The following is a 227,837-nucleotide window of genomic DNA, read 5'->3' on the forward strand; positions in this document are numbered from 1 at the left end:
GCGCGCGGGATGGCGATGGTGGCAATCGGAGCCAGGGGGTTGGTAAGGATCGCGAAGTTGTTGGTCTCCACGGCCGACACTTTAATGGATTTGCCCAGCTCCATACCGCTGATGTTCACCTCCACGTAGTCGGGCAGGTTCTCAGCCGTAGCGCGCACTTTCAGCTTGCGCAGCACGCTCACCAGCTTGCCGCCGGCCAGCACGCCCGGCGACACGCCTACGTACTTGATCGGAATATCCATTTTCACTTCTTTGCCGTCTTCCAGCTCCAGGAAATCGACGTGCAGCAGCATTTCGTTCACCGGGTGGAACTGCGCATCTTGCACGATGGCGCGGTATATGGCGCCTTCCACGTTCAGGTCCACGATGTGGGCCTCGGGGGTATACAACAATTCGCGGAACAGGATGGCGGGCACCGAAAAGTGCACCGTTTCGGCACCGCCATACAACACACACGGCACTTGCGAATCCAGGCGCAGGGCCTTGGCATCCGTCTTACCGAGATTCGCTCTTTTAAACCCTACAATCTCGAGGCTTTTCATAAAAAAAGTTTTTGGGAACAAAAAATAAGAAACCCGCCCAGGCTGACAATCAGCCCCAAACGGGGCGCAAAGGTACGGAATCGCTGCTGGATTTGCTACCTCGGGGCCACATATAAATGGAGGCCCTACCTGTGGGGCCCTGTGGCTACCCGCAAGGAGTTGACTGTATTTTTCGCCATTAACACCTTGACCATGAATAGATTTACTTTTATCGCTTGGCTGCTGGGGCCGGGCAGCGGCCCGCTTGGCCCAGGCCCCGCCGGCGGCCACCCACGTCCAGGCGCACTGCATCAAGCAAGCAGGAGGTGTACGTGGCCAGGCGCGCCGGCACGCAGCTGTTCACAGCCATCTGCACGCCCAAGGGTGCCAGCGCGGGCAAGAAATACCCCATCCCGACGCAGCGCACCCGCTACAGCGCCGCACCCTACGGCCCCACCAGGTCTCCGGCCTGCCCGGGGCCCTCCGAAACCGTGGTGAAGTAGGGCTAGCCATCTGTGGACCAGTGTGTGCGAGGCTGCTGGGACGCGCCATGGCACTTGGACGAACATGACGTCCGTTAGCGGCAAGGAGATGGATAAAAAGGAAGTGGGCTAGTCGATGGCATCACAGGGACGGATCAGCGTGCGCCTGAACAGGTATGCCATTGCGGCACCCAGAAGGCCGATTTCTGAGGTTGCTGGTCGCCGTAGCTTTCTGGGGGTAGGGAGGCAGCCTGCGTAACAACCCGCAAAAAACCGGCTGGTAGTGATTTAACTAAAATTTAAGCATAGCATAGCTATTCTTAAGCTGCAAGGTCGTTTGACGGCGTCATCTGGTCCGTGGTCAGATCTATAATCCAGCCCCTTGCGCGAGTGGTGGCTACAACAGCCCAAGGGCTCACAGCCGCGTGGCGGCCGGTTGGCAGGTACAGTGCCGATTCTGCGGGCTTCTTAATGCCTCCCTTTTTTCTTCCTAATACTTTTCTTCTGCCTAATAAATGATATATGTGAAGGCACAACCAGTCACAAAGGAGCGGGCATCGCGAGAAGGTTTGGTAAGAATGAACAAGAAGAAAGCGCCTTTTTTGTGTTATACATGCATAAGAATTAGTGAGTCAAAGGGCAGAACAGTTAAGCCAAGACCCGCGTTTGGCTAGCAGTATTTAATTTCAAAAAAAGCCATAATGCACAGCATAAGCAGCGATAAAACCGACACCAAAACATTTGAAATGGCCGGCAAGTGCCCCTTCGGCGGCGACAGCATCGGTGGTGTGGAAGGAACGCCACCCACATTGTCCGACTGGTATCCTAATCGGTTAAGGGTTGAGCTACTTCACCATAACGGCCCGCGGGCCAATCCGCTCGGCGAAAGCTTTGACTACGCCAAAGCCTTCAATGCTATCGATCTAGCTGTGCTGAAGCAGGAAATTAATACCTTGCTGACCACCTCGGTCGCCTGGTGGCCTTCTGATTACGGCAATTATGGCCCGCAGATGGTTCGGATGGCTTGGCACTCCGCCGGCACCTACCGCATCGCCGACGGCCGAGGCGGCGCTGGTGAGGGGCTGATGCGCTTCGCGCCCATCAACAGCTGGTGGGACAATGGTAACACCGATAAGTCGCGCCGCCTAATATGGCCCATTAAGCAGAAGTACGGCAGCGCTCTTTCCTGGGCCGACCTGATTGTACTGACCGGCAACTGTGCCATGGAAATCATGGGCTTCCCCACCTACGGTTTCGCCGGGGGGCGTCACGACGCTTGGGAGGCCGATAACTCCACTTATTGGGGCCCTGAGGTGTGGGATGCCAAAAATGTGACCTCGTACGACAGCATGGTCATGCGCGACAAGCGGTGGCGCGGCCAAAATGGCGACGCGGACTATGACCTCGAAAACCCGCTGGCAGCCTCCCACTCGTCCATTATTTACGTGAACCCCGAAGGCCCCTACGGCAAGGGCGATGCAATGGGCTCGGCGCGTGATATCCGCATTACGTTCTCGCGCATGGCCATGAACGACGAGGAGACCGTAGCCCTGATTGCCGGCGGTCATGCCTTCGGCAAGAGCCACGGCATGGTTAAGTCGTCCGAAATCGGAGCCCCGCCCGAGATTGCGCCGATGGAGGCAATGGGATTTGGCTGGCACAACCCCGTGGGTACGGGCAACGCTGAATTTACGATGACCAACGGCATCGAGGGCAGTTGGACGCCAAACCCGACCCAGTGGGACAACGACTATCTTATAAACCTATTCAAGTTCGATTGGGAGCAGACTAGGAGCCCAGCCGGTGCGCTACAATGGACCCCGACCGACAAGAGCGCGCCCAAAACACCCGATGCCCACATCCCAGGCCAGATGAATGCCCTGATGATGATGACCACCGACATCGCCTTGAAAGTGGACCCCGACTACCGCCGGGTCTGCGAGAAATTCCTCAACGACTTCGATACATTCACCCTGGCCTTCGCCAAGGCCTGGTACAAGCTGACCCACCGCGACATGGGGCCGCGGGAGCGCTACCTCGGCTCTGAGAAGGTTAACTTAAATGACTTGCTCTGGCAGGACCCCATTCCGGTGTCCAATTATGCCTTGGTCGACGCGGCGGACATCACAGTGCTTAAGAAGTCAGTTTTGGCATCGGATATTTCAGTTTCCGACCTAGTCTTCACCGCCTTTTCCGCCGCAGTAACCTTTCGTGGCAGCGACAAGCGGGGCGGCGCCAATGGCGGGCGGCTCGCGCTGGCCCCCCAAAAGGATTGGTCGGTCAATCGCCGGACGGTACCGGTAATCGCGGCATTACGTACAGTAATGGAGGAGTTCAATGGCCAACACACGGGCGGTAAAAAAGTATCGCTCGCCGACCTCATCGTGTTAGGGGGCTGCGCTGCGCTCGAGAAAGCGGCAGCTGATGCGGGCTTAACAATTACTGTTCCCTTCACGCCAGGCCGGCGCGACACCACTCAGGAGCTCACCGATATCGAGATGTTCACGTGGCTAAAGCCCGTGGCCGACGGGTTTCGCAACTACCTCGATGAAGGGTTCGAGCAGATTTCGCAGGGAGTGGCCCCGGAGGAGTTTTTCCTCGATAAAGCGCAGCTCCTCTCGCTTACCTCACCGGAGTGGGTGGCACTAATGGGTGGCCTGAAGGCCATGAATGCCAACTACGACGGCTCTGCGCACGGCATTTTCACCGACCGCGTCGGCGTGCTGACTAACGACTTCTTTACCGTACTCACAAGTATGGACTTCGAGTGGAAGAAAACGGACGCGAAGGGACTGACCTTTTCGCTCGACGACCGCACGACGGGCGCGCAACGCTTTACAGCAACGCGTTCTGACCTTGTGTTCGGATCCAACAGTCATTTACGCGCGGTCGCGGAAGTTTATGCCGGCAGTGATGGGCATGAGCGCTTCGTGAATGCTTTTGTGAAGGCGTGGGACAAGGTGATGATGCTCGACCGCTATGACGTGAAAGTCTGAGGATAACACGGCTTGTTTTTAGCTAATTGAAAAGGCCGCCCAACGTTGCATTGGGCGGCCTTTTGTGTTGGCGCCGGTGGGGCCGGTGGGGCCGCTGGAGGCGGTAGCCCGCACAATATCAAAAGAATAAGGGCCCTAGCGCGGTTATTCACCGGCTGGGGCCCTACGCGTTGGTTTATTACACAAACAGCGAGCTGATGCTCTCATGCGTGACCACGTTGCGGATGGCGTGGGCGAACAAATTGGCTACCGAAATCACCCGGATTCTCTCGTTGGGTTCGCGCAGCGGAATTGTATCCGTTACTACCAGCTCAGTGAGGGCGCTGGCGCGGATGCGCGCGTGGGCCGGGCCGCTGAGCAGCGGGTGCGTGATGACGGCGCGCACCGACAGGGCCCCGCGCTCCATCAGAAGGTCGGCGGCTTTGCAAATGGTGCCGGCCGTGTCCACCATGTCGTCCACCAGCACCACGTTCATGCCCGTTACGTCGCCAATTACCTGCATCGAGGCAATCTCGTTGGCCCGCAGGCGCATCTTGTCGCACACCACAATCTCGGCCCCGAATTTTTTGGCGAACGCCCGGGTGCGCACCACGCCGCCCACGTCGGGCGAGGCAAAGATGAGGTTCTCCAGGTTGAGCGACTTGATGTAGGGCGCCGTCACGGTGGCCCCGTCGAGGTGGTCCACCGGGATGTCAAAAAAGCCCTGGATCTGGCCTGCGTGCAGCTCGCAGGTCATCATTCGGTCGGTGCCCACGCTCTGGACGATGTTGGCCACCACCTTAGCCCCAATGCTCACGCGCGGCTTGTCCTTGCGGTCTTGCCGGGCGTAGCCCATGTAGGGCATCACGATGTTCACCTTGTGGGCCGAGGCACGCTTGGCCGCGTCCACCATCAGCATCAGCTCCATCAGGTTTTCGGCCGGCGGAAACGTGCTTTGAATCAAGAACACCTCGCAGCCTCGCACGCTCTCGTTGAAGCTGGGCCCCATCTCGGTATCGGCAAAGCGCTGGATGCTAAGGTCGCCCAGCGGCTGGCCGTAGGCGGCGGCGATGCCGGCGGCCAACTCGCACGAGGCGCTGCCGGCAAAAATTCTTACTTGCTTCATGGACATGGGGGACGGCGTAAAGAAGTGGTTGTATACGGGGAAGGCGGGAAGCGCGCGCGTCCGGCGGGGCGGGAGGTAAAAAGCGAAAGGCGCCGACCTCTCTAAAAAGAGAAGCCAGCGCCTTTCGCTTGTGTTACGTGAGCTTTGTCGTTGTCCGACCAGGGCTCGAACCTGGACTTTCTTGAATCAAAATCAAGCGTGTTGCCGGTTACACCATCGGACAGTTTCCCCGTGGGCCGGGGCTGTTTGGGACTACAAATGTACGAGCCATTCGATTCTAAGCAAGTTTTTGCCAAAAAAAATCTTGCCTGCTTTGGGAGGTGCCTTTTGCGAAAGGTGGGTGCCCTGGGCCTACCAGCTGATTTTCAGCTTGCCGGCGCGGCTCCTCGGGCCAAAACCAGGGCCCCCAGCGCCCGTGTGCGGGGTTGGAAAAGCGGCGGCGCTGGCGTAATTTTGCGGCCTGAAAACTCGCGGCTTCATCTCTTCTATATAAAAAACACAATGGCGAACACCGGCAAAATCACCCAAATTATCGGCCCCGTCGTGGACGTAAGCTTCGCTGGGGAGGGCACCAAGCTCCCGAATATCTTCGACGCGATGGAAGTGACGAAAGAAAACGGCCAGGTGGTGGTGCTCGAATGCCAGCAGCACTTGGGCGAAGACCGAGTCCGCACCATTGCCATGGACTCGACCGAGGGCCTGGCCCGCGGCACCGAGGTACGCGACTTGGGGGCCCCTATTTCGATGCCTACCGGCGACGGCGTGAAAGGCCGCCTGTTCAACGTTATTGGCTACGCCATCGACGGCATTCCCCAGCCCAAGAGCGACGCCCGCCTGCCCATCCACCGCAACGCCCCGGCGTTCGAGGACCTGGCCACCACGTCGGAGGTGTTCTTCACCGGCATCAAAGTAATCGACCTGCTGGCCCCCTACGTGAAGGGCGGCAAAATTGGCCTGTTCGGCGGCGCCGGTGTGGGCAAAACCGTTCTCATCCAGGAGCTTATCAACAACATCGCCAAGGCCTACTCGGGCCTGTCGGTGTTTGCCGGCGTGGGCGAGCGCACCCGCGAGGGCAACGACTTGTTGCGCGAATTCATCGAGTCGGACATCATCCGCTACGGCGCTGATTTCAAGCACTCAATGGAGGAAGGTGGCTGGGATTTGAGCAAGGTGGACATGGCCGAAATGGAAAAATCGCAGGCCACCCTGGTGTTCGGCCAGATGAACGAGCCCCCCGGAGCCCGCGCCCGCGTGGCCTTGTCGGGCCTGACCATCGCCGAGAGCTTCCGCGACGGCGACGGCACCGGTGCCGGCCGCGACATTCTGTTCTTCATCGATAACATTTTCCGCTTCACGCAGGCCGGCTCGGAGCTGTCGGCGCTGCTGGGCCGCATGCCGTCGGCCGTGGGCTACCAGCCCACGCTGGCCACCGAAATGGGCGCCATGCAGGAGCGCATCACCTCTACCAAGCGCGGCTCCATCACCTCGGTGCAGGCCGTGTACGTGCCGGCCGATGACTTGACCGACCCGGCCCCGGCCAACACCTTTGCCCACTTGGACGCCACGACGACGCTGAGCCGCAAAATTGCCGAGCTGGGCATCTACCCCGCCGTGGACCCGCTGGACTCGACCTCGCGCATCCTCTCGGCCGACGTGCTCGGCGACGAGCATTACAACACCGCCCAGCGCGTGAAGGAGCTGCTCCAGCGCTACAAGGAGCTGCAAGACATCATCGCCATTCTCGGCATGGACGAGCTGAGCGAGGAGGACAAGCAGACCGTGAACCGCGCCCGCCGCGTGCAGCGCTTCCTCTCGCAGCCGTTCTTCGTGGCCGAGCAGTTCACCGGCCTGCCCGGCGTGCTCGTGGACATCAAGGATACCATCCGCGGCTTCAACGAAATCATCGACGGTAAGTACGACCACCTGCCCGAGGCCGCCTTCAACCTGGTGGGCACCATTGAGGACGCCGTGGTGAAAGGCGAGCGCCTCATCGCCGAAGCCAAATAAATAACAAACGTCAAGCGGAACGTCATGCTGAGCTTGTCGAAGCATCTCTCCCGCGCAAGTAATATTGATTGCTGCTGCGGGAGAGATGCTTCGACAAGCTCAGCACGACGTTTTTCTTCCAGTTTGACAATACATTCATTGCTTATGCATTTAGAAATCATCACCCCTGACCGCAAGGTGTTCGAAGGCGAAGTGATATCGGCCAACTTTCCGGGGGCCGACGGCTCGTTTGAAGTGCTGAACAACCACGCCCCGCTGATTGCCGCCCTGAAGGCCGGCGACGTGACGCTAACCGGCGCTGCCGGCCGCGACACGTTCCGTATAGAGGGCGGCGTGGTGGAAGTGCTGCGCAACAGCGTGATTGTGCTGGCCGAAGGCGCCAGCGCCTAGGGCCCCCAGGGCCCTTGCAACGGGTAACGCCCGCCCTGGCTTTGGCCGGGGCGGGCGTTGTTATTTTCGGCCTCGCTGGCCTGTTTTTCCGTAAGGGGCCCCAGTAGATTTAACCCAGGCTTCATTTACTTTCCGGCACCTCATGGCCCTAAATCCCACGGAAACTAATATCTACACGCCGCGCCAGCGCTTCATTCTGCTTATTGTGACGCTGGTGGTGCTGGGCTGGCTGGCCCTGTTCGGACTGCTGCAATACCTGACGGCGTTTCTGGGGGCGGGCATTCTGTACGTGGTGCTGCGGCCGTGGTTCACGGCCTTGGTGCACAAGCGCCAGTGGAACCGCACCCTCGTAACGGTGCTGCTGCTGGTGTTTGCGGTGGTAGTGCTGGTGATTCCGTTCTTCGCCCTTACCTCGCTGCTCATTAACCGCATCCAGACCCTGGCCCAGAACACTGATCAGATTTTGCTGGTGGTGCAGCGCATCGAGCGCAAAGTGGGCATGCAGGTGACGCAGGAAAACAACGTGCGCCAGCTTTTGCAGCAGGGGGCAGCCCGCGTGAGCCAGTGGATTCCGACGCTGGCCAGCAGCGTGCTCAACGTCGTCGTAATCGTGGGCCTGATGCTGTTTACGCTCTACTACCTCTTCATGCAGGAGGATGCCTTTTTGGCGGGACTGCACCGCTACCTGCCCTTCCGCGAGAAGACCTTGGACGAGCTGAGCAATTCGCTGCGCAATAACGTGAATGCCAACGTGCTGGGCTCGGGCCTGGTGGCGCTGGTGCAGGGCCTGCTGACGGGCGCGACGCTCTGGATGTTTGGGGTGCCCCAGCCCTTATTCTGGACGGTTATCGCCTTTTTCGTGGCCTTTATTCCGGTGTTGGGCACGCCGCTGGTGTGGGGGCCGGCCGCGCTCTACCAGTTTGCGCAGGGCCAAACCACGCAGGGTATTGGTATCTTGCTGGTAGGAGCTATCGTTATCATCAACATCGACAACCTGTTGCGTATTTGGCTGGCCAAGGGCATGGGCGATATTCACCCCTGGGTAACGCTGGTGGGCCTCACGCTGGGCGTGGGCATTTTTGGCATTGTGGGGCTGGTGATAGGGCCCCTGCTGCTCTCGTACTTCATCGTGCTGATGCAGGTATTTGCTCGCGAAAACCGGGCTCGGGCCCACGTCAGCAACGCGGCCGCCGAGGCCATGAAACGCCTGGCCGCCACTGAAGATCAGTAACCCGCAGCCCTGAGCTAACCACCAAAAGGGGCCACCCAACGCAGTTGGGTGGCCCCTTTTTAGTAATCCGTTTTAGTAGCCGCGCAAAAGTAGATTGATTGTCAGTTGGTAGCCAACGATTTAAAAAACCACTAACAACTGCGAGTCAATCACTAACAGCTTAGTAGTCATAGCGCACTATTCTACCACCACGCGGCGCGAGTACAACTGGCCGTCGGCCGTCTGGCACAGCACAGTGTAGAGGCCGGCAGCCAGGGGGGCGTCCAGGCTGCGGCGGGTGGCGGCGGTGGCGCTTAGGGCCACGGTGCTCTGCCAGGCGGTGCGGCCTAGAGCGTCAACCAAGCGCAGGGCGGCGGTGCCGGAGCCCAGGGGCAGTGCCAGCGTGAGGCCGCGGCCGCCAGCCACCGGGTTGGGGTACACTTGTAGTGCTGGTGAGTCGGCTAAGGCCTTGGTGGCCAGCACGGTGTTACCTATCTGCACATTCGAGAGGTACAGGTGGTTGCCGTATTGATTGAAGGCCACAAAGCGCAGGTACACTTGCTGGTTGAGGTAGGTGGCCAGGTCGATGTTCTCGGTGCGCCACTGGCTGGTGGCCGTGGGGGTGTAGGCCGCCTGGCGGAACAGCGTGGTGGGCAGGCCGTTGGCGGCCGACTTCAGGTACACGCGGCCTAGGCGGGTGTTGGTGCAGGCTGTGTACACGTCCACGGCCAGCGAATCGTTGTTGTCAGCGGCCACGGGTCCTGCCGCGGCGTAGGCCACGTCGAAGCGCAGGAAAGCGCGGGGTTGGGTCAGGTTAAAGGCCGGGGTTTGCAGCGTGTCGCGCTGGCCCACTTTGGGGCCGTAGTCGTAGAAGTTCATGTCGGCCGCCGAGCCCCGGGTGCCGTCCTTGAGCAGGATGTTAGTAGCCGTAGCCCAGGTGATGTCGTTGTCGGGGTTGATGACGCCCCAGGTGGCGGGAATGCCGGCCGCCAGCGTTTCCACGTAAGGAATGGCCAGGGCCGTGCTCTGCACCTGCACCGGAATATCCTTGGTGGTGCTGCCGTTGGTGTTGGTGGCCGTGAGCGTGGCGGTATAGTTGCCGGCTGTGGCGTAGGTCACCACGGGGCTTTGGGCGGTGCTGGTGGCTGGTGTGCCGCCGGGAAAGCTCCAGCTGATGCTACCTACGCACTGCGTGGAGGTATTGGTGAAGCCGATTTTGCCGCCGGGGCAAATCAGGGCCTGGCGGGCCGTGAAGCTAGCTACCGGTAGGGCCGCCGATACGGTCACCACCGCGCTTGTGGTGGTGCTGGCCGTGCCGGTGGCGTTGGTCACGTTCAGGGTGGCGGCGTAGGTGCCGGCTGTGCTGTAGGTCACCACGGGGTTCTGGGCGGTGCTGGTGGCGGGCGTGCCGCCGGGGAAGCTCCAGTCCCAGGCCGTGGGCGTCAGCAGCGAAGCATCGGTGAACTGCACCGTGGAGCCGGGGCACAGGGCCTCGGCGGTAGCCGACGAGGTGAAAAAGGCCACCGGGGCCCCTGTGCCACCCGACACGGTTACGTCATCGAAGGCGCGGCCCCCGCGGCGGGTGGCTACGGCGGCATCTACTTGCAGGCTGGCGCCGTAGCGCTGGAAGCGCACGCGCACGTCGGCGCCCAGGGTCAGGTTGTTGGCGGTGGCAAACTGGGTCAGGTTCACGCTCACCGTTTTATAGGCAGCCGTGGCGTTGGCGCCGGTCAAGTCGGCCAGGCGGAGCCAGTTAGCGCCGCCGTCCACGCTCAGGGCCACGCCATCGGTGGGGCTGGTGGTGGCGAAGGTGGCGGGCATGGCTTCATCCACTTCGCCCAGAATCTTTTTGTGCTTGAACGTCAGCACGTAGCTCGGGGCGGGCGCGGCGCTCAGGTTGAGGCGCAGCGTGGCTTCGCTGGTGCCCGCCCCGATGGTGAAGGTCGGAATGAAGTTGTCGAGCACGAGCTGGCCGGGAGCCGAGGCGGGCGCGAAGTCGGTGCGCACCAGGCTGCGGCCGGCGCCGTGGCCCTCTATTTGCCAGGCGCGGGAAAGGCCGGTATTATCGAAGGTTTCGACGAACGGGGCGGTGGCCGCCAGGGGCAGCCCAAACACCGCCGCGTAGGCGTTGATGAGGCCGGCGCCGGTCAGGGCATCGTAGCCGGGGGTCAGTAGGTCGGTGGCCGTGGCCTTCAGCCGGTCGTTGAGCTGGGCCTGGGTGAGGGTGGGCTGGGCCTGCCAGAGCAGCGCGGCCACGGCCGCCGCGTTGGGCGCCGCCGCCGACGTGCCCGAGAAGAATAAGCCGTCGGCTGGGTCGGGCGTGGCGTTGCCGCCAAAGAACGTGGTGCTCACGAAGTCAATCGACGTAAAGTCGGGCTTGAGGCGCACTACCGGGGCCGCCAGGGGCGCGCCCAGGGGCCCAAACAAGTACGTAGGGTTGCCCTTCGAGGTGAAGGATTCGGGCGCGAGGCGGTTGAACGATGGCGCGGCCGACACGGACATGCTGCTCGTGGAGGCGTGGTGGCCCGTGACGGTGCCGCTGCGCGTCCAGTATTTGGTAGGCGTGAACGAGGCGCCGTAGCTGATGTACTTCACGCGGGCGGGGTCGGCGGTGCCGGCCCGGCGGTTCAGCACCAGGTTGAAGGCTGTGTTGGTGGCCGCTGCGGGGTTGGTGTAGCTGATGATTTCGCCGGGCGTCTGGTTGGCGAGGTTATTGGTGGCGGCGCGGGCCACGGTGTCGCCCTTGATGGGGGCCCCGGCGTGAGCCACCACGAGGTAGGCGTCGAGGTCGGTTTTCACCCCGTCGACGGTGTAAAACGGGTCGCTCCACTGAATGGCCAACTTGAACGCGCCCGATGCGGCGATGGTGAACGGCTGGCGCGTGTCGGTCGTCACGCCGGTCGAGAGGCCAAAGTCCAAATCGGCCGCCCCGCCGGTGGTGGCGGTGAAGGTGGGCGCCGCGTACTCCGACGACTTGTCGGCGTAGTTGCCGGCCGACGAGTAGTAGGCCAAGCCGCGGGTTGCCACCACTTCCTCCACGGCCTGGGCAATTACCCCGTCCTGGAACATCGGCTCGGTGAGGTAGCTGATGTCGTCGACGATGATTTTGCAGTTGCCCAGCGTGGGGTCGGCCAGCTTGTAAATCTGGTCGGCGAAGTTGGCCTCACCTAAGTAGACGCTGCTGAAGGCCTTGCCCGCCCCGGGGGCGATGTCGTGGATCAGCTCAATCATGGCGCGGCCCTCGTCGGTGCCCGTGGCGGCGTCTTGTATTACCTGCACGTTAGCGGGCAAGTCGCCGGAAGCTACGCCCGCCGCCGCGCCGCCCAGCACGTTGTACGAGTCGCTCAATACGCCGATGCGCACGCCCGTACCGTCATAGCCGGTGGGGCGGGTACCCCGCACGCGGGCCGCTTCCAGCACGAAATCGGCCTGGTTCAGCACTTTGCCCGCGCTGTTGATGGGGTCAAACACCGGTAGCACGCCCAGCAGGCCCTGCGCCGCCAGGGCGCTGATGCCGGCCGTGCCGGGGGCCAGCTGGCCCACCGGCAGGCGGCCCTCGATGAAGTGAAACTTGCTTTGGTCGGACACCACCACGAAGCCGCGGGCCAGCAGCGCCGGGCGCAGTGCGGCCACATCCTTCGCCGTGATGCGCACCAGCACCGCGTTGCCGTCCGCCAGCGTCAGCTCGGGGAAGGCGGCGGCCAGCTGGGGGCCCTGGCCGCGGGCGGCGGTATTCCACAGCCGGTACAGCTGCTGCAACTCGCCGCCGATGCGCGAGTTGGGGTCGGCCACCGGGCGGGGTTCGGCCGTCAGGCCGGTGGCCGGGGCCTCCAGGCGCGGGAACAGCGGCACAGCGGCCAGGCAGGTTCCCAGGCCCAAAAGAGTAATGATACTGCGCATAAAGACGGGTAAAGTGGGTAGAAAGATTGTAGAAAGAATCTCAGGGCAAGATAGGTCCAATAAATAACTTTCATCTAATATTTAGGCAATATTCTGCTGATAGTTAATTCCCTACAGCAACTTTCAAGTCAGTGTACAGCCAATGCGGAAGGATTGTAGAACGGCGTGGCACTTCGTTTGGCGTTCGCACGGAAACGGAGTGCCACGCCGTTCTACAGCACCGGGTACACCGACTCAAAACTGCGCTAAGCCAAAAAAGGCCGGCGTTGCGGCCGGCCTTTTGAAAGCTATTGAGAATAGATTAATTACTATTCCACTACCACGCGGCGGGAGTAGAGCTGGCCATCGGCGGCCTGGCAGAGGACGGTGTAGAGGCCGGCGGCCAGGGGGGCGTCGAGGGTGCGGCGGGCGGCGGCAGCGGGGCTAAGTGCGGCCGTGCCGTACCAGGTAGTGCGGCCCAGGGCATCGATGAGGCGCAGGGTGGCGGTGCCGGTGCCCAGGGGCAGGGCGAGGGCCAGGGCGCTGCCACTGCCCACGGGGTTGGGGTACACTTGCAGCGCCGGCGAGTCGGCCAGGGCCCGGGTGGCCGTGGCCACCGAGTTTTCCACCCGCACATTCGAGAGGTACAGGTTGTTGCCGTACTCGTTGAAAGCCGTAAAGCGGAAGTACACCTGCTGGCCGGTGAAGGCCGTCAGGTCCACGCTCTCGGTGCGCCACTGGGCGGCGGCGGTGGGCGCGAAGGCCGAGGCCTGGACCGCGGTGGTGCCCAGGCCCGTAGCCGCCGACTGTAAGTACACGCGGCCGAGGCGCGTGGCGGTGCAGGCCGTGTACACGTCCACGGCCAGCGAGTCGTTGTTGGCTGCGGGCGCCGCCGATACCGCGGCGTAGGCTAAATCAAAGCGCAGGAACGGCTTGGCCTGGCCGCGTAAATCCACGGCGGGCGTGCGCAGAGTATCGCGTTGGGCCCGGGCCGAGTAGTTGTAGAATTTGATGGCGGCCACCGTGCCGGTGGTGCCGTCCTTGCGCACCACGTTGTTGGCGGGGCCCCAGGTGAGGGCGTTGTCGGGATTGGTCACCGTCCAGGTAGCGGGGATGCCGCTGGCCAGGGACTCGGCGTAGGGCAGGGCCAAGCCGCTGCCCTGCACGACCACCGTGGCGGTGGCGGCGGCGCTGCTGCCGTTGCCGTTGCCCACCACCAGCGTGGCGGTGTAGGCCCCGGCGGTGGCGTAGGTCACCACGGGGTTGGCGGCGGTGCTACTGCTGGGCGTGCCGCCCGGGAAGCTCCAGGCGTAGGTGCTGGGGCAGGGCCCCGATGTGCTGGTGAACGCAACGGCCCCACCCGCGCATACCGGCGAGGGCTTCACCGTGAAGCTGGCCACGGGCACGGCGCCCGATACCACCACGGCGCCCGTGGTCGTGCGGGTGGCGGTGCCGTTGGCGTTGGTCACAGTTAGGGTCGCGTCGTAGGTGCCACCGCGGGCATAGGTCACCACGGGGTTCTGGGCGGTGCTGCTGGCGGGCGTGCCGCCGGGGAAGCTCCAGCTCCAGGCCGTGGGGCCCAGCAGCGAGGCATCGGTGAACTGCACGGCAGTGCCCGGGCACACGGCCGCCGCGGCGCCGGCCGAAACGTTGAACAAGGCCACCGGGGCGGCGCTGGTGCCGGTCACAGCGATATCGTCGAAGGCCCGGCCGCCGCGTTGGGTGCTCGCGGCCGCGTCAACCTGCGTGGTGCCGGTGCGCTGGAAGCGGATGCGCACGTCGGCGCCCAGCGCCAAGCCGTTGGCGGCGGCAAACTGAGTCAGGTTTACGCTTACCGTTTGGTAGTTGATGGTGGCGTTGGTGCCCGTGATGCTCGCCAGGCTGTACCAGGTGGTGCCGCCGTCCACGCTCAGGGCTACGCCGTCGGTGTCGCTGCTGCCGCTGAAGGTGGCGGGCATCACTTGGTCGATTTCGCCCAGGATCTTCTTGTGCCGGAACGTTAGCAGCACGCCGCCGGCTGGGGCGTTGGCTAGGTTCAGGTGCAGGTCGGCCTGGGCCACCCGGGCCCCAGTGTAGCTGTTAAAGCTATAGTACGGGAAAAACGAATCCAGCACCAGGTGGCCGGGGCTGGAGGCGGGCGAGAAATCCGAGCGGATGGCTACCCGGGCCGCGCCGCGGCTTGTGACGCTCCAGTTGGGCCCCAGGGCCGTGCCGTCGAACACGTCCACGAAGGGCACCGCGGCCGCGGTGGGCGGCCCGTACACGGCCGCGTAGGCGTTGATGAGGCCGGCGCCGGTTACATTGTCGAAGCCCGGCGTATTCAAATCGAGCGCCGTGGCCTTGAGCTGGGCGTTGAGCTGAGCGGGCGTGCTGGTGGGGCGCGCTTGCAGCAGCAGTGCGGCCACGGCCGCCGCGTTGGGCGCCGCCGCCGAGGTACCGGCGAAAATGAACCCATCGGCCGGGTCGGGAAACACCGTGCCCGAAAAGAACGTGGTGCTCACATAGTCAATCGACGTGAAGTCGGGTTTTTGGCGCGTGGCCGGGGCCCCCAGCGCCGAGCCGTCGGGGTTGAAGAGGATGGTGGGGGTGCCAATCGACGAGTACGACTCGGCCACGAGGCGGTTGAACGACGGCGCCGCAGCCACGGCCATGGCGCTGGCCGCCGCCGCGTGGCCCGTGATGGTACTGCTGTGCGTCCAGTATTTGGTGGGCACAAACGTGTCGCCGAACGAGGCGTACTTCACGCGGGCTGGGGTGGCGGTGCCCGCCCGGCGGTTGATGATCAGGTTGTACGCCGTGTTGATGCTGGCCGCGCCGTTGGTGAAGCTCAGGATTTCGTAGGGCGTTTGGTTGGTGATGTTGTTGTTGGCGGCCGTGGCCACGGTGTCGCCCTTGAGGGTGGCGCCGGTGCGGGCAATGACCAGGTAAGCGTCGAGGTCGGTTTTCACGCCGGCGATGGTGTAAAACGGGTCGCTCCACTGCAAGCTGATGGTGAACTTGCCCGACACTGGAATCGTGAACGGCTGGCGCGTGTCGGTAGGCCCCCCGGTGGAGAGGCCAAAGTCCAAATCGGCTCCTTTCGCCGCGTTGGTGAACGTGGGGGCGACGTACTCCGAGGCCTCGTCGGCCTGGTTGCCGGCCGCCGAGTAGTAGGCTGCCCCGCCGGCCACGGCCTTTTCGATGGCCTGGGCAATCACGCCGTCCTGGTACAGAGGCTCAGCAAAGTAGCCGATGTCATCGACCAGAATTTTGCAGTTGCCCCCCGTGGGGCTGGCCAGCCGGGTAATCTGGGTGGCAAAATCGGCCTCGCCAAATTCCACCGAGCTGAAAGCCTTGCTCGCCCCGGGGGCGATGTCGTGGATCAGCTCAATCATGGCGCGGCCCTCGTCGGTGCCGCCCGAATACTCCTGTAGTATCTGCACGTTGGCGGGCAAATCGCCGGAGGCTACGCCCGCCGTCGCGCCGTTCAGGGCGTTGTACGAGTCGCTCAACACGCCGATGCGCACGCCCGTGCCGTCGTAGCCGGTGGGGCGGGTGCCCCGTACGCGGGCTGCCTCCAGCACGAAATCGGCCTGGTTCAGCACTTTGCCCGCGCGGCCGGCCGGCAGGTAAACGGGCAGTACGCCCAGCAGGCCCTGTGCCGCCAGGGCGCTGATGCCGGCCGTGCCGGGAGCCAGCTGGCTCACTGGCAGGCGGCCCTCGATGAAGTGAAACTTGCTTTGGTCGGATACCACCACGAAGCCGCGGGCCAGCAGCGCCGGAAGCAGTGCGGCCACATCCTTCGCCGTGATGCGCACCAGTACCGCGTCGTCGGTGGAGGCCACGTGCAGTTGGGGGAACGCGGTGGCCAGCTGCCCGGCCCCGCCCTTCCTGGCGGCGGCGCCGCCCGTGTGCCACTGCTGGTACAGCTGCTGCAACTCGCCGCCAATGCGCGAGTTGGGGTCGGTGGCCGCGCAGGGCCCCACGGGGGCCCCCGCGGCGGTGCGCGGAGCGTGTGCCGGGGCCGGCCCCACTTGCGCTAATAGCGGCGCGGCGGCCAGGCACAAGCCCAACAGCGCAATTTTGTAATGCATAAAAGAGGAGGGAAGAATGGGGAAGGAAAGATACGTCAGGGCCCCTAACGAGCCAGGAATTCGGCGTTACTTTGGCGCATTCTTTTCGTCCGCCCCGGGCCCCTTGCCATGAACCTGACCAATATCCACCCCAAAGTCACCCCCATTTACCAAACGTCGGTCTTCAAATTCGCCTCCCTGGCCGAGCTGGAAGAGTACTATACGGCCCCCGGGCGCGGCGGTCGCTACGGCTACTCGCGCTCCGAACACCCCAACACCGAGGAGCTGGTGGCCGCCGTGGCCCGGCTCGAAGGCGTGGCCGGCGGGGCCCTGGCCGGCGTGGCCACCGGCGCGGGCCTGAGCGGGCTGCTGGCCGCCGTGCTGGCCACCTGCCGGGCCGGCGACCACGTGCTCTGCCCCGCCGAGCTGTACGGCGGCTCGGTGGTGCTGCTCTCCAACGAGCTGAGCCGGCTGGGCATTGAAACCAGCTATGTGCCCCTGGCCGACCTCTACGACCTGGCCCGCCACGCCCGCCCTAACACCAAGCTGGTGCTGGCCGAAATCCTCAGCAACCCGCTGCTAACCGTGCTCGACGGGCCCCGGCTGGCCGCCGCCTGCCAAGCCGAAGGCGTGCTCTTACTGATTGACAACACGTTCGCCTCGCCCGCTATCAGCCAGCCCTTCAGCTGGGGGGCCGATATGGTGTGGCACTCGGCCACCAAGTACCTCGGCGGGCACTCAGACGTAACTGCCGGCCTGGTGCTGGCCCGCGACCCGGCCGTGGCCCAGCGCCTACGCCAGGTGGGCGGCAGCCTGGGCCTCACCTTGGCCCCGCTGGAAAGCTGGCTGACCCTGCGTGGCACCAAAACCTTGCGCCTGCGCATGCGCCAGCACTCCGAAAATGCTCTGGCCGTGGCCCAGTTCCTAGCCCGGCACCCAGCCGTGGGGCAGGTGTTCTACCCCGGCCTGCCCCTTGACCCCGGCCACGCCCTGGCGGCTGCCCAGCTGCGCGGCGGCCAGTTCGGCGGTATGCTCTCGTTCCGGCTGGCCGACGATACCGCGGCGGCCGTCGATGCTTTTGTTCAGAAGAGCCAGCTGTTTCCGCTGGCCCCGTCGCTGGCCGGCGTCGATTCGTCGTGCTCGTACCCGCTGGCCACTTCGCACCGCTACATTCCCGACGAGCGCCGCCGGGCCCTGGGCATCACCCCGGGCCTCATCCGCCTCAGCGTGGGTATCGAGGAAGCGGGCGATCTGCTCGCCGACCTGTCCCAGGCCCTGGGCTAGGGCCGAGGTTGGGGCCCTACAAAAAACAACAGTTATGCTGAGCGCAGCGGAGCCGAAGCATTTCTACCGCGTAACTGACCTAATTGGGTAAGCTGCTTATGCGGTAGAGATGCTTCGACTTCGCTCCGCTGCGCTCAGCATGACCGTTAATCCCTAATGGTTTAGGGGCCCCGGCTACAGTTTGTCCGATACCTGGTCGGAGATCTGGCGGGCGGTGCGCAGGGCCTGAAATTCGGCCTGCTGCGAGCGGATGGTCACCTTGTCGTCGAGTACGAAGTCGGACCGCACCTGCTCGTAGCGGCCGTTGAGGCTGCTGAGCACGGCGGCGGCGTTTGCCCAGCTGGCCGAGTTCCAGCCACGGCGGTCGGCGCGCACTTTCTCGATGAAGCGGCTGTAGGCGTCGAGCAGGGCGGGGGCCGTCAGGGCCCCCACGGTGGTTTTTTCGCGGAAGAAATCCGACACCTGCGAGTCGGCGGCCCGGCCATCGGCGGCCACGGTGCTACTGCCGGGCAGCGGGGTGCCGGCCGGCAGGGTGGTGGTGCGGGTGGTGCGGCGGATGACCTTGCCCGTGGCCGGGTCCAGGTCCTCGGTTACTTCGGTTACCTGCTCGGTGGCGGGCTTGGCCGCGGTAGTGGTTTTGGTGGCGGGCTTGGTTTGGGCGCGGGCGGCCACGGGCAGCGCCAGCAGCAGCACAGCGAGGAATCGGGAATTATTCATAGATGAAAAAAGATTGGCTGGGCCTTTAACGGCAGAGCGGGGCCCCGCGGGGGAACCAAGGCAATAAAGGGGCCAGGCTGCGTGGCACGGCCTTCAGCGCAAAGCCTCCGCCAGGGCCTCGGCCACGCGGCGCAGGTCGCTATCAGTCAGGGCGGTGCCGCTAGGCAGGCACAGGCCCCGGGCAAACAGGTCGGCGCACACCGCGCCGCCGTACATCGGCGCCTCGGCGAAGAGCGGCTGCAAGTGCATAGGCTTCCAGAGCGGGCGGCTCTCGACGTTGCGGGTTTCGAGGGCCAGGCGCAGGGTTTCGGGCGTGGCGGGCGGGGCATCAGCGTCAGCTGGGTCGGGCGGGGCGAGCAGCACGGTGGTGAGCCAGCGGTTGGACAGGGCCCCGGGCGGCTCGGCGGCAGGGGCCACGGCTAGGCCGGGCAGCGCGGCAAGGTGCCCCTGGTACCACCGGAAAATCTCGCGGCGGCGCTTCACCCGGTCGGCCAGCAGCTCCATCTGGCCGCGGCCGATGCCGGCCAGGATGTTGCTCAGCCGGTAGTTGTAGCCCACCTCCGAGTGCTGGTAGTAGGGGGCCGCGTCCTTGGCCTGGGTGGCCAGGTAGCGGGCGCGTGCAGCCAGGGTCGGGTCGTGGGTCACGAGGGCCCCACCACCGCTGGTGGTCAGTATCTTATTGCCATTAAACGAGAACACGCCCACCCGCCCGAAGCTGCCCAGCGGCTGCTGCTGCCAGGTGCTGCCCAGGGCCTCGGCCGCGTCCTCCAGGATAGGAATGTCGAATTCCTCGGCCAGGGCCCCGATTTCCGCCAGCTGGGCCGGCATGCCGTAGAGGTGCACCAGCAGCAGGGCCCGTGGCTTGTGGCCCCGCCGCAGCCGGTCCTCGATGGCCTCGCGCAGGCGCACGGGGCAAATGTTCCAGGTAGCGGCCTCGCTGTCAACGAATACCGGCGTGGCCCCGCAGTAGCGGATGGCGTTGGCCGTGGCCACGAACGTGAACGAGGGACACAGCACTTCGTCGCCGGGGCCCACGCCCAGCAGCAGCAGGCCCAGGTGCAGGGCGGCCGTGCCCGAGTTTAGGGCCACGCAAAACGGTACGCCCGCCGCCGCGCAAATATCGGCCTCGAAGCCTACCAGGTTGGGCCCCACGGGCGCCACCCAGTTGTCCTCAATGGCCTTGTGCACGTAGTTCAGCTCGTGGCGGCCGAGGTGGGGCGGGGAGAGGAAAATCCGGTCGTGGTCTTGGCTGCGCAATTGAATAGTTAACAGTTACCAGTGAACAGTTATTAGTTAATAATTAGCCGTGAAGCTGTTGGTAATTAACGGTTTGGAAATTAAAAATCATCCGTCATGCTCATCTGACGTCCGCGCAGCCGAAGCATCTCTACCGCGTCGCTGAACGATTGACTTAATGAGCGGTAGAGATGCTTCGACAAGCTCAGCATGACGGTCTGACGGCTGCACAAATAGCGCTAGTGTTCATTTGCTAATAATTCACTATCAACTACTTAATTACCCGGGCCGGCACGCCCACGGCCGTGGTGCGGGGTGGCAAGTCGCGCACTACCACGGCCCCGGCTCCCACGGTGGTGTACTCGCCCACGGCCACGCCCTGGATGACGGTGGCCCCAGTGCCGAGGTACACGCCGGGGGCCAGCCGGGCAGCGCCGCCCACGTTGGCGCGCGGCATCAGCGAGCAGAATTCACCCAGCACGGCGTCGTGACCCACGGTGCAGCCCAGGTTGAGCAGCACGAAGCGGTCGAGGGCAATGTCGCAGGTTAACATGCAGCCCTGCTGGATGATGCAGCCCTCGCGCAGGCTGATGCGCTGGGCCAGGCCCAGCACCACGCCCGGGTGCACCAGCGCCGGAAATGCTAGCTGCGCCGAGGTGAGGCGGCCCACCACGGCGGCCCGGCCGGCGCTGCTGCCCACGGCCACGGCCACGGCCAGCGGCTCGGCGGTGGCGTTGAGGTCGGCGCTGGTGCCCAGGTAGGGCAGGCCGGCCACGGTGGGCGCGGCGGGCGCCACGTCGTCGTAGAAGCCGCGTACCTCCCAGGCGGGGGCCCCGTCGGGGCCCGGAGGCAGCTGCTGCACCAGGCTCAGCACCTCGCGCCCCAGCCCGCCGGCCCCAAAAATGACGAGCGGCCGGCCGGTGCCGGGCCCGGCGTAATAATCCGAAAAGAACAGTTGAGTCATGCGACGGGCGGCGCGGGGTGAGGGGCAAGTGAGCCGCAAAGGTCGGCCCGAGGCCCCATACCGCCTACGCTGGGCCCCGAAAAGCCTCGTTGGTGGCCTGGCCCGGGGCCGCCACGCCCGCGCTGCCCAGCACGCGGCCTACCGTGCGCCACAGGATTTTCAGGTCCAGCGCCAGCGAAAGGTGGTCGACGTACCACGTATCAAAGGCAAATTTTTCTTCCCAGGCCAGGGCATTGCGCCCGTTCACCTGGGCCCAGCCCGTGAGGCCGGGGCGCACCAGGTGCCGCCGCGCCTGTGCCGGCGAGTACAGCGGCAGGTACTGCGGCAGCAGCGGCCGGGGCCCCACCAGGCTCAGGTCGCCGCGCAGGATGTTCCAAAGCTGGGGTAGCTCGTCGAGGGAAGTGCCTCGTAGCCAGTGGCCCAGGCGCGGCAGGCGCTGGGCGTCGGGCAGCAGCTGGCCGCGGGCATCGCGGGCGCTGGTCATGGTTTGGAGCTTGTAGAGCGTGAAGAGCTGCCCGCCCCGCCCCGGCCGCGCCTGCCGAAACAGCCAGGGGCCCCGGTTTTGGGCGGCGGCCAGCAGGGCCCCCAGCGCCAGCAGTGGCAGGGCCGGGGGCAGCAGCGCCAGGGCCCCGGCCACGTCGAGCCAGCGCTTGCCGCGGCGCACGTAGAAACTTTGGGCGGGGAATGCTGAATTTTGGGCGGCCGCGGGCATGAACAAAAATAGGCCGCCGGCCCGGGCTGCTGGCTTTTTCGCCGGCTGCCCGGTAATCCCCGGGGCCCCCAGGGCTTTGGGTTGCCACTGCATCGTTGCACCATTGCACCGATTCAACGATTAGCGGGCAGCCGGCGAAAAAGCCGGCAGCCCGCACCGCCCACCGGCTCGCTACTCATTTTTTCAAAACTACTCGCCTTGCTCACCTTCCCCAACGCCAAGCTCAACCTGGGCCTGTACGTCACGGCCCGCCGCCCCGATGGTTTCCACACCCTCGAAACTGTGTTTGTGCCCCTGCCCTGGACCGATGCACTGGAGCTGCTGCCCGCCGCCCCGGGCCAGCCCACCAGCCTGGGCCTCAGCGGCCGCCCCATCCCCGGGGCCCCGGAAACGAACCTGTGCGTGCGGGCCTACGCCCTGCTCCAGGCCGATTTCCCGCAGCTGCCGCCCGTGCAGCTGCACCTGCACAAAGTGGTACCCATCGGGGCGGGCCTGGGCGGTGGCTCGGCCGATGCAGCTTTTGCCCTGAAGGCGGCTAATGAGCTGTTTGGTTTGAACTTACCAACGGATGCGCTGGAAGGCTATGCCCGCCGCCTGGGAGCCGACTGCGCTTTTTTTATTCAGAACAAGCCCGTGCTGGCCCGCGAAAAGGGCGACGTGTTCGAACCCATCAGCCTCGATCTGGCCGGTACCGCCTGCGCCGTGGTGTACCCCGGCCTGCACATCAGCACGGCCGAAGCCTACGCCCGCATCGTGCCGCACGCGCCCGCCCACCCGCTGCGCGAAGCTCTGGGGGGGGCCATCGGCACCTGGCGCCACACTGTGGCCAACGACTTCGAAACCGCCCTGACGCCCACCTACCCGGTGCTGGCCGCCATCAAGCAGCAGCTCTACGCCGCCGGAGCGGCCTACGCCAGCTTGTCGGGTTCGGGCTCGGCTGTGTACGGCCTGTGGCTCGGCCAGCCCGAGGCCCCGGCGCTGCCCTGGCCCGCCGAGTACCTGGTGTGGCGCGGGCAGCTTTAGGGCCCCGGGGCGGCCGGCTGTGCTCATCGCAAAGTAAAATGCGGTAACACCGTAGTAGGGTGCGGGGCTTGCCCCCGCCCGCCGTTTGCACCGTTTCTACGATTCAGTGCAACGACGGGCGGGGCCAAGCCCCGCACCCCACGGCGCCACGCGAGTACACAAAAAACATTTTAGACTTAAAAACAACGACTTACGCCAACCAGGTGCGCACATACTGGCCCTGCGGGTCGTAGCGCTTGGCCTGTTGGGCCACATCGAAGGCGGTATCGCGCACGTCGGTGCCGGTGCCGGCGATGTACTTCCAGTTGCCCCAGTTCGAGGCCGCGTCGTGGTCGATGAGCTGGTGCTCGAAGTAGGCCGCGCCCCAGCGCCAGTCCTGGTGCAGGTCGTGGATGAGGTAGCTGGCCACGTTCTGCCGGCCGCGGTTGCTCATGAAGCTGGTGGCGTTTAGCTCGCGCATGTTGGCGTCTACAAAGGCGTTGCCGGTACGGCCAGCGGCCCAGGCGTCGAACACGGTTTTTTCGGGCTGAATGGGCTTGGGAAGCTGGTCGCGCAGGCCGCGCCAGCGGAAGAAATCCGGCCCGGCTTTCTGGGCCAACAGGCGGAAATAGTCGCGCCACAGCAGCTCCAGCCGCAATTGCAGGGCCCCCTTGCTACGGGCCCCGTGGGCATCGTCGTAGCCATCAATGGCCGCCCACACCTGCCGGGCCGACAAGCTCCCGTTGGCCAGCCAGGGCGAAAGCTTAGTGCTGAAGGCCTCGCCCAGCAGCTGGTTGCGGGTGTCGTCGTAACGGCCAATGAGGTGGCGCTCAATGGCGTAATCGTGCAGGCGGGCCAGGCCGGTGGTTTCGCCCCCGCCCAGCGCGGGCAGGGCCGAGCGCCGGTCGGGCCGAACGCGCACCAGCGACGGCTGCCCCAGTTCAGCGGCAATTAAATCGGCATTGGGCAGTGGCGCGGGTGCGAAGCCCGCCGGCAGCGGCGGCAGCCGGCGCGGGGCGGGTAGCGGTGGCCGCACCGTCATCTTCGAAAAAACATCAAACCGAAACTTGCTGAAGGAAAAGGGCAGGTTGCGCACGGGAATGGGCAGGTCGGCGGGGTGCAGCAGCGTCAGGGTTTCGAAGCGGCGCAGCGGAATTTGGGGCCCCAGCGCGGCGGTAAGGGCATCTTCGGCCTCCTCTTCCTCAGTGGTATGCTCGGTGCTGGCGTGCACGGCCTGCGCGCCCAGCTGCCGGGCCAGGGCGGGCAGCACGTCCTCGGGGCGGCCCACCGCGAAGTGAATGCCAGAGCCCAGCGCGGCGTAGCGCCGCTGCAAGTCGGCCAGGGCTTCGAGCAGGAAGGCCAGGCGGTGCGGGCCGGTGCGCGGCAGGCCCAGGTAGGCATCGGGCCCCAGGGCCACGGGGTCGAAGCAGTACACCGGCAGTAGGGCCGTGGCGCCGGGCGGCAGGGCGGCCAGCACTTCGTTGTCGTGCATGCGCAGGTCGTTGCGCAGCCAGTACAGGATAGTCATGAATCGAGAAGAGGCGGGTTCGGCCTCTTAACAGCGCAACTCGGCAAACCTCTTTAGGGCCCCCAGCGTGTAGCGCGGACTTTGTAGTCCGCGGCTCTGCACGGTCGCCCAACGATTAATCGGCAGGACGAAGCGAGCGCCGCGGACTACAAAGTCCACGCTACAAACCGTGCTACACCACCGCGTCCAGGGCCTGGGCGCGGCGGGTGCGGCGGCGGTTCCACTGCTCGATTACTGGGTGGATGAGCACGCTGGCCAGGATGATAATCGTGCCCAGGTAGAAGCCGCCTGCCATGCGCTCCTGCCCGAAGCCCTGCACCCGCAGCCAGTACAGCAATTGCGCCAGCAAAATGCCATATACCGGCTCCAGGTTGATGGTGAGGTTGACGACGAAGGCCGACAGGCGCTTCATCAATTCCACCGACGATGAGAAGGCGTACACCGTGCACACGCCTGCCAGCACGGCCATCCACAGCCAGCCGTAGCCGTGCAATGCCAGCTGCACGCCCGCGCCCTGGGTGAAGTAGCGCCCATAAAACGGCAGGAAAATGGCGATGCTCAGGCAGGCCCCCGCCATTTCATAGAAGGTGAGCCTGACCGGCGCGTGGCGCTTCACAAGTTGCGAATTGAGCACGCTGAACAGGGCCGAGAGCCCCGCCGAGCCCACCGCCACCAGTAGGCCCGTGAGCTGGTTCAGTTCAGCCTGCGAAATCAAATACAGGCCCAGCATGGCCCCCAGGCCCAGGGCCACCTCGTAGGGCCGCACCCGCCGCCACAGCAGCAGCGGCTCCAGCAGCGAGGTCCAAAGGGCCAGCGTCGCCATGCCCGCCAGGCACACGCTCACGGACGAGAGGCGCGCGGCCAGGAAAAATGTAATCCAGTGGGCGGCCACCAGCGTGCCCACGCCCAGCAGCTTCAGGGCCTCGCGCCATGGCAGGCGCCAGCCCAGGCCCCGCGCTGCCAGCAGCAGCCCCAGCCCGCTGCTGGCCAGCAGCGTGCGCCAAAACACCAGTTCTACGGCCGGCGTGGGGGCTAGCAGCTTGCCCAATATGGCCGTGAAGCCCCACAGCAGCACAATGAAATGAAGGCGGAGGTAGTCTTTTAACACCGATTAATTCTAATGTGAGAAATGTGCGGGATGTGGAAATGTGAAAGCGAGGAGCAGGTGGCAATGTGAGAGTGAAGGAAAAGGCCGTCATGCTGAACGCAGTGAAGCACCTCTCCCGCTGACTAAATCATGGATTACTGCTGCAGTAGAGATACTTCACTGCGTTCAGCATGACGGCCTTTCTCTCTACAAAGCAGCCCGATTTACTTCGGTACGAAGCGGTACAGCGCCAGACCAATAACCAGAAAAATGGAGTTGGGGACCCAGGCGGCTACCAGCGGGGCGAGGGTGCCTACCTGGGCCAGGTTGCGGCTCAGCATCACGAAGATGATGAACACGAAGGCTAGCACGAAGCCCAGCGCAATTTGTCCGCCCACCCCGGCCCGCGACTTCCGGGCGCTGAGCGACACTCCGATGAGGGTGAGGATGAGCGTGGCGAAGGGGTAGGAGTAGCGCTCGTACTTGGCGCTCATGTAGGTGGCCGTGTCGTCGGCGCCGCGGTCTACCTTCTCCCGGATGAAGGCGTTGAGCTGCGGCAGGGTCAGGGTTTCTTCCTCGTGGTAGTGGCTGGCGAAGTCCTTGGGCGTGAGGCGCAGCGTAGTATCGCGGGCGGGCACGGTCAGCAGCGTCTCGTCCTGGGGCCCCCGGAAGGTGCGAATGAGCTGCGGCGACATGTGCCAGACCTGCTTGGTCGAGTCCCAGCTGATGGCGTCGGATGTCATCCGCCGGTGCAGAATGGTGCTGTCAATCGTCTCTAAGGCAAAGCGGTAGCCTACGTTGCGCTGGCTGTCGTAGCTCTGCATGTACACGTAGCTGCGGGGCCCGATGCGGATGTGCACGTCGTGCCCCTTAAAGGTGTAGGGCAGCTTCACGTAGGCCCGCTCGAAGCGCACGCGCTGCTTATTCGCCAGCGGCAGCACCCAGCCCGTAAGCGCAAAAATGAACAACCCCACTAGCGCTGCCGCCGCCAGATACGGCGTTAGCAACCGCTTGAAGCTCACGCCGCTGGCCATGATGGCCACAATTTCGGTGCGCGAGGCCAGCTGGGCCGTCACGAACACCACGGCAATGAAAATGGTAATCGGGGCCAGCAGGTTGGAGAAGTACGGAAACAGGAACACGTAGTACTCGAATACAATCTGCTTCATCGTCAGCTTGTGCTGGATGAAATCGTCGTTCTTCTCGGTAAAGTCAATCACGCAAATCACCGACACGATGATGAGCACCGTGAAGACGAACGCCGTGAGGAATTTCTTGATAATGTATTTATCGAGGATTTTCACAATAGACGAGCGCTAAGTAGGTAAGCGGTGAGCAGTTAAAATGGGTCATGCTGAGCTTGTCGAAGCATCTCTACTGCTCAACTAATCATGATTTACTGCCGCAGTAGAGATGCTTCGATAAGCTCAGCATGACGGCCCAACTCATGATTTTTAATTACAATCTGGTCATTACCTGCTGCACCATGCGGTCTTTCCAGGGCCCAAACGTGCCGGCCACAATTTGCGTGCGGGCTTCGCGTACCAGCCACAAATAGAAGGCCAAGTTGTGGGCCGAGGCAATTTGGGGGCCCAGCAGCTCCTTGCACTGGAACAAGTGCCGCAGGTAGGCCCGCGAGTAGAAGGTGCTGGCCACGCCGGGCAGGCTGGGGTCGATGGGTGTGAAGTCCGTCGCCCACTTCTTGTTGGTGATGTTGACGATGCCCTGCGTGGTGAACAGCATGCCGTTGCGGGCGTTGCGGGTCGGCATCACGCAGTCGAACATGTCCACGCCCAAGGCAATGTTTTCTAGGATGTTGGCCGGCGTGCCCACGCCCATCAGGTAGCGCGGCTTGTCGGCGGGCAGGATGTCGCAGACCAGCTCTGTCATCTCGTACATCAGCTCGGCGGGCTCGCCCACGCTCAGGCCCCCAATGGCGTTGCCGGCCCGCCCTTGGGCTGCCACAAACTCGGCCGACTGCACCCGCAGGTCCTTAAAGGTGCTGCCCTGCACGATGGGAAACAGGTTCTGCTCAAACCCGTAGAGGCCCTCGGTAGCGTCGAAGCGTTGGATGCAGCGTTGCAGCCAGCGGTGCGTCAGGTCGAGCGAGCGGCGGGCGTAGTCGTACTCGCAGGGCCAGGGCGTGCACTCGTCGAAGGCCATGATGATGTCGGCCCCAATTACGCGCTGGATGTCCATCACGCCCTCCGGCGTAAACAGGTGCTTCGAGCCGTCGACGTGCGAGCGGAACGTGACGCCCTCCTCCTTGATTTTGCGGGTGTTGCTGAGCGAAAATACCTGGTAGCCGCCCGAGTCCGTGAGGATGGGCCCGTCCCAGCCGTTGAAGCGGTGCAGGCCCCCAGCGGCTTGCAGTACCTCCAGGCCCGGGCGCAGGTACAAGTGGTAGGTGTTGCCGAGGATGATCTGGGCCTGCACGTCGGTGCGCAGCACCTGCTGGCTCACCGCCTTCACGGTGCCGGCCGTGCCCACGGGCATAAAAATGGGCGTTTCGATGGCCCCGTGGGCCGTGTGCAGCAGCCCGGCGCGGGCCTTGGTGGCGGGGTCGCGGGCAAGAAGGTCAAAGGTCATAAGCGGCCGCAAAGGTAGCCCCGCCGGCCCGGGGCCCCTACCTTTGCCCGCTCATTTGCGTTGCCTGCCGTTGCCTCCGTATTTACCTAAGTCCCCCGTTTTCTGGTTGCTGGTGGCCTGTGTGCTGGTGCAGTTCTATTACTGGTTCTACTACTTCGGGCCTTTCGCTCGCCGCCCCGCCGAGGCCCCGGCCGACGCCCCGGGGCCCGACGACGAGCCGGTGTCGGTCGTCGTCTGCGCCCGCAACGAGCTGGAAAACCTGCGCCGCCTACTGCCCCTTTTGCTGAAGCAAGACTACCCGGCAGGCTTCGAAATCGTCCTCATCGACGATCGCAGCTACGACGAAACCCAGGACTACGCCCAGCAGCTGGGCCAATACTACGCCGGCCGCTTCCGCCTCGTCACGGTGAAGCGCACGCCCGACGGCTTCGCCCCCAAAAAGTACGCCCTCACCCTGGGCATCAAGGCCGCCCGCCACGCCCGCCTGCTCTTCACCGACGCCGACTGCATTCCGGCCACCAACCAGTGGCTGCGCCTGATGCAGCGCGGCTTTGGGGCCCCCGGGGCCCCGGCCGGCCTCGTGCTGGGCTTCTCGGGCTACGCCGAGGGCCCCGGGCTGCTCAATCGCCTCATCCGCTACGAAACGCTGCTGACGGCCGCCCAATACCTCAGCTTTGCCTGGCGCGGGCGGCCCTACATGGGCGTGGGCCGCAACCTGGGCTACACCCGGGCCACGTTTGCGGCCACCAAGGGCTTCGCTAGCCACATTCGCCGCCTCAGCGGCGACGACGACCTACTGGTGCAAGACGCAGTGGCCCAGGGCCTGCGCGCCGCCGTGGTAGCCGATGGCCCCGCCCAAACCCTGAGCGAGCCGGCCGCCACCTGGGGAGCTTGGTGGACGCAGAAGCGCCGCCACCTCTCGGCCGGCAGCCGCTACCGCCTGGCCGACCGCGTCCGCATCGGTACCTTCGTGCTGGCCAACGTGCTGGCCTACGCCCTTACCGTAGGGCTGGTATTCTCGCCCGAACATTGGGTACCTTTGGCGGTTATTTGGGTCCTGCGAACCTTTGCCCTGGCCTCCGTGTACGGCATCCTGGGCCGGCGTTTGGAACAAAATTTGCCGACCGCGTGGCTACCGCTGCTCGACGGCCTCTACTTCGCCCAATACGTCACCATCAGCCTTTCCTTGCTATTCAAGCGTTCCCTTCGATGGAAGTAAATAATAACCAAGATATTCAGAAGCAATTTTCTGCCAAGGCCAAGCACGACTTCAAGCTTATCCGCGCCGCCGTGGACCACGGTGACGAGAAGGCCTACGCCGAGCTGATGCAGATTTATAAGAAGCCCGTGTACCACGTGGTGCTGAAAATGGTGCGCAACCAGGACGACGCCGAGGACCTCACCATCGAGGCCTTCGCCAAAGCCTTCAAAAACCTGCACAAGTTCAACCCCGAGTACGCCTTTAGCACCTGGCTGTTCCGCATCGCCACCAACAACTGCATCGATTTCATTCGCAAGAATAAAATCAAAACGATGTCGATTGATTCGGCCATTAAGGTGGACAACGGCGACGAAATCACCATCGATTTCCGCGACAACGACCTGAACCCGGCCGAGCACGCTGTGCGCAACCAGAAAATCGAAATCATGCGCCACGTCGTGTCGCGCCTGCCTGACAAGTACCAGCGCCTCGTGAGCCTGCGCTACTTCGACGAGCTGAGCTACGAGGAAATCGCCACCGAGCTCAAAGCCCCCCTCGGCACCGTGAAAGCCCAGCTGCACCGCGCCCGCGAGCTGCTCTACGACATGATGAAGCACACCAAGCAGATTATCTAGCCATAAAAAAAGCCCCGTAAGTCGGGGCTTTTTTTATGGCCGCTGGGGCCCCCAGCGTTCGGGTGCTATCCGAGTAGGAGAGAAAGAGTAGGCGGTCATGCTGAGCTTGTCGAAGCATCTCTCCCGCGGCAGCAATCAATGGTTACTGCCGCGGGAGAGATGCTTCGATAAGCTCAGCATGACCGCCTATCTGGATAGTCCCTCATTCCCCATCGGCTCCCGGGCGTAGGTCGGCTGGGTCGGGGCCGTGTTCCAGCAAGTCGCCCGGCTGGCAGTCCAGGGCCTGGCAAATGGCGGCCAGCGTGCTGAAGCGCACGGCCTTGGCCTTGCCGCTTTTCAGAATGGACAAGTTGGCCAGCGTAATGCCTACGGCCTCAGCTAGGGCGCTGAGCGTCATCTTGCGCCGGGCCAGCATCACGTCGAGGTTCACGATGATTGGCATCAGATAACGAGTTCGGCCTCCTGGCTTAGTTCCACGCCGCGCCGGTACACAATGGCAATAACGGTCAGCCCAACGCCCACCCACACATTCGGTAGCGTATTTTCGGTGTTCAGGCTCACGTAATGATTGAGGGTTTCGGCCAACCCCGGGGCCCTAAAAGCGGGTACCAGCGCCCGAACCAGTATGTAAGCCACTTTCTCCCAAATGAACGAGCCGAGTACTAGCAGCGCCAGCTGGCTCAGCCGCCGGGCGTTGGCAAAAGTGAACGGTGTGGCAGGCGTCACGTCGCGTAGCAGCCGCCACAGCAAGTGGCTGCCGATGGCTAGGAAAAGTAGCCAAGGCAATGAAAATAAGCTTTCGGAAGCCCCCAGATAAAACAAGGCCACCCGTTTCCAAGGCGTGGGCTCGCGGTAGCGGAGCAGCGGTTCGCGCGGGTCGGCTGCCAGTTCAAAGCCCCCGGCAGCAGCTTGCAGAGCGGGTAGGGGCCCCCGGTCCTCGCGCATGGGACGGCCTTGCCAACCGTCGTCAAACCCCGCCTTAGTGTCGTGCAGTGCTGGGAAAAGATTAGGCGAAAAAGTGTTCAGCACCAGCCGCACCTCGGGGCCCCCGGTGGCAATGTCATAGGTTCGTCCGATTGACTGGATTGAAAACACGAAGGCGCCAAACAGCAGTAGTCCAACGACTACCCGACTGAGGAGTAGCATACTTTTCAAACCAAACCAATTCTTTAGCTTTCCTTTTTGCATGACGAATAAGAATTAATTGCCGCCAGCAAAGGAACACATATTTATTGATATTCAATAAATATGTGTTGATAAAAAATAAATTTATATCGTAAAGCAATTAAGTATAAAATCCTGATTCTGTCAAACGGCCGTACTAGGTGTGGGGCCCCGGCGGCGGCACAGAAGCCGCCGAACCGTGCAACTTTGCGCCCATGAACCTCCTCCAGCAGCACTTCCCCGCGTTCACGCCCGCGCAGCTCCGGCTTTTCCAGCAGCTCGAAGCCGAATTCCGCGTCATCAACGAGCAGGTGAACCTGGTGTCGCGCGCCGACATGGACAACTTCACGGAGCGGCACGTTTTGCACTCGCTGGGCCTGGCCAAGGTGGTGCAGTTCCCGAAGGGCAGCGCTGTGCTCGACGTGGGCACCGGCGGGGGCCTGCCCGGCCTGCCGCTGGCCATTGCGTTCCCGGAGGTGCACTTCCACTTGGTGGACAGCATCGGGAAGAAAATCCGGGCGGTGCAGTTCCTGGCCGGGGCCCTGGGCCTCGACAACGTGACGGCCGAGCACACCCGCGCCGAGCAACTGCGCCCCAAATACGACTTCGTGGTGAGCCGCGCCGTAGCCCGGCTGGCTACTTTCCACCCGTGGATAGCCCACTTATTCAAACCCAAGGGCCTGCGCGAGAGCGGCTTGTATTGCCTGAAGGGCGGCGACCTGACCGAGGAAATTGCCGAATCTGGCCTGGTGGCTACCGTCACCGATTTGGCGCAATTTTTCCCCGAGGAATTCTACGAAACCAAGAAAGTCGTGTTCGTGCCCGCCAACTCGCGGGTGCGCTAGCCGCGGGCAATCAGGTCGGCAGGGCCCCCAGCAAAAACTCCACCGCCCGCCGCTCCGAGTAGTACGCGCCGTCGGGGTTCCCCTCGCCAAAGCCCACGTGCCCGCCCTCGGGCGGCGTTTCGAGGTACACGAAGGCGGAGGCCTCCGCCACGGCGCGTGGAAAGCACGAGGGCGGCAGAAACGGGTCATTCTCCGCGTTCACCAGCAGCGTGGGCACTTGAATGTCAGCTAAATACTGCCCCGAGCTAGCGTAGGCGTAGTAAGCGTCGGCCGAGGCAAAGCCGTGCATGGGGGCCGTGTAGCGCTCATCAAACTGCGGAAAATCGCGCAGCTCGTCGAGCCCGGTCAGGTCCACCTCGCCGGGCAGCAGCACCGCCTTATCGCGGATTTTCTGGCGCAGCGTTTTAAGGAAGCGCCGCATGTACACCGTGTTTTGGGGCCGGCCGATGTGCAGGGAGCTGGCCCGCAAATCGGTGGGCACCGAAAACACGGCGGCGCGTTTTACTTCAGCTGGTACTCGGCCTGGGGCCTCGCCCAAGTACTTGAGCGTCACGTTACCGCCCGCCGAAAAGCCCGTCAGGTACGCGTGCCGGTAGCGGCCGGTGGCCAGGGCATGGCGGAGCACTAGGTCCAAATCCTCCGTATCGCCGAGGTGGTAGGAGCGGAGCAGGCGGTTCATCTCGCCGCCGCAGCTGCGGTAGTTCCAGGCCAGCGCGTCGAGGCCAGCGCGGTTGAGGGCCCGCACCATACCGCGCACGTAGGCCCGGTCGCTGCTGCCCTCCAGGCCGTGCGAGACCACCGCGAGGCCGTTGGCGGGGCCCCCGGCTGGCAGCCGGCTCCAGTCCAGGTCGAGGAAGTCGCCGTCGGCCAATTCCAGCCGCTCGCGCTCGTAGGCCACGTCGGGCACCGAGCGCCACAGGCTGGGCACAATGGTCTGCACGTGGCCGTTGAACAGGTAGCGGGGCGGCTGGTAGGCCGAATGCGAAACAAGGGGCATGGCAGTAAGCAGGAGCCCGGCCGTAAGCGGGTGGGACTTTCCCAAAGATGGGAAGTAATCAGCGTGCTTACCACGTTTTCATTAAACGCTCATTGAGGTGAAGCTCCAGTAAATTTCTTAAAGATCAGGTTTGCTGGTTCAGGATAATTCCTTACCTTTGCTCTCCCAAACGCAAAAATCCTCGGCTCAACGGTCGAATTTTATAGTTTTTCTTGTCATGGCAAACCACAAGTCGGCTCTCAAGCGCATCCGCAGCAACGAAGCCAAGCGCGTACTGAACCGCTACCAGCACAAATCGACCCGTACAGCTATCAAAAAGCTACGCGCCATCACCGACAAAACGGCCGCTCAGGACCTGTTGAAGAAAGTGTCGTCGATGCTGGACCGTCTGGCCAAGAAGAGCATCATCCACAAAAACAAAGCTGCTAACAATAAGAGCAAGCTCACGAAGTTCGTTAATGCGCTTGGCGCGTAACGAATAGGAGGGCCGAACTGCGCCGCCCCAAGGTTCGGTCCTCCGCTCTCTACCAAGAGGCCCCGTTTCCAGCTGGAAACGGGGCCTCTTGTGCGTTACAGGCCAACCAGAATCAGCAGGTGCTCAGTCGTGGTGGGAGTCGACGACGCCACGGGGACCCCAGCCACGTTGCATCATTGGCACCTGCGTGCCCAGGGCTATGATGCGTGCTTGGTTGGGGCCTTAAAAAAAACGCCCCGGCTGCTAATAGTCGGGGCGTTTTTGTTGGCAAGTAAAGGTGCGGGGGAGCCGAAAAGTCCGGCAGTCCCCGCCATTTGAAGCTTAAGCTACGGTGACCTTTACCATGTTGGCCTTGCCTTTTTCCTGCATGGGCATCGAGCCAGTGGTGATGAACACGTCGCCGGTGGCAAGATAGCCGGTGCTGGTGAGCACCGAGCGGATGTCGGATACGGTGCTGTCGGTGCTGATGTAGCGGTCGTAGTAGAAGCAGCGTACGCCCCAGACGAGGCTCAGGGCCGTGAGCAGGGAGCGGTTGCCGGTGAAGATGAAGATACTGGCTTTAGGGCGGTACTTAGCAATCTGGAAGGCCGTGTAGCCTTTGTAAGTAAGGCCGGTAATGACCTTGGCGTCCGTATTTTTGGCCAGGTGGCAGGCAGCCGATAAAATACTGTTGGCCATGAAGGAAGGGCTGGCGGGGTCGATGGTGCGCCAGCGGTAAAACAGGTGGGGGCTCTGGGTTTCCACGCTCATGATGGTGCCCACCATGGAGCGAATCACCTCGGCCGGGTAGGCCCCCACGGCGGTTTCGGCCGAGAGCATCACGGCGTCGGCCCCGTCGAGCACAGCGTTGGCCACGTCGCTGGTTTCGGCGCGGGTGGGGCGCGGGGCCGTAATCATCGACTCCATCATCTGGGTAGCCACGATGACGGGCTTGCCCGCCGCGTTGCACTTGGCAATGATCATTTTCTGGGCCATCGGTACCTCCTCCATCTTCACTTCCACGCCGAGGTCGCCGCGGGCCACCATCACGGCATCGGTGACGGCAATGATTTCGTCGAGGTTTTCCAGGCCTTCGGGCGTCTCAATCTTGGCCACCACGCGGATGTCCTTGCCGGCTTCGGCGATGAGCTGCTTGATGAAGCGGATGTCCTCGGCGCGGCGTGCGAAGCTCAGCGCAATCCAGTCCACGTCGTTAGCGAGGCCAAACTTGAGGTCCTCGATGTCTTTCTCCGTCATGCTCGGGGCCGATACCTTCGAGTCGGGCAGGTTGATGCCCTTGCGGGGCTTTACCAGGCCGCCGTAGATAACCTCCACATCCACCTCGGCCTCGCGGTCGGTGGCCAGCACCCTCAGCTCAATCTTGCCATCGTCGATAAGGATCATGTCGCCGGGCTTCACGTCGCGGGCCAGGCCCAGGTAAATCGTGCTCAGGCGGGTGGCCGTGCTGATTTCCTTTTCGCCGCACACAAGCTTGATTTTGTCGCCGCGCTTAATTTCCACGCCGCCGCCCTCCACGTCGCCGAGCCGAATTTTGGGGCCCTGTAAGTCCTGGAGCAGGCCCACGTTGGTGCGCAGGTCCTTGTTGAGGCGGCGCACCGTATTGATGACCGCCAGGTGCTCCTCGTGGGCCCCGTGCGAGAAGTTGAGCCGAAACACGTCCACGCCCTCGCGGATGAGCATGCCGAGGCGCTCGTAGGTATTGGAGGCGGGCCCTACGGTGGCCACAATTTTGGTTTTATTGAAGTTGGGTCGGTTTTCCATTAACGGGGAGAAGGGTTCGGGCTGTAAGTTTAAGAAAAAGGAGCTGGCCGGTGCCGATCTTCGGGGCCCTACAAAATCAAATTCTCTTTGTATTTAAGCGTACTGGGGTCAAATTGGGTCGCGTGCTGCACCGCAGTCAGGGCAGCGAGGCGGGCCACCAGGGCAGCGCCGGCCAGCTCATCGCCGCCGTTCGTCACGGCCAGCAAGTAGTCGTACTCCTTAAAGTCGGGGGCCAGAAAAGGCTTTGGGAAGGCCGACAGTACCAGGGACCGGTTGCGAAACAAGCGCAGCGTAAGCACCTCCGTGGCGTACAAATAATGGCTGAACATAAGCTGCTCGCGCCCGGGCATTGGAAGCAGCAGATCGGGCTGCCGGCGCAGGCGCAGGCGCAGGGCCTGGTTGAGGGCCCAGGCCAGCGAGTAGTCGCGGGCGCTGGACACGAGCCCGAACAGGTCGAAATCGCAGGCCAGCTCCACATCCAGGGTAAAAGTCTTCGTCACGGCGGCGGGCGGCCGCCACACTGGGCTGCCGGGGCAAAGCTACGGGCGATTGGGGCCCCAAACACAGGCCCTGGCCACAATCTTACACCCGCGTTTTGGGCCCTAATACCAGGCTTGGTTAGAAAATCTCTCGTTACTTTGCGCAGTAATCTTCTTTAAACCCCACGGAAATGTCTGAAATCGCAGAAAAAGTAAAAGCCATCATTATTGATAAATTAGGGGTGGAAGCCTCGGAAGTGACCCCGGAAGCCAGCTTTACCAACGACTTGGGCGCCGATTCGCTCGACACTGTGGAGCTGATTATGGAATTCGAAAAGGAGTTCAACGTGAGCATTCCCGACGACCAGGCCGAGAACATTCAGACCGTGGGCCAGGCCGTTAGCTACCTCGAAGAGCACGCCAAGTAGTCTCTACGCTTTATAGTTGCCATGACCGGCCGGCTCGCCGCCGGCCGGTTTCATGGTTTTAGTCTGCTCCTTTTTTGCGCCGCTGGCGCTTGCTTATGTCGTCCATCCGACGCGTTGTCGTTACCGGCCTCGGGGCCATCACGCCGATTGGCAGCACCGTTCCAACCTACTGGGAAGGCCTGAAAAACGGCGTGAGTGGCGCCGCCCTCATCACCCGTTTCCCCGCCGCCAAGTTTAAAACCCGCTTTGCCTGCGAGGTGAAGGACTACAACCCCGACACTTACTTCGACCGCAAGGAGGGCCGCAAAATGGACCTCTTCACGCAGTTTGCCGTCATTGCTTCCGACGAAGCCATCGCCGACGCCGGCCTGCTGGAAGGCGTCGACAAGGACCGTGTAGGCGTGATTTGGGGCTCGGGCATCGGCGGGCTGCGCTCGCTGCAAGAAGAGTGCTTCCAGTTTGAGCGCGGCGACGGTACGCCGCGCTACTCGCCCTTCTTCATCCCGCGCATGATTGCCGACTCCTCGTCGGGCAATATTTCCATCAAAAACGGCTTCCGGGGCCCCAACTTCGTTACCACTTCGGCCTGCGCCTCGTCGAACGATGCGCTGATTGCCGCCTTTAACAACATCCGCCTGGGCCTGGCCGACGCCATCGTGACCGGCGGCTCCGAGGCGGCCATCACCGAGTCGGGCGTGGGCGGCTTCAACGCCCTCAAGGCCATGAGCGAGCGCAACGACGACCCCGCTTCCGCCTCGCGGCCCTACGATAAGGACCGCGACGGCTTCGTGCTGGGCGAGGGCGCCGGGGCCCTGGTGCTCGAAGAGTACGAGCACGCTAAAGCCCGCAGCGCCAAGATGTACGCCGAGGTTATCGGCGGCGGCATGTCGTCGGACGCCTACCATATCACCGCCCCCGACCCCTCGGGCTCCGGCGTGGTGCTGGTGATGCGCAACGCCCTGCGCGACGCCGGCATTGCCCCCGAGGACGTGGACTACATCAACACCCACGGCACGAGCACGCCGCTCGGCGACGGGGCCGAAATCAAGGCCATCGAAACCGTGTTCGGGGCCCACGCCGCGGTCCTGAACATTTCCTCGACCAAGAGCATGACCGGGCACCTGCTAGGCGGGGCCGGTGGCATTGAGGCGGTGGCGTGCATTTTTGCCATGCAGAACAGCTTGGTGCCGCCCACTATCAACCTGCACACGCCCGACCCGGAAATCAACCAGGCCCTGAACTTCACTCCCAACGTGGCCCAGGCCCGCGAAGTGAACGTGGCCATGAGCAACACCTTCGGCTTCGGGGGCCACAACACGTCGGTAATTTTCCGCAAGCTTTAATCGCAGATTAAGCAGATTTTAAAAGAATTGCGCTGCTTTAATTGTTGGCTAGGTAAGTGCTTGCAGCGGTTGGGATTGCTGGAGAGCAACGATTGTTGGACCAGTAAAACACGGCTAATTAGTCAAAATCAGAGATTAGGCCTGCGTAATCTCTTTAAATCTGCATAATCTGCGATTGTGGTAAGTTTCGTTTCGCGGCTGTTTGGTTCGGATAAGGCTTTTCGCAAGGCTGTAGGCACGGTCACCGGCCAGGCCCCTGGTAACGCCCGGCTGTACCGGCTGGCCTTCACACACTCGTCGGCGGTGCGGGCGCAGCCCGAGAAGGGCCGCCACCAGACCAACGAGCGGCTGGAGTTTCTGGGTGACGCCATTCTGGGGGCTGTGGTGGCCGAATACCTGTTCCAGAAGTACCCTTACGAGCAGGAAGGCTTCCTGACGGAGGTGCGCTCGCGCATTGTCAACCGCGAGAGCCTGAACGGCATTGCGTTGAAGCTGGGGCTGGACAAGCTGGTGCAGCTCGACGCGGCTCAGGGCCGCGGGGCCCGCTCGCGCTCCGTGAACGGTAACGCGCTGGAGGCCCTGGTGGGGGCCGTATACCTGGATTTGGGCTACCAAGCGGCCCGCAAATTCATTCTCACCCGCCTCGTGAAGGGCTTCGTGGACGTGCACACGCTCACTACCACCACGGCCAATTTCAAGAGCAAGCTGGTGGAATGGGCCCAGCGCCAGGGTAAAAACCTGCGCTACGACCTCAGCGGCGAGGCACGGTTGAGCGGCACCATGGAGTTCACCGCCACGGTGCTGCTGGACGACGAGGTAGTGGCTACCGGCATGGGCCTGAGCAAAAAGCAGGCGGAGCAGCTGGCCGCCGAGCGGGCCCTGGCAGCGCTGGGGGTAGCCTGACAATTATCAGTTATCAATTGACATTTGCCGGCATAAGCTGGCCGCTGCTTTGGAGCGGTGCCGTTTAACGAGCCCGGACGTAGCCCGGGCTACATTTTCCTCGGTAAATTGTTGATTGCTCATTGCTAACTGTTCACTGAATACTATGCGTATCGCCGGCGCCGCCCTCAACCAAATCCCGTTTGACTGGGAAAATAATTTGCGCACCATCCGCGCGGCCATTGAGCAGGCCAAGGCAGCGGGCGTGGAACTGCTGTGCCTGCCCGAGCTGTGCCTGACCGGCTACGGCTGCGAAGACCTGTTTCTGAACGACTGGCTGCCGGCAGAGGCCCTGGCGCGCTTGCAGGATATTCGGCCCTGGACGGATGGGATTTGCGTGTGCGTGGGCCTGCCCGTGCGCTTGCAAGGCCGCACCTACAACACGGCGGCGGTGCTGCGCGACGGCCAGATTCTGGGCTTCGCGGCCAAGCAGTTTCTGGCCAACGAGGGGGTGCACTACGAGCCGCGCTTTTTCGTGGCGTGGCCCGCAGGCGAAACCACGACGGTGGAGTTGGGTGGCGAAACCTGGCTGCTGGGCGACCTCATCTTTGAGCACCGTGGGGTGAAGTTTGGCTTCGAGATTTGCGAAGATGCGTGGCGGGCCGACGACGTACGGCCGGCCTGCCGGCTGCGCGGCAAGGTGGATCTGATTGTGAATCCCTCGGCCAGCCACTTCGCCATGAGCAAAACCGATGTGCGCTACCAGCTGGTGCTGAAGGCCTCGCGCAATTTCCACTGCACCTACGTCTACGCCAACCTGCTGGGCAACGAGGCGGGGCGCATCATCTATGACGGCGAAATATTGGTGGCTCGCAACGGCCACCTGCTCAAGCGCAACCAGCTGCTGAGCTTCAAGGAAGTGGACCTGGAGTGGGTGGATGTGGACTTCGGCTACGACTTGGCCCCGGCGGCGGAAATCGTGCCGCTGCCCGCGCCTGATGAGTACAAGGAACTCAACCAAGCCATGAGCCTGGCCCTGTTTGACTACCTGCGCAAGGCCCGCAGCCGCGGCTTCGTGCTGAGCCTGAGCGGCGGAGCCGATTCGTGCTTTTGCGCCGTGGGCGTGGCCGAGATGGTACGCCTGGGCGTGGAAGAGCTGGGCGTGGCGGAGTTCAAGCGCCGTAGCGGCTGCTTCGACGGGGCCCCGGTGGCCGTGCAAACGGGCGCTGGCGGTGAGGCCACCCAAACCCTGCAAGACATGCCCGGCGCGCCAGGGGCCCCTGTGCCGCCGGCGCTGAGCGATAACCAGCAGCTCGTCAACGCGCTGCTAACCTGCGCCTACCAGGGCACGGTGAATTCGTCCGACGATACGTTTGAGTCGGCCCAGGAGCTGGCCGATAGTCTGGGGGCCCGGTTTTTCCACTGGACCATCGACGACGAGGTGGCTGGCTACGTGGGCAAAATATCCGGGGCCCTGGGGCGCAAGCTGGCCTGGGATACCGACGATTTGGCCCTGCAAAACATCCAGGCGCGGGTGCGGGCCCCCGGTATCTGGCTGCTGGCCAACGTGCAGAATTGCCTGCTCCTCACCACGTCTAACCGCTCGGAGGCCAGCGTAGGCTACTGCACGATGGATGGTGACACGGCCGGCAGCATTTCGCCCATTGCGGGCGTCGACAAGGCCTTCGTGAAGCAGTGGCTACGCTGGGCCGAAACCGAGTTGGGCTACGGGGCCCTGCGCCACGTCAACGCCCTGCAACCCACCGCCGAGCTGCGCCCGCTGGCCGACGGGCAAACCGACGAGCGCGACCTGATGCCCTACCCGCTGCTCAACCGCATCGAGCGGCTGGCGTTCTACGAGCGGCTGGCGCCCGCCGCCGTGCTGGCCCAGCTGGTGGCCGAAACCCCTGACGCCGACGCCGAGCAGCTCCGCACTTACGTGCGCCGTTTCTACACCCTGTGGAGCCGCAACCAGTGGAAGCGCGAGCGCTACGCCCCCAGCTTCCACCTCGACGACTACAACGTGGACCCGCGCTCGTGGCTGCGCTTCCCCATCCTCAGCGGCGGCTTCGGGGCCGAACTGGCGGCGCTGTAGGGCCCCGGGCCCAACCCGTTTGCGCGGGGCAACGGGCCGGAAGTCAGGGGCCCTATTTGTAAAATTCGGGTTGTTAATCAGGGCGTTGTAAAATATAATCAGGGGCCTGCGCAAGTTTTCGGAGCCGAAGGAGCCTAATCTTGTGCAACGGCAGTTACCGCCGTTGCGGGCCGGCGCTAAGCGGGCATTCTGCCGGACTTTCAGCTTTTATTTTTGTGGCTCACCCCGTTCCGTTGCCCGTGGCCAGCAGTTGCCCAACCCGGGTGCGGGCAAGCGCGCCGGCGGCCGATGCCGACCTGGTGGCGCAGTTGCAGCTGGGCAGCGAGGCCGCTTTTCGCATTCTGGTGGCGCGCTACCAGGACCGCATCTACCAGACAGTGCTGGCCTTGCTGCGCTCGCCCGAGGAAGCCGAAGACGTTGCCCAGGAAGTGTTTGTGGAAGTGTACCAGACCGTGGCCCGCTTCCGGGGCGAAGCGGCGTTCAGCACCTGGCTCTACCGGCTGGCCACCTCGCGGGCCCTGAAAAACCGCCGGCAGGCCCGCGCCAAGAAGCGCTTTGCCTACCTCACCAGCCTGTTGGGCTTCGACAATGACGTGCTGCACGAGGTGCCCGACCACGCGCACCCGCTGGCCCTGCTCGAAGGCCAGCAGCAGCTGCGCCTGCTGCTCGACCACGTGGCCCGCCTGCCCGACGCCCAGCAAGTGGCCTTCACCCTGCGCCACGAGCAGGAGCTGAGCTACGAGGAAATCGCGGCCGTGCTTAGCACCAGCGTCGCCGCCGTGGAATCCCTGCTGTTCCGGGCCCGGCAAACCCTTCGCAAACACTTGCCCCCTTCGTTTCGCCATGCCTGACCCTACCGTTCGCCCCACCCCCGACGAGGAATGGGAAGACCTGATGCACCAGCTGCGCCAGCGCCCGCAAGCCCTGCCCCGCCCATTTTTCTACCCGCGGGTGCGCGCCCGGCTGGCCGCCGGCCCGGCCGCCGAACGCCCCGCCCTGCCCGGCTGGTTGCGCCGGCCCGCCTACGCGGTGCTGTGCGGGGCCGTGGTGCTGGTCCTCAGCGGCGACGGCGCGGCGGAGCGGCCGGCCGCCGGGGCCCCGCGCGGCGCAAGTGGCCTCAGCGGTTCGCCCACGCGGCCACTGCCGCGCTAGTTTTCTCCCCCCAATCGGGCCAGGTGCCGCGCGGCGGGCAACGCCCGGGCCCGGGGACCGTGAGTACCTTTGAAACCATCTTCCTTTTTTGCTGCTTATGCTGCCTTCCCTCGCGAGTATTTTCTGGAACGTGGACCCCACCATCTTCACCGCGGGGCCCTGGCACGTGTTTGGGCTGGAGCTGGGGCCCCTCACGCCGCGCTGGTACGGGCTGCTGTTCATGGCGCCGTTCGTGCTGGGCACCTTCGTGCTGGCCCACATCTATAAGTCGGAGAAAACTTCCCCCGCCTGGGTCGACGTCATCACCGTGTACATGCTGGTGGGCACCATCGTGGGGGCCCGGCTGGGGCACGTGCTGTTTTACGAGCCTTCGCTTTTAACCACGCCGGACATATTTGAAGTGTTCCGCATTTGGCACGGCGGGCTGGCCAGCCACGGCGCCACCATCGGTATCTTGCTGGCCGTGTGGCTGTTCGCGCGCAACAACAAGTTCGACTACCTCTGGACGCTCGACCGCATCGTGATTGTGGTGGCCCTGGGCGGCGCCTGCATTCGGATGGGTAACCTGATGAACTCCGAAATCGTGGGCAAGCCCACTGACGCCCCGTGGGCCTTCACCTTTCCGCGCGATGTGGAGCACCTGGTGCCCGTGACGCGCCCGCTGCCCGCCGGGGCAGTGCAGGTTGCCGCCGTGCCCGTGCAGCTGGTCGACGGCACCAGCAGCTACCGCTTGCTACCCGCCGGCACGCCCGTGGCCCCCGACGCGCCGATGGCCGTGCCGCGCCACCCCACCCAGATTTACGAGTCGCTGTTTTGCGTGTTCCTGCTCGTGCTGCTCTACGCCATGTGGAACCGTACCCGGGAAAAAACGCCGCGCGGGCAGCTCTTCGGACTCTTTGTGGTGCTGCTCTTCACCTTCCGCATCCTGGTCGAGTACCTGAAGGAAAACCAGGTTTCGTTTGAGAAAGGCAACTTTATGAACCAGGGCCAGCTGCTCAGCATTCCGTTCATCCTCATCGGCATCTGGGTGCTGCTGCGCGCCGGCAAAGACCCCAACAACCCCTACGGCTACGCCCCGCGCGACCTCGACGCCGCCGAAGCTGCCGCCGCTGGGGGCCCTACGATTGCGCCGGTGGCTGGCCGCAAATAGCGCCCCGCACCGCACCCAAACGAAACGACAGGGCCCCCACGGTTGCGTAACCGTGGGGGCCCTGTCGTTAGGTGTGCGTATAGCTCGGACTACAAAGTCCAAGCTACACGCACACTTAAAACGGTAGCTTGAACTCGTAAAAGCTGCCTTGCTCAGTGCTGATGAGCAGCGTGTTGGCGTCTTTGAACACGGCGCCTTCGGTTTGGCCGGCGCCGGTCAGGCTCACCTGGCGGGGCGGGGCTTTCAGAATTTCTTCCCACGAGTTGCCGTCGAGCACGAACAGCTCGCCGCGGCCCAGCAGCACGAGGCGGTGGCCGTCGGGGCGCAGGGCGGCGTCGGTCACCTGGCCGGGAATAGCTAGCTTCGTGACGAGCTGGGCGGTGTAGCTGCCGGGCTGGTCGGGCACGCTATATACCTTGCTGGTGGCATCGGCGCCGCGGTCTTTGCTGAACAGCCACACCCGGCTGCCGTGCCACAAGCTGGCCTCGCAGTCGAAGTTGCGGGCCTTTTTCTTCTCGGGCGGAAACTCGGTTTGGTCGGGGTATTTGAATTTGATGTCGGCCACCTGCCGGGGCTGGTCGGGGCGGAAGCGGTGGATGACCAGGTTGCGGCGGTCGTTGTCGTTGTTGCCGCAGTCGCCCACGAAGTAGTTGCCCTGGTCGTCGCGGGTCAGGCTTTCCCAGTCGGTGTTGGTGGTGCCCAGGGCCAAAGTGCCCCGCAGCTGGCCCGTGGCGCTGAGGCGGTACAGCGTGGCGTCGTTGCCCTCGTCGCCGAAGCTGAAGTAGGTGCCGGGCTGGTCGGCCGGGCACAGGCCCGAGCTTTCGGGCACTACTCCTTTGATGGAACCCACTTGGCGCAGGCCCGGGATTTGGGCCGCGGCGGCCTTGTCTTTGTGGCGGTCGCCGCCCTTGCCTTTTTTGCCTTTGCCCGGAGCCGTCTCCGGTTGCTGCCGGGCGCGGTTTTGGAAAGCAGACTGATCGTTTTGGGCTTGCGAACAGGCCGCCGCCGTTATCAGCAGGGCAATGCTTGCGGGTAGGAAAAAAGAAAGGCGCATAAACGGAAATAAAGCCGAAAGCCTGCTTATACGGGCGGCGGCGGGCTTATGGTACGGGGTCGTAGCCGTGGCCGCCCCAGGGGTGGCAGCGCCCGATGCGCCGCAGCGCCAGCCGCCCGCCCCGCCAGGGCCCGTGTTTGGTAATGGCCTCGGCGGCGTAGGCCGAGCAGGTGGGCGTGTAGCGGCAGCTGGGCGGCGTGAGCGGCGAAACCAGGTGCCGGTAGAGCCAGATGAGGGCCAGAAAAAACGAGCGGGTCAGCGAGCGAACCATATCTTAAAGGTACGGCGGGGGCGAAGCCCCGGGGGCTTACCAGTTCCGGTGCTTTCTTTGGCAGTTAACCAAAAGTTAGGCTGGCTTCGATGCACGAGATTTTACTGGATATTCAGCAGCGGCTGAAAGCAGGCGACTACAAAAACGAGGAGCACGTGCGCCTCTCGCTGGTGGCGCGGGTGGTGCAGGTGCTGGGCTGGGACGTGTGGAACCCCACGGAGGTGTACACCGAATTCAAGGCCACCAAGATGGAGGACCACACGCGGGTCGACGTGGCCTTGCTCACCCACGGCTTCGAGGCCACCGCCGTCTTTATCGAGTGCAAGGCCGTGGGCGCGTTCGCGGCCGATTTGGCGGCGGTGGAGCGGCAGCTACGCGACTACAACCGCGACCATACGGCGCTCTTCACCGTCATCACCGACGGCCGGCACTGGCGGTTCTACTTCTCCTTCACCAGCGGCGAATTCAAGGATAAGCTGTTCTGCAAGTTCGACTTGCAGGACGACGCGCTGGACGAAATAGCCGGCTACCTCGACACGTTCCTGCTCCGCGACCATATCCTGGACCATTCCGCCCGCCGTAAAGCCGAAGCCTACCTGATGCTGGGCAAAAAGGAGCGCGCCATGCAGGACGTGCTGCCCGACGCCCAGAAACTGGTGTCGCAGCCGCCGTTTCCGTCGTTGCCCGCCGCCCTGGTGCAGCTGCTGGCCGCCAAAGTGCTGACCATTACTCCGGCTGAAGCCCAGGCGTTTTTGATGGGCATGGCGCTGGCTGCTGCCGGGGCCCCCACGCCGCCTACGGCCGCCGCCGGGGCCCCCGCCAGGCGCCCGGCCCCAAAGAAGCAAGCCGTTGCGCCGCCGCCCGCGGTTGTCCCAGGGCCCGCCCCGGCTGACGAAGTACCCGCAGGGGAGCGGTTCGTGCTGAAGCAGGGTGCAGCGCACGCCACCGCGCACTTGCAGCCCGATGGGGCCCTGCTGGTGCTGGCCGGCTCGATGGCCGCAGCTACGGAGGCGGCAAGTCTATCGCCCGGTGGGATTTCGCTGCGGCAGAAATTATTGGTAAGCGGGGTATTGAAGCCGCATGGCGAGCAATTAATTTTTACCAGTGATTATTCATTTGAGTCAGCTAACGCAGCAGCCATCGTGCTGGTAGCCCGTTCTGTTAACGCCCAAACGGCCTGGCAGCACGCCAGTGGCAAGCAGGTGCGCGACTTTATCAAATAGCTCATAAGCAGCTATCTCGGCAGCGCGTTCAGCCGCTGCTTCCACAGCTCCCAGTCGGGCAGCAGGCGGGTTTGCAGGGCGTAGAAGGCGGGCGAGTGGTCGGGTACTTTGAGGTGGCAGCACTCGTGCAGCAGCACGTAGTCGAGGCAGCCGGGGGTGGCGCGCACCAGGTCGGGGGTGAGGCGGATGCGGGCCGTGGTGGGCGTGCAGCTGCCCCAGCGCGTGCGCATGTGCCGCACAAACAGCGTGGGCTGGCGCAGCTCCAGCCCCGCGAACGCCGGCCACACGCGAGCTAAGGCTTCGGCAAACAGCGCCGGGGCCTGCCGGGCGTACCAGGCCAGCAACAGGGCCTCGGTGCGGGCGGGCGCGTGGGGCGCGGGGTAGGTAATGACCAGCTCGTGGCCGGCCGCGGCCACGGCGGACCGGGGCCCCTCGGTCAGGCGCAAGGCCAGGGGCCGCCCCAGGTAGTGGTGCGCCGCCCCGGCGTGGTAGCTCCGGGCGGGCGCGGGCGGCGGGCGGCGGGCAAACGCTGCCAAGTGCTGCCGGATCCAGTCGGCCCGCTTCAGCACCTGCTGGGCCACCCAAGTGGCCGGCACCCCGGCCGGGGCCGACACGTGCACGCTACCGTCGGGCCGCACGGCGAAGCCCAGGGTGCGCCGCGCCCGAAACACGAGCGTGTAGTCGAGCGGCTGGCCCTGGTGAAGGACGGTTTCGCGGCGCGGGGCCGCAACGGGGGAGCGGGGCATGGGGCCGCAAGTTCGGCAGTAGGCACGGAACGGGGCCGGGTGGGGGCAGTCAGCTTCACGCAACGCCCATGTTTGTGCCGGGGGCCCTATCTTGTACCCTGACTATCTATATCAGTTATTATATGCTCCAACGGCTACTTATATTTGTATTATTAGAGGTTTTATTAGGGTGGGGAATAGGCGTTAGCGCGCAGGCCCAAGGCAACGGCCCCGGGGTGCGCGGGGCCCGTGCCACCGCTCTCGGCAGCGCCGCCGTGGCCCTCGACGGCGACGCCTGGGCGGTGGCCAACAACCCCGCCGGCCTAGGCAGCCTGGCCCGGCCCACGGTGGGCTTCTACGCCCAAAACCGCTACTTCAGCACTGCCCTCAACGTGGGCGCAGCCGTGGTGGCGCTGCCGCTGGGGCCCCCCGGGGGCCCCGAAACGGCAGCTGAGGAGCCCGGCGCCGCGCCCGTGGGGGCCCCGGCCGGCCCGCGTGCCTGGGCCCGCCGCGGCGTAGTGGCGCTGGAGGCGCAGCGCTTTGGTGGCCAGCTGTATAACGAAACGCGGGTGGGCGCGGGCTACGGCTACCGGCTGGGACAAATCAGCGTGGGCGGGCGCCTGGAAATGCTGCAAATCAGCATCGAAGGGCTGGGCAGCCGGCGCGTGGCGCTGGCCTCGCTGGGCGGGCAGGTGGAGGTGCTGCCCGGCAAGCTCACGCTCGGCGTGTACGGCTACAACCTGGGCCAGGCCCGTCTGGCCAGCTACCAGGACGAGCGGGTGCCCACCGTGCTGCGGGCCGGCCTGGCCTACCGCCCCACGGCGCAGGTACTGCTGGCCCTCGAAACCGAAAAAGATGTGGAGCGCCCTGCCAACTTCAAGGCCGGGGTGGAGTACCGGCCCGTGGGGGCCCTAGCGGCCCGCGTAGGCGTGGCTTCGCTCAGCGAGGAAATTAGCGCCGGCATCGGCGTGCGCCTGCGCGATTTTGGGCTGGACTACGCGGCGGCGTTTCAGGCGGCGCTCGGCTTCAGCCAGCACCTGAGCGTGACGAAAAGCTGGGGGGGTAAGCAGTGAGCAGTTATCAGTTAGTAGTGAGCAGCGCGTGTGCGCTGGGCGCTGGTTATCAAGTAATAAGTGCTTGGGCTAATTGGCTGGTACGGCGCGTCTGGCTGATTTTCGTGGGCATTGTTATTAATTGTTCACTGCTAACTGTTAATTGCGTCTGCGCCCAGGACTACCCGCGCCGCCCGCCCGATCTCGACCGGCTGACGCAGGAGCTGTTCGCCGAAATCCAGAGCGACCAAGTGCCGGTGGAGGATATCTACGAAACGCTGCTCAACTACTACCAGGCCCCGCTCAACCTCAACGCCGCCGGCCGCGAAGACCTACGAGCCTTGCTGCTGCTTTCCGAAACGCAGATTACCAACCTGCTGCGCCACCGCGAAGCCAACGGCTTGCTGCTGAGCGTGTACGAGTTGCAAAGCATTGAGAGGTTTGATTTGCGCACTATTGGCCGCATCCTGCCGTTTGTGGCGGTGGCCGGGGGCGACGGGCGCGCCGCCCGGGGCCCCCTGTGGCAGCGCATCCTGCACGAAGACAACAACTACGCGCTGCTGCGCTACGAGCGGGTGCTGCAAGCCCGCCAGGGCTACACCCCCGCCACGCTCTACCAGGGGCGGCCCACACTGCGCTACCTCGGGGGGCCCGACAAGCTGGCCCTGCGCTACCGGGCCAGCCACAGCCAGGATTTCAGCGTCGGGTTTTCGCTCGAAAAAGACGCCGGCGAGCCCTGGGCCTGGCAGCCGGGCCAGGGCCGGTTGGGGTTCGATTACTTCTCGGCCCACCTGGTGCTGCAAGCGCGCGGCCGCTGGAAAACTATCGCCCTGGGCGACTACCAGCTGCAATTCGGGCAGGGGCTGCTGCTCTCGTCGGGCTTCGCGGTGGGCAAAGGGGCGGAGGTGATTACCACCGTGCGGCGCTCGTCGGTGGGCGTGCGGCCCTACGCGGGGCTGCTGGAGAATTCGTTTTTCCGGGGCGGGGCCGCTACCTACCAGCTGGGACCCCGGTGGGACGCCACGGCTTTCGCCTCGCACCGCAACGCCGATGCTAACCTGCGCCAAACCCAGGATTCGCTGGCCGCCTACGACGAGTTTAGCTCGGGTTTGATTTACACCGGTCTGCACCGCACGGCCACCGAGCTGGCCAACCGCCACCGCCTGGCCGAAACCGTAGGCGGCGGCCACCTCGGCTACGCCACCGCCAACGGCGACCTGGCCGTGGGCCTCATCGCCGTGGGCACGCACTACGGCACGGCTCTGCTCAAGCGGCCCGAAACCTATAATCTGTTCGAGTTCAGCGGGAAGAACAACCTGGCCCTGGGCCTGCACTATAGCTACGTGTGGCGCAACCTGCTGCTGTTTGGCGAAACGGCGCGCACCACCGGCGGGGCCCTGGGCACCGTGAACGGCCTGCTCGCCAGCCTGGGCTCAGCCGTAGACGCGGCCGTGCTGCTGCGTCATTACCCCGCTGATTTCCACTCGCTCTACGGCAACGCGTTTGGCGAGAACTACCGTAACATCAACGAGAGCGGCGTGTACTTCGGGCTGAAAATCCGGCCCGCGCCGCGCTGGGAAGTCGCCACGTACTACGACCAGTTCAGCTTTCCGTGGCTGCGCTACCGCGTGGGGGCCCCCAGCCGCGGCCACGACGCGCTGCTGCGCCTGGCCTACACGCCCAGCAAAACCACCATTCTCTCGGCCCAGCTTCGCCAGCGCCTCAAGCCCCGCGACTTGCCCACGAGCCCCGATTTCCCGGTGCCGCTGCCCGGCAATTACTTACAGCAAAGCCTGTTGCTGTACTACGATGCGGCCCTGAGCCCGGCCCTGGAAGTGCGCACCCGCCTGCAAGCCTCGCGCCTGCGCCTCGACGACGACCAGGCCTGGCGGACCGGCTACGTGCTGGCCCAGGACGTGGCCTACCGCTTCGGCCGGGCCCTGAAACTGACGGCCCGCTACGCCGTGTTCGACGCCGATAACTACGACGTGCGCCAGTACGTGTACGAGTCGGACGTGTGGTTGGCCGTTTCAGTACCAGCCCTCTATGGGCAGGGTACGCGGGCCTACGCGCTGGCCGAAATCCGCCTGGGCAAGCCCCTTACGCTGTGGCTGCGCTACGCCGAAACCCGCTACCGCCACCAAGCCACCGTCGGCACCGGCCTGGAAGCCATCGAGGGCGCAGTGCGCGGCGAAGTGAAGGCGCAGCTGCGGTACAAGTTTTAGTGGGATATAGAATGAACCAACTAATTTTTTTACATACTGTAAACGACCGTGGCTGTTGCAGAACGCGTATCCGGGATGGGCCGTATTTCATAGCAGGAGCATGCAAGGCAAGAAGCAGTATCTCGATAAATAGGTGGCCCGCTTTCGGCTCTCCGAACGGGTTCCGCCGCACAACCTCTACCGACGGCTGGCCGAAGTGGTGGATTGGACCTTTCTCTACGACGAAACCCGAGCCCTTTACAGCCACACGGGCCAGCCCTCGCTCGACCCAGTGGTCTTCTTCAAGCTCCTGCTGGTGGGCCGGCTGGAAAACCTGGTCAGCGACCGGCGCTTGGTCGAGCACTGCGCCCTGCGGCTGGATGCCCTGCTTTTTCTGGGTTACGAAGTAGACGAAGAGTTACCGTGGCACTCGACGGTGAGCCGGACCCGCCAGCTCTTTCCCGCAACGGTCTTCGAACGCTTATTTGACCACGTGTTCGGCCAGTGTGTGGCCCAGGGGCTGGTAGCCGGTGACCGGCAAGCCGTGGACTCGGCCCCGGTCAAAGCCAATGCGTCGTTGGAAAGTGTGCTGGAGAAGCAACCGCTGGAGGCCTTTGCCTCCCCGCTCACCGTCGCTGGCCAATCCCGCACCATGCCCGTGCTGCCGCACCCGGCCGCGGTGCTTTCGGCCCCGGCCCATCAGTTGCGCCGAGAGGCCGCGCGACAAGCCAAGCGCCAGACCGAACCGGGAGCCTTAGGTGCACCGCACGAAAAGGCTCGTTTGGTGAGCAATAAAACGCATTACAGCCCGACCGACCCGGATGCGCGCATTTGGGTCAAGCCTGGCAAAGTGCGGGCTCTGAACTACCTCTGTAGCTCGTCCGTCGATACGGCTCAAGGCGTCATCAGCCACGTGCAAGCGGATTTAGCCGACCAGTCGCGACAGTTTGCATTTGCCCCGATTGCTGACCGGTTTGCAACAGCGCTTGCGCACGCACCAACTTTCCCTACGCGACTTGCTGGCCGACGCCGGCTACGCCAACGGCCCGAACTACGCCTTGTTAGAAGCCCAGGGCGTGACGGCCTGGATTCCGGTCTTCGGTCACTACAAACCCGAAGTCGCGGGCTTTGTCTACGACCAGGGTGCCGACCAGTACACCTGCCCGGCGGGTAAGCCGCTGCCCTTCCAGAAATACGCCACGAATCAGGACGGTGGGTGGCATAAGCTGTATTTGGCCGCCTACCGCGATTGCCAGCAATGCCCCTTAAAGGCCACCTGCATCCCCAAATCCCAGTGCAAAAAAATCGCCAAAACGATTTACGACGCGGCCTATCGCCGGGCCTGGCAACGCCAGCAGACGCGCCGGGGCCAGCGCCTACGGCGCGTCCGGCAAAGCACGGTGGAACCCGTGTTTGGCAATCTGATTCACCACTACGGTCTGCGCCGGATGAACGTGCGCGGCTTAGCCGGGGCCCACAAGACCATGCTACTCACGTCCGTCGCTTTTAATCTTAAGAAACTGCTCCGTTATCGGCACCAGCTCCACCAGAGTGCCGTTATCGCCTTGCCCCGGCCCCTGGCAGCTGCGGATACACGCTTTTGCCTGCGTAGCCGCTGGGCTAGGAAGCAGAACCTGCCTTTACGCAAGTAGCCGTCCAGAAGTGGTGCTACCCGAATGGAGTTCTGCAACAGCCACGACCGTTCACAACATGTAAAAGGAGAGAGTAGCACAGGTGATAATATCCTGGACGACTTAAATAATTACTTTTTTGCCTCTGCGATAGGCAAGGCGGAAAAGTGTAGGGCACGGGCGGTCCGAAGTAACATGGCGCGAATGGAGGGAAGGCTTTCCCCGTTCAGTTTTGCTGAGCCGAGCCCCATGATAAAGTCTCCTTGCATAAACGTTAAAAACACCTGCTGCTTTGTCTGTCCCGGCGTTTCGGTGGGAACGGCGTAGCCCCACCAGGTGCCCACTTGCGAGGGACTCACCTGCACCGCGTCAATTCGGGGCGTAAGAGGAATTCCCATTGCCTGACTGGCGAAAGCTGCCTCGGCGGTGATGTACGCCCGTAAAGTTGCTGCAGCGGTACTTTTGCGATAGGGAGCCGCTTTAACGGCAATAAGCTGCAGCATCAGGTCATCGACAAAAAAGACCGTGGGGCGTTCGGTGGCGGTGGCGTACGCACGGCCAAAATTGAGTTGGAAGTTCAACCCCATGCCTTTGTAGTCATTAAAGACGGCGGCACTACCGGTGGAGGTGTGCAAGATGCCGCCTTCCCGCACCCGGACAAACGACGTTGCTTGGCTCCAACCGGTCTGGGTGAGGCCAAGCAGGAGGTTAGTGGCCAGGAAAAACAGGCGCATCAGGGAAGGCGTAAATAAACAGGGAACCATCTAATCAATAAAAAAGGAAAGGGGGAGGGATGCTTTCACACGTGAAAGATACGAGCTGGCTGAATCCTCTCTCGCAGCAGTGATTGAGAAAATTATGCGGTGGCCCCCAGTAGTATCCTGCTCCTAAAGTACCACACGGGCAGCACCCCACGTCGGACAGCCAAAACCACCACTATTCCGAGGCGGCGCTTATAACTAATGTTATCCTATGTTCACGCACCTGCGGTAATTTGGATGAATAAGAAGGAAAAGGATGGAATAAGATTCCCATGTTATGGGGCGTTTGAGCCCGTTTTACATGACAATCCCCATTCTTTTCTAGGGCCACTTTGAACAGTTCCATGAGGCCTGAGAGCCTGTATCAGGATAGCTAAAGATTCCCTGGAAGTCCTTTTTACGCGTTTTCTCCTTTTCACCTTACCCCCTATGGATTCTACCCTACCCCTACCAGTCGTTGGCATCGACGTGAGCAGAGCCACGCTCGCCGTCTGTTACCAGGTCAATGAGCAGGCTAAGCACTTAGAAGTCAGCAATAACAAGGCCGTATTTCAGGAATTAGCCAAGGCTTGTGGGGCGCACTGCCAGTTTGTGATGTAAGCGACCGGTACTTATAACCTGGCCCTGGCCTATTACCTGCATGAGCAGGGAGGACAGGTGTCAGTACTCAATCCACTGGTTATTAAGCGCTTCATTCAGATGCATTTAAGCAAGGGCAAAAGTGACCGCAAAGATGCCCAGTGGCTTTTGCGTTACGGTCAGCAACAAGTGTTGAAAATCTGGCAACCGGCCGAGACAGTGCTGGTCGAGTGTCGGCAGCTTGAACAGGTGAACGAGCAGCTAATCAAGCAGAAAACCATGCTTAGTAATTCGTTGGAAGCCTTACAGCAGCAACCTATTGTGAGCAAACTCGCCTTGAAACGCCTCCAGCAGTTGCGCAAGACTTTAACCCAGCAAGTAGCCGCGGTTGAAGCCGAACTATTGATCCTGTTGGAACAGCGTTTTGCCGCGGAAATGACGCTGCTGTGCTCCATTCGAGGTATCGGCCGCAAGACCGCCGGCATGTTGCTACTCTTTGCCGACGGCTTTACGCGCTTGGATAATTACAGGCAATTAATTGCGATGGCTGGCTTGTCGCCCCGCGAGCATACCTCCGGTACCAGCATCCGGGGTAGGGTGCGTATTACGAAAATGGGTGGCGGCTTGATTCGGGGCAAACTCTTCATGTGTAGCTTCTCGGCTAAAAGGTCAAATGCAGCCTGTTCCGCCCTCTTTGACCACCTCGTAGCTAAGGGCAAGAACAAGAAATTAGCGCTCATTGCCGTGTGCAACAAGCTTTTGAAACAGGCCTTTGCCATCATCAAATCAGGCGTTCCTTATCAAGCTGATTTCATCAGCTCTCTCACTTAAAGCTCGGCCATTCAACACAGTTCATGTAAAGAGACAATTCCCAGATGACAGCGGGAGTAGTTGCACTTCCCCACTGCCCCTAAAATCTTGTTTGCCCAGACCCGGGAAAGCACCTGGTGGCGAGTCTGCGAAACTCATCCCTTCGGCGAGTCTCGTAAACTTTGAATCGTAGACGAGTTTCTTAAACTCCTCCAGCCCTGCAGTGGCCCATCGGCACCTGGTGCCGGGCAGCTGCGAGGGGTTTACCCAAAGGAGGAATTAGCCTAGACGGCGTACATTTCGGCCTGCTTTGTCATGGCATCACACAGCAAGAACCTTCCACTAAACAGGCCCAGTAATTAATTTTCTAACCTCACCCCACGTACTACTATGAAGTTATCCTTCTTGCAAAAGCTCCTATTTGCCTTACCTGGGTTCGGGCTTTTATTCGTGGACAAAAACATCGCGTTTGTTTATCTAATCGTTCTTTTTTCAATCTTGACTTTTTTGGAATACGGTCCGTGGAAAGCCAAATAAAGAAGAAGCGGCTACTCTCAAAAGGTTAAGTCCTGTTCAAGAAAACGGTGATTTAAACAGCCAGCATATTTTCGGGACTTCACGCCGTTCGCCGCTTTTCTCCACGTTTTCTCGGCCATCTCGTGAACTCTTGGGATTGTTGGTAAAGAGCTAGGTAATGGGCTACCGCTTGGTGATGAGGTACTCCTTGGACCTCCTACAGCCCGTGCTCCAATAGGCAAGGTGTCCAATCCTGCCTTGTTAGCGTCGGTGAGGTCGACGGCGAAGGTATCCGTGGACGGAGCGCCTGTGTGGCCGGCCGGTGCAGCAACGGGCGCCTCCCGGCGAACGAGGGGTTCGGCCCCCGGTACTCGGCGAATGGACACCTCGATTTCGAGCCGTTCGTGGGCGCTGTCAAGGCCCGCCACCCGGGTGACGACGTGCGCAATGGTGTGGGCTTCGGTTTGCATGTAGGGGTTGCGTTAGTAATCGGACCAAGAATTATGATAAGCAGATAAATGCCAGATAATCAATATGCTTACTTGGATGATGGAACGCTGGCTTTCTGTTATTAGACCCGTTAGAAGAAGGGAAAATGTGCCAAAATCTATTGCAAACAGACATTTTGTAGCCGCCGATTTGCTTAGCGTAATTCTTGGTCCGATTACTAATGCAACCCCTTTCTGCGGGGGTGGGGCCACGTGGTGGGCCTGGCTCTGGGACCAGTAGCCGCCGCTAGTGCCGGAGCCGGTGCCACAGCCGGCGCAGCTCGCCCAGGTAGCGCGATGATACCAGGTACAATGTTCCTACCCAGGCGCCGGTTGCCAGCCAACCCGCCAGCACATCGGACGGGTAGTGCGCGGCCAGGTACAAGCGCGCCCACGACACGCCCAGCGCAAACAACAGCCCCGCCCCCCAGGCCAACCAGCGCCAGCGCGTATGCCAGCACACAATGCCCAGCGTGCTGGCCAGCGCCACCGAGGCCATCGTGTGGCCGCTGGGAAAGCTCGGGTCGGGCAGCTGCTGCGCGGTTTCGTGGCATATCCGGTGGTAAAAGTCGGGCCGCAGGCGGTCGAAGTGATACTTGGCCAGCAGGTTGAACACCATTGTGCCGCCTACCGCGCCCACCGAAAACAGCAGCGCCCGGTAGCGCCGCCGCCGTACCAGTTGCCCCGTGCCCAGGGCCGCCAGGGCGTACACGCTCAGCCACACCGGGCCCCCCAGCGCACTCAGCTGGTCGGCCAGGGCGCAGCGGGTTGCGCCCTCGTGCTGGTGCAAAAAGGTGAGAATAGGCCGGTCGAAGGGAAAGCCGTGATCGGGTTGAAGCTGGTCCTCGCGCAGCTCGTGAGCCACTTCCACAAATAGGCCCCCCGATCCTACAACCACCGCCAGTAGCACTCCGAGCAGGAGGTAGCGGCGGCCCAGCCGCCGCACGGTGGCCAAAAAAACAGGGGCGGCCATCCTAATTGCTAGAGCTTATGCGTGTTGCTTGGTGCGTTTCACGGGGCGCAAGATAAGCGCGGCATCGATTACGAATGCGCAGGTTGCGCAGGCCACAGGCCGCGCCCACTCGCCGCGCAAGCGCGAGGTATAGCCAGCCCGCGCAGGTGGCTTGGCCCCGCCGTGAGTGAGCGCGCCAACTACGCGTAAAGTGCTGAACAATTAGTTGTGTAGTTTTTGTGAAAACGTCGGTTTCCGCGCCGAATTCCTAGCCAGTTGGGCAGTTTCCTGCTGGCACAGCCATCGTTTTCCAGCGCCCGTTGGGGGTAGCCAAAGCCACTATTCCGGGGGATAAAAGCTGTGCGAATTACCGTCTGTGCCCTTTCCTCGTCCAAGCCACAGGCGCGAAAATGCAATTAACCGCTTTTGCCGAAATTAGCTTCATATTTACTTCATGAAAAAGATTTCCCTCTTTCTGGCCCTCGGGCTGGCTGCCGCTGGTTCGTGGGCCTTTTATCCTAAGACGACGGCCGCGCCGCGGGGCTACCTGATGCTGATTGGCAGCGGGCGCCCCGGCACCGAGTCGTCGGTGCCGGAGCTGACGACCATTCAGCCCGATGGGCAGCGCCAGGTACAGCTCCTGCCCGCCGTCAAATCGAGTTCGGAGCGCAGCTCTACCGATGCCGCTGTGGGGCTGCACCGCGCCGAGCTGCTCAGGCTCAATGCCCTCTACGCCCAGGGTTGGCGGCTGGTGAGTACCGCCCAAAGCACGGTGGGCACGGGGGCCACCACTGAAACCATTTACCTGCTGGAAAGAAAATAAGCCGTCCTCCCGCACCAGCTGCGGGGGCCCAAAGCACGGTTGATGCCCTGGCGCTCGGGCCCTGCTGGCACAACGGGCAAGGGCAGAATTCGTAAAACACGCCCTGGCCCCAGTGAAATTTTATGAAATTAATCCGTGAAAGCCCTGGCTATACTGCTCACGAAGTAGAATGCGAAAACGAAGTAGGGTGCGGGGCTTGTCCCCGCCCATCGTTGAACGGTTCGGTTGGCTTTCGTTCAACGATGGGCGGGGACAAGCCCCGCACCCTACTTCGTGACGAGTATAAGTGCCTGGCAGCGCTGCTTCCTTTGCCCGTATCTCCGGTTGGTAAATCACGCCATATCGCTAAACACTCCTTCTATGAGAATAAAGTGTATACCTGGCAGTGTTCGCCGACTGAGTTACCGGCCATTGGTTAATTTATAAATCGTTGACTAACAAATGCTAATTAGTAATCACTAACCCGCTTGTTTTCGCACAGTTGCCTGGTAGCAGTCTGTGTAATAGTTGAAAGTGCTGAATCAATGAAAGGCGGCCCGCTGGTAACATCGTTCGACCGAATTGGAAGAAGGTGAGCAAGGAGCCGACAGCTGATCGGTAATTAATAACTACGGTTAAAGCCTTGATAACTAAATTTTTAATAGATTTATGGCAACAATTAAGCATCTTCCCAGCAACATTTACGTGACTCGACTGGACCACAGTCGGCTCACCGATTTGGTGCAGCAGCCGCATGCGGCCTCCCTGGCCGAGCTGGTAGCGGTATTGCGACGTGAGCTGGCGCGCGCACAACTGGTTAACTCCTATGATATTCTGCCACACGTCGTCACAATGAACTCGCGCATTAAGCTGCGCAAAATGCGGAGTGATGAGGAGTTGCTCTTTACCCTGGTGTACCCACCCGCAGTCGACGCGGCCCAGGGGCGGCTTTCAGTGCTGAGCCCGATGGGCGTGGCAGTGCTGGGCTGCTGCCTGGGCGACCAGTTTCAACCGGGCCATCCCACTGACGCAGCTAGCTACTGGGTCGAGGCCATTTTGCACCAGCCGGAGGCCATCGGCGACTGGGAGAGTTGAGTGCCTGGCGCATTACGCACTTGGAAACATGATTTAGCCTCACCCAAACCATTCCTGTTTCCACAAGTTACCATGTCTGGTTTGCGGTGCGCGTCTCGCATCCTTTACCCTTTACCGGGCTTTTCTATTGCCTAATATTCCTGTGAAAACCCTCTTTTTCTGCCTGTTGGCCCTTCTGCCCCTGCTGGGCCTGGCGCAGCAAGCCCCGCCCGCCTACCAGCTCAGCACCCACATCCTCGACATCAGCCAGGGCAAACCCGCGCCCGGTGTGACGGTGCGCCTGGAGAAATACGACGACGCCAAAAAAACCTGGGCCCCGGTAGCCGAAAAGCAAACCGATGCGGCTGGCCGCATCGGCGATTTCCTGCCGACGGCCGGCCAGAAAACCCCCGCCACCGGCACCTACAAGCTCACCTTTTTGACCCGGCCCTACTTCACGGCCCGGCAGCAAACCTCCTTTTACCCCTTCATCGAAGTGGTGTTTGAGCTGGCCGATGGGGCCCACTACCACGTGCCCATTACGCTGTCGGCCTTTGGCTACTCCACGTACCGTGGCAGCTGACGCACTGGTTTTCAGGCCAGTGTACCCTTGTAATTTTTAATCTTGTACGTGGATTTATACTCGTCACGAAGTAGGGTGCGGGGCTTGTCCCCGCCCATCGTTGAACGAAAGCCGACTGAACCGTTCAACGACGGGCGGGGGTAAGCCCCGCCCCCTACTTCGTTTTCGCATTCCACTTCGTGAGCAGTATAGAAAGTGTTTTGAGTAGCTGCTCATAATACGGTGCGGGGGCTACTGCGCTCCGCTGGCCGTTGTGGCCGCCTGTTTTGCAGGTAGTTGGAACAGCCGGCTTCTTCTGAAATTATATCCTGTATTCCCACCCATTTGGGTATTGAAATGCTTGACCTACTAGTGAAAAACGCCCGGCTCGACGACCACGAGGCCGGTGTGGATATTGGCATCGTGGCCGATAAGATTCAGCTGCTGGAAGCCAGCATTACGGCCCCGGCCCGGGTGGTGCTGGACGCGGAACACCAGTTCGTGTGTGCGGGCTTCTACGAAACCCACATTCACCTCGACAAGGCCTGTATCCTGGACCGCTGTTCGGTGGTGAAGGGCACCAAGGAGGAGGCCTCCGAGGAAACGCGCAACGCCAAGAAGGACTTTACCGAGGAAGACGTGTTTGCACGGGCCAGCCGCGTGGTGGAGATGGCCATCAAAAAGGGCACTATGGGCCTGCGCACCTTCGTCGAAACCGACCCCCGGGTGGGCATGCGCTCGTTTGAGGCGTTGAAGCGGGTGAAGGATGCCTACGCGTTTGCCATCGACATTGAACTGTGCGCCTTTGCCCAAGATGGGCTGACGCAGGAAATGGTTACCTACGACCTGTTGCGGCAGGCCCTGCAACAGGGAGCCAACCTGGTGGGCGGCTGCCCCTACGCCGACCCCGACCCCGACCGCCACGTGGAGCTAATTTTTGACCTGGCTGAGGAATTCAACGTCAACGTCGATTTTCACCTCGACTTTGACCTCGATCCCGCCCAGTCGGGCATTCCCAAAATTGCCGAGCAAACCCGGCGTCGCAATTACCAAGGCCGCGTGTCCATCGGCCACGTCAACAAGCTGAGCGCCATGCCTCCGGCCCAGCGCACCGCGCTGGCGCAGCTGCTACTACAGGCCGACATTGCCCTCACGGTGCTGCCGGCTACCGACCTGCTGATGATGGGAAAGGAGTATACGTACCTCATTCCCAGGGGTGTAGTAAATGCCAACGAGCTAAGCACGCTGGGCCTGACGACCACTATTTCTAGTAATAACGTCCTCAACGCCTTCACGCCCTACGGCGACGCCTCGCTGGTGCGCATGGCTAATATGTACGCCAACATTGCCCAGCTCGCTACCGATGCCGACATCCGGACCGCCTATGAGATGATAACCACCAACGCCGCCAAGCTGCTCGCTAAGCAGGCCCGCCTGCGCGTGGGCGGCCCGGCCACCTTCGTGCTGCTGGAGGCCAGCAGCGCCGTGGACGTCATCCGCACCATTGCGCAGCCGCTGCTGGGCTATAAAAACGGCCGGCCCACGTTTACCAATCCGAAGGCTACCATCCACCCCCAGTCCTGAGCCGCGCCATGCACCCCAGCCTCACCCCCGCCGACCTGCTCCACCTGCGCCACTGCCTGGCGCTAGCCACCGAAGCCCTGCAAGCCGGCGACGAGCCGTTCGGCTCCATCCTGGTGGGGGCCGGGGGCGAGGTGCTGGCCCAGGCCCGCAACCGCGTCAACGAGCTAAACCACCTGGCCCACCCCGAGCTGGAGCTGGCGCAGTGGGCGGCCGCCCACCTGACCCCCGCCGCGCGCGCCTCCGCCACCCTCTACACCAGTGGCGAGCACTGCCCCATGTGCGCCGCCGCCCACGGCTGGGTGGGCCTGGGCAAGATAGTATACCTCAGCTCGGGCGAGCAGCTAACCCAGTGGCTCAGCGAGTTGGGAGTGCCCGAGGCCCCCATTCGGTTTGTGCCGGTGCAGGATATCATCCGCGCCGCCGAGGTGGCCGGCCCGGCCAGCGGCGAGCTGCTACAGGCAATAAAGGACTTGCACGTAGCTTACCATACGCAGCCGCCGGGCACGGCGGGCCGACCGTAGCGAGCTGCAAAGCAGCGTGGGGCCCTGGACCAGAGGCTTGTGCCAAGGCGCCGCAGCAACGTAGCGCCGCACTTCCAGCCTCACGGCCGCACCGCCACGGTAACGTGCTTGTGCCCCGACGGCGCAGCGCCTGCTGGTGCGGGCCCCCGCCAGCAGGTGCTGCGCCCGTACCAGCCGGGTGCTGGTGGCCCGCTTTTGCTGCGCCAAAAGGCTTTCAAAGACACTTGCTCCGACGCCGTTAGCATCACAATTTAGTGTTTTTCCACCGGTCTGGTCAGGGTAATTCATCCGGTGAAATACTGGATTTGTTCTGTTGGGAGTCTATCCGAACAGGGAGCTTGTTATTCAGACAAAGGAGGAATTGGAAGATTGTCCTTAACTGATTTTACCCGGATTCCTCGTTGCCTGGGCCGTGGCGTTGCTGCTTCCTTCCGCAACCTACTGCCGCACTACCTTCAGTACCAGGGCCCCCGCGGGTAGGGCCACGCGCAGGGAGTACACGCCCGCCGCCAAGGGCCCCAGGTCGAGCGGGTACTGCCAGTTGTCGGTGGTTTTGGTGGCCTGGGCGGCCCACACGGGGCGGCCCAGCGCATCGAGGAGTTGCAGGGCCACGGGGCCCCGCTGGGCGTTGGCGAGGGCCAGGGTGGCCGCGCCAGTGCTGGGGTTGGGGTACACCGAGGCCCCGGCCGCGGCGGCGGCGGGCTGCGTGGCCAGCACGTTCACGATGCTAAAATTCTGGTCGGAAATGTCGAAGAAGACGTTGCCTACGGCCCGCACCATCACCCGGGCCGTGGCGGTGAGGGGCGCGCTGGCAGGCACGGCCACCGTGGCCGTGCCGGTGTTGGGGGCCCCGGCCAGCAGCACGGTGGGATAGGTGAAGCCGCCGTCGGTGCTCAGCAAAATATCGACCTGCGTCGTGCCGATGGGGCCCCCGGCCGTGCCGGCCACGTCCCAGGCCACGGCGGCGGCGGTGCCGGGCTGCCACTGCGCGCTGGCGGCGTTGGGCTGCTGCACCCGAAAGGGCCCCGCAGTTCCAATCACGGCTACGCTGGTTGAATCGTAATCGACGCCGCCGCCGCCGGCGCGGTTGTCGCGGGCCACCAGGCGGAAGTGCAGCCGCCGGGCGTAGGTCGGCAGTAGCTCGCCGATGGTTTGCACGTTGTTCACCACGTCGCTGATTTGCGGGAACGTGCGGGTGGGCGAGGAGCTGGGCGCGAAGGGCCGGAACAGCGGCGCGTTGCCGGTGGGGCTGGCGATGGGCGAGGTGATGGAATCCCGGTCAAACTCCTCCCAGGCGTAGGTCAGGGCGTCGCCATCGGGGTCGGTAGCCCGGCCGGTGAGGGCGAAGGGCGTGCCCCGCGGGATGCGGTAGCCGGGGCCTGCCACGGGCACCGGCGGGCGGTTGCCGGTGCCCGTAACTACGGCGCAAGTACCCTTAGTATCCAGGAAAGCCAGGATTTCGTCGTAGCTGCGCGAGTGGAAGAAGGGCAGGCTGTTGGTAGCGATGTTCTCGGGGGCGCAGATGCCGGCGTAGGCCATAATGGTGGCGCCGCTGCCCGGCTCGTAGGCCGAGCGGGGCGAGCGTTTGGCGCCGCCGCAGTCGCCCCCGGTGCCGTTGAAGGTGTGGGTGGCCCCGAGCTGGTGCCCGATTTCGTGGGCCACATAGTCGATGTCGAAGCCGTCGCCGGCGGGGTTGGCCTGGCCGCTCACGCCGCCGGCCTTTTCGGTGGCGCTGCAGGCCGAGGCCACGTAGGCAATGCCGCTGCCGCCCGTGCTGAACACATGCCCCACGTCGTAATTATTCGTGCCGATGATGCGGTCGAGGTTGGCCTGGTTTTGCCCTAGCATGGCCGTGCCGTTGGTGTTGGAATACACGGGGTTGGCCACTGGGGCCCCTGCGCCGCTGAGGAAAATTACCTGGTCTTCGCCCGCTACCAGCACCAGGCGCACAGCCAGCTCGCGCTCGTACACGCCGCCCACGCGGTTGACGGTGGTGGCCACGGCGGCCAGCACACTCGCCACGGTATTGCCCTGGGTGAGCGAGTATTCCGGCGTGCACGCCACCGCCAGCCGCAGCGTGCGCAGCTGCGCGCCGTTGGGCTGCCCGGCCGTGGCCGCCAGCCGCGCGCTGGGGCCCGGGCCGCCCGTCAGGCACGCCCAGCCGCCGGCCGGGGCCCCGGCGCCCCGGCTGAACGCTACGGCGTGGGCGCTGTCGCCGGCCGGGTCGATGTAGTAGGCCTGGCCGGCACGGAGCACCTGGGCGTGGAAGCCACCGGGTCCCACGTCGAGGCGGGCGGTGGCGGTGGGGTCGTCGAGGCCCTGGGCCGCGTAGGTCTGGATTTGGGGGAAGCGCGCGGCCAGCGCCGGGGCCAGTACCGGCACCGGCCGCACCCGGTAGCGCTGGGTGCCGCCCCCGGGCAGGGGCAGGTTCAGCACTGCGCCGGCCGGCCGCAGGGCCGCCCGCACGGCGGGCAGGTCGATGCGCAGGGCGCGGCCCGGGCGCCGGGCGCCGGGCAGCCGGGCCGCGGCCGCTTGCGCCAGCGGCTGGTCGGTAAACCAGGCCTGCTGGGCCCGGGCGGGCACGAAGGCCAGCAGCGTGAGCACCGCCACCAGTAGCAGGGCCCCGGGCCACCACGTCTTTCCTGAAAACAACGCCATAGGGGCCCTGACACGAATAAAAACCGGCGTTGGTACCGGCCCTCAAGTTACGCCGGGCGGCGCCAACGGGGCACCGCAGCGGGCAAGCGGGCCCCGGGCGGCTTTTGGCCTTTCTCAGGCCGCGTGGGCCGGCACCTCATCCGGGCGCCGCAGTAGCAAAAATGCCAGGGCCCCCAGTACGCTGGCCAGGCTGGCGGCGTGCACCCACGGCAGGCGGCCGGGCTGGTTGTCAAACACCCAGCCGGCGAGCAGGGCCCCCAGGCCGATGCCGGTTTCAAGGGCGATGTACATGGTGGCCACGCCGCGGCCCCGGCGCTCGGGGTGGCTCAGGTCGATGGTCCAGGCGTAGAGCGTGGGCGAGTTCAGGCCCGTGCCCAGCCCAAACACCACCGCCCCGGCCAGAAACACCGGCACCGACGGGGCCCAGACCAGCAGCGCCAGCCCCGCGGCCAAAACGCCCGCCGACCACCGCAGTACCGCCACCCGGCCGTAGGTATCCGACGATTTGCCCGCCACCAGCCGCACCGCCAGCGAGGCCACCGTGAAGCAGATGTAGAACAAGCCCTTGGTGGGCCCCGCCAGGCCCAGCAGCCGGCTCTGGTCGGGTATCACCGTCAGCACCGCCCCGTAGGGGAACAGGCACAGCAGCGTGATCAAGGCTGGCGCAAACACCCGCGGCTCCAGCACTTCGCTCCAGTTCAGCTTGAGCAGCGAGAAGCGGAAGCGCTGCCGCTGGGCCTTGGGCAGCGTTTCGGTGAGGGTGCCCTGCACCAGCAGCGAGAGCAGCGCCAACCCGCTGGAGCAGTAGAACATGGTGTTCAGCGAGTAGTGCTCGGCCACCCACGAACCGAAGGCCGGGCCGGCGGCCATGCCCAGGCTGCCCGTTACGCCGAGCAGGCCCATGGCCTCGCCGCGCCGCGCCACGGGCACGATGTCGGCGATGAACGCGGCCGTGCCCGTGGGCTTGAAGCCCGTGCTGAACCCGTGCAGCAGCCGCAGCCCCAGAAACCCGGTGACCGTGAGCGCAAACGGGTAGAAAAACCCGCAGATGAAGCAGACCAGCGACCCGAACACCATCACTGGAATGCGCCCCACCGTATCGGCCAGCTTACCGCTGAACGGCCGGCTCAAGCCCGCCGTGAGGGTGAACAGTGCAATGATGAAGCCCTTGTACTCGCCCCCGCCCAACCGCGTGAGGTGGTCGGGCAGCTCGGGCAGCAGCAGGTTGAAGCTGGCAAAAAACAGAAACGATGACAAACACATCAGCCAGAAGCCGGCGGTGTACGGCCGGGTGGCAGGGGCAGCAGCAGCGGTAAGGGGGGCCATAGGGCCCCAAAGATCAAAATAAAAAATTGACGCAAACAAACAAAAACTCCATGGTTAGGATAGAAATTATATCAATTGTTAGGTAAAGCAAAAGGTCCCACCATTACAGTAGGACCTTTTGCTTTCTTATTTGCTTGCATATGTGTCATTTTGTAGCCAATACCTTAATTTCTTCTTGTATTAATTGTGTCATCACGCGAGTCCCTAATGAAACATAAGTTTTGCCGAAAGGTGTAGAGGCTGCCTGGACTGCAACCAAAGCACGTGCATGAGCTACTGCCTCGATTTTCATGAGGCTGTCTATAACGCCTGGGATATCAATGGTATTAGTGCTGCTTTCTGAATCAGTACCTTTTTTCATTCCTTTTAATGTATAACTAGTAACGCAAGAAGTACTTAATACGGACTCAGAAGTCTTCTTGTCTTGATAAACTATTTTTACCAAGACATCAAATTGCTCATTTTGGAGCGGAGCACGGTGCAGTACAGTTATCTTGAGTTCGACTTCTTCCATATTGGCGAAATCATATTCGGGATTGTATATAAATTCTGTGAGCTGAATATTTGAAACTTCTGCCGAAGGCGCTGTAGGGTCCATATTTTTTAGCAAAAAGGTAGGTTTACGCCTCTATCAAAGATTCGGTAGTGGAAAAGATACGCATGGGCTTTTTGTAAATCAGATGGACAGAATCGGATTTGGTACTATCTACCTCGTAAGAAGTTTCACACTGAATAGCGTCGCGGCTGAGCACAATGTCCAAGTCTTCAAACTTGACAGATGGTACTTTGCCAACAGCCAAAGCGACGTCGCAGAGCTTCTCTAATGACACATTAGTGTCGCCGTTGAGCATCTGAGAAACATAGCCGGGCGAACATTCTAGGTGTTCGGCTAACTGCCGCCGATTCATGTTGTGGGTTTGCATGTAATCTTCTACTGCCCGCATCAAATCCATGCGAATTTCAGTAAGCCAGTAGGTGGGGCGGGAGAGGATGGCGCGACGAGTAAACATGGAGAAGATAATTTTAAGCGTAACGAAAATTCAAATACTGTCCCACTAAGCTTTCAAAAGATGATATATCTTCTGGCTGCGTATTCTTCTTGCCCATCAGCACCACTACTTCGGTAATAGGCGGCTCGTGGAAGTAATAGATGCGCAAGTTGCTGGTTTTGATTTCATACAAGGTGACTTCGTATATTCTGCCTTTTATGCTATGGCGAAGTGTACCGAGGCTGTGGTGCTGGGTGCCGCGGAGTCTTTTGAGCCGAGCCAACTGGTCCATGAAGTTGACAGCTTTGTCAAGCTCTTTTTCATACCCACCTTCCTGTTCAAGCTGGGTGAGAAAATCGTCAAACTGGCAAACACCTCTTTTTACTAATTTGACGAAAGATAGCCGGCCCGGCCGCGTTTGCTCTATCTGTATGATTTTGAAAAGCGGAAGCCGATGCGAATGGATACTGGGTGTCGGCATAAAAGTTTAGCAATTACTTAACTATTTTTGATAAGTCAATAGTTCACTTGGAAAAACTAGTTCAATTATGCAGCCCCAACCTTCCCCAGGGCCCTGGTAATTAACGCTAAGGCCTACATTGCCCCGGCCGTGGGCAACGGGGGCCAGCAGGTTGAAGCTCGCTAGAAATAGAGATAATGAGGGCCCCACTAACTAAACCGGCAAGGCGGTTACGCGACAGGTTTCACGTCTACTTTGCGGCTTTTACTGGCCACGCCGCGGCGCTTGTTGGCTTCGGCAAAGGCTTCGTAGAGTTCGGCCCAATGGAATTTTGGGTCCGGGTCGGTGCGCTGGCCTTTGAGTAGGGTTTCCATCAGGCGCAGGGCGGCGCTGAGGCGGCGCAACAGTTCGGGCAGGGCCAGCGAGGCGAGGCGCGGGGCTGCTTTGGCGCCGGTTTGGGCGTCACCGGCCGCGTCGAATGCGTCGGCTGCATCGGCTGGGGCTTGAATAACGGCGTCGGTGAGGCGGTAGTCGGCGCGCACCTTGGCGGGCAGGGCCTGCACGGCTTTCACCAGGTCGCGCACGTGGTTCACATCCTCGGTGGCCTCGCCGTAGCGCACGTCGGCGTAGGAGAGGCGGAAGGTTTGCTTCAGCCCAAGCTGGCCGGTGGCCAGGGCGTAGCCCACGGCACGGGCCGAGAGGGTGGCGGTAGCCAGGGCCATTTTTTCGCGGGCCGCTTCCTTGCCGGCGGTGCTGGCCGTGGTCAGGGTGTCCTGGGTGGATTGCTGGGCTTTGATGGCCGTTGCCAGTCCGGCGCGGGCGGCGTCGGCGGCGAGCAGCGGCGGGAAATCGTTTAGTTCGGCTTGGTAGGGGGCCACGGCCAGGCCCACGCGCTGGCCGCTCTCAAGGATAGAAGTCTCTCGGGTAGTCATAAAAAATGGTTGGATGAAGAATTATGAAGCTGAAATGTACTTGGTCCTAAGCCAGGTGGCGCGTTGCAGGCACGTTTGTTCGGCACTTTCCCCATTTAAAACGACTCTGACAGCAAACAAAGGCCTTTTGAAGGCTAAATATTTGTGTGAAGTAGTCCGAGGCACGTGCAAGCAGGTCGGAGAAAGGCGCGGGCGGGCTCGCGGCGCGTGCGAGCAGGCCCGTGGTGCGTGCGAGCCAGCTGTTGGCGTATGCGAGCAAGTCTGGGGCACGTGCAAGTCCGTTCGCAATGCCCATAAGTAAGTTCGTGGCGGGCGTAAGCGGCCGCGCCGCGCGCGCTGGCCCGCCGTGCTACCTTCGCCACTGCCGCGCCCGGGGGCCCTCCCCGCGGCGGCGTCCGCCCGCTTCACCATGAAAATGCTCAACAAATACGTACTCCTCGCTTTCTGCGGCCTGGGCCTGAGTGCCGCGCCCGCCGCCGTGGCCGCAAAAGGCGGCAATATCTTGCCGGCCAAAGGGTTGACCGCCTACGGCCGCTACCGCCTCACCGAGGCCAAGCAGCTGGAGCTTATCAGCTCGGCGGTGCACTTCGGGTTCAGTTTCGAGGGTACGCAGTGCGAAATCTTTGCGTCCCTGCCGGGTGCTGATGACCACAACTACCTGCAATACGAGCTGGACGGCGTGTACCAGCGCCGCCTGCGCATCGATGGCAGCTCGAAAAGCCCGCTGGTGCTCACGGCCCCCGGCCCGGGCCGGCACACGGTGTGGGTGTATAAGGCCACCGAGGCCCACACGGGGCCCATCTTCGTCCAGAAAATAACGGGCAAGCAGCTGAAAGCCCTGCGCGAGCCGGCCGCGCCGCTCATCGAATTCATCGGCAACAGCATCACCTGCGGCGCGGCCATGGACGCCTCGGAAGTGCCCTGCGGCACTGGCGCCTACCACGACCAGCACAATGCTTACCAGGCCTACGGCCCCCGGGTGGCCCGGGCCTTGAAAACGCGCTTCGTGCTGAGCAGCGTGAGCGGCATCGGCGCCTACCGCAACTGGAATAGCGACGGGCCCACCATGCCCCAGGTGTACGAAAAAACGGATTTTCAGGAAGCCAGCCCGCAGCGCTGGGACTTCAGCACCTTCACGCCCAAAGTTGTCAGTATTGCGCTGGGCACCAACGACTTCAGCAACGGTGACGGCAAGCGCCCGCGCCTGCCTTTCGACAGTGCCCAGTTCGTGGGCCGCTACCTTGACTTGGTGACGCTGGTGAAAGCGAAGTACCCCAAGGCTCGCATTGCCCTGCTCAGCAGCCCGATGGTCAACGGCCAAAACCGCACGAAGCTGCAAAACTGCCTGACGGCCATCAAAACCAACACCGACGCCGCCCACCCCGCCGACCAGCCCGTAGCCCTGTTCTTCTTTCAGCCCATGCAGCCCCGCGGCTGCGGCGGCCACCCCAACGTGGAAGACCACGCCATCATGGCCAAGGAATTGGAGCCCTTCTTCCGCCCACTGGTAGCGGGGAAGTAGGTTCTGTAGGAAATCAAAAGAGATAAGAGGGCCCCAGAGGCCAAACTGGCGCGAGTTTAGCGCAGCGTAACTCGTGCCTGATATGGGTGGAGGTGTGCCTGCACTACCGCGCCAGCGGCAAGCTGGTGCTGGCTAGTAGCAAGTCGTGCAAACCATTTGCTCTATGCGGGGCGTGGCCTCGCCCAAAGGCCAAGTACGAGTTACGTTGCGCCAAACCCGCGCTAGTTTTAACAGTACAGTCTGCGGCCGCTCCCTGCCAAAACGGCGGCCCCCCGCCTTCCGGCCCCAACCTTGCCCGGGGCCCGGTAATGCTTGACTTTCTGAAAAATATCTCCGCCAAAAAACCGAACAGGGGCCGGGACCCTGAAAAGCCCGCCGTGAGCGTGCGCGAGCGGGTGGGGGCCCTGCGCCACCTGCCGGCTTTCCTCAAACTCGTCTGGCACACCAGCCCGGCCCTGACCGTGGGCAACGTGCTGCTGCGCCTGCTGCGGGCCGCCCTGCCGCTGGCTACGCTCTACGTGGGTAAGCTCATCCTCGACGATGTGGTGCAACTCACGCGGCTGCCCGCCGCCGACCGGGCCCTGGGGCCCGTGGGGGTCTTGGTGGCGCTGGAGTTTGGCCTGGTGCTGCTGGCCGATGCCTCGGGCCGCGCCGTGGCCCTGCTCGATTCGCTGCTCGGCGACCTGTTTGCCAACGCCTCGTCCATCCGCCTCATGGAGCACGCCGCCGAGCTGGATTTAGACCAGTTCGAGGACAGCGCCTTCTACGACAAGCTGGAGCGGGCGCGCCGCCAAACCCTGTCGCGCTCGGTGCTGATGAGCCAGGTGCTGGCCCAGGGCCAGGACGCCGTGACGCTCGTGCTGCTGGCCGCCGGGCTGGTGGCCTTCCAGCCGTGGCTGCTGGGGCTGCTGCTGCTGGCCGTGGTGCCGGCCTTCCTCGGCGAGAGCCACTTCAACGAGCGCAGCTACTCGCTGAGCCACTCCTGGACGCCCGAGCGCCGCGAGCTGGACTACCTGCGCCAAACCGGGGCCTCCGACGAAACGGCCAAGGAAGTGAAAATCTTTGGCCTCTCCGACTTCCTCGTGGACCGTTTCCGTACGCTGTCCGACAAGTTTTACAGTCAGAATAAGGCCTTGGCGCTGCGGCGGGCGGGGTGGGGTACGGTGTTCGCGGCGGTGGGCGCGGCCGGCTACTACGGGGCCTATGTCTACATTTTGGCGCGGGCCGTGGCCGGGCAAATCTCCATCGGCCAGCTTGCCTTTCTGGCCGGTTCGTTTGCGCGGCTGCGGGGCCTGCTCGAAGGCATTCTGAGCCGCTTCAGCTCGGTGGCCGACGGGGCCTTGTACTTGCAGGATTTCTTTGATTTCTTTGCCCTGCGGCCGAAAATCACGCGGCAGGCGGTGGGCGTCGAAACGGCCCGGCCGTTCCCGCGCCCCATCCAGCAGGGGTTTCAGTTTGAAAACGTCGGGTTTCAGTACAAGAATGGTACAAAATGGGCTATTCGTAACCTCTCATTCGCGTTGCGGGCCGGCGAAAAGCTGGCGCTGGTGGGCGAAAACGGGGCCGGCAAAACCACGCTCGTCAAGCTCCTGGCTCGCCTCTACGACCCCGCGGAGGGCCGCATCCTGCTCGACGGCCACGACCTGCGCGAGTACGACCCCGCCGAGCTGCGCCAGGAAATTGGCGTCATCTTCCAGGATTTTGTGCGCTTTCAGCTGCCGGCGGGCCAAAACCTGGCCGTGGGCCGCATCGACCAGCGCCACAACCAGCCCCGCATCGAAACCGCCGCCCACCAGAGCCTCGCCGACTCGGTGATTGCCAAGCTGCCCGGCGGCTACGACCAGATGATTGGTCGCCGCTTCAGCGGCGGCGTGGACCTGAGCGGCGGCGAGTGGCAGAAAATTGCCCTTGGCCGCGCCTACATGCGCGACGCTCAGCTCCTGATCCTCGACGAGCCCACCGCCGCCCTCGACGCTCGCGCCGAGTTCGAAGTCTTTGAGCGCTTCAAGGAACTCACCCAAGGCAAAACCGCCGTCCTCATTAGCCACCGCTTCAGCACCGTGCGCATGGCCGACCGCATCCTGGTCATCGAAAACGGCCAATTTGTGGAAATCGGCTCCCACGAAGAGCTGCTGGCCAAGGGCGGCCGCTACGCCGAGCTGTTTGCGCTACAAGCCGCTGGCTACCGCTAGCGCCCCCAGCGGTGTTGCATTCTGGTTGCTTTGGTCCTTACATTAATAAAAAATAAGTCGTCATGCTTATCTATCAGCACGACGGCCGGGGGCATCTTTGCTTTCAAGCGAATACTTGATTACCGCATGGCATCTTCTAAAACGGCGCTTTACACCGCGCTGGTAGCAAACCTGGGCATTGCAGCCACCAAGTTCGTGGCCGCCGGCATCACGGGCAGCTCGGCCATGCTTTCCGAGGGCATTCACTCGCTCGTTGATACCGGCAACGAGTTGCTGCTGCTGCTGGGCCTGCGCCGTAGCCAGCGCCCGCCCGACGAGCACCGGCCCTTCGGCTACGGCCGCGAGCAGTATTTCTGGTCGTATGTGGTGGCGCTACTGATTTTCGCGGTCGGCGGGGGCCTGTCCTTCTACGAAGGCGTAGCGCACCTGCGGCACCCCGAGCTGATGAAGGACCCGTTTTGGAACTACATCGTGCTGGGCGTGGCGTTTGTGCTCGACGGCTACTCGCTGCGCACCGCCTGGCGGGCCTTCAACACGCAACGGGGCCCTCTGCCGTTTTGGGTGGCCCTGAAAAGCAGCAAGGACGCCGCTACGTTCACGGTGCTGTTTGAGGATGCTTCCGACGTACTGGGCCTGACCATCGCTTTTCTGGGCGTGTTCCTGGGCCACACCCTGCACAACCCGTACTTCGACGGCGGGGCGTCCGTCCTCATCGGGCTGCTGCTGATGGGCGTAGCCGGGGCCCTGGCCGCCCAAAGCAAGAGCCTGCTGCTGGGCGAAGGCGTGGACGCCACCACCCGCCGCCGCCTTGTGGCCCTCACCGAAGCCGACGCGGCCGTGGCGAAGGCCATGCGCATCGCCACCATCTACCTGGGCCCCGAGGAAATCACGCTGGTGCAGGGCGTCGCCTTCCGCCCCGACCTAACGACGGCCGCCATCACCGAGGCCATCGGGCGCATCCACGCCGCCATCAAGCAAGAATTCCCCGCCGTGAAGCACGCCTACATGCAGCCCGTGGCCCTGGCCGAAACCGGCGCGGCGGCCTAGCCGCGGCGCCGGTTTCGGTGAGAAAAACCGGCCGGCCGGCAAATAAAATGCCGCCAGGGCCCCCGGATGCGGGCAGGGGTAGGCACGGCGCGGCCTGCCGGGCCCCGTGGGCTTCGCGGATAAAGCTAAAAAAGGGCACCCGGGGCCTCAAAAAGGCGGCTGGGGTCCCGGGTGAGCGGCTGGAGGTAGCGCGTGCATTATGAATGCGTTACGCCCGCTGCGGCGCGTGGAAATTGGGGGAGGTTTTGTAACTTGGAAGTCCAATCTTCATTTCCTACCATTTGTAATGAAAATTACCCTTGCTTTTTGGCTAGGCTGCCTGCTGGCGGCTGGCTTGCTACCGGGCTGCATTGCGGGCCGCGAGGCCCGCGTCGAGTCCGACTACAGCTACGGTGGTCGATTCCGGCGCTACCGCTCCTACAGTTTCATCACCGGCACGGGCCTGGCCGCCGACACCAGCCACCTGGGCGAAACCCTGCGCGACGCCATCCGGCAGCGCCTGCGCAGCCAGGGCTACCGCCCGGCCCGCGGTACCAACCGCCCCGACCTGCTGGTGAGCTTCCGCATTTTTGAGGGCGACATGCACTTCCACGGCTTCAACCAGGAAGAGCTGACCACGTGGGTGAAAAATAACGATGCCGAGAGTGATGAAACCCCCGACGAGCAGCGCCACGTGTACCAGCCCGTGCGCCTGCTGCTGGCCGAGGGTACGCTGCTCGTCACCCTCATCGACGCTCGCAGTAACCGCGCCGTCTGGAACGGCTACGCCTCGGGTGTGACGGTGCCCGAGGGCCTGCGCGGCGAAGTGGTGCTGGTGCGCTCGGTGCGCTCTATTTTCGACCGCTACCGCATTTTCACCGAGAACTACTTCCAGGGCGGCAATGTGGACGGCTCGGCCAACGGCGGCGAGGCCGACGGCGAGAAGCCGTAGCGCTACGGGCCGGCCTCTGGGGCTGCGTTGCGCACCGTAATCAGCTCCGCCGCCACGCTGACGGCGATTTCCTCGGGCGTGCGGCTGTTAATTATTACCCTAGTGGGACCCCGCAGCCGGATCAACTCGGCGGTCGGAAAGCCTTCGGCTTGCAGCACGCGGCGTAGCTCAGCCACCTTGGCGGCGCTGCCCATCACGCCCAGGTAGGCGCCGGGGCGGTCTAGTAGCTAGCGCAGGGCCACGGCGCCGATGCGGTAGCCCACGGTCTCACTACCACGTAGCGGCGGGGCCCCGGGGGCACGGTGGCGGCCAGCGCCTCGTAGCTGCCCAGCACGTGGCGGTGGTGGGCGTCGTCGTTGGCGGCCAGCATGGGTAGGTTGGGGCGGTTGTCGAGCACGGTAATCTCGAAGTCCAGGGCCCCGGCGGCGCGTACCAGGGCCCTGCTCACGTGCCCGCCGCTCACGATAGTGAGCTGGTCGTGGAAACCCAGTTGCTCACAGTAGCGCCACTGGGGCCCCGGCCGGCAGTCATAGAACGCGGCCGGGGCCCCAGCCAGCACCCGCAGGCCGCCTGTTTCGCTCAGCTCAAAAGCCCTACTACCCAAGGCTCCCAGGGCCGTTGCAGCGACATCCTGCAAACCGGCGGGGCTGAAGGGCCACAGTAGTACCTCCTGCTCGCCCGAGCACATCATGCCCGAGCGGCCGGCTGGGGCCCCAGCCGGTGCACCTGGGGGCGTAGCAGCGGCGCGGCGTCGCCGGCCAGCAGGCGCTGGCGGGCTAGCCCCACCCACTTGCGCTCCATGATGCCGCCGCCGATGGAGTCGGCCGTGGCCGTCACGGCCATTTTGAAACCCTGGCAGTTGGGGCTGCTGTCTTCGCTGCGCACCATGCACAGCAGCGCCGCCGGCTGGCCGGTCCGTAAGGCAGCGGCCCCAGGGCCCAAGCAGGTAAGTCGTGGGGATGGGCAGGCATTATTTGGTTGACCTATAGGTGATATTAGAACGTCATGCTGAGCGCAGCCGAAGCATCTCTTCTTCTCACCATATCAATTGATTAGTGCTGCGGGAGAGAGGCTTCGGCTACGCTCAGCATGATGTTCACAACGTTATATCCTGTCTTGCAGTTATTTAATCCCGTACCACTACTCTCATACCACCGTGCCGTTAATGTAGTCGAATGGCGCGCCGGTGGCCACGAATACCCCGTTGGTGTTGGGCTGGCCGAAGGGCTCCAGGTTGATTGCCATTGCCGAAGCCAAAGCCCGGGGCCTGCCCCTGACCGTGGAAACCGGCTAGTATTACTTATTTTCCAACGCCGAGGACATCGCCGCCGGCCAGACGCAGTTCAAGTGCGCGCCGCCCATTCGCGCGCGGGCCAACAACGAGCAGCTGTTGGGGGCCTGCAAAGCGGGCTCATTGACTTCGTGGCCACCGACCACTCGCCCGCCCCGCCTGACCTGAAGCAGCCGGCCAGCGGCGATTTTGCTAGTGCCTGAGGCGGCATTGCCTCGCTCCAGCTGGTCCTATCCGTGCTCTGAACGGCGGCTAAAGCACGCGGGGCCACGCCGTCCGACCTGGCCCGCTGGCTCAGTGCCAACCCCGCCCGGCTCATCGGCCAGGCGCACCGCAAAGGCCAGATTGCCAGCAGCTACGACGCCGCCCTGCTGGTGCTGGCCGCCGATGCGTAGTTCACCGTAACCGAGGTGCTGTTGCACCACCGCCACAAGGTTTCGCCTTATCTGGGCCGCGCACTGACGGGCGTGGTCACGCACGCGTTCCTGGCCGGCGAGGAAGTATTCCGCCACCCCGATTTCCTGCACCTCAACCGGGGGCAATTACTGAGCCGCTAGGGCCCCATATTTACGTCCCGTTGGGTGAAGGCGCGATATTTCGCGTCTCTACGAGTAATAATACTTTCTCAAATGTCAGATTACCAAGTCCGCACTGCCCACATTCTTACCCGCATCGAGCAGCTGGCAGCCATCAGCGAGGACGCCAGCGGTGCTACCGTGACGCGCACCTTCGGCACGCCGGCTTTCGTGCGCGGGCGCGATTTGGTGCAAAGCTGGTTCGAGGCCGCCGGCCTCGTAACGCGCCTCGACGGCATCGGCAACCTGCGCGGGCGGTGGGCCAGCCGGCGGCCGGGGGCCCAAACCTTCGTGCTGGCCTCGCACATCGACACGGTGGTGAATGCCGGTAAGTACGATGGGCCCCTGGGCGTGCTGATGGGGCTGAGCTTGGTGGAAGATATTATTCAGCAGCAGGTTGACTTGCCGTTTCACCTGGAATTGATGGCCTTCAGCGACGAGGAGGGCGTGCGCTTTCATACTGCCTACCTGGGCAGCAAGGTCGTCACCGGTGCCTTCGACCCTGCGCTACTGGCCAAAACCGATGCCCAGGGCCTCACCCTGGCCCAGGCCATTGTGGAGATGGGCGGCGACGCCGCGCAAATTCCCGCCGGGGCCCTGCCCGCCGCCGAGTGGCTGGGCTACTTCGAGCTGCACATCGAGCAGGGCCCCGTGCTGTGGGGAAGCGGCGTGCCGGTAGCACTCGTCACGGCCCTGGTTGGGCAGCAGCGCGTGGAGCTGACGTGGCAGGGCATGGCCGGCCACGCCGGCACGGTACCCATGGCCCGGCGGCAAGATGCGCTGGCCGCCGCCGCCGAGTTTGTGCTGGCCGCCGAGGCCTTTGCCCTGGCCCCCGGCCGCGGGCTGGTAGCTACAGTGGGCCAGCTGCGCATTGCCCATTCGGCCAGCAACGTTATCCCTAGCCAAGTGGTGCACAGCCTCGACCTGCGTAGCCCCGACGCCAGGCAGCTGGCCACCGCCTACGGGGCCCTGCACGCGCAGGCCGCTGCTATTGCTGCCCGGCGCGGCCTGGTACTGGACTGGCAGCTGGTGCAAGCCATCGCGCCCGTGGCCTGCGACGCCGGCCTGAACGACTTGCTGGCCCAGGCCATTGCTGCCAGCGGCTACCCCGTGGTGCCCCTGGTGAGCGGCGCCGGCCACGACGTGGTGCCCGCCTCGGCAGTAGCGCCGGCCACCATGATGTTCATTCGCTGCTACAAAGGCATCAGCCACAACCCGCTGGAAAATGTGGAAGCCGCCGACGTAGCGGCGGCCCTGGAAGTAGCCGAACGCTTTTTGCAGCGGCTGGCCGTCGCCTATGCCTAACCTTACTTCCCACCCCCGGCGCCGGCGGTGGCGCTTTAAATTCCCGACCCGCTACGAAAATCTCTTCCCTTACCCGCTCCGTTGTGCGGCGCAACCACGCCATCATCGCCCCCGACGGCTACATCAACAGTAACGTGCCTAGCTGGATAGGCTGCTCGGTCAACGTCCTCATCAACGAGCAGATGGGGGCCCGGGTCTGCCAAACGCTTGTCACGCTGACGGAGGCGGGCAAGCTGACGGGTATGACCTAAGCGTTGCAGATTTTCTTTTACGTGGTAGTAGGTTAGGTGGAAGCTGCGGCCGACAGCTCCTACAAAACCCTCACCGCCGGGCAGTTTGTGTACGTGCCGGTCGGGCAGCCTTACTAATTCAAAGACGCCACGCCCGGCACCCAAATCCTGACCTTCCATAAGGTGTACGAGCCGCTCGACGGCCACCCCGCGCCCGGCGTGCTGTGGGGCGAAAAGGACGACAGCCAGGCCCCCATGTACATGAACGACGACGCCCTGCGCATTTAGGAGCTGCTGCCCAACGAGTTGGGGTTCGATATGGCCGTTAACATTTTCACCTACCAGCCCGGCGGTAACCTGCCGATGGTCGAAACCCACATTATGGAGCACGGCCTGCTGTACTTGCAGGGCCAGGCCATCTATATGCTCGACCAGCAGTGGTACCCGGTGCAGCAGGGCGATTCCATATGGATGGCCCCGTACTGCCAGCAATGGGCCGCTTCCATTGGAAAAGAGCCCTCGGTTTACATTTACTACAAGAACGTGAACCGGTTTCCGACGGTGGTGTAGCGGCAGTTCGCTTGCTTTTTGAACCGCTGCGGCTAGCGCGAATAGCCGCTCGCCTTGGGCCGGAGACTTTCTCATTGTGGGCCACTTCCCGTCCTTATTTAGCTTCGATTAGCCATGACGCCCCGTCCCTACATCCTGGCCGAAACTACCTGGCAGTACGTGAAAGACGCTGCCTACGAAGTAGTCGTGCTGCCCTGGGGAGCCACGGAGGCGCATAATTACCACCTGCCCTATGCCACCGATAACATTCAGTGTGACTACATCGCTGCCGAGGCGGCGCGCCTGGCCTGGGAGGCTGGCGCCAAAGTGGTGGTCCTGCCCACCATTCCGTTCGGCGTGAACACTGGCCAACTCGATATTACCCTCGACATTAACTTGAATCCCAGTACGCAGCTGGCCATTCTGCGTGACGTGGTGCGGGTGCTGGCCCACCAGGGAATTCCCAAGTTGCTGGTGTTGAACGGCCACGGCGGCAACGACTTCCGGCAGCACCTGCGCGAGTTGCAGGCCGAGTTTCCAACCGTATTTCTGTGTACCATCAACTGGTTTAAAACCGTTGACCGCAGCCAGTTTTTTACGGCCCCCGGCGACCACGCCGATGCGCTCGAAACCAGTGCCATGCTGCACATTGCGCCGGCCCTGGTGCGCCCCTTGGTGGAGGCCGGTTCGGGGCACGCCCGGTCGTTCCGCATCGAAGCGTTTCGGCAGGGTTGGGCGTGGTCGCAGCGCGACTGGAGCCAGGTAACCGCCGATACCGGCGCGGGGGACCCCACCGAAGCCACCGCCGAAAAAGGGGCCGCGCTGCTGGCGGCGACTACCCGCGCCATCGGTCAGTTTTTGATAGAATTATCGGCGGCCGACCCCCGCGACATGTACGAATAGGGCCCCGGGCGGCTGATTTTTTTAAGATAACTACATATAATAGACGTGCTGAGCCAGCGCGTGACTTGGTCGTGGCTCACGGCCCCGCCAAAGAGCCTGGATAAGCCCGTGGCAGAAGTCGGGCCCGTCGAGCTAATCAAATAGTCCGTGTATAAATCCAGGGTGCAGGTCATCGCCGAAAATAATAACTGCTAGTTTAGCCGCGTAACATCAATTAATAAGGATCCAGGCGCAGCAATTGGAGAAACTATTGGTTATTTGGTGGGCGGGCAAGTGGGTAAATTAGGAGAACCGTTAGTTATTTCAGAAACAGTAAAAGAAGGAGCAGTTTCTATAACCGGCAATGGGACAGCTAATTCAATAGCAGAGACGATAGATATGGGAACACAGGAAATGCCTAAAAATAAAGAACGGTGAAAGATTATAACGGAGTGCAATCTGCCGTCGTATTGAATCAATCACGTTGTATCCACTTAAACTCACAAAGCATCCTGTAAGCAACTTCACACCAATGTATATCAACAAGCCTGCAAGAATATGGGTCTTTTTCGGATCCATGGCTGTGCTAGTCATCTTTTCGGAATTACGGCGGCACAGTATTAAAAAACGAATTGATGTTGGAGGTGTAAATGTGCCAGTAAAGATTATAGACTCGACTTATGGTAGAGGTTATAATATAAAATTTGAATATATTTATAATAATAAATTATATACTAATACCGGTAATACTACGATGTTTAAGTGTGTCAAGGGAGATTCATTACTAATAAGAGTTTTGCCTGAAGCACCAGATGGAGATTTTGAAATAGTAAACAAATCGTATTCTATTAAATAGACAAGAATATATTATGAAGCTGTTTAGGAAGTGGGTGGTCGGGTAATTTTACGCAGTAGCAGCACGACAAAGGCGAGCCAGTGGAAGGCCAGCCAATTTTCCAGGCAGGTTTCGTAGCGCACCAGCAGGGTCTTGAAGCCGTCGAGCCAGGCGTTCATTTGCTCGATGACCAGCCGGCGCCGGTAAAGTTCGGGGTCCAGCGGCGTGTCATCATCCGTTTGCCAGTCGGTCGAGCGCCGGTTGCGGGGAATGTTGGCTTCGATGTCGCGCCGGGCGCAGGCCTGACGCAAGCTAGTGACATCAAAGGCTTTGTCGGCATTCAGAAAGAGGCCTTCCAGGCGCAGGTGCGCTTGTTCGAGCAGCTCACAGAGTTCGGCGAAGACGTGTTCGAGGGCAAACGTATCGTGGTGGTTGCCGGCTTGCGGCGTGGCCACGGCTAGGGGCTGGCCCGTGTTGTCGGCCAGAAACAGGGCGTTGGTGGTGCGGGCCGCCTTGCGGCCTTGATAGCCGACAGCCGCCCCGCCGTTTTTAGCCGGGGTGTGGCTGCCATCGAGTTGCACACTCGACAAGTCCAGCGCCGCGTGGTTCAAGCGCAAGACGCTCAACCAAAGCTGTTTCCAAGCACCTTGCTTGCGCCACTGGTTGAAATAATAGTAGACGCCCTGCCACGTCAGGGGGTGGGTTGGCAGCAATTCTCGCACGGGCAGCCAGCGCCACTGACAACCCGTTTTGAGCTTGTAGAGAATGGCGCCGACGACTTCCACCGGCTGGGCCGCCCGCCGACGGCCGTGGGCGCTAAAGGGCAAATGGGGGAGTATCCAGGCGGTAATGATATCTTTGGGCAGGACTTCCATGACGGAGGGAAAGGAGATGGGTCGCACCTCAAATTTCGCTCTGCCGTGGGAGTCTTTTCTGTTTTGAGCCCGCCTGACTACTTCCTAAACAGCTTCTATATTAAATAAACAAAAACAAGAGCTAAATAATCGATAATAAAAATGTGTTTGATTCTCATGAGGTTACTACTAACAATGTTTGGCGGTGGTCTAATAATGATTACAGCCCTAAAAGGCCTCGCCGCCGCTGCCTGGGCCGGGGCCCTGATCACCTGCTGTGGGGCCCCCGCCTGGGTGGGGGCCCTGAACCAGCGGTTTCCCTTCGCCACGGCCGCGGCACTGCTGGCCGCGGCTGACGAGGTTTGGTACAGCCTTGCGGAAACTGATTAGCGCGCGGCTTTTGCGCACTACCCCAAAATGGGCGATGTAAATTTCTTGAAAGTGAAATTTGCCACCACCATCTGGGCGGCTGGCGAGCAGGGCGCCGTGGGGCAGGCTTCGGAAGAAACGCTGGGGGCCTTGGCGGCGGGCAACGCGGCCTACGAAGATAAATTTGGCTACATTTTCATCATGTTCGCCACCGGCAAATCGGCCGATGAGATGCTGGCCCTGTTGCAAGCGCGCCTGCCCAATGCGCCGGCCGCAGAAATTCAAATTACCATGGGCGAGTAGGCCAAAATCACGCGCCTGCGCCTCGAAAAACTACCTATCTCATAAGCCAGAACTGCCCACATCCTCAATACGACCCGGGGCCAGCCAGCCGCCGATGTAGTCGTTGCCCTGCTCGGCCAAGACGGCAGCGATTGGCCCGAGCTGGCCCGCGGCACCACCGATGCCGACGGCCGCCTGACCGATTTGCTGCCCCCCGCTACCGTGCTGGCCCCGGGCGTGTACAAGCTGAAATTCTTCACCCTCGAATACTTGGCGGTGGTCCAAAGCGGGGTGATTCCAGCATTTAATTCTGCTTCTTGACACACTGTTTTCCGCTTTTCTGATTCCATTCAAGTGGTTCCCATTAGAACGCGTTAATAACTGAAAATAGAGTATCACCCCACTTTGGACCACCGCCGAATACTTTACTAAGCACGGCCGTGCCCACTTCTACTCGTTGGTAGAAATCTGCTTTGCCGTGGCCGACGAGGCGCACTACCACGTGCCGCTGCTGCTCAACCCCTTCGGCTACAGTACCTATCGCGGCTCCTGACTTGCCCACCCCACCCATGAAACCCAGCCTGCCTTCTGCCGACCAAGCGGCCCTGCTCGGCCAGCTTGGCGCGGCCAACCGCCGCTTCCAGCGCGGGTAAAACCCGGGCGTGGCCATGCAGCGCTATTAAATGATGAGAGAGCCTAAGTAATCAGCCGGCTACCAGTGACCGGCTCTTACGTGGGCACCGAATCGCTGGGCCGGCAACTACGGGTGCAGTTTTTGCCCAATGGCTAAGTCAAAGGCTTGCCACTTCGCGCATATTATGCACTGGAAGATTTTTGGGAGGGCCTAACGGTGGTGACGCATTGATTTTCAATATATATGAGAAAAATCAGCGGTAATTCGCTGCCGAGTATAGCTGCGATACCCTTCGGCTCCGCGCACAATACGAGGCGCTAGGCATTCCGCCAGGCGGAACGGATAGCATGTTGGCAATAGAGCGCGGCCGCCTGCGCTATCAATTGGTGCGCCAGCGGTTATCTACGTCCTTTTAGTACTGCGTGCGGCTTACGTGTGCTTCCCAGGCGCGGAAGCTGGCCAGGGCCTCGGTGCGCAGCAGCGGTTGCATCGGGATGCTGCGCTCGGCCAAGGGCTTCTCAATTTCATCGTAGATGAAGTGGTCGTCGAAGCCCATCGCGGCGGCGTCGGCCTTGGTGCTGCCGAAAAACACCCGCGCCGGCCGGGCCCAATAAATGGCGCCCAGGCACATGGGGCACGGCTCGCAGCTGGTGTAGAGGTCGCAGCCGTCGAGCTGAAACGTGCCCAGGGCCTGGCAGGCCTTGCGGATGGCGTCAATTTCGGCGTGGCAAGTGGGGTCGTGGGTCGTGGTGACCTGGTTGAAGCCGCGGGCAATAATTTGCCCGTCCTTCACCACCACGGCCCCAAACGGCCCACCAAAGCCAGCTTGCATTTTTTCGATGGAGAGGCGAATGGCTTCGCGCATGAATTCGGGGTTGGGAGCTTCCATAGAGCGGGAATTAGATTAAAACGCGGCGGGCCAGAAAGATAAAAATAAGAAGGCCCGGCGCTAAGACAAGCGCCGGGCCCCGGTTTATTGTTCCGCTGGGCGAGCCTAGCGCCGGCTAGCCGCCGTGGGAATGCGCAGTTGGAAGCCCAGCGAAGGCACCACCGTGAGACCACTGAGCGAGGTGCTGGCCCCGTTCAGCAGGGCGTAGTCGCCATAGTTCTGGTAGAAGAGGGACACGGCCGGGATAACGTAGAAGTAGCGGTAGCCAAGCTTAAGGTTGACAAATCCGCCGAACGACGAGAAGTTACGGCTGGTGGTGGGCAAAGCGTTAATAATTTGGTTGTTGGAACCGTAGATTTTGCTTGGGGCGAACCCGTAGGTTACCCAGCTGTGGGCGTACACTACGCCGTAGCTGATGGCCCCGATTTCCTCCTCAGGTCCGAACGACTGGCTGAAAATGATCGGGATAAGCAAGTCGTTGCGGCTGGCGCGCAGGTTCAGCAGGGAGTTGATGTCGGACAGGAACGGCAGCGAGGGCAGTTTGGCCCGCTGGGTGGCAAATTGCAGCCCGATGCTGGCGTAGGTGGTGCCGCTGGCGGCCCCGCGCCCAGGGTTCTCGACCGAGCCCACGGGGCCCATGAACTGGTACTGCGCATCGAATACGTGCGAACCAAAGGCGTATTTGTAGCCCGCGTCGAGGCGGGGCACGATGCCGTAGCGGATGCTGAGGTCGGCGGTGGGCTGCACCGGGTCGAGGATGTAGGCCAGGGCGGCGGCTTGCAGGTTTTTCACCGAGCCGCCGTAGCCCACGGTGTCCTTGCCCACCGCCTGGCTGGCGGCATCTTTTAGAGCCGATGTGGCCTTGGACAAGGGCGCGGAGGCAATGTTAAAGCCTTGGTTGTAAGCCACTCGGAACTCGCCCTGGGGCGTGACCTTGCCCGTGGCTACAATGGCCCGCGGGGCCGAGCACGAAGCGGCCAGCAAGCCGGCCAGGGCCCCAAAAAGCAGGCGGAAGGGGAGGGGTAATCGGGTTTTCATGCAGCAAAAAAAAGGGGTCGGGAGCCGCAAAACGAAAACCGGGCCAAACCATCAATCGCTGATTAGGCAGATTGACCGTGATTTCGCTGATTTCAGGGAACGCAGATAAGCGTTGCTCTTACGGTAATGTCGGTTATTTGCCCTTTAAATCCCCTAAGCCGTGCACTCGCAATCAGCGAAATCACGGTTAATCTGCACAATCAGCGATTGATGAATATTCTCTACGGCGTGCCCGGCGAGGGCCTGGGCCACGCCACCCGCAGCAAAGTTGTGATTGGCCACCTGCTGGCCCAGGGCCACGACGTGCGGGCCGTGAGCAGCAGCCGCGCCTTCCAGGTGCTCAACGCCGCGTTTCCCGGGCGAGTACTCGAAATCCGGGGCTTTCACCTGGCCTACAAAGGATTGGCCGTGAGCAAGTCGCGCACGTCGGCTCTGATTCTGCGCACGGCCCCGGCGAGCTTGCAGCAAAACTTCCGGCAGTACCAGCAGCTGCTGCACGGCTTCCGGCCCGATGTGGTGGTGTCCGACTTCGAGTCGTTCAGCTACTTCTACGCCAAGGCCCACGGGCTGCCGGTAATTAGTATCGACAACATGCAGATTATCAGCCGTACCCGGCTCGACGTGGCCGTGCCGCCCAAGGAGCGCGGCAACTACCAGCTGGCCCGCAACATTGTGCGGCTGAAGGTGCCCCGGAGTCGGCACTATTTTGTGGCCACGTTCTTCACGCCGCCGGTGAGCAAGGTGCGCACTACGCTGGTGCCGCCCATTATTCGGTCCGAAATCCTGGCCGCCCGGTCCACTACGGGGCCCCACATTCTGGTGTACCAGTCGGCCACCACGCAGCACGATTTGGTGGCTCTGCTCCAGCAGCTACCTGGGCAGGAGTTCCGCGTGTACGGCTTTAATAAGGAGGAAAGCCACGGCAATGTGCAGCTCAAGGCCTTCAGCGAGGCCGGGTTTATTGCCGACTTGGCCAGCAGCCGCGCTATTATCACCAACGGTGGCTTCTCGCTCATTTCGGAGGCCGTGTTCCTACACAAGCCCATTTGCTCGGTGCCCATTCCGGCGCAGTTTGAGCAGTGGCTGAACGCCGCTGAGGTAGAAAAGCTGGGCTACGGCCGCCATTTTGCCGCCATCACGGCGGAAAACATCCGCGCCTTTGTGGGCGGGCTGCCGGGCTTCGCGGGGGCCCTGGCCGGCTACGCGCAGGCCGGCAACACCGTGCTGTTCGCCAACCTCGACGCCTGCCTGACTGGGCTGGCCGCGGCGGTGCCGGGCGAATAAGTTGTCAGTTGCTGTTGTCCGTTGTCAGTCGCTGACCAACAACGGACCATGAGTAACTGACAACTGAATGGCTGCTTAAAATTACTTATTTTGCGTTTAATACCTTGTTTCGCATGACGTTACTTCTTTCGCGCCGCTGGGGCCTGGTGCCCGCCGTGCTGTTGCTGGCCGCCTGCGCCCGCACCCCGCGGCCCAGCGCCGGGGCCCCGGTTGCCAACAAATACGCCGATGCCACGCTGCGCGAAATTGGCACCGCCCAGGACGAGCGCAACACCGCCGCGCTGCTGCCGTTCCTAAAAAACGCCAATCCCGCTTACCGCCGTGAGGCCGCCCTGGCCCTGGCCTCGGTGCAGGCCCGCGCCGCCGTGCCCGCCCTGCTGCCCAGCCTGCGCGACGCCGACCCCGCTGTGCGCCGCGCCGCCGCCTACGCCCTGGGCCAAACCGGCGACAGCCTGGCCGTGGACAGCCTGCGCGTGCGCGTGCTGCAAGAGCCCGACCCGCTGGTGCGCCGCTACGCCCACGAGGCGCTGGGCCGCTGCGTGACGCGCCACTCGCTGCCCGAGCTGTGGCGCGTGCCCGTGCTGACCGATACCGCCCGCGCCGGGGCCCAGGCCTGGGGCCTGGCCCGCGCCGCCCTGCGCGGTCTCAGCTCGCCCGAGGCTATCCGGCGCACGGTGCTGCTGATCAACGATTTTAAGCTGAACGATGGGCCCCGCCTGGCCGCGGCTACGGCCCTGGCCCGCGCCCCGCGGGCCCTCAACGCCGACCTGGCCCGGCTGGCCGGCAGCCCGCTGCTGCGCCTGCTGGCGCAAGACCGCTACTACGCCGTGCGCGCCGCGGCGGCCACGGCGCTGGGCCGCCTGGCTGGGCCGCCGGCCAGCCCCGGGGGTCCCGCTAGCGCCCCGGTTGCAGCCACTCCTGCTGCGTTGCCCACGGCTGCCGGGGCCCTGCGCCGCGCCGCCGCCCGCGACGCCGACTACCGGGTGCGCGTGGTGGCGCTGCGCGGCTTGCCCTACGGCCCCGCCGCGTACGGCGCCAGCCGCACCACGGTATTTGGGGCCCTGCGCGACCGGCGCGAGCCAGTGGCCCTCACGGCGGCCGAGTGGCTGCTGGCCCACGCCCGGGGCGAAACCGGCGACGCTTTGGCCGCCGAAGCCACCCGGCACGACGCCTGGCGGGTGCGGGCCACGCTGCTGGCCGCGGCCCTGAAGGTGGCCAGCCCCGCCAGCCGCCCCAGCATTGCGGGCACCGTAGAGAAGCGCTACGGCGCGGCTGCTTCGGTGTACGAAAAAGGCTATTTGCTGCAAGCGCTGGGCGAAAACGCGGGCAGCTTCGACTTCTTGCAGCGCGAAGCCTTCGCCGCGGGGCAGTCGCCGGTGGTGGGCGGCTACGCGCTGGGGGCCCTGGTAGCCGCCCGCCGCCAGGCCGATTTCCCGGCCAGCCGCCAAAACGATTTCGCCGGGGCCCTGCGCCAGGCCCTGGCGGGCGGCGACGTGGCCCAGCTCGCCGCCGCCGCCGAAGCCCTAGCCGACCCCCAGCTGGTACCCACCGCCGCGCCCGCCGACCTGGCGGCCCTGCGCCAGGCCCAGGCCAAGCTGCAACTGCCGCGCGACATTGAGGCCTGGCAGGGCTTGCAGCAGGCGCTCGACAAGCTCACCCGCGCCCCGCAGCCCACGCCAAGCCCCGTGGGCCAGGCCCGCCAGCACCCCATCGACTGGGGCCTGGTGCAGAGTATTCCGGCCAACCAGCGCGTGAAAATCAGCACCACCCAGGGCGACGTTGTGCTGGAATTGAAGGTGAACGACGCGCCTGGCTCAGTGGCCAGCTTCGTGGCGCTGGTGCGGCGGCACTTCTACGATGGGCTATATTTCCACCGCGTGGTGCCCGATTTCGTGGTCCAGGGCGGCGACCCGCGCGGCGATGGCTCGGGCAGCACCGACTACACGCTGCGCTCCGAATTCGGCGACCTGCGCTACCAGGAGGGCAGCGTGGGCCTGGCCTCGGCTGGCAAAGACACCGAGAGCTGCCAGTGGTTCATCACCCACACGCCCACCCCGCACCTCGACGGTCGCTACACCATTTTTGCCCAGGTAATCAGCGGGATGGCTGCGGTGCACCACCTCGAAATCGGGGATAAAATCGTGGCCGTGGAGTTGGTGGCCAACCCGTAGATAATAAAGCTGTTCAGTAATGCAACGCTCAGTCATGCTGAGCTTGCCGAAGCATCTCTCCCGCAACAGTAATCAATAGCTAGTCAGCGGTAGAGATGCTTCGGCAAGCTCAGCATGACGGCCTGTTTTTGACTTTCTAAATAATTTTAACGCATCGTTTTACCCTGAATAAAGTTGTTTATGCTATTGGTTAACAATCCTTTTTCTGCTGAGCGGCTAGCCGGCTACGCTGCGCAACTGGTATCGCTGGTGGTGCTGTACCTGCCCCGGCTGGCCGTGGCCGTACTGGTGTTGGTGTTGGGCTGGTGGGTAATTGGCTGGGCCAGCCGCTTGGTAGCAGTGGCTGCCGAGCGTCTCGACGTGTCGCTGCGCTCGTTCCTCACCAGCATGTTCAGTATTGCCCTCAAAGTGCTGCTGCTCATTAGCGTAGCGGGTATGGTGGGGCTGCAAACGACGTCGTTCGTGGCCATTCTGGGGGCCGCGGGCCTGGCCGTGGGCCTCGCCCTACAAGGCACACTGGCCAACTTTGCGGGCGGGGTGCTTATCCTGGTGTTCAAGCCGTTTGTGGTGGGCGACGCCATTGAGGCCCAGGGCAAAAGCGGCGTGGTGCAGGCCATCCAGATCTTCAACACGCTGCTGCTCACGCCCCACGGCGACACGGTGATTCTGCCCAACGGCTCCACCTCCAACGGCGTGATTGTCAATAAGTCGTCAGGCAGGCACGTGCTGGTGGAAATTCAGGTGGACGTGGATGCGAGCACCGACGTGGCCGCCCTGCGCGCCCGCGCCCTGCCCGTGCTGCAAGCCGGCCCGCGGGTGCTGGCCGACCCCGCCCCGACGGTGGACGTGGTGGCCATTAAGGCCGGTACTACCACGGTGGTGCTGCGCGCCCACACCCTGCCCGGGCAGGACGGGGCCGCCTTCAGCTATCTCCTCGAACGGTTGCAGCCGGTCGTTTACCCGCCCCAGCCGCCGGCCACCGCGTAGGGCCCCGGGGCCGCCGGCTACGGATGAAAGATGAGGGGCACCACGAAGCGCACCTCCACGGGCTCGCCGTTGCGGCGGCCGGGTTCCCAGCGGGGCAGGCTGGCCACTACGCGCAGGGCCTCGGCGTCGCAGGCCGGGTCGAAGCCTTTAATGACCACCGGACGCAGTACGTCGCCGGTGGGCCCGACCACAAATTGCACGAACACCCGGCCCGCCGGGCGCGGCTGGGTTTTATCAATAGGGGAGGGGTAGTGCGCGTGCGTGGCCAGGTAGCGCGCCAGGCCCGCCATACCCCCGGCAAATACCGGCATCTGCTCGACGAATTGAGGTACGCTGCCGTCGGGAGTGGGGGGCCTGGGCACGTAGGTGCGGGTGAGTTTTGGCGTGCCGTCTTCCTGCCAATACTGCCAGGAGCCCGTCTGCTTGCCCTGGGCGTACTGGCCGGTGGAATGTACCTGGCCCGAGCGGTAGTAGAATGTGGCGGGGCCGTCGCGCTGCACCGGGGGCCCCAGGCGGCCGGTGGCGTCAAACTGCCGCTCGCCGGTGAGGTAGTAGGTCTGGATGCGGCAGCGGCCCGAATCGAGCGGCGTGACCCAGCCGAAAAACACGGCGTTGGGCCGGCCCAAGTGGTGCCAGCCGGCGTCGAAAAACGTGGTATCGGGCCGGGCCGGCGGAACCTGGGCGAGGGCCCCGGCGGTGGCGGCACTGCTCAGCGCAAGGATTAGTAAAACGCAGAATATCATACCATAGCGCGCCGCAGAGGGTAGGTACGGGGCGTTCGGTAAAGAAAAATGCGGCTGCATGCAGCGTCCGCGAACTAACCGTTCAACGCAGTGCGGCCCCGGGGTCCCGGCTGCATTGCCAGGGCCCCGGGGCCGCGCTTATTCGGGCAACATTGCTTTAATTACTTCCCGCCGTGCATTTGCGAGGGCGGCGAGGTAGCCTCCACAGCCGAGAAGCTTTCGAGGATTTTGTAGGTGTGCTCGGCGCCCTGGGGCACCACCCACGAGTTGCCCTGCTCCAGCACAACGACCTGGCCGGCCAGGTGCAGCTCGGCCTTGCCGCTGAGCACATAGCCCACGGTTTCGTAGGCGGCGGCGCTGGGGGCCTTGGGCTCGCCGGGCTGCTCGTTTTCCCACAGGCGCATGGATACGTGCTTGCCGGAAGCCAGGAATTTTTCGCCCTCGGGGCCCTTGGGCGAGTGGCGCGAGTCGACTTTGGTGATGGTGGTATCGGACATTTGAGAGGGTTGAAAGAGGAAAGAAAAAGCTATGGGTAACGAACAGGTTAACGGCCCGCACCGGGCAGCGGTTGCCCGGCCGGCCGCAAACCTTCCGCAGTCGGCGGGGTTGAACCCGGTTGATCTTGCCTGTTTGTTTTATTTTCCTTGCTCGCCGTGACCACTACTTCCGCTGGTTTTGCCGCCTACCTTGCCCAGGCCCACGCGGCTGTGCCCGATGCCCTGCCCGGGGCCGCGTTTTGCGCCTTGGCCGACGACCTGCTGGCCCTGCTCTTCCCCGAGCGGGCCGAGCGCCCCCTGACCAGCGCCGATGCCGTAGCCGCCGAGCTGCACCGCTTCCGGGCCGAGCTGGGGGCCCTGCTGGCCGCCGTGCCGGGCCTGCCCGCGCCGGCGGCCACGCTGGCCGAAGAGTTTGCGGCCCAGCTGCCGCTGCTGCGCGAAACTCTGCTGCGCGACGCTACCGCTATCCTCGCCAGCGACCCCGCCGCCCAGGACCGCGCCGAGGTCATCAGCACCTACCCCGGCTTTTACGCCACGGCCCTGCACCGGCTGGCCCACGCCCTGCACCAGCGCGGGCTGCCGCGCCTGCCGCGCCTGCTGGCCGAGCACGCCCACCAGCGCACGGGCATTGACATTCACCCCGGGGCCCGCATCGGCCCGGCGTTCTGCATCGACCACGGCACGGGCATTGTCATCGGCGAAACGGCTGAAATTGGCGCCAACGTGCAGATTTACCAGGGTGTGACGCTGGGGGCCCTCAGCGTCACGAAGGGCTTGCAGGGCCACAAGCGCCACCCCACCATCGAGGACCAGGTGGTGATTTACGCTGGCGCCACCATTCTGGGGGGCAGCACGGTGGTGGGCACGCGCAGCATCATCGGCGGCAACGTGTGGCTCACCGAAAGCGTACCCTCTCACTCGCGCGTGTACCACCGCGCTCAAATCCACATCTCCCGCACCGAAGACCCCGCCAACGAACTGATGTTTTCGATTTAAGCGTTTGACGATTAATCGGCGAAGCTTAATTTTCACTTGGCGAAACCCTTGCGCGAAATATCTTGGCGCAAGGTTTCGCCAAGTGAAAAATTAAGCTTCGAAACACAGCTACTAATAAATTAAGTTCCAACAATTGTTCCCCTAATGAAAGCCAACAACATCCTCGAAACCATTGGCCATACGCCGCTGGTGCGCCTCAACAAACTGTTTGCCGCCACCCGCCCCGACGTGGAGGTATGGGTAAAGCTGGAGCGCGCCAACCCCGGCGGCTCCATCAAGGACCGCATCGCGCTGGCCATGATTGAGCAGGCCGAGAAAGAAGGCATCCTCACTCCCGACAGCCTCATCGTGGAGCCCACTTCTGGCAACACCGGCGTGGGCCTGGCCCTGGTAGCCGCCGTGAAGGGCTATAAAATCACGCTCGTCATGCCCGAGAGCATGAGCATCGAGCGCCGCCGCCTGATGGCCGCCTATGGCGCTGGCCTGGAGCTGACGCCTCGCGAAAAAGGCATGAAGGGCGCCATCGAAAAGGCCCACGAAATCGTGGCCGCCACGCCCGGCGCCTGGATGCCCATGCAATTCGATAACCCCGCCAACGTGCGCATCCACGCCGAAGCTACAGCCCAGGAAATCCTGCACGATATGCCCGAGGGTTTCGACTTCTATATTACTGGCGTAGGTACCGGCGGCCACATCACGGGCGTCGCAGAGGCCCTCAAGCCGCTGTTCCCAAATATGAAAACCTTCGCCGTTGAGCCCGAGACGTCGCCCGTCATCAGTGGCGGGGCCCCAGGGCCTCACCCCATTCAGGGCATTGGCGCGGGCTTCATCCCCGAAAACCTGCACACCGCCATCCTGGATGGCGCCATCCAAATCACGCAGGCCGAAGCCTACGAAATGACCCGCCGCGCCGCCCGTGAGGAGGGCTTGCTATGCGGCATCTCGTCGGGTGGCAGCCTGGCGGCCATCGCCAAAAAGCTGCCCGATGTGCCTCAGGGTAGCCGCATCCTCACCTTCTGCTACGATACCGGCGAGCGATACCTGTCGGTTGACGGCCTGTACGTGTAGGGCCTATTGCTGCACCGAGTACCAACAAAAAAGCCCCGCTTCGGCAGGGCTTTTTTGTTGGTACTCGGTGCAGCAATGGGCGAATGATAAAAACCTCACTCGGCCGTCATTTTAGCGCCGTGGGTGGTGTACTTGGCAAATTGCCCGGCTGTGAGGATGCCTTTGAGGGCCGTCTTAAAGTCAGTGGCGTTGGCCTGAAGCGCGGTGTTTTTAGTCTTATTGGAGTCGGTGCCGGTTTGGATGGCGTCGATTTTCTGGGCCCGCACGAGAGCAGCTTCTTTCACCCTGGTGATGGTAGCCGCGTCCAACCCAAGCTGCTTACCAATCTGCTGGCTCATGCGCTCGGCCCGCTGCTCGGGGGCGGCTGCTTTGTAGGCGGTGGCCATTTTAGTTTTGGCTGCTGTCGCGGCCGTGCCGGCTGCCGCTGCAGCCTGGGTGGCCTGGGCCGGCGTACTGGGTATGCTGGGCATAGCCGGGGCGGCGGGCAGTTGTTGCGCGCGGCCCAGTACGGGGCCAACCAGCAAGAGGGTAAAAAGAAGAAAGCGCATGGGGAAATTAAAAAATCTTGTTTAACCAAGCACAGGAAATGATATTCAAACGTAGCGGTCATCCAATGAAGCCCTGGTGAGTCCGTCTTCATGTGGCCGCCAAGTACAGCCGGTAGCTTACAGTCCATTTCCCTTGCTGTGCCATGACCGAATCCGTTGCCGAGTTCATCCACCGCCACGACGCCGGGCGCGTGCCCGAGCTATTGGCCCTGCGCTACCACCGGATGCAGGCCGACGCGCTGGCCTTTTTTCGCGGTAGCGCGCCGCTCTACTATGCCCGGTTCTCCGGGCCGAGCCGCTGCTGGGGGCCAGCCCGGTGGCCTGGCTGTGCGGCGATTCCCACGTGGAGAACTTCGGCAGTTTTCGGGGCGATAACGGGCTGGTGTATTTCGACGTCAACGATTTTGACGAGGCCGTGCTGGGCCCCGTGCTCTGGGATGTGGGCCGCCTGGCCGTGAGCGTGCTGCTGGCCGCCGCCCGCTTCGGCTTGCCCCCCGCCGAGCGCCAGGCCCTGGCCCAAGACCTGCTGGCGGCCTACGCCTCGGCCCTGGCCACGGGCAAGCCCTACCAGTTGGAACGGGCCACGGCCCGCGGCGTAGTGCGGCAGCTGCTTAAAGCAGTAGCACAACGCCGGCAGCGGGAGCTGCTGGCGAACCGCGCCCGCCGGCGGGGCGGCTGGCACCTGCTGTCCGCCAAGGCCCCCAACCTGCGGCCCCTGCCCCTAATTGAGCACCAAGCCGTACTCGAGTCGTTGGAGGCATGGCGGCAGGCCCAAAGCCACCCGCCCTGTGGCCCGCTGCTCGACGTGGCCGGGCGCATCGCAGGGGTAGGCAGCCTGGGCGTGCGGCGCTACGCCGTGCTGGCCGAGTCGCTACACCCCGGCAAGCTGCCCCGGCTCCTGGATTTGAAGGAGGCCCCCGCCACCGCGCCGGCGGCGTATTGCCCCGTGCCCCAACCCACCTGGGCCACCGAAGCCATGCGCGTGGTAGCCGTCCAGGTCCGGCTGCAAGCCGTGCCGCCCGCCCTGCTCCAGCCCCTGGTACTGGCGGAGCAGCCGTACGTGCTGCGGGAGTTGCAGCCAGTAGCTGATAAGTTGAATTTTACGAATTTTACCCACGGTGTCGCCTCTTTCCGGGCCGCTGTGCCCACGTTTGGGTGCTTGCTGGCCTGGGCCCACCTGCGGGCAGCCGCCCACCAGGGAGCCGCGGGCCCCGACGAGCTGATGGCTTTTGGCCAGGCTGCCTCTGACTGGCTGCCCGGCGTGTTGCACTTCGCCACGGCAGCTAAGGCGGAGGTACGCGAAGATTTTCACAGCTTCCGCCTCGCCTGCCGGGCTGGCCAGCTGCCCACGGCCCCGTAAAAGCAAAAACGTGCCGAAGCACGTTTTTGGGAGATTTAAACAGAGAGCAAACTGGCTTAAACCGCCTGCGCTTCGAAGCCGGCTTCCTTCACCAAAGCCTCTACCTGTGGGGCCCCTAGCGTGGTGTGCACGGTAAGCAGCTTGTCAGGATTGGTTGTGTCGACCTGCCAAGCCTGGATGGCGGGCTCGCCGTTGAGGGCGGGGGTGATGGCGCGCACGCAGTTGGCGCAGTTGATGGTGGTTTTGAATTGCAGAGTAGCCATAAGCGAGGAAATAGGAGCGGGCCGCAATGGGCAGCCGGGTATATAACAAGCTGGCGGGACTTTCTGTGCCGGGCCCCGGTGCAGGATTATGCCCGCTGGCAACAGCATTCGGGCGGGCCCCGAAAACACAAAAGCCCGGTACGCAAGCGAACCGGGCTTTTAATAAAGTGGAGAATATCGGAGTCGAACCGATGACCTCTTGCATGCCATGCAAGCGCTCTAGCCAACTGAGCTAATCCCCCGTTTTGTAGGTTGCCGCGGCGCCTATTGCGATTTGGTCCTGCAAAAGTAAGGCCCCGGCGCACATAGGCAAGGGCCCCCAGCGCTTTTTTTATCCAGCCAAAGTCAACGCCCAACTAATCAGCCAGAAAAAAAGTGGGCGGAACCGAAGTTCCGCCCACTTTTCAAGGCCACGTAGGCCAAAAGGCTTAGTTGAACGAGTAGCGCACGCCCAACTGGCCCTGCCAGCGCGAGAGGAAAGGCGAGAAGTCGTATGCCCGGCCGGTGTTGGCGTAGCTGGTAGGGAACGAGAAGGTCGGTTGGGCCCCGGCGTTCGTCGATTCTACCTTCAATAGCTCTACGGCGCTGTTGTTCACCAAGAACTGGCGGCCCCAGTTGTTGTTTAGCAGGTTGCCCACGTTGAACACGTCGAAGGAGATTTCCAGCACGTTTTTGTTGGCCAAGGAAAAGTCTTGTGCAATGCGCATGTCTATTTCGTGCGTCCACGGCAAGCGGGCGGCAAAACGCTCAGCGTACTCGCCGCGGTGGGTGCGCAGGTATGGGTCATTTTCAATGAACGCATCCAGCTGGTTCTGGATGGTAGCCACGCTGCGGGTGTCCGTAGTGCCGCTCTTTACCAGCACAATCTGGCTGGCGTCGCGCACGTTGGTTGGGATGTAGAACAGGTCGTTGCTGGGGTTGCCGTCGCGGTTCAGGTCCGTGTTCTGGCCGTAGATGTAGGTGATGGGCTGGCCCGACAAACCTTCGTAGAACAGCGAGATTTTCGTCGCCATGTGGTTGTTGGCGTAGCGGAAGGTGTAGCCCGACGACGCAATGACGCGGTGGCGCTGGTCGTTGCGCGAGTAGCCCAGCTCCGGGTTATTCGGGTCGCTGATAATCTGGTTAAAGCCGTAGTTCGAAGAAGCCGTGCTGCTTGAGCCGCTGTTGATTTCTTTCGACACGCCGTAGGTGTAGGCCACCATCGTGTTCAGGCCGCTGGCAAACTGCTTCTGCAACTGCACCGTCGCGTTGTAGCGGTAGCCTTTGCTGGTGTTGTCGAGCAAGTACACGTTGGTGAAGCTCTGATTGATGCGGCGCAGCGCCGGGGTAGCCGCGTACACGGGGCGCTGGTCGGGGCCCGCCAGGCGGCCTACCGGGGCCGTCAGGTTCAGGTCTTTGTAGTAGATGTCGTTGAGGGTCTTGGTGTAGAGGCCTTCCACGGTAGCCACAATGTCGCCGGGCAGGCGGAAGTCCACGGCCAGGTTGGAGCGCCACACCTGGGGCAGCTTGAAGTTGTTGCTAACCAGGTTGATCTGGCTGGTGGGCACCGAGCTGAATTTGGTGGCAATGTCGCCGGTAGCCGTGTACACCGGCAGGTACTGGATGTTGGCACCGGTGCCGGTAGCGGTTTGGTCCACCCCGCCCTGAATCAGGCCGTTGTTGGTGTAGCTATTCGACAGCCACACGAACGGCACGCGGCCCGAGAAAATGCCGGTACCGCCACGCAGCTGCACTTTACTGTCGTTGTTCACGTCCCAGTTGAAGCCAACGCGCGGCGAGTACAGTACCTGGCCGGTGGGGGTGTTGCTGGTTTTGTACTGGCTGCCGAAGCCGGGGTAGGCGGTGCCATTGAAGGTGGTGCCTTCGGTCACGCCGGCGTTGTAGCCGGGCTTGTCGAAGAATACAGGCACGTCGATGCGCATACCCAGGGTCAGGCGCACGTTTTCGGCGGGGCTATACTCGTCCTGGAGGTAAGCGCCCAGCTGCGCCGCCTTGAACTTGGCTTCGCCGTTGTTGGCCGTGGGGTAGCTGGCTTGGATGCGGGTGGCGCGACCGTTCTCAAAGTTGTCAATCGACGAGAAGGTGTAGTAGCCCGCGCCGTTATTGATGAACAGGTTGCGGAACTTGAAGCCTTCGTTGTGGGTGCCGAGCGTGATGGTATGCTTGCCGAACGCCTTGGTCAGGTTGTCCGTGATTTCCACGATGTCCTGGTCGAGCTGGTTGGCTACCGAGCTGCGCTCCTGGCCCAGGTTGTAGGTGTTGCCGCTGTCCTGGATCTGATAAGCGGGACCGGCGGCCCCCAGCACGTCGCGCGAGTCGCGGATGGCGGTGTACGTCAGGATGAGCTTATTGGAGAGCCCGCCGCTGAAGCGCGAATTCAATTCGGCCACCGTGCTGTTGGTGATGTTGCTGATGCGGTAGGCATTGTTGCCGAAGCGCAAGTTGTTGCCCGTCCGGGTGATGTTGTCGTCAAACGCTTTAACGAAGTTGTGGCGCAGCGTCAGCGTGTTGTTTTCCGAAAGGTTGAAGTCCAGGCGGCCAAAAATCTTGTTGCTCTGCGTGTTGCGAACCAAATCGCCGTAGCTGCCCACGTCGTAGCGGCCGTAGCGGTCGGTGTTGGCCGCGGCGGCAATGCGCTGCACGTCGGCCACGGCAATGCGCGACTCCGGGGCCCCGGGCAAGAAGCTCACGGGGGTGTTCACGCGCTGGAGTTCGGCATTCAGGAAGAAAAACACCTTGTCCTTCACAATGGCGCCGCCCACGCGGAAGCCCGTCTGGTAGTTATAAAAATCACCCGCTTTGGTGCGCGGCTCCGTCACACTCAGGCCCGTCGAGTTCTGGTTGCGGCCAAAGCCGTAAATCGAAGCCGAGAAGTTATTGGAGCCCGAGCGCGTCACGGCGTTGATGCCGGCGCCGGTGAACGAGCCTAGGGTGACGTCGTAGGGCGCCAGCACGACCTGAATCTGGTCGATGGCGTCGAGGGCAATGGGGTTGGTGTTGGCCTGCCCGCCGGGGGTGCCGGAGCCAGCCAAGCCGAACACGTCGTTGTTCACGGCCCCGTCGATGGTGATGTTGTTGTAGCGGTTGTTGGAGCCACCAAACGAGCTGCTGCCGCCACCGCCGGCCTGCGGCGTGAGGCGGGTGAAGTCGTTGAGCGAGCGGTTGATGGTGGGCAGGTTGCTGATTTGCTCGCGGCTCACGCTGGTCTCGGCGCCCGTGCGGCCCGAATTGATAACCGGGTCGCGGCGGCCGACCACGGTCACCTCGTTCAGGGAAGTGGTGGCGTCGTCGAGCTTAATGTCCAGACGCAGGTTTTGGCCCAGGGTCAGCACGATGCCGTCGCGGGTGACGTCGCGGTAGCCCACGAAACTAACCCGGACGGTGTAGGGGCCCCCCACGCGCATGTTTTGAATGTTGTACCGGCCATCAGAATTGGTCGGGGCCACGTACTGGGTGTTGGTGGGCGTGTGCACGGCGATGATGGTGGCGCCGGGCAAAGACTCGCCCTTCGAGTCGGTAACGGCTCCGTTAATCGATGCCGTGGTGGCGCCCTGCCCCCAACCCAAGTGGGCCGTGAGCAGCAAAACCGCCATTAGCAAAAAGTGGCGTAGAGGTAGATTTCTCATAAAATGAAGAAAGAGTTAAAAAAGCATAGTGCCAACGTAGGTGCAAAGGTACACGGCGCCCGTAAGCTGGCCCTTCATAATTGCCAATGCGGAGCTTGGTTTTTTCATTATTTATAAATATTTATAAAATTAGGAAGCTGTTTATGAAGTCGTTAGACCGTCATGCTCATCTGACGTTCAATTTTGAATTTCCAGAATTCCTAAACAGCTTTTAGGCTTTACGGGGTCGTGAATCCGTAGTTTTACATAAAAATAGTTATATTTTACATATTTAGGGTGGTATAGCGTTAAGTCGTTGTCCATCAAGTAGAGGGAAAGGGACATAAAAAAAGAGCAGGAAAAATTCCTGCTCTTTTTAAAAGCTGCGATTTACTGTACTTCTAGATTTACTGTACTTCTAGTTGAACAAGTAGCGTACGCCTACCTGGGCCTGCCAACGCGAGCCAATGCCGCCGGTGTCGCTCCGGAAGCTGTTGGTGAGCGAAGTAGCGGGGCTTACCGAATTGTCAGCGTTTCTGACCGGGTTGGTGAGATAGGGAAAATTGAAATTCGGGCGGCCCTGCTGGTCGTAGCCAATGAATGTGAGGGGGTTGGTGACGTTAGCGGTGCGGAAAGTGCCCCAGTTGCTGTTGAGCAGGTTGCCGATGTTGAAAACGTCGACGCTCAGTTGAAGCGTATTGCGGTTGGTGCCAATGTTGGTGAAGATGTCTTGCAGCAGGCGCACATCAAGCCGGTTCTGCCAAGGGCGCACGGCCCCGTTGCGCTCGGCGTACTCGCCGCGGTGCTTGCTGAGGTAATCGTCCTGGTTGATGAACTTGTCGAGGTCGGTCCACTGCTGAGCAGACGAGTACACGCCGCCGCCCTGGGCGGCCGTGAGGTTGAGGTCGCGCAGGGCAATCTCGTTTTGGTTGCGGGGAATGTACATCAGGTCGTTGCCCGAGCCGCCCGAGCCGTCGCCGTTCATGTCGCCAGCGTACGTGTAGGAGAAGCGGCCCGCAGCTGCGCCTTCGTAGAACATCGAGAGCGTTGTGCCCAGGTGGCCAACGTATTCGCGCCGGTACGACAACGATCCGATGACGCGGTGCTGCTGCAGGAACTGCGAGTAGCTCAGGACGTTGGCGTTCGGGTCGCCTGATACTGAACGGTCGCGCCAGTTCGTTTGGGCGATGGTGCCGCCGTCGTTCACCGAGCGGGCGTCGGTGTAGGTGTAAGCTGCGCTGGCATATAGCCCGTTGCTGAACGACTTCTGCAACTGCCCGGTCACGGAGTACGAGTAGCCTAAGTTAGTGTTTTTCATCAGGATGGCATCGGTAATGACGGGATTTGATGCCGATACGCCCCCTTGGCCGTTGTAGATGCGGTTGTTGGTAATCAGGCTGGGTTGGGCGTTTGCTCCGGTGCCGACGGGTGCCGTAGTGTAAAGGCCCGCGTTGTTGCCCGTAGTATTTACCGCGCCAAATGTGTAGAAGATAGGGCGGTTGTCGGCCCCGCTAGCCCGGCCAGAAGCCTGGGGTAAGTTCACGTTCTGGAAGTAAACGGCGTTGACATCCTTGGTGTACAAGGCTTCGAACGTAGCAATTACCCCGCCGCCCAAGTCTTGGTCAACGGCCAGGTTGGTCCGCCAAACCTGCGGAAACTTAAAGTCATTGGCCGTGACGGCTAGGTTGTACTGCGTGTTGGCAGCTGCGCCGCTGGGGCGGTAGGCGTTGACGTCGGGGCTGAAGTAGTTGCCGGCCGCTGATGCAGCGGCGCCGGTGCGCGAGAACGAGCCAAACTGCACGCCGTTGTTGCCGGCCTGGTTGGAGAGCCACACGAACGGAATGCGGCCGGTGAAGATGCCCGTGCCGCCGCGCAGCTGGGTTTTGCGGTCGTCGTTAACGTCCCAGTTGACGCCGATGCGCGGTGAGAAGAGCGGCTTACGGTCGGGCAGCTTGTTGGTTTCGATTTTCACCCCGTCGCGGAAGGTGAGGTTGGCCGCGTTTTCGTTGCGGGAGATGTCCGAGAAGATGACCGGCAAATCGCCGCGCAGGCCCACCGTCACCTTCAGGTTGCTCATCGGGCTCCATTCGTCCTGCACATAAAGGCCAAACTGCGCGGCCTTGGTGACGGCGAAAGGGAAGGAGCCGTCCGGCAGGGCCGAGTACGAGAGCTGGTAGCGCTGCGGATACGCCAGGGCCCCGGTGGTGTTGGCGACGGGGTTGCCGTTGGCGTCGCGAGTGTAGCCCAGCGGCGCAGCGGTGGTGCGGGCGGCGGCGTAAAAATCGTCGAGCCCGTTAAAAGAATAGTTGCCGTAGTAGTTGGGGGAGAAGCCGTTAGTAAACTTGTACAACTCGTTGTAGGTGCCCACCGTCACGTTGTGCTTGCCCAGGAACGCCGTGAAATTGTCGCCCACCTGGTACACGTCTGAATTCAGCACATTGAAGGCCGAAAACGGCTCGTAGCCAAACGAGGTCAAGCTGTTGGCCGCATTTATGCCGCCGCCCGCCGCCGTCCGGCCCGTGGCCGAGCCAATGTCAACCAACGGGAAAGTGCCGCCGGCGGGGCTTTCGCGGGAGTCGCGGAAGGCGGAGTATCCCGCGGTCAGGTTGTTCGAATACTTGCCGCCGCCGAGCGTGCTGTTTAACTCGGCAATTATCGAGTTCAGGTTATTATTAATGGTGTAGTACGACGAGAAGAACGGCAGGCCAAACTGCGATTGTGAACGGCCGATGTTGCCTGGCCCCAGGGCCCCCGAACCGCTCGGCGTAACGTCGCGGTACGACTTCAGGTAATTGTACTTGATGCTGAAGCGGTTGTTCGCGTTGATGTTCCAGTCGATTTTGGCCGTGGCCTTGCGGCTGAACGAGCGCAGGTTGTAGTTCTCGTAGGGCCCCGGGTTGTAGCCGTAGTTACTCGTCAGGAATTTGCTGAGAATATCCAGGTCGCTGGCCGCCGCCGCCGAGGTGGTGGAGTTGCCGCCCGGTGCGGCCACGCCGTCGCGGTTGGCAATAAAGTTGCCCGTGGGCGGGTCAATACGGTCTTCCTGCTCGCCGTTCAGAAAGAAGAAGAGCTTATCCTTAATAATAGGGCCCCCGATGCGGAAGCCGTAGTTTTTGAGGTTGAAGTTGGGGTAGTCCTGCGTGAAGTTGCCCACCTTGTTGCCCACGTAGCTCTGGTTGCGGTAAAACGTGTAGACCGAGCCGCTGAACTTGTTCGTCCCGCTGCGCGTCACGGCGTTGATGCCGGCGCCGGTGAACGAGCCCTGGCGCACGTCATAAGGCGCTATGCTCACCTGGATCTGGTCGATGGCGTCGAGCGAGATAGGCTGGGCGTTGGCCTGGCCGCCCACGGTCGACTGCAAACCGAACGAGTTGTTGAAGATGGCCCCGTCGATGGTAATGTTGTTGTAAGCGCTGTTGCGGCCACCGAAGCTCTGGCCGTTGGCCTGGGGCGTAAGGCGGGTGAAGTCGTCAAAAGAGCGGTTGATGGTGGGCAAGCGCTCAATGGCTTCGCGCTGCACGGTGGTTTGTGCCCCGGTGTGGTCCGCGTTCATCACCGGGTCGCGGCGGCCGCTCACGGTCACCTCGGTTAGCTCGGTGGAGGCGTCGTCCAGCTTCACGTCGAAGCGCAGGTTCTGGCCCAGGCTCAGGAACAAGCCGTTGCGCTGCACGTCGCGGTAGCCCACGAAGCTCACTTTCACAGTGTAGGGCCCCCCCACGCGCATGTTCTGGAGGTTGAAGCGACCATCGGAGTTGGTCGGCACCACGTACTGGGTGTTGGTGGGGGTGTGCACGGCGATAACCGTGGCCCCCGGCAGGCCCATCCCGGTCTTGTCCGAGATTACCCCGTTCATGGCCGCGGTAGTGGTGCCCTGCCCCCAGCCGATCTGAACAGCTAACAGCGTAAGCGTTAAGGATAAAAAATGGCGTAGAATTAAATTTTTCATAGAAAAAAGTGGGTGAAACAAAAGAGCCGTTCCGAACACAAAGGTAGAATTAGCCTCGTAAGGCATAATATTACCATATTGTTACTAATTGGTAAACAAGTATTTGATTCTGCTTTCTACGCAACCCATTGCCAGGAACCGGCTCAGCAAATGCGTTACAAATGCGGCCGCACGGCGCGGATAAACCGGCTCAAATAGTAGTCAGACTCGAAGCTGTTTTCGACCACGCCCAGCGAGCTGGAGGCGTGAATAAAGTCCACGCCGTCGGCGTCGACCACCGTTACCATGCCCACGTGGGTGATGGTACGGCTGCCGGGCGAGGCCCCAAAAAATATCAGGTCGCCGGGGCGCAGGTCGGGGGCCGCCACGGGGGCTCCCCACACGGCCTGCTCGTTGGATGAGCGCGGAATGGCCACGCCCGCCTCGCCAAACGCCAGCTGCAACAGGCCCGAGCAATCGAGCCCCAGCCGCGTGGTGCCCCCGAACAGGTACGGCGTGCCCTGGTAGGCGCGGGCCGCGTCGATGACGGTGGCTAGTGTGCCGGTAGCGCTGCCCGCGCGAAACGGGCGCTTGGCCACGGTTTTGGTGGTGGCCCCGCCGGCGGGTCTGTACTTGTCCTTGGTTTTGAAGGCCGGGCGGGCGGGGGCCCGGCTGCCATGCTTGAGGCGCACCATATCGCGGGCCGAGTGGTAGCGGCCGTCGCGGTAATTTAGCTTGCGGCTACACGCGCCCAGCGCCAGCGCGGCCCAGAGCCCAAACAGCAGTAGTATCTTCGTCGTCCTCCTACCCATCGGCGGCAAATATACTTTTATTCGTTGGCCAAAATAGGACACTCGCGCCGGCGGTATAATTTTATGGCGCTGGTTGTTGCTAGCAGCCAATTACATGCCCGAAAAATTTTATTCCCTGCTTTTGCCCATGCCCGACTTTCACTCCCTTACCCCCGCGCTGTTGGTGCAGCTCGAAGCCATCGTGGGACCCGCCTACGTGGCCACGGCCCAGCGCGTGCCCGCCGAGGAGTACGCCACCTACGGCCAGGACCACACCGAGGACCTGCACTTTGCCCCCGATGTGGTGCTGACGCCCGGCACGCCCGAAGAAATCAGCCAAATCATGCGCCTCTGCCACGCGGCGCGGGTGCCCGTTACGGCCCGCGGGGCAGGCACGGGGCTCAGCGGCGGGGCCCTGCCGGTGCACCACGGCGTGGTGCTGCGCATGGCGCGCTTCGATAAAATCCTGCAAATCGACGAGCGCAATTTGCAGGCCACCGTCGAGCCCGGGGTGGTAACGGAGGCGTTCCAGAACGCTGTGCAGGCCGTGGGCTTGTTCTACCCACCCGACCCGGCCAGTAAGGGCTCGTGCTTTTTGGGCGGCAACCTGAGCCAAAGCAGCGGGGGCCCCAAGGCCGTGAAGTACGGCGTGACGAAAGACTACGTGCTGAACCTGCAAGTGGTGCTGCCCACCGGCGACATCATCTGGACCGGGGCGAATACCCTCAAAAACGCCACCGGCTACAACCTCACGCAGCTCATGGTGGGCTCGGAAGGTACGCTGGGCATCATTACCAAAGCCGTGTTCCGGCTGCTGCCCTACCCGAAGCAGAACATCCTGATGCTGGTGCCCTTCCGCCAGGAGGCGCAGGCGGCCGAAGCCGTATCGGCGGTATTTCGGGCCGGCATTGTGCCGTCGGGCATGGAGTTTATGGAGCGCGAGGCCATCGCCTGGTCGTCGGATTACCTCAAGATTCCGCTCACCCTGCCCGAGGATATTAAGGCCCACCTGCTCATCGAGCTGGACGGCCAGGATCTGGAATACCTCCATAAAGAAGCCGAGCAGGTATACGAAGTGCTGGAGCGCTACGACGTGGGCGAAATTCTGCTGGCTGATACGGCCGCTCAGAAGGACGAGCTGTGGCGCATCCGGCGCAACATTGGTAATTCGGTGCGCTACAATTCCGTGTACAAAGAAGAAGATACCGTAGTGCCCCGCGCCGAGCTGCCCACCCTGCTAAAGGGCGTGAAGGAAATAGGGGTCCGGTACGGCTTCAAAACCGTGTGCTACGGCCACGCCGGCGACGGCAACATGCACGTCAACATCATCCGCGGCGACCTCGACGATGAGAAGTGGAACGTGGGCTTGCGCGAACCCATCAGCGAGATTTTCCGGCTCTGCGTGCAGCTCGGCGGCACCATCAGCGGCGAGCACGGCATCGGGCTGGTGCAGAAGGGATACATCGGCATCGCCCTGCCCGACATCAACCTCAACCTAATGCGCGGCATTAAGCAGGTGTTTGACCCGCACGGTATTATGAACCCAGGGAAGATATTTTAGCCAGCCCGTTGCCAACGCCTGAAGCGTGAGGACATCTAGTAAAAAAGGACGTCATGCTGAGCTTGTCGAAGCATCTCTCCCGCTGACTAACCCAATCGGATGGATTACTTGCGTGGGAGAGATGCTTCGACAAGCTCAGCATGACGTCCTTTTTTTGCCGCAAACAACAGTTTTAGCTGTTCGTTTGGGGCCCCAAAAGCCTACTGCTGCTCCTTCAGCCTGTCCTCGCCACCATAGGGTGTGCCCTCGTTGAGGTTGCCGCGCAGGCCGCCGTGGTCGGCCGCGTCGGGGGCCCCGGTGCGGCTATCGGTGGGCACGGTTTGGGCATCGGCGGCGCCGGTGGGGCCCCCAGCGGCTTCGGCGGCGCGGGCCACGTACTGGCGCTTGGCTTCTTCCTGGGGCGTGCCTTTATACTTGTTCCACGAGTCCCACTGGCCCTGCGAAAGGCCGGCGGGACCGCTGGCGTCGGTGGCTTCGTCAGCGGCCACCACGTCGCCCTTCATGTCCACGTCGCCGTCGGTAGCTTGCTTGTAGAGGCCGTAGAGGTCAGTCATCTGGGCGGCGGCGGCGTCGGGCGGCAGGTTATTGACCCGCTCCACAGCGGCTTGGAATTGTTGGTCGAGGGTGGCATTGGCGGAATTCATAGGGGAAGAAAATGGGGTGGAAGCTGCCGGGTGTACTGCCTTCGCGGGGCCCGGGTTGCGGATGGGGCTTTGCGCTGCGCTGGGGCCCCAACCGCCGGCCGTGCGTACTTTTGCCCACAGCTTATGTGTGGAATTACCGGAGTTTTTGCCTTTTCTGATGCTGGCCGTCAGTCGCTGACGCGCTTGCAGGCATCCACCGACGCCATTGTTCGCCGTGGGCCCGACTCGCAGGGCCACTTCGTGTACGACCAGTGCGGGCTGGGTTTCCGCCGCCTGGCCATCCTCGACCTGTCGGCCGACGGCAACCAGCCAATGACTGACGAGGCCGGCCGCTACACCATCGTTTTCAACGGCGAAATCTTCAACTACCGCGAGCTGCGCGAGAAATTGATCAAAAAGGGCTGCCGGTTTCATTCGCAAACCGATACCGAGGTTATCCTCCAGTTATATATCACCGAAGGCCGCAGCTTCCTTAAAAAGCTAAACGGCTTCTTTGGCTTTGCCATCTACGACAAAGAGGAAAACTCGCTTTTTATTGCCCGCGACCGGTACGGCGTGAAGCCCCTGCTGGTGTACCGCGACGAAGACCAGCTGTTTTTCGCTTCGGAGATGAAGTCGCTGCTGGCCTTGGGTATACCGCGCAAGCTCGACTACGTGGCCCTGAGCCAGTATTTGCAGCTCAACTACATTCCGGGGCCCGCCAGCATCTTCAAGGGCGTCAAGAAATTATTGCCCGGCCATTACTTATATGTGAAGGACGGCAAGGTGGTGGGTAAGGCCTGGTATAAGATCCCGTACGACCCCAAGAAAGTTGCCAAAAACAAGCTCAGCTACGAGCAGCAGCAGCAAAAGCTGGTCGAGCTGATGGACGGCGCCGTGCAGCGCCGCCTCGTGGCTGACGTGCCGCTGGGGGCCTTCCTGAGCGGCGGCATCGATTCGAGCGTTATCACGGCGCTGGCCGCCCGCCACACGCCGCACCTGAGCACATTCAGCATCGGTTTTAAGGACGAGCCGTTCTTTGACGAAACGAAGTACGCCAACCTGGTGGCGGCCCGGCACAAGACCAACCACACGGTCTTCTCACTCACCAACAACGACTTGTACGAGCACCTGCACGACATGCTGGACTACCTCGACGAGCCGTTTGCCGATTCTTCGGCCCTGGCCGTGTACATCCTCTCGCAGCGCACCCGCCAGCAGGTGACGGTGGCGCTGAGCGGCGACGGGGCCGACGAGATTTTCGGGGGCTACAACAAGCACATGGGCGAGTTCAAGGTGCGCCAGGGCGGCTTCAAGGCCGAAGCCGTGACGGGCCTGAACTTCCTGTGGGACGCGCTGCCGAAGTCGCGCAATGGCTTCTTTGGCAACAAGGTGCGCCAGTTCCAGCGCTTCTCGCGCGGCATGCTCTCCGGCGTGAAGGACCGGTACTGGGACTGGGCCACCTTCGCCTCCGAGAAAGACGCCCGGGCCCTGCTGAGCCCCGCCAGCCGCCAGAAAATCGGCAAGAAGCTGGCCGAAAAACGCCGCAAGGACATCCTGGAGAACCTGCACGCCGACGGTGACCTCAACGAGGTGCTGCTCACCGATATGACCCTGGTGCTGCCCTACGACATGCTCACGAAAGTGGACCTAATGAGCATGGCCAACTCATTGGAGGTGCGCACCCCATTTCTGGATTATAAGGTGGTGGATTTTGCCTTTTCGCTGCCCGTTAGCAGCAAGGTGGACAGCACCATGAAAAAGAGAATTGTGCAGGACGCCTTTCGCAACGAGCTGCCACCCGAACTCTACGACCGGCCCAAGCACGGCTTCGAAGTGCCTTTGCTGAAGTGGATGCGTAACGAGCTGCGCCCCCTCATCGAAAATGACCTGCTGGCCGATGAGTTTGTGGCGAGCCAAGGCGTTTTCGACGTGGACGCGGTGCGCCAGCTCAAGGCCCAGCTCTTTTCGCGCAGTCCCGGCGATGTCCACGCGCGCATCTGGGCCCTCATCGTATTCCAGACGTGGTGGAAAAAATACATGGTTTGATAGATGAATATATTTGTTGACCTTTCCAGACGCGTCGCTTAGCTCGTGATGAAGCTGTTTAGGAAGTCTGAAAATTCAAAATAGAACGTCATGCTAAGCTTGCCGAAGCATCTCTACTGCGGCAGCAAGCATAATTACACTGCTCACGAAGTGGAATGCGAAAACGAAGTAGGGTGCGGGGCTTGTCCCCGCCCGTCGTTGAACGGTTCAGTCAGCTTTCGTTCAACGACGGGCGGGGACAAGCCCCGCACCCTACTTCGTGACGAGTATAGTTACGCAGTAGAGGGTGGGGACAAGCCCCGCACCCTACTTCGTGACGAGTATAGTTACGCAGTAGAGATACTTCGGCAAGCTCAGCATGACGTTCTAATAACTTCCCAAACAGCTTTTTATATTTCCGAATGTTAAACCTTAACCCATTGAAATGAAGATTGCAGTAGTAGGCACCGGCTACGTTGGCCTGGTGACGGGCACGTGCTTTGCCGAAGTAGGCATTGACGTGACCTGCATCGACATCGACCAGAAAAAAATCGACAACCTCCACAACGGTATTCTGCCCATCTACGAGCCGGGCTTGGAGGAAATGGTGAGCCGCAACGTCGAGAAAGGGCGACTGCACTTTTCTACTAATCTGAGCGAAGCTATCAAAGGCTGCGACGTAGCCTTTATCGCCGTGGGCACCCCGCCCGGCGAAGACGGCTCGGCCGACCTGAAGTACGTGCTGGCCGTGGCCCGTGGCATCGGCGAGAACATTGACGATTACTGCGTGGTGGTCACCAAAAGCACCGTGCCCGTGGGCACAGCCGCCAAGGTGCGCGCCGAGCTGGAGCAAGCCCTGCAAAAGCGCGGCGCATCGGTGGAGTTTGACGTGGCTTCTAACCCCGAGTTTTTGAAAGAAGGCGCGGCCATTGACGACTTCCTCAAGCCCGACCGCATTGTGGTGGGCGTGGCATCGGAGCGGGCTGAAGAGGTAATAACTAAACTCTACAAGCCGTTCCTGCTCAATGGCCACCCGATTATTTTCATGGATATTCCGTCGGCCGAAATGACGAAATACGCGGCCAACTCCATGCTGGCCACGAAGATATCGTTCATGAACGATGTGGCTAACCTCTGCGAAATCATGGGGGCCGACGTGAACATGGTGCGCCGCGGCATTGGCTCCGATGCCCGCATCGGCACCAAGTTCATCTACCCCGGCATTGGCTACGGCGGGTCGTGCTTCCCGAAAGATGTAAAGGCCCTGATCAAAACGGCCCAGGAAAACGGGTACGATATGCAGGTATTGCGGGCCGTAGAATCGGTGAACGACGCCCAAAAATCGGTGCTGTTTGACAAGCTGAGCCGCCATTTCCAGGGGGAGTTGCGCGGATTGAAAATTGCCGTGTGGGGCCTCAGCTTCAAGCCGAAGACAGACGACATGCGCGAGGCGCCGTCGTTGGTTATCATCGAGAAACTGCTGGCCGCGGGCTGCACCGTGACGGCCTACGACCCGGTGGCCATGCCCGAAGCCAAGCACAGCCTGGGCGACCGGATTGCGTACGCCAAGGACGAGTTTGACGCGCTGATTGATGCCGACGCGCTGCTGGTGGTAACGGAATGGCCCGATTTCCGGGTGCCGAACTTCAACGTGGTGGCCCGCTTGATGAAGCAAAAAGCCATTTTTGACGGCCGTAACATCTACGAAGCTAAGGAGCTGAAGGAGCTGGGATTCGCCTACCACTGCATCGGCGTGAGAACCGACCACAAAGAGCCAGCCGTTTCTTAGTATAAAATCAGTACAACGTGCAATCAATACCCATGACTGAAGAAAAAAAACGCATCCTCATCACTGGTGGGGCGGGCTTCCTGGGGTCGCACCTGTGCGACCGGTTTTTGGCCGAAGGCTACCACGTTATTGCGATGGACAACCTGATTACCGGGTCGCTCCAAAATATTGAGCACCTGTTCGGTAAGAAGGAATTTGAGTTCCATAACGCCGACGTCAGTAAGTTCGTGTTCGTGCCTGGCAAGCTGGATTACATCCTGCACTTTGCCTCGCCGGCCTCGCCGATTGACTACCTGAAAATCCCTATTCAGACCCTGAAGGTAGGTTCGCTGGGTACCCATAACCTGCTGGGCCTGGCGCGGGTGAAGGGGGCCCGGATGCTGATTGCCAGCACGTCGGAAGTGTACGGCGACCCCGAAGTGCATCCGCAGGTGGAGGAGTATTTTGGCAACGTGAACCCCGTGGGGCCCCGCGGCTGCTACGACGAAGCCAAGCGCTTCCAGGAGGCCATTACAATGGCCTACCACAACCATCACGGTTTGGAAACCCGCATCATCCGCATCTTCAACACCTACGGGCCCCGGATGCGCCTCGACGACGGCCGCGTGCTGCCGGCGTTTCTGTCGCAGGCGTTGCGCGGCGAGAACCTGACCGTGTTTGGCGACGGCTCGCAGACCCGCTCGTTCTGCTACGTGGACGACCTGGTGGAGGGCATTTACCGCCTGCTGCTCAGCGACTACCATATGCCGGTGAACATTGGCAACCCGTCGGAAATCACCATCAAGGAGTTCGGCGAAGAAATTGCCCGCCTCACCGGCGTCGAGTTCAAGCCGACCTACCAGGCGCTGCCCGAAAACGACCCGATGAAGCGCCGACCCGACATCACCAAGGCCAAGGAAATCCTGGGCTGGGAACCCAAGGTGGATCGGGCCGAGGGCCTGCGCCGCACGCTGGAGTATTTCAAGGAGCACGTGAAATAGGGCCCCGAGTAGTTATTTTGAAGCGGGAGTGGCGCCATGCCGTTCCCGCTTTTTTGTTGCGCCATGTCTACTTACGCTGCCCCATACCTCATCACTTTACCAAAGCTCGGGGCCCCCGACATTGGATACATCTCGGTGGCCGATGGGCAGCGGGACGAGGTGCCATTTGCCGTGCAGCGCGTATTCTGGACTTATTATACCCCCGAAAGCATCGTGCGGGGCCGCCACGCCCACCACCGCACCGAGCAGGTGCTGGTGGCCGTGGCTGGGCGCATCACCGTCGTCACCGAAACGGCGGCGGGGGCCCTGCATACCTTCCGGCTCGAAGACCCCCACGTGGGCCTGTACGTACCGCCCCTCACCTGGCACACCATGCAGTACTCGCACTCGGCGGTGCAGCTGGTGCTGGCCTCGCAGCCGTACGACGAAGCCGACTATATCCGCGACTACGAACAGTTTCGGGCCGGGAGCGGCCGCTGACGGCGTAGGATAGGGGGCAGGCTTACCTTTGCCCGGCGCGCCGGAAAGCTGTCCCGGTGGCCGTTCGTTGCCTCATAAAATGCCGGGCCCCTTATCCATTCCATTCTTCTCGATTGCCCCCCAGCATGAGCCGCTGCGCGAGCAAGTGCTAGCCGCCGTGGCACGGGTCTACGATTCGGCCTGGTACGTGCTGGGCGACGAAGTAGTAGCGTTCGAACAAGAGTATGCGGCCTTCAACCGGGTGCCGCACGCGGTGGGCGTGGCCAACGGCCTCGATGCCCTGGCGCTGGCGCTGCGGGCCCTGGGCGTGGGGCCCGGCGACGAAGTGCTGGTGCCCTCCAATACTTACATCGCCACGTGGCTGGCCGTGATGCACGTGGGGGCCCGGCCGGTGCCCGTCGAGCCCGACCCCGCCACCAGCAACCTCGACCCGGCGCGGCTGGCGGGGGCCATCACACCGCGCACCCGCGCCATTATGCCGGTCCACCTCTACGGCCAGGCGTGCCGCATGCCGGAAATTATGCAGGTGGCCCAGCAGTACGGCTTGCACGTGGTGGAAGACAACGCCCAGGCCCAGGGCGCCGCGTTCGGCGGGCAGCTCACCGGCAGCTTCGGGGCCCTGAACGCCACCAGCTTTTACCCCGGCAAAAACCTGGGGGCCCTCGGCGACGCGGGGGGCCTGACCACGGCCGATGCGGGGCTGGCCGCACAAGTGCGCGCGCTGCGCAACTACGGCTCGGCGCGCAAGTATCACAACGACTTCATTGGCTATAATTCCCGCCTCGACGAGCTACAGGCCGCCGTGCTGCGCGTTAAGCTTGGGCATTTGCAGGCTTGGACGGCTCAGCGCCAGCAGCTGGCTGCCTGGTACGGCCAGCACCTGGCTGGCATTGCCGGCCTGCGCCTGCCCGCGGTGGCGCCGGGCGCTACCCATGTGTACCACCTCTACGTGGTGCACACCCCACGCCGCGACGCGTTGCAGCAGCACCTGGCCGCGCGGGGCATTGGTACGCTTATCCACTACCCCGTGCCACCGCACCGCCAGCCCGCCTACGCGGGGCTCGGGTGGGCGGCCGGGGCCCTGCCCATTGCCGAAGACCTGGCCGCCACCTGCCTGAGCCTGCCCCTGTGGCCGGGCATGACGGAAGAGCAGGTGGCGGCCGTGGCCGCGGCCATTCGCCAATTTTAAAGCAGTTTTGCGGTCGAGCAAGCGCCAGTAGCTGCGCCTTTGAACGGCCGACTGGCGGCCTCCCGCAACTGCTTTCGCAACACAAGCCCCTATGCCCAAGCTTTCCGTCGTCATTCCTTGCTACTACAACGAAGCAAACATCCCGGTGACGGTGGCCGAGCTGGTGGCCAACGAGGTCAATTTTGGGCCCGAGGTAGCCTTCGAGTACGTGTTCGTGAACGACGGCTCGGGCGACGACACCCTGGGAGCCCTGCGCCGGGCCCAGGCGCAGTACCCCGGCCGCCTGCGCATTGTGGATTTGGCCGGTAACGTGGGCTCGTACAACGCCATTGTGGCGGGCCTGGCCCACGCCACCGGCGACTGCCTGGCCATCACCACGGCCGATTTGCAGGACCCCCCCGCCCTCATGGCCCAGATGTACGGCTACTGGCAGCAGGGCTTCAAGCTGGTTATCGGCAACCGGCAGGAGCGGGAGGAAACCGGCGCGGGTGAGCGGCTGGCCAAAGTATTCCACTGGCTGATGAAGCGCTTAGCGCTGCGCAATATTCCCGATGGCGGATTCGATTACGCCTTGCTCGACCGCCAGGTGGCCACGGAGATTCTCAAGCTGCACGAGCGTAATACCAACGTGTTCTACCTGATGGTATGGCTGGGCTTTGCGCACGTGAGCTTGCCTTATACCCGCCGCAAGCGCCAGATTGGCCACTCGCGCTGGACGCTGACCAAAAAAATTACGCTCCTGATTGACTCGCTGGTCTCGTTCTCGTTTGTGCCCATCCGCGCCATTTCAGTGGTGGGCCTGGGCCTGGGCCTACTGGCCTTCCTCTACGGGCTCTACGTCATCGCGCTCAAGCTCGTGCACCCCAATGAGCCAGCCGGCTGGACCACTCTCATGGTAGTGCTGCTCTTCGTGTCGGCTTTCCAGATGATAGCCCTGGGGGTAATTGGCGAATATGTGTGGCGCGGGCTCGACGCGGCCCGTAACCGCCCCCTTTACGTGGTTAAAAACTTGTTTTAAGGGTTGTTGGATCTGTTTGGCATCAGTGCATAGCCCGGGCGTAGGGTGCGGGGCTTGCCCCTACGCCCGAAATCGGTGGGTGGACACGAACGGCGGGCGGGGACAAGTCCCGCACCCTACGTACACTTCCAAGGAGCCAGCCAAAGATTTGGGTAAAGCCCGGGCGTAGGGTGCGGGGCTTGCCCCCGCCCGCCAGTGCCCGGAATCGGTGGGTGGGCACGAACGGCGGGCGGGGACAAGCCCCGCACCCTACGTACACTTCCAAGGAGCCAGCACCAAAGATTTGGGTAAGGACAAGGGCACCGGCAGGCGGGGCTTGCCCCCGCCTGCCGGTGCCCGGAATCGGTGGGTGGGCACGAACGGCGGGCGGGGACAAGCCCCGCACCCTACGTACACTTCCAAGGAGCCAGCCAAAGATTTGGGTAAGGACAAGGGCGTAGGGGGCGGGGCTTGCCCCCGCCTGCCGGTGCCCGGAATTGGTGGGTGGGCACGAACGGCGGGCGGGGACAAGCCCCGCACCCTACGTACACGGGCCCCGGAACTGCTCTAACTTCGGGATGCGTGCATTACCCCCGGAGCCGCCGCAGCGTGCATCAACGTGGCGAGGGGGCCAGGTGCGATGACGATTTGCCGAAAAGAGATTTTAATTAACTCAAATAGCTTCTTATCTCTTGTTAATTCCCAGACGGATTTATTGGTAAAATACAATAAGATTTTTTGCGATACCTGCCACTAGCTAATTCCTGAATGCGCGGCGCTCGTGCAGGGCCCCGCAAAATACCTGGCGAATTGTACGAACCCGGGGCCCCCGGGTGCCGACTCACCGGAGAGTAGGGCGAGCCTGCCTTTAGCCTGGCTCAAGCCATACTCGAACCTCGGTGCAGACGGCGATTAAAATGCCCTAAAAATTGGAAAAAAGAGCGCGCGTAAGCAAATGCTTAGGAGTCGGATTGAACGAACGGCAGAAAGCTGGTGGTTAGCGGCTGAAAGGTAGGAAAATTGAAAAAGTGCAATTATTGCTGGACTGGAAACGCCCTTGTGGTAATAACGAGCCGGTGTTGTCGGGAATATTTCTTTGGTGGCCGCGCGCAACATGGAAAGAAGTATACCAGTAGGATAAGCACATGCTACTGAAGCGCTATACTGCTGCGCCAGCGACGCTGCCAGCTAATGAGCCGCTGGGTGCAACTGCAGATGCCTTGGTCTTTACTTCAGCGCGGTGCTAACCCAGGGCTGCGGGAAGGATAGCATATTGACACAGCAACTTCTATATTTGATGTTATACTCGTCACGAAGTAGGGTGCGGGGCTTGTCCCCGCCCGTCGTTGAACGAAAGCTGACCGAACCGTTCAAGGACGGGCGGGGGCAAGCCCCGCACCCTACTTCGTTTTCGCATTCCACTTCGTGAGCAGTATAATTGCCACACGAAGCGTATAAATGCCGCAAACAAACCGCAATCATTGTGTAATGCGTATCCTAAGTACTCGTACAAGAGTAAACGGGTATTGAGATAATGATTATGCTCATCTGGCGTCCGCTTGTCGAAGCACCTCTCCCGCGCATTTTGCTGCAACGAAGCAGTAGAGATGCTTCAACAAGCGGACGCCAGATGAGCATGACGGCCTTTTCTGCTAATTGTCCTTACGCTCTAGTCTACAATATGCTGGCTTAACACATTCTATAACCTAAACACCACTTCACGCATCATGAAACGCGCACTTATTACGGGCATTACCGGGCAGGATGGCTCCTACCTAGCCGAACTATTATTAAGCAAGGGCTACGAGGTACACGGCATCAAGCGCCGCTCCTCGCTGTTCAACACCGAACGCATCGACCACCTGTACCAGGACCCGCACGAGAAGAACGTGCACTTTAAGCTGCACTACGGCGACCTGAGCGACTCAACCAACATGATTCGCATCATTCAGGAAGTGCAGCCCGACGAGATTTATAACCTGGGGGCCATGTCGCACGTGAAAGTGTCATTTGACACTCCTGAGTACACGGCCGACGTGGACGGCGTGGGTACGCTGCGCTTGCTTGAGGCCGTGCGCATCCTGGGCATGACCAAGAAGACGCGCATTTACCAGGCTTCGACCTCCGAGCTGTACGGCTTGGTGCAGCAGGTGCCGCAGTCGGAGACGACGCCTTTCTACCCCCGCTCGCCCTACGCCGTGGCCAAGCTCTACGGCTACTGGATTACGGTGAACTACCGCGAGGCCTACGGCATGTACGCCTGCAACGGCATCCTCTTCAACCACGAGAGCCCCCTGCGCGGCGAAACCTTCGTGACGCGCAAGATCACGCGTGCCGTGGCCCGCATCGCCCTGGGCTTGCAAGACGCCCTGTTCTTGGGCAACATCGACGCTAAGCGCGACTGGGGCCACGCCAAAGACTACGTGGAAGCCATGTGGCGCATGCTCCAGCAGGACGAGGCCGAAGACTTCGTGATTGCCACCGGCGTCACAACCACGGTGCGCGAATTCATCCGCCTGGCTTTCATGGAGGTTGGCATTGAAGTAGCTTTCGAAGGCGAAGGCGTTGCGGAGAAAGGCCGGGTAGTGGCCTGCCACAACCCCGAGTACCAAGTAGCCGCTGGCACCGTGGTGATGGAAGTAGACGAGCGTTACTTCCGCCCGACGGAAGTGGAGCTGCTCATCGGTGACCCTACCAAAGCCAAGCAGAAGCTGGGCTGGGTACCCCAGTACGATTTGCAGGGCTTGGTGAAGGAAATGATGCAGTCGGATGTGGATGGCGCACGCCGCGACGAGTACCTGCGCGAGGGTGGCCATAACATCCTGAAGAACTACGCGGAGTAGAGCGTTAGATAGCTTGTAAAAAGCTTCTTTGAGCGGTTTCGAAGCTAGTGAAGGTAGGGGCGGGGCTTGCCCCCGCCCGGACGTTCGCGCCAATCTACCAATTCCGTTCAACGACGGGCGTAGGCAAGCCCCGCCTCTACCTCGTCCAAACTGTATGGTATACTGCTCACGAAGTGGAATGCGAAAATGAAGTAGGGTGCGGGGCTTGCCCCCGCCCGTCCTTGAACGGTTCAGTCGACTTTTGTTCAACGACGGGCGGGGACAAGCCCCGCTCCCTACTTCGTGACGAGTATAACTGCGAAACCGCTCTAGGACTTATTTACGATAAGTCAAGCTGGGCCGTCATGTTGAGCTTGCCGAAGCGTCGCTACAGCGGCAATAATTTAACCGTAAGGTTTGGTTACGTGGTAGAAACGCTTCGTATCCGTTTAGAGCAGTTTCCAAGTAAGTGTACAGGGCGGGCTGCCGGCTTTTTACCGGCTGTCTGCTCGCCTTTCGCGCCGGTAGTTCTACCGACGAGCGGACAGCCGGCGAAAAGCCGGCAGCCCGCACCCAACAAGCTGTACCCTGACCTGAAAACTGCTCTAGGAAGTCGCCATTAGCTTTAAAAGAACGTCATGCTGAGCTTGCCGAAGCATCTCTCCCGCTGAGTAAAATGATTACTGGTGCGGGAGAGATGCTTCGGCAAGCTCAGCATGACGTTCTGAATGATTTTCGTAATTTTCTGATTGCTGGTGCTTCGGCAAGCTCCATCGTTGATGGCTTGGTTTGTTTGAAGCCGTAAATACTTATTAACGTCACCTTATGGAATTGAACGCCAAAATATACGTGGCTGGCCACCGCGGCATGGTGGGCAGCGCCGTGGTGCGCCGCCTGCAAAAAGCTGGCTACCAGAATATCGTCTACCGCACTTCAAAAGAGCTGGACCTGCGCGATACGGTAGCTGTAAACAGCTTTTTCGCCGAGGAAAAGCCGGATTACGTGATACTGGCCGCCGCTAAAGTGGGCGGCATCATGGCCAACAATACGTTCCGGGCGGATTTTCTATTTGAAAACCTCCAGATTCAGAACAACGTCATTCACGCCAGCCACGAGCAGGCTGTGAAGAAATTGTTATTTCTGGGTTCGTCGTGCATCTATCCCAAGATGGCCCCCCAACCCATTAAGGAAGAGTACCTGCTGACGGGGCCCCTGGAGGCTACTAATGAGCCTTACGCACTGGCCAAAATAGCAGGCCTCAAGCTCTGCGAGGCCTACCGCGACCAGTACGGCAGCAACTTTATTTCGGCGATGCCTACCAACCTGTATGGGCCGGGCGACAACTACGACCTGAACAAATCACACGTGCTGCCCGCCCTGTTGCGCAAGTTCCACGAGGCCAAGGAGAATAACGCGCCGGAAGTAGAAGTGTGGGGCACCGGTACGCCGCGCCGCGAGTTCCTGCACGTGGACGACCTGGCCGATGCCTGCCTGCACCTGATGCTGCACTACGACGGCAAAGAGCCGGTGAACGTGGGCACCGGCGAAGACCTGACCATCCGCGAGCTGGTGGAGCTGGTGCGCGACACGGTGGGCTATACGGGTAACGTGCGCTTCAACACCGACAAGCCCGATGGCACACCCCGCAAATTGCTCGACGTATCGAAGCTCGCCGATGCCGGCTGGCGCTATAAAACCGGCCTGCCGGAAGGCATCCGGGCCGTATATCAGGAGGCGTTTCAGCCGACGCCCGTCGCATAGTGCAATTACCTCCGGCAGGTATGTCCTGCCGGCTAGTTACCTTTACGCCCGGAAGCAGCTGCCTCTGGGCATATTTTTTATTTACCGATTCCTGGTGGACACAATAAACGTTTTAGAAAAACCACAGCCGTTACCAGCTGAAAATAGCCCGCAGGAGGAAAGCTGGACCGAAGTAATTCAGCCCCGTACCAACCTTCTGGACCTGGGCCTGGGCAGCGTGTGGCGCTACCGCGATTTGGTATTGCTGTTCGTGCGCCGCGATTTCGTGTCCACGTACAAGCAGACCATTTTGGGCCCCATCTGGTTTTTTATCCAGCCCCTGCTCACGACCATTACGTATATGGTTGTATTTGGCGGCATCGCCAATCTTTCGACCGATGGCCTGCCCCAGCTGCCCTTCTACCTGGCCGGCGTCACCATCTGGAATTACTTCGCTCAGACACTGACTAGCGTCTCGACGGTGTTCACGGCGAACGCGGCCATCTTTGGTAAGGTGTATTTTCCGCGCCTGACTATGCCGCTGTCCATCGTAATATCCAACCTGGTACGCTTTGGCATCCAATTCGCTCTCTTCCTGGCAGTGTGGGGTTACTATCTACTACGCACTAATAGCTTGCACCCTAATCTGTATATGCTATTGACGCCGCTTCTGCTGGTACTCATGGGCCTGTTGGGCCTAGGGCTGGGCATGATTTTTAGCGCCCTCACCACCAAGTACCGCGACCTGGCCATGCTGCTCACCTTTGGCGTGCAACTGCTGATGTACGCTACCCCGGTGATTTACCCGCTGTCGAAGCTGCCGGTAAAGTACAAGGTGTTTATCCTGGCTAATCCGCTCAGCTCTATCGTGGAAACCTTCCGCTACGCCTTCCTGGGCTCCGGTACGTTTAGCTGGGGGGCACTGGGCTACAGCACGGCCGTAACGCTGGTAGTGCTGTTGCTGGGGACGATAATATTTAATAAAGTAGAGAAAAGCTTCACGGATACCGTATAACTAACCGTGCGGTTCGCGGTCCCACTTGGACGGGGCCGCGGCCGTCATCTTTGTGAACATGAGCGACGTTGCTATTAAAGTAGAAAACCTGGGCAAACAGTACCGATTGGGCGAAATCGGGACGGGTACCCTGGGCCAAGACCTGAACCGGACCTGGGCCCGGCTGCGTGGCAAAGAAGACCCCTTTGCTAAGATTGGCGAAACTAACGACCGCAGTAAAAAGGGAGAGAGCGATTTTGTGTGGTCGTTGCGAGACGTGAACTTTGAAGTGAAACAGGGCGAGGTGCTGGGCATCATCGGCCGCAACGGCGCGGGCAAATCGACGCTGCTCAAAGTGCTTTCGAAGGTGACTGCCCCCACCACGGGCAACGTGAAAATACGTGGTCGGATTGCTTCCTTACTCGAAGTAGGAACGGGTTTTCATCCAGAACTGACCGGTCGGGAAAATATCTTTCTGAACGGAGCCATCCTGGGTATGACTAAGGTTGAAATACGTAAAAAATTCGATGAAATCGTTGACTTCTCAGGTGTTGAGCGGTATATAGACACGCCTGTAAAGCGCTACAGCAGCGGTATGTATGTCCGGCTCGCTTTTGCAGTAGCTGCTTTCTTAGAGCCTGAAATCTTAATTGTGGACGAGGTACTAGCTGTGGGCGATGCTGAGTTCCAAAAGAAATGCTTGGGGCGCATGAAGGACGTGAGTATGAACGATGGCCGTACCATACTGTTTGTGAGCCATAATATGGGGGCCGTGTCTCAACTCTGCACGAGGGGATTGCTTATGAAGTTTGGCTCAGTACTATCCGCAGGACCCGTGGACGAGGTAATGAACTACTATTTGCGCGAAGCCACCAGTGTTAGTTCTGAGTATTGTGCCCCTGACGAATATGTTAAATCAGAGCAAATTCTAAGTGTGACTATTGAAGATGTAAATGGCGATGTTAGCGGAAGCTTCGGTCACGAAGAACAGATTACAATCAGGTTACGGATTAAGCACACTTCTAACGATAAAGGCATTATCTGTTCTTTAGGACTACAGGATTTTCAAGAGCGCAAAATTTTTACTGAGCAAATCAATCTGGGTCGCGGTTATACTTCGCACACAATACGCCTGCCGGTAGGTTTATTGCGTCCTAATAGTTTCCGTCTCAGTGTGGCTCTACACATCCCTAATTTAAAAATAATCGAATTTCTTGATTCCCTAAGCTTTGAAATTGTAGACCGGGGCTCGGAGTTCTCTATTTACGGATCTACCGATAACGGTCTAATTTTCTCTAAGTTAGACTGGTTGTCTCTAAATATATGAATAATATTGTTGTTTTTGCTACGGATGATTTAGGTGGAGCTGGTAAAGCCGCTTTGCGTATCGTTAAAGTATTTAACAGAGCAGGGCATAACTGTAAATTATTAGTTAGGAATAAACAAACTAATGATAATAATGTAGTGCGCATATATTTTAAATAAAATTTTAGTAAAAATAGTATGATAAAAAATTTCTTAATATGGCTAATTTCTCGCTACAACTTACAAGAAGTAGTATTTAAAATGCATGACGAACAAAATAATAAAATATGTAATAAAAATGTAGTTAATAACGGCGCAGTATTTTATTCAGAAGCTATTGTAGATAATATGCCTGGAAATCCTTTACTAATTACAATCGGCGAGGGTACTCATGTACGAGGTATTTTATCTGTATTTAACTATGGCGGTAAAATTGAAATTGGAAAAAACTGTTATATAGGTGATAATTCAAGAATATGGTCTGCTGATAGCATTAAAATAGGCGATAATGTACTTATTTCTCATAATGTTAATATCATAGATAGTAATTCACACGAATTATATAGCGTTGAGAGGGCAGAGAGGTATACAGAACTGCTGAAGTGTCATTGGAAAGAAAAGGGTAATATTGTTACAGCCCCTATCGTAATAGAAGACTATGCTTGGATTAACTTTAATGCTGTAATCTTGAAGGGAATAAGAATTGGAAAAGGAGCAATTATTGCCGCAGGTAGCGTTGTTACTAAGGATGTTCCGAACTATGCCATAGTGGCTGGCAACCCTGCTAAAATAGTAAAATATACTACGTGATTATTAATTAACTAACGGGTTATGATAAGACCTTAATCTGATCCATTAATGTGTATACATAGTCAGGTGATGAAAAAAATATTAATTATTGGTTCCAAAGGCTTTATCGGTTCGCATGCCTACCGCTATTTTCTGGCTCAATCGGAAGTAGCCTGTTGGGGTTGCGATGTAGTGGTGGACTACACCGACGAGCGGTATTTTGTCATCGATAGTTCTAGTTCTGACTTTAATGAATTGTTTGAAGCGGAAGCGTTCGATTATTGCCTGAACTGTTCCGGCGCGGCAAGCGTACCCGACTCCCTCAAACATCCATTCCGGGACTTTTCGCTGAACACGTACAACGTGTCCAAAATGCTGGAAGCCATCCGCCGGCACGCACCCGCTTGCCATTTCCTCAATTTGTCGAGTGCGGCCGTGTACGGTAACCCTACTGCGCTGCCCATCGTCGAAACTTCTGCGGGCCAGCCAGTGTCGCCCTATGGTCAAAATAAGTTAATGGCTGAAATGCTATGCCAGCAGTATTACCAATACTTCGGGATAGCTACTTGCTCATTGCGTATTTTTTCGGCATACGGGCCTGGCTTGCAAAAACAGCTGCTATGGGACGTATTTCAAAGAAGTAGACAAGGCGATGCGCTGGTATTGTTCGGCACTGGAGACGAATCGCGTGATTTTATCTTCGTGGCTGATATTGTTCGTGCCATCGCGCTGGTCATCGAGCACGGCGCATTTGATGGCAGGGCTTACAACCTAGCCAGCGGCACTGAAACCACTGTGCGCGAACTGGTGACTGAGCTTTTGCAGGCACTGGGCCACGCAGGTGCGCTGTCCTTTTCAGGCACTAGTCGTTCTGGTGACCCGGTAAACTGGCGAGCTGATATAAGCCAGTTGACTAATTTGGGTTTTGCCCCTACCGTATCAATTCGGGAAGGAATACAACAATACGTACAATGGCTAAGCGAAAAAGGATTGCGTTAATCTACGCCTATAACGAGAATTGGATTGGTGGCACGTACTACATCGAAAATCTAATCGCTGCCCTTGGGCAGCTACCCGATGCCAAGCAACCAGAACTGCTAATCTTTAGTCACGAAGCTGCCGATGCTGAACGCCTTCAGCAAGCGGTATATTATCCTTATTGGTCGTTCCGGCGTTTCGAGCGGTCGCTGTCCTTACCGGAGCGGGCATTGAATAAGCTAACAAGTAAGGTACTAGGTCGGCGTTTCATAAGCCCGCTTTATAACGACATCGACCTGGTTTTTCCGCTACCCGTTGCGTTACGTTCCTACTTTCGCCACGTGCTGCACCAACTATATTGGATTCCGGATTTTCAGGAGCATTACCTACCCGCATTTTTTGCGCCGGAAGAAATTCAAGGGCGTAAAGCTGAGCAGCAAGTAGTAGTAAACTCTGGCAAGCATATTGTGTTCAGCAGCCATGCTGCACAGCACGATTTCGAATCAATTTACCCGCTTAACCAGTTGATCCAACACGTGTTACAGTTTGCGGTAACGAGTGCAGCCGTGTCCAAGCCGTCTGATACGTGTGTAAAATACGGGATTGAGTCGCCGTACTTTATTTGCAGTAACCAATTCTGGAAACATAAGAACCATCCTGTTGTGCTAAGGGCCCTCGCCCAACTGCTGCAAACACATCCGCAAGCACAGGGAGTATTCACTGGCAAAGAGTACGACCACCGAAATCCCACTTACTACGAAGAGCTGGTCGCTCTAAAAAGTGAATTAGCTTTAGACAAAGCAGTAAAATTTTTAGGATTTATTCCTCGAAAAGACCAAGTTGCTTTGATGCAGCAGGCCGTAGCTGTCATCCAACCTTCCTTGTTTGAAGGATGGAGTACAGTGGTGGAAGACGCCAAGGCGTTAAATACGCCCTTAGTGGTATCAGACTTGAAAGTCCACGAAGAACAACTGCTTAATTACGAAGCCAAGTTATTTTTTTCACCGGACGATGCCAGCACTTTAGCGCACTGCATGGCGCAAGTTTTGAATGGTCAGTTACCCGCGCGGCCTTATGATTACCACCGCGATGTCGTGCGTTTTGGGGAAAGGTTTATGGAATCTGTTTCCCGAATATTAGTTAACTAATTAAAATCGGTTAAAAAGTTTCTAAATTTGCATCGCTTGTTTCCATATCAGATAGTCTAGCCACCCATAGAGCATTGTCGCCCCCCCCTAGCATGCTGCATTAGAATATTTGTAATTCAGTTGGGCGGTCCGATCTGAACTTAGTCAGCGTTATAATTCCATGCTACAACTACGACTGGCTATTAGCAAAAGTTGCTAAGCTCTGTATTCACCAAGACACACCAGTAGTGGGGATGCATCATATTATTAGTAGTTTCTTCTGATACGATAGTCAAAGCCTAATTTTAAAATAATATCTTCTTAAACTTTATACAAATAAGAAGGGCTATCTTTAGGGTTTGCTATAGTGCTAATTTATTCGGTTTTTGTAATGATTGTAAGTATCGTTATTCCTTCTTTTCGTCAGCCTACCGAGTTGGATGGTGCTCTATTATCAATTGCTCAACAGAGCCGTAAGGACTACGAAATAATAATCGTAGATGGTGGTTCACAGGACGAGACCGAAGCTGTAGTGAAGAAATACAGTCATCTGCCAATAACGTTTAAATCCGAACCTGATAAAGGTATCTATGATGCTATGAATAAAGGTATCATCTTGAGTAAAGGGAGTTATGTTTATTTTATGGGTTGCGATGACCGTTTGGCAGCCCCTGATGTGCTCGAAAAAGTTTTTGATTGCATTGACATTACTAATAACCATGTTATTTATGGCGATGCCTTATTCAGCGATACTGGTATGCGCTACGATGGTGAATTTACGCATTTTAAATTGTTAGAAAAAAATATTTGCCACCAAGCTATTTTTACTCGAAAGGATGTATTTGCCCGATTAGGCAATTTTGATACTCGTTACGTAATTTATGCTGATTGGGAATTTAATATGCGATGGTTTAATACTAGTTGGTTAAAGCGGCGATACGTTGGAATTATTGTCTCGCATTTCAACGCCACTGGATTCAGTTCTAGTCACGACGATAAAGTTTTTTTTGCAGAACAGCAATCATTAATAAAAAAATATTTCCCTAAAATTGTTCAATACCTGATAAAGAATAGAAGTAAAAGATTGCATCAAAGAACAATCAATTTTCTTACTTTTAATCGTATTGAAATTATTAAAAAATTAATGAAAATTTGAGAATAATCTTTAAAATAATTTAACAAATTTAGAATGCTTTCAATAATTATTTGTAGCCGTGACCCTGAAACGCTAGCGAAAGTTAGCCAGAGTATAGCCGATACAGTTGGGGTACCTTATGAAATAATTGCGATTGATAATAGCACCAAGAAATACGGCATTTGCGAAGCTTATAATCTAGGCGCTGCCCAAGCGAAGTATGAAACCTTGTGCTTCATGCACGAAGACATTCGGTTTCATACAGACAGCTGGGGCAGTGTTGTTGTTGAGATACTACGCGACGCCACCATTGGGGTATTGGGGGTGGCCGGCGGCACCTTCCAGCCCAAAGCACCTACTGGGTGGGGGGCCGACAGTGCGGCCTCCATCTACATGAACATAACCCATACCGTCAACGGGGAAGCGCCCAAGCTTGATCGTATTAATCCTACCGATGCCGTGTTAGTAGATGTTGCGGCAGTTGATGGCGTTTGGCTTTGTGTACGAAAATCGGTTTGGCAAGAGTCGCCGTTTGATGCCGTAGCCTTTCCAGGCTTTCACTTCTACGATGTAGATTTCTGCACACGTATTTTCCTGAAATATCGAATCTGTGTGACGTTTAATGTTATGATTGAGCACTTTTCGAAAGGTTCATACGACGATAAGTGGTACAAGGAAGCGCTTTCATTTTATAAGAAGAGGCGTCAATACTTGCCTTTCGGGGTAAAAGAGCTTTCGGACCAGGAGAAAGAAAGAATAAGCTTGAAGGAATTAATTTATTTCACATGCGGATTTATTGATCGTAAAATTAGCAAGGCCGATAGTGTATACCTTGTGCATGATTGCCTTGCCAGAAGCTCATACAAAAGAGAGTCTTGGTGGTTGATTAAAAAGCTATTAACCGGAAGGTAAGTATTTGTTTAGAATTAAATGAATTACCAGGACGTCATGCTGAGCCCAGTCGAAGCATCTCTGTCGCACACTAAATTAGTCGTTTAACGAAGCGGTAAGGATGCTTCGACTGCGCTCAGCATGACGTCCTAGTTATCTGTTCAAATAAGAACGAGCACCTAACAGGTGCATTTAATGCAGGCGTTATAGTGCATTTAAAATTCTTGCATGACAAGGTTGTGAAGTCAATTCCTCAGCATTGAGACGAATTTAATTAGCTTAGTGCACAACGAGTATTTACCCAGGCAGCGCGAACAGCAGCTTACGAACAGCATGGCCACATGGAGCATAGTCCACTTGTATCGGTAATAATACCCAATTATAATCATGCCCGTTATTTGGGTCAACGCATTGACAGTGTTTTACAGCAGACTTATTCGAATTTAGAGATTTTAATATTGGATGACTGTTCGCCAGACAATAGCCGTGATATAATAGAGGTTTATGCAAAAAAGGACCAACGCATTAAAACCGTCTATAACGAGAAAAATAGCGGTAGTACTTTCAAACAGTGGGATAAGGGCATCAGCCTTTGCACGGGCGAATATATTTGGATTGCAGAAAGTGACGATTATGCGGACGCAAGTCTAGTTGAGCGGCTGTTGGCCAAAATACGTGTTAATCCGGCCATTGCGTTGGCCTACTGTGATTCTTACGACGTTGATGGGGAGAACATAATACATGGCAAACAGTCGGATGCGTTAGGCGCGGTCGATGCTGAGCTATGGAAGCATGACTTCACCGTTGCTGGCTTGCCACTTGTACTTCGGTTTATGGCTTACCGCAACATTATCCCTAATGCTAGTGCAGTGCTGCTGCGCTACGCAGCAGCTGTGCAAGCCGGGCCAGCAGCTGCAGAATTGATAATCCTTGGCGATTGGCTGTACTGGGTAAAGATTATGTCCGTTGGGGAAGTGGCTTATGTGGCAAGTCCACTCAATTATTTCCGTGCCCACCGAAATAACGTTCGTAGTAAAACCATAGCGAATGGGACAATTTTAGAAGAAATTACCAGCACGTTACCGCTGTTAAAATCTTATGGCCCGCTAGACGAATCGCTATATAAAAGAAAAATTGCTGAATTAGCCGAATCTTGGTTTAGTACGCTTGTGAATGTTAATACTCCGTTTGAGCGCCATGTTAAGATTTACAATAATATCAATAGTATTGAACCTGGTCTAGGTCCCAAAACTGTTGTTAAAGTATTTGGTAAAATGTTTCGTAACAGGCTCAGCGGCTTTAAAATGTTAATCGGTGACGGGTTAATTAATCCTTTACTTAAACGATTGTTTAAAAAATAAATTTCTCAAGTTTTTGTGCGCAATATGGTGCTTAATAGCTGACTACGGGTGTGTAGTGCATCGTTCAGCAAGTATGGTAAAGAGATGAACGTGTTACACGGCTAAGCAGTGAGTGCATACGGTATCTGAGCTACTATTAGCACGAATAACGACTCGCGTATTGCTTTGCTTAACTGGGCAGGCATTTAGAATATAATAAGTTTGATGAGGATACATGAAGATTTTGATTTCTACTTGGTCGTTGCAAGTCGGTGGGGGAGAAGTACTGGCTATGAACCTAGCGGCGGAACTGGTAAAACGTGGTCATCAGGTAGTGGTATTTAACCAGCGGGATGAGTTAATCGACCAAAAGCTAGTACAACGGCTGTTGCCGCCTGAAGTGCAGGTACTATCGATGGCTGACAAGCCACTGCAAAGATTTTGGGCTCATAAAGTGAATGCTTTGCAAGACCGTCTCGGCCGGCCGGCGGTATTTTATGAGGAGTGCCAACGAACTTACCTTAAAGAGTGCTTGATGCGACACCGCATTGAGTTAATTAGTAGCCATGCCACTTTCTCTGATCGTTTGTGCGCTCCGGTGGCCCAGCAGTTGGGGTTGCCGCTGGTGATTACCGAACACGGGGAATATAGCCGGTTTATACTGGAAGGACGACGCGACTTTGCCACTGTACTGCATAGCGCCAGTCGCATTCTGACCGTTTCAAAGTATAATCAGCAGGTGTTGCAGGGTGCATTCACCGATCTACCGCCGGTGCAGACTGTATATAATGGTGTTACAACCGATAACGCCAACACGGCTGCTGAAATGCGGCAGCAGCTGGGCATACCTCGCGAAGCTTTTGTTTTCGGCCTAGTGGCGCGAGGTATCCCAGACAAGGGGTGGGAGCAGGCTACGCAGGCCTTTCGTCTGTTTCAGAGCCTTATATCGAATCAGCAACGGCCGGCCCATCTGGTGCTGGTTGGAGGAAGTGAATATCTGCGACAACTTCAAGTAACTTGCACCGAAGACGCAGGTATTATATTTACGGGACAAGTACCCAACCCCGATTTCTACATCGCTGGTTTCGATGTGGGATTACTGCCTACCTATTTCCAGGCGGAAGCCCTGCCACTAGCAATTATTGAGTACATGATTAATGGCAAACCCGTCATTGCCACCCGCGTAGGGGGCATAAGTGAGCTGCTAGCGCCGGCTACGGGTGCGGCAGGACAACTAATTGAGCTGGATGCAGCAACCCGCAAGCCTGGGGTACCTATGTTGGCGCAAGCAATGGTGCGCTACTATACCGAGTCTGCGCTGTACGCGAGCCATGCGCACCATGCCCAGGAGGCCAGCCAGCAATTTACCATGTCGACCTGCGCTGCTCATTACGAGGATGTATTCCAACAGGTGCTAGCTGCTTCAGCCTGACCGCCGCTCATGAGAATCCTTGTTTCTGTTTTCTGCTTGGAAAAAGCTGGTTCACACGTGCTGGCCCTATCGTTATCTTCGACCATGGCGGCGCGAGGCCATCAGATTCTGTTGTTTAACCAAGGCGGGCAGCTTGTCGACAAAAGCATGAGTAGCACAGTACCTGAGCCCGGCGGTGCGGGTGGTGGCTATGGACCACTACCTGCTATTTAATAAGGTACGTTGTAAACTGAAAGTTTTGTGTCTGAAGCTGGGGACCTAGATGCCGGTGCACGAGAAAGCTAAGGCCGGGCCGGTACGCCTTCTGGTGCTACACATCGACTCATGCACGGCTACGAGCCGCTGGTGGCCAAGTCGCGCATGATCCGGCTGGTGCAGCGCACAGGCGTGCCAACCGTGGTGACCGACCACCAAGGCTATTTCATACTGAGGTGGGCAAGTTTTCGTGCGTGCATTACTACGCCAACCTGGCCCGGGCGGTGGTGGGTGTGTTGCAGTATACCGCCGATCTCTTTACCGGAGCCCTTGTAGAAGTGCCCACGGACGCGGGGCACCGGGGCGGGGAAAAATACTGGCGACGTACTACCAAAATGAATACGAAAATACCCGGCAACACGCAGCGGCAGTGCCGCGGCTACCCATTACCACGCGGGTGGAGGTGATTTACAACGGGGTGCCGCGCTATGTGTCGGTAGGGGCGGAGCCGGGGCTCCTGCCCATCCCGGCTGGCAGCTTCGTGTTTGGCATGGTGGGCCGCGGCAACCAGCAGAAGGGCTGGGGCGATGCGCTGGCGGCCTACGTCCCCAAGTGAAAGCGCGGTTCCCAGCGCAGCGCTTTGCCTCCGTGGCGATGGGGGCCCTACTTGCGCACGTTGCGGGCGGAGTACGAGGCATAGCACCCCGATATTTATTTCATGGGCAATGTGCAAACGCCGCACCCGTACGTGCGCCAGTGCCAGGTGGGCTTGTTCCCGTCGTGGTTTTCGGAGGCGCAGACCATCTCCATCATCGAGTTTTTTGAGAACGGCGTACCCGTGCTTGTCAGTCCGTTGGGCGACATCCCGGAGATGCTGTGCCCGCCGGTGGGGCCCCCGGCAGGCTGGCTGCTGGCCATAAACCTCGACGCTACGCAGCAACTCGACGACCCGGTAGCAGCCATGTGCGCCTACGTGGCCGGCGAAGCCCTGCTGGCCCAGCACGCAGCCGCGGCCTTGGCGTTGCGCAGCACCTACGACATGGCCGAGTGCGCCGCCCACTACGAAGCACTTTTCGAAGAAATCGTGGTCCAAGCCCGTACTTTGTAGCACCGTGCGCTACTTAAGCTATGATTCAGGTTTCCGTCATCATCATCAATTACAATACGTTCCGGCTGACCAGCGAGGCCATTGCTTCGGTGCAGCAGCACACGAGGGGGGTATCGTACGAGGTTATTGTGGTGGACAATGCCTCCACTGAATGTGACCCCGGCCGGTTTGTGGAAGCCTTCCCGACAGTGCGGCTGGTGCGCAACCCCGAAAACTCGGGCTTCGCCAAGGGCAATAATCTGGGGATTGCGCACGCCACTGGCGAAACCGTACTGCTGCTCAACAGCGACGCGGCCGTGCGCAACGATGCTCTCACGCTGACGTACGGGGCCCTGGTGGCCGACCCGAAGCTGGGTATTGCCACGGGGCAGCTGCGTTACCCCGACGGCCGGCTGCAATACCAGTGCGGCCGGTTTCCGTCGCTGCGCCTGCAACTGGTGGAGCTGCTGCGCCTGCAAAAAGTCATGAGCGCCCAAAAGCGGGGCGAGGTGCTACTGGGTACTTTCTTCGGGCACGAAACGCCGTTTCGTCCCGATTGGGTGTGGGGTACTTATTTCCACGTGAAGCGGCACGTGGTAAGCAAGCTGCCCGGTGGGAAGCTGCCCGACGACTTTTTTATGTACGCCGAGGATTTGCAATGGTGCTACGCCGTGCGCAAGCTGGGTTACGAAGTAGAATACGTGCCAGGGGCCCACATCATGCACCACTTCGCGCAGAGCACTAAGCAGGAAAAGAAGCTGAACCAGCTGAACATGATCCTGCGCAACGAAGACAGCTTTTTGCGCCGGGAGTATGGCAACTGGTCTACTTCCAGCTACTACCTAGCCAAGATGCTAAACCTGCTGCTGTCGAGCAGTGGTAGTTCGGCCAACCGATACCTGGCCCTGCAGTACCGCCGGCTATTGCTTCGGCAGGACCTACTCACCGCAAACAACTCCCCCGTCTAATGGCCGCTGCTACCCCTTTCTTTTCGGTAATCGTGCCTAGCTACAACCGCGCCGATATCATTACGCTGACGCTGGAAGCCATTTTGCGGCAGGAAGACGCCGACTTCGAGCTGATTGTGGTCGATGACGGCAGCCGCGACAATACGGAAGAAGTGGTGGCCCGTTTGCACGACCCGCGCATCCGCTACTTCCGTAAAGAAAACGGGGAGCGGGGTGCGGCCCGCAACTACGGAGCCCGACAGGCGCGCGGGCGGTACCTGAACTTCTTCGACTCCGACGACGAGATGTATCCCAACCATCTGCGGGTGGTGCGGGAATTCCTGGCTGCTCATGGCGAGGTGGAGTTTTTGCACACCGGCTACGAGGTGATCAACGGCGCGGGCCGCGTGGTACACGAGGTCTGCGACTTTCCGCCGCTAACCAACGAACTACTGCTGCACGACAACCAGATGGCGTGCAACACCGTGTTTGTACGGCGCGACGTAGCCCTAGCCAATCCGTTCGAGGAGAACCGGGCCCTGGCTTCAGCCGAAGACTGGGAATTGTGGCTACGGCTGGCTAGCCAATACCCGTTTCACAGCATCTCCAAATGCACGTTTTGCCTGCGAGAGCATGACGGGCGCAGCCTCAATACCATCGCTCCAGAAGTAGTGCGACTGCGTGACGAATTGTTCGCGCACCTAATGGCGGCTAACCAGGATTTTGCCCGGCGATATCCAGGCAAGGTGCCTTACTTTGTTGCCAACCGCTATACATTTATCACTCTTACGCTGGCACTAGCTAAGAACCGCCGCTTAGATACCTTACGCTATTTGTACCGAGCTCTGCGGGCCGACCCTACCGTGCTATGGCGACGGCGCTTCCTAGCTTCCATTAAGCATTTATTTTAAGACAGCTTGGGGGAAAGCGGAGGCTCCGTGCCGACGCCTGCCACCTGTTTTTTAATGAGAGCAGTATCTAATGTAAGTGCAGTAACTTAGAGCCTGTTAGAAATTTAATTTTCATAATGCTTATTTAGCTGAAATAAGCCGTGGACGGCCATTGCCCCAAGTAGTTAGGGAAAGCTTCCGCTACAAAAGTGCCTTTTAATGCAGTAAATAATATATCATAACGTATGAATTTTCTAATTCACACACTCTTGCACATTCGACAGTAAGTAGTTAGTCTTAGATATTAGCGCTAATTTAATAAATCAGCCAGGGCGGTTTCTAAGTCAGTATACACGGCTCGCTCTCGCGTTCGCCTCACCCACCGGCCCACCCACCGAAAAGTAGAGGGAGAGCCGAACTGGTAATAAGTGTACACTGACTTGAAATTTTTTCTAATTACATAGTATTTATTGTGTAATTAATTTTGGACAATTACTTAATTATTGAAAAAATATTTATTCCGAATTGAACCGGTGTTTTTAATCCAACACTAATAATATTTCTGCAATGATTCAACAGTATCCAGCTGCCCTTCTGACTACTACAGTTAAACCACAAGTTCATCTTGGTGTCTTAGACTTATTGAGGGGATTCGCTGCCTTGTGCGTGGTTCTATTTCATTTTACTGGCGATAGCAATGCGGGCGGTGCTCTTGCTAAATTTTATTCCCCATTAATGCGAGAAACTTTCTCGTGGGGGTATTTAGGTGTTGATATTTTCTTTGTAATCTCCGGGTTTATCATTCCTTACAGTATCTGGAATATTAGTTACAAAGTTCAAGATTTTGGAAAATATATGATTAAAAGGGTTGTGAGGATATGTCCACCGGCTTACTGCATTATTGGTTTTATTTTGATACAATGGTACATTACCGACCATTTCTTGCACCATGATGCCAAGCTGACGAGTAGTATTACTTTAGGACAAGTGCTGAGTAATTTGTTTTTTTTAGTTCCACTTACTCATTATAAATGGTTTAACGGGGTGTTCTGGACGCTTGCCATAGAATTTCAATTTTACATAATGATAGGCCTAGTATTTAAATATCTTTATATTGAATCAAAACTACCTATTTTCATTTTTTCAAATGTATTGTTGGGACTAGCTTGCCATATTCCTGGGTTTGGAGGAGATAATTTTCTTACCTTTAGTCCTTTATTTTCCATGGGCGGGGCAACTTTGCTTTTCTATAAAAGAAAAATTAATAAATGGGCTTATCTGATGACTCTAATAATTTTTTTTGGTTTATCATGGTCATCACTCAGCTTGACAGCGGGATTATTTGGTTTAGTTACATCATTAATTATTGCTTTTGTTAAGGTTCAACATTCGATATTTAAATTTATTGGTACTATCTCGTATTCGCTTTACCTTACACATTTTTTAGTTGGTTCTACGGTTGAGTTTCTTCTTTCAAAATTATTTTCGCCAATGACTGAAATACAAAACGTATTTGGCATAGTTATATGTATCGTCTTGTCTTGCGCGGCTTCATACGTCTATTATCTTCTAATCGAGAAACCTTTTCTAAAAATTGCTCGCCGCTTGAAGGCATAATTAATATGTGCTTGACCTTGCCCCAAGCGGCTACCTTTCAAAAACAATGCGGAGATGGTGGGCATCTGCTAGGAACTGGATTTCGGAGTGCTTTGATGAATTAACGTTGTCCGAGTAGATTCAATCAGTTAGGCTATCAGCATGATGGCTTACTTGGCTTGCCAAGCAGGCAGCCGTCTTCGGGCGGCCTCCGCGTAGCCCCGGCCTATTCGCGCCAGCTCTTGGTGACGTTGCGGCAGCGCTAAAACTTCAGGTATTCCTCAATGTCAATGGTTTTCTCCAATAAAATTCTATTACTAATTCCAAACCTAGGGTTAGGTGGGGCGCAACGCGTATTTCACGACCACAGCGTGGAACTGGCCAAGCACTATGCCATCACCGAAGCCGTATTCAACCTTGAGGGCGGCGACCTGTACCCCAGCGGCAACCCCGTGGTGAGCCTGGACGTGAGCGGGGGAGGGGGCCCGTTGGACAAGCTGCAAAATTTCCAGCGGCGCGTCAGCGGGCTGCGTCAGCTCCGGGAGCGGTTGCGGCCTGCGATCGTTATTAGTCATCTCGAAGGAGCTGACTATGTGAATTTGCTAAGTGGCGGTCCTGGCAAAACGATACTCTGTGTGCACGGTTCCAAGCTGCACGATGCCAATATTCGGGGACCGGTAGGTTGGCTTCGTAAAAAAGTACTGATACCTATGCTCTACCGACGAGCCGCCCGTATTGTCACCGTGAGCACCGGTATTCGGGAGGAGTTGGTGCGGGGAATGGGATTGCCGGCGCATAAAATTCAGGTAATCAATAATTTTTTCGACGTAGAACTGATCCGTCAACAGGCGGATGCTCTGGTGCCAGCTCCTTTTGCTGAATTAGCAAACCAGGGGCCTGTATTGGTAACGTCCGGCCGGCTATCCCGCGAAAAAAATCTACTGGCTTTGCTCGACGTTTTCCAGCAAGTAAGGCGGCAGTTACCCACCTGCCGACTGCTAATAATAGGACAGGGTGAAGAATACTTGGCAATGCTTGCCCGCTGCCAAGCGCTGGGACTCGCGGTGTACACTTCTGAGCAAGCACCGGCTGAAGCGTCACAAGCGGCAGTGTTGTTTGCGGGGTTTCAGGCCAATCCGCATGCCTTTATTGCTAAAGCAACGCTCTTCGTACTGCCTTCACTAAATGAGGGTTTCCCGATGGCCTTGGGTGAAGCAATGGTATGCGGACTGCCCGTGGTTGCTGCCGATTGCCCAACCGGCCCGCGCGAAATTTTATCACCCGCCACGCCCGAGCCAGCGCAGCCCTTGCGGCACGCCGAAACAGCTCCATATGGGGTGCTACTACCAGTCATCAGTAATATTGCTACCTACGCCGCAGATGTGACCACTTGGAGCCAGACGCTAACTACGCTGTTGCTCAATCCTATTGAGCAAGACCGGCTGCGTGAGCAGGCTCGTCATCGGATGAATGATTTCTCACGGCAGCACATTGCTGGCCAGTGGCTTCGGCTGGTAGAAGAGGTGCGCCAGAGCTAGTCGCCCCGTCGTTCTAAGTGATTTAGGAACAAGTTTCTTATATGCCTACTCTTATACCGCCGACTATTCTGGTGGTCGACAACTCCCGGGCTGTGACGGGGGCACTGAACGCTATGCGTCACGCTACGGGGCCCCTGCGGCCAGGGCTGGCGTTCGAATACGTACTGCCCACGGGCAGCACGGGCCGGGCCGTGCTGGAAGCTGATGGCTACTGTGTGCACGAGCTGCCGTTTGTCGAAATCAGCCGCCGCAAGGCCGATTTGCTGCGCTACGTGCCCGTGCTGCTGCTGAATGGCTGGCGGCTGCGGCAGCTGGCGCGGCAGCGGGGGGCACAGGTGATCCACCTCAACGACTTTTACAACCTGACCGGCTACGTGGCCAAGGCGCTGAGCCTGGGCAAGCTGCGGGTGGTGACGCACGTGCGGTTCTTGCCCCAAAGCCTGCCGCAGCCGCTGGCCCGCCCGTGGCGGTGGCTGGCTGAGCACTGGGCCGATCGGGTAGTGTGCGTATCAGAGGCCGTGCGCCGGTACTTTGGGGTGGGGGAGCAGGTGGTGGTCATTTACGACCCGCTGCCCGGGGCCGAACGTTACCCGGCCGCTGCGCACCCGGCCCGGCCCGACGGCACGGTGCAGTGCCTGTATTTGAGTAATTACATTCAGGGCAAGGGGCAGGACCTGGTGCTGGCAGCCTTCGAGCAAGCCTACGCCCGCGACCAGCGGCTGCGGCTGCTATTCGTGGGGGGCGACATGGGCATGGCAAAAAACCGGCAGTTTCGAGAGCAGCTGGAGGCGCGGGTGCGGGCGGGAGGCTTGCAGGAGGTGATCCGCTTCGCGGGGTTTGCGGCCGATGTGGAGCAGGCCATTAAGGAAGCCGATGTGCTACTGAATTTTTCCGAGTCGGAATCATTTTCCCTAACCTGCCTGGACGCGCTGTACTATGGCACCCCACTGATTGCCAGCGACTGCGGCGGCCCAGCCGAACTGTTTGAAAACGGCCGCTCGGGCCTACTCGTGCCTAACCGCGACGTGGCTGCTATGAGCACAGCTATTACGCAGCTCGCGGCCGATGCCGAATTGCGCGAGCAATTCGCGGCAGCGGGCCGGGCCTACGTGCGGCAGAAGTTTGCGCCAGCCAATACTTACGAAAAGCTGGGGGCCCTGTACGACGCGGTGTTGGGCCGGTAGGGGCCCGGTGCCCGGAAATTCTATCTTGCGGTCATATTGCTGTCCTATTAGTTTTAAATGCTGCCCGTGCCGCCCCCCACATTCTCCTTCGTCAGCCCCGTGTACCAGGCCGAGGGCTTGGTAGCGGAGCTAGTGCGGCGCCTGGTGCTGGTGGGGGAGGCCTTGGGCGGCAGCTTTGAAATCGTGCTCGTGGACGACCGCAGCCCGGACGGCTCCTGGGCCCGCATCCAGGCACTGGCGGCCGGCGACCCGCGCGTGCGGGGCCTGCGCCTGAGCCGCAACTTCGGGCAGCACCGGGCCATTACGGCGGGGCTGGAGCAGTGCCGCGGGGAGTGGGTGGTAGTGCTGGACTGCGACTTGCAGGACCAGCCGGAGGAAATTCCGGCGCTGTTTGCTGAAGCCCAGCGCGGGTACGACCTCGTGCTGGCCCGGCGCACGGCCCGGCAGGATTCGTGGCGTAAAAAGCTGTTGTCGAAGCTGTTTTATCGGGTATTATCTTACCTCACCGAAACCCCGCAGGACCCGGCGGTGGGTAACTTTGGCATTTACCACCGCAAGGTGATCGATGCCGTGCTAGCCATGCGGGAAAGCCTGCGCTACTTCCCCACCATGCTGCGCTGGGTGGGGTTCCGGGCTGCAACGGTGGAGGTGATCCACGCCGAGCGCCTGGCGGGCCCAAGCAGCTACACTTGGAGCCGACTGATTAATCTGGCCCTGGACGTGATGCTGGCCTATTCCGACAAGCCGTTGCGGCTGGCCGTAAAGCTGGGCCTGGGAATTTCGGTGGGAGCCTTTGCGATGGTCCTCGTCACGCTGGTGCGCTACGTGTTGGGCCATACTTGGGAGCCGGGCTACGCCAGCATCATCATTTCCATCTGGTTTTTTGCGGGCCTGGTTTTGTCGGTGTTAGGCATGGTGGGGCTCTACCTTGGAAAAACCTTTGAACAGGTGAAAAACCGCCCCATCTATTTACTTGACGGCGATACCGCTGTTATGCCGGTTGTAAAGTAGGGTACGGGGCTTGCCCCCGCCCGTCGGTGCACGAAATCCGAACGAATCGTGTACCGACGGGCGGGGGCAAGCCCCGTACCCTGCCCGATTTTCGCAAACTACTTCGTGAAGATTACAACACAGCAAATAATTGATGACACACCTGTTCGCAACACTTTGTGCCCTACCCTGGGATAGTGAATTCCTGGGCTTTCCGGTAGCGCGCCTGGCGGCGGCCCGGCTTTCGCCCGCGGAGCTAGCGGCCGCTATGGCCGAAGCACGCCGCGCCGGGTTTTACCTGGTGTACGTGGTGGCCGAACCGGCTGATGCAGTTGCGCAGGTGGCAATGCAGCAGGCCGGGGCCCAATTGCTCGACCGTAAAGTGACGTTCGTGATGCCCTTGCCGCTGCCCACCGCGGCGCGCGATTCGCTGGCGATGGTAGGTTCGGCGACGGTATACACCCCGCAGCTGGAGTCGCTGGCATGGCAGAGCGGCGCGTATTCCCGTTTCCGGCTCGATACGCGTTTTGCGCCGCACGTATTCAAAAATCTGTACGCCCAATGGCTGCGCAATTCCTTGGCCGGTACCGTTGCCCGACGGGTTATGGTATGGCGCGACGGTGCCGGCACTGAACAGGGATTGCTTACCCTCGGCGAAAAGAACAACCGGGCCGATATTGGCCTGTTGGCCATGGATGCCCGCGCGCGTGGGCAGCGGGTGGGGCAGGTGCTAGTGGCCGCAGCAGCGAATCAAGCAAGCGAATGGGGATATGAGCAGATGCAGGTGGTGACCCAGCGGGACAACGAAACCGCCTGCCGCTTTTACGAGAAGTGCGGCTTCCAACTGGAATATGAGGAGCATATTTATCACTGGTGGCTGTGATGATACGTAGGTCGTGAAAACTACTTTGCAATAAAAAAACGTCATGCTGAGCGAAGTCGAAGCATCTCTACCGCTTCATCAGGTCCGTTCAGCGAAGCGGTAGAGATGCTTCGATAGGCTCAGCATGACGTGCTGATAAGTCAAACTAATTCCTTCGGCCTACTTATGATAATTCCTTGCGAGGGCCCCGGCGTACCTTTACGGCCTGCATGGATGCCCCGATTCCCTTTAATAAGCCGTATTTCTCTGGCAATGAAACCCGCTACATCGAGCAGGCGGTGCGCTCGGGTAAGATTTCCGGCGATGGGCAGTTTACCCAGCGGGCCCATACCTACTTCGAGCAGGAGTGGGGCTTCGGCAAGGCGCTGCTGACGACTTCGTGCACCGACGCGCTGGAAATGGCGGCCTTGCTGCTCGATATTCAGCCGGGCGACGAAGTGATTGTGCCAGCCTTTACGTTCGTGAGCACGGCCAACGCCTTCGTGCTGCGCGGGGCTAAAATTGTGTTTGCCGACAGCACGGCCCTCAACCCCAACCTCGACGTGGGGGCCCTGGAGGCCCTCATCACGCCGCGCACCCGCGCTGTGGTGCCGGTGCATTACGCCGGCATTGCCTGCGACATGGGTGCCGTGCTGGCCACGGCCCAGCGCCACGGCCTGGCGGTGGTGGAAGACGCGGCCCACGCCATCGACAGCTTTTACGATGGCCGGCGGCTGGGCACGCTGGGGGCCCTGGCGGCCTTCTCGTTTCACGAAACCAAAAATATCATTGCCGGCGAGGGCGGGCTGTTGGCCCTCAATGACTTGCAATTTGCGCGGCGGGCCGAGATTATTCGGGAGAAGGGCACCACGCGGTCGGCCTTTTTCCGGGGCGAGGCCACGGAATACGACTGGGTGGACGTGGGCTCGTCGTTCCTGCCCTCGGAGCTGACGGCGGCCTACCTGTGGGCGCAGATTGAAAACCTGGCCGACATCCAGCGGCAGCGCATAGCCCTGTGGGACCGCTACTACGCCGCCCTGGCCCCGCTGGGGGCCCTGGGTGTGGGCCTGCCCGCGCTGCCCGCCTACGCTACCAACAACGGCCACCTGTTTTACCTCGTGTGCCGCGATCGGGCCGAGCGCGCGGCCCTGATTGCCCACCTCGGACAGCGGGGCATTCTGGCCGTGTTCCACTACCGGGCCCTGCACCGCAGCCCCTACTACGCCGCCCGGCACGACGGCCGCCCGCTGCCCTGGGCCGAGCACTACACCGAGTGCCTGGTACGCCTGCCTTTGTTTTACGAGCTGAGCGCCGCCGACCAGCAGCGCGTAGCGGCGGCCGTCCTCGACTTTTACCACCGCCGCTAAACCTACTTCATGGCGCGTATTTTATTCCTGACCCCGTACCCGGCTGGCCGGGCCCCGTCGCAGCGGTTTCGCTTCGAGCAGTATCTGGGCATTTTAACGGGCCATGGGCACCAGTACCGCGAGGTGTCGTTTCTGGACGAGGCCACCTGGGGCATTCTGTACCGGCCGGGGCACGCCGGGGCTAAGGTGGCGGGCATCCTGCGCGGCTTTGGGCGGCGGCTGGGGCACGTGTGGGCAGCGCGGGGCTACGATTTCGTGTTTGTGCACCGCGAGGCGGCGCCCTTGGGGCCCCCGGTGTTCGAGTGGCTGCTGGTCCGGGTACTGAAAAAGCGGTTGATTTATGACTTTGACGACGCCATTTGGCTGGCCAACACGTCGGAGGCCAACCAGTTAGCCGCTGGCCTCAAGTGGCACCAAAAGGTGGGGCAAATTTGCGGCTGGGCCCATAAAAATAGCTGCGGCAACGCCTTTCTGGCCGCCTATGCCCGGCGCTTCAACCCGCGCACCGTCGTCAACCCGACCACCATCGACACCACGGGCCTGCACAACCAGGTGCGCGACCAGGCCGCGCCTGGCCGCCTCGTCATCGGCTGGACGGGCACGCATTCTACCCTCAAGTACCTCGCCCAAGTGGTGCCCGTGCTGGCGAAGCTGGAAGCCGAGGGGCTCGATTTTGAATTCCGCGTCATCTCTAACCAGCCGCCTGACTTACCCTTGCAGTCGCTAGTGTACCTGCCGTGGCGCAAGGATACCGAAATTGCCGATTTGCTGGGCTTCCACGTGGGGCTGATGCCGCTGGAGGACGACGCCTGGGCCCAGGGCAAGTGCGCCTTTAAGGCCTTGCAGTACATGGCTTTGGGAGTGCCGCCCTTGGTATCGCCGGTGGGCATGAACACCGAAGTGGTGCAGCACGGCCACAACGGCTTCGTGTGCGCCACGCCCACCGATTGGGAGACAGGGTTGCGCCAGCTCCTAGCCGACCCGGCCCTGCGCCAGCACCTGGGCCGCGCCGCCCGCGCCACCGTAGAGGCCCGCTACTCGGTGACCGCCAACGCGCCCAATTTCCTGGCCTTGTTTGCTGAAGAATAGGGCCCCCGGGGCCCCGCTATGCCGCTGCCCGGCGCCGTGCGGCGGGCTGGCGGCGTTTGGCCTTCTGGGTATCCAGCATGCTTTGGAGGATGTAGAGGCCGCCGAGGTAGAAGGGAATCATCGGGATTTTATAGCGCACCAGCGTGCCGAAGTTGGAGCTGTTAATGGCCACCGAGGCGGCAAAAATCAGCGAAAATACAAAGCACATGACCAGCACGGGCGTGGTGGCGATAAACTTGATGGTGGCCACCACGCCCGTGCGCCAAAAGATGCGGAGCGTGAAAATCAGGAAAAAGCCGGCCTCGATGGCCGAGAGCAGCATGATGGGGTTGCGGGCCTCAAAAATCATGGGTCGGAACAGGGCCGTGACGATGGCCTGCGGGGCCAGCTTCACCATGCCGCCGATGGTGCCGTCCTGCTTGCCCAGACTATAGGCCGAGCCGTTTTGCTTCACGCTGGTTTCGTAGAGGTAGTCGGCGGTGATTTTGCTACGCTCGCCGATTTTGTCCACGTCGTATTTGTCGTCGCCCTTAGTAAGGTTGGTGGCCGCATAAATGGCAATGAGGCCGCCTACTACGAAGAATACTGGCTTAGCCAGCACCCGCACGGTTTGGTTTTTAATCAGGGCGTTGTTCTCGTTGAACACCCACAATAGGGCCCCCGGTAGGAAGCACAGCAGAATGTAAACCTTAATGGATAGCAACGCATAAGCGGCCAAAAAACCAATGGCGGCGGCCTTCAGAATACCACGCTTCTGGATGGCCCCCCGGTACAGGGCGTAGAAAAGCCATCCAAGGGCCCCCACCGACAGTGAATCTTTCATTAACCCCGAGCCCCAGAAAAACATCGACGGGATATAGAAGATAGACCAAGCCAGCTGCTTGTATACGTGGGGCCGGATTTTAGCAAACGTGACGTACATCGCCCACAGGCCGCTGAAGCTGACGGCGGCAAAAAATAGCGCAATAACGGAGTAATTGTTAAAGCAAAACAGGCCGAAAAAAGCCGCGATGCGCACCGTTGCGTACTCGGTGGAGTGGGGCTGGTGCCAGTACATCTGGGCCACGTACTTGGCGGTGGCGGGGTCGGTGCTGCCGCCATTATCCAATAACAGCTTCAGGCCGTTGCTGAAAGAATCGCCGAAAGCCGAATAGATGATTTTGGTGTGGAAGAAGTAGTTATAGGTGTCGCCGCCGCCGTAATAAAACTGGTAAATTAGTCCCAGCGCAATGGCTCCGATGAACTTGAGCGTGAGGGCTGGAATGAAAAATTGCTTGGTAAACTGGTTGGTGACCCGCGCGCGAATGCCGAACGCTACGGCGTAGAAAATGCCGAGGTAGAGCGGGGCTAGGAAGAGGTCGGAAAGCTCCATAATCGGCTTAGCTCTTGTTCTTTTTTAGCCAGGCGCTGGCTTCTTTATACTGCTCCGATTTGCGGTCGGCAATGTCTTTCACAACGGTATAGTAGCGCCGGGCGGTGGCTATTTCACGTCCTTTATCGGCGAGGCGGGCCAGGTTAGCGTTGGCAAACAGGTAGAAGCCGCCGCTGGTGTCGCCGCTGCTTTCCGAAAATACGATGCAGCGCTGGTAGTAGTCGCGGGCCTTGGCCGGGTCGCGGTAGCGGTACTGCATGAGGTAGCCGAGGAAGTAGCTGGCGTAGCGCCCGCTGATGGCCTCGTAGCCAGGCAGGCCCTGGCTGATTTTCTCCAGGATTTCCTTGCTCACCCGCTCGCACTCCACGAACTCGCCCTGGTCGTAGGCCAGTAGGGCATAGAAGCGCTGGAAGTAGCCGTTGTCGGGGAAGGTGGCGGCCAGCTGCTTGGCCACGGGCAGGGCGTCGGCCCCGTTGCCTTCCTCGTTTTTGAGGATGCCCATCAGGAACACCTTGGCCTCGGTGGCGGTGTAGAAGCCGGTGGTGGCCACGGTACGTAACTGCTGGAGGCCCAATTCTTTGTTGCCCTTGGGGAAGAACAGCAGGACCGGCCGCAGCAGCGGGTAGTTGTTGGGGATCCAGACGGCGTAGTAGTTAAACAAGGCCTGGCCGAACAGGAATTCTGGGCTGAGGCCGTTGGCTTCCTGGCTTTTTTGCAGGTAGTTCAGGGCCCGCTTGCTGTCGACGGTGGCCAGGCGCCAGTCGTGGCGCTCGGCGTGCAGGCGGGCACTGAAGCCGTAGGCCGCCGCCAGGAAAAACGTGGCTTCGTAGTTCTGCTTATCAGCCTTGTACAAGGTCTCGGCCTTGGTGATAGCCGAGTCCATGTAAGCAAAAAAGGGGCGGTCGTAAATTTTGGTCTGGAAGCTGGTGGGGCGGATTTTCCACCACGTGTTCAGGCCCAGCATGAGGTAGGCGAGGGGGTGCTCGGGGTAGCGCCGCTTGAGGGAGCGGAACTGCTTTTCGGCGCGGTCGTACTTGAAGTTGTAGAGGTTGTGCACGGCCCCGTCGAGCTCCTGCTGGATGTCCTTATTGAGTAGCAGCCAGCCCTTGGTGTCGATGGCCTGGGGGGCTACGGCCACGCTATCGAGGTGCACCACGCGCATGGTGCCGCGGCGGCGAACCGTGTCGGCCGTTTGCGCCCGGGCCACCAGTGGGCCCAGCAGCAGCAAGCCCCAACAGAAAAGCAATCGAACCATAGAAAAAAGCGGAGGAATAGGGCCCCGGGCAAGCCGTGCGGCGGCGGCGGGGCCCCTAAAGTACGGACTCTGGCCTAGCTTTGGGATACTTTCTCCTAGCTCATGCAACTGCTCGAAACCCTGTGCCGCCTCGCGGCGCCGTCCGGCCACGAAGATCCGATGACGGCCTTTGTGCTTGATTACGTGCAACAAAACCAAGCCAAATGGCAGCACCAGCCCCGGGTGTTGGCCGGCGAAGGCTTCCAGGACTGCGTGGTGCTGGTGTTTGGGCAGCCGCGCACGGCCGTGTTTGCGCACCTCGACAGCATCGGCTTCATGGTGCGCTACGGCCGGCAGCTGGTGGCCATTGGGGGGCCCGAAACCCAGGCCGGTTACCGCCTGGTGGGCCACGATGCGGAAGGGGAGATTGATTGCGCGCTGACCATCAACGAGGAAACCGAAACCCTGGGCTACGAGTTCAGCCGCGAGCTGCCCCGCGGCACCGAGCTGACGTTCCGCTGCGACTTCCGCGAAACCGACGCCACGGTGCAAAGCTGCTACCTCGACAACCGCCTGGGGGTGTGGACTGCCCTGCGCCTGTGCGAGACGCTGGAGCACGGCATCATCGCTTTTTCGTGCGGCGAGGAGCACGGCGGCGGCACAGTGCCGTTCCTGGCCCAGTACATCTACGACCACTACGGCGTGCGCCAGGCCCTGATCTGCGACATCACGTGGGTGACCGAGGGTGTGCACCTGGGCCAGGGCTGCGTGATTTCGCTGCGCGACTCGCTCATCCCGCGCCGCACTTATGTGGACCGCATCCGGGCCATTGCCGCGCGAGCGGGCATTGCGGTGCAGCTGGAGGTAGAAGACATCGGCGGCTCCGATGCCAAGGAGCTGCAGCGCGCCGCCCAGCCCTGGGACTGGTGCTTCGTGGGGGCCCCCGAAGACCACGTGCACACCCCCGACGAGCTGGTGGACAAGCGCGACATTGCCAGTATGTTGGCCCTCTACCAGGTGCTGTTGTGCGAGCTGTAATACTTGCCTACATTTACCGGCACCTCTTTTTATTCCCACCTACTTCCTGCCGGTATGACCCCTTACCTCTACGCGGTGCCCGCGCTGGGCGTGTTTGCGCTTATTTACACCTGGGTGCGAGCCGGCTGGGTAGCCCGCCAAGACGCTGGCAATGAGCGCATGACTACCATTGCCGGCTACATCGCCGATGGGGCCGTTGCATTTTTGCGGGCCGAATACAAAGTGCTGGCCCTGTTTGGATTGATTGCCGGGGTCTTCCTGTTTTACCTGGGCATTACCAGCGGCAACTCCAGTCCAGTCATTGTTATTGCCTTCTTGATTGGGGGCGTGTTTTCGGCGCTGGCGGGCTTTATCGGGATGAAAATTGCCACCAAGGCCAATGTGCGCACCGCCCAGGCGGCCCGCACCAGCCTGGCCACGGCCCTGAACGTGTCGTTTTCGGGCGGCTCGGTGATGGGAATGGGGGTGGCCGGTCTGGCCGTGCTGGGCCTAGGGTCGCTGTTCATTGTGTTTTATAAAATGTTCGTACCCAGCGGACTGGCCAACGGGCAGGAAATGGAAAAGGCCCTGGAGGTCCTCACCGGCTTCTCGCTTGGGGCTGAGAGCATCGCCCTGTTTGCCCGCGTGGGCGGCGGCATCTACACCAAAGCGGCCGACGTGGGGGCCGACCTCGTGGGCAAAGTCGAGGCGGGCATTCCGGAGGATGACCCGCGCAACCCCGCTACCATTGCCGACAACGTGGGCGATAACGTGGGCGACGTGGCCGGCATGGGGGCCGATTTGTTTGGTTCCTACGTGGCCACTATCCTGGCCACGATGGTGCTGGGGCGTGAGGTGCAGCTGGGCAGCGCCGATCAGTTTGGGGGCCTGTCGCCCATTTTCCTGCCGATGGCCATTGCCGGCATGGGCATTCTGGCCTCGCTCGTCGGCATTTTGTGCGTGCGGGTGAAGGAGGGCGGCAACGTGCAGGGGGCCCTGAATACGGGCAACTACATCGCGGTCGCCGTGTCGGCCGTGGCCTCTTACGGCCTCATCGTGTGGATTCTGCCCGCCGGGGCCCTCACCATCCGCGGGGTGACGTTCGACGCGCTGCATGTATTCTACGCCGTGCTGGTGGGCCTGGGCGTGGGTACGCTCATGAGCATCATCACCGAATACTACACCGCCATGGGCAAGCGCCCGGTGATGAGCATTGTGCAGCAAAGCAGTACGGGCCACGCCACCACCGTAATTGGGGGCTTGGCCGTGGGCATGGAAAGCACGGTGCTGCCCATTCTGGTACTGGCGGCGGGCATTGTGCTCAGCTTCCGGGCGGCGGGCCTGTACGGCGTGGCCATTGCGGCGGCCGGCATGATGGCCACCACAGCTATGCAGCTGGCCATCGACGCCTTCGGGCCCATTGCCGACAACGCCGGCGGCATTGCCGAGATGAGCGAGCTGCCCAAGGAAGTGCGCGAGCGCACCGACATCCTGGATGCGGTGGGCAACACCACGGCGGCCACGGGCAAGGGCTTTGCCATCGCCTCGGCAGCCCTCACATCGCTGGCCTTGTTCGCGGCGTTTATGGGCACGGCGCACATCGATACGATTGATATCAGCAACGCCGACGTACTGGCGGGCTTGTTCGTGGGGGCCATGATTCCGTTCATCTTTTCGGGCCTGGCCATTGCTGCTGTGGGCCGCGCCGCGATGGCGATGGTGCAGGAGGTGCGCCGCCAGTTCCGCGAGATTCCGGGCATCATGGAGGGCACGGCCCGGCCCGAGTACGAGAAGTGCGTGGCCATCTCGACCGCCGCCGCCATCCGCGAGATGATTTTGCCCGGGGCCATTGCCCTGCTCTCGCCCATCCTCGTGGGCTTTCTGTTCGGCCCGAAAGTGCTGGGCGGCCTGCTGGCGGGCGTCACGGTAAGCGGCGTGTTGATGGCCATTTTCCAGAGCAACGCCGGCGGGGCCTGGGACAACGCTAAGAAGTCGTTCGAGAAAGGCGTGCTCATCGACGGCGTGATGCAGTACAAAGGCTCCGACGCCCACAAGGCCTCCGTGACCGGCGACACCGTGGGCGACCCGTTCAAGGACACGTCGGGGCCCAGCATGAACATCCTCATCAAGCTCATGAGCATCGTGTCGCTGGTCATCGCCCCGCATATTGCCGAGCACGCCGGGGGCCCCGGGGCCGCCGCGCCTGCCCCCGCGCCGCCGCGCTTCGAGCAAGCCTTCCGCCCCCACGTGCGCTACTCCGAGACGCTGGTGCCCGCTGCGGCCCGCCTGCTACGGACGGCCTTTCACCGGGAGTAGGTCATAACCACGGATTTATCGGATCAGGCGGATGGGTCGGATTCTGGGAACGATTGGCCAGCGGTGGCCGGGGCCCTGGCCGCGATAGTTGGTCGGCCCGGGCTGCCGGCTTTTCGCCGGCTGCCCGGTAACCGTTATACTGCCCACGAAGTGGAATGCGAAAACGAAGTAGGGCACGGGGCTTGCCCCCGCCCGTCCTTGAACGGTTCAGCCGGCTTTCGTTCAACGACGGGCGGGGGCAAGCCCCGTACCCTACTTCGTAATGAGTATAGGTTGCCGTTGCTCCGCATCCAAGCGTAGCCAATAAGGCTGCCAAAATTTGCCAGGTAGCCAACGAAAAGCACGAGACAGCACCTCAGAACTAAGCGCAGAGCCCCCGACGATTACCGGGCAGCCGGCGAAAAGCCGGCAGCCCGGCGCGGCCCCGCCCCGGGGGCCCTAGCCACCGCCGGCCAATCGTCCCCAAAATCCAATCCATCCGCCTGATCCGATAAATCCGTGGTTATGACAGTAGCTTTGCGGTTCCATTTTTCCCCGCACCGCATGGGCTCGTCCCCCAACATTACCCTCCACGACAAAGCGTTTCGCCCGTATTTATCGGCCGCTGAATTGGCCGCGGCCGTCGAGGCGCTGGCTGGTCGCCTTAGCGCCGACTACGCCGGCCGCCGGCCCTTGTTCGTGGTGGTGCTCACGGGGGGGTTCATGTTCGCCTCCGATTTGCTTAAGCGCTTCAGTGGCGACTGCGAAATCGTTTTCATCCGGGTAGCCTCGTACGAAGGCACGAGCAGTACCGGGCAGGTGCAGGAAATCCTGGGCCTGCGCGAAGACGTGCAGGGGCGCGACCTGATTTTGGTGGAAGACATTGTGGACACGGGTACCACCCTGCACCACCTGCTGCCCACGCTGCTGGCCAAAAACCCCGCTTCGATGGAAATTGCCGCCCTGTTTTTTAAGCCCGCCAGCCTGCGCCACGAGCTGACGCTAAACTACGTCGCCCTGGAAATTCCCAACGATTTCGTGGTGGGCTATGGCCTTGACTACGACGGGCTGGGCCGCAACCTGCCCGAAGTGTACGTGGCCGCGTAGGGCCCCTGGCTGGCTGCCTTTGTTAAGGATTGATTAACTTCCCCCACCAACCCACCCGGCGCGTTTGCGCCCAGCCCCCGTTTTCATGCTGAATATCGTACTGTTCGGCCCGCCCGGTGCGGGCAAAGGCACCCAGAGCCAAAAGCTCATCGCCCATTACCACCTCGTGCACCTAAGCACCGGCGACCTGCTGCGGGCCCAGATTGCCCAGGGCACGGAGCTTGGCCTGCGCGCCAAAAAACTGATGGACGAAGGCCTGCTGGTGCCCGACGAAGTCGTGATTGGTATGATTGACAGTGCCCTGAACGACAACAAAGCTGCCGCGGGCTTCATCTTTGACGGCTTCCCGCGCACCGTGCCGCAGGCCGAGCGCCTTGACCAGCTGCTGGCTCAGCACCAGGCTACCATCGGCTGCATGGTGGCGCTGGAAGTAGGGGAGGAGGAGCTGGTGGCGCGCCTGCTGGAGCGGGGCAAAACCAGCAACCGCCCCGACGACCAAGACGAAACCAAGATCCGGCGCCGCGTGATGGTGTACAACACCGAAACCGCCCAGGTAGCCGGCTACTACGCCGCCCAGCACAAGTTCCACGCCCTCAACGGCATTGGAGGCATTGACGACATTTTTGGCCAGGTGTGCGCCGTTATCGACCAGCACCAGACGGCCGCTGGCAAAACCCCGGCTGCGGCCACCAAGTAGGTGCAGGCGTAGCACTGCGCTAGTTATGAGTTAAAGATTATGAGTTATGAGTTTCGGCCCATATGCCCGAAACTCATAACTCATTTATTTATTGGCCTATAGCCAACTCATAACGCATAATTCAAAACTCATACTTACCACTGTGGCTTCTAATAACTTCATCGACTACGTTAAACTGGTTTGCCGCTCGGGCAAGGGCGGGGCCGGCTCGCACCACTTCTTCCGCGCCAAGGGCCTGCCCAACGGGGGCCCCGACGGTGGCGACGGCGGCCGCGGCGGCCACATCATCCTGGAGGGTAACTCGCAGCTCTGGACGCTGCTGCACTTGCAGTACCAAAAGCACGTGTTTGCCAAGGACGGCGAAGGCGGCGGCGAGAACCTCCGCTCCGGAGCCCAGGGGGCCGATATTGTGCTGCAAGTGCCCCTCGGCACGGTGGCCCGCAGCGCCGAAACCGGCGAGCAGCTGCTCGAAATCACGGAGCAGGGCCAGCGCCTGATTCTGGTGCCCGGCGGGCGCGGCGGCCTGGGCAACGACCACTTCAAGACCTCCACCAACCAGGCCCCCGAGTACGCCCAGCCCGGCGAGCCGGCCGTGGAGGCCCTGGTGGTGCTGGAGCTGAAGCTGTTGGCCGACGTGGGCCTGGTGGGATTTCCCAACGCCGGCAAAAGCACGCTGCTCTCGGTGGTGTCGGCGGCCAAGCCCAAAATTGCTGATTACGCCTTCACCACCCTCGTGCCCAACCTGGGCGTAGTGGCCTACCGCGACTACAAGTCGTTCGTGATGGCCGACATTCCCGGCATCATCGAGGGCGCGGCCGAGGGCCGGGGCCTGGGCACGCGCTTTTTACGCCACATCGAGCGCAACTCCATGCTGCTCTTCATGATAGCCTGCGACAGCCCCGACATCGCCGCCGAGTACCAGGTGCTGCTGGGCGAGCTGCGCCAATTCAACCCCGAGCTGCTCGACAAAACGCGGCTGCTGGCCATCACCAAAACTGACATGCTCGATGAGGAGCTGGAGGTCGAAATGCGCGCCTCGCTGCCCACCGATTTGCCGCCCACGGTGTTCATTTCCAGCCTGACTAACAAGAACATTCAGCCGCTGAAGGACATGATTTGGCAGGCCCTGCACGCGGGGTAGCGCCCTGCGGTAATCTGGCGCGTAGTGCCTGCGCAACGTTTTGGCTGCCAGGGTCTCTGCGCCGCAAGTCGGCGGCGTAACTTTATTGCCTGCTAACCCGCCGCCCCATGCCTGCTGCTTCCGTCGCTTCGTCGCCCCTTGCCGCGGCCCGGGCCCGCATCCGGGCGCTGGAAGCGGCGCTGCGGGAGGCCCAGGCCACTAGCCACCAGTTGAGCCTGGGCGCGGCCTTGTCCGACCAAAACCCCAACCCCGTGCTGCGCTACAACGCTGCCGGTGAGCGCACCTACGCCAACCCCGCCGCCGTGCGCCTGCGCCACCAGCTGGGGCCCGTGGCGGCGGCGGGGCTGCGGGCACAGCTGCGGGCGCTGGCCGTCCAGAGCCTGCGCGACGGCCGCCCGCACCAAACGGAGCTGTACTACGAATCTCATGGGCTGCAAGTGTCGCTGGTGCCATTGGCCGCCACGGGGTACGTAAGCGCCTACTTGATTGACGTAACGGCTCGCCACAAAGCCGAGCGGCAAATGATTGAGCAGCAGGAATTTTACGAGCGGGTGCTGGACGAGCTGCCTAGCCAGGTGGCCGTGTTTGGGGCCGACCAGCGCTACCGCTACCTCAACGCCCGCAGCGTGCCCGACGAGGCCGAGCGCCGGCAGTGGCTGGGTAAAACCATGCTGGATACGGCCGGTTTCATGGGCCGTCTGCCCGAAGTGGCTACCCGCCGCCACAGGCTGATGGCGCAGGCCGTGGCCGAGCGCCGGGCCCTCGAATGGCAGGAAGCGTACACTGAGCCCGACGGGCGCGTGAGCCATTTCCTGCGCTACTACCAGCCCGTGTTTGGCGCGGCGGGGGCCCTGGAATTCATCATTGCCTACAACGCCGATATTACCGCCCGGGTGCAGGCCGAGGCCCAACTGCGCGAGCAGCAGGCGTTTACCGCCCTGGTGCTCGACACTACGCCCAATGTTATCTACGTCCGCGACCTGGACCAGAACGTGCTGTTTCAGAACCAGGCCTGCCAGCTTTTGCGCGCCGAAATAGTGCCCCGCCACGCCCTGGTGCCGGGCAGCGTGGCGGCCGGCGAGCGGCGCGCCTACGCTGCCGACGATGCCCGCGTGGTGCAGAACGGGCAGGAAATGGTGGCCGAAGACTGCATGACGCTGCCCTCGGGTGAGGTGCGCTGGTACCACACCGTGAAGCGCCCGCTGCTGCGCCCCGACGGCGCGGTGCACGTGCTGGGCGTGAGCACCGACATTACGGCCCTCAAGCAAGCCCAGTACACGCTGGAGCGCAGCGAAAAGCGCTACCGCGACCTGATGCACTACGCCCAAGCCCTCATTTTTACCTGCGACCTGAGAGGTACCCTGCTCTCGGCCAACCCCATGCTGGCCGACCTGCTGGGGGTGCCCACCGAGGCCTTGCCTGGCCAGCCCGTGGCCACGTTCCTGCTGGCCGACGACCGGCTCGTCTTTGCCCGGTACCTGGGCCGCATTGCCGCCACGCCGGCCGCCGGCGAGGCCGAAGGCGTGGTACAGGTGCAGGGCCCCGGGGGGGTGCACCACCTGCTGTACCGCAGCGTGGTGGTGCGCGAAGCCGGGCAGGCCCCCTACATCATTTCGCACGCCCACGACATTACGGGCCGGGTGCTGGCCGAGCAGGCCACCCAGCGGGCCCGGAAGGAGGCCGAAGCCACCGCCCGCGCTCGCGAGAACTTCCTGGCCAACATGAGCCACGAAATCCGCACGCCCATGAACGGGGTGCTGGGTATAACGGCCCAGCTGGCCAAAACCCGCCTCGACGCGCGCCAGCAGGAGCTGGTGCGCTTCATTCGCACGTCGGGCCAACACCTGCTGGTGGTGCTCAACGATGTGCTCGACATGGCCAAAATCACGGCTGGTAAGCTAGAGCTGGAGCAAATCGCTTTCAACCTGTGCGACGCCATGGGCGAGGCCCTGCAACCCTTAGCCGCGCAGGCCCGGGAGAAAGGGCTGGCCTTCCAGGCCCGGCCTTTGCGTGCGAGCTGCCCCCTGCCGTGGGTGGTGGGCGATCCGCACCGGCTCGTCCAAATTATGCTCAACCTGGTGAGCAACGCCGTGAAATTTACCGAGCAGGGCAGCGTAACGGTGAAAAGCGAACAGGTGGGCGAAACGGCCGCTACCGTGACTGTGTACTTCAGCGTGGCCGATACCGGCCCCGGCATTTCCCCTGGCAAGCAGGCCCTGGTGTTCGAGAACTTCGCCCAGGCCCAGGCCGACACTACCCGCCGCCACGGCGGTACCGGCCTGGGCCTGAGCATCTCGCGGGCCCTGGTGGAGCAAATGGGCGGGGCCCTCACGCTGGCCAGCGCGCCGGGCGTGGGTAGCACCTTCGCCTTCACGCTGGTGCTGCCCCGGGCGGCGGTGCCTGCCCTGGCCCCGGCCGGGGGCCCCGTGTCGTACGACACCGGCCGCCTGGCTGGCGCGCGGGTACTGCTGGTGGAGGACAACGAAATCAGCCGCACCGTGGTGCGGATGCTGCTGGAACCGTGGGGCGCGCTGCTCGACGAGGTGGCCGACGGAGCCGCTGCCCTGGCCCGGCTGGCCGCCGCCCCCTATGATGTGGTGCTGATGGACATTCAGCTGCCGGGCCTAAGCGGGGTGGACGCCACGGCCCGCCTGCGCCAGCTACCCGACCCGCAGCGGGCCGCCACGCCCGTCATTGCTCTCACCGCCAACGCCTTTCGGGCCGATGGGGAACGCTACCTGGCGGCTGGCTTCAACGACTACCTGGCCAAGCCCTACGACGAGGCCATCCTGTACCACAAAATGGTGGCCCTGCTGCCGCCGCCGGCCCCGGCCTACGACCTGGCGCACCTGCGCCGCCTGGCCCAGGGCCGCGCCCCGTTTGTGCTGAAAATCATTCGCTCGTTCCTGGCCAACGCGCCCATCAGCCTGGCGGAGCTGCGCGCCGCCGCCGCCGCCCACGACTGGCCGCAGGTGGCCCGGGTGGTGCACCACATCAAGCCCAACCTGCTGGCCTTGGGCATTACCCGGCCCGCGGCAGCCGTGGCCCTGCTCATCGCCCGCCCCACCGACCCAGACCCCGCAGCGGCTCCAGACGCCCGCGCCCAGGCTCTGGCTGTCCTGCTGGCCGCCGTGGAGCGAGCCTTGGGCGAGCTGCCTGCCGAGCTGTCCGCGGAGTTGCCCGCCTAAGGCCGGCCCGGCCCACGTTGGCTGAGGGATGACCTACTGAAAACGGGATAATTTGGAGTAGACTTATTTTTGAACGAGCAATTGTACGAAAAAAATGCCATGCAGCGCGCAGCGGCTGGAGTGGGCGGCCCAGCGCCTGCTGCCCTTGGTACCGCCGCCGCTGCCCGCGTGGCCTTGCCCTGCGCCAATAGCCGGCGTGTACGGGTGCGGGGCCCGCGCTCACCGGCCCGCTGGGGCCCTACAAGTTGCGCAGGCTGCGGTAAAAGGCATCTTGGTACGACTTGCCCACCGGTACCTCGTAGGGCCCCAGGTGCAGCAGGTGGTCCTCCATGGCGTCGATGCGCTGGGTGTTGACGATGTAGGAGCGGTGCACGCGCTGAAAATGCCCGAAAGGCAGCCGCTCGCCCAAGGCCTTGAGGGTGGCGTACACGATGTGCCTCTGCGTGGCCGTCACTAGCACCGAGTAGGTGGAAAGGGCTTCGATGAACAGCACGTCGGCAAAATCGAGGCGCACAAGCTTGTTGTTCACCTTCACAAACAGGTGCTGGTCGTGGTCGTTGGGGGCCGGCAGCTCGGCCGTGGCCGCGGGGGGCGCGGTGCGGCGGGCGGCGGCGCGGCGCACGGCCTGCTGGAAGCGGGCGGGCTCCACGGGCTTCACCAGGTAGTCGGCCACGTGCAGGGCAAAGGCTTCCACGGCGAAGTCGCGGTGCGAGGTGACGAGGATGATTTCGGGCTGGGGCGGGGGCAGGATGCGCGCCAGCTCCAGGCCCGAGAGGTGGGGCATTTCGATGTCGAGCAGCAGCAAATCGACCGGCGGATGGCGCCGCAAAAAGTCCAGAGCCCCCACCGCGTCGCCCAGCGACGCCACCAGCGCAAGCCCGTCCGTTAGCTCGATTAAGTGCTCCAGCGTGAGCCGGTTCATTTCGTTATCGTCAACAACAACGCAAGTAAGGGACGGAATGGGAGGCATGGGGAAGGACCTATAGTAGTTCTCAGGTTTATGTACACCTTCGACATTAATTAAAAATTATAAACAATAAATTAAAAGTCTCACTTTCAAGTGTTTAAATTATTGTTTCTAAGTAGTCGCGCAAAAGTAACCGTAGCAAAAAAGGCGGTCATGCTGAGCGCAGTCGAAGCATTCCTACCGCAATAGTAATTATTTACTTACGAGGTAGAGATGCTTCGACTGCGCTCAGCATGACGTTCAATTCAATACGCTTACTCATGCGTGAGTACTTAATTTCTAACTGTACACGCATACACGGAAACTGCCCTAACGGAATGGAGTAGCGGGGTAATGCGGCAGCTTATTGCCGGCTCAATGTACGGATTGGGGACCCGGTTTGGGTACGGGCCGGCCGCGCGGGCCGTGCCAAACTGGCAGCCGCGGGCCCTTTGGCAAACTCCTTGCGCCGGGTCAAATGCCGCAAGGCCCAACCCCGTGAAAACCCATTCCGACGCATATTTCCGATAATGGCCAACGATAACAACCTGCCCCAGGACGACAACCTGACCGCTGACCCCGCCCACACTGCTGGCGGAATGGCCGACGGCGAAACCCCCGATGCCAGCGCCGCTGGTGCCGAGCTGGCCGACCTTAAAGACAAATACTTGCGCCAGGCCGCCGAGTTTGAGAACTACAAGCGCCGCACCACCAAGGAGCGCATCGAACTGTTCAAAACCGCTAACCAGGAGCTGATGACGGCCCTGCTGCCCGTGCTCGATGACTTCGAGCGGGCCCGCGCCGCCACCCTCACCACTACCGACGCCGACGCCGTGCGTGAGAGCATTGCCATCATCTACAACAAGCTCGGCAAAACCTTGCAGCAGAAGGGCTTAACGCCGATGGAGGTGAAGGGCGGCGACTTTGACGCTGACCTGCACGAGGCCATCACCCAAATTCCGGCCCCGAGCGACGATTTGCGCGGCAAGATTGTTGACGAAGTAGAAAAAGGCTATTACTTGGGCGACAAGGTGATTCGCCACGCCAAAGTAGTGCTGGGACAGTAGAAGATAAATTATCAGAAAAGGCCAGCGTGCGGAGTTTGTCGAAGTGCCTTCCCCGCGGCAGTAAATCAACTGATTTAACTGGTCAGTGGGAAGGGTGCTTTGGTAGGTCCCGCGCGGCGGTCAGCAGTGAATATTAATAGAAAAGATGGCAACGAAGCTGGATTATTACGAAGTATTGGGCGTGACCCGCAACGCGGCCGGCGACGAGATTAAGTCGGCGTACCGCAAGATGGCCATCAAGTACCACCCGGACAAAAACCCCGACGACCCCTCGGCCGAGGACAAGTTCAAGGAGGCGGCCGAGGCGTACGAAGTGCTGAGCAACGCCGATAAACGGGCACGCTACGACCGCTTTGGCCACCAGCAGGGCGGCGGCGGGGCCCCGAACATGGACGATATCTTCTCGCAGTTCGGCGACATCTTCGGTGGCGGCGGCGGCGGGTTTGAGGGCTTTTTCGGCGGGCGCCAGGGCGGCGGCAAGCGCGCACGGAAGGGTTCAAACCTGCGCATTAAGCTGAAGCTTGACCTGGAGGAAGTGGCCAACGGCGTCGAGAAAAAAATTAAGGTAAAGCGCTACGTGGCCTGCCAGCCCTGCGGCGGCAGCGGCGCCAAAAACGGCACCGAGCTAAAAACCTGCGCTACCTGCCAGGGCCAGGGCCAGGTGAAAAAGGTGGTGAACACCATGCTGGGCCAGATGATGAGCAGCAGCACCTGCCCTACCTGCCACGGCGAGGGCAAAACCATTACAACCACCTGCGACGTATGCAAGGGCGAAGGCCGCCAGTTGCACGAGGAAGTAATTCCGATCAACATTCCCGCCGGTGTGGCCAACGACATGCAGCTGAGCATGAACGGCAAAGGCAACTTCCCCGAGCGCGGCGGCGTGCCCGGCGACCTACTGATTCAGATTGAGGAGGAGCCGCACGAATTCCTGAAGCGCGACGGCAATAACATCATGTTCGAGCAGTACATCTCGTTCGTGGACGCTGCCCTGGGCGCTAACCTGGAAGTGCCCACCATCGAGGGCAAAGTGAAAATTAAGGTTGACCCCGGCACCCAGCCGGGCAAAATCCTGCGCCTGCGCGGCAAGGGCATCAAGGACCTGAACGGCTACGGCCGCGGCGACCAGCTCATCCACCTGAACGTGTGGACGCCCAAAAGCGTGAGCGACGAGGAGCGCGACCTGCTCGAAAAGCTGCGCGACTCGCAGAATTTCGTGCCGCATCCCGGCAAGAATGAGAAGGGATTCTTTGAGAAAGTAAAGGAGTATTTCCAGTAGGCGCCAGCCGCTTGACCGAAGGGAAATGCCCCGCTTGGCTTCGGCCAGGCGGGGCGTTTTTGTTGGTAGGCTCCGCTGCCCGGGGCCCCGGGAAATTTTTTCTGGGGCCCCTGTAATGCGCGGCGGCGGGCGGCGATTAACTTCCCGAAATTACCGCTCCGCATGACCGCCGTTGCTACTGCCCCCGACTTTGTGGAGGCCCTGAACGAGTACCAGCCGCTGCTGCGACGGGTGGCCCGCCTCTACTGCCAGGATGCCGACGACCGCCAGGATTTATTCCAGGAAATGGTGCTGCAACTCTGGCGGGCCTGGCCGTGCTACATGCCCCAGCCGGGCGCCAAGCTCAGCACCTGGCTCTACCGCGTAGCCTTGAATGTAGCGGTGAGCAACCTGCGCCACCGCACCCGCCACCCGGCGCCCGGGGCCCTCGGCGCCGACGCGCTGCAAGTGGCCCAGGCCACGGAGGCCGCCGCCTTCGAGCCCGAAGAAACCGCCGCCCTCTACCGCGCCATTGCTCGGTTGTCGGAGGTAGACAAGGCCTTCGTGCTGCTGTATTTGGAAGACCGGCCTTACGAAGAAATGGCTGACATCCTGGGGATTACCCAGAACAACGTGCGCGTGAAAATGCATCGCGTGCAAGAAAAGCTTCGCTCGCTCTTAGTCCCCGCTGCCTGATGGAACTCGATGACCTTCGTGCCAGTTGGAAGCAGCCCGTGCCAGTTGAGGAGTCAGCCACCCTCAACGAGGCGGCCCTAATGCGGCTGCTGGCCCGTGGCTCGGGCAGCCCAGTGGCCAAGATGCGCCGTAATGCCTGGCTGGAGATTGGATTTGTGCTGGTGTGCTTGGCCGTGTGCCTCGGTGTGGCGATATCGACCCAGGACAGCTATTACCTGACATCAGCGGCTTGGCTGGGGCTTATTTGCCTACTCAGCGGCTTGTATTATCGGCGCAAGCTGGCGGTGCTGCGAAGCCTGGGCGAGGTAGCGGGACGGGCCGTGCGCGAGCATATAGGGCAGCAACTGCAGAGCTTGCGCAGCCTGGTCGAATTGTATTACCGGGCTACGATATGGTCGGTACCGGCGTCGCTCACCGTTAGCTTATTATTCGTGGGGGGGCGCATGGTGCAGCGGTTTGCTGAGCCTAGGCTGGCGACGGGGCTGGGTTTATTGGGCATGGCGTATGGCGTGATGGGTGTGTTGCTTTACGTCCTGATGCGCAGGGCGACCAACTGGTACCTGCACCGCCTCTACGGCCAGCACCTTGACCGCCTCGAAGCCAACCTGCGCGAGCTGGACGAGCTTGGGGGCCCCGGGGCCTGAGGCGGGGCCCCCGGTCATTCATGCGTATTCTTGCAAATTCCTATTCTTTCCTTCTTTCTGCCATGACCCCAATTCTTGAAGCCCTGGACGTGCGCAAAACCTACGCCGCCCACACCGCCCTCGACGGCGTGAGCCTCGCCATTCCCGAGCAAAGTATTTTCGGCCTGCTGGGGCCCAATGGCGCGGGCAAAACGTCGCTCATCCGCATCATTACTCAGATTACGGGGGCCGACGGCGGCGAAATCCGCTTCCGCGGGCAGCGCCTGGGGCCCGAGCATATTGGCCGCATCGGCTACCTGCCCGAGGAGCGCGGCCTTTATAAAAAGATGAAAGTGGGCGAGCAGCTACTGTACCTGGCCCGGCTGCGCGGCCTGAAACGGGCCGATGCCGTGGCGCGCATCAAGCAGTGGCTGACGCGCCTCGACCTGGTGCCCTGGGCCCAGAAAAACGTGGAAGACCTCAGCAAGGGTATGCAGCAGAAGGTGCAGTTTATCGCCACGGTGCTGCACCAGCCCGAGCTCATCATCCTCGACGAGCCGTTTTCGGGCTTCGACCCGATTAATGCCAACCTGATCAAGGACGAGATTCTGGCGCTGCGCGAGCAGGGCGCCACCATCATTTTCTCGACGCACCGGATGGAGTCGGTGGAGGAGCTGTGCGACAGCATTGCCCTGATTAACAAGTCGCGCAAGGTGCTCGACGGGCCGGTGTCGGCCATTAAGAACGAGTTCAGAACCAACACCTACGAGGTGGAAGGCAAGGGCCGGCCCATCCTCTCGCACCCCGATTTTGAGGTGGTGGAACAGAAAGCGCGCGAAAACGACCATTTCTACGCCCGCGTGAAACTGCACGACGGCACCACGCCCAACGAGCTGCTGCGTTTCCTCATCGGGCAAGTAGAGGTGCACGCCTTTCGCGAGCGGATTCCGAGCATCAACGAGATTTTTATCCAGCGCGTGGGCGAAACCATGCTCGAAACCGCTGACTACGCCAACTAATATCATCCCGCCGTCATGGACAAAATCTGGCTCATCATCCAGCGCGAATACCTCACGCGGGTGCGCAAAAAGAGTTTTTTGGTCATCTCCCTGCTCGCCCCGGTGCTGCTGGCGGCCTCGTCGCTGGCCATCGGCAAGCTGAGCATGGGCGGGGGCCCCGACATTGTGGCCGTGTACGATGAGAGCCAGTTGCACTTGCTGTCGCAGCTTGTGAGCACCGACGACGTGCAGTTTGTACCCGCCCTGGGCACGTCGCTGGCCGCCTCGGAAGCGGCGTTTAAAAAGTCTAAAACCAAGGAAGACGCTCTGTTGTACGTGCCCGCCGGCATCAGCATCGACAGCACCCGCGGCATCCAGCTATTGGGCAACGGCAACGTGCCGCTCAAGCGCCAGCGCGATGTGCGCACCGCCGTGAGCAAGGCCCTGGGGGCCCTGAAAATGGAGCGCTCGGGCCTGAAGCAAGCCACCATCGATGCCCTGCAAGCCCGCATTGAGCTGACTACCATTGACTTGACGCAGCAGGGCGGCCGCCGCAACGACGTGGGCGTAACCACCGCCATGGCCTACGTCCTGTCCATTCTGGTATACTTCTTCATCTTCACGTACGGCGTGCAGGTGATGCGCGGCGTGAGCGAGGAAAAGTCGAACCGCATCATGGAAGTCATGATTTCGTCGGTGAAGCCGTTTCAGCTCATGATGGGCAAAATCCTGGGCATTGCGGGCGTGGTGCTCACGCAGTTTGGGCTGTGGCTGGCACTCTCGTGGGGCCTCACCACGGTGCTCGTGCCGCTGCTGCTGAAGGACAAAGCGCCCGTGGTAGCCGCCGCCAGCCGCCCCGCCGCTCCCGCTACTATTGCCACCACCGCGCCGGCCGACGGTACCGCCGCAGCCCCAGGCGCCATCGACGCGCGCCCCAGCAGCGCCGCCGCGGCCGCCAATGCCGACGAGCTGCCCATTGCCGCGCCGCGCGCCGGGGCCCCGTTCAGCATCTGGAAGGTGCTGGACGGGCTGCCGGTTGGCCGCATCATCGGCGGCTTCCTATTCTTTTTCCTGGGTGGCTACCTGCTGTATTCGGCCATGTTCGCGGCTATTGGCTCGGCCGTGGACGACCAGACCGACGCCCAGCAATTTATGTTGCCGGTTACCGTCCCGCTCATCATCAGCTACATCGTGAGCATCAACGTCATTATCAACGGCGACCCCAATGGGGCCTTGGCGTTCTGGCTCTCGATGATTCCCTTCACCTCGCCCATCGCCATGGTGATGCGCCTGCCCTTCGGGGTACCGCTGTGGCAGTTGCTGCTTTCGGGGACCCTGCTCATCGTCGGCTTCGTGGGCACCACGTGGGTGGCCGCCCGCATCTACCGCGTGGGCATCCTCATGTACGGCAAAAAAGTGACGTACAAGGAGCTGGGCAAGTGGATGTTCTATAAAGGGTAGGGGAGTAATGAGCAGATTTTGAACGTCATGCTGAGCGTAGCGAAGCATCGCTCCCGCTGAGTAAATAATATTACTGCTGCGGGAGCGATGCTTCGGCTGCGCTCAGCATGACGTTTTTGGCTATAAGTTCTGGCTGCGCGGATGTTAGATGAGCATGACGTTCTTGGCTATTAGTTTCAGCTGCGCGGACGCTAGATGAGCAGGACGGCTTGGCGAGTAGTTATTCCAGTTTTCGCAACCGACTTCGGGGCTGCGCTGTTCGTAACCGCAACGGGCACCGTGCCCACATCCTCCGCGAAACCTCCCCAAAACCTTGCGAAACCTTGCGCTAAAAATCGTCTGCCTGCTCGCCCTGTGCAGCTTCACGCTGGGCGACCGGCCTGCCTACCGCCTCTTCGCCGCCGACGGCAAAGCCGCCGACTACGACCAGATGCTCGCCGACCTTGCCCAGGCCGACGTGGTGCTCTTCGGCGAGCAGCACAACGACCCCTTGGCGCACTGGCTGGAGCTGCAAGTAGCTAAGGATTTGCAGCGCCTCAAGGGCCCTGGCAAGCTGGTGCTGGGCATGGAAATGTTTGAGCGCGACGTGCAGCCGCTGGTGGCCCAGTTTACCGCTGGCACCCTGCCCGATTCGGCCTTCGAGCGCCAGGCGCGCCCCTGGCCTAACTATGGCACCGACTACCGCCCGCTACTGCAATTTGCGCAGGCGCACGGCATCCCGGTCGTGGGCACCAACGCCCCGCGGCCGTTTGCCCAGCAGGTAGCCCGCGGTAGCCTCACCGCCCTCGACAAGCTGCCCGCCGCCGACCGCGCCCTGCTGGCCCCACTGCCGCTGAAGGTGGACTACGAGCTGCCCGGCTACAAAAACATGGCCGCCATGTTCGGCGGCGGCGGCAACAGCCCCCACGACGGCGGGGCCCAAACCATCATCCAGGCCCAGGCCCTGAAGGACGCCACCATGGCCTACTTCATCCGCACCAGCCGCCAGCCCGGCCAAACCCTGCTGCACCTCAACGGCAGCTATCATTCCGACCACCACGACGGCATCGTGGCCTACCTCCGCCAAGGGGCCCCCACGCTGAAGGTGCGTACCATCAGCGTCGCCACGCAGGCGCAGCTGGATCGGCTGGATAAGGACAACATCAACGTGGCCGACTACGTGGTGGTGATACCGGAGGACATGAACAAGACGTATTGAGTTGGTAACGACGCAATTTCAGTGCTGGTTGCGCTGTAGCTGCCTGCTGCTAGGGCTGCTGCCGCTGGGGGCCCCGGCGCAGGGCCCCCGCCCGCCGGCCTTCGACGTGGTGCCGCTGGGCGTGCGCGGCGGGCTTGACGAAGGCAACCTCTCGGCCTACCTGGTGGCACCCGCCGGCAGTACCGCCTACGTGTGCCTCGATGCGGGCAGCCTGCGCACAGGCCTTGGTAAAGCCGTGGCCGACAAGGTATTTGCCGTGGATGCCGACGCCGTGCTGAAAACCTACATCAAGGCCTACCTCATCTCGCACGCTCACCTCGACCACGTAGCCGGCCTGCTGCTAAACGCGCCCGACGACGCCCCCAAAACGATTTACGGCCTGCCCAGCTGCCTGGCCATCCTGCAAAACGACTACTTCAACTGGCGCGCCTGGCCCAACTTTGGCCCCGCCGGGGCCCCGCCTGCCCTGGGCAAATACCACCTCCAGGCCCTGGCGCCGGGCCCCGAAATAGCGCTGCCCGAAACCGCGCTGCGCCTGCGTACCTTCCCGCTGAGCCACGCCCGGCCCTACGAAAGCGCCGCCTTCCTGCTGCGCAGCCACGAAGATTACCTGCTGTACCTGGGCGACACTGGGGCCGACGAGTTGGAACAGAGCCACCAGCTGCAAGCCCTGTGGCAGGCCGTGGGGCCCCTGGTGCGGGCCGGCCAGCTCAGGGCCATTTTCATCGAAACGTCCTACGCCAACGAGCAGCCCGAAAAGCTGCTATTCGGCCACCTCACGCCCGCCCGGCTGATGCAGGAGTTGGCTGCGTTGGGCCAGGTGGCGGGCCCCGGGGCCCTGCGCGCCGTGCCCGTCGTTATTACCCACCGCAAGCCGCCCGCTGCCAACGAGGCCGCCATTGCTCGGCAGCTGGTAGCGGCCAACTCACTGGGGCTGCGGCTGATATATCCAGTACAAGGCCAGCGGCTGCAATTCTAAGCCGTTGGGAAATGGATACAAAAAAACCCGGACGGGCCGGGCTTTTTTGTGGGCTGTTGAGCCGTCTGAGTCGATGAGCCGTCATGCCGAGCGCAACCGAAGCATCTCTCCCGCTCACTAATTATAGATTACTGCTGCAATGGAGATGCTTCGACAAGCTCAGCATGACGGTCCAATTACTTCCTAAACAGGTTAGTTTTCCTCCGCGCCCAGCTTGGCTTTAGCCAAGGCTGTACTGAGACTGTTTTGCAACTGAGCATTGGGGGCCCCGGTGGCGGTGAGCGAGATATTGTACTGTTTTTGCAGCTGCTCCCAATCCTCAATGGCAATGAAGACGCCGGTTATTTTTCCCTTGTCGTCCGACAAATATTTTACGTCCATAACAATTCGGAAAAAATTAGCGAAATCACCATTAATCAGTCAAAATCAGCGGTTTTAGGCCGAGAACGACGTGCCGCAGCCGCAGGTGCTTTTGGCCTGGGGGTTGTTGAACACGAAGCCGCGGGCGTTGAGGCCGTCCTGAAAATCGACCTCCATGCCGAGCACGTACATGGCGTGTTTCTTGTCCATGATGAGCTTGAGGCCGTCGAGGTCGTAGGTTTCGTCCTGCTCTTTGGCTTTGTCGAAGCCCAGCAGGTAGCTCATGCCCGAGCAGCCGCCGCCCTGCACGCCGATGCGCAGGCCGTAGTCATCGGGCACATTTTTCTCCATGATGATATTTTTAACCTCGACCACGGCGCGGTCGGTGAGGGTGATGGGGGCGAGGGTGGCAACGCTGGCCATAGGAAAGACGAGGTTAGGTTAATTAGAACAATAACAAATATACACCAGCCCGGGCAGGGGCCCAGTGGCAAGGTAAACAGCGCGGGGCGGGCCGCGGTTCACGGCGTAGTTTTGCCGGCGGCCGGGCTTCAGCGCGGCCCGCCGGCCGCCTCGCCCGGGGCCCCTGCCGGCGCCGTGCCTACTTTCTGCCTGGCTGAAGCTGGGTGTTGCATCATGGATTCTGCCGCTTACCTTTTCGAACTGCTCAAAATTATTCTGCCGGCGCTCGTCGTGGCCGGGGCGATCTACTTGCTCTTCAAGCAGTACCTGGACAAGGACCAGCAGCGCCGCCTCATCGAGCTACGGCTGGCCAGCAGCAAGGAAACGCTGCCCCTGCGCCTGCAAGCCTACGAGCGGGTGGTGCTGATGCTGGAGCGCATTTCGCCCAACAACGTGCTCGTGCGCCTGAGCAGCGCCGGCCAGTCGGCCCCCGATTACCACCGCCTGCTGCAACAAGAGATTCGGGCCGAGTACGACCACAACCTCTCGCAGCAGCTCTACGTGTCGGCCGATGCCTGGGTGCTGGTCAAGGAAGCAAAGGAAAACGTGCTCACGATGGTGAACCGCGCCTTCCATGGCCTGCCCAACCCCGGCCAGGCCCGCGGTACCGAGCTGGCCAAGCGCATCCTCGAAGGCCTGATGACCGACGCGGCCGAGCCTACCGCCCAGGCCCTGGCCGCCGTGAAGCACGAGGCGTTCGGCCTGTTCTAACCGCCTGGCCTTGGGGCCCCGGGCCCCGCTACTTATGGAGAAAAAGACCCGCATTGCCGTCGACATGGACGAGGTAATGGCCGATTCCATTGCCCGCTTCCGGGAGTGGTACGGCCGTGATTTTCAGCGCGAACTGACCTTGGAGTCGCTGCACGGCCGCAGTGCGGCCGACGCCGTGGCCCCCGAGCACCAAGGCGCCCTGCGCGCTTATCCCAATGCCCCAGGCTTTTTCAAAGACCTGCCAGTGATGGCCGACAGCCAGGACGTGCTGCGCCAGATGTCGGAGCGCTACGAGCTGTTCATTGCCACGGCGGCCATGGAATTTCCCAACTCGTTTCTCGACAAGTACAATTGGTTGCAGCAGCATTTTGCCTTTATCCCGTGGCCGAACTACGTGTTTTGCGGCGACAAAAGCATCATCAACGCCGACTTCCTCATCGACGACAATGCCTACAACTTTGATAATTTTCGGGGTGAGGGTATCCTGTTCAACGCCCCGCATAACGTGCACAAAATGGGCCACCGCCGCGTGCACAGCTGGCAGGAAATTGCGGGTATTTTCCTGTAGCGTGGACGCTGCGAGTTCGCGTTGCTGCCCGGTCGCCCAACGGTAATTGGTAGGACGAAGCGAGGGCCGCGGACTACAACCGAAGATCAGCGTAGCTAAAGTCCGCGCTATATTTAAACGGTGGCCAGGGTGGCGGCGATGGCGCGGCGGTAGCAATCCTCGTAGAGCGGCACGATGTTGCCGACGGCAAATTCCTCGGCGCGGGCGCGGGCGGCGGCTTTGAAGCGCGGCAGGTTGGCGTCGTCGAGCACGTAGAGGGAATTTTTTACCATGTCGGCTATGTCGCCGATGTTGCTCACCATGCCGGTCACGCCGTGGATATTCAGCTCGGGAATGCCGCCGGCGTTGGTGCTCACCACGGGCATTTCGCAGGCCATGGCCTCCAGAGCGGCCAGTCCAAAGCTCTCATTCTCAGAAGGCATCAAAAATAAATCGCCCACGCTGAGCACTTCTTCCACGGCTTCGAGCTTGCCCAGGAAGCGAATGTCGCGCTGGCAATCGAGCTCCCGGGCGAGCTTTTCCATGCGCGAGCGGTCGGGGCCGTCGCCCACCAGCAGCAGCTTGGCCGGAATCTCGGCCCGCACGCCGGCAAAAATGCGCAGCACGTCCTCCACGCGCTTCACCGCCCGGAAATTACTGATGTGAATGAGTAGCTTTTCGCCCTCGGGCGCAATGGCGGCCCGGAAATGGCTCTTGTCCTGCTTGCGGAAGCGCACGAGGTCGATGAAGTTAGGAATCACCTCTATCTCTTTGTCGATGGGAAACGACTCGTAGGTTTCGCGCCGCAAATCGGCCGATACGGCCGTCACGCCGTCGCTCTGGTTGATGCTGAACGTAACCACTGGCTCGTAGCTGGCGTCTTTGCCCACGAGCGTAATGTCGGTGCCGTGCAGCGTGGTGACGACCGGCGCGGCGATACCGCGCGTGCGCAAAATCTGCTTGGCCAGGTAGGCCGCCGAGGCGTGCGGAATGGCGTAGTGCACGTGCAGCACGTCGAGCTTCTCATTCTGCACGATGTCGACCATTTTGCTGGCCAGGGCCGACTCATAGGGCGGAAACTGGAAGAGTGGGTACGCGGGCACGTACACCTCGTGGTAAAACAGATTTTCGTTGAAGAAGTCGAGCCGCACCGGCTGGCTGTAGGTGATAAAGTGGACGCGGTGGCCACGCTGGGCCAGGGCCTTGCCCAGCTCCGTGGCCACCACGCCGGAGCCCCCGTAGGTGGGGTAGCAGACGATGCCGATATTCATAAAAAGGGAAAAAAGAAGCGCGGAGGTAACCGCCGGGCGCGGCAGATGTTACCGGGGGCCCTCACGGGTGGATTTGGCAGAGGGTTCTACGTAGTTGGTCGGAGAAATGGGCCGGGTGTTGCACGGGAACGAAAAAAAATCATTATTCGGGCGCCACCGCCTTGCTTTGCGTATATTTTGTTTTCGTTACCTCGCGATTTTCTGCTGCTTGAAAACCCTGTTTCTTCTCCGTAGCGCCTTGCTGGCCGGGCTGTTGGTTTCGCTGGCGCTGGCCGGCCGGGCCCAGCCCGCATTGCCCATCGCGCGCAACTTGCAAGCCGCCTACACCCGCGGCACCCGCGCCGAAACTGGAGCCCCGGGCCCCAGGTATTGGCAAAATACGGCGGCCTACGACATCGACGTGGAATACAACCCGTCGTCGCGCCGCCTCTCGGGCACGGTGGACATTGTTTACCAAAACAATAGCCCCGACACGCTGCGCCAAATCTGGTTCAAGCTCTACCCCAACCTCTACCAGGAAGGGGCCCCGCGCGTGAACCGCATCGCGCCGGAAGACATTAATGACGGCGTGCAAATCCAGCAGCTGGCCCTCAACGGCCAGCGTCTCGACGTGCGCCAGCTGACCGTTGACGCCACCAACATGGTGGTGCCGCTGGGGGCCCCGCTGCTGCCGCGGCAAAGCCTGAAGGTAGCCATTACCTACGCCTACACGCTCAACCAGGGCTCGCATAACCGCACCGGCGAGGTGGAGCCGGGGGCGGCTTTTGTGGCCTATTTCTTCCCCCGCATCGCCGTGTACGACGACCTCGACGGCTGGAACCGCTGGCCCTACACCGGCGTGGCCGAGTTCTACAACGATTTCTGCACGTTCAAGGCGTCCATCACCGTGCCGCGCAACTACGTGGTATGGGCCACCGGTAACCTCGTAAATCCCGGCGAAGTGCTGAATAAGAAGTACATCGACCGGCTGCACCGCGCCGAGCAAAGTGAGGTCGTGACGACCATCATCGACAGTACCGACGTGCGCCGCCGCGACATCACCAACCCCGACGCCCAGAATGCCTGGCGCTTCGAGGCGCGCGACGTGCCGGACTTCGTGTTTGCCACCGCCGACCATTACGTGTGGCAGGCCAGCAGCCCCGTTGTGGACCCCAAAACCCAGCGCCGCACCCGCGTCGATGCCGTGTACTCGCCCGAGCACCGCGACTACCGCGACGTGATGGATATTGCTCGCCGCACGGTGCTGGCCATGAGCTACACCTTTCCGAAGTGGCCCTTCCCGTACAGCCACGAAACGGTATTCGACGGCCGCGACCAGATGGAGTACCCGATGATGGTGAACGACAACCCCAGCGCCACCCGCCAGGGGGCCATTACCCTCACCGACCACGAGATTTTCCACACGATGTTTCCATTCTATATGGGCATCAACGAAACCAAGTACGGCTGGATGGACGAGGGCTGGGCTACCATCGGTGAGTGGCTGATTTCCAGTATGATTGATCCCACGCTGGTTGACTCCTACGGCATGCAGCCCTACAACGCCGCCGCCGGCACCGAGGCCGACCCGCCCATCGTCACGCTCAGCAGCCAGCAAACCGACCAGGCCTTTTTCCTGAATTCGTACCCCAAGCCGGCGTTGGGCTACCTGTTTGTGAAGGACCTGTTGGGCGACGAGCTGTTTACCCGGGCCCTGCACACCTACATCCGCAACTGGCACGGCAAGCACCCCATGCCCCACGATTTCTTCAACTCGATGAACACCGGCGCCGGCCAAAACCTGAACTGGTTCTGGCAGCGCTGGTTTTTCGACAGCGGCTACCCCGACCTGGCCATTGCCCGCGTGGCCCCGGCCAGCGGCGGCACCGAAATAACCATCGAAGCCAAGGGCACCAAGCCCGTGCCCATCGACCTGCTGCTAACCTTCGCCGATGGCACCACCCAAAAAATCCACCGCACCATCGCCGTGTGGCAGGCCGGGGCCCGTACCGTAGCCGTGCCCGTACCCAGCAAAAAGACAATTAAAAAAATCGTGCTGGGCAGCCTTTACGTGCCGGATATCTCTCCCAAAGATAACGTGTGGGAGGCGGTGAACTAAGCGGCGTACTGACGTGTGCGCGCTGCAATACTCTCAAACTATTTTTTTCATCAATAGTTCATGATGCTTAATGGTGGGATACCTTTGAGGCTTGACCTTGAAACACCTATGCTACAAACCTCTACCACGCATCACTTCCGCGTCACCAGCGCGGTCACCTTATTGTTCCTGCTGACCACCTTCGCCAGCTTTGGCCAGCCGCGCTACCAGTGGCAGCCCCTCACCGACTCCAACTGGGACACCGCCGCCAACTGGGTGCCCACCCGGCTGTCGCCCGCCGCCACTGACGTGCTGGTGTTCGACGGAACCTTCACGCCGAGTACCAGCGTAACCTTGGATTTTACTGCTTCACAAAATATCGGTCAGCTGATCTTTATCAATAGAGTGCAGGCCACACTGAATACAGTCGGTTCTCAAACGCTCGTCATTGGGGCTCAGTCCCCAGCTGTGGGCTTGCAAATGGATGCCGGAACGCTCGTGCAAGTAGTTGGCAGACTGGGTAGCAGCAACTCATCACTGGCTATGCAACTCGCGGTAGGCACCCGGGCGGCTATTGCGGGCCGACTGGAGTTCTCGGGAAACGCTTCTTTTACCAGCTCTCACACGTTGCTCTCCGCCACTGCTAAAGCCATTGAATTTACGGGCGGATCCTACTTTTTGAGTGGCACAACATTCGAAGGGTTTCCTTTTGGTTCGCTCACAGCCAACACGGAATCTGTAGTTTTCCGTAGCGGCGCGACGTTTGAACAAGCCGGGGGACGTAGCCCTTTCGGCGAAAGGACTTACGCCGTTACTATTTTCGACCTTGGTAGCTACTACCTCTACACAGCCGGTGGCACCGGTAGCGTTGGCTTGAGTGGCCGTACGTTCGGCTACCTCACCGTTAACGCGAACCGCACACCTACAGCCGGTACTTATGGTGCTAACAAAGTCATTATTCAAAATGACTTGATGATATTGTCCGGTACTCACACATTTAATGAAGCTGTTTAGGAAGTAGTCAGGCGGGCTCAAAACAGAAAAGACTCCCACGGCAGAGCGAAATTTGAGGTGCGACCCATCTCCTTTCCCTCCGTCATGGAAGTCCTGCCCAAAGATATCATTACCGCCTGGATACTCCCCCATTTGCCCTTTAGCGCCCACGGCCGTCGGCGGGCGGCCCAGCCGGTGGAAGTCGTCGGCGCCATTCTCTACAAGCTCAAAACGGGTTGTCAGTGGCGCTGGCTGCCCGTGCGAGAATTGCTGCCAACCCACCCCCTGACGTGGCAGGGCGTCTACTATTATTTCAACCAGTGGCGCAAGCAAGGTGCTTGGAAACAGCTTTGGTTGAGCGTCTTGCGCTTGAACCACGCGGCGCTGGACTTGTCGAGTGTGCAACTCGATGGCAGCCACACCCCGGCTAAAAACGGCGGGGCGGCTGTCGGCTATCAAGGCCGCAAGGCGGCCCGCACCACCAACGCCCTGTTTCTGGCCGACAACACGGGCCAGCCCCTAGCCGTGGCCACGCCGCAAGCCGGCAACCACCACGATACGTTTGCCCTCGAACACGTCTTCGCCGAACTCTGTGAGCTGCTCGAACAAGCGCACCTGCGCCTGGAAGGCCTCTTTCTGAATGCCGACAAAGCCTTTGATGTCACTAGCTTGCGTCAGGCCTGCGCCCGGCGCGACATCGAAGCCAACATTCCCCGCAACCGGCGCTCGACCGACTGGCAAACGGATGATGACACGCCGCTGGACCCCGAACTTTACCGGCGCCGGCTGGTCATCGAGCAAATGAACGCCTGGCTCGACGGCTTCAAGACCCTGCTGGTGCGCTACGAAACCTGCCTGGAAAATTGGCTGGCCTTCCACTGGCTCGCCTTTGTCGTGCTGCTACTGCGTAAAATTACCCGACCACCCACTTCCTAAACAGCTTCAATATCAAAGAACTTGATCTCAAGGGCAGTATCTTGTTGAGTGGAGGTAATCTTATTTTCACCCCAGGCGCTACCAACTCGTTCCTTCTAACAATAAGCGGGGCTTCTGCCCAAAATATTGGCGGCAGCGGTAGTGGCACTTTAACGCTGGGTCCTAACGTCAGCCTGGTAATGAACAACCCAGCGGGCGCTGTCCTCCAACGTCCACTGCAAGTAAAGAACCTCACGTTAACCCAAGGTAATATCAGCACCACGACTATCAATGGGTTAGTGTTATCGGGAGATGGGACCATGCCTACTGGCAGTGCAACTAGCTTCATCGACGGGCCCTTGAGCCGGCTGCAAACTAGTACGGTGGTCAACCTGACTTTCCCGATTGGCAGCGGTAAGGTTTATCGGCCGCTCACGCTCACCGGGCAGCAAGCCGATGCCAACCCAATCACTTACACGGCCCAGCAATTCAACCAGGCTCCGACGAAGCGGGCCATGCCCACGGCAGCAGGCAGCTTGCAACGCGTATCAAGGGTGCGGTACTTCACCGTGACGAACGGCGGCGCGAGCAATTTCACCCAAGGCGTTATCAAGCTCAATTATGATGTGGACGACCAAGTAGATATGCCCGCCAAGCTGCGCATTGCCAAGAGCGACAACGCCGGCAACTGGCTCGACCTGGGCGGGACGGGCTCTGGGGCCCCGGGCGGTAGTATTATCTCCACCGTAGCGTTCACTTCGTTCAGCGATTTTGTGCTGGCTAGCACCGAGGCCGCTGGGGGCCCCGGCAACAACCCGCTGCCCGTTGGCCTCGTCAGCTTCACGGCGCGCCGGGAGCTGGCGGGCGTGCGGCTGCGCTGGGCCACGGCCACCGAGCGCAACAATAAGCATTTTGAGGTGCAGCGCAGCACCGACGGCCAAACCTTTGCGGAACTAAAAACGGTGCCCGGCCACGGTAGCAGCACCGCGGCGCAAGAGTACGCTTGGCTCGATGCGAAGGTAGAAGCTAATGCATTGGTGTACTACCGGTTGCGCCAGGTAGATGTCGATAATACTGATACGTATTCGCCGGTGGTGGCGGTGCAAGCGAGTCCGGTAGCGGCCGGCGTGTTTCCCAACCCTGCTTACGACCGTCTCAATTTTCACGCTGCCGCTGGTAATACTTATCGCTTGCTGGACATGTTGGGAAGGCCAGCCTTAATGGGGAAAGCCGTTGCCGGTTTCAATGCCCTTAACCTGAATGATTTGGGCCCTGGTATCTATCATCTGGAGATTGTCGGTGCGCAGGGCCAGGTGCGGTACCGGGTTATTAAAAACGGGGCTGCCCACTAAGGAAAGGCCGATGTTGAAATCGAGCAGAAGCAAGCTTGGGGTTGGTGCATTTGCAGATCAGCTCTTGCCCAAGGCCGGCCAGCAGGGTCAATAAGCCCCGTGCAAGCAGGCTGGAATGGCGTAATATTAGGATGGAGAGGAGCGTAAGGGGGCCCAATTGTCTAATTCCGCAGCGCCTCTTCAATTCGATGGAGGCCTTTCTCAGGCCGGCCGATGCTTAACTGTTGAAGCTGTTTGGGAAGTCGTCAGCACGTCATGCTGAGCTTGTCGAAGCATCTCTCCCGCTGACTAATCCTGATTACTGCTGCGGTAGAGATGCTCCGACAAGCTCAGCATGACGTTCAACCTTAAATTTCTAGGTTTCCTAAACAGCTTCGTTAGAGCGGTTTCCAACTCGGTGTACAGAATTTCACGTACCTTCTGTTATGAAAGCGTATTCGATTGATTTGCGGGAACGGGTAGCGGCGGCATGTGCCGCGCCGCAGGCCCGGATTTACCAAGTGACGGCGCAATTCAGCGTTTCCATCTCCTTCGTGGACAAGCTTTTGCGTCGTCAACGTACGAGCGGTTCGCTGGCGGCCCTGCCCGCGAGCGGCGGCCCGATGCCGCGCCTGGACCCGGCGGGCCAGGACCTGTTGCGGGCCTGTCTGGTGGCGCAGCCCGACGCGACACTGGCCGAAATAAGCCTCGCCTTGGCCGCCGCCGCCGGCCCGGCCCTGAGCCGCACGAGTACGTGGCGGGCGGTCGAGCGCCTGGGGTGGGGGCGCAAAAAAAAAGCATCCACGCCGCCGAGCGTGACACCGAACGCGTCGTAGCCTTGCGCCGCTTGTTTTTGGAAGCCATTCAGCCAGAAGATGTTACCCGTTTCGTATTCGTGGACGAGACGAGCATTAACCTCACCTACTGCCGCCGCTATGGCCGGGCCCCGGCCGGCCAGCGCCTGGACCAGGCCGTGCCGTTGCACAGCGGCCCGAACGTGACGCTCCTCGCCGCCCTGACCCCGGACGGGCTCGGGGCGTTGCTCAGCGTCAACGGGGCTGTCAACGGGGCTGTCAACGGCGACGTGTTTGCCGCCTACCTCGACCAGGTGCTCGGCCCCACCCTGCGGCCGGGCGACGTGGTGGTACTCGACAACCTCTCCGTGCATAAGGTGGACGGGCTGGACGATATCGTGCGCAAATACGGGGCACGGCTGCGCTACCTGCCGCCTTATTCGCCTGATTTCAACCCCATTGAACTGGCTTTTAGTAAGCTCAAGACGTGGCTGCGCACCGCCAAGGCCCGTACCCGCGACCTGCTGGAGGAAGCCATCCGGGCCGCCGCCGAGTGGGTAACCGAACAGGATGCCAAAAATTGGTTTGACCATTGTGGATATCATGTACAGTGATTTGGAAACCGCTCTAGCAGTTACCATCCGCCGCCAACTCCAGTAGCGACGTGGTGGTGGGGGCGCGCTCGGGTACCGAGCCATCGGGCCGGGCCCAGGGCTCTAGTGGGGCCAGGGGCAGCACTAGCAGGCGGGCTACGGTTTGGTCGGCCGGGTCGGGGTAGGCGGGTACGCCGATGGTGAGGTCGCACTGCGGCACGTTGAGGCGTAGGGTGCGGTGCAGGCGGTCCCAGAGGCTGAGCACTACGCCGAAGTTGCTTTGCGTTTCGGCGCGCACCATCGAGTGGTGGATGCCGTGGGCGCGCGGCGTCACGAGCAGCGGCACCAAGCGGCGCTCGGCGGCCAGCGGCAGCCGCCAGTTGCTGTGCTGCATAGCAGTGCAAGCCTCAAACACCACCTCGTAGGCCAGGGCTGTGGCGGGGCGCACGCCCAGCAGCGCCGGCAGCCCGGCCCGGTACGGAATGCTGGCCAGCATTTCGCCAAAGTGAAAGCGCCAGGCCGTGGTCAGGTCCATGTCGAGGTCGGAGTGGTGCACGCGGTGCAGGCGCCACAGCAGCGGCGAGTGCAGCAGCCGGTGCCAGGTATAGGCGAGGTAATCAAGCAGTAGTACCTCGGCGGTGGTGCGCAGGGGCCCGGGCAGGCCGGCCAGTAGCCGGGCTGGGCGGTGCGGAGCCGCCAGCTGCGCCAGGCCCACCACGGCGGGCAGCAGCGTGAGGCGCATGGCGGGCAGCGAGGGCGCGGCCAGCAGCAGGTTGCGCAGCCAGCGCTCGGAGCGCGGGCGGGTGCGGCGGCGCAGCGGGTGGCGGGTTTCGAGCAGTAGCACGGCCACGCCCACCACCGCTAGTACCGGGGTTGCCCAGCGGTCGAAGCGCTTGAGTAGGGGGTGAGCAAAAGGAAAAATAGCCACGGCAAATAACGAAAACAGGTGAGAAAACGGCGCTTCTATAACCGCCATCGGGTGCGCAGGGTTGCCGAAGGGCCGGTGGCAGCGCGTTGGCGGCCGGTACCGGCCGGGCTGCGCTGCGTAGGAGAAGCCGACGCAGCGCTTTCCTGGTCTTCTGCGCAGTAACCTAGCTCTGCTTGACAATTAGTATTATAATCCCGGCTTACAACGAGGCCGATACCCTGGCGGCCCTGCTGCCCTACCTGCGCCAACCCGCGCCGGGCGAGCCCGTGCCCGAAATTCTGGTGGTAGACGGCGGTAGCACTGATGGCACGGCGGCTGTGGCCCGGCAGGCCGGGGCCACCGTGCTGCACAGCCCGCGCCGGGGCCGCGCCGCCCAGCTCAACTACGGGGCGCAGCGGGCGCGGGGCGAGTTGTTGTATTTTCTGCACGCCGACTCGTACCCACCGTCCGGGTTTGTGAGCGAGTTGCGGCAGGCCGCGGGTGCAGGCTACGCCGCGGGCTGCTACCGGCTGGCGTTTGACAATGGGCACTGGCTCTTGCGGTTCAGCGCGTGGTGCACGCGCCTGCCGTTTACGGCCGTGCGGTTTGGTGACCAAAGCCTGTTCGTGCGCCGGGCGTTGTTTGCGCAAATTGGTGGCTATCGCGAAGACCTGCTGCTCATGGAAGACCAGGAAATTGTAGCGCGGCTGCGGGCCCAAGGAGCTTTCAAAATATTACCCCGGGCGGTAACTACTTCGGCGCGTAAGTATTTGGCTAATGGCGTGTTGCGCTTGCAGGCAATTTTTGCTCTGCTCGTGGCACTGTATTATTTGGGAATGCCGCAGCCGCGACTGGTGCAGTTGTACCGGCGGCTCATTCGGCAGGGCAAGCTCTAGCAAGCTCTAGCAAGCTCTAGCGAGAGGCGGGCTGTAGCTTGCCGGCTGTTTACCACAAAGTCCACTTTGCGCATGAATTCTGCCGCCGACCAGCCCGGGCACCTGCTCATTTTTGCCCGCGAGCCCGTGCTGGGCCGCGTAAAAACCCGCCTCGCCGCCGGCATTGGGGCCGAAGCCGCGCTGGCCACCTACCGCGAGCTGCTCACCCTCACGGCCCGGGCCATAGCCGCTGCCGGGGTGCCCGCTACCGTATGGCTGGCCGAGGAGCCCGTCCCGCCTTGCGAGCTTGCCCAGTTCCGGCCCGAATGGCCCGGCCTGCCCTGGCGCGTGCAGCCGCCCGCCGAATCGCTGGGAGCGCGCATGGCCCACGCGTTCAGCGCGGCCTTTGCGGCGGGAGCAGGCCAGGCCGTTATCATTGGCACCGACTGCCCTGGCTTGAGCGCCAAACTGCTGCAACGGGCCTTCGAGCTGCTGCTAAGCCACGACGTGGTGCTGGGCCCCGCCGCCGATGGTGGTTATTACTTATTGGGAATGAATAAGTTGGAGCCCGAATTATTTGCTAACAAAGACTGGAGTACCGCCACTGTGCTGCCCGACACCCTGGCCGATGCCGTCCGCCTGGGTCTGCGCGTGGCCCAACTGCCCACCCTGCACGACGTAGACTCGGCCGAGGACTTGGCCATTTGGCGAATGGGTGAGTGAATGAATTGCTTCCGTGTGGTCATCAAAATACTTTTTTGAACTTGCCCATTCGCCCATTCACTCCTTCGCCAACTGCCACTTCCCAAGCAGCCCAGGCCAGCACGCCGCCGTATTCGAGGGTGATTAGCAGGCCGCTTTCGGTGTAGGCTGTGGTGCGGTAGGCCGCGTAAGAGAGCACCGCCAGCCCGGCCCACACCCGGGCGTAGCGCAGCGGCGAAAAACAGCTCAGCGCCACCAATGGCACCAGGTACCAGGGGTGCACAATGGTGGCCAGCGCGAAGTAGCCGCTGAGCGTGAGCAGCAGCAGCTGCGGCACCGCCGCCAGCCGGGGCCGCCCCGCCCGCCGCGCCAGCCAAAAAGCCAGGTACGCCGCCCCCAGCCCCAGCAGCGGCCCCAGGCCACCCACTAAGTCAATGCCCGTCAGCCACTTGCCCAGGCCTAGCAGGAGGTAGAATACGCTGGCATTGAACTCGAAGCTCTGGAAATATAAATCGAGGCTGAGGCCGATGTGCAGTAGTAAGCTCCACGATAGGTAGGGCAAAAACAGCAGCCCCAGGCTGCCCGCCAGCACGCCCAAAAACCACCGGAAGCGCCGCCGCCCCAGCTGCCGGGCCAGTAGCGGCAGCGCCAGCAGCGGCAGCAGCTTGGTGGCCACGGCCAGTGCCAGGGTCCCGGCCGCCAGCCGGGTGCGGCGGCGTAGCAGCAGCGCCCCGGTCAGCAGCAAAAAGCACACCACCACGCCCTCCATGTGCACGTTGCCCGCCACTTCTACCACCACCAGTGGGTGCAGCAGGTATGCTAGGGCGCGGCGGGCGGGCCAGCCCGCCAGGGGCAACAGCCACAGCAGCAGGGCCGCCGCGCCCGCATCGGCCAGCAGTAGGGCCAGGCGTACCACTACCAGAAAGCTGGTTTCGGACGCAGGAAAAGCCCTCGCCGCCGCGCCATACAGGCCTTGGGCCACGGGCGGATACACCGAGAAATAATCGGGGGAGTTGAGGTGCGGCAGCAGGCGGCGCAGCTCGCCCAGGGGCAGGGCAGCCGAGTCGGCGGGTGGGTGCCGGAGCAGCTGCCGGGGCGTTTCGGCGAAGGGACTGTGGCCGTGGCTGGCCAGCAGGCCATCCCAACGGAAGCGGTAAAAATCGTCGCTCAGCGCCGGGGTGGCCGGCAGCCACAGCAGCCGAAACACCAGCGCCGCGCCCAGTCCCCAGCGCAACGGCAGTCGCGTGTGCAGCAGCCATGCGTAGGCCGCGCCCGCCATCGCAAAGAGAATTGCTAACTGCGTAAAGTGTGCCCGCGGCGTGGCGTAGGCCAGGCCCCAGTAGGCCGCGCCCGTGAGCAGCAGCGCCAGCAACTGGCTGATGCGAAGCAGAATAGAGAGGGGCACTGTGCGTAAAATACTAAAAGCAAAGCTATTGACGCCTACTCCGGTCCGCCGGCTTTTTCAGCCGGCCGACTGCTTGTCGTTGTCAACCAGCAGTAGTTATTAGCCGGTTGCCGCTTCTATTAAGACAATGGGGATTTGCTGTTAAGCTAATGGAACCCTGCTGCTAACAACGATAACCAGTCGGCTGGCTGAAAAAGCCGGTGGACCGGGCAGGCACTACCAATACTTGAAAATCGTCCACAGAATTTTGTAGCCCGCCCCGATGGTGCCGCGCACCGTGCCCGACACCTTGCTCACGCCGATGCGGCGGCGGTAGCGCACCGGCACCTCGGCCACGCGCAGGCCCAGGCGGGCGGCTTTCACTTGCATTTCTACCGTCCAGCCGTAGTTGGTATCCACCATGCCGATGCGGGTCAGCGCGTCGGCCCGCACGGCGCGGAAGGGGCCCAGGTCGGTATGGGTGCCGCCGTAGCGCAGGCGCAAAAGACGGGTAGCCAGCCAGTTGCCAAAGCGCTGCTGCGGTAGCAGAGCGCCTCGCTCGCGCTGGCCCAGCGCCCGTGAGCCAATCACCAGCTCGGCCGCGCCGCTGAGGATGGGGACCAGCAGGGCAGGCATTTCCTCGGGAAAATCGGAGTGGTCGCCGTCCAGAAACACGATGATTTCCGGGGTTTGGGCAGCAGGCTGGGCGGCGTAATAGGCCAGTCCGGCCAGGCAGGCCTGGCCGTAGCCGGGGCGAGGCTCGGCTACTACGGTGGCCCCGGCGGCGCGGGCGGCGGCGGCCGTGGCATCGGTCGAGGCGTTGTCTACTACCACTACTTCCTGCACCAGCCCAGCAGGTATCTCGCTCAATACCAAGGCGATGGACTTCTCCTCGTTGTGGGCCGGAATAAGCACGGCAATGCGGGGCGGGGAGGTAGTCAAGGGTAAGTGGGTTACGGGGCAAGCTGCAAAGAAAGCGGGTATCGCGCCGGGGGCCGGGGCGGAGCACTGCGCTTGCTTCTCAAAAGCGCTTGCCCAACAACTACTTAGCCCAGAAAATCCTTAATTTCTTCCACCGTTGTGCGGGCCGAGCGGCCCACCCCAATGAGTGTGGCCGAGGCAAAGCCCGTCCAGCTGCCGTAGCCCACCAGCCAAAGCCCCGGCAGCGCCAGGGCGCGGGTGCCGGTTGTGGCCACGCGCCCATCGGGCCCCACTAGCCCGAGCCCGCCCAAAAAGCCCAGCGCCGGCCGGAAGCCCGTGCACCAGATAACGGCGTCAAACGCTTCTGCCCGGCCATCGGGCCAGACCACGCCGGTGGGAGTGAAGTGCGTTGGTGGGCGCACGCTGCGCAGCACGCCGCGCTCGCGGGCCGCCTGCACCTCGGGTACCATCACCACGTCGCCGAGGCTGGGGGGCGGGCTGGCCGCGGGGCCGGCCTGGTATCGCTGGGTGGCCTGGGCGAAGAGCACGCGGCCATCCACGTCGTCGGGCAGCAGGCGCGGGGGGCGCTCGGTGGCCCAGATGGTGCGGGCCACCCGCGACACGTCGGCCAGAATCTGGGCCCCCGAGTTGCCGCCGCCCACTACCAGCACACGCTGTCCGGCGAAGGCCGCCGCTTGGCGGTAGTACGCCGAGTGCAGCTGCTCGCCGCCAAACAGCGCCCGGTCCGCATAGTCGGGGATAAAGGGTTGGCTCCACGAGCCAGTGGCGGCCACCACGGCCCGCACTTGCCAGGGGCCCTGGCTGGTGGCCACCACGAAGCCGGCCCCGGCGCGGGCCACCGCCGCCACGCGCACCGGCCGGTGCACGGGCAGCGCGTAGCGGCGCTCGTAGTCAGTGAGGTACGCCACCACCGCGTCGCGGGGCGGGAATTCAGGGCCGCCGGGGGCCGGGCGGGGCATGGGCCAGCCCGGCAGCGAGTTGGCCTCGGCCGGCGAAAAAAGGTGCAGCGCATCCCAGCCGTTGGGCCACGCGCCACCGGGCCGCGGCTGGTCGTCGAGCAGGGCAAACGAGTAGCCCGCCCGGCGCAGGTAGTAGCCCACGGCCAATCCGCTCTGCCCCGCGCCAATTACCAACACATCAATTGTTTGCGAATCCATCAAGTAGTTATTTGCCCCCGAAGTGGGCCTGCTCAAAGTTGTGGGCGTAGGCCTTCACCTCGTCGCGCACGGCCCGAAACTGCTGCATAATCTCGTCGTCGGTGCCGGTGGCTTTGGCGGGGTCAGGGAAGTTGTGGTGCAGCTTTTGGGCCGACGAGGGAAACACCGGGCAGGCCTCGTGGGCGTGGTCGCACACCGTGAGTACGTAGGCGAACGGCACGGCGGTGTACTCGTTTACGTGGTTGCTGGTGTGGTGGCTAATGTCCACGCCGTCTTCGGCCATTACGCACACGGCGCGGGGGTTGAGGCCGTGGGTTTCGATGCCCGCCGAATACACGGCGGCGCGGTCGCCTAGTTCTTGCTGGAGGTAGCCTTGCAGCAACTGGCTGCGGCACGAGTTGCCGGTGCATAGCACCAGGATGTTGGGTTTCATAAGATGTTGTTACAGCAGTTCCTGGGTCATGGTATTTGCTTTGGTCGGACGGCTCCGCTGTCGGATCGGTTGACGCGTGCGCCGCTTGGCCAGTCGTTCAGCCTTCGTTCACGCGATAACAGGGTGGACAGCTCCGCCGTCGGACCGGAGCAGGTATCCTGATTTGGAAATTGCGCTAATAAGAAAATTAAGCAGCTGCATAATACTTGCGCCGCAGCCAAAACGCCAGGTTGACCAGCGCAATGAGGGCCGGCACCTCAATGAGCGGGCCGATGACGCCCGCAAACGCCTGCCCTGAATTCAGCCCAAACACGCCGATGGCCACCGCAATGGCCAGCTCAAAGTTGTTGCCGGTGGCCGTGAAGGCGATGGACACGTTTTCGGCGTAGCTCGCGCCCAGGTATTTGCCCGCCATAAAGCTGATCACGAACATGATACTGAAATAAATGGCCAGTGGCAGCGCAATGCGCAGCACATCGAGCGGAATGCGCACAATCAGGTCGCCCTTCAGGCTGAACATCACCACAATGGTGCCCAGCAGCGCGATAAGCGTAATCGGACTGATGGCCGGCAGGAAAACGTGCTCGTACCAGGCATCGCCCCGGAGGCGGCGCAGCACGAGACGCGACAAAAAGCCCGCCGCAAACGGCAAGCCCAAGTACAGGAGCACGCTCGGGGCAATGTCGCCGATGCCGATGTGCACGGTGTAGCCCTTCAGCCCAAAATAAGGCGGCAGCACAGTGATGAACAGCCAGGCCATCACGCTGTAAAACAGTACCTGAAAGAGGGAGTTGAGCGCTACCAGCCCGGCTGCGTATTCGCGGCTGCCATCGGCCAGGTCGTTCCACACCAGTACCATGGCAATGCAGCGCGCAATGCCGATGAGGATGACGCCCATCATGTAGTCGGGCCGGTCGGGCAGCAGCCAGATGGCCAGTCCAAACATGAGTAGGGGCCCCACAATCCAGTTGAGCACCAGCGACAACCCCACAATGCGCACGTTGCGAAAAACGCGGGGCAGCTGCTCGTACTTCACCTTGGCCAGCGGCGGGTACATCATCAGGATGAGGCCCACGGCCAGCGGCACGTTCACGGAGCCCACTGAGAAGTAGTTGATAACTTGGTTGATATGAGGCACAAAATAGCCCAGGCCCACGCCCAGCGCCATGGCCAGAAAAATCCAGAGCGTGAGCCCCCGGTCGAGGCCGGAGAGTTTTTTTTGGGCTACCGCCGCCACGGGCGGGGGTGCTGCTAGGTTGGTCAGTTCCATAAAAAGAAGGCGGGGAAAAGGACGGATACGGCAAGCCAACTGGTACCCCAAAGGCGGCCGGAAACTCGGGCTAGGAGGTAAGAGATGAGGCTACGCCGGCTGGCCCGCTGTGAGGCGGCGGCGCTCCAGCAACAGGGCGTCGCGCCACACGCCGGCTGGTGGGCAATGCGCTCGCGCCGGCCCACCAGCCGGAAGCCCTGGCCTGCGTGCAGCGCCAGGCTGGCCGCGTTCTCCGGGAAAATGCCAGTTCGCAACGCACACGGGCCCTGGGTTTTGGCGCTGCGCACCAGCGTGCCCAGCCGTTGCTGGTCCACGCCTGGTCCTGTGCTTTAGCGGCCACGCGGGCGCCTACCTTGGCCGCGCCTCGGTACACCCACCGGCTTGACGCGGACGGGAACGCAGCCCAGCCTAGTACCCGACCGGCCTCGTGAACGTGGCCTGCCCGGTGGTAATGCCGGCTCGGTAAGTGGATTTGATTTCCGGCCAGTGGACGGTGGTGAGGGCGCTAACCGGTGTGGCGAACAAGAAACGGGCGGGTTGAGTCCTTACCAATAATACGTTAGCAGCAGCCCCCGCCCGGCGTGCAGGTGGCCACCGGCAACTGCGGCAGCGCAAAGGCCGCGCTGGGGATGCCGCAGGCATCCTGGGCCAGGCAGGCCGTCTGCTTGGGCGTGAGCAGGAAGTCGCGCCCGTCGAAGGCCAGGCCAAACTTGCCGATGGTGGCCTGCTGGTACTCTACCTCGATGTCCAAATCCTGGGGCCCCAAAATGCGCGTCGAGAGCTGAAGGATATGCAGAAACTTTTGCGGCGCCAGCCGGTGGTCGTAGTCGCCGGCCTCCCAGAGCTGAAAGTTGGCTACGGTTTCCTTCCGCTCCACGCCGCCGCAGTCGACGAAGTGCTTGGTTACCAAGCCCACTTCCGTCATGTGGAAGTGCGCCGGCAGGGCAGTGCCATCGGGCAGCCGGAAGCTGATGGCGGCGAGGCCCGCCAGGGCCTCCTTCAATTCGGAGATTTTCATGGGAAAGGAATTGAGGTAAAAACAAGAATTAACAGGCGCAGGTATCTTCGGGGCCGCAGGTTGCGCCCGCCATGGCTTCGCTAAAAAAGGCTGTAAACTGCTGCTGCACTTGCTGCAGTAGCTTCGTATTGAGGCAGTAGCAGACGGTGAGCCCGTCGATTTCACCGCGTATCAAATCCAGCGCCTTTAGCTCCTGCAAGTGCTGCGACACGGTGGTGCGCGAGAGCGGCATTTCGGCCGCGATGTCGCCTGAAATGCAGGTTTGCTTGCTGGCCAGCAGCTGGATAATGGCTACCCGCGCTGGGTGGGCCAGGGCTCTGGCGATGCGCGCCAGCTGCTGCTGGTCGGCGGTGAAGGCGGCGGTTTTGGCGTAGGTCATGGCGTAGAAAAGCGGCGGCCGGTAACCACCTTTGGAAGTATGACGCAAATATACGTTATATCATGTCGTAAGTTTGCGTCATACTGGAAATTAGATTGTTTGAGGGCCCCCAAACCCGCCGGCGGGGCGGGAGCGTAGATGCTGCGCCCGGCGGGTCCCGGCGGTTTGGGCGTTCTTTGCTTTCTATGCACTTCGTTATTATCGGCAACGGCATTACGGGCGTTTCAGCGGCCATTACGGCGCGGCGGCTCTTACCCGAGGCCCGCATTACGCTGGTGGGGGCCGAGAGCGCGCACCACTATTCGCGCCCCGCGCTGATGTACCTGTACCTCGGCCACTTGCGCTACGCCGACGTGAAGCCCCACGCCGACTGGTTTTGGGCCGAAAACCGGCTTGAACTCCTGCATGACGAAGCCCTTGGTGTGCATACCGCCGCCCGCACCGTGCAGCTGGCCGCCGGCCCTTCCCTGGCCTACGACCGCTTGCTGCTGGCCACCGGCTCGGTACCCCGCATCCCAGGCTGGCCCGGCCGGCAGCTGCGCGGCGTGCAGGGCTTCTACGGCCTGCCAGACCTGGAAAGCATGAGCCGCGACACCCAAGGCGTTGCCCACGCCGTGGTGGTGGGCGGCGGCCTCATCGGCGTGGAGCTGGCCGAAATGCTGCACTCGCGCGGCATCCACGTCACCTGGCTGGTGCGCGAGGGGCGCTACTGGCAGTCGGTGCTGCCGGCCGAAGAGTCGGCTATGCTGGAAGCGCACATTCGTGACCAGCACATTGACTTGCAGTTGACTACCGAGCTGCGCGAATTGCGCGGCAACGCCCAGGGCCGCGTGCAGGCCGTGGAAACCACCACTGGCCAGGTGCTGCCCGCCGAGTGGGTGGGCCTGGCTACCGGCGTGCAGCCCAACTTGGTTTTGGCCCAGGCCGCCGGCCTCGCCACCGACCGCGGCATTCTGGTGGATGAGATGCTCGAAACCAGCGCGCCCGGCGTGTACGCGGCCGGCGACTGCGCCCAGCACCGCCGGCCTGCCCCCGGCGAGGTGGCCGTGGAGCAGCTCTGGTACACCGGCCGGATGCAGGGCGAAACCGTGGCCCACACCATCTGCGGCGAGCCTACGCCCTACCGGCGCGGCGAGTGGTTCAACTCGGCCAAGTTCTTCCACCTCGAATACCAAACCTACGGCCGGGTACCCGCCCAGCCTACGGCCGGCATCGCCAGCTTTTGCTGGCAGCACCCGAATGGGAAACACCTGCTGCGTATCAATTTTTGCGGAGCCGACCAAGCCGTGACGGGCGTAAATACCCTTGGCCTGCGCCAGCGCCAGGACGTGTGGGAGCACTGGCTGCGCGAAAAAACGCCCATTGGCACCGTGGTGGCCCAATTGGCGGCGGCCAATTTCGACCCCGAGTTTGCGCGCCAGCACGAGCCAGCCATCCGGCGCGCGTTTGCCCAGCAGTTTCCGAGTATTGCGGTGGAAAAACCGCGCCGCAAGGGGCTGTGGTAGCGGGGCCGCTGCGGGGCTGAGCGCGGGCACCGCGAGCAGGTGAAACCGGATGATTGCAAGCGCGAGGTGTTCGGGCTCGCAGCGTGCGAGCTACATTACTTTCTATAGAATATGCAAGACCATCCTACCCCCTCGCTGGCCCTGGCCCAGCCGCCGCCCGCCGCCACGCCGCCCGGCGAAAAGCTACCCCTGGCTGCCGTGGCCCTGGGCCTGCTGGCGCTGCTAGTTGCCGCCGCCGATGCCGACCACAACCGGGCCCGGCTGAGCCTGTACGCGGCCTTGGCGCTGGTGAGCGGTGGGGCCCTGGGCTGGGCCTGGCTGGCGTTTGGGCGCCCGGCGGCCGGCTGGCACCCGCACGATTTGTGGCGGCGGGCCAGCACTAGCCGGGGCGCGGTGGCCTGGGCTACGGGTGTGGCCCTCACGGGTTTCTACGTAGTGCTGTACTGGTTTCCGGGGCTGCTCGAAAACCTCATTCGGGCCCTCGACCCGTTCAGCGCGTGGCTGCGGCACAGGGCGGCCGACCAGTGGTTGCTCTACGGCACGTTTTATACACTGGCGGTGCTGGTGCTGGGCGGCCGGGCGCTGTGGAAATACCGCTCTACCCGCTACCACCTAGCCCGCACCGCCTCGGTGATGTTCTTCCAGCTAGGCTTCAGCTTTTTGCTACCGGGGCTGCTGCTGGCTTTGCAGCAGCCCGAGTATTACTTCTCGTACTTCTGGCCGCTGAAGTACGACTACCTCTTCCCCGACGCCGTGGGCAAGCTGCTGCACGGCGGCGGGCTGGGCGTGTTCATGGTGTTTTGGGGAGTGGTACTGTCGTTCCTGGCTACGCCAGTGCTCACCTACTTCTTCGGCAAGCGCTGGTACTGCGCCTGGGTGTGCGGCTGCGGTGGCCTGGCCGAAACCGCCGGCGACGCCTACCGCCACCTCTCCGACAAAAGCCGCACGGCCTGGCGCTGGGAGATGCGCCTGCTCTACCCCATTCTGGGGCTGATACTTTTGCTCACGGCGCTGCTGTGGGTGGGGGCCTCGGGGGCGGTGCCGGCGCTGGGCGTGGTCACGGGGCCCCTGGGGCAGTTGTATGGCTTCGCCATTGGTAGCATATTTTCGGGCGTTGTGGGGGTGGGATTTTACCCCTTGCTGGGCAGCAGGGTGTGGTGCCGCTTTGGGTGCCCCATGGCCGCCTACCTGGGCCTGCTGCAAAAGCACTTCTCGCGCTTCCGCATCAGCACCAACGGCGGGCAGTGCATCTCGTGCGGCAACTGCTCGAACGCCTGCGAAATGGGCATCGATGTGAAGCAGTACGCCCAGCGCGGCGCGCCTATTGTGCGGGCGGCCTGCGTGGGCTGCGGCCTGTGCGCCACCGCCTGCCCCCGCGGCGTGCTCAACCTGGAGAACGGCCCGCGCGAGGGGCGGCTGGCGGCTTCCACGTTCATCCACGCCGATTCGCTGCGAATTTTGTAGGGGTAAGGTGGCCGCGGTTTTTAAGTCGTTGTCCGGTCCGCCAGCGTTAGCCGGCCGGCCAGCCAGCACCGGCGAACCGGCCCATACCTCGATTTGAAAACTGCGCTACAACACGCCTACATGCTCTTTCTCGAAACCGGGCTGGTCGTCCTCTACGGCCTGTGCCTGGTATTTATGCTGGGTTTCAGCCTCACGCAGTGGCAGCTCGCACGGCTGGCGCGCCGGGCCCCCGCACTGCCCGCGCCGCCCCTGCCCGCCGCGTGGCCGCACGTCACGGTGCAGCTGCCGGTGTACAACGAGCTGCACGTGGTGGCGCGCGTCATCGACGCGGCCGCGGCGCTCGACTATCCCGCCGGCTGCCTCCACATCCAGGTGCTCGACGACTCGACCGATGTCAGCGTGGCCGTGGCTGCCGCCCGCGTGGCCCACCACCGGGCGCGCGGCGTGCGCATCAGCCACGTGCGGCGGCCTACCCGCCAGGGCTACAAAGCCGGGGCCCTGGCCCACGGCCTGGCCGAAACCGACGGCGAGCTTATTGCCATTTTCGATGCCGACTTCATTCCGGAACCCGACTTTCTGCGTCGCGTCATCCCGTACTTCACGGGCCCCGAAATCGGTATGGTGCAAACCCGCTGGGGGCATTTGAACGAAAACGATTCGCTGCTCACGCGCCTGCAAGCCTTCGGGCTGAACGCGCACTTTCTGGTGGAGCAGGTGGGGCGGCAGGCGGGCGGCCACTTCCTCAACTTCAACGGCACGGGCGGCGTGTGGCGGCGCACCTGCATCGAAGACGCCGGCGGCTGGCAGGCCGATACCCTCACCGAAGACCTCGACCTGAGCTACCGCGCCCAGCTGCGCGGCTGGCGCTTCGTGTACCTGCCCGAGGTGGTGGCGCCCGCCGAGCTGCCCGCCCACCTGGGGGCTCTCCAGTCGCAGCAGTACCGCTGGAACAAGGGCGCCGCCGAAACCGCCCGCAAGCACCTGGGCCGGCTGTGGCGCACGCCGGCCTTGCCGCTGGCCACCAAGCTGCACGCCACGTTTCACCTGCTGAACAGCTCGGTGTTTGCCGTCATTTTGCTGATGGCGCTGCTGAGCGTGCCGCTGGTGCTGGTGCGGGCGCACCGGCCCGAGCTGGAGCCGGTTTTTCGGCTGGCGTCGGCTTTTGTTTTTACGCTGCTGCCGCTGGTCTATTACTACTACGGGGCCTGGCGGCGGGCCGGGCCGGCGGCCGGGCGCTGGTTCGCGCCCACGTTTGGCCTGTTTGTTTCGTTGTCGATGGGCTTGGCGCTGCACAATGCGCGGGCCGTGGGGCAGGGCCTGCGGCGGCGCGCCTCGCCCTTCGTGCGCACGCCCAAGCTGGGCCGGGGCCCCACCGCCGGGGCCCCGGCCCACCCCACCCGCCGGCCCCCCGCCGGCCCGCTGCCGTACGGCGAGGGGCTGCTGACGCTGTATTTCCTGGGCGGGTTGGCGGCCGATTTTTACTACCGCAGCTACGGCCTGCTGCCGTTTCACGGGTTGCTGGTGGTGGGCTTCGGGGCCCTCACGGGCTACGCTTGGCGCGAGCGGCGGGGCTAGGGTAACCGCCGGGGGCCGCGCCTGCGTATCTGCGGGCATGACTACTTCCTCTCTGGTGCGGTGGCTGGGCGGTGGGCTGCTGCTGGCGGGCCTGGCGGCGGCCTACTACAGCCGCCAAGCCGCCGCGCCTTCCACCATCAACCCCCTCTATTCGGTCATGCTCAACGGCCTGCTCCAGGAGTCGGTGCCCTTCGTGAGCGTGGCGCAGCTCCGGCGCCAGCCGGCCTCGGTGCTGCTCGACACGCGCCCGCCCGCGGAGTTCGCCGTCAGCCACTTGCGCGGAGCCCGGGAGGTTGGCTACGGCGATTTTTCCCTGGCCAAAGTGCAGGACCTGCCTAAGAACGCGCCCATCGTGGTGTACTGTTCGGTGGGCGCGCGCAGCGAAAAAATCGGCGCCCGGCTCCAGCAAGCCGGCTACACCAACGTGCGCAACCTCTACGGCGGCATTTTTGAGTGGGTGAACGAGGGCCAGCCCATCGTCACGGGGCACGACCAGCCCACTACCCGCGTGCATCCGTACTCGCCCGCCTGGGGCATCTGGCTCCAGCGCGGCCAAAAGGCGTACCGGTAGCCTGGCCCGGGGGCCCGCCGCCGCACCTGGCTACGGCAGCAGCCGGATGATAAAATTCTTGAGCGGATTCTTTTTGGTGAGGGTCACCAGCTGGCCGTTGGTGTACTGGTACTCGTCCTCGCGGCCAGCGCGCAGGGCCTGCCAGGCGCCGTTCTGGCCCCGGCTCAGGGCAAAATAATCGCCGAAATATTCGGCAAAAGCCCGCGCCTGCCCCGCCGGTGGCTCGCCAAAAAACATATTGGTGACGGCGTAGCGGATGGGCTGCGTTTCGGTGGCCCGGTAGTGGTGCTTGTACTGGTCGGCAACGATGTCGTAGTGGTCGCCCTTCCACTCGGCCCGGGAGGAAAAATCGCCTTGGTTGGTGTGCGCCTCCACGGTCGAAAGCAGTAGTTGGCCGCTGCGGAAGTGGTTGGTGACCCGGTAATAAATCTTGAGGCGGTAGAAGAGGAAGTTCACCCGCACGTCGCTCACCAAAGCGTACGTCACGTCGGGGCCCACCGGGGCCTGGCGCGTGGCCGTCATCGTTCCTACCCGCACGCCCGCCACCTCAATGCTGTAGCGCCGCACCTCGGCCGCCGCGGCTTTGGGGCCCTGGGCCGCCGCGGCTCTGGGCCCCAAAGCCGCCAGCAGGGGCAGGGCGCTGAGGAAAAGCAGTTCATTTAACATGTAGTAATTAACCTTTAACAGTTTCATTACGAATGGATAAGCAGAATGCAACTTGTTGCTGCATTCTGCAAACTGTTAAATGTCAATTGCTAAGTATTAAATGAAAATCAGCAGCAACCGCCGCCGTCGTAGTGGTAGGTGGAGGGCGAGATGAAAATATCGTCGCGGCCCAAGCCGGCTAGTTGGCCGGCGGCTTTGTCGCACACGGCCAGGGGCTGGTTTTGCAAGAGCACATGGCCCTTGTGGTCGTCAAAATACTCGTCGCCGCCGTAGTAAATGGCGGTGCGGCCCGTGAAGATGCAGGGTCCATCGGCTGGCATCGGGTCCTTGATGGCGCACACTTCCACGCTCTCAATGAAGATGACCTCATCGGTGGCGTAGTGCTGGGGCGAGAGCACGCGGTAGGCACGCTTGGCCCGCACCTCGATGGTGCCGAAGCCGACCTCGGCAATCACGTCCAGGTACTGTTGCAGGGGCAGCGAGCCGGTGAGGCACAGGGCCCGCAGGCGCTCGTCGGCGCGCAGCTCGTTGCTCATGGGCTGCTCGCAGGTGGGGTCCGACATCACGAGGCGGCCGTGGGGCCTGAGCACGCGGTAGGTTTCCTGGAGGGCGCGCTTGAGGTCGTCGAGCTTGAAGATGTTGAACAGGCAGTTCTGGGCGGCCACGTCCACGCTCGCGTCCTCCACGGGCAGGTGCAGGGCGTCGCCGGCACGCAGGTCCACGAAGTCGCTCTTGAACCAATCGTTTTGTTCCTCAGCGGTTTGCATATTAGCACGCGAGGCGTCGAGCATTTCGCTTACCACGTCCACACCAATCACGGCGCCTGGCCGGCGGCTGAAGTACGCGAACTGGAGCAGCTCCATGCCACCGCCTACGCCCACGTAGAGCACGGTGGGCGAGTTTGTGAGGTCGCGCGGATTCACGGTGCTGCCGCACCCGTAGTTCATGCTCAGCATGCGTTGCGGAATGCTCAGGCCAGGCAACTGCCACACGGGGTTGGTGGTACAGCAAAGGCCCACTTGGGGCTCCTGGGCCGCCTGGCGGTACAAGTCGGCGGTGGTATCTAAGTAGCTCATTTTAGGCGTTCGGGGGTAATAAGGGCAATGCTAAGGTGGGGTGGGCCCCCATGCGAAAGGCGTACAAACAAGCCTATTGCTTGTTCAGATTCCAGTTATACTCCAGGTAAGAAATCTTGGTGTTGTCGTCAATCTTGGTAGCTGAGTAGCGGTTCACCCATTTCACCACCGACTGGCCATTTTTTTCCCAGTCGCCTTTATACCAGTCGAAATATTTGGAGAGCTGAGCATTCGCCTTGCTGATTTTGTTCTTAGCCGGGTTGTTCAGGAAGTCGTGGGCCTGGTCGTCGAGCTGCTTTTCGAGCGCGGCGGCAGTGTAAGCTTCGTTACGCAGGCGCGGGCACGAGATGGAGGCACAGACAAGCGTAAAGTGGATGCGCGGGTCGTCGAACTTCTTGCGCAGGATGCCGTGCTCGATGTTGTCGAGGCTCATTTTTTCGCCACCGATGCTGAAAAACTTTGCCGCCCAAGGTGTAGTCACGAACGGAATTTGAATTTTCGAGCCAATATCCTTGATGCTCTGCACTGGGTAATGGTCGAGGATGAGGCGGATAGTATAGGCGTTGTAGGCGTTAATCCAGTAAGCCATCTGGTCGGCCTTGCCCCAGTTAGCGGCCGGCGGGTTCTTGCTCAGCAGGGCCAGGTACTGGTTGAAAGCCGCCTCATCCGCCTTAAAACCCTTGTAGTCAACCAGCCCCTGGGCGTTGACGTGCTTTTTGAGCAGTTTGTCGTAGGCGCTGTGGTCGACCAGGGCCCCGGTGGCGGCGACGGCGACGGCGTAGGTGGGCGTCGGCACGGGGTTAAGACTGGGCACCGCCACGGCCACGGCGGTGAGCGTGCCGGCGGCCAGGACCAGCGCCGCCAAGGTGGAGGTTTTCATGAGTTTGTTCATTGGGGACTGTATACGGGAAAGGGCCGCTGTAAAGATTGCCGGGCGGCAATCTCCCGGCCACCGCAATTTCGTAGAAATTATAAATCATTTTTCTACCGTGCTCCTGACTACTGTACTGTTGGCCCTGGCCGGGCTGGCCCCCGCCGATACGGTGCACCCCAAGCGCCTGGCGCTGCTTCCGGTGCCGCTGGTCTATTACACGCCCGAAACCCGGCTGGCTTATGGTGTGGCCGCCACGGCGACCGTGCATTTCCGGCGCGACGACGGCTTTGCCACCGCCCACCCCTCGCAACTCACCCTGGCTTTGGCCTATACCCAAAACCAGCAGTTGCTGCTGTACCTGCCCTTCCAGATTTTTTACAACCACAACCGCTACTACACCTATGGCGAGGCCGGTTACTACCGCTACAACTACTACTTCTATGGCGTGGGCCAACACGAAGTGCCGCGTGAGCTATATGGCGTCCATTTTCCCCGCGTGCGGGTCAATGTCTTCCGGCGCGTAGGGGCCGGGACAAATGCCGGCAAGCTCTACGTTGGCCTGCGCTATCAATACGAAGACTACCGCATGAGCAGCGTTGAAGCGGGCGGCCGGCTGGCCAGCGGCACCGTACCCGGCGGGCTGGGCAGCCGCCTGACGGGCGGCGGGCTGGGCCTGTTTTACGACTCGCGCGACAACGTTTTCTTTCCCAAAAAAGGAGTGGTCGCCGACCTCAGCGCCTTCCTCCGCAACCGGGCCGTGGGTGCGGGCCTGGCGGGCGAAACGACGCGCTTCGACCGCTACACGGCCGATGTGTCGGAGTACCACGCGCTGGGCCGCCACACCGTGCTGGCCGTCAATTATTTCGGCAGCTTCATCGTGGGTACTGCCCCGTTCAATGCCCTGTCGCTGCTAGGCGGCTCGCGGCGGCTGCGCGGCTACTACGAGGGCCGCTACCGGGACCAGAACCTCGCCCTGGTGCAGGCTGAGCTACGCGTTGATGTGTACAAACGCCTGGGCGCGGTGGTATTCGGCGGCGTGGGTACCCTGGGCGATGAGCAGGCGCTTTTGCGCCTCCGCGAGCCGAAAGGTGCCTACGGAGCGGGCCTGCGCTTCACGGCCAACCGTCGCGACCATCTTAACGTGCGGCTCGATTATGGCCGTGGGCAGCAATCAAGCGGCTTTTACCTTACCGTTGGGGAGGCATTCTAACCCGGCTAAACTTAGTATTTGCCAATTAATCTGCAAGTTGCGGCTCCGTAGAGATTTTACCAGTATGCTCAGCGTAATTATTCCCACCTACAAGGAAGCCGCCAACATCGGCCGCTTAGTAGCCGAGCTGCGCCGCCACGCCCCCGCCGGTGCGGTCGAGATAGTGGTCGTGGACGCCGCTAGCCCCGATGGTACCGCCGCCGCCGCCCGCCAGGCCGGCGCCACCACCGTGCTGCAATCGCCCCAGCCCGGCCGCGCCGCCCAAATGAATTATGGTGCTCGCCACGCCCGCGGCGAAGTCCTCTACTTCGTGCATGCCGATGTGGGCATTCATCCCGACTACGCCGCCACTATTGCGGCGGCAGTGGCGCGGGGCCACGCGGCGGGCTGCTACCGGTTTCGGTTTGACTCGCCGCACCCGCTACTGCGAATTAATAGCTACGGCACTCGCTTTAAAGGGATTATGAGTCGGGGTGGCGACCAGACGCTATTCATCACGCGGGCGCTGTTCGTGCAGTTGGACGGTTTCGATGAGCGGTTTGTGATAATGGAAGACTTTGACATTATCCAGCGTATTCGCAAAGCTGCCCCGTTTTTCATCGTGCCGCAGGACGTCGTGGTGTCGGCCCGCAAGTACGAAACTAACGGCTGGCTGCGCGTGCAGCTGGCCAATCTGACGGCTTTTTCGCTGTTCTTTCTCAAGGTGCCGCCGCCGCGCATTGCCCGCACCTACAAGGCCCTGCTCAACTACCGCTGATGCCAGCCGCCCCGCTCCCCCGCGTACTCGTAACCGGTGCCAACGGCTTCCTGGGCCGCCATCTCGTGGCCGAGCTGCTGCGCCGTGGCTACCCTGTGCGCGCGCTGGTGCGGCCGGGCAGCGCGGCGGCTGGGGCCCTGCCGCCCTTGCCGTCGCTGCCCATCGAGGTAGTCGAGTTTGACCTGGCCCGTGTGGCCGACCAAGCCGAAATAGCCACTGTGGGCAGCGGCTGCGGGGCCCTCATCCACGCGGCAGCCCTGGCCCAGGTGAACCCCGCCCGCAACTCGGCGGTGTGGGCCGCCAATCTAGGCGGCACCGAGCAGGCGCTGCGGCTGGCGCACCAAGTAGGGGTGGGGCGCTTCGTGTACGTAGGCACGGCCAACGTTTTCGGCTTCGGTCCAAAACAGCGGCCCGGCGACGAAACCTGGGCCTACGCCGGCCGCCGCTACGGGCTTGACTACATGGACAGCAAGCGTGCTGCTACCGACCGCGTGCTGGGCGCCGTGGCCCGCGAGCAGCTGCCCGCCGTGCTGGTGCACCCCACCTTTATGCTGGGCCCCGGCGATGCGCGGCCCACTTCGGGCGCGCTGCTGCTGGAACTGCTGGGCGGCCGCCTGCCCGGCTACCCCCTAGGCGGCAAAAATTACGTGCACGTGCGCGACGTGGCCGTGGCCACCGTCAACGCCCTGACCATGGGTTGCGTGGGCGAGTCGTATATCCTGGGCAATGAAAACCTGAGCTATCGCGAAGCCTTCGCCCTAATGGCCGAAACCGTGGGGGTAGGAGCCCCGCGCTGGCCGGTGCCGCCGCCGCTGGCTAACTTTTACGGTGCAGCTTGCGACTTCAAGGCCCGCCTCACCGGCCGCCCCACCCAAGTAAATGCAGCGATGGTAGCCGTGGCCAACGACGGCCACTACTTCACCGCGCAGAAAGCCCGCCGCGAATTGGCCTTGCCCCAAACCTCCATTTCCCAAGCCGTGGCCGATGCCTTTTCCTGGTTTAAAGCCCACGGCTACGTCCGGTAGCAACGCTGGTCCGCTGGCCGGCCAGGTGGCCCTCATCACCGGCTCTGAGTCGGGCATCGGGCGCGAAACGGCCCGTGCATTTTGCCGGCAGGGCGCAGCCGTGGTGCTCAACGGCCGCCAGGCTACGCGCCTCGAAGCCACTCGCCAGGCCCTGGCCGCGGAGGGCTACCAAGTAGCCGCCTGCGTGGCCGACGTGACCGATTATGCCGCCGCCGAACGCCTCATTGCCACGGCGATAACCACGTTCGGTCGGCTTGATATCTTGGTTACCAACGCTAGTATTTCGATGCGCGCCTACTTCCGCGACCTCACGCCCGAGGTATTCCGGCAGGTACTCGACAGTAACGTTTACGGCTCGGTGTACCCGCTCAAGGCGGCCCTGCCTTACCTCATTCTGACCAGGGGCAGCGTCACGTTCATCTCGTCCATTTCGGCCCTGAATGGGATGCCCAGCGGCTCGGCCTACTGCGCCGGCAAGGCCGCCCTGGCCAACCTCGCCCACACCCTGCGTCTGGAGCTGGCCGATACGGGCGTACATTTTGGGGTGGTGCACATTGGTTTTACCCAGAACGATGCCGACAAGCGCGTGCTCGACGCGGCCGGGCGGTCCGTGCCCATTGCGTACCGTTCGCCACGCTGGCAGAAGTCGCAGGCCGAAGTGGCGGCTAGTATCTTGCGGCATGTGCGGCGGCGGCGGCGGCGCACGGTTGTTTCGGCGCTGGGCTACCTTATTTTGGTGGTGCACACGCTGTTGCCGCGCCTCGGCGATTGGGTGGTGCGCGCCAGCCAGCGCCGCCTGCGGAACTTCTACGAATGACCCCGGCTTACCAATCTGTCCCTCACCCTTTTCTCGTAGCCAGCTAAAACGCAGTATGGAAACTTATTACAATCCCGCCGACCTCAAGAAATTTGGCAACATTGGCGAGTTCCAGAAGGAATTCGCCGATAAATTCTTCGCTTACTACGGCGCCGTATTTGCCGAAGGGGCCCTCACGGCCCGCGAAAAGTCGCTCATTGCCCTGGCCGTGGCCCACGCCGTGCAGTGCCCCTACTGCATTGACGCCTACTCGGCCGACACGCTCGAAAAGGGCTGCACCGAGCCCGAAATGATGGAGGCCGTGCACGTGGCCGCCGCCATTCGCGGCGGCGCCACGCTGGTGCACGGCGTGCAGATGATGAACAAAGTCAAGGAGTTATCGATGTAAGCCAGTAGCGTAGACTTTGCAAGTCCGCGCGTCGAACGATTCACCACGTCCCCCGCGCGGACTCGCAGAGTCCGCGCTATTTTCCATGATAAAATCTCTCAAAGCGACTGGCAACCAGCTCGCCGACTCGGCCTTTCAGCTCACCGTGCTGCGCCAGGAAGTAGTGGACGTGCTGCACCTGCCGCCCTTCCACCAGAAAATGCGGGAGGCAGGGCTGTTTCCGCTGCGGCCGGTAGCCCCGGCGGTGCTGCAAATCAACGTGGGCAAGATGTGCAACCAGGTTTGCAAGCACTGCCACGTGGATGCCGGTCCCGATCGCAAGGAAATCATGACCCGCGCCACGATGCAGCTCTGCCTCGACGTGCTGGCCCAAACCGATATTCCCACGGTGGACCTTACCGGTGGGGCCCCGGAGATGAACCCCGACTTCCGGTGGTTTGTGGAGGAAATCAGCAAGCTGGGCCGCAAAGTGCTGGTGCGTTGCAACCTGACCATCATCGTGGCCAATAAGAAGTACCACGACCTGCCCGATTTTTTCAAGCAGCACGGCGTGGAGGTGGCTAGCTCGCTGCCCTTCTACTCGGCCGACAAAACCGACCGCCAGCGCGGCGACGGCGTGTTTGCCGACTCCATCAAAGCCCTCAAAATGCTGAACGCCGTGGGCTACGGCCAGCCGGACAGCGGCCTGGTGCTGAACCTGGTGTACAACCCGGCTGGCGCCTTTATGCCGGGGCCCCAGGCGGCCTTGCAGCGGCAGTTCAAGCAGGCGCTGGCGAAAGATTTTGGCATCGTGTTCAACGACCTTTTCGCTATTACGAACCTGCCGGTTAGCCGCTTCCTGGACTACCTCGTGGAGTCGGGCAACTACGCGGGCTACATGGAAAAGCTGGTGAACGCCTTCAACCCTAGCGCTGCGGCCGGCGTGATGTGCCGCGACACCATTTCGGTGGGCTGGGACGGCGGCCTCTACGACTGCGACTTCAACCAGATGCTTGACCTGCACGTGGCCAGCACCAGCCAGCACATCCGCGACTTCGACGCCGCGGCCCTGGCCCAGCGCCCCATCGTGGTCAACCAGCACTGCTACGGCTGCACGGCTGGCGCGGGCTCGAGCTGCGGCGGCACGGTAGCATAAGTGGACGGTGGTGAGAACGATGCTGCGCCACTGCTTATTCGCGGAGGCGCTGGGCACGGTTACTTGCCAACGATTTAGCTCAAACGTTGCAAACCAAGTTGATCGAAGCTTACTGGCTGCCCGCGGCGCTGCTGGATGCGCCGAGTCCCTTGCTGGGCTTTGCGGCTAACTGGCCGGCGGCCAGGGCCTTATAAATCACCTCCTGGATGCGGGTGCGGATGTTGTACTGGCGCAGCTTGTTGTTACCGGCGTCGGGGTACACGCGGTTCGATAGGAAGATGTAGAGGATTTGGTTGTCGGGGTCCATCCACACGCAGGTGCCGGTGAAGCCGGTGTGACCGAAGGTGCTGGCCGGGGCCAGGTTGCTGGTGGGGCCCTGGGGCTTGCTGGGGTCGCCATGGTCCCAGCCCAGACCGCGCTTATTGCCCGCCACCTGGGGCCGGGCAAACTCCGACACCACCGGCGTCTGGAAGTAGCGGGTGCCGCCGTAGTTGCCGTTTTGCAGGTCCATCTGCATCAGCACGGCCAGGTCGTTGGCGGTGGCGAAGAGGCCAGCGTGGCCGCCTACGCCGCCCACCAGGGCTGCCATCTGGTCGTGCACGGTGCCTTGCAGCTGCTCGTGGCGGTAATACGTATCGTTCTCGGTGGGGGCAATGCAGCTTTTGGGGAAGCGCGTGAGCGGGTTGTACGTCAGGCTGCCCAGGCCCAGGGGCCGGTAGAAATTGGCTTGCAAAAACTCCTCAATGGGTTGCTTCAGCAGCTTCTCGCTCAGGCGCTTCATGATGAGAAAGCTGAGGTCGGAGTACTCCACCGGGTACTTGCCGTGCACCTTGGGCAGCAGCGACGAGCGCAGCGTCCAGGTCCACACCGAGTCGTCGGCGGCCTTTACGCTGTACTCGCCGGGGGCCACCTCGTTGGGAAAGTCAACTGATTTTTGGTCGGCGTAAAAGGTCGGCTTCAGCTTGCCGTCGCGCACAGTGCGCTCCCAGGTGGGAATGCCCGGCTTGAGGCCCGCCTGGTGCAGCAGCACGTCGCGCACGGTCATGTCGCGCTTGTTGGTGCGCTGCATTTCGGGCAGGTAAGTGGCTACTCTTTCGTCCAGGTTCAGGCGGCCCTGGTCTTTGAGGTACATGATGGCCTGCAAAGTGCCGGCCACCTTGGTGACGGACGCCAGGTCGTACAACGTGCTGCTGGTCACGGGCTGCGACTGGTCGTAGGTGCAGTAGCCGTAGCTTTGGTCGAACACCACGGTGCCGTTTTTGGCCACCAGCACCTGGCAGCCGGGGGCGGCGGCGTAGGTCTGGCTTTCGAGGGCGATGTTGTCGATGCCGGCCAGCACGCGCGAGTCGAGGCCCTCGCTTTCGGGGGCGGCGTAGCGGAGGCGGTGCAGGTCGGGCGTAGCCAGGCCGGTGCCCACCGGCAGGGTCGGCGATACGGTGACCGGCAGCTTGCCCCGCGCCGGCAGGGCCCCAAACAGTATCTGCGGCACCACCAGCTGGGCCGCGTAGTGGTCTTCGTAAGCGCAGACCAGCGTGCGGGCCCCCTCCAGGTACTTGAGGCCGTAGGCGTTACCCATGGCCACCACCACCGTTTTGATGCCTTTGGTGGCCTGGAGCTGCTTAAGGAATTTCAGGGCCCCGTCGCCCAGGCCGTAGCTGTGGCTGGGGGTGTTGTTCATCTGGTGCAGGCTCACTACCACCACGTTGTAAGGCTTCAAGCGCGGCAGCAGGCGGGCAAACGTGGAGTCGGGCGCGTAGCGGTCGGCCACGGCGTACACCGGGCCGGTCTGGTACTTGTTGAAAATAGTGGCGTAGGGCCCCTCGGCCGGCGTGCCGATGGTGATGGCCGCAATGCGCAGCGTATCAAGCCGCTGGAAGGGCAGGAGCTGGTCGTCGTTTTTTACTACCGTGGTGGCGTGCTCAAAAATGCGCTGGGCCAGCACGCGGGTGCTGGGCTGGTTCAGGCTGTCGTGCAGCACGGCTAGGTTCACGGGGCGGTAGTGGTTCAGCCCGGCCCAGTATTTGGCCCGCAGAATTTTCTTCACCCGCAGGTCGAGGTCGGCCTGCTGCAATTTGCCCGCCGCCACGGCCTCCCTGATGCGGGTAAGCGCGGCCGGCACGTCTTCCGAAAACAGCAGTACATCGTTGCCCGCGGCCAGGGCCATGGCGTCCAGCTCACCGTCTTTGTAGAGCTTGCTCACGCTGCGCATGTTCAGTGCATCGGTGAACACCAGGCCTTTAAAGCCCATCTTGTCCTTCAGCAAGTCCGTAACCAGGGCGTGCGAGAGGGTGGTGGTTTTGGCGTTGGTTGTGTCGAAGAGTGGGATGTAGAGGTGGGCCACCATCGTGCCCATCACCCCGGCGTCGAACGCCTGCTGGAAGGGTACTAGGTCGACTTTCGTGAGCCGCGCCATGTCGGTATTGACGACCGGCAGGGCTACGTGCGAGTCGGTGTCGGTGTCGCCGTGTCCGGGGAAGTGCTTGGCCACGGCCATCACCCGGCTGTCCTGCAATCCCTTGATATACTGCACGCCCAGCGCCGCCACCCGGTCCTGGTTTTCGCCAAAGGCGCGGTTGCCAATCACCGGGTTGTTGGGGTTCGAGTTCACGTCGAGCACCGGTGCGAAGTTGATATGCACGCCCAGCGCCCGCAGCTTGCGGGCAATGGCCTGGCCCATCTGGTACACGTACTGCGGGTCGTCGAGGGCCCCCAGCGTCATTTCCTTGGCGAAGTGGGCCGACGAGTCGAGGCGCATGTCGAGGCCCCACTCGGCGTCGGTGGCAATGAGCAGCGGCACCTTGGCGGCGGCCTGCAAGCGGTTGGTGAGCAAGGCTTGGCGCTTGGGGCCCCCTTGCAGAAACATCACCCCGCCCACGCCCTGGTTGCGCACCAGCCGCTCGATGCGGTCGGCGTGGGCCTTCTCGCGGTTCGAGTAGGCGGCCACCATGAAGAACTGGCCCAGGCGCTGATCAGGCGTAAGCGAGTTGAACACGCTGTCGACCCACGCCATTTCGAGGGGGGAGTTGGGCAGCGGGTCGGCCGGGAGCTTCCGCAAGCTGGCGAACGAGAGCAGCGTGCCCGCCGCTAGCAGTAGCGCCGCGAGGGCCAGCCAAACCGTGGTACGCAGCGGGCCCGGGGGGCGAAGGAAAAGCTTCAAGGGAAAACCGGGCCCCGGGGGCCGTACTTTTGTCGTGGAAAGCTGCGGAACCGACGGAAGGGGTTTGGCCGTTCCAAACCCGCCGCCTGCCCAGCCTTAACGGGGCAAAAATCGCTCCGAACCGGGCCGATTAGCGCGCCGCTGTTTGACCGCGAAGGTACGCAGAAACTACGGGGGGGTAGATTTAAATCGGCTCCCCGCCGCGTTGCTTTGCGCTGCCCGCCGGCTTTTTGCGTTGGCCCACCGGCTAATTTGCCCGCTTCTTTGTTTACCTGCTGGCCCCGGCCAGCCCCGCTCCATGCCCGATATCATCCGCCTGCTTCCTGAGTACCTCGCCAACCAGATTGCGGCCGGCGAGGTAGTGCAGCGCCCCGCCTCGGTGGTGAAGGAGCTGCTGGAAAACGCCGTGGATGCCGGCGCCACCCAGGTGCAACTCATTGTGAAAGAGGCCGGCAAGCAGCTCGTGCAAGTCGTGGACAACGGTACGGGCATGAGCCCCACCGACGCCCGCATGAGCCTGGAGCGCCACGCCACCAGCAAAATCCGCAGCACCGAAGACCTATTCCGCATCCGCACACTAGGCTTCCGGGGTGAGGCCCTGGCCAGCATCGCGGCCGTAGCCCAGGTCGAAATCCGCACCAAGCAGCCCATGCAGGAAACCGGCTCGTTGCTGCTCGTGGAAGGCTCGCAGGTGACCAGCCAGCAGCCCACGGCCTGCCCCGACGGCACGAGCATCGCCGTGAAAAACCTGTTTTTCAACGTGCCCGCCCGCCGCAACTTTCTCAAAAGCAACGCCGTGGAGATGCGCCACGTGCTCGACGAGTTTCAGCACGTGGCGCTGGCCAACCCGCAGGTGGGCTTCTCGCTGTTTCAGAACGACTTGGAGGTGTTTGGGCTGCCAGCCGGCAAGCTCAGCCAGCGCATTGTGCAGCTGCTGGGCAATGGCTACAAGGAGCAGCTGGCCAACTGCGAGGAGGTGACGCCCTTCATTGCCGTGCGCGGCTACGTGGGCAAGCCCGAGTCGGCCAAAAAAAGCCGGGGTGACCAGTTTTTCTTCGTCAACAACCGTTTCATCCGCTCGGCCTACCTCAACCACGCTGTGCTGGCGGCCTACGAGGGCCTGCTCCCGCGCGATGCCCACCCGTTTTACGTGCTATTTCTGGAGCTGGACCCCAAGGCCATTGACATCAACGTGCACCCGACCAAGACGGAAATCAAGTTCGAAGACGAGAAAACGGTGTATGCTGTGGTGCGCTCGGCCGTGAAGCAGAGCCTAGGCCTGCACAACATCGCGCCCTCGCTGGACTTCGACGGCGATGTGAACTTTGCACCCATCCGGCCGCTGCGGGCCGGCAAGCCGGCCGCCGGGGCCTCGCGCTGGCTGCGCCCCGAGGACAACCTGCCCGCCGTGACGCCCGCCGACCGGAACGATTTTGCGGGGGGACCCGGCCTGGCCGGGGCCCCCGCCGCCCGGCCCACGGCGGCTGGCTTCGCCAATTTCGACCCCGACACCCGCACCGACGGCTTTGCCCGCCAGGCCGCGCCGCGCCCCACCGAGCAGGCCCGGCGCGACCTTGAAGCTTTCTACCGCGAGCTGGGCCAGCCCTTGCGCACGGCCGACGATTTGCCCGCGGAGGACGCGGAGGCCACCACCGCGCCTGCGCCAGCCGGGGCCCCAGGGGCCCTGCCGCTGGCTTTCCCGGAAGACGACCCAAGCACCAAGCACCAGGCACCAGGCACCAACCTGCCCAGCCGCGAAGGGGGCCCCGGCCACCGCGCCGTGCAGGTGCAGCAGCGCTACGTGCTGGTGCCGGTGAAGTCGGGTGTGCTGCTGATTGACCAGGAGGCGGCCCGCGAGCGGATTCTCTACGAGCAGTACGCGCAGGGCCTGGAGCGCGCCGACGGGGCCTCGCAGACGCTGCTATTTCCGCGCACGGTGAGCTTTTCGCCCGCCGATTTTGCGGTGCTGCGGGAGCTGACCGAGCCGCTGCATACGCTGGGCTTCCGCTTCGTCGAGTTTGGGCCCCACACCATTGCCGTGGAGGCCGTGCCCGCCGGCATGCCCGCCCAGGCCGAAAAGGAGCTGCTCGAAAGCCTGATTGAGCAGTTCCGCACCGCCGCCGGGCCCCTGCGCCTCGACCGCCACGAGGCCCTGGCGCGGGCCCTGGCCCGGCGCGTGGCCAGCAGCACCGCCGCCGCCCGCCTGCCCGACGCCGAGCTGAACGCCCTGGCCGACCGCCTGTTTGCCTGCCAGGTGCCCGGCTACACCCCCGACGGCCGCAAAACCCTGGTGCTGCTCGACGCCGCCCAGCTGGCCGACTTTTTCCGCTCCTAAAACTCCGCTCGCGCCTGGTTCCGCCCGGGCGCTACTTTTACATTCATGTTCAACCTCACGCCCACCGTTCGCAACTTGCTCATTGCAAACGTTTTGTTATTAGTCATCAGCTCCAACCTGCTGCCGCAAGTTGTGCAGTACGGGGCCCTGTTTCCGGTGGGCTCGGTCTTCTTTCAGCCCTGGCAGTTCCTGACGTACATGTTTTTGCATGCTGGCTGGGGGCATTTGATTGGCAACATGTTCGGCCTCATCTCCTTCGGGCCCCTGCTGGAGCAGCGCTGGGGTGGGCAGCGGTTCCTGTTCTTCTGGCTGATTTGCGGCTTCGGCTCCGGCCTGCTCTATGAGGGCGTGCGCGCTTACGAGCTGCGGCCCCTGACGGAGCTGCGCCGCGACCTGGTGCAAAACCCCACCGGCGGCGACTTTGCCGAGCTGGTGCGCACCGCCCGCGGCAGCGGCCCTTACGCCGCCGACGAAATGGCCCTGGCCGACGCACTGGTGCGCAGCCCCAACGACCCCACGCTGCGCGCCACCGTGGTGCAGGAAACCCAGAAATTGTACCAAACCGTGCTGGCCTCGCCCATGCTCGGCGCGTCGGGGGCCCTGTTCGGGGTGCTGTTCGCGTTTGCCTACTTGTTTCCGAACACCGAACTGATGCTGCTCTTTTTTCCGTTTCCCATCAAAGCCAAGTACTTTGTGTTTCTCTACGGTGCCTACGAGTTCTACAACGGCGTACACCGCACGCCCGGCGACAACGTGGCCCACTATGCCCACCTTGGCGGCCTGCTCGTCGGCTTTTTGGTGGTATATTACTGGGAGCGCGGCCGCGAGCGGTTCTATTAACGTTAATCATTCATCCGGCTCCGGGGCTTTCCGGGCTGGGCACGTTGCCTAATTTATAAAATCTGCGATTTTATGAGTGTTTTTCAAGAAATCCGCACCGCCTTCGACCGGCGCGACAACGCCCTGAACCAGTTGCTGCTGCTGAATGTACTGGTGTTTGCGGCCCTTATCATCCTGCACGCCGGCCTCACCATCGGTGGCGTGGGGGGCTTATATGAGCCGGTGCTGCGGCAGTTCGCCATGTCCTCGTCCTTGCCTGTACTGGCCCGCCACCCCTGGACGGTGCTCACTTACGCCTTCACGCACGAGGGCTTCTTCCATATTTTATTCAACCTGCTGAACCTCTACTGGTTCGGCCAGATCATCCGCGAGTATTTGGGCAACCGCCGGCTCGTGAGCCTCTACGTGCTGGGGGCCCTGGCGGGGGGGCTAGTGTTCCTGCTGAGCTACAACTTCCTGCCCGCGTTTCGGCCGGGACTGGGCGCGTCGGTGGTGGGGGCCTCGGCCTCCGTCACGGCCATCATCGTGGCGGCGGCCACGCTGCTGCCCGACTTCACGTTTATGCTGATTTTTCTGGGGCCCGTCAAAATCAAGTGGATAGCGTTGGCCGTGGTGCTCATCTCGCTGGCCGGCATCAACGGCGGCAACCCCGGCGGCGAAATTACCCACCTCGGCGGGGCTCTGCTGGGCTTCGTGTTCGTCAAGCAACTCAAGGCCGGCCGCGACCTGGGCCGTCCCATCCAGGCCATCGGCGATTGGATAGGCAACCTGTTCAGCCGCCGGCCCAGCATGAGCGTCAGCACCACCCGCCGCCCCGAGCCCGTGACGACCGCCGCCCGCGGGGCCCGTCCCGCCGCCGCTCCCGGCCAGCCCCACCCCGACGAGGTAGATTCTATCCTGGAAAAAATCTCCCGCTCCGGCTACGAGAGCCTATCTAAGGACGAGAAGCAGAAGCTATTCCGCGCCAGCCAGCAGTAGGCAGAACGATGGTATTATGAGTACAATCAAGCTAAGCCTTTAGGTCAGTCATGAATCTATCATCCCGAATTACCGTCAACCCGGAAATTTGCCACGGCAAGCCCATCGTGCGCGGGATGCGGTGGCCAGTGGTGGTGCTCCTGGACCTGCTGGCGTCGGGCATGACCAACGAAGAGATTTTGGAGGAACACCCCGAACTGGAGCGGGAAGATTTGAGCGCTGTCCTTGAATATAATAAATTGAATAGTTTGAATTAATTGTTCTTCATCCTATGGAATCCCTATTAATAACTCCTGCCTCCCGCGAGGAATTAGCCCTGCTAACCGCCTTGCTCAAAAAAATGAGCATTGAAACCAAGGTGTTGTCGGACGAAGAAAAAGAGGATTTGGGCTTGGGCTTGATGATGCGCGAGGCCAAAAACAGTCCCCGCGTTTCCCGCGAAGCCGTGATGCGGAAGCTGGGCCGGGCATGAAAACCGCTTTTTCCAGCCGTTTCTTGAGAGACTTGGATAAATTGCCCAACGCCGCCGTGAAATCAGCGGTAGCTGACGTTATCGAAGCGGTTGAAGTGGCGGCTAATCTGACGGGTATCGTCAATCTCAAAAAATTAAAAGGCTACAAAATGGCCTATCGCATCAGGGTGGGCGACTTTCGTATCGGCGTATTTATAACGGGTGGCGAAGTTGAATTTGCTCGGGTTGTGGACCGAAAAGATATTTACAAGCTGTTTCCATAAGCATTAGTCAAAAGCAACAGAAAGCCCCGCCAGATGCATCTGGCGGGGCTTTCTGTTAATTAGCTGCGGAATAATTACGCCGCTGCCTGGCCCATTTTGTCTAGCGCGTCCATTACCTCTTTCACGTGGCCGCGCGAGGTTTCGAGCATGGCTTTTTCCTCGTCGTTGAGTTGCAGCTCAATCACGCGCTCCACGCCGTTTTTGCCCAGGATGACCGGGGCCCCCAGGTACACGCCGTTGATGCCGTACTCGCCTTGCAACTCTAGGCAGACCGGGAACACGCGGCGCTGGTCGCGCACGATGGCCTCCACCATTTGGGCGGCGGCCGCGCCGGGCGCGTACCAGGCCGAGGTGCCCATGAGCTTCACCAGCTCGCCGCCACCCTGGGCGGTGCGCTGCACGATGGCGTCGAGCTTCTCCTTGGAAATCAGCTCCGTAACCGGGATGCCGCCCACAGTGGTGTAGCGGGGCAGGGGTACCATGGTATCGCCGTGGCCGCCCATCAGCACGGCCTGGATGTCCTTGGGACTCACGTTCAGGGCCTCGGCCAGGAAGGCGCGGTAGCGGGCCGTGTCCAGGATGCCGGCCATGCCGAACACCTTCTCGCGGGGCAGCTTGGCGGTGAGGTGGGCCTGGTAAGTCATCACGTCGAGCGGGTTGCTGACGACGATGATAATGGCGTTGGGGGAGTGGGCCACCACCTGCTCCGTCACCGATTTCACGATGCCGGCGTTGGTGGCAATCAGGTCGTCGCGGCTCATGCCGGGCTTGCGGGGCAGGCCCGAGGTGATGACCACGACCTCCGAGCCGGCGGTGCGGGCGTAGTCGTTGGTGACGCCCACGGTGCGCGAGTCGTAGCCCAGGATTGGCGCTTTCTGCCAGATGTCCAGGGCCTTGCCTTCGGCAACGCCTTCTTTGATGTCGACCAACACGATTTCGTTGGCAATTTCACGGGTGGCGAGCACATCGGCGCAGGTGGCGCCGACGTTGCCGGCACCGACAACGGTAACTTTCATAGGAAACGGGTTGGGTGAAAAACGGGTGCGCCGTAAAAGTAGGCCCCGAATGCCCGGCGGGCAAAACAGGGGCGGGGCCCCGCGAAACAGAATTTCTCGGAAGTCGTCGGGTCAGGAGGCGGCCGACGGGTATACCTTAGCTTACAAAGCAAACTACTAAGTTAACTCCGCGGACCCCGCAGGCGAGGGAATTAAAGCAGAAAAAGGGTTGATGGTCAAATTATTGCGCAAATTTCATGGTGATTAACTTCAAAGCCGCTTTCTGGCTCAGTGTGTTCCTCGCGTGTGCGCAACCGGTGTCCGCCCAGCACCTGGCCGAGGCTATTCGAGTTAACCAAGTCGGCTTTTATCCAGCTGCGCCCAAGGTGGCCGTGGTGGTAGGAGCAGCGGCCGGCAAGTTTTACCTCACCACGCCGGACTTGGCTACCACGGTGTTCACGGGGGAACTAGGGCCCCAGCGGTACGCCGAGTTGTCGTTTCAGCAAACGCGGACGGCCGATTTTTCGGATTTTAAGGCAGCAGGAACCTTTGTGTTGTGGATTCCCGGCCTAGGGTTTTCCCATCAGTTTCAAATCAGGCCGGGGGTGCACGACGCCGTAGCGCGGGCGGCCCTGAAAGGCTTTTATTACCAACGGGCTTCGACGCCGCTGCCGCTAGCCTACGCGGGCATTTGGAGCCGGCCATTGGGCCACTCCGATAACCAAGTGCTGGTGCACGCCTCGGCCGCCAGTGCCCAGCGGCCAGTCGGAACGGTTATTGCCGCGCCCCGCGGTTGGTACGACGCCGGTGATTACAACAAGTACGTCGTTAACTCTGGCATTACGCTGGGCACCCTGTTCTCGCTTTACGAAGATTTTCCGGCGTACTGCGCCGGGCTTGACACCCGTATTCCGGAGAGCAGCAATGCCCTGCCCGACCTGCTCGACGAGGCTCTTTGGAACCTGCGCTGGCTCAAGGCAATGCAGGACCCCAGCGACGGGGGCGTGTACCACAAGCTCACCAACGCTAGCTTCGACGGCATGGTGATGCCCGCCGAGGCCCGGGCGCCGCGCTACGTAGTGCAGAAAAGCACCGCCGCGGCCCTGGATTTCGCGGCCGTGATGGCGCAGGCAAGCCGGGTGCTGCGCAAATTTGACCGGCAGCTGCCCGGCTTGGCCGACTCGTGCCTGCGGGCCTCGACTAGTGCCTGGGCGTGGGCCCGGGCCCATCCGGCCGTATACTACGAGCAAGATGCGCTGAACAAGCAGTTTCAGCCCGCCATCAGCACTGGAGCTTACGGTGATGGGGACGTGAGTGACGAGTTTATCTGGGCCGCGGTCGAATTGTACGTCACTACCAAGCAGGACAGCTACTACCGGTCCGTGAAGCTATTTCAGGACGCGCAGACGCCCTTGCCGTCGTGGGGCCAGGTCCGAACGCTGGCTTATTACACGCTGGCCCGGTTCGGCCCCGAGCTGACGGCCTTGGGCCGCAAAGACCTGCCGCAGCTGAAAAGCCGGTTGCTCGCGCTGGCCGATAACCTGGCTCAGGGCAGCGCAATGCGCGCTTACCAGACCGTGATGGGCAAGTCAGCTGCCGACTACAACTGGGGTAGCAATGCTAACGCCGCCAACCAGGGCGTTGCGCTGGTGCAAGCGTACCGCCTCAGCGGCGACCGCAAGTACCTGCAATTTGCCTTGACCAACCTGGATTACCTGCTCGGCCGCAACGCCACGGGCTACTGCTATGTTACGGGCTGCGGGGCTCAGCCGCCGCAGCACCCGCACCACCGGCCGTCGGAGGCCGACGGCGTGCGCGAGCCCGTTCCCGGGTTGCTCGTTGGGGGGCCCAACCCCGGCCGGCAAGACGGCTGCCATTATCCGTCTACCCTCGTCGACATGGCCTACGACGACGAGGTGTGCTCCTACGCGTCCAATGAAATTGCCATCAACTGGCAGGCCCCGCTGGTGTACCTGGCCGGCGCGCTGGAGACCCTGCAAACGCAAGGTGGGTTGTCGCCTGCTCCCAAAAAGTAGCCCAGCTGGTCCGCAGCTTTAGCCTTCACAGCCGCTGCACGGCCAGCACGCGCTGGGTATCGGGGCTCACCTTGAAGCGGTCGTCCACGCGCAGGCCCACCACCCAGCAAATTTTGCCGTCGGCCGAGGCCAGCACGCGCACGTCGTCCTTCAGGTTCAGCGGCACTTTCTGGTCGATGAGGAAATTGCTGAGGTGCTTTTTGCCCTGCATCCCCAGCGGCATGAACCAGTCGCCCTCCTGCCAGCGGCGCAGCGTGAGGGGGAATTTCAGCTTGTCGGCATCGAGCGCGGCGGTGCTGCGCGAGCGCGGAATGGCGTAATTGGCGCCGTCGTGGGCTGTGGCGTGCAGGCGCATCCCGTCGGCTAGCAGGTCGGCCTGGCCCTCGGCGAGCTGGAAGGTGCCGTACTGCGCCAGCCGTCGCGGGGTGATGACGAGCTGGTCGCGGTCTTTCACCAGGCGGTGGGTAGGCGAGTCGAACTGCTTGCCTGACAGACCTTTGAAGGCCGCGACAACCTCCTTCGTTACCACCCACGAAAAGCCGAAGGGTCGCAGCATTTCGTGCAGCACCAGGGCCGTGGCGGCCGTGTTTTGGAGCAGCGCAATGCTTAAATAGGTGGCCTCGGGCGCGTCGCGGCGGGCTTGGGCGGCGGTGTCGGCCACGTAGCGGCGCACGATTTCCTCGGCGCCGCCCACGCGCTCGGCGGTGGCGGCCATCGTCTGGTCGAGGCCGGGGTTGATTTCGCGCAGCACCGGCAGCACCTCGTGACGCAGCAGGTTGCGCTGGTACACGGGGCTGTCGTTGGAATCGTCTTCGCGCCAGCGCAAGTTGTTGGCCACCAAGTAGTCGTGCAGGTCGTCGCGGCCCAGGCCCAGGAGCGGGCGCACCACGGCCCCGTTCTTGGCCTGGATGCCGTGCAGGCCGGCCAGGCCGGTGCCGTGCGTGAGGTTCAGCAGCATGGTTTCGGCCTGGTCGCGCTGGTGGTGGGCGGTGGCAATGGCCACCAGCCCCTCGCGGGCCCGCACCTGCTCGAACCACTGGTAGCGCAGCAGCCGGGCTGCCATCTGGGTTGAGATGCCCTCGCGCTCGGCAAAGGCCTTGGTCTGGAAAAACTCGGCGAAGTAGGGCGCGTCGTACTGCTTGGCCAGCTTGCGCACGAACTGCTCGTCGGCGTCGGCGTCCTCGCCGCGCAGGCCGAAGTGGCAGTGCGCCACCGCCACTTGGGCCCCCAGCCGGTGCAGCACATCCAGCAGCACCACCGAATCGAGGCCCCCGCTGACGGCTACTAGTACGGGGTCATTCGCTATGGAAAATAGCTGGTAGGTTTCAATGAACTGGCGAACTTGGTCGAGCATAAGGGAGAAATTAAAAGTTGTGAGTTGAAAAGCTGTTTGAGCGACTACCAGAACAGTGTGTAGACGCAAGGATGCGCCTCTACACTATTTCAGGGCCCAATCAAGTTGAGTAGCTCCTAAAGGTTGAGCGCTGGTTATGTAGAAGAAGTGTTGATGGTCATTTATTTTAATTTTTAACCCTCAACTTTTAATTTATTCCAGGCGGGCTATTTCGGCCAGTACGACAGCCAGCCGCGCGGCCATCGTGAGGTCGCCGTGCAGGCGAAGCGCCCAAGCCAAGCCGTGTGGTTGGCCAGGGTGCGGCTGCCGCCGCAGGAGCCGTCGTCGTAGCCGGCCGCCCAGGGCAGAAAGGCTCCGGCCCGGGCCGCCCGGGCGGGGTCGGTGGTGATAACGTCGCCGTAGCGGGCGTGTTCGCGCTGCCGCAGGCGATGTAGGCGCAGGGCCGGCGGCAGCCACAGAAACACGGCCAAATCAAGCGCCGCCAGCTGCTGCTCGCCCCAGGGGCCCCAGCCCACCAGCGAGCCGCCCAGTACCCAGCGGAGCCCCCGGGCCAGGCTGTGGGCCAGGCGCGCATTGCGTGCAGCTGCGGGCCGCCGCACGGTAAACGGCACGGCGGAGGGCCCCCAGAAGTAGTCGTCGCTGTCGAAGTACGGCACCCCCAGGGCTGCCCCCAGCACCGTGCCCAGCGTGGTGATGCCCGCCCCGGAAGCCCCGAAGAGATGGATTTTCATAGCGGAAGTGAACGACAAACCGGAACCGGGGCCCCAAGGCACTAAGCCGCAAAGATGCGCGTTAGGCCCCGCCGGCCGCCGTACCTTTGCCCGCTAAATGCCCCGCTTCCGCTTTTTTATTTTGCTCTTGCTGCTGCTGCCGTCCCTCGCGTGGGCCCAGCGGCCCGGTGCCGCACCCCGCCCGGGGCCCGGCCCGGCCAAGCCCGCCGCCAAAGGCACGCCCGTGGAGCTGCTGAAAGGCGCTGGGGAATTAGTAGGCATTACGACGCCCGAGGGCGTGAAAATCCGCAAGGTGCTAGGCAACGTGGGCTTCAAGCAGGGCGACACGTTTCTGTACTGCGACTCGGCCTACCAGTACCTCGACCGCAACGAGATTGAGGCGTTCAGCAACGTGCGCGTTGTTCAGAACGATACCGTGACCATCACCGGCGACAAGGGCTACTACAACGGCAACCTGCGCACGGCCCGCATGGTGGGCAACGTGGTGATGCGCGACCCGCGGATGACCCTGACCACGCCCACGCTCAACTACGACCTGAACCGCAAAACGGCCACCTACTTCGAAACCGGCCACCTCACCGACCCGCAAAATACGCTCGACAGCCAGCAGGGTTTCTACGACACCAATAGCAAGGTATTTGTATTCAAGCGCGACGTGCACCTCGTGTCCATCGACGCCCAAAACCAGCGCACTGACCTCAACAACGACACGCTGACTTATAATACCATCAGTAAGATAGCCTACTTCGATGGGCCCACGCGCATCCGGGGCCAGCAGGGCAACCTGTACGCTGAGAAGGGTAACTACAACACCGTCACGCGGGTGTCGAACTTCCAGAAAAGTGCCAAAATCGATACGCCCAACTACCTGCTCGGCGGCGACCGGTTGGTGTACGATGAGGGCCGGCTGTACGGCGAGGCGGCGGGGCACGTCACGCTCGTTTCCAAGAAGGACAACATCACGCTGCGCGGCGACTTTGGCCGGCACTGGCGCGGCCTGGGGCGCACCAAGCTCTATGGCGGGCGGCCGGTGGTGCGTAATATTTCGGGCAAAGACACCCTGTACATGGCCGCCGATACGCTGCTGAGCGTGGAAAGCCGCCCCGGCACGCCCAACGTGCGCCAGGTGTTGTACGCCTACCCCAAAGCCCGGATTTTCAAGGCCAACCTGCAAGGGCGCTGCGACTCGCTGACCTACGACCGCCAGGACAGCATCATTTACCTGAACCGCGACCCGGTGCTCTGGCAGGCCCGCACCCAGATGGTGGCCGACTCGATGCAGATCCGGCAGAAGCGCGGCAAAATCGACCAGATGCGTCTGTACGCCAACTCGTTCGTTATTAATCAGGACACGCTGCTGAACTTCAACCAGATGAAGGGCCGCAACATCATGGCCTACTTCCGCGAGGGCCAGATTGGGCGCATCGACGTGCTGGGCAACGCCGAAAGCATCGCCTACGCCCTCGACGGCGACACCGTGGTAACGGGCCTGAACAAGGGCGTGTCGGCCACGATGACGCTGCGCTTTGCTGACAACAAGCTGCAAAGAATCACGATGTTGGTCAACCCCGACGCCAACTTTATCCCGCTGCACGAAATAAAGGAGCCTGACACGCGCCTCAAGGGCTTCCGCTGGCGCGACACCGAGCGGCCCACCCGCCGCCAGGTGCTGGGCAAGCAGTTCGACGACCGCCCGCCCCGCAAGCCCATCCGCAAGAAAAAGCCCGTGCGGGCCAAGCGCCCAGCTAAAAAAACTACTCGTGGGGCCCCCAGCGCCGCCCCGCGCAAGCCGCCCGCCCCCGCCACCCCCAAGCCGCCTGCCCCCGTCAAGCCTGCTGCCCGGCCCTGAATGCAACCCTTGGGGCCCCGGCGGCGGTCCGGTGAAAGCCAACGGCCCGCCGCCGCTAGCCCGGGGCCCCGAAAGCCGTTTCCGGTTTGTGATTGCCAGCGTACCTTTGTTGTTACTTATGCCATTTTCCCGCTTAACGCTCGTTTTCTTCTGCCTGGCCGCGCTGCTGCTGGGGGCCTGCAACCCTGGCTACCAGAAGCTGCTCAAGAGCGGCGACGTGAATAAAAAATACGAAGCCGCCGTCCGCTACTACGATGCGGGCGACTACTTCCGCGCCGGCACGCTGCTCGAAGACCTTATTCCGCTGCTCAAGGGCCGGCCCGAGGCTGAGAAGGCGCAGTTTTACTTCGCCAACACCAACTTCAAGCAGCGCAATTACGTGCTGGGGGCCTACTACTTCAAGCAGTTCACCGACACGTACCCCAACTCGGTGTACACCGAGGAGGCCTCATTTATGCACGCCAAATCGCTGTTCCGCGACTCGCCGGGCTTCGAGCTGGACCAGACCAACACCACGTCGGCGCTCGAAGTCATCCAGGACTTCATTAACCGCTACCCCGAAAGTAAATTTCGGCCGGAAACGGAGGTTATGTCGCAGGAATTACAGAAGAAGCTGGAAAGCAAGGCCTTCGGTGCCGCTGAGCTGTACTACAAGCTGCGCTATAACCAGGCCGCCGTGACGGCAATGGGCGTGTTTGAGCAGAACTACCCAGCTTCGCCATTCATCGACCAAGCCGATTTCCTGCGCCTGAGTGCCCAGTATGCCTGGGCCAAGGAGAGCATTGAATCGAAGCAACGCGAACGGTTTCTCGATGCCGTGGCGTTCTATCAGCACTACATCGACACCTTCCCGCAGAGCAAAAGCCTGAAGCTGGCCCAGGTCATGTACGACGACAGCCGCGCCGAGCTGGAACGGCTGAAAGCCATCCCCGGGGCCGAGGCCGCGGCAGCCAAGTAATGCGTTGAATGGTTTTATTGTTGCATTGTTGATCGCTGGTTAATTATTTAATTAATGTTCAACAGTTAGCCATCAGCAATTTAACAGTAAAACCACTTAACAATCAGACCATTCAATAATAAAACAATTAATTAACTGCCCATGAAACCCGCTCCCAACGCCGTATCCAGTTCCATCGTGACGCGCAACATGGCCGATTTTAGCATCGAAAGCGGCAACGTGTACGAAGCCATTTCCGTCATCTCGAAGCGCGCCAACCAACTCTCCATCAAGCTGAAGGAAGAGCTGAACGACCGCCTGGCCGAGTTCGCCTCGACCGTTGACAACCTGGAAGAAGTTTTCGAGAACCGCGAGCAAATCGAGGTATCGAAGCACTACGAGCGAATGCCCAAGCCTACTAGCCTCGCCATCGAGGAGTTCCTGGAAGGCAAGTTGCACTACACCACCCCCGATCCGGTGGAAATGCCCCTGGCCCGCGAACTGTTCTAATTGCCGCCGGTGCTGCTACCCGCTTCGTTGCCCTTGTCGCCGCTGGCAGGCCGCCGCCTGCTGCTGGGCGTGAGCGGCAGCATCGCCGCCTACAAAGCCGCCGCCCTCACGCGGCTGCTAGTGCAGGCCGGGGCCGAGGTGCAGGTCATCCTCACTGAAGCCGCCGCCGCCTTCGTTACGCCCCTCACGCTGGGCACCCTTTCCAAAAAGCCCGTCCTGACGGGCTTTTTGCGTGATGCGGCCTCTGGGCAGTGGCACAACCACGTCGAGTTGGGCCTGTGGGCCGATGCGCTGCTCATTGCGCCGGCCAGCGCCAACACGCTAGGCCAGCTGGCCAACGGCCTGTGCCCCAACTTACTGAGCGCCGTATACTTGTCGGCCCGCTGCCCGGTGTTTCTGGCCCCGGCCATGGACCTGGACATGTATGCCCACCCGGCCGTGGCGCAGAATCTGGCGCGCCTGCGCAGCTACGGCAACCACGTGTTCGATTCGCCCAGTGGCGAGCTGGCCAGCGGCCTCGTGGGCCCCGGCCGCATGCTGGAGCCCGAGCAGATTGTGGCTGAGCTAGCGACGTTTTTTAGTCCAACAAGCTGATCAGGGTCCAACTGTTATCTGCTCACTGTCAATTGATAACTGAATAAATGCGCGTCTTGATTACCGCGGGCCCTACCTACGAGCCGCTGGACCCGGTGCGGTTCCTGGGCAACCGGTCGACGGGCAAGATGGGCTACGCGCTGGCCGAGGCCTTTGCGGCGGCGGGGGCCCGGGTGGACCTCATCAGCGGGCCCAGCGCCTTGCCCGCACCGGCTCACCCGGCCGTGCAGTTGACGCGCGTGGGAACCGCCGCCGAGATGTACGCCGCTGCCGCTGCCGGGGCCCCCGCTGCCGACGTATGGGTGTTTGCCGCCGCGGTGGCCGACTACCGGCCCGCCCATGTGGCCGCCGAGAAGATTAAAAAAGCCGGCGACACGCTCACGCTGGAGCTGGTGAAGAACGTGGACATCGCCGCCACCCTCGGCCAAACCAAGCGGGCTGAACAATTTGCCGTGGGTTTTGCGTTGGAGACGACGAACGAGCTAGCCCACGCCCAGGGCAAACTGCACCGCAAAAACTTCGACCTCGTAGTCTTGAACTCACTGCGCGATGCTGGGGCCGGGTTTGGCCATGACACTAACAAAGTGAGCGTGCTGGACCGCGCCGGCCAGGTAGTTACCTTTGAATTGATGGCTAAAACGGACCTAGCCGGTGAGCTGGTGCGCTTGGTTTTGGCCCGCCTCGCTGCTGTCATAACTATTTGATTGACTTTATGATGCCTAAGACCTGGTCCCTGTTGCCGCTGCTGCTATTGTTGCTGGGGCCCCCCGCCCGGGCCCAGGAGCTGAATTGCACCGTGGAGGTGTCCATCGGGCCGAGCGTGGTGATTACCGACCAGAGCATCGTGGCTAGTATGCAAAGCAAAATCCAGGAGTTCCTCAACACCCGCACCTGGACCAGCACTACGTATCAGGAAAAAGAGCGTATCAAGTGCCGCATGTTCATTGTACTTACAGGCGGTGCGTCGCCGTCGTACCAGGCCACGATGCGGTTGCTTTCGACCCGCCCGATTTACGGCACCGGCTACGAAACCAACGTCATCAGTATCGTCGATAAGAGCTTTAATTTTAACTACCCGCCGCCCAACTCGCTCGATTTTTCGCCCAACAGCTTCGTTTCCAACCTCTCGTCGCTGCTGGGCTTTTATGCCAATATCATCATCGGGCTCGACCGCGACACGTTTAGCCGGCTCGGGGGCACGCAGTATTTTGAAAACGCCCGGCTCATCATGACCTATTCGGCCTCGCAGATCAGTAGCGAGGGCCAGGACCCGAGCTGGTCCAACGGCGGGGGCCTGCGCAGCCGCTACCAGCTGCTCACCAACCTTACCGACCCGCAGCTCGAAGCCTTCCGTACCGGCTCGTACGCCTACTACCGGCAGGGGATGGACCTGTTCATCGAGAAGCCCGACGAGGCGCGTACGGCCGTGCTGGGGGCCCTCACGGGCATCAACGCGGCGGCGTCGCTGCGGGTGAGCGAGCCAATTTTCCGGTACTTCTTCGACGCTAAGGCCGACGAGATTGCTAATATTTTCCGCACCAGCTCCGACCAAAACCAGAAGCAGCAACTGGTGACGATGTTGGTGAACATCGACGCGACCAACGCGCAGAAATACCAGGCCATTCTCACGTCCCGCTAAGGCGGTGGGATGGTAATATATTGGTTATTACATAACTGGGCGGGTATTAGCATTTGCCAAAACTTTGGGGCTAACTTTAATAAATAATGCGTTGGGGCCTTGCAGAGCACCGGCCTAATTACTTATTCAGCTAGAATAGCTACAGTTGGCCACGATACCCCGTGCGCACCCCGGCCCCATCTACCCAATTATGTTAGTCGATTTACGCATTCAGAATTACGCCCTGATCGAGTCGCTGGAGCTTCGGCCGTCGCCGCTGCTCAACATCATTACTGGCGAAACGGGGGCCGGCAAATCCATCATGCTGGGGGCCATTGGGCTGCTGCTGGGCAACCGGGCCGATGGCAAGCTGCTGTTCGATACGGCGCGTAAGTGCGTGATTGAGGGGCAGTTTGATATTGCCAGCTACCAGCTGCAAGATATTTTTGAGGCCGAGGACCTGGACTACGACGCGCAGTGCATTCTGCGGCGCGAAATCAGCCCCACGGGTAAGTCGCGCGCCTTTGTGAACGACACGCCGGTGACGCTGGAGGCGCTACGGAAAATCGGGGCCAACCTGATGGACATCCACTCGCAGCACGACACGCTGCTGCTCGGCGACACGGTGTTTCAGCTCAACCTGCTCGACCTCTACGCCGGGTTGGTGCCGCAGCGCACGCACTACAGCAACGCCTTCCGGCAGTACCGCAAGCTGGAAGCTGAGCTGAAAACGCTGGAGGACCAGTCGAACCAAGCTAACGCGCAGCTGGACTATAATAGCTTTTTGCTGAACGAGTTGGAGGAAGCTAGTCTCGACAACGAGGACCAGGAGGCCCTGGAGCAGGAGGTGAAACAGCTGGAGCACGCCGAGGAAATAAAGTACAAGCTGAGCCAGGCCCTGCACGGGCTGCGCGACAGCGAGAGCTGCGCCACCGGCATTATGAAGGATGCCTCGTCGCTGCTGGGCCAGGTTTCGAGCTATTCCGACAACTTCCGCGAGCTGCGTCAGCGCCTGGAAAGCTGCCTGATTGAGCTGCACGACATTGCCGACGAGGTGGAAACCGCCGAGCGCCGCACCGAGGGCGACCCCGCCCGCGCCGAAGAGTTGCAGGAACGCCTGAACGTGCTCTACACCTTGCAGCGCAAGCACGCGGTGCGCGACCTGGGGGCCCTGGTGGCCGTGCGCGACGAATTGCGTCAGAAAGTGGGCAACGTGCTAAACCTCGACAAGCAAATCAGCAAGGTGCGCAAGGACGTAGAGGCCGCCCTGACCGCGGTGACCAAGCAGGCGGCCAAGCTCTCGGATAGCCGGTGCAAGTCGTTCCCGCGCTTCGAGCAGGAGCTGCGTGCCCTGGTTGCTGACCTGGGCATGCCCAACGCCCGCATCGTAGTGGACCACCGCGCCGGGGCCCCCAGCGCCAGCGGCACCGATGTGGTGAACATCCTCTTCACGGCCAACAAGGGGGCCCAGCCCCAGACGCTAAGCAAGGCCGCATCGGGGGGGGAGTTCTCGCGCTTGATGCTGTGCGTGAAGTACATGCTGGCTGATAAGACGGCTCTGCCCACGATAGTGTTCGATGAAATCGACACCGGCATCAGCGGGGAAATTGCCGTGAAGGTGGGCCGCATGATGCAGCAAATGGCGCGTAAGCACCAGCTGGTGGCCATTTCGCACCTGCCGCAGATGGCCGCGGCTGGCGATGCCCACTACTTCGTGTACAAGGAAGACCGCGCCGACCGCACCGTGAGCCGCATCCGCCAGCTCGGCGAGGAGGACCGCATCCGGGAAATTGCCCATATGATTGCCGGCGCCAAGCCCAGCGCCAATGCCCTGCAAAGCGCCCGCGAGTTGCTGGCCCTGCGTGGCGAGGCCGTCGTGGCAGGGTAGGGGGTAGTGAATGGGAGAATGGGTGAATGAAAAGGTAAGTGGCTAACTTGCCGCCCTGAACCGAATGGTGAAAGAAAGGGCCGGGTTGCTTTTTCATTCGCTCATTCACTCATTCACCTATTCACTCCATGCCCAACAACCTGCTCGCCGGCAAAGTCGGCATCATTTCCGGCGCCCTCAACGAGAAATCCATTGCTTGGAAAGTGGCCCAGCGCGCCCACGCCGAAGGCGCCCGCTTCGTGCTCACTAATGCCCCGCTGGCCATGCGTATGGGCGAAATCAACAAGCTGAGCGAGGAGTGCAACGCCCCCATCATCCCGGCCGACGCCACGTCGGTGGAGGACCTGGAGAAGCTGTTTACCGGGGCCCAGGAGCAGTTGGGGGGTAAGCTCGACTTTATGCTGCACTCCATCGGCATGAGCCCCAACATCCGCAAGGGCAAGAACTACGGCGAGCTGAACTACCAGTGGTTCCAGCAAACCATCGACATTTCGGCCCTTTCGTTCCACAAAATGCTGGCCGTGGCCGAGAAGCAGGACGCCTTCAACGAGTGGGGCAGCGTAGTGGCCCTCAGCTATATTGCCGCCCAGCGCGCCTTCCTCGACTACACCGACATGACGCAGGCCAAGGCCATGCTCGAAAGCATTGCCCGCAGCTACGGCCAACGCCTAGGTAAGCTTAAGAAAGTGCGCGTCAACACCGTGTCGCAGTCGCCCACCAAAACCACGGCCGGCGCCGGCATCAGTGGCTTCGACGCCTTTTACGAATTTGCGGATAAGATGTCGCCGCTGGGCAACGCCCCTGCCGAGGCCTGCGCCGATTACTGCATCTCGCTGTTTTCAGACCTAACGCGCTACGTGACCATGCAAAACCTGATGCACGACGGCGGCTTCAGCACCACCGGCATCTCGCAGGAAATGGCCGACTTGATGGAAAAGGCCAACGCCTAACCACATCCGGGGCCCCACGAAAAAGCCTGGCCGTAACTGGCCAGGCTTTTTCGTGGGGCCCCGGATGTGGTTTTGTAGGCAACGATTGCGGAAAAAAAGACAGATTTTGAGTAGAAGCGCCGCTTAGTCTGGGGCTCTTTTCGCCCGCTTTTGCTGTGAAAACCCAACTGCTTTTCCTGGGCCTGTGGCTGCTGGGGGCCCCGCCCGGGCCTACGATTTCGTGGTGACGCAGGACGGCAGCGGGCGATTACGCACGGTGCAGGCGGTGTTTGGCGCGGTGCCCGACTTCTGGAAAAAGATGATTACTATTTTCGTCAACAAAAGCATTTATAAAGAGAAGCGTGGCTTAGCCGGCTGCAAACCCCTGGTCACTCTGATTAACGAGGGCCGCGACTGTACCGTGCTTACCTACGATAGTTACCACCAGATACTAAGCGCGTTTGTTGAGGAGAAGGGGGCATCAAGTTTAGCCCGCCGCGGGTACGGCGGGGCCTACCTTGCGCTCGGCTCGGCCCGCCACCGGGGCGCGTCCATCACCAGCGTCACGAGCAGGGCGTGGGGCAGTGTGACGATGGAGGCCACCACCAGCGCCAGGCTGAACCAAGCGGCCCCGTTGGCTAGGTAGGGGGCCAGCAGGCGGCCCAGCACCAACAGCGCCACGCAGCTCAGGAGCAGAAGGGGGGCCGCCCGGCGCAGGAAGAAGGCCAGCCGCGGCCCCAAGTCGGCCGCGGGGCGCGGCCGATTCGGGGCTGCGGCATAGCCGAGCCAGCCCGTGAGGCGCAGCACGTGCTGCAAGCTGTGCCAAAACACGAAGTATACGGCTACCGATAGCTGGGGCGGCAGTGCTAGCAGCAGCAGCACCAGCACCAGCACCTCGCCCAGCTCGGTACGGAGCCGGGCCCATTGGCGGCGGTAGGCCCAGCGGGCCCAGAGGGCCAGGTGCCCTGCTACCACCACCACGCCGAGGGCTGCGGCCGCGGCGGTCAACGCGGCCGCGGGCACTGTGGGGGCCCCGGTGAAGGCCAGCAGTCCGTTCACGATGCCCGCCGTTTGGGTGGGCCAGCCCCACAAGGGCACGGCAAACAGCAGCAGGCCCCGCAGGCAGCTGTGCGTCAGCCACAGCCACGCCGGTGGCCGGGCCCCGGCCGGCGCGTCGGCCGAACCCCAGTGCCACACCGTCAGCAAGAAAAAACCGCCGACCGTAGCCGCCGGCCAGGCCCACCACAGGGCCCCCACCAAGCCCGCCAAGCCCAGGTAGCCGAGCAGGAAGCTCAGCCAGTACCGCCACCCGCCGGCTCCGGGGCCCCGGGGCTGGCCGGCGGGCAGTACCAATTGGTCGCAGGCCCCGTGCGCTACGCCCAGTACCACCATGCCCACGGCCAGCGGCGGCCCCAGCAGTACCCAGGCAGCACTTGGAAACGCCGCGCCCACGCCGGCCAGTGCCAGCACGGCCGCGTAGGAGTAGCGCCGCCGGGACCAATCAGATGCAGAGTCAAGCGACATAGTGCGTGGGGCAAAAGGGGGGGGAACTAACACGGGCCGCCACGCCGCGGAGCGGAGCAACGGCCCGTGGGCAATGAACTGTCCGGAATCCGGGCGATGGGAGCAGTATACTATGCTAGTACTCCGGCACCCTGCGGGACAACCTTCTTAGCTGCCGACTCGCTGCGGGCGATGCCGTACACGACCAGTCCGAAGCCAATCTTGTTCACGGCGTCGCCCAAGTTGTAAATCAGGTCAAGGTCGTGCGGGCGGAGCAATCCGAGCCCGTCGGCGCCCAACCAGCCGCCAGGCATGGCCATGTAGCCAATTGGGTAAATGGCCCAGCCTACGAGAATGAACCAAGCCAAGGAGCGGACGCCCTTCTGTACGGCCGTCGATTCAGACTTGGCAGCCAGTTGTGCGATTTCCCCCATCCAGGCCGAGTACAGGATATACAAGTAGCCCAGCGTGGAAAGCGTGCCCCAAATCATCGAGTGGCTCTTCGAACCGTCCGTGAAGGCCTCACCAATGTAGCCGCATACAAGCATAAATACCGCTGCGAGGACGAGCTTCCAGAGTAGGCCAATTTTGGCCCCGGCGGCTCGCACCAGCAAGTAAAACTCGACGACCATTAGCGGCACGGTCAGCGTCCAGTCGATGTAGCGCAGGGCCACGGGCGACGTGTGAGTTTCCATGTAGTAGTTGCGCATGTAATAGTAGTGCACGGCAGCGATTCCGGTAATCATCCCCGAAATCAGGAGCGAGGTTTTCCATTTGTCGGCTACACCTCCACGCTCGAAGAGGAAAAATACGGCCGCAGCCGCCATGGCCATGTACCCCGTGAAAAACGTGAACGCAATCGGATCATCAACCGGAATCTTCAGAACGTCAATTAGGATGGTTTGCATGGCGGATTGGTGTTTGATGTGAAGGTATACCTCATCAATAGCTAGATGTGCATTAATGTTTCGTAGCCAGTCAAAAAAAATATTAGCAAACATTTTTCGGGATAGAATTGTCTAACAGTGTTTTTTGAATGTTTCAGTAGCCACGGCTCAAATCTACGGGATTTTCCAGCGGTCCGCCGGCCTGGAAATGAGCTGGGTTGCTTAGAAATAAGTCCCCTTCCCTCGTCTTCCAGGAGCCGGCCGAGAAAATCCATCGGCGCTGCCGGGTAGGGTGTTGATGACGATATCGGGTTCGGGTAAAACCGCTTTTAAGTCGGCCGCGGAGTGCAGCTCGGCGGCGGGGCTAGTGCGGGCCAGCAGCTGCACCGGGCACTCGAAGCCACTGAGCTACTGGCGGATGGCCAGTACAATGGCCCCGGCTCCGAGGATAACCACCCGATTGCCGCGCAGCAGGCCGGCGCGGTTGTGCACCAAAGCTCCGCCCACCCATTGCTTTTCGGCCTGGAGCACGGCCAGCTCGGGCAGGTGGCGGTATAGGGCCAGCAGGTCCGCCACTATGGTTTCGGCGCGGCCAGGCGAAGAAGTCGCTCAGGTTGGCCACCGGTACGCCCAGTCGCACGCCGCGGTAGCGCTCACACCCGGCCGAATCGATTTGCCAGAACTGCAAGCCGGCCGGGGCCCCGGTAGCCAGGCGGGCGGCACGTTGCCCAGCACCGCCTCGGCTTGCTGGAAGGCAGCGGCCTGCTGGTCGGCCGGCACGTCGGCACGTCGGCGCCGAAGGTGACGGCGTGGCCCGCCGGCAGGTGCTGGTACAGGTAGGCGCGAGTGGCGGGGCTGAGGGGCGAGTAAACGAAGAGGTGCACGGACAAAAACGGGGAGGACTATAAAAAAGGGCGGTGGCTAAACGGGGTAGTCTGGCGAATTGCCCAAAGGGCTTCGTCGGGCCACTCTTACTGAAAAAAACAGCGGCTCCGGTCCATTATAAGAATGGTCCGACGACAGAAAAAGCCGCCGGACCACCCCGTTTTGGACCACCATCAAAAAAAGAACGTCGTGCCCGGATGACCGTTGCACGACGTTCGGCTGATGGTTCAGCGGGGGCGGGGCTAGGCCGGGGCGATGGTGCCTTCGGCCGGGGCCCCACCGTCTTTGGCGGTGGTGTCTTCGGGGTTCCCGTCGTCCTTTTTGGGGCCCCCGTGCTCCTCATCGGGCTTGTAGTTTTTCTCCATTTCGGCCAGCTTTTCCTTGCCGTAGGCGAAGCGGGTGATGATGACGTAGAGCACCGGCACGATGAAGATGCCCAGGCCGGTGGCCGCCAGCATCCCGCCGAGCACCGTCCAGCCCAGGGTCTGGCGGCTTTGGGCCCCCGCGCCCGAGGCAAACACCAGCGGCAGAATGCCCAGGATGAAGGCCAGCGAGGTCATGATGATGGGGCGCAGGCGCAGGTGCACGGCTTCCAGGGTGGCTTGCACCAGCGGCATACCGCGGTCCACGCGCTCCTTGGCAAACTCAATGATCAGGATGGCGTTCTTCGCTGAAAGGCCAATGAGCGTGATCATGCCGATTTGGGCGTACACGTTGTTGGTGAGCTTGGGCAGGAAAAACAGCGCCAGGATGGCCCCGAAAATACCGACCGGCACGGCCAGCAGCACCGAGAACGGCACTGACCAGCTCTCGTAGAGGGCGGCCAGAAACAGGAACACGAAAATGATGGAGAGCGCGAAAATGTAAATCGTCTGGCCGCCGGCCAGCAGCTCCTCGCGGCTCAGGCCTGAGAACTCGTAGCCGTAGCTCCGGGACATGGTTTGGGCCGCCGTTTCCTGCAAGGCCTTGATGGCGTCGCCGGAGCTGTAGCCGGGGGCTGGGTTGCCGTTAATTTCGGCCGAGCGAAACAGGTTGTAGTGCGAGATGAGGGGCGCGGTTTCCTCGCGCTTGTAGGTGGTGAGCGTGCTCAGGGGTACCATGCCGCCGGCAGAGTTGCGCACGTAGTACTGGCCCAGGTTGGCAATGTCGCCGCGGTAGGAGGAGTCGGCCTGCGCCACCACCCGGAACGTGCGGCCGTAGAGCGTGAAGTCGTTGATGTAGGCGCTGCCCAAGTACGTGCGCAGGGCCCCCCCGATATCGGCAATCGAGACGCCCAGCTTCTTGGCTTTTTCGCGGTCAATGTCGAGCTTGTAGCCCGGCGTGCTGGCCGTGAAGAAGGAGAAGCCCGAGGCAATTTCGGGCCGCTTGCGGATGGCCCCCAGGAATTTTTGCAGGTTGGCGTCAAAGGTCTGGATGTTGCCGCCGGCCTCGCGCTCCTGAAAAATGAACGAGAAGCCGCCCGTGTTGCCCAGGCCCGGAATGGCGGGCGGCGAAATTACCACCGTGGTGGCCTCCTTGAAGCGGGCCATGCGCTGCTGCACGGTGGCGATGAGGCCTTGCAGTTGCAGGGCCTTGTCCTTGCGGTTTTCCCAGGGCGCAAGCTGGCAGAAAATGGTGCCCGAGTTGGATTTTGAGGAGAAGTTCACCGCGTTCAGGCCCCCCAGGGCGGCGTAGTGCGCAATGCCCTTAGTTTTGCTCAGCTCCTTCATCATCTCGTGCAACGTAGCCACGGTGCGGCCCGTGGAGGCGCCCTCGGGCAGGTTGAAGGTGACGATGATGCGGCCCTCGTCCTCGGTGGGCAGGAAGCCGCTGGGCTTGCTGCGGAATAGTAGCCCGGCCCCCACCACGATGCACACCAGGATGATGACCACGAAGCGCGAGTGCTTGATGCTGCTCGCCACGCCACTCCCGTACTTCTCGGTGACGCGCCCAAACCAGTTGTTAAACTTGAAAAACAGCTTGTTGAGGCCCGTCGAGCTGTCGTCGCGCTTGGTGGGTTTCAGCAGTAGCACGCACAGGGCGGGCGTGAGCGAAAGGGCCACGAAGGCCGAAATCAGCACCGAAATAGCAATGGTGATGGCAAACTGCTGGTACAGGCGCCCCGTGATGCCGGGGATGAAGCCCACCGGCACGAACACCGCCGCCAGAATCAGGGCAATGGCAATAACGGGCGCCGAAATCTCGCGCATGGCCTCCAGCGTGGCGTCGAGCACGTTCATGTCGCGCTCGTTCATGTTATGCTCCACGGCTTCCACCACTACAATGGCATCGTCGACCACAATACCGATGGCCAGCACGAAGCCAAAGAGCGTTAGGGTGTTGATGGTGAAGCCCAGTGGGATGAAGAACGTAAACGTGCCGATGATGGACACCGGGATGGCCAGCACTGGGACGAGCGTGGAGCGCCAGTTCTGGAGGAAGAGGAACACCACGATGACCACTAGCAGCAGGGCCTCCACCAGCGTTTCCACTACTTCCTTGATGGATACCTTTATCACGCTCGCTGACTCGAAGGGCACGATGTAGTTGAGGTCGGTGGGGAACTGCTTCTTGAGCTGGTTCATGGTGGCCAGCACGTTGTCGTAGGTTTCGAGGGCGTTGGCGCCAGGGGCCTGGTACACGAGCAGGTAGGCGGCGCGCTTGCCGTCGACGAACGAGTTGTTGGCGTAGTTGAACTTGCCCAGCTCCAGGCGAGCCACGTCCTTGAGGTATACCAGTTGCCCGTCCTTCGGATTAGTTTTGACGATGACGTTACCGAACTGCTCGACGGTGGCGAGGCGGCCCTGCACCGTCACGATGTACTCGAACGGCTGCCCGTGCTCGGCCGGTGGGGCCCCAATGGAGCCGGCCGCAATCTGGGCGTTTTGCTCCGCCAGGGCAGCCGAAATGTCGCCGGCCGTGATGCCCATCTGGGCCAGCTTGTCGGGCTTCAGCCAGATGCGCATCGAAAAGTCGTCGGCGCGCGACACGATGTCGCCCACGCCCTTGGTGCGCAGCAGCGCGTCTTTGATGAACACGTTGGCGTAGTTGTCGAGGAAGGTGGAGCTGTGCGTGCCCTTGGGGGCGTACATGGCCACCAGCATCAGGATGCTCGGGTTGCGCTTGCGCACCGTAAGGCCCAGGCGCTGCACGTCCTGCGGCAGGGTGGGCAGGGCAATGCCCACGCGGTTTTGCACGTCGAGGGCGGCAATGTTGATGTCGGTGCCCACGTCGAAGTTCACCGTCATACTCATCTGCCCGTTGCTGGTGCTGTTGCTTTGCAGGTAGGTCATGCCGGGCGTGCCGTTCACTTGCACCTCCACGGGCGTGGCCACGGTCTGCTCCACGGTCTGGGCGTCGGCCCCGATGTAGCTGCCCGTCACCGATACCGTGGGCGGCGTGATTTCGGGGTACTGCCCGATGGGCAGGCTGCGCATGGCCAGCAAGCCCACGAGCACAATCACCAACGAGGCGACGATGGCCAGGACGGGCCGGCGAATAAAGGTTTCTGCAATCATAATATTTTTGAATAATCCGCTAAAAGCCAGATTATAAGGTCGTCATGCTTCGACTGCGCGGATGCCAGATGAGCATGACTGCTTTTGACAATTCTCGGTACAGTAAAACAGCCTTACTTGGCCGCGGGGGCCCCGCCGGGGCCCCCAGCCGGGGCCACGGCCGCGCCCGGGGCACTTATCTGAATTTTGCCGCCGTCGCGCAGCTTCTGCACGCCTTCGGTCACGATTTTGTCGCCCGCCGCAATGCCTTTGAGAATGACCACCTGGTCGACCAGGCGGGGCCCCAGCTGCACTTTGTGCTGCTTGGCGCTGTCGCCGGCGGCCACGTACACGAAGTTCTCACCCATCTGCTCCACAATAGCTTTATAGGGAATCACCAGGTGGTTGCCCGACTGCGTGTTCAGCACTTTGATGACGCCGCTCAGCCCGTCTTTCAGCCGGCGCTGGGGGTTGGCAAATTCCACCCGCACCGTGATGGTGCCGGTTTGGGCGTTCACGCCGCGGTCGATGGCCCGGATTTTACCCGGCTCGCCGTAGGGCTGGCCGTCGGGCAGTACGAAGCGGATGGTGGAGTCGCCCGCGCCGCCGGTCCGGTTTTGCAAAGCCGTAAAGCGCGGGATGTCCGTTTCCGTCACCACGAAGTCCACCCCAATCGGGGTTTCGTTCGAAATCGTGTTCAGCACCGTGGTGCCTGCGCTCACCTGCGTGCCCAGCCGCACCTGCGAAATGCCGATGCGCCCCGCAAACGGGGCCGTGATGGTGGCAAAGCTCAGGTTGGTGCGGGCAATGTTGACGGCGGCCTGGGCCGCGGCCACCTGGCTGCCGGCGGTGGCCGCGGCGGTGGTGGCGTTTTCGGCCAGCTGGCGCGCCACGGCGTCTTGCTGCAACAGGCGCTGGTAGCGGACTTGGTTCACGGTGGCGTTTTGCGCCGAGGCGCGGGCGCTGTTCAGGTTGGCCAGGGCCTGCTGGTAGGCGGCCTCGTACTGGCGCTTGTCAATCTCGTACAGCGCCTTGCCCTTGGGCACCAGTTCGCCTTCCTGGAAATTCAGGGCCGTGATGAAACCCGTCACCTGCGAGCGCAGCTCAACCGACTTGAGGGCCACGGCCGTGGCGGGGTACTCGTTGTAGTAAATGGCGTTGGTGGTGCGGGCGGCCACCACGCTCACCGGGGTGGGGGGCGGGGCCGCGTTTTTGCTTTTGGCGTCGTCTTTTTTGCTGCACGCGGCGCCGGCCACGAGGCCCAGGGTGCAGCACAAGGCCAGGTATTTAGTGTTCATCGAGCGAAAACGGAGGGATTAATAATTGGTGGGCAGGGCCCCCAGCGTGCGCTGTAGCTCCACCTTGTAGCTCAGCACCTGAAACAGGGCGCTGTAGTAATTCAGCTGCGAGGTGCGTAGCGTAGTCTGGGCTATCAGCAGGTCGAGGTAGGCCTTGATGCCTTCGCGGTACTGCAAATCGACCACCGTGTACACTTCCTTCGACAACTCCAGGTTGCGCTTGCCCACTAGGTAGTCGTTGAAGTAGCTCTTGTAATTGGCCAGGGCGGCGGCATATTCCGCCCCAATCTGATTGCGGGCGTAGAGCACGTCCTGGTCGATGCGCTGGTCCTGGAGGCGGGCCTTGCGCAGGTTTTGGGTGCGCCGGAAACCCGTGAAAATGGGCAGCCCCAGCTGCATACCCGCGTAGGAGTTCGGAAACCGCCGGCTGAACAGGTCGCTGAAGTTATTATTCTGGTAGACCGAGTTGTAGTTGCCGAACGCTGAGAGCGACGGCAGAAAGCCCAACCGGTAGTAGTCGATGGTGAGGCCCTGCAACGACTTCTGCGTCAGCACCTGCTGGTACTCGATGCGGCTGGCGGGGTTCAGCGGCTCCAGCGTGTCCACCACCGCGTCTTGCTCCAGGCTGAGCGTGTCGTACTGCAACTGAAAGGGCCGCTCGGCCGAAATGCCCATCAGCTGCTGCAAGTTGGCCGTATTGGCCTTGATGGCTTCCTGGGCCTGCTTGCGGCCGGCCAGCGAGTTGTTCAGCGAAATCTCGGCTTGCAAGTAGTCCGTCTTGTCCACGATGCCGGCGTCGTAGCGATCCTTGGCGTCGCGCAGGTTGCGCTGCAAGCGCGTGATGTCTTCTTTATATACATCGAGCTGCCGCTGCGAAAGCAGCACAGTATAAAACGCCTTGCTCACGTCCGACACCGTGGTGATGGTCGTATTCACGGTGTTTTGGCCGGCGGCGAGTCGCGTGTAGCGGGCCTCCCGGGCGGCCAGGTTTACGTCGTTGTTGTAAATGACCTGAGTGCCCGACAGCCCCAGCGTCGTCACATTCTTCACCCCCAGCTGGCGCGGGGTGCTGATGCCCGTTACCGCGTCCGGAAACACCGTGAAGGGTAGCCCAAAGTAGTGCTGCGCCGTGCTGGTGGCCCCAATTTGGGGCAGCCAGGCCGCCCGGTTGATGCGGATATCGGCCTCGTTACTCAGCTCGTCGAGGCGGGCCTGGCGCACCAGGGGCTGGTTCACCAAGGCGTAGTGCAGGCACTCGGGCAGGGTGAGGGGCCCCGTGGGCGCGGGTGGGGGCGTGGTGGCCGTTTGGGCTCCCGCCAGCCCCGGCCATAAAAAGCACGCGAGCAGGGCCAACAACCGGCCTTGCACGCGCACCGCGTTGGTTACAATGCTCATAAGGGGAGACAACCCGTTTGGGTAACAAAAGTTATCGGGCCTAAGACGCATTTCCAGCGCTGGGGTTGCTTGCCGCTCCGCACCAATGAGGCCCCAGCGCCGCTAAGTATATAAAAGCAGATACTTTAATACATAGCCAATGATTACCGCCGTGGAGGGCCCTGCGGCCGCCGCGGCGGCCGTGCAACCCGCCCCGGCCGGGAGCGTCGTTAAAGGACTTTTTCATCTCAAAATTCCTGCCCTTTGCCTACTTATTCGCTCCGCAAACTACTGCCGCTGGCCGGCCTGCTGGCCCTGGCGGCCGCGCCCGCCCGCGCCCAGGGCCCCGAAAAAACCGACGCCGCCGCCCTGGCCAAAATCAAAGACGAGGGGATGAACCGCTCCAAAGTGATGGAAACGGCCTTCTACCTCACCGACGTGTGCGGCCCACGCCTGGCCGGCTCCGAGGGCCTGGCCCGCGCCAATGCCTGGACCCAGAAGAAGCTGACTGAGTACGGCCTGGCCAACGCTGCCGTGGAGCCCTGGGGCGACTTCGGCCGCGGCTGGGACATTGATAAGTCCTACGTGGCCATGACCAAGCCTTATTACCACGCCATGATTGGCGTGCCCAAGGCCTGGACGCCCAGCACGCCCGGTGGGGCCCTGCGCAAGCAAGTCATCGTCGTGAAGGCCACCACCGAGGCCGACCTGGCCAAGTACCAGGGCCAGTTGCGCGACAAAATTGTGCTGCTGCCAGTAGCCACCCCGCCGCAGCCCAACTTCGAGCCCGACGCCAGGCGCTTGACCGCCGACGACCTGCAAAAGCTGGCCGACGCCCCCGCCACCGCCCCCATGACGGCCGCTAACCGCCCCGTGGAGCCCGCCACCGCCGAGCGCACCGCCGCCTTGCTTGCCGCGCGGGCCTTGCGCACCAAGCTGAACGACATGCTGATTGCCGAGGGCGCGGCCGCTGTGCTCAGCCCCGGCCGCGGTACCGACGGCACCGTGTTCACCACCAACGGGGCCCCCTACGCCGCCGATGCCAAGCCCGTGCTGCCCGAGCTGGAAATGTCAACCGAAGACCAGCTCCGCCTCATCCGCCTCGCCGAGGCCGGCATTCCGGTGGAAGTGGAGCTGGAAACCAAAACCCGTTTCCAAACCCAGGACCTGAAAGGCTACAACGTGGTGGCCGAAATTCCCGGCACCGACCGCAAGCTGAAAAGCGAAGTGGTGATGCTCGGGGCCCACCTCGACTCGTGGCACGCCGCCACCGGGGCCACCGATAATGCCGCCGGTTGCGCCGTGATGATGGAGGCCGTCCGCATCCTCAAAGCCAGCGGGTTGAAGCCGCGCCGCACCATCCGCATTGCCCTGTGGGGCGAGGAGGAGGAGGGCCTGCACGGCTCGCGCAACTACGTGAAGAACCACTTCGCCGACCCCGCCACCATGCAGCTCAAGCCCGACCACGAGCGGCTGGCCGGCTATTTCAACCTCGACAACGGGGCCGGCAAAATCCGCGGCATCTACGCCCAGGGTAACGAGGCCGTGAAACCGATTTTCACCGCCTGGCTCGCCCCGTTTGCCGATATGGGCGCCACCACCGTGACGCTGCGCAACACCGGCAGCACCGACCACGTGGCCTTCGACGCCGTGGGCCTACCCGGCTTCCAGTTCATCCAGGACGGCCTCGACTACTTCGCTCGCACCCACCACTCCAACCAGGACACTTACGACCGCCTCGTGGCCGACGACCTCAAGCAGGCTTCGGTGGTAGTGGCCTCGTTCGTGTACAACGCCGCCATGCGCGACCAAAAGCTGCCCCGCAAGCCCCTGCCGGCCCCCACGCCGCCCCGGGCCCAGTAATAGAATAGGCAGTTTCGGCCGATGCCCACTGCTAGCAAAGCCCCGGGGCCCCGGTCAACCCGCTGCCGCCTAAGCCGCTGCTGAGATCCATAAAAAAGCGCCCCTGCTACGTAGTAGGGGCGCTTTTCTTATAAAGAGCTGGCGGGCCGGCAGTTACTCGGCTTTCATCTTCATCTTGTTTTTCTTGATTTTCACCTTGCCCTTGGCGTCGGTGCTGTCGCTGCGGGGGCCCATGCCCCGGCCACCGCGCTGCATGTGCTCGGCCTGCATGGCGGCGTACTTGGTGTACTGGTCGGGCGTCAGCACGGCTTTGAACTGGCCGTCGTACTTGGTGCGGCCGGCCATCATCTGGTCACGCATTTGCTCGCGGGTGGCGGTGCCGGCCTGCATCTGGCCGCGCATGGCCTGCATCTCCTGGTCGCGGGCCGTCATAATTTGCTGCACCTTCGTGGTCTGGTCGGCGCTGAGGCCCAGTCCTTTGGCCATGCGCTCCGATTGGCGAGCGGCCATTTGCTCGGGCGAGGGGCGGCCGCCGCCTTGCTGCGGAGTGGTTTGGGCATTGGCGATGCCAGCCGTGAGGGCGAACGCGGCCAGCAGCGGAAACAGGTAGTTTTTCATGTTGCGATGAGATAAAGAAATGAGTGGTTGGGGAAAAATAGGGCCCCCGGTGGGTTGGACTGGCCGGGGGAAAAGGTTGGAAAAGGAGGGTTGGCGGGGTCTGCTATCCGCCCGATTGGCGAAGACCGGAGCAAGCCGCTCGTACCCTGCCCTTTGCAAACCTTCGTCCACATCCGCCCCTTTTTCCGCCCGCTAGACCAACGCCGCCATCCCCTCGACGGGCCCCCGCGAAACCCCGCTCAACCCCGCCAAACCTGCCTGGGGCCCTACCGCAGCTTCAGGAACTTGCGCCGCATCACGTCCTGCACCGACACGCCCGTAATTTTGCTTTCCAGCCAAGAAATCAGGTCGAAGTACAGAAAAGGCCGCCGGTCGTAGGGGTTTTCGTAAATGGCCACTAGCTTGTCTTTCAGCTTGATAAACTCGTCTTTGAGCTGGCCGGGCGCAATATTGCCTACCCGCCGCAGAAACCGAAAAATCTCAACTTGCATCGGCTGCTGGTCGTCCATCTTGCCCAGGAAGTGGTACACCGACCGCACCTGGTACTCCAGGCTGGCGTCGTCGCCGGCCTCGTAGTGCGCCACCAGATTCAGGATGCGCGCGAAGCACTGCAAATCCTCGCGCAGGCTCAGGTCCTTCTGGTCGATGATGAGGGTCAGGTACTCGATGGCCTTGCGGAACTGCCCGCTGCCGAAGTACAGGCTGGCAATTTTGTAATAAAACACCAGCGTGCGGTGCAAATCGAGCTGTGAGCGGTATAAAACCAGGTTCTCCAGCAGCTCCGGCACAATGGCCAGGCCCTCGGTGAAGCGCGCCTCCAGGAAGTAGGCGTTGATGCGGTTGGTGTAGATGTACTGGAACAGCAGCGCCTCGATGTTGGGGCTGGCGCGGCGCGTCTGGTTAGCGGCGAAGTCCTCCAGCTGCTGCAATACTTCCATGAACTTACTGTAGTACATGAGGTTAAAAAGCGTCGCCAGTAGGTTGTGGAGCCCTTTGATGTAGAGCATCGCCTGAGTGTCCTTCAGGTGTGGGGCCCCCTCAAACAGATCCACCCACTTCTGGGCGTAGCGGTAGCAGGCCCTAAAGTCTTGGTTCAGGGTGTGGTACCACACATGGGCCTGGTAGAAGTACAGCTTCTCAAAAAATGTGCTGTCGGGGCCCATCGTCGCCGGCACGTTAGCCTCGAAAAAAGCTGTAATTTGTTCGTGGTCAGTTTGGTTACGGGCATGTCCAGCCTTGAGGTATAAGCCGTAGAGCCGCAACGAGGCGTTGGACAGCTCGTGCATCCGGGCGAGGTGCGTTACGGTGTCCAGGGCTTCGGTGGCCAGCGTTTCGGCCCGGTCCTTGAGGCTGCGCGTGATGTACTGCGACTCGATAAGCTTCTCAAAATCAATAGCTAGCAGGGCCACGTGGGGTAGCTCAGCCTGCTGGGCAGCTACCTTGGTTTTCTCCAGCATTCGTAGGCTCTGCTGGTAGAAGCCCTTGTTATAGAGCACCCGGGCGTAGTCGAGCTGCTCGTGCAGCTGAATGTCGGGGTTCTGGCCGGCGTGGTACACGCGCAGGCTACTCAACAGCTGTTTATACAGGTTGGCCTTGAGGTTGGCCAGCTGGGCCCGCTTCAGGGCCGGTACCTGCGCCACAATGCGGTCCTCGTCGTAGCCATCGAGGGCGTCGAGGGCGTCGAAGAGTTGCAGAAACTTTAGGCCCTCGCCGGCGCCTGGCCGGTCAGTAAACAGCCGGAAATGCCGCTTCTCGGAGCGCGTGAGCGACTTGATGAGCTGAAAAACCGGGTCGGTGTGCTTATTGGGCATTGTAGAAACAGTTGAGACAACTGATTTATTAACAAATATTTAAGATAAAAAAGCGAACGATTGGAAATAGTACAACGCCCAGAAAATAATTTTCGGCTGCTCGCCTGACAACGGTACTTGCAGTGCAATATCCACTTTGTTAATGCTCCGGTAGGAGCAGTTCCAGCATGTCGGTCCAAAAAATCCAAATATTCGATACCACGCTCCGCGACGGCGAACAGGTACCGGGCTGCAAGCTAAACCAAGCCGAGAAGCTCGTCATCGCTCGCCAACTCGAGGCCCTGGGCGTCGACGTGATTGAGGCTGGCTTTCCTGTATCGAGCCCCGGCGACTTTGCCGCCGTGGCCGCCGTTGCGGCCCAAACCAAAGACGCTACCGTGTGTGGCCTCACCCGCGCCGTCGAAAACGACATCCGCGTGGCCGCCGAGGCGCTACGGGGGGCCCGCCGCCCGCGCATCCACACCGGCATCGGCACCTCCGACCTGCACGTGCAGCAGAAACTACGCACGACTCGTGAAGACGTGCTGGCCCGTGCCGTGGCCGCCGTCAAGCTCTCCAAGAGCTTCGTGGAGGACGTCGAGTTTTACGCCGAAGACGCCGGCCGCACCGACAACGAGTTTCTGGCCCGCGTGTGCGAGGCCGTCATTGCCGCCGGGGCCACTGTGCTCAACATCCCCGATACCACCGGCTACTGTTTGCCCCACGAGTACGGTGCGAAGATTAAGTACCTGTACGAGAACGTGAAGGGTATTGAGCGCGCCATTCTCTCCACCCACTGCCACAACGACTTGGGCCTGGCCACGGCCAACTCTATTGCCGGCGTCAGCAACGGGGCCCGGCAAATTGAGTGCACCATCAATGGGGTAGGGGAGCGGGCCGGTAACACGGCCCTGGAGGAGGTGGTGATGATCCTGCGCCAGCACCCCGACCTCGGCCTTAGTACCAACGTGCAAACCCGCCGCCTGGCCGAAACCTCGGCCCTGGTCTCGCACCTGATGAGTATGCCGGTGCAGGCCAACAAGGCCATTGTGGGAGCTAACGCCTTCTCGCACAGCAGCGGCATCCACCAGGACGGCGTGATTAAGTGCCGCGAAACCTACGAAATCATCGATCCTAAAGAAGTGGGCGTCGTCGATTCGAGCATCGTGCTCACCGCCCGCTCGGGCCGCGCCGCCCTGGCCTACCGCCTCCAAAAGCTCGGCTACGATTTCGAACGCCCGGCCCTCAACACCGCCTACGCCAGTTTCCTCACGCTCGCCGACCGCAAGCGCGAGGTGGGCGACGAGGACCTGCACGCCCTCGTGGAGCAGGAGAAGCTCGTGGCTGCCAATTAAGCTAAAATCACAATGGCTAGCACCTTATTCGATAAAATTTGGGATGCCCACGTCGTCCGCTCCATCGAGGGGTTGGACGTCGTGTACATCGACCGTCACCTCATTCACGAAGTAACCAGCCCCCAGGCGTTTGACGAGATTGCGGCCCGCAACCTGCCGCTGTTTCGCCCCAGCCAGATTCTGGCCACGGCCGACCACAACGTGCCTACCCTGCACCAAGACCAGCCCATCCGTGAGTTGCTCTCGCGCTTGCAGGTGGAAAAGCTAACAGAAAACTGCCAGAAGTACGGCATTGAGTTGTACGGCCTCGGCCACCCGCGCCAAGGTATTGTGCACGTTATCGGGCCGGAGCTGGGCCTCACGCAGCCGGGCCTGACAATGGTGTGCGGCGACAGCCACACCTCGACCCATGGCGCGTTTGGCGCGGTGGCCTTTGGCATTGGCACCAGCCAGGTTGCGCAGGTGATGGCCTCGCAGTGCCTGCTACTGAGCCGCCCCAAGCGCATGCGTATCTCGGTAGAAGGTGAGCTGCGGCCCGGCGTCACGGCTAAGGATTTGATACTTTACGTTATCTCGCAGCTTGGTACGGGCGGGGCCACGGGCCACTTCGTGGAGTACGCGGGCAGTACCGTGCGTAGCCTCAGCATGGAAGGCCGCATGACCATCTGCAATATGAGCATCGAGATGGGGGCCCGCGGCGGCCTCATCGCCCCCGATGCCACTACGTTTGCCTACGTCGAGGGCCGGCCCTTCGCCCCAAAAGGCCAAGCTTGGAACGACGCCGTGGCCTACTGGCAGACATTATATTCAGACGACGACGCTATGTTTGAGACGGAGTATACCTACCAGGCGGCCGCCATTACGCCGATGATTACCTACGGCACCAACCCCGGCATGGGTATTCCGCTCACCGGCCACGTGCCGAGCGAAGTGCCCGCCAGCGAAGCCGAAAGTTTTGACAAGTCGCTGAAATACATGGGCTTCGAGCGCGGCGAGTCGCTGCTCGGCAAGCAGATTGACTACGTGTTCATCGGCAGCTGCACCAACTCGCGCATCGAGGACTTACGCGCTGTGGCCGCCTACGTACAGGGCAAACAAAAGGCGCAGCATGTGGAGGCCATCATCGTGCCCGGCTCCAAGCAAGTAGAGCAGCAGGCTATTGCCGAAGGAATCGATAAGATTTTCGCCGCCGCGGGCTTCGAGCTACGCGAGCCTGGTTGCAGCGCCTGCCTGGCCATGAACGAGGACAAAATCCCGGCCGGGGCCTACTGCGTGGCTACCTCCAACCGCAACTTTGAAGGCCGCCAGGGCCCTGGCTCGCGCACGCTGCTGGCTTCGCCGCTGGTGGCGGCCATCACCGCCGTGCAGGGCCGCATCGTGGACATTACGCAGTATTTGAACTAATGGAAAAATTTCAAACCCTGCATACCACTGGCCGGCCGCTGCCGCTGGAAAACATTGATACCGACCAGATTATCCCGGCCCGGTTTCTGAAAGCGACTACCCGTGAAGGATTTGGTACCAACCTGTTCTGCGACTGGCGCTACCACGCCGACGGCGCGCCCAAAGCTGACTTCGTGCTGAATGACCCGCGCTACCAGGGCCAGATTCTGGTGGCGGGCAAAAACTTCGGCTGTGGCTCCAGCCGCGAGCACGCCGCCTGGGCCCTGTACGACGCTGGTTTTCGGACCGTTATTTCAAGCTACTTCGCCGATATTTTTCGGGGTAATGCCTTGAATACCGGTCTGCTACCCCTGCAAGTGAGCGACGAGGTACTGGCCCGCCTGCTAGCCGCTATCGAGGCCAACCCGCAACTGGAATTAGTGGTCGATTTGCCTTCGCAGACCCTGGCTGTGCCAGCCTGGAGCGAGACGTTCAGTTTCGCCATCGACGGCTATAAAAAGGAGTGCCTGATTAATGGCTACGACGACATTGACTTTTTAGTAAATCAAAAATCGGCCATTGAGGCCTTTGAAAAAAAACGTGCATGGACCTGGTAACTAAGAAAATAGCCGTATTGCCTGGTGATGGTATCGGGCCGGAAGTCTGTCGGCAGGCCGTCAAAGTGCTCGACGCCGTAGCCGAGCGCTTCGGCCATCGCTTTGAGTTCTCCTCGCACCTCGTGGGGGCCTGCGCCATCGACGCCACCGGTAACCCGCTGCCCGACGAAACCCTGGCCGCCTGCCGCGCCGCCGATGCGGTGCTGTTCGGGGCCATCGGCGACCCGAAGTACGACAACGACCCCACCGCCAAGGTGCGCCCTGAGCAGGGCCTACTTCGGATGCGCAAGGAGCTGGGCCTGTTTGCCAACATCCGCCCCGTCACGGCTTACAAAGCACTTTTAAAGCACTCGCCGCTGAAGGCTGACCGCATCGAAGGGACTGATTTAGTGATTTTCAGGGAATTGACGGGCGGCATCTACTTTGGCGAGAAGGGCCGCAACGCCGATGGCTCGGCCTACGATAACTGCACCTACTCGCGCCCCGAGATTGCTCGCATTGCGCACCTTGCCTTTCAATCGGCCGTGAGTCGCCGCCAGCACCTTACGCTGGTAGATAAAGCTAATGTGCTGGAAACTTCGCGTTTGTGGCGCGAAGTGGTGAGGAACATCGCCTTGCAGTACCCGGCTGTGACCGTTGATTACCTGTTTGTGGACAATGCCGCGATGCAGATAATCGTGAACCCCAAGCA

Annotated in this window: 203 protein-coding genes, 2 tRNA genes and 5 pseudogenes (2 of these 210 running past the window's edge); 136 read left to right on the plus strand and 74 right to left on the minus strand. The window is 61.5% G+C overall.

Annotated elements, in window-relative coordinates:
• On the minus strand, positions 1–542 hold the 5' portion of the coding sequence (locus DDQ68_RS19790) for a 50S ribosomal protein L25/general stress protein Ctc (protein WP_109657845.1). The gene continues 31 nt to the left of window position 1, outside the view; only the first 542 of its 573 coding nucleotides appear in the window; it begins with the start codon at positions 540–542; the stop codon falls past the left edge of the window.
• Positions 543–757: 215 nt separating this feature from the next.
• Between DDQ68_RS19790 and DDQ68_RS23120 the strand changes: the two genes are divergently transcribed.
• Together DDQ68_RS23120 and katG are read left to right on the plus strand one after the other, a co-directional pair.
• Positions 758–1,024 carry a hypothetical protein gene (locus tag DDQ68_RS23120; RefSeq protein ID WP_162550264.1) on the plus strand — a complete coding sequence of 89 codons (267 nt, stop codon included), beginning with the start codon at positions 758–760 and terminating at the stop codon, positions 1,022–1,024.
• Positions 1,025–1,704: 680 nt separating this feature from the next.
• Positions 1,705–3,999, plus strand: coding sequence for a catalase/peroxidase HPI (katG, locus tag DDQ68_RS19795; protein ID WP_109657846.1), 2,295 nt, complete (start codon positions 1,705–1,707; stop codon positions 3,997–3,999).
• 178 nt (positions 4,000–4,177) lie between these two features.
• Here katG and DDQ68_RS19800 read toward each other — a convergent pair whose 3' ends face one another.
• Both DDQ68_RS19800 and DDQ68_RS19805 read right to left on the minus strand, forming a co-directional pair.
• Positions 4,178–5,104 (minus strand): ribose-phosphate pyrophosphokinase, encoded by a 927-nt coding sequence (locus DDQ68_RS19800; RefSeq protein WP_109657847.1) that lies wholly within the window; start codon positions 5,102–5,104, stop codon positions 4,178–4,180.
• Positions 5,105–5,254: 150 nt separating this feature from the next.
• Positions 5,255–5,327 (minus strand) — tRNA-Gln (locus tag DDQ68_RS19805).
• A gap of 278 nt (positions 5,328–5,605) precedes the next feature.
• Here DDQ68_RS19805 and atpD point away from each other — a divergent pair.
• From atpD to DDQ68_RS19820, 3 genes are all read left to right on the plus strand, one after another.
• Positions 5,606–7,111 (plus strand): F0F1 ATP synthase subunit beta, encoded by a 1,506-nt coding sequence (gene atpD / locus DDQ68_RS19810; protein WP_109657848.1) that lies wholly within the window; start codon positions 5,606–5,608, stop codon positions 7,109–7,111.
• A gap of 144 nt (positions 7,112–7,255) precedes the next feature.
• Positions 7,256–7,501: an ATP synthase F1 subunit epsilon gene (gene atpC, locus DDQ68_RS19815; protein ID WP_109657849.1), complete on the plus strand. Its 246-nt coding sequence runs from the start codon at positions 7,256–7,258 to the stop codon at positions 7,499–7,501.
• Between the two features lie 142 nt (positions 7,502–7,643).
• Positions 7,644–8,732: an AI-2E family transporter gene (locus DDQ68_RS19820; protein WP_109657850.1), complete on the plus strand. Its 1,089-nt coding sequence runs from the start codon at positions 7,644–7,646 to the stop codon at positions 8,730–8,732.
• A 177-nt stretch (positions 8,733–8,909) separates the two neighbouring features.
• On the opposite strand, the gene DDQ68_RS19825 is transcribed toward DDQ68_RS19820, so the two are convergent.
• Together DDQ68_RS19825 and DDQ68_RS19830 are read right to left on the minus strand one after the other, a co-directional pair.
• The gene (locus tag DDQ68_RS19825) at positions 8,910–12,611 is read right to left on the minus strand and encodes a PKD domain-containing protein (protein WP_109657851.1); all 3,702 of its coding nucleotides are present in this window, start codon (positions 12,609–12,611) and stop codon (positions 8,910–8,912) included.
• Positions 12,612–12,919: 308 nt separating this feature from the next.
• Positions 12,920–16,663 carry a PKD domain-containing protein gene (locus DDQ68_RS19830; protein WP_109657852.1) on the minus strand — a complete coding sequence of 1,248 codons (3,744 nt, stop codon included), beginning with the start codon at positions 16,661–16,663 and terminating at the stop codon, positions 12,920–12,922.
• Positions 16,664–16,771: 108 nt separating this feature from the next.
• Between DDQ68_RS19830 and DDQ68_RS19835 the strand changes: the two genes are divergently transcribed.
• Entirely contained in the window at positions 16,772–17,926 is a 1,155-nt protein-coding gene (locus tag DDQ68_RS19835; protein WP_109657853.1) for a trans-sulfuration enzyme family protein, read from the plus strand.
• A 174-nt stretch (positions 17,927–18,100) separates the two neighbouring features.
• Here the strand turns inward: DDQ68_RS19835 and DDQ68_RS19840 are convergent, their stop codons facing one another.
• The 4 genes from DDQ68_RS19840 to DDQ68_RS19855 all read right to left on the minus strand — a co-directional run bounded on the left by DDQ68_RS19840 (position 18,101) and on the right by DDQ68_RS19855 (position 21,555).
• Positions 18,101–18,643, minus strand: a complete 543-nt coding sequence (locus DDQ68_RS19840) for a hypothetical protein (protein ID WP_109657854.1) — start codon at positions 18,641–18,643, stop codon at positions 18,101–18,103.
• A gap of 93 nt (positions 18,644–18,736) precedes the next feature.
• Positions 18,737–19,900: a DegT/DnrJ/EryC1/StrS family aminotransferase gene (locus DDQ68_RS19845; protein WP_109657855.1), complete on the minus strand. Its 1,164-nt coding sequence runs from the start codon at positions 19,898–19,900 to the stop codon at positions 18,737–18,739.
• Positions 19,901–20,150: 250 nt separating this feature from the next.
• The gene (locus tag DDQ68_RS19850) at positions 20,151–20,843 is read right to left on the minus strand and encodes a NeuD/PglB/VioB family sugar acetyltransferase (protein WP_109657856.1); all 693 of its coding nucleotides are present in this window, start codon (positions 20,841–20,843) and stop codon (positions 20,151–20,153) included.
• 64 nt (positions 20,844–20,907) lie between these two features.
• Positions 20,908–21,555 carry a sugar transferase gene (locus DDQ68_RS19855; protein WP_109658528.1) on the minus strand — a complete coding sequence of 216 codons (648 nt, stop codon included), beginning with the start codon at positions 21,553–21,555 and terminating at the stop codon, positions 20,908–20,910.
• A 198-nt stretch (positions 21,556–21,753) separates the two neighbouring features.
• On the opposite strand from DDQ68_RS19855, the gene ispE reads away from it, so the two are divergent.
• Positions 21,754–22,578, plus strand: a complete 825-nt coding sequence (ispE, locus tag DDQ68_RS19860; protein WP_109657857.1) for a 4-(cytidine 5'-diphospho)-2-C-methyl-D-erythritol kinase — start codon at positions 21,754–21,756, stop codon at positions 22,576–22,578.
• Positions 22,579–22,768: 190 nt separating this feature from the next.
• Here the strand turns inward: ispE and DDQ68_RS19865 are convergent, their stop codons facing one another.
• From DDQ68_RS19865 to tgt, 4 genes are all read right to left on the minus strand, one after another.
• Positions 22,769–24,085, minus strand: coding sequence for a DASH family cryptochrome (locus tag DDQ68_RS19865; RefSeq protein WP_109657858.1), 1,317 nt, complete (start codon positions 24,083–24,085; stop codon positions 22,769–22,771).
• Positions 24,086–24,257: 172 nt separating this feature from the next.
• A complete protein-coding gene (locus DDQ68_RS19870; RefSeq protein ID WP_109657859.1) occupies positions 24,258–25,193 on the minus strand; it encodes a DMT family transporter in 936 nt (311 codons plus the stop codon).
• Between the two features lie 203 nt (positions 25,194–25,396).
• On the minus strand, positions 25,397–26,476 hold the full coding sequence (locus DDQ68_RS19875) for an LptF/LptG family permease (RefSeq protein WP_109657860.1): 1,080 nt from the start codon (positions 26,474–26,476) through the stop codon (positions 25,397–25,399).
• Positions 26,477–26,630: 154 nt separating this feature from the next.
• On the minus strand, positions 26,631–27,761 hold the full coding sequence (tgt, locus tag DDQ68_RS19880; protein ID WP_109657861.1) for a tRNA guanosine(34) transglycosylase Tgt: 1,131 nt from the start codon (positions 27,759–27,761) through the stop codon (positions 26,631–26,633).
• Between the two features lie 70 nt (positions 27,762–27,831).
• Between tgt and DDQ68_RS19885 the strand changes: the two genes are divergently transcribed.
• Both DDQ68_RS19885 and DDQ68_RS19890 read left to right on the plus strand, forming a co-directional pair.
• Entirely contained in the window at positions 27,832–28,980 is a 1,149-nt protein-coding gene (locus DDQ68_RS19885) for a glycosyltransferase (protein ID WP_162550265.1), read from the plus strand.
• Positions 28,971–29,597, plus strand: coding sequence for an RNA polymerase sigma factor (locus DDQ68_RS19890; protein ID WP_109657862.1), 627 nt, complete (start codon positions 28,971–28,973; stop codon positions 29,595–29,597). Before DDQ68_RS19885 ends, DDQ68_RS19890 begins: the two co-directional genes overlap by 10 nt.
• 202 nt (positions 29,598–29,799) lie before the next feature.
• Here the strand turns inward: DDQ68_RS19890 and DDQ68_RS19895 are convergent, their stop codons facing one another.
• Together DDQ68_RS19895 and DDQ68_RS19900 are read right to left on the minus strand one after the other, a co-directional pair.
• A complete protein-coding gene (locus DDQ68_RS19895) occupies positions 29,800–30,039 on the minus strand; it encodes a helix-turn-helix domain-containing protein (protein ID WP_109657863.1) in 240 nt (79 codons plus the stop codon).
• Positions 30,039–30,743, minus strand: coding sequence for a DUF2975 domain-containing protein (locus tag DDQ68_RS19900; protein ID WP_162550266.1), 705 nt, complete (start codon positions 30,741–30,743; stop codon positions 30,039–30,041). The genes DDQ68_RS19895 and DDQ68_RS19900 overlap by 1 nt, the downstream gene beginning before the upstream one ends.
• Positions 30,744–30,976: 233 nt before the next feature.
• Between DDQ68_RS19900 and rsmG the strand changes: the two genes are divergently transcribed.
• A complete protein-coding gene (gene rsmG, locus DDQ68_RS19905) occupies positions 30,977–31,606 on the plus strand; it encodes a 16S rRNA (guanine(527)-N(7))-methyltransferase RsmG (protein WP_109657865.1) in 630 nt (209 codons plus the stop codon).
• A gap of 10 nt (positions 31,607–31,616) precedes the next feature.
• On the opposite strand, the gene DDQ68_RS19910 is transcribed toward rsmG, so the two are convergent.
• Entirely contained in the window at positions 31,617–32,603 is a 987-nt protein-coding gene (locus DDQ68_RS19910) for a YheT family hydrolase (RefSeq protein WP_109657866.1), read from the minus strand.
• Between the two features lie 217 nt (positions 32,604–32,820).
• On the opposite strand from DDQ68_RS19910, the gene rpsT reads away from it, so the two are divergent.
• Positions 32,821–33,078 (plus strand): 30S ribosomal protein S20, encoded by a 258-nt coding sequence (gene rpsT, locus DDQ68_RS19915; protein ID WP_109657867.1) that lies wholly within the window; start codon positions 32,821–32,823, stop codon positions 33,076–33,078.
• A 321-nt stretch (positions 33,079–33,399) separates the two neighbouring features.
• Here rpsT and pyk read toward each other — a convergent pair whose 3' ends face one another.
• Both pyk and DDQ68_RS19925 read right to left on the minus strand, forming a co-directional pair.
• The gene (gene pyk / locus DDQ68_RS19920; RefSeq protein ID WP_109657868.1) at positions 33,400–34,839 is read right to left on the minus strand and encodes a pyruvate kinase; all 1,440 of its coding nucleotides are present in this window, start codon (positions 34,837–34,839) and stop codon (positions 33,400–33,402) included.
• Between the two features lie 68 nt (positions 34,840–34,907).
• Complete coding sequence (locus DDQ68_RS19925) at positions 34,908–35,339, minus strand: IPExxxVDY family protein (RefSeq protein WP_162550267.1); 432 nt, start codon at positions 35,337–35,339, stop codon at positions 34,908–34,910.
• Between the two features lie 170 nt (positions 35,340–35,509).
• Between DDQ68_RS19925 and DDQ68_RS19930 the strand changes: the two genes are divergently transcribed.
• The 7 genes from DDQ68_RS19930 to lgt all read left to right on the plus strand — a co-directional run bounded on the left by DDQ68_RS19930 (position 35,510) and on the right by lgt (position 42,368).
• Positions 35,510–35,746: an acyl carrier protein gene (locus tag DDQ68_RS19930; protein WP_068229068.1), complete on the plus strand. Its 237-nt coding sequence runs from the start codon at positions 35,510–35,512 to the stop codon at positions 35,744–35,746.
• Positions 35,747–35,841: 95 nt separating this feature from the next.
• Positions 35,842–37,089 (plus strand): beta-ketoacyl-ACP synthase II, encoded by a 1,248-nt coding sequence (gene fabF / locus DDQ68_RS19935; RefSeq protein ID WP_109657870.1) that lies wholly within the window; start codon positions 35,842–35,844, stop codon positions 37,087–37,089.
• 177 nt (positions 37,090–37,266) lie between these two features.
• Positions 37,267–37,992, plus strand: coding sequence for a ribonuclease III (gene rnc, locus DDQ68_RS19940; RefSeq protein ID WP_245897120.1), 726 nt, complete (start codon positions 37,267–37,269; stop codon positions 37,990–37,992).
• Between the two features lie 145 nt (positions 37,993–38,137).
• Positions 38,138–40,066 (plus strand): NAD(+) synthase, encoded by a 1,929-nt coding sequence (gene nadE, locus DDQ68_RS19945; RefSeq protein WP_109657872.1) that lies wholly within the window; start codon positions 38,138–38,140, stop codon positions 40,064–40,066.
• Between the two features lie 215 nt (positions 40,067–40,281).
• Entirely contained in the window at positions 40,282–40,917 is a 636-nt protein-coding gene (locus tag DDQ68_RS19950; RefSeq protein WP_245897121.1) for an RNA polymerase sigma factor, read from the plus strand.
• On the plus strand, positions 40,910–41,218 hold the full coding sequence (locus tag DDQ68_RS19955; protein WP_109657873.1) for a hypothetical protein: 309 nt from the start codon (positions 40,910–40,912) through the stop codon (positions 41,216–41,218). Before DDQ68_RS19950 ends, DDQ68_RS19955 begins: the two co-directional genes overlap by 8 nt.
• Positions 41,219–41,315: 97 nt before the next feature.
• Positions 41,316–42,368: a prolipoprotein diacylglyceryl transferase gene (gene lgt, locus DDQ68_RS19960; RefSeq protein ID WP_109657874.1), complete on the plus strand. Its 1,053-nt coding sequence runs from the start codon at positions 41,316–41,318 to the stop codon at positions 42,366–42,368.
• 115 nt (positions 42,369–42,483) lie between these two features.
• Here lgt and DDQ68_RS19965 read toward each other — a convergent pair whose 3' ends face one another.
• Both DDQ68_RS19965 and yidD read right to left on the minus strand, forming a co-directional pair.
• Positions 42,484–43,422 (minus strand): SdiA-regulated/phytase-like domain-containing protein, encoded by a 939-nt coding sequence (locus tag DDQ68_RS19965; RefSeq protein ID WP_109657875.1) that lies wholly within the window; start codon positions 43,420–43,422, stop codon positions 42,484–42,486.
• A 46-nt stretch (positions 43,423–43,468) separates the two neighbouring features.
• Entirely contained in the window at positions 43,469–43,693 is a 225-nt protein-coding gene (gene yidD / locus DDQ68_RS19970; RefSeq protein ID WP_109657876.1) for a membrane protein insertion efficiency factor YidD, read from the minus strand.
• An 89-nt stretch (positions 43,694–43,782) separates the two neighbouring features.
• Here yidD and DDQ68_RS19975 point away from each other — a divergent pair, with 89 nt between their 5' ends.
• Positions 43,783–44,916 (plus strand): DUF4357 domain-containing protein, encoded by a 1,134-nt coding sequence (locus tag DDQ68_RS19975; protein WP_109657877.1) that lies wholly within the window; start codon positions 43,783–43,785, stop codon positions 44,914–44,916.
• A gap of 11 nt (positions 44,917–44,927) precedes the next feature.
• On the opposite strand, the gene DDQ68_RS19980 is transcribed toward DDQ68_RS19975, so the two are convergent.
• Positions 44,928–45,662 carry a M48 family metallopeptidase gene (locus tag DDQ68_RS19980; RefSeq protein WP_109657878.1) on the minus strand — a complete coding sequence of 245 codons (735 nt, stop codon included), beginning with the start codon at positions 45,660–45,662 and terminating at the stop codon, positions 44,928–44,930.
• A 122-nt stretch (positions 45,663–45,784) separates the two neighbouring features.
• On the opposite strand from DDQ68_RS19980, the gene DDQ68_RS19985 reads away from it, so the two are divergent.
• From DDQ68_RS19985 to DDQ68_RS24055, 4 genes and pseudogenes are all read left to right on the plus strand, one after another.
• Complete coding sequence (locus tag DDQ68_RS19985) at positions 45,785–46,714, plus strand: PorV/PorQ family protein (protein WP_162550268.1); 930 nt, start codon at positions 45,785–45,787, stop codon at positions 46,712–46,714.
• A gap of 104 nt (positions 46,715–46,818) precedes the next feature.
• Positions 46,819–48,918, plus strand: coding sequence for a ComEA family DNA-binding protein (locus DDQ68_RS19990; RefSeq protein WP_245897122.1), 2,100 nt, complete (start codon positions 46,819–46,821; stop codon positions 48,916–48,918).
• 199 nt (positions 48,919–49,117) lie between these two features.
• Positions 49,118–49,291 (plus strand): annotated as a pseudogene (locus DDQ68_RS25105) (transposase); the annotation flags it as partial.
• 559 nt (positions 49,292–49,850) lie between these two features.
• Positions 49,851–50,549: a transposase gene (locus DDQ68_RS24055; RefSeq protein WP_245897123.1), complete on the plus strand. Its 699-nt coding sequence runs from the start codon at positions 49,851–49,853 to the stop codon at positions 50,547–50,549.
• Between the two features lie 110 nt (positions 50,550–50,659).
• Here DDQ68_RS24055 and DDQ68_RS20005 read toward each other — a convergent pair whose 3' ends face one another.
• Positions 50,660–51,262: a hypothetical protein gene (locus DDQ68_RS20005; RefSeq protein WP_109657882.1), complete on the minus strand. Its 603-nt coding sequence runs from the start codon at positions 51,260–51,262 to the stop codon at positions 50,660–50,662.
• 456 nt (positions 51,263–51,718) lie between these two features.
• On the opposite strand from DDQ68_RS20005, the gene DDQ68_RS23125 reads away from it, so the two are divergent.
• Positions 51,719–51,889, plus strand: a complete 171-nt coding sequence (locus DDQ68_RS23125) for a hypothetical protein (RefSeq protein ID WP_162550270.1) — start codon at positions 51,719–51,721, stop codon at positions 51,887–51,889.
• Positions 51,890–51,946: 57 nt separating this feature from the next.
• Positions 51,947–52,699, plus strand: a complete 753-nt coding sequence (locus tag DDQ68_RS20010; RefSeq protein WP_245897124.1) for a transposase — start codon at positions 51,947–51,949, stop codon at positions 52,697–52,699.
• A gap of 1,230 nt (positions 52,700–53,929) precedes the next feature.
• On the opposite strand, the gene DDQ68_RS20015 is transcribed toward DDQ68_RS20010, so the two are convergent.
• Complete coding sequence (locus tag DDQ68_RS20015) at positions 53,930–54,655, minus strand: phosphatase PAP2 family protein (RefSeq protein WP_109657884.1); 726 nt, start codon at positions 54,653–54,655, stop codon at positions 53,930–53,932.
• 433 nt (positions 54,656–55,088) lie between these two features.
• On the opposite strand from DDQ68_RS20015, the gene DDQ68_RS20020 reads away from it, so the two are divergent.
• From DDQ68_RS20020 to DDQ68_RS20040, 5 genes are all read left to right on the plus strand, one after another.
• A complete protein-coding gene (locus tag DDQ68_RS20020) occupies positions 55,089–55,457 on the plus strand; it encodes a hypothetical protein (protein ID WP_109657885.1) in 369 nt (122 codons plus the stop codon).
• Between the two features lie 684 nt (positions 55,458–56,141).
• The gene (locus DDQ68_RS20025) at positions 56,142–56,531 is read left to right on the plus strand and encodes a GreA/GreB family elongation factor (RefSeq protein WP_162550271.1); all 390 of its coding nucleotides are present in this window, start codon (positions 56,142–56,144) and stop codon (positions 56,529–56,531) included.
• A gap of 142 nt (positions 56,532–56,673) precedes the next feature.
• Positions 56,674–57,093, plus strand: a complete 420-nt coding sequence (gene uraH, locus DDQ68_RS20030) for a hydroxyisourate hydrolase (protein WP_109657887.1) — start codon at positions 56,674–56,676, stop codon at positions 57,091–57,093.
• Between the two features lie 336 nt (positions 57,094–57,429).
• On the plus strand, positions 57,430–58,656 hold the full coding sequence (locus DDQ68_RS20035; protein WP_109658532.1) for an amidohydrolase family protein: 1,227 nt from the start codon (positions 57,430–57,432) through the stop codon (positions 58,654–58,656).
• A gap of 8 nt (positions 58,657–58,664) precedes the next feature.
• The gene (locus tag DDQ68_RS20040; protein WP_109657888.1) at positions 58,665–59,177 is read left to right on the plus strand and encodes a nucleoside deaminase; all 513 of its coding nucleotides are present in this window, start codon (positions 58,665–58,667) and stop codon (positions 59,175–59,177) included.
• 438 nt (positions 59,178–59,615) lie between these two features.
• Here the strand turns inward: DDQ68_RS20040 and DDQ68_RS20045 are convergent, their stop codons facing one another.
• From DDQ68_RS20045 to DDQ68_RS23140, 6 genes are all read right to left on the minus strand, one after another.
• Positions 59,616–61,835 carry a reprolysin-like metallopeptidase gene (locus DDQ68_RS20045; RefSeq protein WP_109657889.1) on the minus strand — a complete coding sequence of 740 codons (2,220 nt, stop codon included), beginning with the start codon at positions 61,833–61,835 and terminating at the stop codon, positions 59,616–59,618.
• Positions 61,836–61,949: 114 nt separating this feature from the next.
• Entirely contained in the window at positions 61,950–63,161 is a 1,212-nt protein-coding gene (locus DDQ68_RS20050) for an MFS transporter (protein WP_109657890.1), read from the minus strand.
• A 145-nt stretch (positions 63,162–63,306) separates the two neighbouring features.
• Positions 63,307–63,759, minus strand: coding sequence for a hypothetical protein (locus tag DDQ68_RS23130; RefSeq protein WP_162550272.1), 453 nt, complete (start codon positions 63,757–63,759; stop codon positions 63,307–63,309).
• Positions 63,760–63,781: 22 nt separating this feature from the next.
• The gene (locus tag DDQ68_RS20055) at positions 63,782–64,171 is read right to left on the minus strand and encodes an XRE family transcriptional regulator (protein ID WP_109657891.1); all 390 of its coding nucleotides are present in this window, start codon (positions 64,169–64,171) and stop codon (positions 63,782–63,784) included.
• Positions 64,172–64,184: 13 nt separating this feature from the next.
• On the minus strand, positions 64,185–64,631 hold the full coding sequence (locus tag DDQ68_RS23135; protein ID WP_162550273.1) for a hypothetical protein: 447 nt from the start codon (positions 64,629–64,631) through the stop codon (positions 64,185–64,187).
• A 209-nt stretch (positions 64,632–64,840) separates the two neighbouring features.
• Positions 64,841–65,542: a hypothetical protein gene (locus DDQ68_RS23140; RefSeq protein ID WP_162550274.1), complete on the minus strand. Its 702-nt coding sequence runs from the start codon at positions 65,540–65,542 to the stop codon at positions 64,841–64,843.
• A 346-nt stretch (positions 65,543–65,888) separates the two neighbouring features.
• Between DDQ68_RS23140 and DDQ68_RS20065 the strand changes: the two genes are divergently transcribed.
• From DDQ68_RS20065 to DDQ68_RS20080, 4 genes are all read left to right on the plus strand, one after another.
• The gene (locus DDQ68_RS20065) at positions 65,889–67,064 is read left to right on the plus strand and encodes an SGNH/GDSL hydrolase family protein (RefSeq protein WP_162550275.1); all 1,176 of its coding nucleotides are present in this window, start codon (positions 65,889–65,891) and stop codon (positions 67,062–67,064) included.
• Positions 67,065–67,372: 308 nt separating this feature from the next.
• Positions 67,373–69,256: an ABC transporter ATP-binding protein gene (locus DDQ68_RS20070; protein WP_109657893.1), complete on the plus strand. Its 1,884-nt coding sequence runs from the start codon at positions 67,373–67,375 to the stop codon at positions 69,254–69,256.
• 126 nt (positions 69,257–69,382) lie between these two features.
• Positions 69,383–70,303 (plus strand): cation diffusion facilitator family transporter, encoded by a 921-nt coding sequence (locus tag DDQ68_RS20075; RefSeq protein WP_109657894.1) that lies wholly within the window; start codon positions 69,383–69,385, stop codon positions 70,301–70,303.
• Between the two features lie 286 nt (positions 70,304–70,589).
• Positions 70,590–71,234 carry a DUF4136 domain-containing protein gene (locus DDQ68_RS20080; protein WP_162550276.1) on the plus strand — a complete coding sequence of 215 codons (645 nt, stop codon included), beginning with the start codon at positions 70,590–70,592 and terminating at the stop codon, positions 71,232–71,234.
• A gap of 2 nt (positions 71,235–71,236) precedes the next feature.
• Here DDQ68_RS20080 and DDQ68_RS20085 read toward each other — a convergent pair whose 3' ends face one another.
• From DDQ68_RS20085 to DDQ68_RS20095, 3 genes are read right to left on the minus strand one after another with little or no spacing between them, the layout of a single operon-like run.
• Entirely contained in the window at positions 71,237–71,428 is a 192-nt protein-coding gene (locus DDQ68_RS20085; RefSeq protein ID WP_109657896.1) for an XdhC family protein, read from the minus strand.
• A gap of 26 nt (positions 71,429–71,454) precedes the next feature.
• Positions 71,455–71,925, minus strand: a complete 471-nt coding sequence (locus DDQ68_RS20090) for a Rossmann-fold NAD(P)-binding domain-containing protein (protein WP_162550277.1) — start codon at positions 71,923–71,925, stop codon at positions 71,455–71,457.
• Positions 71,922–72,176, minus strand: a complete 255-nt coding sequence (locus DDQ68_RS20095; protein WP_109657898.1) for an XdhC family protein — start codon at positions 72,174–72,176, stop codon at positions 71,922–71,924. The genes DDQ68_RS20090 and DDQ68_RS20095 overlap by 4 nt, the downstream gene beginning before the upstream one ends.
• Before the next feature lie 759 nt (positions 72,177–72,935).
• Here DDQ68_RS20095 and DDQ68_RS24065 point away from each other — a divergent pair.
• From DDQ68_RS24065 to DDQ68_RS20115, 5 genes are all read left to right on the plus strand, one after another.
• A complete protein-coding gene (locus tag DDQ68_RS24065; protein ID WP_245897125.1) occupies positions 72,936–73,082 on the plus strand; it encodes a hypothetical protein in 147 nt (48 codons plus the stop codon).
• Between the two features lie 72 nt (positions 73,083–73,154).
• The gene (locus DDQ68_RS20105; RefSeq protein ID WP_109657899.1) at positions 73,155–74,405 is read left to right on the plus strand and encodes a Zn-dependent hydrolase; all 1,251 of its coding nucleotides are present in this window, start codon (positions 73,155–73,157) and stop codon (positions 74,403–74,405) included.
• 83 nt (positions 74,406–74,488) lie between these two features.
• Complete coding sequence (locus DDQ68_RS24070) at positions 74,489–74,656, plus strand: hypothetical protein (protein WP_245897126.1); 168 nt, start codon at positions 74,489–74,491, stop codon at positions 74,654–74,656.
• Between the two features lie 297 nt (positions 74,657–74,953).
• Positions 74,954–75,205, plus strand: coding sequence for a cupin domain-containing protein (locus DDQ68_RS24075; protein WP_245897127.1), 252 nt, complete (start codon positions 74,954–74,956; stop codon positions 75,203–75,205).
• Between the two features lie 114 nt (positions 75,206–75,319).
• Positions 75,320–76,087, plus strand: a complete 768-nt coding sequence (locus tag DDQ68_RS20115) for a creatininase family protein (RefSeq protein ID WP_109657900.1) — start codon at positions 75,320–75,322, stop codon at positions 76,085–76,087.
• A 47-nt stretch (positions 76,088–76,134) separates the two neighbouring features.
• On the opposite strand, the pseudogene DDQ68_RS25045 reads toward DDQ68_RS20115, so the two are convergent.
• Positions 76,135–76,260 (minus strand): annotated as a pseudogene (locus DDQ68_RS25045) (IS701 family transposase); the annotation flags it as partial.
• Positions 76,261–76,643: 383 nt separating this feature from the next.
• Here DDQ68_RS25045 and DDQ68_RS23145 point away from each other — a divergent pair.
• Complete coding sequence (locus DDQ68_RS23145; RefSeq protein WP_162550278.1) at positions 76,644–76,922, plus strand: hypothetical protein; 279 nt, start codon at positions 76,644–76,646, stop codon at positions 76,920–76,922.
• Positions 76,923–76,945: 23 nt separating this feature from the next.
• Here the strand turns inward: DDQ68_RS23145 and DDQ68_RS20120 are convergent, their stop codons facing one another.
• On the minus strand, positions 76,946–77,776 hold the full coding sequence (locus DDQ68_RS20120) for an IS5 family transposase (protein ID WP_109656237.1): 831 nt from the start codon (positions 77,774–77,776) through the stop codon (positions 76,946–76,948).
• A gap of 195 nt (positions 77,777–77,971) precedes the next feature.
• On the opposite strand from DDQ68_RS20120, the gene DDQ68_RS24080 reads away from it, so the two are divergent.
• From DDQ68_RS24080 to DDQ68_RS24090, 4 genes are all read left to right on the plus strand, one after another.
• Positions 77,972–78,145, plus strand: a complete 174-nt coding sequence (locus DDQ68_RS24080) for a hypothetical protein (protein WP_162550279.1) — start codon at positions 77,972–77,974, stop codon at positions 78,143–78,145.
• Between the two features lie 51 nt (positions 78,146–78,196).
• Positions 78,197–78,427, plus strand: coding sequence for a 2-oxo-4-hydroxy-4-carboxy-5-ureidoimidazoline decarboxylase (locus DDQ68_RS24085; protein WP_245897458.1), 231 nt, complete (start codon positions 78,197–78,199; stop codon positions 78,425–78,427).
• A 108-nt stretch (positions 78,428–78,535) separates the two neighbouring features.
• Positions 78,536–78,727, plus strand: a complete 192-nt coding sequence (locus tag DDQ68_RS24890; protein WP_369076541.1) for a hydroxyisourate hydrolase — start codon at positions 78,536–78,538, stop codon at positions 78,725–78,727.
• A 136-nt stretch (positions 78,728–78,863) separates the two neighbouring features.
• On the plus strand, positions 78,864–78,959 hold the full coding sequence (locus DDQ68_RS24090; protein ID WP_245897128.1) for a hydroxyisourate hydrolase: 96 nt from the start codon (positions 78,864–78,866) through the stop codon (positions 78,957–78,959).
• 493 nt (positions 78,960–79,452) lie between these two features.
• Here DDQ68_RS24090 and DDQ68_RS20140 read toward each other — a convergent pair whose 3' ends face one another.
• Positions 79,453–79,929 carry a nucleoside deaminase gene (locus DDQ68_RS20140; protein ID WP_109657904.1) on the minus strand — a complete coding sequence of 159 codons (477 nt, stop codon included), beginning with the start codon at positions 79,927–79,929 and terminating at the stop codon, positions 79,453–79,455.
• Between the two features lie 105 nt (positions 79,930–80,034).
• Positions 80,035–80,967, minus strand: coding sequence for a hypothetical protein (locus DDQ68_RS20145; RefSeq protein ID WP_109657905.1), 933 nt, complete (start codon positions 80,965–80,967; stop codon positions 80,035–80,037).
• 210 nt (positions 80,968–81,177) lie between these two features.
• On the opposite strand from DDQ68_RS20145, the gene DDQ68_RS20150 reads away from it, so the two are divergent.
• From DDQ68_RS20150 to DDQ68_RS20160, 3 genes are all read left to right on the plus strand, one after another.
• A complete protein-coding gene (locus DDQ68_RS20150) occupies positions 81,178–82,251 on the plus strand; it encodes a glycosyltransferase family protein (protein ID WP_109657906.1) in 1,074 nt (357 codons plus the stop codon).
• Between the two features lie 113 nt (positions 82,252–82,364).
• Positions 82,365–84,422, plus strand: a complete 2,058-nt coding sequence (locus tag DDQ68_RS20155) for a peptidylprolyl isomerase (protein ID WP_109657907.1) — start codon at positions 82,365–82,367, stop codon at positions 84,420–84,422.
• 180 nt (positions 84,423–84,602) lie between these two features.
• Positions 84,603–85,409 carry a mechanosensitive ion channel family protein gene (locus tag DDQ68_RS20160; protein ID WP_109657908.1) on the plus strand — a complete coding sequence of 269 codons (807 nt, stop codon included), beginning with the start codon at positions 84,603–84,605 and terminating at the stop codon, positions 85,407–85,409.
• Between the two features lie 17 nt (positions 85,410–85,426).
• On the opposite strand, the gene DDQ68_RS20165 is transcribed toward DDQ68_RS20160, so the two are convergent.
• A complete protein-coding gene (locus DDQ68_RS20165) occupies positions 85,427–86,152 on the minus strand; it encodes an energy transducer TonB (RefSeq protein ID WP_162550280.1) in 726 nt (241 codons plus the stop codon).
• Positions 86,153–86,313: 161 nt separating this feature from the next.
• On the minus strand, positions 86,314–86,649 hold the full coding sequence (locus tag DDQ68_RS20170) for a cupin domain-containing protein (RefSeq protein ID WP_109657910.1): 336 nt from the start codon (positions 86,647–86,649) through the stop codon (positions 86,314–86,316).
• 156 nt (positions 86,650–86,805) lie between these two features.
• Here DDQ68_RS20170 and DDQ68_RS20175 point away from each other — a divergent pair, with 156 nt between their 5' ends.
• Positions 86,806–87,645 (plus strand): serine O-acetyltransferase, encoded by an 840-nt coding sequence (locus DDQ68_RS20175; protein ID WP_109658533.1) that lies wholly within the window; start codon positions 86,806–86,808, stop codon positions 87,643–87,645.
• 144 nt (positions 87,646–87,789) lie between these two features.
• Entirely contained in the window at positions 87,790–88,713 is a 924-nt protein-coding gene (cysK, locus tag DDQ68_RS20180; RefSeq protein ID WP_109657911.1) for a cysteine synthase A, read from the plus strand.
• 95 nt (positions 88,714–88,808) lie between these two features.
• On the opposite strand, the gene DDQ68_RS20185 is transcribed toward cysK, so the two are convergent.
• The gene (locus tag DDQ68_RS20185) at positions 88,809–89,261 is read right to left on the minus strand and encodes a DUF4890 domain-containing protein (RefSeq protein ID WP_109657912.1); all 453 of its coding nucleotides are present in this window, start codon (positions 89,259–89,261) and stop codon (positions 88,809–88,811) included.
• 316 nt (positions 89,262–89,577) lie between these two features.
• Here DDQ68_RS20185 and DDQ68_RS20195 point away from each other — a divergent pair, with 316 nt between their 5' ends.
• Positions 89,578–90,621, plus strand: coding sequence for a DUF2252 family protein (locus DDQ68_RS20195; protein ID WP_281271049.1), 1,044 nt, complete (start codon positions 89,578–89,580; stop codon positions 90,619–90,621).
• A 56-nt stretch (positions 90,622–90,677) separates the two neighbouring features.
• Here the strand turns inward: DDQ68_RS20195 and DDQ68_RS20200 are convergent, their stop codons facing one another.
• The 5 genes from DDQ68_RS20200 to DDQ68_RS20220 all read right to left on the minus strand — a co-directional run bounded on the left by DDQ68_RS20200 (position 90,678) and on the right by DDQ68_RS20220 (position 99,226).
• Positions 90,678–90,884, minus strand: coding sequence for a heavy-metal-associated domain-containing protein (locus DDQ68_RS20200; RefSeq protein ID WP_109657914.1), 207 nt, complete (start codon positions 90,882–90,884; stop codon positions 90,678–90,680).
• A 168-nt stretch (positions 90,885–91,052) separates the two neighbouring features.
• Positions 91,053–91,126: transfer RNA gene (locus tag DDQ68_RS20205), tRNA-Ala, on the minus strand.
• Positions 91,127–91,312: 186 nt separating this feature from the next.
• Positions 91,313–94,477, minus strand: coding sequence for a TonB-dependent receptor (locus tag DDQ68_RS20210; RefSeq protein ID WP_245897129.1), 3,165 nt, complete (start codon positions 94,475–94,477; stop codon positions 91,313–91,315).
• Positions 94,478–94,907: 430 nt separating this feature from the next.
• Entirely contained in the window at positions 94,908–98,342 is a 3,435-nt protein-coding gene (locus DDQ68_RS20215) for a TonB-dependent receptor (RefSeq protein ID WP_245897130.1), read from the minus strand.
• A 248-nt stretch (positions 98,343–98,590) separates the two neighbouring features.
• On the minus strand, positions 98,591–99,226 hold the full coding sequence (locus tag DDQ68_RS20220; protein WP_245897131.1) for a C40 family peptidase: 636 nt from the start codon (positions 99,224–99,226) through the stop codon (positions 98,591–98,593).
• A 127-nt stretch (positions 99,227–99,353) separates the two neighbouring features.
• On the opposite strand from DDQ68_RS20220, the gene DDQ68_RS20225 reads away from it, so the two are divergent.
• Positions 99,354–100,766: an FAD-binding oxidoreductase gene (locus tag DDQ68_RS20225; RefSeq protein ID WP_109658535.1), complete on the plus strand. Its 1,413-nt coding sequence runs from the start codon at positions 99,354–99,356 to the stop codon at positions 100,764–100,766.
• Between the two features lie 200 nt (positions 100,767–100,966).
• On the opposite strand, the gene DDQ68_RS20230 is transcribed toward DDQ68_RS20225, so the two are convergent.
• Positions 100,967–101,410, minus strand: coding sequence for an acyl-CoA-binding protein (locus tag DDQ68_RS20230; RefSeq protein WP_109657917.1), 444 nt, complete (start codon positions 101,408–101,410; stop codon positions 100,967–100,969).
• A 123-nt stretch (positions 101,411–101,533) separates the two neighbouring features.
• On the opposite strand from DDQ68_RS20230, the gene asnB reads away from it, so the two are divergent.
• From asnB to DDQ68_RS20370, 30 genes and pseudogenes are all read left to right on the plus strand, one after another.
• Positions 101,534–103,438 (plus strand): asparagine synthase (glutamine-hydrolyzing), encoded by a 1,905-nt coding sequence (asnB, locus tag DDQ68_RS20235; RefSeq protein WP_109657918.1) that lies wholly within the window; start codon positions 101,534–101,536, stop codon positions 103,436–103,438.
• Positions 103,439–103,862: 424 nt separating this feature from the next.
• A complete protein-coding gene (locus tag DDQ68_RS20240) occupies positions 103,863–105,206 on the plus strand; it encodes a UDP-glucose dehydrogenase family protein (RefSeq protein ID WP_109657919.1) in 1,344 nt (447 codons plus the stop codon).
• Between the two features lie 32 nt (positions 105,207–105,238).
• Positions 105,239–106,186 (plus strand): UDP-glucuronic acid decarboxylase family protein, encoded by a 948-nt coding sequence (locus DDQ68_RS20245; RefSeq protein WP_109657920.1) that lies wholly within the window; start codon positions 105,239–105,241, stop codon positions 106,184–106,186.
• Positions 106,187–106,249: 63 nt separating this feature from the next.
• Positions 106,250–106,666, plus strand: coding sequence for a sugar 3,4-ketoisomerase (locus DDQ68_RS20250; protein ID WP_109657921.1), 417 nt, complete (start codon positions 106,250–106,252; stop codon positions 106,664–106,666).
• 79 nt (positions 106,667–106,745) lie between these two features.
• Complete coding sequence (locus tag DDQ68_RS20255) at positions 106,746–107,855, plus strand: DegT/DnrJ/EryC1/StrS family aminotransferase (RefSeq protein WP_109657922.1); 1,110 nt, start codon at positions 106,746–106,748, stop codon at positions 107,853–107,855.
• Positions 107,856–107,946: 91 nt separating this feature from the next.
• Positions 107,947–108,873, plus strand: a complete 927-nt coding sequence (locus DDQ68_RS20260; RefSeq protein ID WP_109657923.1) for a glycosyltransferase family 2 protein — start codon at positions 107,947–107,949, stop codon at positions 108,871–108,873.
• 1,706 nt (positions 108,874–110,579) lie between these two features.
• Positions 110,580–111,695, plus strand: a complete 1,116-nt coding sequence (gene gmd, locus DDQ68_RS20265; RefSeq protein ID WP_109657924.1) for a GDP-mannose 4,6-dehydratase — start codon at positions 110,580–110,582, stop codon at positions 111,693–111,695.
• Positions 111,696–112,499: 804 nt separating this feature from the next.
• Positions 112,500–113,435 (plus strand): GDP-L-fucose synthase family protein, encoded by a 936-nt coding sequence (locus tag DDQ68_RS20270; protein WP_109657925.1) that lies wholly within the window; start codon positions 112,500–112,502, stop codon positions 113,433–113,435.
• Positions 113,436–113,529: 94 nt separating this feature from the next.
• Positions 113,530–114,429, plus strand: coding sequence for an ABC transporter permease (locus DDQ68_RS20275; protein ID WP_245897132.1), 900 nt, complete (start codon positions 113,530–113,532; stop codon positions 114,427–114,429).
• 58 nt (positions 114,430–114,487) lie between these two features.
• The gene (locus tag DDQ68_RS20280) at positions 114,488–115,735 is read left to right on the plus strand and encodes an ABC transporter ATP-binding protein (protein ID WP_109658536.1); all 1,248 of its coding nucleotides are present in this window, start codon (positions 114,488–114,490) and stop codon (positions 115,733–115,735) included.
• The gene (locus DDQ68_RS23160; RefSeq protein ID WP_162550284.1) at positions 115,732–115,893 is read left to right on the plus strand and encodes a hypothetical protein; all 162 of its coding nucleotides are present in this window, start codon (positions 115,732–115,734) and stop codon (positions 115,891–115,893) included. The genes DDQ68_RS20280 and DDQ68_RS23160 overlap by 4 nt, the downstream gene beginning before the upstream one ends.
• A 168-nt stretch (positions 115,894–116,061) precedes the next feature.
• Positions 116,062–116,412, plus strand: a pseudogene (locus DDQ68_RS25050) (acyltransferase); the annotation flags it as partial.
• Positions 116,407–116,511, plus strand: a pseudogene (locus tag DDQ68_RS25055) (acyltransferase); the annotation flags it as partial. The pseudogenes DDQ68_RS25050 and DDQ68_RS25055, both read left to right, overlap by 6 nt.
• An 81-nt stretch (positions 116,512–116,592) precedes the next feature.
• Positions 116,593–117,501: an NAD-dependent epimerase/dehydratase family protein gene (locus DDQ68_RS20290; protein ID WP_162550285.1), complete on the plus strand. Its 909-nt coding sequence runs from the start codon at positions 116,593–116,595 to the stop codon at positions 117,499–117,501.
• Complete coding sequence (locus DDQ68_RS20295) at positions 117,474–118,628, plus strand: glycosyltransferase family 4 protein (protein WP_109657929.1); 1,155 nt, start codon at positions 117,474–117,476, stop codon at positions 118,626–118,628. The genes DDQ68_RS20290 and DDQ68_RS20295 overlap by 28 nt, the downstream gene beginning before the upstream one ends.
• Before the next feature lie 370 nt (positions 118,629–118,998).
• Positions 118,999–119,763 carry a glycosyltransferase family 2 protein gene (locus DDQ68_RS20300; RefSeq protein ID WP_109657930.1) on the plus strand — a complete coding sequence of 255 codons (765 nt, stop codon included), beginning with the start codon at positions 118,999–119,001 and terminating at the stop codon, positions 119,761–119,763.
• A 33-nt stretch (positions 119,764–119,796) separates the two neighbouring features.
• A complete protein-coding gene (locus DDQ68_RS20305) occupies positions 119,797–120,654 on the plus strand; it encodes a glycosyltransferase (RefSeq protein WP_109657931.1) in 858 nt (285 codons plus the stop codon).
• A 377-nt stretch (positions 120,655–121,031) separates the two neighbouring features.
• A complete protein-coding gene (locus DDQ68_RS20310) occupies positions 121,032–121,994 on the plus strand; it encodes a glycosyltransferase family 2 protein (protein ID WP_162550286.1) in 963 nt (320 codons plus the stop codon).
• A gap of 214 nt (positions 121,995–122,208) precedes the next feature.
• Entirely contained in the window at positions 122,209–123,405 is a 1,197-nt protein-coding gene (locus DDQ68_RS20315) for a glycosyltransferase family 4 protein (protein ID WP_109657933.1), read from the plus strand.
• Positions 123,406–124,030: 625 nt separating this feature from the next.
• Positions 124,031–124,216, plus strand: coding sequence for a glycosyltransferase family 4 protein (locus tag DDQ68_RS23170; RefSeq protein WP_162550288.1), 186 nt, complete (start codon positions 124,031–124,033; stop codon positions 124,214–124,216).
• A 102-nt stretch (positions 124,217–124,318) separates the two neighbouring features.
• Positions 124,319–124,708: a hypothetical protein gene (locus DDQ68_RS20325; RefSeq protein WP_109657935.1), complete on the plus strand. Its 390-nt coding sequence runs from the start codon at positions 124,319–124,321 to the stop codon at positions 124,706–124,708.
• 20 nt (positions 124,709–124,728) lie between these two features.
• Positions 124,729–125,655, plus strand: coding sequence for a glycosyltransferase family 2 protein (locus tag DDQ68_RS20330; RefSeq protein WP_109657936.1), 927 nt, complete (start codon positions 124,729–124,731; stop codon positions 125,653–125,655).
• Positions 125,655–126,545 (plus strand): glycosyltransferase family 2 protein, encoded by an 891-nt coding sequence (locus DDQ68_RS20335; protein WP_109657937.1) that lies wholly within the window; start codon positions 125,655–125,657, stop codon positions 126,543–126,545. Before DDQ68_RS20330 ends, DDQ68_RS20335 begins: the two co-directional genes overlap by 1 nt.
• Before the next feature lie 546 nt (positions 126,546–127,091).
• Complete coding sequence (locus DDQ68_RS20340) at positions 127,092–128,141, plus strand: acyltransferase family protein (protein ID WP_109657938.1); 1,050 nt, start codon at positions 127,092–127,094, stop codon at positions 128,139–128,141.
• A 269-nt stretch (positions 128,142–128,410) separates the two neighbouring features.
• Positions 128,411–129,658 (plus strand): glycosyltransferase, encoded by a 1,248-nt coding sequence (locus DDQ68_RS20345; RefSeq protein WP_162550289.1) that lies wholly within the window; start codon positions 128,411–128,413, stop codon positions 129,656–129,658.
• A 41-nt stretch (positions 129,659–129,699) separates the two neighbouring features.
• Positions 129,700–130,842, plus strand: coding sequence for a glycosyltransferase family 4 protein (locus DDQ68_RS20350; protein WP_109657940.1), 1,143 nt, complete (start codon positions 129,700–129,702; stop codon positions 130,840–130,842).
• Positions 130,843–130,908: 66 nt separating this feature from the next.
• The gene (locus DDQ68_RS20355) at positions 130,909–131,853 is read left to right on the plus strand and encodes a glycosyltransferase family 2 protein (protein WP_438830713.1); all 945 of its coding nucleotides are present in this window, start codon (positions 130,909–130,911) and stop codon (positions 131,851–131,853) included.
• 133 nt (positions 131,854–131,986) lie between these two features.
• Positions 131,987–132,715 carry a GNAT family N-acetyltransferase gene (locus DDQ68_RS20360; protein WP_109657942.1) on the plus strand — a complete coding sequence of 243 codons (729 nt, stop codon included), beginning with the start codon at positions 131,987–131,989 and terminating at the stop codon, positions 132,713–132,715.
• A 209-nt stretch (positions 132,716–132,924) separates the two neighbouring features.
• On the plus strand, positions 132,925–134,061 hold the full coding sequence (gene rffA, locus DDQ68_RS20365) for a dTDP-4-amino-4,6-dideoxygalactose transaminase (protein ID WP_109657943.1): 1,137 nt from the start codon (positions 132,925–132,927) through the stop codon (positions 134,059–134,061).
• 9 nt (positions 134,062–134,070) lie between these two features.
• Positions 134,071–135,150 carry a glycosyltransferase family 4 protein gene (locus tag DDQ68_RS20370; protein ID WP_109657944.1) on the plus strand — a complete coding sequence of 360 codons (1,080 nt, stop codon included), beginning with the start codon at positions 134,071–134,073 and terminating at the stop codon, positions 135,148–135,150.
• Between the two features lie 16 nt (positions 135,151–135,166).
• Here the strand turns inward: DDQ68_RS20370 and DDQ68_RS20375 are convergent, their stop codons facing one another.
• Positions 135,167–136,522, minus strand: a complete 1,356-nt coding sequence (locus tag DDQ68_RS20375; RefSeq protein ID WP_109657945.1) for a hypothetical protein — start codon at positions 136,520–136,522, stop codon at positions 135,167–135,169.
• Between the two features lie 7 nt (positions 136,523–136,529).
• Positions 136,530–137,777 (minus strand): tetratricopeptide repeat protein, encoded by a 1,248-nt coding sequence (locus tag DDQ68_RS20380; RefSeq protein WP_109657946.1) that lies wholly within the window; start codon positions 137,775–137,777, stop codon positions 136,530–136,532.
• Between the two features lie 102 nt (positions 137,778–137,879).
• Between DDQ68_RS20380 and DDQ68_RS20385 the strand changes: the two genes are divergently transcribed.
• The 6 genes from DDQ68_RS20385 (at position 137,880) to DDQ68_RS20410 (ending at position 147,201) form a co-directional block, all read left to right on the plus strand.
• Positions 137,880–138,794, plus strand: a complete 915-nt coding sequence (locus tag DDQ68_RS20385; protein ID WP_109657947.1) for a M20/M25/M40 family metallo-hydrolase — start codon at positions 137,880–137,882, stop codon at positions 138,792–138,794.
• 54 nt (positions 138,795–138,848) lie between these two features.
• On the plus strand, positions 138,849–141,089 hold the full coding sequence (locus tag DDQ68_RS20390) for a sodium-translocating pyrophosphatase (RefSeq protein ID WP_109657948.1): 2,241 nt from the start codon (positions 138,849–138,851) through the stop codon (positions 141,087–141,089).
• A 543-nt stretch (positions 141,090–141,632) separates the two neighbouring features.
• The gene (gene hpt / locus DDQ68_RS20395; RefSeq protein WP_109657949.1) at positions 141,633–142,175 is read left to right on the plus strand and encodes a hypoxanthine phosphoribosyltransferase; all 543 of its coding nucleotides are present in this window, start codon (positions 141,633–141,635) and stop codon (positions 142,173–142,175) included.
• Positions 142,176–142,260: 85 nt separating this feature from the next.
• Positions 142,261–142,872 carry an adenylate kinase gene (locus tag DDQ68_RS20400; protein WP_109658537.1) on the plus strand — a complete coding sequence of 204 codons (612 nt, stop codon included), beginning with the start codon at positions 142,261–142,263 and terminating at the stop codon, positions 142,870–142,872.
• 142 nt (positions 142,873–143,014) lie between these two features.
• Entirely contained in the window at positions 143,015–144,013 is a 999-nt protein-coding gene (gene obgE, locus DDQ68_RS20405) for a GTPase ObgE (RefSeq protein ID WP_109657950.1), read from the plus strand.
• Positions 144,014–144,120: 107 nt separating this feature from the next.
• Positions 144,121–147,201 (plus strand): PAS domain-containing hybrid sensor histidine kinase/response regulator, encoded by a 3,081-nt coding sequence (locus DDQ68_RS20410; protein WP_109657951.1) that lies wholly within the window; start codon positions 144,121–144,123, stop codon positions 147,199–147,201.
• Positions 147,202–147,439: 238 nt separating this feature from the next.
• On the opposite strand, the gene DDQ68_RS20415 is transcribed toward DDQ68_RS20410, so the two are convergent.
• Entirely contained in the window at positions 147,440–148,171 is a 732-nt protein-coding gene (locus DDQ68_RS20415) for a LytR/AlgR family response regulator transcription factor (protein WP_109657952.1), read from the minus strand.
• Positions 148,172–148,677: 506 nt separating this feature from the next.
• Between DDQ68_RS20415 and DDQ68_RS20420 the strand changes: the two genes are divergently transcribed.
• From DDQ68_RS20420 to DDQ68_RS20455, 8 genes are all read left to right on the plus strand, one after another.
• On the plus strand, positions 148,678–149,214 hold the full coding sequence (locus DDQ68_RS20420) for a nucleotide exchange factor GrpE (RefSeq protein ID WP_109657953.1): 537 nt from the start codon (positions 148,678–148,680) through the stop codon (positions 149,212–149,214).
• Between the two features lie 145 nt (positions 149,215–149,359).
• Entirely contained in the window at positions 149,360–150,493 is a 1,134-nt protein-coding gene (gene dnaJ / locus DDQ68_RS20425) for a molecular chaperone DnaJ (protein WP_109657954.1), read from the plus strand.
• Between the two features lie 162 nt (positions 150,494–150,655).
• Positions 150,656–151,168 (plus strand): sigma-70 family RNA polymerase sigma factor, encoded by a 513-nt coding sequence (locus DDQ68_RS20430; protein WP_109657955.1) that lies wholly within the window; start codon positions 150,656–150,658, stop codon positions 151,166–151,168.
• Complete coding sequence (locus DDQ68_RS20435) at positions 151,168–151,812, plus strand: hypothetical protein (RefSeq protein WP_109657956.1); 645 nt, start codon at positions 151,168–151,170, stop codon at positions 151,810–151,812. The genes DDQ68_RS20430 and DDQ68_RS20435 overlap by 1 nt, the downstream gene beginning before the upstream one ends.
• Positions 151,813–151,874: 62 nt before the next feature.
• On the plus strand, positions 151,875–152,810 hold the full coding sequence (locus DDQ68_RS20440) for an ABC transporter ATP-binding protein (protein ID WP_109657957.1): 936 nt from the start codon (positions 151,875–151,877) through the stop codon (positions 152,808–152,810).
• Positions 152,811–152,825: 15 nt separating this feature from the next.
• Positions 152,826–154,250, plus strand: a complete 1,425-nt coding sequence (locus DDQ68_RS20445; protein ID WP_109657958.1) for an ABC transporter permease — start codon at positions 152,826–152,828, stop codon at positions 154,248–154,250.
• 313 nt (positions 154,251–154,563) lie between these two features.
• Positions 154,564–155,448, plus strand: a complete 885-nt coding sequence (locus DDQ68_RS20450; protein ID WP_245897133.1) for a ChaN family lipoprotein — start codon at positions 154,564–154,566, stop codon at positions 155,446–155,448.
• Positions 155,449–155,476: 28 nt separating this feature from the next.
• Positions 155,477–156,427, plus strand: coding sequence for an MBL fold metallo-hydrolase (locus DDQ68_RS20455; protein WP_211320183.1), 951 nt, complete (start codon positions 155,477–155,479; stop codon positions 156,425–156,427).
• Positions 156,428–156,619: 192 nt separating this feature from the next.
• Here DDQ68_RS20455 and DDQ68_RS20460 read toward each other — a convergent pair whose 3' ends face one another.
• Both DDQ68_RS20460 and DDQ68_RS20465 read right to left on the minus strand, forming a co-directional pair.
• On the minus strand, positions 156,620–156,808 hold the full coding sequence (locus DDQ68_RS20460; RefSeq protein WP_109657960.1) for a hypothetical protein: 189 nt from the start codon (positions 156,806–156,808) through the stop codon (positions 156,620–156,622).
• A 54-nt stretch (positions 156,809–156,862) separates the two neighbouring features.
• A complete protein-coding gene (locus DDQ68_RS20465; RefSeq protein WP_109657961.1) occupies positions 156,863–157,210 on the minus strand; it encodes a HesB/IscA family protein in 348 nt (115 codons plus the stop codon).
• Between the two features lie 213 nt (positions 157,211–157,423).
• Here DDQ68_RS20465 and DDQ68_RS20470 point away from each other — a divergent pair, with 213 nt between their 5' ends.
• Both DDQ68_RS20470 and DDQ68_RS20475 read left to right on the plus strand, forming a co-directional pair.
• Positions 157,424–157,960, plus strand: coding sequence for a DUF7935 family protein (locus DDQ68_RS20470; RefSeq protein WP_109657962.1), 537 nt, complete (start codon positions 157,424–157,426; stop codon positions 157,958–157,960).
• A gap of 34 nt (positions 157,961–157,994) precedes the next feature.
• Positions 157,995–158,528, plus strand: a complete 534-nt coding sequence (locus DDQ68_RS20475; RefSeq protein ID WP_211320184.1) for a 5' nucleotidase, NT5C type — start codon at positions 157,995–157,997, stop codon at positions 158,526–158,528.
• A 113-nt stretch (positions 158,529–158,641) separates the two neighbouring features.
• On the opposite strand, the gene bshA is transcribed toward DDQ68_RS20475, so the two are convergent.
• Positions 158,642–159,778, minus strand: a complete 1,137-nt coding sequence (gene bshA, locus DDQ68_RS20480; protein ID WP_109657963.1) for an N-acetyl-alpha-D-glucosaminyl L-malate synthase BshA — start codon at positions 159,776–159,778, stop codon at positions 158,642–158,644.
• A gap of 208 nt (positions 159,779–159,986) precedes the next feature.
• Here bshA and DDQ68_RS20485 point away from each other — a divergent pair, with 208 nt between their 5' ends.
• From DDQ68_RS20485 to DDQ68_RS20505, 6 genes are all read left to right on the plus strand, one after another.
• Positions 159,987–161,876 carry a M1 family metallopeptidase gene (locus DDQ68_RS20485; protein WP_245897134.1) on the plus strand — a complete coding sequence of 630 codons (1,890 nt, stop codon included), beginning with the start codon at positions 159,987–159,989 and terminating at the stop codon, positions 161,874–161,876.
• Between the two features lie 108 nt (positions 161,877–161,984).
• Complete coding sequence (locus DDQ68_RS20490) at positions 161,985–162,869, plus strand: hypothetical protein (RefSeq protein WP_162550291.1); 885 nt, start codon at positions 161,985–161,987, stop codon at positions 162,867–162,869.
• An 84-nt stretch (positions 162,870–162,953) separates the two neighbouring features.
• Positions 162,954–163,784 (plus strand): IS5 family transposase, encoded by an 831-nt coding sequence (locus DDQ68_RS20495; RefSeq protein ID WP_109656237.1) that lies wholly within the window; start codon positions 162,954–162,956, stop codon positions 163,782–163,784.
• Positions 163,785–164,083: 299 nt separating this feature from the next.
• On the plus strand, positions 164,084–165,115 hold the full coding sequence (locus DDQ68_RS20500; protein ID WP_162550292.1) for a T9SS type A sorting domain-containing protein: 1,032 nt from the start codon (positions 164,084–164,086) through the stop codon (positions 165,113–165,115).
• A 425-nt stretch (positions 165,116–165,540) separates the two neighbouring features.
• Entirely contained in the window at positions 165,541–165,930 is a 390-nt protein-coding gene (locus tag DDQ68_RS23175) for a transposase (RefSeq protein ID WP_162550293.1), read from the plus strand.
• 2 nt (positions 165,931–165,932) lie between these two features.
• Positions 165,933–166,502 carry an IS630 family transposase gene (locus DDQ68_RS20505; protein WP_245897135.1) on the plus strand — a complete coding sequence of 190 codons (570 nt, stop codon included), beginning with the start codon at positions 165,933–165,935 and terminating at the stop codon, positions 166,500–166,502.
• A gap of 13 nt (positions 166,503–166,515) precedes the next feature.
• Here DDQ68_RS20505 and DDQ68_RS20510 read toward each other — a convergent pair whose 3' ends face one another.
• Positions 166,516–167,409 (minus strand): sterol desaturase family protein, encoded by an 894-nt coding sequence (locus DDQ68_RS20510; RefSeq protein ID WP_162550295.1) that lies wholly within the window; start codon positions 167,407–167,409, stop codon positions 166,516–166,518.
• 173 nt (positions 167,410–167,582) lie between these two features.
• Between DDQ68_RS20510 and DDQ68_RS20515 the strand changes: the two genes are divergently transcribed.
• A complete protein-coding gene (locus DDQ68_RS20515) occupies positions 167,583–168,284 on the plus strand; it encodes a TIGR04283 family arsenosugar biosynthesis glycosyltransferase (RefSeq protein WP_109657968.1) in 702 nt (233 codons plus the stop codon).
• Between the two features lie 72 nt (positions 168,285–168,356).
• Positions 168,357–168,986, plus strand: a complete 630-nt coding sequence (locus DDQ68_RS20520; RefSeq protein ID WP_109657969.1) for a TIGR04282 family arsenosugar biosynthesis glycosyltransferase — start codon at positions 168,357–168,359, stop codon at positions 168,984–168,986.
• A gap of 22 nt (positions 168,987–169,008) precedes the next feature.
• Here DDQ68_RS20520 and DDQ68_RS20525 read toward each other — a convergent pair whose 3' ends face one another.
• The 7 genes from DDQ68_RS20525 to DDQ68_RS20560 all read right to left on the minus strand — a co-directional run bounded on the left by DDQ68_RS20525 (position 169,009) and on the right by DDQ68_RS20560 (position 175,548).
• Positions 169,009–170,370, minus strand: coding sequence for an MptA/MptB family glycosyltransferase (locus DDQ68_RS20525; protein WP_109657970.1), 1,362 nt, complete (start codon positions 170,368–170,370; stop codon positions 169,009–169,011).
• A 216-nt stretch (positions 170,371–170,586) separates the two neighbouring features.
• Positions 170,587–171,291 carry a glycosyltransferase family 2 protein gene (locus tag DDQ68_RS20530; RefSeq protein WP_109657971.1) on the minus strand — a complete coding sequence of 235 codons (705 nt, stop codon included), beginning with the start codon at positions 171,289–171,291 and terminating at the stop codon, positions 170,587–170,589.
• Positions 171,292–171,395: 104 nt separating this feature from the next.
• A complete protein-coding gene (locus DDQ68_RS20535; protein ID WP_109657972.1) occupies positions 171,396–172,448 on the minus strand; it encodes an ArsO family NAD(P)H-dependent flavin-containing monooxygenase in 1,053 nt (350 codons plus the stop codon).
• A 7-nt stretch (positions 172,449–172,455) separates the two neighbouring features.
• The gene (locus DDQ68_RS20540; RefSeq protein WP_109657973.1) at positions 172,456–172,881 is read right to left on the minus strand and encodes an arsenate reductase ArsC; all 426 of its coding nucleotides are present in this window, start codon (positions 172,879–172,881) and stop codon (positions 172,456–172,458) included.
• A gap of 187 nt (positions 172,882–173,068) precedes the next feature.
• Positions 173,069–174,151 carry an ACR3 family arsenite efflux transporter gene (arsB, locus tag DDQ68_RS20545; RefSeq protein WP_109657974.1) on the minus strand — a complete coding sequence of 361 codons (1,083 nt, stop codon included), beginning with the start codon at positions 174,149–174,151 and terminating at the stop codon, positions 173,069–173,071.
• A 559-nt stretch (positions 174,152–174,710) separates the two neighbouring features.
• Positions 174,711–175,169 (minus strand): DUF6428 family protein, encoded by a 459-nt coding sequence (locus tag DDQ68_RS20555; RefSeq protein ID WP_109657975.1) that lies wholly within the window; start codon positions 175,167–175,169, stop codon positions 174,711–174,713.
• Positions 175,170–175,197: 28 nt separating this feature from the next.
• The gene (locus tag DDQ68_RS20560) at positions 175,198–175,548 is read right to left on the minus strand and encodes an ArsR/SmtB family transcription factor (RefSeq protein ID WP_109657976.1); all 351 of its coding nucleotides are present in this window, start codon (positions 175,546–175,548) and stop codon (positions 175,198–175,200) included.
• A gap of 185 nt (positions 175,549–175,733) precedes the next feature.
• Here DDQ68_RS20560 and DDQ68_RS20565 point away from each other — a divergent pair, with 185 nt between their 5' ends.
• The 4 genes from DDQ68_RS20565 to DDQ68_RS20580 all read left to right on the plus strand — a co-directional run bounded on the left by DDQ68_RS20565 (position 175,734) and on the right by DDQ68_RS20580 (position 180,663).
• Complete coding sequence (locus tag DDQ68_RS20565) at positions 175,734–177,053, plus strand: NAD(P)/FAD-dependent oxidoreductase (RefSeq protein WP_109657977.1); 1,320 nt, start codon at positions 175,734–175,736, stop codon at positions 177,051–177,053.
• Between the two features lie 111 nt (positions 177,054–177,164).
• On the plus strand, positions 177,165–178,517 hold the full coding sequence (locus DDQ68_RS20570; protein WP_109657978.1) for a 4Fe-4S binding protein: 1,353 nt from the start codon (positions 177,165–177,167) through the stop codon (positions 178,515–178,517).
• A gap of 93 nt (positions 178,518–178,610) precedes the next feature.
• Positions 178,611–180,092 carry a cellulose synthase family protein gene (locus DDQ68_RS20575; protein WP_245897137.1) on the plus strand — a complete coding sequence of 494 codons (1,482 nt, stop codon included), beginning with the start codon at positions 178,611–178,613 and terminating at the stop codon, positions 180,090–180,092.
• Positions 180,093–180,129: 37 nt separating this feature from the next.
• On the plus strand, positions 180,130–180,663 hold the full coding sequence (locus tag DDQ68_RS20580) for a rhodanese-like domain-containing protein (protein WP_245897138.1): 534 nt from the start codon (positions 180,130–180,132) through the stop codon (positions 180,661–180,663).
• Between the two features lie 30 nt (positions 180,664–180,693).
• On the opposite strand, the gene DDQ68_RS20585 is transcribed toward DDQ68_RS20580, so the two are convergent.
• From DDQ68_RS20585 to DDQ68_RS20595, 3 genes are all read right to left on the minus strand, one after another.
• A complete protein-coding gene (locus tag DDQ68_RS20585) occupies positions 180,694–181,356 on the minus strand; it encodes a DUF6134 family protein (protein ID WP_245897140.1) in 663 nt (220 codons plus the stop codon).
• 80 nt (positions 181,357–181,436) lie between these two features.
• Complete coding sequence (gene arsM, locus DDQ68_RS20590; protein ID WP_109657980.1) at positions 181,437–182,405, minus strand: arsenosugar biosynthesis arsenite methyltransferase ArsM; 969 nt, start codon at positions 182,403–182,405, stop codon at positions 181,437–181,439.
• Positions 182,406–182,478: 73 nt separating this feature from the next.
• Positions 182,479–183,285 carry a DUF547 domain-containing protein gene (locus DDQ68_RS20595; RefSeq protein WP_245897142.1) on the minus strand — a complete coding sequence of 269 codons (807 nt, stop codon included), beginning with the start codon at positions 183,283–183,285 and terminating at the stop codon, positions 182,479–182,481.
• A 109-nt stretch (positions 183,286–183,394) separates the two neighbouring features.
• Between DDQ68_RS20595 and DDQ68_RS20600 the strand changes: the two genes are divergently transcribed.
• From DDQ68_RS20600 to arsS, 6 genes are all read left to right on the plus strand, one after another.
• Entirely contained in the window at positions 183,395–184,489 is a 1,095-nt protein-coding gene (locus DDQ68_RS20600) for a BamA/TamA family outer membrane protein (protein ID WP_109657982.1), read from the plus strand.
• 64 nt (positions 184,490–184,553) lie between these two features.
• Complete coding sequence (locus DDQ68_RS20605) at positions 184,554–185,246, plus strand: TIGR04283 family arsenosugar biosynthesis glycosyltransferase (RefSeq protein WP_109657983.1); 693 nt, start codon at positions 184,554–184,556, stop codon at positions 185,244–185,246.
• Positions 185,246–186,271 carry an NAD-dependent epimerase/dehydratase family protein gene (locus DDQ68_RS20610; protein ID WP_109657984.1) on the plus strand — a complete coding sequence of 342 codons (1,026 nt, stop codon included), beginning with the start codon at positions 185,246–185,248 and terminating at the stop codon, positions 186,269–186,271. Before DDQ68_RS20605 ends, DDQ68_RS20610 begins: the two co-directional genes overlap by 1 nt.
• Positions 186,231–187,088, plus strand: coding sequence for an SDR family oxidoreductase (locus DDQ68_RS20615; RefSeq protein ID WP_109658543.1), 858 nt, complete (start codon positions 186,231–186,233; stop codon positions 187,086–187,088). Before DDQ68_RS20610 ends, DDQ68_RS20615 begins: the two co-directional genes overlap by 41 nt.
• A 55-nt stretch (positions 187,089–187,143) precedes the next feature.
• Positions 187,144–187,476, plus strand: coding sequence for an arsenosugar biosynthesis-associated peroxidase-like protein (locus DDQ68_RS20620; protein ID WP_068229436.1), 333 nt, complete (start codon positions 187,144–187,146; stop codon positions 187,474–187,476).
• A gap of 88 nt (positions 187,477–187,564) precedes the next feature.
• Entirely contained in the window at positions 187,565–188,611 is a 1,047-nt protein-coding gene (arsS, locus tag DDQ68_RS20625; RefSeq protein WP_109658544.1) for an arsenosugar biosynthesis radical SAM (seleno)protein ArsS, read from the plus strand.
• Between the two features lie 109 nt (positions 188,612–188,720).
• Here the strand turns inward: arsS and DDQ68_RS20630 are convergent, their stop codons facing one another.
• On the minus strand, positions 188,721–191,768 hold the full coding sequence (locus tag DDQ68_RS20630) for a serine hydrolase domain-containing protein (RefSeq protein WP_245897143.1): 3,048 nt from the start codon (positions 191,766–191,768) through the stop codon (positions 188,721–188,723).
• Between the two features lie 298 nt (positions 191,769–192,066).
• Between DDQ68_RS20630 and mutL the strand changes: the two genes are divergently transcribed.
• The 6 genes from mutL (at position 192,067) to DDQ68_RS20660 (ending at position 196,656) form a co-directional block, all read left to right on the plus strand.
• Positions 192,067–194,103 carry a DNA mismatch repair endonuclease MutL gene (mutL, locus tag DDQ68_RS20635; protein ID WP_109657985.1) on the plus strand — a complete coding sequence of 679 codons (2,037 nt, stop codon included), beginning with the start codon at positions 192,067–192,069 and terminating at the stop codon, positions 194,101–194,103.
• A 45-nt stretch (positions 194,104–194,148) separates the two neighbouring features.
• Positions 194,149–194,943 (plus strand): rhomboid family intramembrane serine protease, encoded by a 795-nt coding sequence (locus DDQ68_RS20640; protein ID WP_109657986.1) that lies wholly within the window; start codon positions 194,149–194,151, stop codon positions 194,941–194,943.
• 72 nt (positions 194,944–195,015) lie between these two features.
• Positions 195,016–195,921 (plus strand): rhomboid family intramembrane serine protease, encoded by a 906-nt coding sequence (locus DDQ68_RS20645; protein WP_109657987.1) that lies wholly within the window; start codon positions 195,016–195,018, stop codon positions 195,919–195,921.
• Between the two features lie 50 nt (positions 195,922–195,971).
• Complete coding sequence (locus DDQ68_RS20650) at positions 195,972–196,178, plus strand: DUF433 domain-containing protein (protein ID WP_109657988.1); 207 nt, start codon at positions 195,972–195,974, stop codon at positions 196,176–196,178.
• 14 nt (positions 196,179–196,192) lie between these two features.
• The gene (locus DDQ68_RS20655) at positions 196,193–196,393 is read left to right on the plus strand and encodes a hypothetical protein (protein WP_109657989.1); all 201 of its coding nucleotides are present in this window, start codon (positions 196,193–196,195) and stop codon (positions 196,391–196,393) included.
• On the plus strand, positions 196,390–196,656 hold the full coding sequence (locus DDQ68_RS20660; protein WP_162550296.1) for a type II toxin-antitoxin system RelE family toxin: 267 nt from the start codon (positions 196,390–196,392) through the stop codon (positions 196,654–196,656). Before DDQ68_RS20655 ends, DDQ68_RS20660 begins: the two co-directional genes overlap by 4 nt.
• Before the next feature lie 74 nt (positions 196,657–196,730).
• Here DDQ68_RS20660 and mdh read toward each other — a convergent pair whose 3' ends face one another.
• Entirely contained in the window at positions 196,731–197,672 is a 942-nt protein-coding gene (mdh, locus tag DDQ68_RS20665) for a malate dehydrogenase (protein WP_109657991.1), read from the minus strand.
• 236 nt (positions 197,673–197,908) lie between these two features.
• Here mdh and DDQ68_RS20670 point away from each other — a divergent pair, with 236 nt between their 5' ends.
• Positions 197,909–199,687 (plus strand): glycoside hydrolase family 9 protein, encoded by a 1,779-nt coding sequence (locus DDQ68_RS20670; RefSeq protein WP_109657992.1) that lies wholly within the window; start codon positions 197,909–197,911, stop codon positions 199,685–199,687.
• 25 nt (positions 199,688–199,712) lie between these two features.
• On the opposite strand, the gene tilS is transcribed toward DDQ68_RS20670, so the two are convergent.
• Positions 199,713–201,041, minus strand: a complete 1,329-nt coding sequence (tilS, locus tag DDQ68_RS20675; protein ID WP_109657993.1) for a tRNA lysidine(34) synthetase TilS — start codon at positions 201,039–201,041, stop codon at positions 199,713–199,715.
• 206 nt (positions 201,042–201,247) lie between these two features.
• A complete protein-coding gene (locus DDQ68_RS20680) occupies positions 201,248–201,772 on the minus strand; it encodes a P-loop NTPase family protein (RefSeq protein WP_109657994.1) in 525 nt (174 codons plus the stop codon).
• A 97-nt stretch (positions 201,773–201,869) separates the two neighbouring features.
• On the opposite strand from DDQ68_RS20680, the gene DDQ68_RS20685 reads away from it, so the two are divergent.
• The 9 genes and pseudogenes from DDQ68_RS20685 to DDQ68_RS24095 form a co-directional block, all read left to right on the plus strand.
• Positions 201,870–203,621: an OstA-like protein gene (locus DDQ68_RS20685; protein ID WP_109657995.1), complete on the plus strand. Its 1,752-nt coding sequence runs from the start codon at positions 201,870–201,872 to the stop codon at positions 203,619–203,621.
• A 118-nt stretch (positions 203,622–203,739) separates the two neighbouring features.
• Positions 203,740–204,579: an outer membrane protein assembly factor BamD gene (locus tag DDQ68_RS20690; RefSeq protein WP_109657996.1), complete on the plus strand. Its 840-nt coding sequence runs from the start codon at positions 203,740–203,742 to the stop codon at positions 204,577–204,579.
• 141 nt (positions 204,580–204,720) lie between these two features.
• Positions 204,721–205,068 carry a DNA-directed RNA polymerase subunit omega gene (locus DDQ68_RS20695; RefSeq protein ID WP_245897145.1) on the plus strand — a complete coding sequence of 116 codons (348 nt, stop codon included), beginning with the start codon at positions 204,721–204,723 and terminating at the stop codon, positions 205,066–205,068.
• 33 nt (positions 205,069–205,101) lie between these two features.
• Positions 205,102–205,662: a flavoprotein gene (locus DDQ68_RS20700; RefSeq protein ID WP_245897147.1), complete on the plus strand. Its 561-nt coding sequence runs from the start codon at positions 205,102–205,104 to the stop codon at positions 205,660–205,662.
• Between the two features lie 47 nt (positions 205,663–205,709).
• Positions 205,710–206,366: a phosphopantothenoylcysteine decarboxylase domain-containing protein gene (locus tag DDQ68_RS20705; RefSeq protein WP_109657997.1), complete on the plus strand. Its 657-nt coding sequence runs from the start codon at positions 205,710–205,712 to the stop codon at positions 206,364–206,366.
• Between the two features lie 8 nt (positions 206,367–206,374).
• Positions 206,375–207,301 (plus strand): type IX secretion system protein PorD, encoded by a 927-nt coding sequence (gene porD / locus DDQ68_RS20710; protein WP_109657998.1) that lies wholly within the window; start codon positions 206,375–206,377, stop codon positions 207,299–207,301.
• Between the two features lie 190 nt (positions 207,302–207,491).
• Positions 207,492–209,168 (plus strand): DNA repair protein RecN, encoded by a 1,677-nt coding sequence (gene recN, locus DDQ68_RS20715; RefSeq protein ID WP_109658548.1) that lies wholly within the window; start codon positions 207,492–207,494, stop codon positions 209,166–209,168.
• 128 nt (positions 209,169–209,296) lie between these two features.
• On the plus strand, positions 209,297–210,118 hold the full coding sequence (locus DDQ68_RS20720) for an enoyl-ACP reductase FabI (RefSeq protein WP_109657999.1): 822 nt from the start codon (positions 209,297–209,299) through the stop codon (positions 210,116–210,118).
• Between the two features lie 265 nt (positions 210,119–210,383).
• A pseudogene (locus DDQ68_RS24095) lies at positions 210,384–210,473 on the plus strand (hypothetical protein); the annotation flags it as partial.
• Positions 210,474–210,610: 137 nt separating this feature from the next.
• Here the strand turns inward: DDQ68_RS24095 and DDQ68_RS24100 are convergent.
• From DDQ68_RS24100 to DDQ68_RS20750, 6 genes are all read right to left on the minus strand, one after another.
• A complete protein-coding gene (locus DDQ68_RS24100) occupies positions 210,611–211,621 on the minus strand; it encodes a Brp/Blh family beta-carotene 15,15'-dioxygenase (RefSeq protein WP_109658001.1) in 1,011 nt (336 codons plus the stop codon).
• 110 nt (positions 211,622–211,731) lie between these two features.
• Complete coding sequence (locus DDQ68_RS20735; protein WP_109658549.1) at positions 211,732–212,508, minus strand: bacteriorhodopsin; 777 nt, start codon at positions 212,506–212,508, stop codon at positions 211,732–211,734.
• 387 nt (positions 212,509–212,895) lie between these two features.
• Positions 212,896–213,063, minus strand: coding sequence for a hypothetical protein (locus DDQ68_RS23180; RefSeq protein WP_162550297.1), 168 nt, complete (start codon positions 213,061–213,063; stop codon positions 212,896–212,898).
• 551 nt (positions 213,064–213,614) lie between these two features.
• A complete protein-coding gene (locus DDQ68_RS20740; RefSeq protein WP_109658002.1) occupies positions 213,615–216,869 on the minus strand; it encodes an efflux RND transporter permease subunit in 3,255 nt (1,084 codons plus the stop codon).
• 113 nt (positions 216,870–216,982) lie between these two features.
• Complete coding sequence (locus DDQ68_RS20745; protein WP_109658003.1) at positions 216,983–218,146, minus strand: efflux RND transporter periplasmic adaptor subunit; 1,164 nt, start codon at positions 218,144–218,146, stop codon at positions 216,983–216,985.
• Positions 218,147–218,164: 18 nt separating this feature from the next.
• Complete coding sequence (locus DDQ68_RS20750; RefSeq protein WP_162550298.1) at positions 218,165–219,541, minus strand: TolC family protein; 1,377 nt, start codon at positions 219,539–219,541, stop codon at positions 218,165–218,167.
• A gap of 243 nt (positions 219,542–219,784) precedes the next feature.
• Here DDQ68_RS20750 and DDQ68_RS20755 point away from each other — a divergent pair, with 243 nt between their 5' ends.
• Positions 219,785–221,383, plus strand: coding sequence for a M28 family metallopeptidase (locus DDQ68_RS20755; protein WP_109658005.1), 1,599 nt, complete (start codon positions 219,785–219,787; stop codon positions 221,381–221,383).
• Between the two features lie 153 nt (positions 221,384–221,536).
• On the opposite strand, the gene DDQ68_RS20760 is transcribed toward DDQ68_RS20755, so the two are convergent.
• Both DDQ68_RS20760 and DDQ68_RS20765 read right to left on the minus strand, forming a co-directional pair.
• Positions 221,537–222,001, minus strand: a complete 465-nt coding sequence (locus tag DDQ68_RS20760) for a Spy/CpxP family protein refolding chaperone (RefSeq protein WP_109658006.1) — start codon at positions 221,999–222,001, stop codon at positions 221,537–221,539.
• 266 nt (positions 222,002–222,267) lie between these two features.
• A complete protein-coding gene (locus DDQ68_RS20765; protein ID WP_109658007.1) occupies positions 222,268–223,812 on the minus strand; it encodes a hypothetical protein in 1,545 nt (514 codons plus the stop codon).
• Positions 223,813–223,979: 167 nt separating this feature from the next.
• On the opposite strand from DDQ68_RS20765, the gene DDQ68_RS20770 reads away from it, so the two are divergent.
• The 4 genes in view from DDQ68_RS20770 to leuB are tightly spaced (at most 12 nt apart) and all read left to right on the plus strand, a layout consistent with a single transcriptional unit that may run on beyond the window.
• Positions 223,980–225,146 (plus strand): 2-isopropylmalate synthase, encoded by a 1,167-nt coding sequence (locus DDQ68_RS20770; RefSeq protein WP_109658008.1) that lies wholly within the window; start codon positions 223,980–223,982, stop codon positions 225,144–225,146.
• A 12-nt stretch (positions 225,147–225,158) separates the two neighbouring features.
• Positions 225,159–226,550 carry a 3-isopropylmalate dehydratase large subunit gene (leuC, locus tag DDQ68_RS20775; RefSeq protein ID WP_109658009.1) on the plus strand — a complete coding sequence of 464 codons (1,392 nt, stop codon included), beginning with the start codon at positions 225,159–225,161 and terminating at the stop codon, positions 226,548–226,550.
• On the plus strand, positions 226,550–227,146 hold the full coding sequence (leuD, locus tag DDQ68_RS20780) for a 3-isopropylmalate dehydratase small subunit (RefSeq protein ID WP_109658010.1): 597 nt from the start codon (positions 226,550–226,552) through the stop codon (positions 227,144–227,146). Before leuC ends, leuD begins: the two co-directional genes overlap by 1 nt.
• Positions 227,134–227,837, plus strand: partial view of a 3-isopropylmalate dehydrogenase gene (gene leuB / locus DDQ68_RS20785; protein WP_109658011.1) — the 5' portion only. Its footprint extends 418 nt past the window's final position; the window shows 704 of its 1,122 coding nt (coding positions 1–704); it begins with the start codon at positions 227,134–227,136; the stop codon falls past the right edge of the window. The genes leuD and leuB overlap by 13 nt, the downstream gene beginning before the upstream one ends.

The sequence above is a fragment of the Hymenobacter nivis genome, from assembly GCF_003149515.1.
Taxonomy (GTDB): Bacteria; Bacteroidota; Bacteroidia; order Cytophagales; family Hymenobacteraceae; genus Hymenobacter; species Hymenobacter nivis.

What these genes read in the sequence shown, in the direction of transcription:
- katG (WP_109657846.1), top strand. Translation starts at nt 1,705, where the DNA reads ATGCACAGCATAAGCAGCGATAAAACCGACACCAAAACATTTGAAATG.
- DDQ68_RS19800 (WP_109657847.1), bottom strand. Translation starts at nt 5,104, where the DNA reads ATGAAGCAAGTAAGAATTTTTGCCGGCAGCGCCTCGTGCGAGTTGGCC.
- atpD (WP_109657848.1), top strand. Translation starts at nt 5,606, where the DNA reads ATGGCGAACACCGGCAAAATCACCCAAATTATCGGCCCCGTCGTGGAC.
- atpC (WP_109657849.1), top strand. Translation starts at nt 7,256, where the DNA reads ATGCATTTAGAAATCATCACCCCTGACCGCAAGGTGTTCGAAGGCGAA.
- DDQ68_RS19820 (WP_109657850.1), top strand. Translation starts at nt 7,644, where the DNA reads ATGGCCCTAAATCCCACGGAAACTAATATCTACACGCCGCGCCAGCGC.
- DDQ68_RS19825 (WP_109657851.1), bottom strand. Translation starts at nt 12,611, where the DNA reads ATGCGCAGTATCATTACTCTTTTGGGCCTGGGAACCTGCCTGGCCGCT.
- DDQ68_RS19830 (WP_109657852.1), bottom strand. Translation starts at nt 16,663, where the DNA reads ATGCATTACAAAATTGCGCTGTTGGGCTTGTGCCTGGCCGCCGCGCCG.
- DDQ68_RS19835 (WP_109657853.1), top strand. Translation starts at nt 16,772, where the DNA reads ATGAACCTGACCAATATCCACCCCAAAGTCACCCCCATTTACCAAACG.
- DDQ68_RS19840 (WP_109657854.1), bottom strand. Translation starts at nt 18,643, where the DNA reads ATGAATAATTCCCGATTCCTCGCTGTGCTGCTGCTGGCGCTGCCCGTG.
- DDQ68_RS19850 (WP_109657856.1), bottom strand. Translation starts at nt 20,843, where the DNA reads ATGACTCAACTGTTCTTTTCGGATTATTACGCCGGGCCCGGCACCGGC.
- DDQ68_RS19855 (WP_109658528.1), bottom strand. Translation starts at nt 21,555, where the DNA reads ATGCCCGCGGCCGCCCAAAATTCAGCATTCCCCGCCCAAAGTTTCTAC.
- DDQ68_RS19865 (WP_109657858.1), bottom strand. Translation starts at nt 24,085, where the DNA reads ATGACTATCCTGTACTGGCTGCGCAACGACCTGCGCATGCACGACAAC.
- tgt (WP_109657861.1), bottom strand. Translation starts at nt 27,761, where the DNA reads ATGACCTTTGACCTTCTTGCCCGCGACCCCGCCACCAAGGCCCGCGCC.
- DDQ68_RS19890 (WP_109657862.1), top strand. Translation starts at nt 28,971, where the DNA reads ATGGAAGTAAATAATAACCAAGATATTCAGAAGCAATTTTCTGCCAAG.
- DDQ68_RS19895 (WP_109657863.1), bottom strand. Translation starts at nt 30,039, where the DNA reads ATGCCAATCATCGTGAACCTCGACGTGATGCTGGCCCGGCGCAAGATG.
- DDQ68_RS19900 (WP_162550266.1), bottom strand. Translation starts at nt 30,743, where the DNA reads ATGCTACTCCTCAGTCGGGTAGTCGTTGGACTACTGCTGTTTGGCGCC.
- rsmG (WP_109657865.1), top strand. Translation starts at nt 30,977, where the DNA reads ATGAACCTCCTCCAGCAGCACTTCCCCGCGTTCACGCCCGCGCAGCTC.
- DDQ68_RS19910 (WP_109657866.1), bottom strand. Translation starts at nt 32,603, where the DNA reads ATGCCCCTTGTTTCGCATTCGGCCTACCAGCCGCCCCGCTACCTGTTC.
- rpsT (WP_109657867.1), top strand. Translation starts at nt 32,821, where the DNA reads ATGGCAAACCACAAGTCGGCTCTCAAGCGCATCCGCAGCAACGAAGCC.
- pyk (WP_109657868.1), bottom strand. Translation starts at nt 34,839, where the DNA reads ATGGAAAACCGACCCAACTTCAATAAAACCAAAATTGTGGCCACCGTA.
- DDQ68_RS19930 (WP_068229068.1), top strand. Translation starts at nt 35,510, where the DNA reads ATGTCTGAAATCGCAGAAAAAGTAAAAGCCATCATTATTGATAAATTA.
- fabF (WP_109657870.1), top strand. Translation starts at nt 35,842, where the DNA reads ATGTCGTCCATCCGACGCGTTGTCGTTACCGGCCTCGGGGCCATCACG.
- nadE (WP_109657872.1), top strand. Translation starts at nt 38,138, where the DNA reads ATGCGTATCGCCGGCGCCGCCCTCAACCAAATCCCGTTTGACTGGGAA.
- DDQ68_RS19955 (WP_109657873.1), top strand. Translation starts at nt 40,910, where the DNA reads ATGCCTGACCCTACCGTTCGCCCCACCCCCGACGAGGAATGGGAAGAC.
- lgt (WP_109657874.1), top strand. Translation starts at nt 41,316, where the DNA reads ATGCTGCCTTCCCTCGCGAGTATTTTCTGGAACGTGGACCCCACCATC.
- DDQ68_RS19965 (WP_109657875.1), bottom strand. Translation starts at nt 43,422, where the DNA reads ATGCGCCTTTCTTTTTTCCTACCCGCAAGCATTGCCCTGCTGATAACG.
- yidD (WP_109657876.1), bottom strand. Translation starts at nt 43,693, where the DNA reads ATGGTTCGCTCGCTGACCCGCTCGTTTTTTCTGGCCCTCATCTGGCTC.
- DDQ68_RS19975 (WP_109657877.1), top strand. Translation starts at nt 43,783, where the DNA reads ATGCACGAGATTTTACTGGATATTCAGCAGCGGCTGAAAGCAGGCGAC.
- DDQ68_RS19980 (WP_109657878.1), bottom strand. Translation starts at nt 45,662, where the DNA reads ATGCCCCGCTCCCCCGTTGCGGCCCCGCGCCGCGAAACCGTCCTTCAC.
- DDQ68_RS19985 (WP_162550268.1), top strand. Translation starts at nt 45,785, where the DNA reads ATGCTCCAACGGCTACTTATATTTGTATTATTAGAGGTTTTATTAGGG.
- DDQ68_RS20005 (WP_109657882.1), bottom strand. Translation starts at nt 51,262, where the DNA reads ATGCGCCTGTTTTTCCTGGCCACTAACCTCCTGCTTGGCCTCACCCAG.
- DDQ68_RS23125 (WP_162550270.1), top strand. Translation starts at nt 51,719, where the DNA reads ATGGATTCTACCCTACCCCTACCAGTCGTTGGCATCGACGTGAGCAGA.
- DDQ68_RS20015 (WP_109657884.1), bottom strand. Translation starts at nt 54,655, where the DNA reads ATGGCCGCCCCTGTTTTTTTGGCCACCGTGCGGCGGCTGGGCCGCCGC.
- DDQ68_RS20020 (WP_109657885.1), top strand. Translation starts at nt 55,089, where the DNA reads ATGAAAAAGATTTCCCTCTTTCTGGCCCTCGGGCTGGCTGCCGCTGGT.
- DDQ68_RS20035 (WP_109658532.1), top strand. Translation starts at nt 57,430, where the DNA reads ATGCTTGACCTACTAGTGAAAAACGCCCGGCTCGACGACCACGAGGCC.
- DDQ68_RS20040 (WP_109657888.1), top strand. Translation starts at nt 58,665, where the DNA reads ATGCACCCCAGCCTCACCCCCGCCGACCTGCTCCACCTGCGCCACTGC.
- DDQ68_RS20045 (WP_109657889.1), bottom strand. Translation starts at nt 61,835, where the DNA reads ATGGCGTTGTTTTCAGGAAAGACGTGGTGGCCCGGGGCCCTGCTACTG.
- DDQ68_RS20050 (WP_109657890.1), bottom strand. Translation starts at nt 63,161, where the DNA reads ATGGCCCCCCTTACCGCTGCTGCTGCCCCTGCCACCCGGCCGTACACC.
- DDQ68_RS23130 (WP_162550272.1), bottom strand. Translation starts at nt 63,759, where the DNA reads ATGGACCCTACAGCGCCTTCGGCAGAAGTTTCAAATATTCAGCTCACA.
- DDQ68_RS20055 (WP_109657891.1), bottom strand. Translation starts at nt 64,171, where the DNA reads ATGTTTACTCGTCGCGCCATCCTCTCCCGCCCCACCTACTGGCTTACT.
- DDQ68_RS23135 (WP_162550273.1), bottom strand. Translation starts at nt 64,631, where the DNA reads ATGCCGACACCCAGTATCCATTCGCATCGGCTTCCGCTTTTCAAAATC.
- DDQ68_RS23140 (WP_162550274.1), bottom strand. Translation starts at nt 65,542, where the DNA reads ATGACTACCCGAGAGACTTCTATCCTTGAGAGCGGCCAGCGCGTGGGC.
- DDQ68_RS20070 (WP_109657893.1), top strand. Translation starts at nt 67,373, where the DNA reads ATGCTTGACTTTCTGAAAAATATCTCCGCCAAAAAACCGAACAGGGGC.
- DDQ68_RS20075 (WP_109657894.1), top strand. Translation starts at nt 69,383, where the DNA reads ATGGCATCTTCTAAAACGGCGCTTTACACCGCGCTGGTAGCAAACCTG.
- DDQ68_RS20080 (WP_162550276.1), top strand. Translation starts at nt 70,590, where the DNA reads ATGAAAATTACCCTTGCTTTTTGGCTAGGCTGCCTGCTGGCGGCTGGC.
- DDQ68_RS20085 (WP_109657896.1), bottom strand. Translation starts at nt 71,428, where the DNA reads ATGGGCAGCGCCGCCAAGGTGGCTGAGCTACGCCGCGTGCTGCAAGCC.
- DDQ68_RS20090 (WP_162550277.1), bottom strand. Translation starts at nt 71,925, where the DNA reads ATGATGTGCTCGGGCGAGCAGGAGGTACTACTGTGGCCCTTCAGCCCC.
- DDQ68_RS20105 (WP_109657899.1), top strand. Translation starts at nt 73,155, where the DNA reads ATGTCAGATTACCAAGTCCGCACTGCCCACATTCTTACCCGCATCGAG.
- DDQ68_RS24075 (WP_245897127.1), top strand. Translation starts at nt 74,954, where the DNA reads ATGGCCGTTAACATTTTCACCTACCAGCCCGGCGGTAACCTGCCGATG.
- DDQ68_RS20115 (WP_109657900.1), top strand. Translation starts at nt 75,320, where the DNA reads ATGACGCCCCGTCCCTACATCCTGGCCGAAACTACCTGGCAGTACGTG.
- DDQ68_RS23145 (WP_162550278.1), top strand. Translation starts at nt 76,644, where the DNA reads ATGGCTGTGCTAGTCATCTTTTCGGAATTACGGCGGCACAGTATTAAA.
- DDQ68_RS20120 (WP_109656237.1), bottom strand. Translation starts at nt 77,776, where the DNA reads ATGGAAGTCCTGCCCAAAGATATCATTACCGCCTGGATACTCCCCCAT.
- DDQ68_RS24080 (WP_162550279.1), top strand. Translation starts at nt 77,972, where the DNA reads ATGATTACAGCCCTAAAAGGCCTCGCCGCCGCTGCCTGGGCCGGGGCC.
- DDQ68_RS20140 (WP_109657904.1), bottom strand. Translation starts at nt 79,929, where the DNA reads ATGGAAGCTCCCAACCCCGAATTCATGCGCGAAGCCATTCGCCTCTCC.
- DDQ68_RS20145 (WP_109657905.1), bottom strand. Translation starts at nt 80,967, where the DNA reads ATGAAAACCCGATTACCCCTCCCCTTCCGCCTGCTTTTTGGGGCCCTG.
- DDQ68_RS20150 (WP_109657906.1), top strand. Translation starts at nt 81,178, where the DNA reads ATGAATATTCTCTACGGCGTGCCCGGCGAGGGCCTGGGCCACGCCACC.
- DDQ68_RS20155 (WP_109657907.1), top strand. Translation starts at nt 82,365, where the DNA reads ATGACGTTACTTCTTTCGCGCCGCTGGGGCCTGGTGCCCGCCGTGCTG.
- DDQ68_RS20160 (WP_109657908.1), top strand. Translation starts at nt 84,603, where the DNA reads ATGCTATTGGTTAACAATCCTTTTTCTGCTGAGCGGCTAGCCGGCTAC.
- DDQ68_RS20165 (WP_162550280.1), bottom strand. Translation starts at nt 86,152, where the DNA reads ATGATATTCTGCGTTTTACTAATCCTTGCGCTGAGCAGTGCCGCCACC.
- DDQ68_RS20170 (WP_109657910.1), bottom strand. Translation starts at nt 86,649, where the DNA reads ATGTCCGATACCACCATCACCAAAGTCGACTCGCGCCACTCGCCCAAG.
- cysK (WP_109657911.1), top strand. Translation starts at nt 87,790, where the DNA reads ATGAAAGCCAACAACATCCTCGAAACCATTGGCCATACGCCGCTGGTG.
- DDQ68_RS20185 (WP_109657912.1), bottom strand. Translation starts at nt 89,261, where the DNA reads ATGCGCTTTCTTCTTTTTACCCTCTTGCTGGTTGGCCCCGTACTGGGC.
- DDQ68_RS20200 (WP_109657914.1), bottom strand. Translation starts at nt 90,884, where the DNA reads ATGGCTACTCTGCAATTCAAAACCACCATCAACTGCGCCAACTGCGTG.
- DDQ68_RS20210 (WP_245897129.1), bottom strand. Translation starts at nt 94,477, where the DNA reads ATGGCGGTTTTGCTGCTCACGGCCCACTTGGGTTGGGGGCAGGGCGCC.
- DDQ68_RS20215 (WP_245897130.1), bottom strand. Translation starts at nt 98,342, where the DNA reads ATGAACGGGGTAATCTCGGACAAGACCGGGATGGGCCTGCCGGGGGCC.
- DDQ68_RS20220 (WP_245897131.1), bottom strand. Translation starts at nt 99,226, where the DNA reads ATGGGTAGGAGGACGACGAAGATACTACTGCTGTTTGGGCTCTGGGCC.
- DDQ68_RS20225 (WP_109658535.1), top strand. Translation starts at nt 99,354, where the DNA reads ATGCCCGACTTTCACTCCCTTACCCCCGCGCTGTTGGTGCAGCTCGAA.
- DDQ68_RS20230 (WP_109657917.1), bottom strand. Translation starts at nt 101,410, where the DNA reads ATGAATTCCGCCAATGCCACCCTCGACCAACAATTCCAAGCCGCTGTG.
- asnB (WP_109657918.1), top strand. Translation starts at nt 101,534, where the DNA reads ATGTGTGGAATTACCGGAGTTTTTGCCTTTTCTGATGCTGGCCGTCAG.
- DDQ68_RS20240 (WP_109657919.1), top strand. Translation starts at nt 103,863, where the DNA reads ATGAAGATTGCAGTAGTAGGCACCGGCTACGTTGGCCTGGTGACGGGC.
- DDQ68_RS20245 (WP_109657920.1), top strand. Translation starts at nt 105,239, where the DNA reads ATGACTGAAGAAAAAAAACGCATCCTCATCACTGGTGGGGCGGGCTTC.
- DDQ68_RS20250 (WP_109657921.1), top strand. Translation starts at nt 106,250, where the DNA reads ATGTCTACTTACGCTGCCCCATACCTCATCACTTTACCAAAGCTCGGG.
- DDQ68_RS20255 (WP_109657922.1), top strand. Translation starts at nt 106,746, where the DNA reads ATGCCGGGCCCCTTATCCATTCCATTCTTCTCGATTGCCCCCCAGCAT.
- DDQ68_RS20260 (WP_109657923.1), top strand. Translation starts at nt 107,947, where the DNA reads ATGCCCAAGCTTTCCGTCGTCATTCCTTGCTACTACAACGAAGCAAAC.
- gmd (WP_109657924.1), top strand. Translation starts at nt 110,580, where the DNA reads ATGAAACGCGCACTTATTACGGGCATTACCGGGCAGGATGGCTCCTAC.
- DDQ68_RS20270 (WP_109657925.1), top strand. Translation starts at nt 112,500, where the DNA reads ATGGAATTGAACGCCAAAATATACGTGGCTGGCCACCGCGGCATGGTG.
- DDQ68_RS20280 (WP_109658536.1), top strand. Translation starts at nt 114,488, where the DNA reads ATGAGCGACGTTGCTATTAAAGTAGAAAACCTGGGCAAACAGTACCGA.
- DDQ68_RS23160 (WP_162550284.1), top strand. Translation starts at nt 115,732, where the DNA reads ATGAATAATATTGTTGTTTTTGCTACGGATGATTTAGGTGGAGCTGGT.
- DDQ68_RS20290 (WP_162550285.1), top strand. Translation starts at nt 116,593, where the DNA reads ATGAAAAAAATATTAATTATTGGTTCCAAAGGCTTTATCGGTTCGCAT.
- DDQ68_RS20295 (WP_109657929.1), top strand. Translation starts at nt 117,474, where the DNA reads ATGGCTAAGCGAAAAAGGATTGCGTTAATCTACGCCTATAACGAGAAT.
- DDQ68_RS20300 (WP_109657930.1), top strand. Translation starts at nt 118,999, where the DNA reads ATGATTGTAAGTATCGTTATTCCTTCTTTTCGTCAGCCTACCGAGTTG.
- DDQ68_RS20305 (WP_109657931.1), top strand. Translation starts at nt 119,797, where the DNA reads ATGCTTTCAATAATTATTTGTAGCCGTGACCCTGAAACGCTAGCGAAA.
- DDQ68_RS20315 (WP_109657933.1), top strand. Translation starts at nt 122,209, where the DNA reads ATGAAGATTTTGATTTCTACTTGGTCGTTGCAAGTCGGTGGGGGAGAA.
- DDQ68_RS20325 (WP_109657935.1), top strand. Translation starts at nt 124,319, where the DNA reads ATGGGCAATGTGCAAACGCCGCACCCGTACGTGCGCCAGTGCCAGGTG.
- DDQ68_RS20330 (WP_109657936.1), top strand. Translation starts at nt 124,729, where the DNA reads ATGATTCAGGTTTCCGTCATCATCATCAATTACAATACGTTCCGGCTG.
- DDQ68_RS20335 (WP_109657937.1), top strand. Translation starts at nt 125,655, where the DNA reads ATGGCCGCTGCTACCCCTTTCTTTTCGGTAATCGTGCCTAGCTACAAC.
- DDQ68_RS20340 (WP_109657938.1), top strand. Translation starts at nt 127,092, where the DNA reads ATGATTCAACAGTATCCAGCTGCCCTTCTGACTACTACAGTTAAACCA.
- DDQ68_RS20345 (WP_162550289.1), top strand. Translation starts at nt 128,411, where the DNA reads ATGGTTTTCTCCAATAAAATTCTATTACTAATTCCAAACCTAGGGTTA.
- DDQ68_RS20350 (WP_109657940.1), top strand. Translation starts at nt 129,700, where the DNA reads ATGCCTACTCTTATACCGCCGACTATTCTGGTGGTCGACAACTCCCGG.
- DDQ68_RS20360 (WP_109657942.1), top strand. Translation starts at nt 131,987, where the DNA reads ATGACACACCTGTTCGCAACACTTTGTGCCCTACCCTGGGATAGTGAA.
- rffA (WP_109657943.1), top strand. Translation starts at nt 132,925, where the DNA reads ATGGATGCCCCGATTCCCTTTAATAAGCCGTATTTCTCTGGCAATGAA.
- DDQ68_RS20370 (WP_109657944.1), top strand. Translation starts at nt 134,071, where the DNA reads ATGGCGCGTATTTTATTCCTGACCCCGTACCCGGCTGGCCGGGCCCCG.
- DDQ68_RS20375 (WP_109657945.1), bottom strand. Translation starts at nt 136,522, where the DNA reads ATGGAGCTTTCCGACCTCTTCCTAGCCCCGCTCTACCTCGGCATTTTC.
- DDQ68_RS20380 (WP_109657946.1), bottom strand. Translation starts at nt 137,777, where the DNA reads ATGGTTCGATTGCTTTTCTGTTGGGGCTTGCTGCTGCTGGGCCCACTG.
- DDQ68_RS20385 (WP_109657947.1), top strand. Translation starts at nt 137,880, where the DNA reads ATGCAACTGCTCGAAACCCTGTGCCGCCTCGCGGCGCCGTCCGGCCAC.
- DDQ68_RS20390 (WP_109657948.1), top strand. Translation starts at nt 138,849, where the DNA reads ATGACCCCTTACCTCTACGCGGTGCCCGCGCTGGGCGTGTTTGCGCTT.
- hpt (WP_109657949.1), top strand. Translation starts at nt 141,633, where the DNA reads ATGGGCTCGTCCCCCAACATTACCCTCCACGACAAAGCGTTTCGCCCG.
- DDQ68_RS20400 (WP_109658537.1), top strand. Translation starts at nt 142,261, where the DNA reads ATGCTGAATATCGTACTGTTCGGCCCGCCCGGTGCGGGCAAAGGCACC.
- DDQ68_RS20410 (WP_109657951.1), top strand. Translation starts at nt 144,121, where the DNA reads ATGCCTGCTGCTTCCGTCGCTTCGTCGCCCCTTGCCGCGGCCCGGGCC.
- DDQ68_RS20415 (WP_109657952.1), bottom strand. Translation starts at nt 148,171, where the DNA reads ATGCCTCCCATTCCGTCCCTTACTTGCGTTGTTGTTGACGATAACGAA.
- DDQ68_RS20420 (WP_109657953.1), top strand. Translation starts at nt 148,678, where the DNA reads ATGGCCAACGATAACAACCTGCCCCAGGACGACAACCTGACCGCTGAC.
- dnaJ (WP_109657954.1), top strand. Translation starts at nt 149,360, where the DNA reads ATGGCAACGAAGCTGGATTATTACGAAGTATTGGGCGTGACCCGCAAC.
- DDQ68_RS20430 (WP_109657955.1), top strand. Translation starts at nt 150,656, where the DNA reads ATGACCGCCGTTGCTACTGCCCCCGACTTTGTGGAGGCCCTGAACGAG.
- DDQ68_RS20435 (WP_109657956.1), top strand. Translation starts at nt 151,168, where the DNA reads ATGGAACTCGATGACCTTCGTGCCAGTTGGAAGCAGCCCGTGCCAGTT.
- DDQ68_RS20440 (WP_109657957.1), top strand. Translation starts at nt 151,875, where the DNA reads ATGACCCCAATTCTTGAAGCCCTGGACGTGCGCAAAACCTACGCCGCC.
- DDQ68_RS20445 (WP_109657958.1), top strand. Translation starts at nt 152,826, where the DNA reads ATGGACAAAATCTGGCTCATCATCCAGCGCGAATACCTCACGCGGGTG.
- DDQ68_RS20460 (WP_109657960.1), bottom strand. Translation starts at nt 156,808, where the DNA reads ATGGACGTAAAATATTTGTCGGACGACAAGGGAAAAATAACCGGCGTC.
- DDQ68_RS20465 (WP_109657961.1), bottom strand. Translation starts at nt 157,210, where the DNA reads ATGGCCAGCGTTGCCACCCTCGCCCCCATCACCCTCACCGACCGCGCC.
- DDQ68_RS20470 (WP_109657962.1), top strand. Translation starts at nt 157,424, where the DNA reads ATGGATTCTGCCGCTTACCTTTTCGAACTGCTCAAAATTATTCTGCCG.
- DDQ68_RS20475 (WP_211320184.1), top strand. Translation starts at nt 157,995, where the DNA reads ATGGAGAAAAAGACCCGCATTGCCGTCGACATGGACGAGGTAATGGCC.
- bshA (WP_109657963.1), bottom strand. Translation starts at nt 159,778, where the DNA reads ATGAATATCGGCATCGTCTGCTACCCCACCTACGGGGGCTCCGGCGTG.
- DDQ68_RS20490 (WP_162550291.1), top strand. Translation starts at nt 161,985, where the DNA reads ATGCTACAAACCTCTACCACGCATCACTTCCGCGTCACCAGCGCGGTC.
- DDQ68_RS20495 (WP_109656237.1), top strand. Translation starts at nt 162,954, where the DNA reads ATGGAAGTCCTGCCCAAAGATATCATTACCGCCTGGATACTCCCCCAT.
- DDQ68_RS20500 (WP_162550292.1), top strand. Translation starts at nt 164,084, where the DNA reads ATGCCTACTGGCAGTGCAACTAGCTTCATCGACGGGCCCTTGAGCCGG.
- DDQ68_RS23175 (WP_162550293.1), top strand. Translation starts at nt 165,541, where the DNA reads ATGAAAGCGTATTCGATTGATTTGCGGGAACGGGTAGCGGCGGCATGT.
- DDQ68_RS20520 (WP_109657969.1), top strand. Translation starts at nt 168,357, where the DNA reads ATGAATTCTGCCGCCGACCAGCCCGGGCACCTGCTCATTTTTGCCCGC.
- DDQ68_RS20535 (WP_109657972.1), bottom strand. Translation starts at nt 172,448, where the DNA reads ATGGATTCGCAAACAATTGATGTGTTGGTAATTGGCGCGGGGCAGAGC.
- DDQ68_RS20540 (WP_109657973.1), bottom strand. Translation starts at nt 172,881, where the DNA reads ATGAAACCCAACATCCTGGTGCTATGCACCGGCAACTCGTGCCGCAGC.
- arsB (WP_109657974.1), bottom strand. Translation starts at nt 174,151, where the DNA reads ATGGAACTGACCAACCTAGCAGCACCCCCGCCCGTGGCGGCGGTAGCC.
- DDQ68_RS20555 (WP_109657975.1), bottom strand. Translation starts at nt 175,169, where the DNA reads ATGAAAATCTCCGAATTGAAGGAGGCCCTGGCGGGCCTCGCCGCCATC.
- DDQ68_RS20560 (WP_109657976.1), bottom strand. Translation starts at nt 175,548, where the DNA reads ATGACCTACGCCAAAACCGCCGCCTTCACCGCCGACCAGCAGCAGCTG.
- DDQ68_RS20565 (WP_109657977.1), top strand. Translation starts at nt 175,734, where the DNA reads ATGCACTTCGTTATTATCGGCAACGGCATTACGGGCGTTTCAGCGGCC.
- DDQ68_RS20570 (WP_109657978.1), top strand. Translation starts at nt 177,165, where the DNA reads ATGCAAGACCATCCTACCCCCTCGCTGGCCCTGGCCCAGCCGCCGCCC.
- DDQ68_RS20580 (WP_245897138.1), top strand. Translation starts at nt 180,130, where the DNA reads ATGACTACTTCCTCTCTGGTGCGGTGGCTGGGCGGTGGGCTGCTGCTG.
- DDQ68_RS20585 (WP_245897140.1), bottom strand. Translation starts at nt 181,356, where the DNA reads ATGAAACTGTTAAAGGTTAATTACTACATGTTAAATGAACTGCTTTTC.
- arsM (WP_109657980.1), bottom strand. Translation starts at nt 182,405, where the DNA reads ATGAGCTACTTAGATACCACCGCCGACTTGTACCGCCAGGCGGCCCAG.
- DDQ68_RS20595 (WP_245897142.1), bottom strand. Translation starts at nt 183,285, where the DNA reads ATGAAAACCTCCACCTTGGCGGCGCTGGTCCTGGCCGCCGGCACGCTC.
- DDQ68_RS20605 (WP_109657983.1), top strand. Translation starts at nt 184,554, where the DNA reads ATGCTCAGCGTAATTATTCCCACCTACAAGGAAGCCGCCAACATCGGC.
- DDQ68_RS20610 (WP_109657984.1), top strand. Translation starts at nt 185,246, where the DNA reads ATGCCAGCCGCCCCGCTCCCCCGCGTACTCGTAACCGGTGCCAACGGC.
- DDQ68_RS20615 (WP_109658543.1), top strand. Translation starts at nt 186,231, where the DNA reads ATGCCTTTTCCTGGTTTAAAGCCCACGGCTACGTCCGGTAGCAACGCT.
- DDQ68_RS20620 (WP_068229436.1), top strand. Translation starts at nt 187,144, where the DNA reads ATGGAAACTTATTACAATCCCGCCGACCTCAAGAAATTTGGCAACATT.
- mutL (WP_109657985.1), top strand. Translation starts at nt 192,067, where the DNA reads ATGCCCGATATCATCCGCCTGCTTCCTGAGTACCTCGCCAACCAGATT.
- DDQ68_RS20640 (WP_109657986.1), top strand. Translation starts at nt 194,149, where the DNA reads ATGTTCAACCTCACGCCCACCGTTCGCAACTTGCTCATTGCAAACGTT.
- DDQ68_RS20645 (WP_109657987.1), top strand. Translation starts at nt 195,016, where the DNA reads ATGAGTGTTTTTCAAGAAATCCGCACCGCCTTCGACCGGCGCGACAAC.
- DDQ68_RS20650 (WP_109657988.1), top strand. Translation starts at nt 195,972, where the DNA reads ATGAATCTATCATCCCGAATTACCGTCAACCCGGAAATTTGCCACGGC.
- DDQ68_RS20655 (WP_109657989.1), top strand. Translation starts at nt 196,193, where the DNA reads ATGGAATCCCTATTAATAACTCCTGCCTCCCGCGAGGAATTAGCCCTG.
- DDQ68_RS20660 (WP_162550296.1), top strand. Translation starts at nt 196,390, where the DNA reads ATGAAAACCGCTTTTTCCAGCCGTTTCTTGAGAGACTTGGATAAATTG.
- mdh (WP_109657991.1), bottom strand. Translation starts at nt 197,672, where the DNA reads ATGAAAGTTACCGTTGTCGGTGCCGGCAACGTCGGCGCCACCTGCGCC.
- DDQ68_RS20670 (WP_109657992.1), top strand. Translation starts at nt 197,909, where the DNA reads ATGGTGATTAACTTCAAAGCCGCTTTCTGGCTCAGTGTGTTCCTCGCG.
- tilS (WP_109657993.1), bottom strand. Translation starts at nt 201,041, where the DNA reads ATGCTCGACCAAGTTCGCCAGTTCATTGAAACCTACCAGCTATTTTCC.
- DDQ68_RS20680 (WP_109657994.1), bottom strand. Translation starts at nt 201,772, where the DNA reads ATGAAAATCCATCTCTTCGGGGCTTCCGGGGCGGGCATCACCACGCTG.
- DDQ68_RS20685 (WP_109657995.1), top strand. Translation starts at nt 201,870, where the DNA reads ATGCCCCGCTTCCGCTTTTTTATTTTGCTCTTGCTGCTGCTGCCGTCC.
- DDQ68_RS20690 (WP_109657996.1), top strand. Translation starts at nt 203,740, where the DNA reads ATGCCATTTTCCCGCTTAACGCTCGTTTTCTTCTGCCTGGCCGCGCTG.
- DDQ68_RS20695 (WP_245897145.1), top strand. Translation starts at nt 204,721, where the DNA reads ATGAAACCCGCTCCCAACGCCGTATCCAGTTCCATCGTGACGCGCAAC.
- DDQ68_RS20705 (WP_109657997.1), top strand. Translation starts at nt 205,710, where the DNA reads ATGCGCGTCTTGATTACCGCGGGCCCTACCTACGAGCCGCTGGACCCG.
- porD (WP_109657998.1), top strand. Translation starts at nt 206,375, where the DNA reads ATGATGCCTAAGACCTGGTCCCTGTTGCCGCTGCTGCTATTGTTGCTG.
- recN (WP_109658548.1), top strand. Translation starts at nt 207,492, where the DNA reads ATGTTAGTCGATTTACGCATTCAGAATTACGCCCTGATCGAGTCGCTG.
- DDQ68_RS20720 (WP_109657999.1), top strand. Translation starts at nt 209,297, where the DNA reads ATGCCCAACAACCTGCTCGCCGGCAAAGTCGGCATCATTTCCGGCGCC.
- DDQ68_RS24100 (WP_109658001.1), bottom strand. Translation starts at nt 211,621, where the DNA reads ATGTCGCTTGACTCTGCATCTGATTGGTCCCGGCGGCGCTACTCCTAC.
- DDQ68_RS20735 (WP_109658549.1), bottom strand. Translation starts at nt 212,508, where the DNA reads ATGCAAACCATCCTAATTGACGTTCTGAAGATTCCGGTTGATGATCCG.
- DDQ68_RS20740 (WP_109658002.1), bottom strand. Translation starts at nt 216,869, where the DNA reads ATGATTGCAGAAACCTTTATTCGCCGGCCCGTCCTGGCCATCGTCGCC.
- DDQ68_RS20745 (WP_109658003.1), bottom strand. Translation starts at nt 218,146, where the DNA reads ATGAACACTAAATACCTGGCCTTGTGCTGCACCCTGGGCCTCGTGGCC.
- DDQ68_RS20750 (WP_162550298.1), bottom strand. Translation starts at nt 219,541, where the DNA reads ATGAGCATTGTAACCAACGCGGTGCGCGTGCAAGGCCGGTTGTTGGCC.
- DDQ68_RS20760 (WP_109658006.1), bottom strand. Translation starts at nt 222,001, where the DNA reads ATGAAAAACTACCTGTTTCCGCTGCTGGCCGCGTTCGCCCTCACGGCT.
- DDQ68_RS20765 (WP_109658007.1), bottom strand. Translation starts at nt 223,812, where the DNA reads ATGCCCAATAAGCACACCGACCCGGTTTTTCAGCTCATCAAGTCGCTC.
- DDQ68_RS20770 (WP_109658008.1), top strand. Translation starts at nt 223,980, where the DNA reads ATGTCGGTCCAAAAAATCCAAATATTCGATACCACGCTCCGCGACGGC.
- leuC (WP_109658009.1), top strand. Translation starts at nt 225,159, where the DNA reads ATGGCTAGCACCTTATTCGATAAAATTTGGGATGCCCACGTCGTCCGC.
- leuD (WP_109658010.1), top strand. Translation starts at nt 226,550, where the DNA reads ATGGAAAAATTTCAAACCCTGCATACCACTGGCCGGCCGCTGCCGCTG.